We start from the raw sequence: 227,526 nt of genomic DNA on the forward strand, positions 1-227,526 counted from the left end.
CGCATTCTGGGTGCCTACCGAGCCGGGCTGACGACAGGCTTGCCCCTCACACCTGCCGCTCGACCACGAAGCGCACCGCCTCCCGCAGGATCTGCGCCCGCGGGCCGAAGGAATCGAGGGAGGCCTCCGCCTCCTCCACGAGGCGGCGGCACTCCCGGCGCGCGCCCTCCATGCCGAGGAGATCCACGAGGGTGGCCTTGCCCTTCTCCTGGTCCTTGCCGGTGCGCTTGCCGAGGGCTTCGGCGGAAGCCTCCCGGTCGAGGATGTCGTCCGCCACCTGGAAGGCGGCCCCGAGTGCGCGCCCATACGCCACGAGGCTTTGTCGTGTCCCGGCATCGGCCTTCCCGAGGATCGCGCCCGCTTCCACGGAAAAGGTGAGGATCGCGCCGGTCTTCATCGCCTGGAGCAGGCGCACGTCGGCCTCCCCGAGCTCCGCCCGCCCGTAGCGCCCCTCCGCCGAGAGATCGAGGAGCTGGCCCCCGACCATGCCCCCGAGGCCCGAGGCGCGGGCAAGCCCGAGCACGAGATCGGCGCGGATCGCCGGGTCGGGATCCGTCGCGGGATCGGCCAGAACCTCGAAGGCGAGCGTCTGGAGCGCATCGCCCACGAGGATGGCGGTGGCCTCGTCATAGGCCTTGTGCACGGTCGGCCGGCCCCGGCGCAGGTCGTCGTCGTCCATGGAGGGCAGGTCGTCATGCACCAGGGAGTAGCAGTGCAGGAGCTCGACGGCGCAGCCGGCGCGCAGGGGGCCCTGCCCCTCTGCCCCAAGGAGCCGGGCCGCCTCGATGACGAGGAACGGCCGCAGGCGCTTGCCGCCGCCGAGGGCCGCATGCCGCATGGCTGCCATGAGGCGGGGCGGGCGGGCAATCTCGCCGGGAGCGGTTTTGTCTGTTAGCAAGGCCGCGAGAGCTTCTTCGACAACCCTCGCGGCCTCCGAGAGCCGCGTCGTGAATGTGCTGGATGGCGCCATGGTGAGCCTGGATCCGGGTGGAGCAGCCGCCCCGCCCGAGGAGACGACGGGTGACGGTTCGAGATCGGGATGGACGCTGCGGTCGGATCGCCCGCGGGCGCCGATGACGCCCGCCCGCCTCCTCCGCCGCTTCGTCCAGATCGGCCTCGGTCTCGTTCTCTTATGGGTCGCAGCGGTCTTTTGGCTAGGCCTTTTGTACTGGGCCGTGCCCCCGGTCTCCACCCTGATGCTCGGCCGCTGGCTCATGCTCCAGCCCGTGGAGCGGGATTTCGTGCCCCTCGAGGAGATCTCGCCCAGTCTTCCCCTGGCGGTCCTGACGGCCGAGGACAGCCGCTTCTGCGAGCACAACGGAGTCGATTGGGATGCCCTGCGCGAGGTGGTGGAGGCCGCCGACGAGGACGGCCCTGCGCGCGGGGCCTCGACGATCCCGATGCAGGTCGCCAAGAACCTTTTCTTGTGGCCGAGCCGCTCCTACATCCGCAAGGGCCTGGAGATCCCGGTCGCCCTCTACCTCGATCTGATCTGGTCGAAGCGCCGGATGATAGAGGTCTATCTCAACATCGCCGAATGGGGCGAGGGCGTGTTCGGGGCGGAGGCGGCTGCGCAGAAGTATTTTGGGAAATCCGCCAAGAACCTGAATGCCCGCGAGGCCGCCCTTCTGGCGCGAGCCCTGCCCAATCCCCTCGTCCGCAACCCGGCCCGGCCGCGCCCGGGGCACCGGGCCCTGGCCGGGCAGCTGCAGGTGCGCATGGTGCGGGCGGCTCCCTTCAGCGACTGCCTGAAGCCCTGAGAGCAGGCCCGCCGGGCTCCGGAACGGCCCTGCGGCAATGAAAAGCAAGCAGATCGCGTCGGGGGACTAGATATTTCCGCCAGGACCTTGTATGAGGCGCAACCTCATCAAGTTTGAGATGTGAGCGTTCCCCGGTTGAGCGGGCGCTCCGCTATTTACCGGAGACGAGAAATGGCCGTTCCAAAGAGAAAAACGTCGCCCTCGCGGCGCGGCATGCGTCGCTCCGCCGATGCCTTGAAGGCCCCGACCTACATCGAGGACAAGGATTCCGGCGAGCTGCGCCGTCCTCACCACATCGACCTGAAGACCGGCATGTACCGCGGCCGTCAGGTCCTGAAGGTGAAGGCCGACGCGTAATCCTCTGCGCGATGCAAGCATCGAGAACCGGCGCCCCAAGCGCCGGTTTTTTTATGCCCGCAATCCCCAAGGACCCTGATCTTCCAGCGCTTTTTACCCTTCATTAAGCCTGAGGACCGATCCTGCCGCCTTGGTTTTCGAAGGGATTGCAGCCGGAGCCGCGCCGACGCGCCTGGGCCCTCCCTTCTGCGTATTGTCCGAGGGTGAGCGTGATGGCGGTGAGGCGGCAGGGCCGGATAGGTCTCTTCAAGGGTGCATCCCGCCCCTCGCGCGGACGTCGGGCGTCCCAAGCTCCACGCTCCCCGCTCGCCAGCGTCCCCTACACCTGGGACATGGCGTCGGACGGGCTGACCTGGGGTCCTGGCGCTGCCGAGGCGCTCGGGATGTCGCCAGGGGACCTGCCGCGGACCGGCGAAGCCCTCGCCCAGCTGGTCGAGCCAGGATGCGGCCTGTTCCGACGGGAGACCATCGGGTCGGGCGAGGCGCCGGGCCGGGGCTACGAAACCCGCTATGCCCTGCGCCTGGCGCCGGACCGCGTGGTGATGGTGGAGGATGCGGGCCGCTGGCAGCCCGACCTCCAGGGGCGCCCCGCCTTCGCCCGCGGCCTGCTGCGCATCGATGCGGCTGCGCAGGACCTTCTGCCGGCGAGGCTCAAGGCCCGCTCCGAACTCCTGTGCGGCGTCCAGGACGGCATCAACGAGGCGCTCCGGCTCTCCCAGACCTGCACCCTGATCGTGGGGGCGTTCGAAGGGGACGAGACGGACCCGATGCCCGAGATCGCCCGCAGGCTGCGCCCCATGATGCGCCGCAACGACCTCTTCGGGGTTCTCGCGCCCAACCGCTTCGCGCTCGCCCTCACCTGCTGCCCGGTCTCCGACGCGCCGGGCGCCATGCGGCGGCTGAGCGTGCTCCTGCACGACCACCCGGCGGGAGCCTCCCTGCGCCTGGGCGCCGCCTGCTCGCCGGACCACACCTTCAAGGCCGTCAAGCTGCTGCGCTTTGCCGAGGAGGCCCTGAGGCGGAGCCTCGAGGGCAGCGAGGCTCAGACCCTCCACGAGGTTCGCCTGGACGCGCCCGCCCCGGCTGCCGCTCAGGCGCCCTTCGACTGGGTGGCCGCCCTCAACAGCCGCAGCCTCACGCTGGCCTGCCGGCCGGTGGTGGATGCGCAGGCCCGCAGCCTCTGCCTGTTCCAGGCCTGCCCCTCCCTGGGCGCCGAGGACGGCTCCGCCCTCCCGCTCGGGCCCGTCCCAGCGCTGCCCGAGGCCAATCTCGCCCTGCTCGTGGACGCGCGCATGCTGGAGCTGGCCGCGGATCACCTCTCGCGCCATCCAGGCCATCGCCTCGCCCTGCCGATCTCGCCCGAGACCCTGCGCGACAAGGAGTGGCTGCCCATGCTGGCGGCTCATCTCGGGGCCCGCCCCGGCATCGAGTCCCGGCTCATGGTCGAGGTTTCCGAGGCCGCCCTCGCGGAATGCCGCCGCAGCCTCGGGCGGCTTCATGCCATGAAGGCCCTCGGCATCGGGGTTGCCCTCGCCGGCTTCGGCTCGGGCCACCTGACGGGCGCCCAGCTGCGCATGCTGCCGATCGACCTCCTGAAGATCGACGGGGTCTTCATCCAGCCGCTCCAGCGCTCCACCGACGACCGCCTCCACGTGCGCACCCTCGTCGACCGGGCGCAGCATCTCGGCATTGCCACGGCCGCCGAATGGGTGGACGACGAGGCGACCGCCCGGATGCTGGCCGGCTGGGGCGTGGACTACCTGCAGGGCGCCCTCTTCGGCGAGCCTGAGGTTCTCCGGGAATCGCTTTCCCCTCAGGCCCGGCTCGGACGGGCCTGAGCCGGGCTCAGGCCGCCGACCGCCGCTTTGGGATCGAGGGGTGGGGGCGCAGATCCGCCGCCGGGTCTCCGGGCAGCTCGATCCCGAATTCATCCACCAGGACTCGGCAATAGGCATCCTCGTCGGCGATCACACGGGTTTCGGCCGTCCCGCCTCGGACGATCTTCAATTCGTCGTTGGTCAGCATCACGCGGCGGTCCCGCCCGGCGAGAGCAACCACCCGGTTCTGGTGGAAGAAGGAAGCGGGCGAATGGAAGTGGTAGAAGTTCATCACGTCCACGTCGACGGAGTAGCACGGGGTCTCATCGAACCAGTAGAGCGACTTCCAGCCCTCCATGCCCTTCATCTCGAGCTCGAACCCGGCCCCGGCAGCGTTGACGATGCGATAGGTTTCCCCGCCCGCCCGATGCTCCCGGCCGGGTTCGAGCGGAACGGGCTCGAGCAGGCCGTATCCGCCGAAGCCCACATCGGCAATCCACCGGCGCGAGCCGATCTCCACGAGGTTCAGGAGATGGCCGCGGGGGCGCGGCACCTGGGCTCCGAAGGTCACTCGCCCCAGGGCATGCCGGGTCCTGAAGCCGAGCCCCTCCAGCATGGCGCCGAACAGCCCGTTCTGCTCGAAGCAGTAGCCCCCGCGCCTGTTGAGCACCATCTTCGTGAAGAGGCCCGACACGTCACTGCCGATGGCTCTCCCGAGATGGATGTCGAGATTCTCGAACGGGATTGCCTCCGCATGGGCCAGGTGGAGGGCAGCGAGCGCCCCCTCGTCAGGCGTCGCCGAACCGCCGTAGCGGATGCGCTCGAAGTAGCGTTCGATGGACACCAAGGCTTAAACCCTCCGGAAGACCCGTGGAGCCTTCCATAGCAGGGGTCGTCATGGTGTTACAGGGGCTACTTGCTCGCCAGCTTGTCGAGCTTGGCCTGCATGTCGGCCATCTGCCGCTTGAGGGTGTCGAGATCGTTCGTCTCGTCCGCCTTCGACGCGGGCTTCGCCTCGGCTCCGCCCGAGGCGCCCTGGGCGAAGGGCGAGAACATGCGCATGGCCTCGGTGAAGAAGCCCATGTTCTTGCGCACCTGCTCCTCCATGGCCTGGAAGGCCGAAGGGCCGAAGGCCTGCGCCATCTGCTCCCGGAGCTTCTGCTGCTCCTGGGACAGGTTGTTCATGGAAAACTCGAGATAGCTCGGCACCAGGGCCTGCATGCTGTCGCCGTAGAAGCGGATCAGCTGGCGGAGCACGGTGACCGGCAGGAGGTTCGGTCCCTCCTTGTTCTCCTGCTCGAAGATGATCTGGGCAAGCACCGAGCGGGTGATCTCCTCGCCGGACTTCGCGTCGTAGACCACGAAGTCCTCGCCCTTGCGCACCATGCCGGCCAGGTCTTCCAGCGTCACGTAGGTCGAGGTGCCCGTGTGGTAGAGGCGGCGGTTGGCATATTTCTTGATGACCGTCGGTTGTTTGTCCGTCGCCATGGGCCCTGATACGCTCCTGAAAATCCACCGGGCCGCCGTCCCTCCGGAGACCGGCCTTGCCTGATTATAAGCGTTATAACCCGCGAGCAAAGCACCAAAAGTCTAACGCGCCTTGCGGTTCGCCCGGACCATCCTATCCTTGACATCCCACCCCCTGGGACGTTCATCGGTCACGCACTACATTCGTTCCAGCACCACACGGATCAGCAAGGAGAGAGGAATGGCCCGAGACAGCATCGTCATCGTCGGCGCGGCGCGCACCCCCGTCGGCTCGTTCAACGGGGCCTTCGCCAACACGCCGGCCCATGAGCTCGGCGCCGTCGCGATCAAGGCGGCTCTGGAGCGCGCCAAGGTCGATGGCGGCGAGGTGGACGAGGTGATCCTCGGCCAGATCCTCACGGCCGGCCAAGGCCAGAACCCGGCCCGCCAGGCGGCCATGGCCTCGGGCGTGCCGCAGGAGAAGACGGCCTGGGCCCTCAACCAGCTCTGCGGCTCGGGGCTGCGCACGGTGGCCATCGGCATGCAGCAGATCGCCAACGGGGACGCCGGCATCATCGTGGCCGGCGGCCAGGAATCCATGTCGCTCGCCCCGCACGCGGCGCATATGCGCTCCGGCACCAAGATGGGCGACTTCAAGCTGGTGGACACCATGCTGAAGGACGGCCTCATGGACGCCTTCAACGGCTACCACATGGGCAACACCGCCGAGAACGTGGCCCAACGCTGGCAGCTCACCCGCGAGGAGCAGGATCTTTTCGCCACCGCCTCGCAGAACAAGGCCGAGGCTGCGCAGAAGGAGGGCCGCTTCAAGGACGAGATCGTGCCCGTCACGATCTCCACCCGCAAGGGCGACATCGTCGTCGATCAGGACGAGTACATCCGCGCCGGCACCACGGTCGAGGCGCTCGCCAAGCTCAAGCCAGCGTTTTCGAAGGACGGAACCGTGACCGCAGGCAATGCCTCCGGCATCAATGACGGCGCGGCTGCGGTCGTGCTGATGACGGAAGCGGAAGCCCAGCGCCGCGGCCTCACCCCGCTCGCCCGGATCGCCTCCTGGGCCACCGCCGGCGTCGACCCGGCGATCATGGGCACGGGCCCGATCCCGGCCTCGCGCAAGGCGCTGGAGAAGGCCGGCTGGAAGGTGCAGGACCTCGAGCTCGTCGAGGCCAACGAGGCCTTCGCGGCCCAGGCGCTCGCGGTCAACAAGGACATGGGCTGGGATCCGTCCATCGTGAACGTGAATGGCGGCGCCATCGCCATCGGCCATCCCATCGGCGCGTCGGGCGCCCGCGTCCTCGTGACCCTGCTGCACGAGATGGGCCGCCGCAACGCCCGGAAAGGCCTCGCCACCCTCTGCATCGGCGGCGGCATGGGCGTCGCCATGTGCCTTGAACGATAAGGCCGCCTGGAGCGCTAGGACGACAAGAAGCTCCGCAAGGGAAACTACGGGGCTTCACCCTTTCCCGTTCTGCCACATGTACTAAGCTAGATCGTGAGGCGGCCTGAATCGGGCCGCCTCACGATGAAGGGATCCTTGAGAGATCCGCATGTGAACGGACTTGGGAAGGAAACAGCATGGCGCGCGTCGCATTGGTCACCGGCGGCACTCGCGGCATCGGTGCCGCGATTTCAACTGCCCTCAAGCAAGCTGGATACAACGTTGCCGCGAATTACGGCGGCAATGACGAAGCCGCCAATCAGTTCAAGGGCGAAACCGGCATTCCGGTCTTCAAGTTCGACGTGTCCGATCCGGCTGCCTGCGAGGCCGGGATCAAGGCCATCGAAGCGGAACTCGGCCCCGTCGACATTCTCGTGAACAATGCCGGCATCACCCGCGACGGCATGTTCCACAAGATGACCTTCGACCAATGGTCGGCGGTCATACGCACCAATCTCGATTCCATGTTCACCTGCACGCGGCCCGTGATCGACGGCATGCGCTCGCGCAATTTCGGCCGCATCATCATCATCTCCTCCATCAACGGCCAGAAGGGCCAGATGGGGCAGGCGAACTATTCCGCCGCCAAGGCCGGCGTGATCGGCTTCGCCAAGGCGCTGGCGCAGGAAAATGCCAACAAGGGCATCACCGTCAACGTGATCGCTCCCGGCTACATCGCCACCGAAATGGTGAAGGCCGTGCCGGAAGAGGTGCTGAAGTCGAAGATCCTGCCGCTCATTCCGGTCGGCCGCCTCGGCGAAGCGGAGGAGATCGCCCGCACCGTGCTCTTCCTGGCCGGCGACGACGCCGGCTTCATCACCGGCTCGACCCTGTCCATCAACGGCGGCCAGTACATGGCATAGGCCAAGGCGGGATCTCATCCCAATAATGCGGATGATGGCGGAACCTACTTCCCTCCCCCTTGCGGGGAGGGATTAAGGGTGGGGGTCGGAAAGTCAGAGCGGTGTGCTCGCCGAGATCACCACGACCCACTCCACAACGTCATCACCGGCCTTGTGCCGGTGATCCCGATTGCTTGAAGCACAGAGCCTCACAGCATCGGGATGGCCGGGACAGGCCCGGCCACGACGGAGATGTCTCACCCAGCTGGCCCACTCCGCAAGGGGGGAGCTCACCTATTCCGTTTCGTCGTGCTCTTCTCCGCTTCGCTTCGATCGGAATGACGTGCTAGGTGGCGGTCATCATGACGACTCGCACCGCCACCACCATCGGCCTCGCCGCCATCCTGCTCTGGTCCATGCTCGCCCTGTTCACGGCGGCGACGGGCACCATCCCGCCGTTCCAGCTCAATGCCATGACCTTTCTGGTCGGCGGCCTGGTCGGTGTGGGCAGCTGGGCTGTGCGGCCTGAAGGACTCAAGGCCCTGCGGCAGAAGCCGGTGGTATGGGCCTTAGGCATCGGCGGCCTGTTCGGCTACCACGCCCTCTATTTCGCGGCGCTGCGCTGGGCGCCGCCGGCCGAATCGGGGCTCATCAACTATCTCTGGCCGCTCCTGATCGTGCTGTTCTCCTCGCTGCTGCCCGGCGAGCAGCTCAAGCGCGCCCACATCGTCGGGGCGCTGCTCGGCTTTGCCGGCGTCATCGTGCTGATCGCAGGCCGCGGCGCCTTCGATGCGCGGGCGGAATACATGCCGGGCTATCTCTGCGCCTCCGTCGCCGCCTTCGTGTGGGCGGGCTACTCGGTGCTCTCGCGCCGCTTCGGCCAGGTGCCGACCGACGCGGTGGCGGGCTTCTGCCTCATGACCTCGCTGCTCAGCCTCGTCTGCCACCTCGCCTTCGAGACCACCGTGTGGCCCGAGACGACAACGCAATGGCTCGCGGTGCTGGCGCTCGGCCTCGGCCCGGTGGGCGCCGCCTTCTACGTCTGGGACATCGGCATGAAGCGGGGCGACATCCGCTTCCTCGGCGTCGCGTCCTATGCCACGCCGGTGCTCTCGACCCTGCTGCTGGTGGTGGCGGGCTATGCCGAGCCGACCCTGACGCTTCTGCTCGCCTGCGGCCTCATCGTGGCGGGCGCCCTGGTGGCGACCCTCATCCCGAAGAAGAGCGTCCCGGCATGACCCGGTGGGTGTAGCGGTAGGCCGTCTGGAAGCCCAGGGCCCCGTAGAGCGAACGGGCGATCTCGTTCTCTTCCCGCACCTGCAGGTAGGCGGTGTGCGCCCCCTGCCCGCAGCCCCAGGCCATGAGGCTCGAGACCACGCGGCGGCCCAGGCCGATGCCGCGCAGATCGGGGGCAACCACGATGTCGTAGAGACCCACATAGCCGCGCTCCACCACGCCGAGGCCCCAGGCCACCGGCCGCTCGTCCAGGCTCAGGGTGGCAAACGCAGCCTTCTGGCGGATGCGGGAGACGATCCGCATCAGGATCTCGTCGTCGGCCTTGTCGCCGCCATAGGAGCCGGCAGCCTCCCGCACCCAGCGCTTGGAGACCTGCGGCTCGAGGGCGACCTCCGGATCGAGCTCGCAATCGCCCTGCGTGATCGGAGCGGTCAGCACATGCGTCGGCTCGATGTCCTTGAAGCCGCGCTGCTTCAGGCGCTCGTCCACGTCAGGGGCCTCCAGCCCGTTGAGGCGGAAGGTGGGGCGCACATTGGCCTCCACGAAGCGCGCGACCATGGTGTCGATGAGTTCGTCGTCCAGGGCCGCGCCCGGCAGGAACGGCGTCGCGGAATTGGCGCGCTTCGAGTAGCCGTTGGCAAGCCGCAGGATCCAGCCGTCATAGGTCTGGTAGTCGAACGAAGGCCAGGCATTCAGAAGCCGGCTTTCGAGCCCGATGATAAGGCTGTGGTCGGTCATGGGGCGGCTTGCTCCTGCCATCGCGACGCTCGTCAAAACCCGTTCTTCCACTCGCGCAGGGCCTGGAACACCTCGGCGGGCGCAGCTCCCTCCTTGTGAACCGCCTTTGCGAGCGCGGGCTCTCCCGCCCGCAGGAAGGGGTTGGTGGCCTTCTCCTGGCCGATGGTGGTCGGCACCAGGAAGCGCCCTTCGGCCTTGGCCTGCTCGGCCTCCCTCGCCCGCGCCTGCAGCGCCGCGTTGTCCGGGTCGGCGGCCAGCGCGAAGCGCGCGTTGGAAAGCGTGTAGTCGTGGCCGCAATAGACCCGGGCATCGTCGGGAAGGGTGGCGAGCCGCTGGAGCGTGCCCCAGAAATCCGCGTACGTGCCCTCGAACATGCGCCCGCAGCCGAGGGTGAACAGGGTATCGCCGGCAAAGAGCACGCGGTCCGCCTCGAACCAGTAGGCGATGTGGTCGGCGCAGTGGCCCGGCGTCTCCCATACCTGAGCCCGGAGACTGCCGACCTGCACCGTGCTGCCCTCGCGCAGGTAGGCATCGGCCGAGGGCACCGCCTCGCGCGCCTTCCCGGGAGCGACCACGCGGCACCCGGTGCGGCTCCTCAATCCCTCAATTCCCTGGACGTGGTCGGAATGGCGGTGCGTGACGAGGATATCGGTGAGCCGCCAGCCCGTCTCGGAGAGCGCCTTGAGGATCGCCTCCTCGTCGGGCGCGTCGATGGTCGCGCAGGCTCCCGTCTCAGGATCGTGGATCAGGACGCCGATATTGTCCTGCAGGCAGAGAAAGGCGTGGATCTGGGCTGGCATCGAGGGCCCCTGTCTTGATGTGCTCCGAGCTATCATGGAACAGTCGGCGCGGGAAACCAGATCCCCGGCCGTCATTCGCAGCACGGCGGGAACCGCAGGCAGCCTGACGAGGTCATGAGCATCGACATCACCGATCTGCGCGGCTTCTACGCCAGTCCCCTCGGGGCCGTGACGCGCCGCTTCGTCGGGCGGTCCATCGACCGGTTCTGGGGGCCGCTGACGGGCTTGCGCGTGCTCGGTCTCGGCTATGCGCCGCCTTACCTTGCCGCCGTGAGAGAGGAGTGCGAGCGCACGCTTGCCTTCATGCCCGCAAGCCAGGGCGTGGTGAACTGGCCGAGCACCGGAGCCTCCGCATCCGCACTGGTCGACCCTCTCATGATGCCCCTGCCCGATTCCTCCATCGACCGGGTTCTCGTGGTCCATGCCCTTGAGACGGTGGAGAGCCCGAGCGAGCTCCTGCACGAGATCTGGCGCATTCTCACCCCAGGCGGGCGGATCATCCTGGTGGCGCCCAACCGGCGCGGCCTCTGGGCCCGCATGGACACCACGCCCTTCGGCTACGGCCAGCCCTACAGCCGCTCGCAGCTGAAAAGCCTCATGCGCCAGACCTGGTTCTCGCCGGAGGGCTGGGCCGAGACCCTCTACATGCCGCCCCTGCGCAACCGCTTCCTGCTCCAGTCCGCCCAGGCCTGGGAGCGGGTCGGGTCCAGCTTTTCCCTGCCCTTCGCGGGCCTTCACATCGTCGAGGCCACGAAGCAGCTCTACCGGCCCGGCGCGGTGCGCGCGGTGCAGCGCTCCCGCCGCTTCGCGCCCGTTTTCGTGCCGGCCCCCGCCTCGCACCTGGGCTGATCGTCCTTGATTCCGCCGCCTTTTACCGGACTAAGCAGGGGGTCAACTTGACTTGGAAGCCCCAAAACGCCAGTGTCCGCCCCGCTTCGGCAGGGCCATAGGGCCGGGCCGGTCTTCATTTCCCATAGAGTTCGATGCGCAGTTATCTCGATTTCGAAAAGCCCGTCGCTGAGCTGGAAGCCAAGGTCGAGGAGCTTCGGGCGCTCGGTGAGAACCGGGACGCCGTCTCCATCGCCGACGACATCTCGCGCCTGGAGGTGAAGGCCGCCGACGCCCTGAAGGATCTCTATGCCAGGCTCACGCCCTGGCAGAAGACCCTTGTCGCGCGCCACCCCCAGCGGCCGCATTTCGTCGATTACTGCGCCGGGCTCATCACCGAGTTCACCCCCCTTGCCGGGGACCGCAAGTTCGCCGAGGACGAGGCCATCGTGGGCGGCTTCGGGCGCTTCCGCGGCCAGCCCGTCTGCGTCATGGGCCAGGAGAAGGGCCACAACACCGAAACCCGCATCCGGCACAATTTCGGCATGGCCCGTCCGGAGGGCTACCGCAAGGCCGTGCGCCTGATGGAGATGGCCGACCGCTTCGGCCTGCCGGTGATCTCCTTCGTTGACACCGCCGGAGCCTATCCGGGCATCGAGGCGGAGGAGCGCGGCCAGGCCGAGGCCATCGCCCGTTCCACCGAGATGCAGCTGGCGCTCGGCGTCCCCAACGTCGCCGTCGTGATCGGCGAGGGCGGCTCGGGCGGCGCCATCGCGATCGCCACCGCCAACAAGGTGCTGATGCTGGAGCACGCCATCTACAGCGTGATCTCGCCGGAAGGGGCGGCCTCGATCCTCTGGCGCGATGCGGCCCGGGCCCAGGATGCGGCCACCAACATGAAGATCACGGCTCAGGACCTTCTGCGCCTCGGCATCATCGACGGAATCGTGGCCGAGCCCGTGGGCGGCGCCCACCGCGACCCGCAGGCGGCGATCCAGGCCACCGGCAACGCCATCGAGGAAGCCCTGCACGATCTGGGCAACATGGGCCCGGCCGAGATCCGGGACCACCGGGCCGACAAGTTCCTCGCCATCGGCCGCAAGCTCTAGGACGCAGGCTCTCCCGGGCTACGGGGCCCGCCCCGGCCCCGGCAGAAGGCCCTTTTCTCCTCCGACAGGGGTCAAAACCCACCGGCGGGGAATTTTTTACCCTCCCTTAACCCTATCCCCACAACGGCTCTGCTTGCAGTAAGGGCCGGTTAAGGCTAACGATCTAGGGGTAAAGGGGAACTGCCCGGCGGCGTTGCCGGGCAGATCAAGAATTGCGGGGTCCCCATGATGAAGCGTATCGCATTGGCTGCGAGCCTGGCGCTCGCGCTTGCCGCTTGCCAGGATGATCAGCTTTCCCGTGGCTCCACGCGCCACCTTGTGCCGATCCCGGCCGCCACCATGGCTCTGATGTCCACCAAGGGCATGTCCAAGGAAGACCCGATCCTGATCCGGGCTTACAAGAAGGAATCGGAGCTGGAGATCTGGAAGCGCAGCTCCAACGGGAAGTACGCGCTCCTCAAGACCTACCCCATCTGCCGCTGGTCCGGCCAGCTCGGTCCGAAGACCCGCGAGGGCGACCGCCAGGTGCCGGAGGGCTTCTACACGGTCACCCCGGCGCAGATGAACCCGAACTCGAATTTCTATCTGTCGTTCGACACCGGCTATCCGAACGCCCTTGACCGCTCGCTCGGCCGCAACGGCGGCGACATCATGGTGCACGGCTCGTGCTCGTCGCGCGGCTGCTTCGCCATGACCGACCAGAACGTGGCCGAGATCTACGCCATTGCCCGCGAGGCGCTCAGCGCCGGCCAGCGCGGCTTCCAGTTCCAGTCCTACCCGTTCCGGATGACCCCCGAGAACCTGGCCAAGCACCGCCTCGACCAGAACATCGCCTTCTGGAAGAACCTGAAGGAAGGCTCCGATACCTTCGAGGTCACGAAGGAAGAGGTGCGGGTCGCGGTCGGCCGCGGTCGCTACGAGTTCAACATGGATCCCGACACGGCAGCCGCCGTGGCGCAGAAGCGGGCTCAGGACGAGCAGCAGGTTGCGGAACTCGTCGCCAAGGGCGAGAAGCCGATCAAGCTCGTCTATCATGACGGCGACACCCACGAATCCTTCCGCACCGCGCTCGCCAACGTGACCGGCGTGTCCGACAGCAAGCTTGGCTACGTGAGCCGCGTCGAGGGCATTTCCTCGGGGCCGCAGGTGATCGCCCTCAACGAAGCCGGCAAGGAGAAGCCGGAGACGCCGCCGACGGCGCTCGCCTTCGCCTCCATGAAGGAGGTTCCGGCCTCGCAGCCCGAAACCCGCAAGGCCGTGACGGAGCAGACGGCTCCCGTTGCCGCCGCCGCGGCCTCGCAGGAGACGCCGTTCTACAAGAGGATGTTCGGCGGCGTGGCCGACCTCTTCAGCTCCTCCTCGTCACAGCCGCCGGTCGCGGAGGCGGCCCAGGTAGCGCCCGCCGCACCGGCTGCCCCCGCCAAGCCCGTGCCGCAGAAGCGGGCCGAGGGCGCGGCGGCCGTGAAGGTGGCGAAAGCCAACTGATCCGCCTCACGGGCACGATATGAGAAAGCCCGCCTCACCGGCGGGCTTTTTGCTGCACTCTCCACCCATCTCTGACGCACCAGACCTGCCTTCTGTTCTCCGCAGGCACCGATTGAGCCCACGGGAAAAGCAAACGCCGCCCGATGGGCGGCGCTTGAAGGCTTGGTCTGGTGTGCCGGGTTCACCCGAACAGGGCGTCGATGGCGTCCTGGGAGGTGCGGTTGGGATCGTTGTCGAGGGCCGGTCCGTTCAGGAGCGCTTCGTCTCCTTCCCGCTCCGGCAGCTGGAGTGCTTCCACGTCGCTGAAGCTGTCCAGGCCGCCCCAGATCTGCACCATCCGGTTCACGCGCTCCTCGATGAACTTCATCGAGCCCACGACCTTGCTGATGCGCTGGCCCGTAATGTCCTGGAAGTTGCAGGCCTCGAAGATCGTGATCACCCGGTCGGAGATCCGCTGGGCCAGTTCGGCATCCTCGCCCGCAAGGCGCGGTGCGAGTTGGCTCGTGATCTCATCGATCTCCTCGGCCGCCGTCAGGATGTTGTGGGTGGCCGCTTCCGTGCCGGAGACCACGGCACCCAGCTCGTCGGTGACGCTGGTCACCTGGCCGCCCGGCGTGCGGGAATGCAGGGTGGCGATCTCCTGCTTGGTGCGCTGGATCGACTCGGTGATGGCGTCGAGCTCTTCCTTGAGATGAAGAGCCTCGCGCAGATCGCTCTTGATCTGGTCCAGAAGGGCCTTCGAGGCCCCGCTGCTCGGCTCGAGGGCCGCATGGATAGCGGTGAGGCCGCGCATGATCTCGGCGTGACGCCGGGCCGCGACGCTCTCGCGCGATTGAGCCAGGAGGTCGAGGCTCAAGGGGTCGAAGGAAGCAGGTGGCGGCAGGCGCATGGCGGCTACTCACCCAGGACGGCGGCGATCTTCGAGCGCAGGGTCTCCGCATTGAAGGGCTTGACGATGTAGTTGTTGACGCCAGCCTGCTTGGCAGCGACCACGTTCTCGGTCTTCGCCTCTGCGGTGATCATGATGAAGGGGAGGCTGTTGAGCTCCGCGTCGGCGCGCACCTTCTGCAGGAGCTCGAAGCCGGTCATGGGCGCCATGTTCCAGTCGGAGATCACCAGACCGTACTTCTTCTCCTTGAGCTTCCCGAGGGCCTCGGAGCCGTCCTTGGCCTCGTCGACGTCGTTGAAGCCGATCTGCTTCAGGAGGTTGCGGATGATGCGCAGCATCGTCTGATAATCGTCGACGATGAGCACCGGAAGAGCCGTATTCAATGCCATAATGTTTCAGTCCGTTGAGTAAGGTGGAGACCGAGGCAGGATCATGCCCCATATCTCTTCAGAAAAGGTTGCAACCTCACTCTACGGAACCATGCTTGCGCGATGCTTGCATGGCTGGGAACGGCCCGCCGAGCCGATCCACTCTTGGATCCGATGCTTCAGTGCCGCAGGCCTGGGGCCTCCTGCCCGGTGCGTGCCACGTATTCGGTGTAGCCGCCGCCATACTGGTGGATGCCCTCCGGCGTGAGTTCCAGGACCCGGTTGGACAGGGCGCTGAGGAAGTGGCGGTCGTGGGAGACAAAGAGCATGGTGCCCTCGTACTTGGACAGCGCCTCGATCAGCATCTCCTTCGTCGCCATGTCCAGATGGTTCGTGGGCTCGTCGAGAACCAAGAAATTCGGCGGGTCGTAGAGCATCTTCGCCATGACGAGGCGCGCCTTCTCGCCGCCCGAGAGCACCCGGCACTTCTTCTCCGCGTCGTCGCCCGAGAAGCCGAAGCAGCCGGCAAGCGTGCGCAAGGAGCCCTGCCCGGCCTGCGGGAAGGAATCCTCCAAGAACTCGAACACCGTGCGGTCGCCGTCCAGCACCTCCATGGCGTGCTGGGCGAAATAGCCCATCTTCACGCTGGCGCCGATGGTGACGGATCCCTCGTCGGGCGCGGCGGCCCCCGTCACGAGCTTCAGGAGCGTTGACTTGCCTGCGCCGTTGATGCCCATGACGCACCAGCGCTCCTTGCGGCGCACCCCGAAATCCAATCCCTCGTAGATGCTGCGGCTGCCATAGCGCTTGTGGACGTTCTTCAGGACGACCACGTCGTCGCCCGAGCGCGGGGCCGGCAGGAACTCGAAGGCCACGGATTGCCGGCGCTTGGGCGGCTCCACGCGGTCGATCTTCTCCAGCTTCTTCACCCGGCTCTGCACCTGCGCCGCATGGGAGGCGCGCGCCTTGAAGCGTTCGATGAACTTGATCTCCTTGGCGAGCATCGCCTGCTGGCGCTCGTACTGGGCCTGCTGCTGCTGCTCGCTGAGCGCGCGCTGCTGCTCGTAGAACTCGTAGTCGCCGGAATAGGTGGTGAGCGCGCCGCCGTCGATCTCGATGATCTTGTTGACGATGCGGTTCATGAAGGCGCGGTCGTGCGAGGTCATCAGCAGCGCGCCGTCATAGCCCTTGAGGAAGTCCTCAAGCCAGATGAGGCTCTCGATGTCGAGATGGTTGCTCGGCTCGTCGAGGAGCATCACGTCGGGGCGCATGAGCAGGATGCGGGCGAGCGCCACGCGCATCTTCCAGCCGCCGGACAGGGCGCCCACGTCACCGTCCATCATCTCCTGGGAGAAGCCCAGCCCCGCCAGCACCTCGCGCGCCCGGCCTTCCAGCGAATAGCCGTCGAGCTCCTCGTAGCGTGCCTGCACCTCGCCGTAGCGCTCGATGATGGTGTCGAGCTCGCCCGCCCTCTCTGGATCGACCATGGCGGCCTCCAGCGCACGCAGCTCCGCCGCCACGGCGCTCACGGGTCCTGCGCCCTCCATCACCTCGGCGACGGAGCTGCGGCCCGCCATCTCGCCCACATCCTGGCTGAAATAGCCGATGGTGATCCCGCGATCGACGGAGATCTGCCCCTCGTCCGGCTGCTCCTCCCGGGTGATCATGCGAAAGAGCGTGGTCTTGCCCGCGCCGTTGGGGCCGACCAGGCCGATTTTCTCCCCCTTCTGGAGCGTGCCCGAGGCCTCGATGAAGAGGATCCGGTGGCTGTTCTGCTTGCTGACGTTCTCGATGCGAATCATGGATCTTTGAGGCTTGAAAAGGTGACGACGGCCTTATGGCACGGGCGGCGTAGCAAAAGCCCGGCCACGGGGCCGGGCTTTGCATGAGGCGGTTCAGATTGTGGCGGCTTAAGCCACGAACTGCCCGTGGCAGTGCTTGAACTTCTTGCCCGAGCCGCAGGGGCAGGGCTCGTTGCGGCTCACCCGGCCCCAGGTGGAGGGATCGTTCGGGTCGCGGCCCGACGAGGGCCGGGTTCCGGCATCGGCGGCGGCAAAGCCTCCGGCCGGGCCAGCCCCGAAGGCGCTCCCTTGCGGCATGTCGAACTCGTTCTCGCCGGTGGCCGGATCGAGATGCTGCGGGAACATGGGCGGCAGCTCCTGCGGCTCCGGCTGCTGGAACACCACCTGGATGCGCATGAGCTGGCCGGTCACCTGCTCGCGCAGGTGCCCGATCAGGGCGTTGAACAGCTCGAAGGCCTCGGACTTGTACTCGTTGAGCGGGTCGCGCTGGGCCATGCCGCGCCAGCCGATGACCTGGCGCAGGTGGTCGAGGGTCACGAGATGCTCGCGCCAGAGATGATCGAGGCTCTGGAGCAGAACCTGCTTCTCCACGTAGTTCATGACCTCGGAGGTGTTGGCCTCGACACGCTGCGCATAGGCCTCGTCGGCGGCCTTGGTGATGCGCTCGCGGATCTCGTCGTCGGCGATGCCCTCCTCCTTCGCCCATTCCTCGACCGGCAGGTCGAGGTTGAGGAAGTTGAGCACGTTCTGCTTGAGGCCTGCGATGTCCCACTGCTCGGGATAGGCCTGTTCGGGCATGGCGCGGGCGACGATGTCCTCGATCACGCCGTGGCGCATGTCGTCGATGGTCTCGCGCACGCTCTCCTGGGCCATGAACTCCTTGCGCTGCTCGAACACGACCTTGCGCTGGTCGTTCATGACGTTGTCGTATTTCAGGATGTTCTTGCGGATGTCGAAGTTGCGCGCCTCGACCTTCGCCTGCGCCCGTTCGATGGCCTTGTTGATCCACGGATGGATGATGGCCTCGCCTTCCTTCAGACCCAGCTTCTGCAGCATGCCGTCCATGCGGTCAGAGCCGAAGATGCGCATCAGGTCGTCCTGGAGCGACAGGTAGAACTTGGAGCGGCCCGGATCGCCCTGACGGCCGGAGCGGCCGCGCAGCTGGTTGTCGATGCGCCGCGACTCGTGGCGCTCGGTGCCGAGCACGTAAAGGCCGCCGGCGGCGAGCGCCTTCTCCTTGAAGGATGCGACCTCGTCGAGGATCTCCTTCTCGCGCCGCGCGCGCTCCTCGCCCTCGATGCCGGCAAGCTCGCGCTCGATGCGCATCTTGGCGTTGCCGCCGAGCTGGATGTCGGTGCCGCGGCCGGCCATGTTGGTGGCGATCGTAATCGCGCCTGGCACGCCGGCCTGGGCGACGATGAAGGCCTCCTGCTCGTGGAAGCGGGCGTTGAGCACCGCGAAGTGCTTGGTGCCGCGCCCCGCGCGGGCGTCCCGGTAGAGGGGTTCGAGGGCCTGTGGATCCTCGAAGTTGATGAGCTTGTAGCCCTCCTTGATCAGCATCTCGGCCAGAAGCTCGGACTTCTCGATGGATGTGGTGCCCACCAGGATCGGCTGCCCGCGGGCGGAGGACGCCTCGATGTCGCGGATCACCGCCTGGTAGCGCTCCTCCATGGTCCGGTAGACCTCGTCGTCCTCGTCGACACGGGCGACGGGGCGGTTGGTCGGGATCTCGACCACCTCCAGGTTGTAGATCTCAAGGAACTCGTCGGCCTCGGTCGCCGCCGTGCCGGTCATGCCGCCGAGCTTGTCGTAGAGGCGGAAGTAGTTCTGGAACGTGATGGAAGCGAGCGTCTGGTTCTCCGGCTGGACCTGGACACGCTCTTTGGCCTCGAGCGCCTGGTGCAGGCCTTCCGAGTAGCGGCGGCCCGGCATCATGCGGCCGGTGAACTCGTCGATGATCACCACCTCGCCGTTGCGGACGATGTAGTCCTTGTCGCGCTGGAACAGGGTGTGGGCGCGCAGCGCCTGGTTCATGTGGTGAACGAGGGTGGCGTTCTGGGCGTCGTAGAGATCGCCCTCCTTGAGCAGGCCCTCGGCGCGCAGAAGCTCCTCGATCTTCTCCGTGCCGGCCTCGGTCAGGGCCACGGAGCGCTGCTTCTCGTCCACCTCGTAATCGGCCTTGTCGAGGCGCGGGATGACCTTGTCGATGGCGTTGTAGAGGTCCGAGCGGTCGTCCAGCGGACCGGAGATGATGAGCGGGGTGCGGGCCTCATCGATGAGGATCGAGTCCACCTCGTCCACGATGGCGAAGTTGTGGCCCCGCTGGACCATCTGCGCCATCTCGTACTTCATGTTGTCGCGCAGGTAGTCGAAACCGTATTCGTTGTTGGTGCCGTAGGTGATGTCGGCCGCATAGGCCGCGGCGCGCTCGGAATCGTCGAGCCCGTGGACGATCACGCCGACCGAGAGCCCCAGGAAGCGGTAGATCTGGCCCATCCACTCCGCGTCGCGGCGGGCGAGGTAGTCGTTCACGGTCACCACGTGGACGCCCTTGCCGGCGAGCGCGTTCAGGTAGACCGGCAGGGTCGCCACCAGGGTCTTGCCCTCGCCGGTGCGCATCTCGGCGATGGCGCCCTCGTGGAGGACCATGCCGCCGATGAGCTGGACGTCGAAGTGGCGTTGGCCGAGGGTGCGCTTGGCGGCCTCGCGGACGGTGGCGAAGGCGGGGACCAGGATGTCGTCCAGGGTCTTGCCGGCGGCGAGCTGAGCCTTGAAGTCCGCCGTGCGGGCGCGGAGCTGCTCGTCGGACAGGGCCTCCAGCTCGGCCTCCATCGCGTTGATGGCCGCAATCCTGGGCCGGTAGGACTTCAGCCGGCGATCGTTGACCGAGCCAAAGATTTTCTTCGCGAGAGAACCGAACATCGGGAGCCTTCGAAATTCCGTAAAGAGACAAGGGGCGTTTGCGCCGCCTTATAGACCTAATCATGCCAGAGTGCATCTTAAAGCCTGTGCCGTCAGTGGCGCAGGCCCGAGCCCTGCCCGGAAGGGTCGTTCAAGACCCCGCGAGCGGCGATGCTGTGACATAAATATGCCATCACTTGCAAACGTAAACACATTCCGCCATCTGATCGTCGCTGTCCGTGGGCGACCACGCTCACCAGAGGAAACCCAATGTCCCGCTCACTTACGCTCCGGAAGAGCCTTCTGACCCTCGGCGCCGCCCTGCCGCTCCTGGCCGGCGCCGCCCTCGCCCAGACCCCCGCTCCCTCCTCGGCCCCCGCCACCTCGCCGGCGGCCGTTCCCGCCGTGGACCCCGCCAAGGTGGTGGCCCGCGTCAACGGCATCGAGATCACGGAGGGGGATCTCGCCATCGCGGCCGAGGACGCAGCCCTGCAGATGCCGAACGTGCCCGACGAGCAGAAGCGCGAGCTGCTCACCGGCTACCTGATCGACCTGAAGCTCGGCGCCAAGGCCGCCGAGGCGGCCAAGGTCGGCAACGGGGCCGAATTCGCCCGCAAGCTCGCCTACAACCGGGACAAGACCCTGCTCGACGCCTATCTCGACCAGGAGGCCAAGAAGGCCGTGACTCCGGAGGCCGCCCGCAAGCTCTACGACGAGACGGTCAAGAGCATCCCGGCCGAACAGGAGGTCCGTGCCCGTCATATCCTCGTGGAGAACGAGGACGAGGCGAAGAAGATCGCCACCCGCGTGAAGGGCGGCGAGGACTTCGCCAAGGTGGCCGGCGAGGTCTCCAAGGACCCCGGCTCGAAGACCGACGGCGGCGACCTCGGCTTCTTCACCAAGGACCGCATGGTCGAGCCCTTCGCCGAGGCTGCCTTCAAGCTCGAGCCCGGCCAGATCTCCGAGCCGGTGAAGAGCCAGTTCGGCTGGCACGTGATCAAGGTCGAGGAGAAGCGCACCAAGCCGGCGCCGAGCTTCGAGGAGACGAAGGACCAGGTGGAGACCTACCTCGCCCGCAAGGCGCAGCAGGACCTGATCCTCGGCCTGCGCAAGAACGCCAAGATCGAGCGCCTGGACGACAAGGGCAACCTCGTCGAGCAGAAGCAGCAGTAAGCTTTTAAGGTTTTGGGCAAGTTCAAGGGCAGCCTAGGGGCTGCCCTTTTCATTTACCTGCCGCTCCACTGTCATCCCCGCGAAGGCGGGGATCCATAAGCACGACGGTCGAACGTGAAACACCAGGGCAGCCGCTTCGCTTGCCCTGCGACGTTAGTGTTTATGGATTCCGGGCTCCGCTAGCGGAGCCCGGAATGACAGTGCGGAGGAATCACTTGTTCTTCCGGCCCACCCGGCCCGGATCGACGCCGCCTTCCCGGTTGGTCTGGTTCTCGACATCGCCCTGAAAGGTGGAGCCGCCGTCGAGATCGCGCGGATCCTCGCCGCTCATGGTCGTGCCCTTCGAACGCCCGATGCCCGGATCGACTTCCAAATCGCTGCGGGGGCGCTGCTGCGGTTGGGTCTTGGGATGCTTGCCTGTCACGGGAGGCCTCCTTTGCTGTCGGACCGGGTCAACGGCAGGGCCGGGGCGTCGTTCCGCGCCTGCGACAAGGCCCTTCGGTGAAGCTTGCACTTGACAAGAACCCTTAAAAAACCGCAGGTCGCGCTCGCAACGTCATATCTCCACAGCCTCTCCTCCGGGTGTCCCATGTCCAAGACCGTGTCGCCGCTTGCGCCCAAGTCGACCCCGACGCTTCCCGCTCTCGAGGGCGTCAGGATCGCGACGGCAGAGGCCGGCATCCGGTACAAGAACCGCACGGACGTGCTCTACGTGACCCTGCCCAAGGACACGGCGGTGGCCGGCGTCTTCACCCGCTCCAAGTGCCCCTCGGCCCCGGTGGACTGGTGCCGCAAGAACTTAGGCAAGGGCACGGCGCGGGCGCTGGTGGTGAACTCGGGCAACGCCAACGCCTTCACCGGCAAGAAGGGCGCCGAGGCCGTGAAGCTCACCGCCGACATCGCCGCCGAAGCGGCGGGCTGCCGCGCGTCCCAGGTGTTCATCGCCTCCACCGGCGTCATCGGCGAGCCGCTCGACGCCACGAAGTTCCAGGGCGTTCTGGAGGCCTGCGAGAAGAAGGCGAAGCCCACCGCCTGGCTCGATGCCGCCCGGGCGATCATGACCACCGACACCTTCCCGAAGGTGGCGACCCGCACCGCCACCATCGGCGGCGTTCCGGTCACGATCAACGGCATCGCCAAGGGCGCCGGCATGATCGCCCCCGACATGGCGACCATGCTCTCCTTCGTGTTCACCGATGCGCCCATCGCGGCCCCCGTTCTGCAGGCCCTGCTCAAGAAGGGCGCCGACAAGAGCTTCAACTGCGTGACGGTGGACAGCGACACCTCCACCTCCGACACGCTGCTCTTCTTTGCCACGGGCACCGCCGCCGCCAGGGGGGCGCCTTCGATCTCCCTGCCGAGCGACCGGCGCCTCAAGGAATTCCGGGCGGCGCTCGAGAGCCTGCTCTGCGACCTTGCCCAGCAGGTCGCCCGCGACGGCGAGGGCGCGCGCAAGTTCGTGACCGTGAAGGTGACCGGCGCCACGGGCGCGACCTCGGCCAAGCGCATCGCGATGGCCATCGCCAACTCCCCGCTGGTGAAGACCGCGGTGGCCGGCGAGGACGCCAACTGGGGCCGCGTGGTGATGGCCGTGGGCAAGGCGGGCGAGCCCGCCGAGCGGGACAAGCTCGCCATCTGGTTCGGCGACATCCGGGTGGCGGTGAAGGGCGCCCGCGATCCGGAGTACAGCGAGGAGAGGACCTCCGCCTACATGAAGGGCGACGAGATCACGATCCGCGTGGATCTCGGCCTCGGCCGCGGCGAGGCCACCGCCTGGACCTGCGACCTCACCAAGGCCTACGTGGAGATCAACGGCGACTACCGGAGCTGATCAGAAGCTTGGAACAACAGTGATCTTCCGTTTAACGGAAACCTTCATCGGACCTCCATACTGATCCTTGCCGATGTAGGTATAGGTGAACTCATCAGGTCCTTGATAGCCAGGCTTGGCGACGTAAACAGGTCTCAAGTTCTGCACGCTAGCCCGGCCGGTTTTGGGCTGCTGAGTGATTTGCACATCTTCGATGGCCCCGGGAACGCCACTGACGCCGAATCCACAGCCTGTTCCTGCCTTGACTGTCAGCGGCACCTCGATTTCTGCAAGGTTGCCGGGAATGATGAATGCTGGTCCTTTGCACTCGGCCCGGGCGACACCGGCAAATCCCATGACCGCACCGCAGAGTGCAGCCGCCCCCATCCTGATCCTCGAAACCATAACATGCACCCATGCGTTATGTTGCAGCATTAACATACATGATGATCTTTGCCTGACTAGTCGTGTTGCGTTTGCCCGCAAGTCTTGAGAAGGAGTGAAGCCATGACCCGTGCTCCATTTCCTCTCAAGCTCACCCTCGTCGTTGCCGTCGCCCTGATCGACGCGGATAACCGCATCCTCCTGGCCCAGCGACCCGAAGGGAAGCAGCTCGCGGGCCTGTGGGAGTTTCCCGGCGGAAAGGTCGAGCCGGGCGAGCGGCCGGAAGAGACGCTGATCCGGGAGCTCTCCGAGGAGCTCGGGATCGCCGTGAAGGAGCCCTGCCTCGCGCCGCTCACCTTCGCGAGCTATCCCTACGAGACCTTCCACCTGCTCATGCCGCTCTATGTCTGCCGGCGCTGGGAGGGCTTCGTGCAGCCGCTCGAAGGGCAGGCGCTCAAATGGGTGAAGGCGGGGGAGCTGCGCCACTACCCCATGCCGCCGGCGGACGAGCCGCTGATTCCCTTCCTCGTCGATCTCCTGGTCTGAGGTCGCGCATGTCCGCCCCCGCCGGGGAAGCCGGCACGCTTCCCGCAGCCCCGACCCCGGTCTTCATGGCGACGAACCTCCTCGTCTGCTCGATGCTGTGGTCCACCTCCTTCCTGTTCATCAAGCTGAGCGGAGACATAAACCCTTTCGTGCTGGCCGCCATCCGTGGCCTCATCGGTGCGTCCGCCTTGGCCTTGTGGTTCGCCGTGCAGGCCAAGAGCTTCCGCCCCGATAACGGCCAATGGCACCATTGGGTGATTCTCGGTGCCCTTAACGGCTGGATCCCGAACGTCTTGACGGCACATGCGCTGACCCAGATCGGAACCGCTCCTGCGGCCATGATCCAGGCGTCCGGACCGCTCATCGTCGCGGTTCTGTCGCACCTGCTTTACGCGGACGAGCGGCTGACCCCGCGTCGCTTCGTGGGCGTCGTCGTTGGCCTCGCAGGCATGGGTATTCTCATCGGGCCTGCAGCTCTGCCGGACAGCGGCATCAGCGCCCGGGGCGCGCTGACGATGGTGGCGACCGCCCTCAGCTATGCGACGGCGAACCTTTATGTTCGCTCGATCAGGCAAGCGGACCCGGCCCGGCTCGCCCTCGGTCAGCAGATCTGCTCCGCCATTCCGGCGACCGCGCTGGCGCTCGTCGTCGCAGGCCCTTCCACTTTCGCGGCCGTGCCCGGCAGCGCGGCCCCGCTGCTGGCGCTCGGCATCGTCTCGACCGCCCTGCCCATCCTGCTCTTCATGCGGCTCATCCGCCGCGCCGGTCCGACCCGGGCCTCGATGGTCGGCTATCTCCAGCCGGTCTGGACGGCGGCTCTCGCGGTTCTCTTCCTGAACGAGCGGATCGGCCTGCGCGAGATGATCGGCGGAGCCGTGGTGCTGACGGGCGTTGCGCTCGTGTCCTTGAGCGGCCGGCTCGGACGCGTGCGCTGATCGGCGGCGGCGCCACGCTGAGACCATTGCCCGCCTGCAGCGTTAGGGACACGTCCTCAGGAGGCCTTCCATGGACCGCAGGGATTTCAACAACGCGCTGACCGTTGCCGGCTTTGCCGCCGGGGTCGTCTCCCTCGGCGCCTTGATCACGGTGATGCTGGCCTACGGCTGACCGCCCGCGCAGCCCTCAAGGCCCCTGGAGCATCGCGAGGGCCTCGCGCGTCGCCGGCGGGATCTCCACCGGCCGCTGGGTGGCGCGGTCCACATAGACATGGACGAAATGCCCCTGCGCCGCCGCCAGCGCCGAACCCTTCTTGAAGATCCCGATCCGGTAGCGCACGGATGAGCGCCCGAGATGGGCTACCGCCAGGCCGGCTTCGAGCGCGTCGGGAAAGGCGACGCTCTCGAAATAGCTGCAGCCCGACTCCACCACGAGACCGACGACAGGGCTCTCGGCAATGGCAAGAAGCCCCTTCTCCACAAGCCAGCCGTTCACCGCCGAGTCGAAATACGAGTAGTAGTGCACGTTGTTCACGTGCCCATAGGCGTCGTTGTCCATCCAGCGGGTGGCGATGGGGCGAAACAGCCGGAAGGCCGAGCGGTCGGCGCGCACGGGGCGGTCTGACATGGGGCCTCTCACCAGGCTGCGTCGTAGATCGCGCGCGCATCCTCGAGGGTGAGCGGACGCGGGTTGTTCACGAGAAGGCGGGTCTGCTTCATGGCGTCCTCCGCCATCATTGGCACCGCATCCTGTGGAATCCCGACGTCGCGCAGGCGCGGCTGCAGCCCGACCTTCGCGCAGAGGGAAGCCAGCGCCTCGACAAAGGCGGAGGCGCTGGCGCGGCCCTCGAGCTCGGGGAAAGCGTAAGGAGCGAGATCCGCGTACGACTTCTCGCATGCGCTCGCGTTGAAGCGCAGCACATGCGGCAGGACGAGAGCGTTGGACAGGCCATGCGGAATGCCGAAATGGCCGCCGATGGGATAGGCGAGCGCATGCACGGCCGCCACCGGCGAGTTGGCGAAGGCCTGGCCGGCCAGCATGGACCCCAACAGCATGGCGGAACGCGCCTCGAGGTCGCGGCCCTGATGCACGGCGCGCTCGATATTGCGGCCGAGCAGGCGCAGCGCCTCCTTCGCCAGCGCCTGCGAGACCGGGTTGTTGTTGGCGCTCGTGGAGGTATAGGCCTCGATGGCATGAACCATGGCGTCGATGCCGGTGGCCGCCGTCACATGCGGCGGCAGGCCGAGCGTGAGATCGGGGTCGAGCAGCGCGACGTCCGGAATGATGAGATGAGAGACCACGCCCTTCTTCTCGTGCGTGCCGGTGGTGACGATGGAGATCGGCGTCACCTCCGATCCGGTGCCTGCCGTCGTCGGGACGGCGAGCAGGGGCAGCCGCGGCCCTTTCGCGATGCCGACGCCGTAGATCTCGGACAGCGTCTCGCCGCTTGCGGCCAGCAGCGCCACGAGCTTGGCCACGTCGATGGAGGAGCCGCCGCCGAAGCCGATGACCGCCCGGGCATCGAACGCCCTGGCCTGCGCGACAGCCGCCAGCACCACCTCCTCCGGCGGGTCGGCCACGACGGCATCGAACACGTCGACGGCGATGCCCGCCTGCTCCAGCACATGGAGGGCCGGTGCGACGAGGCCCGCCTTCACGAGGCCTGCATCGGTCACGAGCGCCACCCGCGGCCCGAGGCGCTGGGCCGCGATCTCGCCCAGGCGCGCGATGCTGCCGGAGCCGAAGACGAGGGAGGGGGCGGTGTTGAAGGTGAACGGCTGCATGGGTTCTTCCCGAAATGGGACTTCTCTGCGCCGAAGATTGCCCCGGGCCCGAGGCTCCAGCAACCCGCCTGCCTTTAAGTCCTTCGGAGGACGCCCTAGTCCTTGAACTCCTCGATGGCGTCCACCTTGTCCGGGTAGAAGGCGAGGTGCTCCCTGATCGCAGCGACCGGGGGATGGGGCTCCTCGTAGCTCCAGGCCGCGTTCTCGCGCACGAGCCCGCCGCCGTTGACGGTGAAGTAGGAGGCGTCGCCCTTGTAGGGGCAGTGGGTGCGGTGATCGGTGGAATCCAGCAGGTCCATGCGCACATCCTCGCGGGGGATGTACTGCACCGGCGGGAGGGTCGCCTCCCGGAGGGTGAGCGCCTTCGTCGTCTCCGCGACGATGAAGCCGCCGAGCATGACCCGGATGCGGTGCGCATTTTGGGTGATGGTGATCGGATGATCCGGGCCGGGCTCCTTCATGGCGCTTCCTTCTCAAGACATAGTCCCCTGGAGAACGAAGATAGGGCTCCCCCGTTGCAGCCCAAGGAAGGATCAGCCCTTGTCCGGCTCCGGCTTGGGCGCGCCTTCCCTCACGCCCAGGGCATCGGCAAGCCGCATCCTGGCGGAGCCGGGGCGCAGAGGCTTCTGCTGGCTCTCGTGCGGCGTCCAGCCGGAGAGCCAGACGATCTCGAACGTCGCCGGGATCCGACCGTCGGGCTCGCCGAAGCGTTCCGCATAGATTTCCGCCGCCCGCATCAGGGTGGCGCGCCGCAGCGGCGTCCGGCGGCGGTCGTTGAGCGCATTGGTCAGCCCCATCTGGCGCAGGTCGCGCATGAGGGCGAAGGCATTGGCGTAGCGCACGCGAACGAGGTCGGAATCCGTCACCGGCAGGGCGAAGCCCGCGCGCTGGAGCAGCCCTCCGATGTCGCGCAGGTCCGCGAAGGGCGCCACCCGGGGGCTGAGCCCGCCCTCGACCTCCGACTCGGCCTGAGTCAGGGCCTGGCGCAGTTCGACGAGCGTGCTCCCGCCGAGCAGGGCGCCAACGAACAGGCCGTCCGGCTTGAGAGCCCGGCGGATCTGGACGAGCGCACCCGGCAGGTCGTTGACGGAGTGCAGGGCCAGGAGCGAGACGGCGAGATCGAACCGCTCGCCGGAAAACGGCAGTCGCTCCTCGTCGCCCAGGACGCTTCCGGGCTCCGGCACCGGCGACAGGCGCACCACCACCCCGGCGCGGCCGCTCCGGCGCAGGGCCTGCGCTGCTGCCGGCGTCGGCGTGCCCACGTCGAGGGCGAGGGAGAAGTCCCGCAGCACGGTCGCGAGCCGATCCTCCAGGTCCTCGACGGCGCGAACCAGCAGGAAATCGGCATAGCCCTGGTTCAGCGCCCGCAGCAGGCGGCGGCGGACGAGAGGGCGGTCGAAGACGAGAGGCGTGCTCATGAGGCGCTGGATATGGCGTGTGCGGAGCGAAGGTCCAAGGACTTTTTCGCGGGCCGCTTCCCTCCCCGTCCGACGATCCGCTAAGCTTTCCCCATGAGCGAGCCTCTTGATGCCGCGCCGATCGCGCTTCGGGACCGCCTCCGCCAGGGGGTACGGGAGGCCTGGCGGTCGTCCTTGGGGCTCCTCTATCCGCCGACCTGCATCGCCTGCCAGGCTGCTACGGGGGAGCCCCATGCCCTGTGCGCCACCTGCTGGGCGGGCATCCACTTCATCGAGCGTCCCTATTGCGAGCGGCTGGGCACGCCCTTCTCCGTCGATCTCGGGCAGCCCCTGCTCTCGCCGGCCGCCATCGCCGATCCGCCCGTCTTCCAGCGGGCCCGGGCCGTGGCCGAATATGACGGAACCGCAAGCCTCCTCGTGCACCGCCTCAAGTACAACGACCGGATGGAACTCGCCCGGGCGCTCGGCGCCATGATGGCCCGCGCCGGCGCGGAGCTTCTTGCCGACGCGGACGTGATCGTGCCCGTGCCGCTCCACCGCTGGCGCCTGTGGCGGCGGCGCTTCAACCAGGCGATGGCCCTGGGGCAGGCCGTCTCGGCCGAGAGCGGCGTGCCCTGCGACCCGTTCCTGCTCGCCCGCGTCAGACGCACCCGCCGCCAGGTGGGGCTCACCAAGGCGCAGCGGCAGGAGAACCTGCAGGGCGCCTTCCGGGTACCCCAGGACGCCAAGGCTTGCCTGAAGGGCAGGCGGGTGCTCCTCGTCGACGACGTGCTGACCACCGGCTCCACCGCCAACGCCGCCTCCCGGGCCCTGCTGCGGGGCGGGGCGGCTTCCGTCGACGTGCTGGCTTTCGCCCGGGTGGTGAAGGAGTTGTGACGAAGGGGCAAAGCTTCCTATATCCTCCCGACCACAGGAGACCTTCGACCATGCCTGCCATCACGATCTACACGAAGAGCTGGTGCCCCTATTGCTCGGCCGCCAAGAAGCTTCTTGGCGAGAAGGGCGTGGCATTCACCGAGGTCGACATCGAGAAGACCCCGGAAGCCCGCGCCGAGATGATCCAGAGGGCGAACGGCCGCTCGACCGTGCCGCAGATCTTCATCGGCGAAAAGCATGTCGGCGGCTGCGATGACCTGTATGCTCTTGATGACAGGGGCCAGCTTGAGCCTTTATTGCAGGCCTGACGGAGACCTGAGATTCCCATGACTTCCACCCGCTTCACCGCCGCCTGCATCCAGATGCGCTCCGGGCGCAATGTCCTGAAGAACCGCGACGACGCGGTGGCCCTCGTGCGCCAGGCCGCCGACCAAGGCGCGCATTTCGCCCAGACGCCGGAGATGACGTCGCTCGTCTGCCGGGACCGGGACGAGCTGTTCTCCAAGGTCGGGCCGGAGGCGCAGGACCCGGTGCTGGCAGCCTTGCGCGAGGTGGCGCGGGAGCGGGGGATCGTGGTCCAGATCGGCTCCATCGCCGTGAAGGAGGGCGACAAGGTCGCCAACCGGGCCTTCCTCATCGACGCGAGCGGCGACGTGGTCGCATCCTACGACAAGATCCACCTCTACGACGTGGATCTGCCGAACGGGGAGAGCTGGCGCGAATCGGCCACCTATACGGGCGGCGCCTCGGCCGTGGCCGCCGAGACGCCCTGGGGCTATCTCGGCATGACCATCTGCTACGACGTGCGTTTCGCGGCCCTCTACAAGGCCCTGGCCGAGAACGGTGCCTCGTTCCTCTCCGCGCCGGCCGCCTTCACCAGGCAAACCGGCGAGGCGCACTGGCACGTGCTGCACCGGGCGCGGGCCATCGAGACCGGCTCCTTCATGATCTCCGCCGCGCAGGGAGGCCTGCACGAGGACGGGCGCGAGACCTACGGCCATTCGCTGATCGTCGATCCTTGGGGCCGGGTGCTGGCGGAGGGCGGCACGGAGCCCGGCGTGGTCCTGGCCGAAATCGACACCGCCCTCGTGACGGAAGTGCGCGGGCGCATTCCAACCCTCAAGAACGCCCGCCCCTTCAAGGTCGAGGTCGTGCCCCTCATCGAGACGGATCGGGCGGCCACCGCCTGATCCCTTCCCTTTTGGCACCCGAGTTCATACGTCTCACGAGGACATGATCAAGTACGCCCTGGCCTGCGAGCAGGCCCACGAGTTCGAGAGCTGGTTTCCCTCAAGCGAGGCGTTCGAGACGCAGCGCAAGCGCGGCTTCGTGACATGCCCGTACTGCAACTCCGCGAAGGTGGAGAAGCAGATCATGGCGCCATCGATCGCACGCACCGACAGGGCCCCCAAGACCTCGGCCCCGGACGCTCAGCCTGTGGCAGTTCTCTCGGAACGGGAGCGCGAGCTGCGCGCCGCCTTGAGGGCTCTGCGCGAGCACGTGATGAAGAACGCCGAGAACGTGGGCAAGGACTTCGTCGAGGAAGCCCGCAGGATGCATTATGGCGAGACGGAGGAGCGCTCGATCTACGGCGAGGCGGATCCAGCGGAGGCCCGCGCGCTCCTGGAAGAGGGCATCGACGTGCTTCCTCTGCCCGTCGTGCCGGATGATCGGAACTAGCCGTCGCGCTTCAGGATTACGCCCCAGCGGGCTGAATCGAGACGGGGCTTTCCTTGGCGGTTTTCTTCACCAGCGACACCCACTTCGGCGATCCCCGGGTGCTGCGCATCGACAAGCGCCCGTTCAAGTCGGTCCCGGAGCACGACGAGGCGCTCATCGCCAACTGGAATGCCACCGTCTCGCCCGACGACGAAATCTGGCATCTGGGCGATTTCGCCTTGCATGCACGTCCGGAGCGGATCGACGAGCTGCTGGGGCTACTCAACGGCCGCAAGCATCTGATCACCGGCAACAATGATGGCGCGGCAACCCTTGCCGCCAAAGGCTGGCACAGCGTGCAGGCCTATGCTGAACTGATGGTCGACGGCCATGCGGTCGTGATGTGCCACTACGCCTTCCGCACCTGGAAGAACATGGGCCGCGGCTGGATCGACCTGCATGGCCATTCGCACGGCAAGCTCAAGCCCCAGACCAGGCAGTACGATGTGGGCGTGGACGCCTGGGATTACCGGCCCGTCACGCTCGAGACTGTGCTCGGCACAAGACGCCGGCGCTTGGCTGCCAGGACGGCCTGATCCGGCAGAGTTGCTCCTGGTTTTGTCATTGGACGGGAGCATTCGCGACCGCTTTATCCGAACCATTGGCCCCAGGGCCGGTTGGGGTTGAAAAAGGAGTCACGGATGGATCTGCCGAAAAGCGATGTGAAGCCCAAGCGACGCATCTCGCTGATGCGCCGCTTCCTCGACAGCGAAGCATCGGGCGGCATGATCCTCATGGGCGTGACGGTGATCGCCCTCGCGATCGCCAACTCGCCCCTGTCCGGCGCCTATTTCGGCCTGCTGGAGACCTATGTCCTGGGCCTGAGCGTCCTGCACTGGATCAATGACGGGCTCATGGCCGTGTTCTTCCTGCTGGTGGGCCTCGAGATCAAGCGCGAGATGCTCGACGGTCAGCTCTCCACCTGGCCCCGGCGCATGCTGCCCGGCATTGCGGCCTTCGGCGGCATGGTCGTGCCGGCGCTCGTCTATCTCGCGATCACCTGGAACGAGCCTCATCTCCGCCCCGGCTGGGCGATCCCGGCCGCCACCGACATCGCCTTCGCCCTCGGCGTGCTGGCGATCCTTGGGCCGAGGGTGCCGAAATCCCTCACGATCTTCCTCACGGCGCTGGCGATCCTGGACGATCTCGGCGCGATCGTCATCATCGCCCTGTTCTACACGAGCGACCTGTCGCTGCTGATGCTGGGCGCAGCCGCCCTGTGCCTCGCCGTGCTCGTCGCCTTCAACCGCTTCGGGATCGTGTCGCTCCTGCCCTATCTCGCGGTGGGCGGGCTGCTCTGGTTCTTCATGCTGAAATCGGGCATCCACGCCACCCTCGCGGGCGTGGCCCTCGCGCTCACCATCCCGCTCCAGGCGGACCCGAAGAAAACCCGCGCGGAGGACGCACCCCTGCACCGCCTGGAGCATGCGCTTCACCGCCCTGTCGCCTATGCGGTCATTCCGATCTTCGGTCTCGCCAATGCGGGCGTGTCCCTCTCCGGCCTCTCCCTCGACGCCATCCTGAGCCCCCTGCCGCTGGGCATCGCCATGGGCCTGTTCATCGGCAAGCAGGCGGGCGTCTATGCCTTTTCCTATGCCGCCATCCGGCTCGGCCTGGCCGATGTCCCGGCCGGTGCGACGCGCGCGCAGTGCTACGGCGTTGCCCTCTTGTGCGGCATCGGCTTCACCATGAGCCTGTTCATCGGGGCGCTCGCCTTCCCGGGTCAGCCGGAGTTGGGGGATGCCACCAAGATCGGCGTGCTCATGGGCTCGGCCCTCTCGGCGCTGGCAGGCTATCTGGTGCTCAGCGTCGCGCCACGGGAGCGGCCGCTCAAGCCTTCGAGGCCAGCAGCATATAATTGACGCCCGTATCGCGGGACAGGGACCAGCTGTCCCTTAAGGGATTGTACGTCACGCCCCTGAGATCATCGACCCGGAAGCCTGCCGCCTCGATGTCGGCGGTGAGCTCCTCGGGCGTGACGAACCTGTCCCATTCGTGGGTGCCCTTGGGCAGCCAGCCCAGGATGTATTCGGCGCCGACGATGGCGGAGGCGAACGAGCGCAGGGTCCGGTTGATCGTCGCCATGGCAAGCGATCCGCCGGGCTTCACGGCCTGGACGCAGGCCCTCACGAAGGCCTGCCGGTCGGCCACGTGCTCCACCACTTCCATGGCGAGCACCATGTCGAAAGCCTCCCCCCGGGCGACCACGGCCTCGACGGTCTCGCTGCGGTAGTCGACGCTCACCCCTGCGCGCTCCGCATGGAGCCGGCCGACGGAGATGTTGGTGGGGGCGGGATCGAGGCCCGTCACCCGGGCGCCCAGGCGGGCCAGCGGCTCCGACAGCACGCCGCCGCCGCAGCCCACGTCCAGGATGGTGATCCCCTCCAGGGAGCGGGCGGAGCGCGGGTCGCGCCCGAAGCGGCGGCAGGCCTCGTCGCGGATATAGGCGAGGCGCACCGGGTTGAACTTGTGCAGGACCTTCATGGGCCCTTTCGGATCCCACCAGGTCTCGGCGATCCGCTCGAAGCGGGCGACCTCGGCCGGGTCGATGGTGGTCATGAGATCCTCCGCAGAGATGCCCTCCCCCTTGCGGGGAGGGGTAGGGATGGTGCGACCGGGTGGTATGCCACCGAGAAAGAGCACGGCATTTGCCTTGCGTCTCCTCATAAGACGAAGCACTTGGCTTTACGACCCCCACCCTTCATCCCTCCCCGCAAGGGGATGGAAAACGCGCGTTGACAGGGCGCGGCCCTACCGTCATGTATACGCGCCTTTTCGCGGTGCGAAGGGGCAAAGTTCACCTGTCCCATCACGGCTTCTCTCGTCCATGCCCCGTCTCGTCATGAAGTTCGGCGGAACCTCCGTCGCCACCGTAGAGCGCATCCGCAACGTGGCGCGGCACGTCAAACGCGAGGTCGAGGCCGGCTACGACGTGGCTGTGGTGGTCTCCGCCATGGCCGGCAAGACCAACGAGCTCGTCGGCTGGGTGAAGGAAGCCTCCGCCCTCTACGACCCGAAGGAATACGACGTGGTCGTGGCCTCCGGCGAGCAGGTGACCTCCGGTCTTCTGGCCATCGCGCTGCAGGAAATGGGGTTCAAGGCCCGCTCCTGGCAGGGCTGGCAGATCCCCATCATGACCTCGGACGCCCATGGCTCGGCCCGCATCGCCGCCATCGACGGCACCGGGATCATCAAGGGCTTCACCGATTCCAAGGAGATCGCCGTCGTCTCCGGCTTCCAGGGCGTCCACCAGCCCACGGGCCGCATCACGACGCTGGGCCGCGGCGGCTCGGACACCAGCGCCGTGGCGCTCGCCGCCGCGATCCAGGCCGAGCGCTGCGACATCTACACGGATGTCGACGGCGTCTACACCACCGATCCGCGCATCGTGCCCAAGGCGCGGCGTCTGGATAAGGTGTCCTACGAGGAAATGCTGGAAATGGCCTCGCTGGGGGCCAAGGTGCTCCAGGTCCGCTCGGTCGAGCTCGCCATGATGCACCGCGTGCCCACCTACGTGCGCTCCAGCTTCGACGATCCCGCCGATCCCAAGCTCGGCACCCTCATCTGCGACGAGGAAGACATCATGGAACAGCAGGTTGTCACGGGCATCGCCTATTCGCGCGACGAAGCCCAGATCACGCTGCGGGACATTGCAGACAAGCCGGGCATCGCCGCCTCGATTTTCGTGCCCCTGGCCGAGGCCAACATCAACGTGGACATGATCATCCAGGTGGTGTCCGACAACGCCGCCACCACGGACCTCACCTTCACCGTGCCCACGGCCGATTACGAGCGCGCCTGCGCGATCCTGAACGCCCACAAGGACGAGATCCGCTTCCAGGACCTCCAGGGCGCCACCGACGTGGTGAAGGTCTCGGCCATCGGCGTGGGCATGCGCAGCCATGCGGGCGTGGCGGCTCGGGCCTTCAAAGCCTTGGCGGACAAGGGCATCAACATCCGGGCGATCACCACTTCTGAGATTAAATTCTCCGTGCTGATCGAATCGGCTTATACGGAGCTTGCGGTTCGCACGCTCCACTCGCTATACGGCCTTGATCAAGCCTGATTGACGAGGGATCGGTCGGGCTGCGACATTCGCCATGTTAGCCGCCGGTCCGCCTGCCGGCCCTTGAAGGACGGGAACTGATAAGCTCATGCCAAGCGCTCCCGGCGGTCCGCGCCTACTGCTGCGCCGCCTCCGCGAGATCATGGCGGAGCCGGTGGGGGCGCAGGACCGCCTCGACAAGATCGTCATCCAGATCGCCGCGAACATGGTGGCGGAGGTGTGCTCCGTCTACGTCATGCGCGGCGACGGCGTGCTCGAGCTCTTCGCCACCGAGGGCCTGAACCGGGAGGCCGTCCACCTCACCACCATGCGCGCCGGCGAGGGCCTTGTCGGCCTGATCGCCTCGACCGCCGAGCCCCTCGCCCTTTCGGACGCCCAGAGCCACCCGGCCTTCTCCTACAAGCCCGAAACGGGCGAGGAGATCTATCACGCCTTCCTCGGCGTCCCGCTGCTGCGGGCCGGCAACACGCTCGGCGTCCTCGTCGTCCAGAACCGCACCTACCGCGCCTACACCGAGGAGGAGGTCGAGGCCCTGCAGACCACCGCCATGGTGGTGGCGGAGATGCTCGCCACGGGCGAGCTGCAGGCCCTGGCCCCGGTGGAGACGGGCATCGCGCTCCGCCGCCCGGTCTACCAGAAGGGTGTCTCCCTCGCCGACGGCGTGGGGCTGGGCTACGTGGTGCTCCACGAGCCCCGGGTGGTGGTGAAGAACCTGATCGCCGAGAACGTGGACGCGGAGCTCAAGCGGCTGGACACGGCCATCGCCGAGGTGCGCCTGTCCATCGACGAGCTCATCGAGCGCGGCGACGTGGCCCATCACGGCGAGCACCGGGAGGTTCTGGAAACCTTCCGCATGTTCGCCCACGACCAGGGCTGGCTCAGGCGCATGCGCGAGGCGGTGACCTCCGGCCTGACCGCCGAAGCCGCCGTGGAGCGGGTTCAGTCCGACAACCGCGCCCGCATGCTGCGCCAGACGGACCCGTACCTGCGCGAGCGCCTGCACGACCTCGACGACCTCGCCAACCGCCTGCTCCACCGCCTCGTGGGGCGGGACTTCGTGATCGAGCGCGAGAACCTTCCCGAGAACGCCATCATCGTGGCCCGCTCCATGGGCCCGGCGGCGCTGCTCGACTACGACCGCTCGCGCCTGCGCGGCCTCGTCCTCGAAGAGGGCGGCCCGACGAGCCACATCGCCATCGTGGCCCGGGCGCTGGGCATCCCGGCGGTCGGCGAGGTGTCGAACGCGACCTCCCTGACGGAGCCCGGCGATGCCATCATCGTCGACGGGGCGGCCGGCGAGGTCCAGATCCGGCCCAATCCGGACGTCGAGGCGGCCTATGCGGAGAAGGCGCGGCTCCGGGCCCGGCGGCAGGAGCAGTACCTCAAGCTGCGCGACGTGCCCTCCGTCACCAAGGACGGGGTCGAGATCGCCCTTCAGCTCAATGCCGGCCTGGTGGTCGACCTGCCGCATCTGGCCGAGACGGGCGCTGCGGGCGTCGGGCTCTTCCGCACCGAGCTGCAGTTCATGATCGCCGAGCGCATGCCCTCGGCCTCCGAGCAGCAGGCGCTCTACAGCACCGTTTTCGCGGAGGCCGGCGACCGGCCCGTCACCTTCCGCACCCTCGACATCGGCGGCGACAAGATCCTGCCCTACATGCAGGCCGTCGAGGAGGAGAACCCGGCCCTCGGCTGGCGCGCCATCCGCATCGGCCTCGACCGCCCGGGCCTCCTGCGCGCGCAGGTTCGCGCGCTGCTCAAGGCGGCCGCCGGACGGGCCCTGAAGATCATGTTCCCGATGGTGGCGACCTGCGACGAGTTCGAGCGCGCCAAGCTCCTCGTGGAGCGGGAGAAGAAGCACCTGGCCAATCACGGCCATCCCCTGCCCCGCGACCTCAAGCTCGGGGTCATGCTGGAGGTGCCCTCCCTCCTGTTCCAGCTCAAGGAGATCTGCGAGAGCGCCGACTTCATCTCGCTGGGCACCAACGACCTCATGCAGTTCCTCTTCGCCATCGACCGCGAGAACCGGCGCGTGGCGGATCGCTTCGATCCCCTGAGCGCACCCATGCTGCGCGCCCTGTGCATGGTGGCGGAGCACGCTCAGGCCGCCGGCTGCCAGGCGACCGTGTGCGGCGAAATCGGTGGGAAGCCCCTCGAGGCCATGGCCCTGATCGGTCTCGGCTTCCGCTCGCTCTCCATGTCGCCTGCCGCCATCGGCCCGGTGAAGGCCATGCTGCTGGAGATGAACGTCGCCGAAGTCAGCGCCCTGATCCGCGAGGAACTGAAGCATGCCGGGGGCGGCGAAACGCTGCGCCCGAAGCTGGCCCACTTTGCGGAAACCCATGGTATTCCCGTCTAATGTCGATTGCGCCTCCCTCTGATCGCCTGAACGCCATCCTCGCCCGCCATGACATCATCACGGCGACGCTCAATGCCGGGCCCGACCCGGAAACCTTCGTTTCCCTCTCCCGCGAGCTCGCCGAACTCGACGGGGTGGTGGAGGCCATCCGCGCCTATCGGGCGATGGAGGACAACCTGAAGGGCCTCCAGGCCCTGATCGAGGATCCTTCGACGGATTCCGAGATGCGCTCGCTCGCCGAGGACGAGCTGCCCCAGGCCCGGGAAGACCTGGAGAAGGCGGCGCAGGACCTGCGCGTGATGCTGCTGCCCAAGGACGAGGCGGACGAGAAGAGCGCCATCCTCGAAATCCGCGCCGGCACCGGCGGCGACGAGGCCGCCCTCTTCGCCGGCGACCTGCTGCGCATGTACACCCGCTACGCCGACCTGAAGGGCTGGAAGACCGATATCGTCTCCGAGAGCGAGGGAACGGCCGGCGGCTACAAGGAAGTGGTGGTGGAGATCAAGGGACGCGGCGTGTTCGCCCGGCTCAAGTTCGAGAGCGGGGTCCACCGCGTCCAGCGCGTGCCGGCCACGGAGACCCAGGGACGCATCCACACCTCCGCCGCCACCGTCGCGGTGCTGCCGGAGGCGGAGGACGTGGACATCGTCATCAACGATGCGGACCTGAAGATCGACACCATGCGGGCTCAGGGAGCGGGCGGCCAGCACGTGAACAAGACCGAATCGGCGATCCGCATCACCCATATCCCCACCGGCATGGTGGTGTTCGTGCAGGACGAGCGCTCCCAGCACAAGAACCGTGCCCGCGCCCTGGCCCTGCTCCGCGCCCGCCTCTACGACGCGGAGCGCACCGCCAAGGACGCCGCCCGCGCCGCCGACCGCAAGGCGCAGGTGGGCTCCGGCGACCGCTCCGAGCGCATCCGCACCTACAACTTCCCGCAGGCGCGCGTGACCGATCACCGGATCAACCTCACCCTCTACAAGCTCGAGGAGGTGATGGCCGGCAATGCCCTGGACGAGCTGATCGACGCCCTCGTGACGGAGCATCAGGCCGCCCAGCTCGCCGCCCAGGACCAGGCGGCATGATCGAGGGCCTCAGCCACATCACGCTCGTTACCCGCGACCTGAACCGCATGGCCGCCATCGTCGAGGGGGCCCTCGGCGGCCGGGAGATCTACTCGTCCGGAGACGACACATTCTCCCTCTCCCGCGAAAAGTTCTTCGACGTGGGCGGGCTCTGGATTGCCGTGATGGAGGGCGAGAGCCTCCCCAGCCGAACCTACAACCATATCGCCTTCAAGATCCCGGCAGCCGCCATTGACGAGTACCGGCAGCGGATCGAGGCCCTGGGGCTGGAGTTCCGCGAATCGCGCCCCCGGGTCGAGGGCGAGGGCCATTCGCTCTATTTCTACGACGACGACAATCACCTGTTCGAGCTGCACACCGGCACCCTCGAGGAGCGGCTGGAACGCTACCGGCAGGGCCGAAATCCTTGAAGACCCGTGCCGAGGCCCTGCGGGAACTGCGCCGGACCCTTGCCGAGGCCGGGTTCGAAACCGCGGCCCTGGACGCCCGGTTGCTGCTTCAGGCGGCGCTCAAAGTCCCTGCCACCGAACTCATCACCCAACCCGGCATTGCCCTCACCCCAGAACAGGCCGCCACCCTCGCCTCCTATGAAAGCCGACGCCTGAGCCACGAGCCGGTGGCAAGGATCGTCGGCGAGCGGGAGTTCTGGGGCCTTCCCTTCCGCCTGTCCTCCGAAACCCTGGTGCCCAGGCCGGACACCGAAACCCTGGTCGAGACCGTCCTGGACCTGCTCCCGGACCGGCAGGCGCCCCTCAGGATCGTCGATTTCGGCACCGGCTCGGGCTGCATCCTGGTGGCCCTCCTCCATGAGAGACCGAACGCCACGGGCCTTGGGGTCGACCTGTCCTTTGGCGCCCTCGTGACAGCTCGTGCCAATGCGGATGGCAACGGGGTCGGCGACCGCTGCCATTTCGCCCTGTCCCGCTGGGCCGACGCGGTCTCCGGCCCGTTCGACCTCATCGTCTCGAACCCGCCCTACATCGCCTCCACGGTGATCCCGACCCTGGACCCGGAGGTCCGGGAGCACGACCCGCGGCTTGCCCTCGACGGGGGCCCTGACGGGCTCGAGCCCTACCGGATCCTCCTGCAGGAGGCCGGGCGGCTGCTCCTGCCCGGAGGGCTGCTCGCGGTCGAGATCGGCTACGACCAGGACGACGATTTACGAAGCTTGGCCGGGCGCTGCGGGCTTGAAGTCCTGCGGGTTGCCCACGATCTATCAGGGAACCCGCGCTGCGTCGCCATGAGGCGGCCTTGATGGCCGGGTTTCGGGCTTTCTTGTCCCAGGGCGGGATAAAGTCGGATTTAGCCCTTGTTGGACCGAGAGGAACCCGCTAGATTCCAGGGCAGAGATCGTCCTCGGTCTAAACAAATCGGCAGCTCCTTGGGGGCATGCCGGAAGACCAAACGATATCCATCGCGCAGGCAGGGGCTTTTGAAACGGAACGGCCTGGCGCGATCACCAGAACCCGACACTGAAGGATAGCCAAGCCTGGAAGGGCAGCGGCTGACGTCAGACGGTTGCCACGCGAACGGTGGGCGTTGAGCCCGTTCGGTGAATATTGGCTTGCATATCGCGTGGGCTTGAAGAACCAGCGAGGCTCGTAAAGCGAAAATGAGACCAGGACAGAACAGGCGTATGCGCGGTCGTAACAACAACCGCAACAACAACAAGGGCCCCAACCCCTTGACCAAGAGCTATGAGTCGAACGGCCCGGACGTGAAGATCCGCGGGACGGCTCAGCATATCGCCGAGAAATACAGCCAGTTGGCCCGGGATGCGCTCTCCAGCGGCGATCCCGTCGCGGCGGAAAACTACTTCCAGCACGCCGAGCACTATTTCCGCATCATCGCCGCCGCCCAGGAGCAGCTGCGCGAGCAGTACGGCTACCAGCAGCGCCCGTTCGACGAGGAAGGCGCCGAGGACGAGGGCTTCGCCCAGGGCGAGCGCTCCGAGTTCGGCAACGGCGAGGAAGGCGATTTCGGCACCCAGCCGCAGCCCTACGAGAACCGGGGCGAGCGCCAGCCGCGCTTCGACCGCGGCGAGCGCCAGGATCGCGGAGACCGTCCCGAGCGCGGGGAGCGCCCCGATCGCGGCGACCGGCAGGAGCGCAACGACCGCCGTGACCGCTTCCAGCGCGACCGCGGCCCGCGTCAGGACTTCCAGCGCGACGAGCAGCCCTCCGAGGGCGGCGAGCGCCAGCCGCGCTTCGACCGCCAGGACCGCGGGGACCGCCCGGATCGCGGCGACCGGCGCGAGCGCTTCCAGCGCGACCGCCGGCGCGAGGAGGCCGATGGGCCCGAGCAGGCCACCCTGCCGGCGTTCCTCACCAACCCGGTCCGCGCTCCGGCGCCCGTCCCCTCGGTTTCCGAGGACGAGGCTCAGCCGGTGGTGCAGGAGGCCGCCAACGACGAGGCCGCAGCCCGTCCGCGCCGCCGCCGCCGCACCCGCCAGGAGATGATCGAGGCCAATGGCGACAATGCCGGCTTCGCGCCGGATCCGGTGGAGACCCCAGCCGCCGAGTAAGGCGGGTCGACCGCGCCAGATGCAAAAGGGGAGAGCCTGTGCTCTCCCCTTTTTTGACGCCGGCTGCACGGCCTGCGGAAGCTAATTGATACTTAATATCGAAACAGATAGGCTAGCGGCCAAATCTCCTCGCCGGGGACCGGCCATGACCTCGCTCAAACCCGTCTTTATCGTTTCCTCCAGGGTGAAGACCCGCAAGCCGGACCCGGTCGAGGCCCTGAGCGCCCGGGAGGACAGCAGCACCCTCGCCCCCGCGAGCGCCAGCCTGGTCGGCACCCCGCGGGCCGACCGGCTGTTTGGGACCTCCGCCAACGACGTTCTCTCGGGGCTTGCCGGCAACGACCTGCTCGACGGCCGCAAGGGCCGCGACCGCATGACGGGTGGGGCCGGCAACGACACCTACATCGTCGACAACACGGGCGACCGGGTGACGGAGAAGGCAAGGGGCGGCACCGATCTGGTCAAGGCCTCCGTGAGCTGGACGCTGGGCGCCCAGGTGGAGAACCTGACCCTCGCCGGCCGCTCAGGGCTGAGGGGCACGGGCAACAGCCTCGCCAACACCATCACCGGCAACAACGGCAACAACATCCTCGACGGCAAGGGCGGCACCGACCGGCTCGCCGGGGCCAAGGGCGACGACACCTACATCGTCGACCATGCCGGCGACCGGGTGACGGAGAAGGCGAACGAAGGTCTCGACACCGTGCAAGCCTCGGTGAGCTTCACGCTTGGCGCTCATGTCGAGAACCTTGTGCTCGTGGGCATCGCCACATCCGGCACCGGCAACGATCTGGCCAACCGGATCACAGGCAATGCCGGAGACAACCATCTCGTGGGGGCAGCGGGCCACGACACCCTTGAGGGCGGGGCGGGCCACGACACGATGCTCGGCGGCACCGGTGCGGACTGGCTCCTGGGCGGGGACGGCAACGACGCGCTCGACGGGGATGCGGACAACGACATCATCGAGGGCGGCGCCGGCAACGACCGGCTGGACGGCGAGGCGGGGGCGGACACCCTGGCGGGCGGGGCGGGCGACGACACATACTTCGTCGACGATGTCTTCGACAGGGTGATGGAGGAAGCCGGAGCGGGCACCGACACGGTCTGGTCCTCGACCGGCATCGCGCTGGCGGATCATGTGGAGCGCCTCGTGCTCACGGGCCGTGCCGTCGCCGGAACCGGCAATGCCCTGGCCAACATCATCACCGGCACGGACGGCGACAACCTCCTGGACGGCAGAGGCGGCGCCGACACCCTCAATGGCGGGGCCGGCAACGACACTTACGTCGCCGAGGAGGCCGGCGACGTGATCGTCGAAGCCGCAGGCGGCGGCGCGGACACGGTGCGGGCTGCGTTCGACCACACGCTCGGCGATCACATCGAGAATCTCGTGCTGATCGGGACTGCCGGTACGGGCACCGGAAACGATCTCGACAACGCGATCACGGGCAACCGCTTCAACAACAGCCTGATCGGCGCAAAGGGGCATGACACCCTCGATGGCGGAGCCGGAGACGACACGCTCGAGGGCGGGGCAGGCGACGACCTCTATCGCGTCGACAGCGCGGACGATCGGATCCAGGAGACCGCAGGCGCCGGGTACGACAGTGTTCAAGCCTTGGCCGATTACGGTCTCGGCGACAATGTGGAATGCCTGATTCTCGTCGGCACCGCCGTGAACGGCACCGGAAACGCCCTCGACAACACGCTCACCGGGAACGCTCTCGACAACGGCCTCGCCGGCGGCAACGGCAAGGACACCCTGGATGGCGGGGCAGGCGCCGATACGCTCGCGGGCGGGGATCATGACGACGTCTACCACGTCGACAATGCGGGCGACGTGATCGTCGAGATGCAGGGCGAGCAAGCCGGCTATGATACGGTCAAGGCTGGCGCCGATTACGTGCTCGGCTTGAATGTCGAGCATCTCATTCTCGTCGGCAACGCCGTGGCCGGCATGGGGAACGCGCTCGACAACCTCATCACCGGCAACGACCGCGGCAACAGCCTCTCGGGCGGCGAGGGCAACGATACGCTTGAGGGTGGCGCTGGTGACGACACCCTCGCCGGCAGCATCGGCAGCGACTCGCTTGTCGGCGGTATCGGCGACGACACCTTCATCGTCTCCAGCGGCAGCGAGACTTTGGTCGAAATCGCCGGAGAGGGAACCGATACGGCGCGGGCTTCGCTCGACTACACCCTCGGCGCGGAGATCGAGAACCTCGTTCTCCTGGGCGGAGCATCGGTTGGTACAGGCAACGCACTTGCCAACCGGATCACCGGCAATGAGTCCAACAACGCGCTATCGGGCGAGGCCGGCGCCGACACCCTGGAGGGTGGTGCGGGCAACGACACGCTGTGGGGCGGCGCGGGCGCCGACAGTCTCATGGGTGGTGAAGGAGACGACCTGCTCGACAGCACCGCAGACGGCGACACCCTCGATGGCGGCATGGGCAACGACAAGCTCCTTTACGAGGGATGGGGCAGCGTCAGCCTCATGGGCGGCGAAGGGAACGACACCCTCGACAGCGGCTTCGGCAACGATGTCCTCCACGGGGGCGCAGGCAACGACGTCCTCTACGGCGATGGCGGCGACGACACGCTCCAGGGCGGCAGCGACGACGACACCTTCATCGTCGACCACCTCAACGACACGGTGGTCGAGCTCGCGAACGACGGCGTCGACGCAGTTCACGCCTACATCGACTACACGCTCACGCCCCATGTCGAGAATCTCGTGCTCCTCGGCGCAGCCCTCGACGGCACGGGCAACGCGCTCGATAACATCATCACCGGCAATGCATCCCACAACACCCTCGACGGTGACGATGGCAACGACACTCTCCAGGGCGGCACAGGGAACGACACCCTCCGGGGCGGCGCAGGCGGGGATTATCTCGAAGGCGCCGACGGCAACGACAGCCTCGCGGGAGGCGACGGCAACGACACGCTCTATGGCGGCACGGGCTACGATACCCTCGTCGGCGGCGACGGCGACGACCTCCTCGAAAGCTCATACGGCCACCATAGCCTCATGGGCGGCGCAGGCAATGACAGCCTAACCGGCAGCGACGGAAGGGACACCCTCGACGGCGGCGGCGACAACGACACCCTCGACGGCGGCGGCGAAAACGACATCATTGATGGCGGTGAGGGCGACGACACCCTCAAGGGCGGCGACGGCGAAGACACTCTTCTTGGCGGCGCGGGCAACGACACCCTCTACGGTGGCGGCGGGGTACAATCGGACCAGAACAACACGCTCCAGGGCGGTAGGGGCGACGACACCTTCATCGTCTCCAGCGGCAATGAGATTCTGATCGAGCTCGCCGATGAGGGCATCGACACGGTTCGGACCGGCTGGCACTCCTACACGCTCGGCGCCAATATCGAGAACCTGATCCTCGTGAACACAGCCACAGGCCGGGGCAACGGTCTCGACAACGTCATCACCGGCAGCTCTGGAAACGACACCCTGCACGGCGAGGGCGGCGCCGACACCCTCGACGGAAGCTTTGGGCGCGACCAGCTCTTCGGCGGCGAAGGGAACGACAGCCTCAGCGGCGGCATCCTCGACGACACGCTCAGCGGCGGCGAGGGCGACGACGTCCTTCAGGGCGACGCCGGGGACGACTACCTCGAAGGAAACGACGGGGCCGACACGCTCCGTGGCGGGGAGGGACTGGACATCGCGAGCTATCGCAATGCGGGAGCGGGCGTGACCGTGAGGATGACTGGAGGTCCCGACACCTTCGAGGGCATCGAGGGTCTCGAAGGCAGCAATTTCAACGACACGCTCATCGGAGACGACGCCGACAACTACCTCAACGGAGGCTACGGCAACGACATTCTGGAGGGCAATGGCGGTTACGACTACGCGGACTACATCACCGGCTCCTCGATCTTCATCGACCTGCGATTCGAGGTTCAGGATAGCGACCGCACGGGCGGGCGGGGCCAGGACACGCTTAGGGGAATCGAGGGCGTGAGGGGGAGCCAAGAGGGCGACAGCATTTGGGGCGACGACGGCTCCTGGGGCAACCGGCTGCTCGGGATGGATGGGAACGACCGTCTGTTCGGCCTTGGCGGCAACGACACGCTGGAGGGCGGCAGGGGCGACGACCTCCTGGCCGGCGAGGCGGGCGACGACAGCCTGATCGGCGGCGAGGGCAACGACGAGCTCATCGGCGATCCCGGAGCCGACACGCTCGACGGCGGCGAGGGCAACGACCTGCTCTACGGCAATGGAGAGGAGGACGTCCTGACCGGCGGCGGCGGCCGCGACACCCTCGACGGCGGAACCGGATCCGATACCCTCACCGGGGGCTTAGATTCGGATATCCTGTCAGGCTGGCTGGGGTCCGACGTCTTCATTCTCACTTCGTTCGGCGATGCGTCTTTCGATGGATCCGAGGTCATCACCGACTTCGACTGGTCGGTCGCGGGAGGCAACGACAACACGACCGCGGATCTGCTGGACCTCTCGCGGATCGATGCCCTCCTGGGCGGCTCCGACGACGCTTTCACCGGGGTGACGGCCCTCGGCACCACGGCGCTCGCGCGGCTCGAGGCGGGACGCCTGTACTACGACACGGCCAACGGCACCCTCTACGCCTATGTCGGTGCCGCCAGCACGCTGGGGCAGGCGAACTTCAAGCTTCAGGTTGGAACGGGCGTGGTCTGGAGCGCCGGGGTGAACATCCTCCTGTAGGCGCCTGCCTTGCGGGGAAACGGCGACCGCGGCCCGCCCATGCGAGCGGTACCACCTCCATCCGGCACGTCTGTCAGGCGAAGGGCAGGGTCCCCTGCGCCGGGGCTTCGACGCTCAGGTGCTCGCCTTCGCCGATGGTGCCGCTCGCCACCACCTCCGCATAGATGCCGCAATCGACATGCCCATAGGCTTCCATGAGGCTCCTGGGGATCTGCAGGTCGCGCAGGCCGGTGCCCGGGTCCACGTTGGTGGCGGCGCAGCGCTCGATGCGCTTCGTCACCTTCAGGCGCAGGCCCGAGGGCGCGGTCAGCACCTTGCCGACGAGGTCGAACTCCGCGAAAGCGCAGGGGATCGACCGGGGCGCCGACCACGTTCTCCAGCTCCCGCACGCTCGCCAGGTTGATGAGGGAGACGAAGCCGCGCCGGGAATCGGTGAAGCGGAAGCCGGCCGGGGCGGTGAGCACCTTCGGCGGGCCGCGCAGCTCCTTGGGCATGAAGCGGCGGAAGAACGCCTCGATGGCGAGCCGCCCCTCCGGCGTCGAGAGATCGCCGCGGGCCACCTCCCGGCCGCCCTCCTCGACGAAGAGGGTGGTGATGGAGTCCACATAGCGGGTCCTGAGCCGTGCCAGGCCTTCGTTCCTCATGAGCATCAGGAACTTGATCTTGGGCTGATGCTGCGGGTTCTCCGGCTCGAACCCGGCCGGCCCGTTCTCGATCGCGAACAGCCGGTCGCCGGGAAAATAGTCGCCTTTCGCGAGGGCTGCGGAGGACAGGGTCTCGGGCGAGAGGCCCTTGACGGGATAGCGCTGGAGGGAGGCGATGCGGATGGTCATGGACTAGCGATAGCGGGCGTGAGGAGGCCGGACAAGGGATCCTCTCACGTCATCACCGGCCTTGTGCCGGCGATCTCGCTTCTGCAGAGCGCCGCGCTTTCCGGTCATGATAGCCGGGACACGCCCGTCGGTGACGAGGAAGGGATGTGGAGTCGTGCCCGGTCTCAGGACAGGCGTCGAGCACAAACAAAAAGCCCCGCCGAAGCAGCGGGGCTTTCGTCTCGGGCGCAATCCGAAACCCTACGAAGCATCCCCCGAGCGGGCGACCTTGGAGCGCTTCAGCTGGGGCGTGAAGCCGGCTTCGCGGCCGCTGGAGCGGTCGAACTCCACCATGTGCGGGTCCTTCTGCATGCCCTCATGGGCGGTCTGGTGCTCGGGAATGTTGGTCTGGGGCCCGGCCTCCTGCTTCATGCGCAGGGCCTTCTCGGCATTGGCCATCAGCTCCTGGCGCGCCTTCTCGGCCTTGCGCTTGGACGGGCTGAAGCGGGCGAAGAAATCGAAAAGAGCCATGGTGTCTTACTCCTTGGCGCGCGAGAGGACGCCGTCCTCCTCGTCGCTGCGGTGGGTCGGTGGGGATTGGACGTTCCGGCGCGACTGCGGGGTGTCGCGCGAGGTGGCGATGGTGCCGGTGGAATCGCCGATGTCCCGGTCGGCCTTGTTGGCCGCCGGTCCTTTATCGTCCCGGATGATCCGCCCGTTCTCGGTGGTGTCGCCGAAGGTCTCCGGCGTGACCGAGGGCTGCTGCTCGGCCGGGCTCTCCGGCACCGCAAGGCCAAGCTCCGCGTTGCGGGCTAGGTCGGCACGGGCTTTCTCGGCTTCCGAACGCGGGTCGCGTGTCATGGGAACCTCCTCAAATCGTTGCTGGGTCAATGCCAGCATCGCGAGCCGGTTCCCCCTCTTGTTGTGACGAAATGGACACACCACCTTAACCCCAGCGGATGCCTCATCGCAGAGGGTCCGACATCGCAGGGTCGGCCTGTGCCTCCAAGAGGGCGGGCTGACCTGAGGAGGGATGATCGATGAATTTCGAAAAATACACCGAGCGTGCCCGGGGCTTCGTTCAGGCGGCGCAGAATCTTGCCATGCGCGAAGGCCATCCGCAGCTCTCGCCGGGCCACGTCTTAAAGGTTCTGCTGGACGATCCGGAAGGCCTCTGCGCCGGTCTCATCGACCGGGCGGGAGGGCGCTCCCGCGACGCCCATGCGGCGGTCGAGCAATGGCTTGCCAAGCAGCCGAAGGTGTCGGGCTCCGCCGCGCAGCCCCAGGCCACCCGCGACCTGATGCGCTTCTTCGACACCGCCGAGAAGGCCGCGGAGAAGGCAGGCGATTCGTTCGTCACCGTCGAGCGGATGCTGCTGGCGCTCGCCGTCGAGAAGGACAGCGAGGCGGGCCGGATTCTCGCGCAGGCCGGCGTGACCGCCCAGGGCCTGAACACCGCCATCAATGCCCTGCGCAAGGGCCGCACCGCCGACAACGCGACGGCGGAGAACGCCTATGATGCGCTCAAGAAATATGCCCGCGACCTCACGGAAGCTGCCCGCGACGGCAAGCTCGATCCGGTGATCGGCCGCGACGAGGAGATCCGCCGCACGATCCAGGTGCTGTCGCGGCGCACGAAGAACAACCCGGTGCTCATCGGCGAGCCCGGCGTGGGCAAGACCGCCATCGTGGAAGGTCTGGCGCTGCGCATCGTCAACGGCGACGTGCCGGAGTCCCTCAAGGACAAGCAGTTGCTGGCGCTCGACATGGGCGCGCTGATCGCCGGTGCGAAGTACCGCGGCGAGTTCGAGGAGCGGCTGAAGGCCGTGCTCAGCGAAGTGACGTCGGCCGAGGGCGGCATCATCCTGTTCATCGACGAGATGCATACTCTGGTCGGCGCCGGCAAGGCCGATGGCGCCATGGATGCGTCGAACCTGCTCAAGCCCGCGCTTGCCCGCGGCGAGCTGCACTGCGTCGGCGCGACCACTCTCGACGAGTACCGCAAGCACGTGGAGAAGGACGCGGCTCTGGCCCGTCGCTTCCAGCCGGTCTTCGTGAGCGAGCCCACGGTGGAGGACACCGTGTCGATTCTGCGCGGCCTGAAGGAGAAGTACGAGCAGCATCACGGCGTGCGCATCACCGACAGCGCGCTCGTGGCTGCGGCGACGCTGTCGAACCGCTACATCACCGACCGCTTCCTGCCGGACAAGGCCATCGACCTCGTGGACGAGGCCGCCTCGCGCCTGCGCATGCAGGTCGACTCGAAACCGGAGGAGCTCGACAACATCGACCGCGAGATCGTGCGCCTGAAGATCGAGCAGGAGGCCCTGAAGAAGGAGACCGATGCCGCCTCGAAGGACCGTCTCGAGCGCCTGACCAAGGAGCTGGCGGAGCTCGAGGAGCAGTCGGCCGCCATCACCGCGCGCTGGAAGGCGGAGAAGGACAAGCTCGGCACCGCCGCGGAGCTGAAGAAGAAGCTCGACGAGGCCCGCAACCAGCTGGCTACCGCGCAGCGCAACGGCGACTGGGCCAAGGCCGGCGAGCTCTCCTACGGCGTCATTCCGGGGCTGGAGAAGCAGCTTGCGGACGTCGAGGCCCACGCCGATGGCGGCGGGTTGATGGAGGAGGCCGTGACGCCCGACCACGTGGCCGGCGTCGTCTCCCGCTGGACCGGCGTGCCCGTCGACAAGATGCTGGAAGGCGAGCGCGAGAAGCTCCTGCACATGGAGCAGGATCTCTCAAAGCGCGTCGTCGGCCAGCGCGAGGCGGTGGAAGCCGTCTCGACCGCCGTGCGCCGTGCGCGTGCGGGCCTGCAGGACCCGAACCGGCCCATCGGCTCGTTCATGTTCCTCGGCCCCACGGGCGTGGGCAAGACGGAGCTCACCAAGGCTTTGGCGGCCTTCCTGTTCGACGACGAGACCGCGCTCGTGCGCCTCGACATGTCGGAATACATGGAGAAGCACTCGGTCGCCCGGCTCATCGGCGCGCCTCCCGGCTATGTGGGCTACGAGGAGGGCGGCGCGCTCACCGAAGCCGTCCGCCGCAGGCCCTACCAGGTGGTTTTGTTCGACGAGATCGAGAAGGCGCATCCGGACGTGTTCAACGTCCTCTTGCAGGTGCTCGACGACGGACGCCTCACGGACGGGCAGGGCCGCACCGTGGATTTCCGCAACACGCTCATCATCATGACGTCGAATCTCGGCGCCGAGTATCTGGTGAACCAGGCGGAAGGCCATGACACCGACGAGGTGCGCGACGAGGTGATGGCGGTGGTGCGCCAGCACTTCAGGCCCGAGTTCCTCAACCGCGTGGACGAGATCATCCTGTTCCACCGGCTGAAGCGCTCGGAGATGGGCGCCATCGTCGACATCCAGCTCGGCCGCCTGCAGAAGCTCTTGGCCGATCGCAAGATCACGCTGCAGCTCGACGAGGACGCCCGCAACTGGCTTAGCCAGAAGGGCTACGATCCGGCCTATGGCGCGCGGCCCCTCAAGCGCGTGATCCAGAAGCACGTGCAGGACCCGCTGGCGGAGCTCATCCTCTCCGGCGAGATCAAGGACGGCGAGACCGTGCCGGTGCATGCAGGCCCCATGGGCCTGATGATCGGCGACGTGACCGTCAGCGGCACGGAGCGCCCGCCACAGGGCGTGCGGCTGAATTAAAGCGCAGTCTCAGAAACCAAAATGGCCGGGCTCGTTCCCGGCCATCTCGATTCAATAAGGCGCAGTGCTCTTCTTGATCGGGATCACCGGCACAAGGCCGGCGATGATGAGGAAGAGTGATGCGCGCCTACTCCGCCGCGACGCCGTAATCGCCCTCGTCGTTGGCAGCCCCGGCTGCGCCCCGGTTCTGCCGTTCCGTGCGGCGCGGCGTGGCGCCCTCGCGCAGGAGCATGTCCTTGTCGATGCGCTCGCCCTTGTCGTCGCGCAGCTCGCGCTTGGAACGGCGCAGCTGCTTCGCCGTCTTCTGCAGCGCAGCGCGGAAAGCCGTGTAGAGATCCTTGTCCTTCGCCTCCCCGCTCATCATCTTGAGCGCGCCCATCTGCATGTTCACCGTGCAGCGGTAGGTAATGCCCTCCCGCGTGACATGCACGGATGCCATGCTCAACCGCCCGAAATACTTTCCGGAGACCTTCTGGATGCTGGATTTGGCATATTCGGGGAAGTTCTCGCCGAGATCGACGGTCGAGCTTTGCACCAGGATGTTGTCGGCGCCTTCGAGACTCATTCGCTCCTCCTTGGGTGAAGGTTCGAGGGCTAACGACCGGCCTGCAAGAAGGTTTCGCCCGTGATGAAACAAAACCGGTCCTGCCAAGGTTGTATTTTCTTCAGGGCCTGCGGCTGCCCGGCCCCTGCTCTCCCACATCCACGACAGCCACGTCGATGGTCTCCCGGCGGTTGTTCCGGACGACGGTGAGCGAGACCGTCTTGCCGACGCCGACCCTCTCGAGCCTGTCCGTCAGATCCGACAGGCGCCGCACGGGCGCATCGTCCACCCCCACGATCACGTCGCCGATGACGCCCGCCCGCGCATCGACGCCGCGCAGGCCGGCCCGATCCGCCGGCGAGCCCGGCACGACACCGGCCACGATGACGCCCGTCAGGCCGAGCTGGGCGTTGAGCGTCTCGTCGCCGGCCAGGATCCCGATCCCCGGCGTCGGCACGCGGCCGGTGCGGATGAGCTCGGGCACCACGCGGTTGACCACGTCGACGGGAATGGCGAAGCCGATGCCGGCGCTGGTGCCGGAGGGCGAGTAGATCGCCGTGTTGACGCCGATCAGGCGCCCGGCGGAATCGAGCAGCGGGCCGCCGGAATTGCCCGGGTTGATCGCCGCGTCGGTCTGGATGACGTCGGCGATCTCGCGCCCGCCGCTCGTGGGCAGGCGGCGCTTGAGGGCGCTGATGATGCCGGTGGTCAGCGACTGGTCGAGCCCGAACGGATTGCCGATGGCAAAGGCCGCCTGCCCCACCTTCAGGTCGGCGGAGCTGCCCACGCTCACGGGCGCGGGCAGCCCGGCCCGGCGCTGCAGCCGCAGGACGGCAAGATCGTAGTTCGGCGCTCGGCCCACCACCTCCGCGGGCAGCACCTCCCCCGAGGCGAGGCGCACGGCGAAGGCGGAGCCGTTCTCCACCACATGCTCGTTGGTGACCACGTGGCCGGCCGCATCCCAGACGAAGCCGGTGCCGGAACCCGCCGGCTCTCGGCCGGCAGGCCCGCGCCCCTGCAGGGCGACGACCTGCACCACGGAGGGCGCCACCGTCTCGAAGAGGCGGATCGTCGTGCGTTCGAACTCGGCCAGATCTCCGCGCGCCGCGACGGGCCGCGGCTCCCTGGCGGAATAGAGGTAGGAGTTCACATAGGGCTGCAGCACCAGGATCGCGAGCAGCACCGCCACGACCAGCATGATGATTCGTGTTGCCCGTTCCTGCATCCTTCCTCCCGCATCTGCTCAAGCCCTCTCACAACGGACACGCTTGACGGAAGTTCAACCCGAAACGCGAGGCCGCGCGAGGAACCCCTCGCCCGCCATGGGCTTGTTCCGATGACGGATGGTTGAGCTTGTCGCGGGAAAGACAAGGCTCTCCTTCGTTCAACGCGAGGAGGATGCTGCAGTGGACGATCGTTCGCCGCCGGGCGGCGCGGCCGGGCCCGCCATTCAGGCCGGCATCTTTCCGACCTTCTTCCTGTCGGGCTTCGAGTGCTCGACCTTCGTCTGGAAGGATCGCGGCCGCCGCGATCTCGTGGCCGAAACCCGGCACCGGGAGCACGTGGAGGAGGATCATGCCTTCCTGCGCTCGCTTGGGATCGCAGTCGCGCGACAGGGCATTCCCTGGCCCTTCGTGGACAAGAACGGCGCCTACGACTTCTCGGGCCTCGACCCCTTCATTGCTGCCATGAACCGCCACCAGATCCTGCCGATCTGGGACCTGTGCCATTACGGCTACCCGGACGATGCCGATCCCTTCGCGCCCGATTTCGCGGAGCGTTTCGCGGCCTATGCGAAGGCGGCGGCGGAATACGTGACGCCGCGAATGCGCGGGCCGCATTTCTTCACGCCCATCAACGAGATCACCTTCTTCGCCTTCATGGGCGGCGAATGGGGCTGGACCGCGCCGTTCCGCAAGACCGACGAAGATCGCCGCCGCTTGCGTCTCGCCCTGTGCAAAGCCGACATCGCGGCCGTGAAGGCGATCCGCCAGGTCGATCCCGAGGCCCGCATGGTGCATATCGATCCGCTCATCCTCGTGGTCGCGCCGCGCGACCGGCCGGACCTGAAGGACGAGGCGGAGCATGAAACCTACACGGACACCTTTTATGCCTGGGACGTGATCTCGGGAAGGCGCCACCCGGAGCTCGGCGGTTCCCCGGAGGTGCTCGATATCGTCGGGGTCAACTGCTACTCGTTCGGCCAGATGGAGTACCGCGAGAACGGCCCGCACGCCTCGTTGGAGCCGCATGACGAGCGCATCCGGCCGCTGGGCGACCTGCTCACCTTCGCCTGGGAGCGCTACCGCCGCCCGATGATCGTGGGCGAGACGAGCGGCCTGCGGGAGGGACGCCCGGATTGGCTCTGCGACATCGTCGAGGAGTCGCTCGCCGCCGTGCGCAACGGCATCGACCTGCACGGGGTGTGCCTGTTCCCGGCCGTGGACATGCCCGACTGGCACACGGGCGAATGGCTGCACAACGGCCTCTGCGATCTGGTGGAGGAGAACGGCGATCTCAAGCGGGTTCCGTTCCAACCCTATATCGACGAGCTGCGGCGCTGGCAGAAGCGCCTGAACCGGGTGACGGAGCTCGACGAGGATCCGTTCAGCGATCCCGTGGATCTCGCCGACATCAGGAGAGCGGCCGAGGAGATGCAGATGACCTCGGACAAGGATTGGCGCTGACCGCAACCCCCTTCAGACCTGAACCAAACTTTCCCGCAAGCGTTCGCTCTCACAGTCCCGCATCCAGGAGCATCGTGATGTCACGCCGCCTCGTGATCGCCGGCCTCATGGCCGCATTCGCCGTCCCCGCCTTCGCCCAGCAGCAGAACCAGGGCATTCCCTTTCCCGTGACGCCGCAGCCGACCGAGCGGCAGACCAATCCGGCCCTCGGGCAGAATGCGCAGGAGCGCCAGCAGCGCACGCAGCAGGGCGGCGCGCCGCAGGACACGCAGACCCCTGCCCGGCAGGGTCAGGCCAACAGTGCCCCGGCCGCCATGGGTGAGGCACAGTCGCAGGCCGACCGGCAGTACATACAGCAGGCGCTGGCGCTCAGCACCGTGTCGCTGCAGCAGTCGAACTTCGCGCTCACCAAGGCGCAGAATCCGCGCGTGAAGCAGTTTGCGGAATTCGAGGTGGGCGAGCAGAACCTGCTCACCGAGATCATGCATTCCTTCGCCGACCCGAACGCCACCGCCTCCACCACCCGCGGCGCGCAAGCCGCCGCCTCCACCGCGCCCGAGCTGGCGCCGAAGGATGCGCAGGCGATGGAGCGGCTGTCGAAAGCACCGGGTGGCACTGCCTTCGACAAGGATTACGTCGCGCTGCAGATCCAGGGTCATCAGGAACTGCTGAAGCTGCAGGAGGACTACCTCAAGCAGGGCTCCGGCAACCGCGAGACCACGAACGTGGCCAGGCTCGCCCGCGGCCAGATCCGGGAGCATCTGGCGATTCTGCAGGACATCCAGAAGGAGCTTGGCCGATAGAGCACCGTCCGGCGCGGTCGACGACCCCGCGCCGCTCAGTCGTTGCGTCGAAGATCCGCGGCGCTGCTCTTCACTGCCGCAGGGCCGGAACAGCCGTCACGAACGGGACGTTGGCTCTGCGAGACGCATTAGCCGTCAGCCTCCTGAAACCCAAGAAGAGGAATAGCCCATGGCGCAAGACAAACGAGGCCGCCCGCCCGAGCCGCCGGTCGATGAAGTGCTGAACGAAGCCATCCAGGAAGAGACCGGCGACGACTTCGTCGCAGGACCGACCCAGCGCAACGAGGTCGGCAACACCAAGCGCGCGGCCGCGAAGGCCACCGGCACGATGGGTGCCTCGAAGAAGCTCGATCCCGACCTCGACATCGGCCATGTGGACGACAACCGGGTCACGAGCGGCTCCAGGGCCGGCCTTCACTCCTTCAAGGAGGTGCCGGAGGAGGAAGACGACGATGCCGGCTTCCAGATGTCGAACGAGGAGATCGCCGAGAGCGTCAATACCACCGCCAACAAGAGCCCTGCCCCCCGCCCGGCCCGCACGGATGCCGCGACGGGCAACGGCAGCATGAGCGGCGGTGCAGCCTCCCGGGCCCGGGTGCCTGCGCCCGGCAACGCGGTGGACGTGCCCAAGGGAACCCTGGTGCTCGGCCACCCGACCGCCAGCCAGTCCGGCGGGAAATCCACCTCCTCCACGGGCGGCGAGAAGCCGCCGAAGCGCTCGGCCCGCGCCCATAGCGGCCAGCAGCAGCGGCCCCTCTCCAAGGGCGGCACCGAGGAGCGGTAAGCCGCCCAGCACACGTCATCCCGGACGGCGAGGCCGATCCGGGATGACCCTGCCGCATAGCTGTCTCTACGGAAGACGGAGTGACAGCCCCGTGCCGCCCGCTTTATGGATTGTTCAGCCGAACCGGCAGTGACGACATAAACGGTTGAGGAAACGCTCATGGACAGAAGAAACGTTCTCAAAGGCGCAGGCTTGGCAGCCGTCGCGGGCGCCGTCGCCTCCCCGGCCATCGCGCAGGCGCAGCCGGAGATCCGCTGGCGCATGGCCTCCGCCTATCCGAAGAGCCTGGACACCCTGTTCGGCGCGGGCGAGATGATCGCCAAGCGCGTGGCCGCCGCCACCGACAACAAGTTCCAGATCCAGCCTTTCGCGGCGGGCGAGATCGTCGGCGCGCTCCAGACCCTCGACGCCACCCAGAACGGCACGGTCGAGTGCTCCTACACCCTGTCGAGCTTCTTCATCGGCAAGGATCCGACCTTCATGTTCGAGACCTCCGTGCCGTGGGGCATGAACGTGCGCCAGCACAATGCCTGGATGTATTTCGGCGGTGGCCTCGATCTCGTGCGCGAGTTCATGAAGGATTACAACGTGTATCCCATCCCGGCGGGCCAGACGGGCGCGCAGATGGGCGGCTGGTTCCGCAAGGAGATCAACTCCGTCGCAGACCTTCAGGGCCTCAAGATGCGCATCGCCGGCATGGGCGGCCAGATCATGCAGAAGCTCGGCGTGGTGCCGCAGGTGCTCGCCGCCGGCGACATCTATCCGGCGCTGGAGCGCGGCACCCTCGATGCGGTGGAGTTCTCCGGCCCGCACGACGACGAGAAGCTCGGCTTCGTGAAGGTCGCCAAGTACTACTACTATCCCGGCTTCTGGGAAGGCGGCGCGCAGCCCTCGCTCTACGTGAACATGAACAAGTGGAACGAGCTGCCTGCCCATTACAAGGCCATCCTCGAGGCCGCCTGCGCCGAGGCCAATGCCCTGTGCGTGGCGAAGTACGACGCGCAGAACGCGGAGGCGATCCGCCGCCTCGTGGGCCAGGGCGTGCAGCTTCGCCCCTTCCCGCGCGACGTGATGGAGCAGAGCTACCGGGAAGCCTACAAGCTCTACGGCGAACTCGCGGCCTCCAACGCCAAGTTCAAGAAGATGTTCGATTCCTGGAACGCCTTCCGCGAGAAGGAGCTCACCTGGTTCCGCATCGCCGAGTTGCCCTTCGACTACTTCGTGAACCAGCAGCAGGGCCAGCCGCGCTAAGTGCCCCCCTCGAAACGGCGCCTTCGGGCGCCGTTTTCATGTGAGGCGCCAAGCGGATCGAAGCTTGGCCCGCTGCGTTGTCTTCCTGACCGACGAAACGATCATGAACGGAGGCCGGCATGACGGACAAAGACCGCAACAAGACCGCCGAGCGGGACAAGCACGACCGCAAGGACGACAAGCAGCCTGAGAAGAAGCATCAGGACGAGCTGCTCGACGAGGGCGTGGAGGAGACCTTCCCCGCGAGCGATCCCGTTTCCGTGAAGATCACGAAGTAAGTCAATCTCCACAGGCTGATTCCAAACCTCTGACCTCATCCCGAGGAGGTCAGGGGATAATGCCGGACTCTTTGTCCGTATCAGCTGCGGCTCGCCACCGCGACGCCGAGGGCGGCCAAGGCCATGCCGGCGAGCTGGATCGGGCTCAAGGTCTCGCCGAACAGCGCGAAGGCCATGAGCGCGGCGACCGGCGGCACGAGATAGAGCAGCGTCGCGACGCCCACCACGGCCCCCTGCCGGATCAGGAAGAGCAGCAGGCCGATCGCGCCGATGGACAGGCCGAAGACGGCCCAGGCCATCGCTCCGATCAGGGGCAGGGTCAGATCCATGCGGCCCTCCTCGGTGAGGAGCATGAGCGGCAGGGTGACGGCGGCCGCGCCGATGTACTGGATGGTGGCGTTGACGCGCAGGTCCAGGGTGCTGCCGGTGCGCTTCTGCCAGATCGTGCCGAAGGTGATGGAGAGCATCCCGAGCACGCAGACGGCGAGCGGAACCGGCGGGATCCCGCTGGCGCCCAGCTTCGGCGCCACCACCAGCGCGGCGCCCAGAAAGCCGATGCCGATCCCGGCCCAGCGCCTCGGGGTGACCCGCTCGCCCAGCAGGGGACCTGCGAGCAGCCCCGTCGCGAGGGGCTGGAGCCCCGCCACCAGGGCCGAGATCCCGGCCGGCAGGCCGTGCCTGACCGACCAGAACACGCCGCCGAGGTAGAACCCGTGCAGGAGGATCCCGGCGATCAGGCAGTTGCGCCAGTCGCTCCAGCGCCGCGGCCAGGAGGCTCCCGCCGCCATGACGATGCCCGCCAGGACGAGGGTGGCAAGGACGTAGCGTACGAACAGGAACGTCAGTGGTTCAGCGTAAGGCGCCACGAGCCGTGCCACGATGAAGCCGGTGGCCCAGATGAGGACGAAGAGCGGCGGCGCGAGGCGGGCAAAGAGGGAGGAGCTCATGGGGCGATGCGAAGCGGAAGCCGTAGGAGAGGAATCGCCTTGTAGGCCCGAGCCTCGGTGTTTGTCGATTCGTGAAGCCTCATCCCAATGTCGACCTGTGCGCCTGAGTCATGACCTGCGGATCGTTGGGTGGAATGGCGCGTGTTTCCCCTCCCTCCTTGTGGGGGATAGGGCTCGGGACGTCTCAACTTGAGCAGACCGCAGGCCCTGCTTGCTTGCCCTTAATCCCTGCCGCACCATCTCCAGCACCTGGAGACCCTGCTGTTGAACCGCCTTCGCCTCTGGCTCGAACTCCTCGCCATCGCCTCCACCCGCTTCGTGCTGCACGACGCCTGGGCGATCGCGAGCCATATCGCCCTCTCGGTGCTGACCTCGATGTTCCCCTTCCTCATCCTGGTCACGGCGCTGGCAAGCCTGTTCGGCACCGGGACCCTGGCGGACGAGGTGGCGGACATCATCCTGGAGGCCTGGCCGCGGGAGATCGCGGGGCCCATCGCGGGCGAGGTGCACAACATCCTCTCTGTCCGGCGCAGCGACGTGGTCACGCTCGGCCTGGTGCTGGCGCTCTATTTCGCTTCGAGCGGCGTGGAGAGCCTGCGGGTCGGGCTCAACCGCGCCTATGGGGTGCGCGAGACCCGCGCCTGGTGGCTGACGCGGCTCGAATCCATCGCCTTCGTGATCGCCGGCGCCCTCATGCTGCTCGCTCTGGCCCTGCTCGTGGTGCTCGGCCCCCTTCTGTGGCGCATCGTGCTCGCCTGGGTGCCGGCGCTCAAGCCCTTCGACGGGCTGATCGCCTTCCTGCGCATCGGCGTGGCGACCATCGTCATCGTGGCGGGGCTGCTGCTCGCCTACAAGCTCATCCCGTCGGGACGGCGCAGCTTCCGCGCGGTGCTGCCGGGCGTGGGCGTGACGCTGGCTCTCTGGCTCCTCGGCGGCTTCGCCTTCAGCTGGTACCTGGAATTCTACCCGGCGGCCTATGCCTCCACCTATGGGGGCCTCGCCACCGCCATGGTGGCCCTGATCTTCCTCTATACGCTCTCCGCCATCTTCCTCTTCGGCGGCGAGCTCAACGGAACCATTATCCTCGCCAAGCGGCGGCGCCTGGGCAAGGAGCCGAAGCCGCAGCACATGAACGACCTGATCGCGTTGCCTTAGCGACCAGCCGGCTGAGGCTGGTCAAGGGGTCAGGATCGCCATCAGGACGAGGCCGAACAGGCCCAGGGCGGCAATGCCGATGAGGCTGAGCCAAGGATATCTGCGTTCACGGTCCGGATCCAAGAGCACGCCTCTCTTCATGGGCCCACGAGACAGTCTGGCTGCTCGAGCGAGCGGTTGTCAGTTCCCGAGCGTCACGATCCAGAAGCAGAGGCCCAGCCCGACAATGACGGCGAGCCAGTTCAGGGAGCGGTCGAAGACCAGGTGCCATGATGCCGGAATGCTCTGAACCGGCTTCTTCTGCGGAGGGAGATCGACAGGCATGGCTCATGCTCCAAAGCCTGAGAAGCTTCGAGACGCACCATGCGCCCAAAAGGGCAGCGGCCGACCAGGGAGTCGCTGATCGTCACACCCTGCACGGGCAATGCGTCATTTGTGAGGACCACTGCATCTGCGGGCTCCTCGCAGCTGAGGAGCCTGCGGCGCCTGCTCCAGCATGGGAGGAAACGAGCCGACGAGCTGGGCGCGGAACCAGAGTTCCACCCGGCATGTCTGCGCCAGGCAGCGGGCCCATTCGTTCGCGAGCTCGCGGTCCTCGCTCTTGAGCTGATGTCTGAAGAAGGCTCCGGTCGATCGGTCGATGACAAGAGCCTGATAGCCCTGATCTGAATGAAATTGGGAAATCATCATGACCTCGAAATCTGGAATGCTTCGAGGGGCGGAATTGCGCCTTAAAGAACGGCAGCCGATTCACGAGCTGCGATTCCCGGCAATCTACTGCCGGAATGAGGCTTTTGAAGGGTATCCTCCCGGCACCTGAAGGGAACCCTGGCAGGCTAGATGATGGCGGCCCCATCGGATCGCACCCGCTCGTCCCCAATCTGGCGCACGAGCTTGCCGGCCTCCTCGGCGCTGACATGGATGCGCACCAGCGTCCATTCCTTCTCCGATTTCCACAGCCGGAACGAGAGCATGAACCCGTCGCCGTCCCTCTGCGCGTCGGCATGGGTAGCATCGGGCAGGTCGTAGGGGCCGAGGCCGTCGAAGGTGATCTGTCCCACAGGGCTCTCCGGTTACGATGATCGAAAGCCAACGGTCGAAAGCAGAACAGGTTCATCCGTCCATGGTTCAGGCCAAACGAAAACGGCCGGGCATCAGCCCGGCCGCCGCGCGTCTCGATGCGGGGTCGATCAGCTCACGATCTTGTACTTCACGAAGCCTTCCGGCGCGTCGCCCATCTTCTCGACCTTGATGCCGGCCGGCTGGTAGTTGGCGGCGTTCGGGCCGGTGGTGAAGGTCATGGTGACGCCGGCCGGAACCGCGAGCGACCAGGAGCCGTCCGCCTTCGGGGCCACTTCCTTCTTCTCGAGGATGAAGCGCATGATGGCGTCGCGGGTGAGGTCCGGGGCCTCGAACACGATGGTGGTGCCGTCGGCTCCGGGGAAGTTGCCGCCGCCGCCGGCGCGGTAGTTGTTCGTCACCACGAGGAACTGCTGGTCGTCCGTCACGGGCTTGCCGTTATAGGTCAGGTCCTTGATGCGGCGGGCATCGGCGTTCACCACCTTGCCGTTGTCGTCGTAGCGCGAGGGCTGGGTGGGGTCGATCTTGTACTGCACGCCGGCGATGACGTCGAAGTTGTAGGCCGGGAACTTCGGATTGATGAGATCCTGCTCGCCGCCCTTGGCCGGGTCGATCTGGTTGTAGATGCCGGCCGAGCGCTCGAGCCACTCGCGCACCTGAGCGCCGGTGATCTTCACCACGCGGATCGTGTTCGGATAGATGTAGATGTCCGCCATGTCCTTGATGGCGAGCGGGCCGGGCTTGATCTCGGTGAAGTAGTTCGGCCCGCCGCGGCCGCCGGCCTTGAAGGGCGCCGCCGCCGAGAGGATCGGCAGGTCCTTGAAGGCGGAGGCCTTGAGCTGATCGGCCACGTACCAGGCCTGCGCCTCGGCCACGAGCTTCACGGAGGCATCGTCCGACACCAGCGAGAAGTAGGAATGGATCGGCACCGCCGTCGTGCCGACGGGCTCGCGCACGTATTTCAGCGTCGCCTCGTGGCCCTCCTTCGCCGCCGCCATCACGGCCGCATCGGACTCCACCTTGGCGACGATCTTGCGGTCGACGCGGTCGTAGATCGGGCGCGCCTCGGTGCGGAAGTTCGCGATCTTCCAGGCATTGCCTTCCTTGGTCAGCTCCAGGTCGACGAGGCCCAGATGGCTGCCCCAGAATCCGGCCATGACGGCAGGCTTGCCGTGCAGCGTGCCCTTCTGCACGTCGACGCCGGGAATGTTGTTGAATTCCTTGCCGCCCGGGAACACGAAGTGCTGGTGGCCGGTGAGGATCACGTCGATGCCGTCCACTTTGGCGAGGTGCAGGGCCGCGTTCTCCTCGCCGCCCTTACGCTCGCCGCCGGCGATGCCGGAATGGCACAGGGCCACGACGATATCGGCGCCCGCCTTCTTGAGATCAGGCACATGCTTGTTGGCCGCATCCACGATGTCGATCGTGGTGGCCTTGCCGTCGAGATGCGACTTGTCCCACTGCACGATCTGCGGCGGCACGAAGCCGATCACGCCGACCTTGATCTTCTGCTTGGCGCCGGATTCGTCGGTGAACTCGCGGTCGAGGACGATCCAGGGCTTCTGCAGGGTCTCGCCGTTGGCTTTCAGCACGTTGGCGCAGACGAGCGGGAATTTGGCCGCGCCCATGGCGTTCTGCAGGAACTCGAGGCCGTAGTTGAACTCGTGATTGCCGAGCGTGCCGCCGTCATAGGCAAGCTCGTTCATGGCGGCGACCATGGGATGCACGTCGCCCGGCTTCATGCCGCGGCGATAGGCGATGAAGTCGCCCAGCGGCGAGCCCTGGATCAGGTCGCCGTTGTCGAACAACAGGGTGTTCTTGGCCTCGGCGCGGGCGCCCTTCACCAGGGTCGCGGTGCGGGCAAGGCCCACGGTGTCGTCGGCCGCGTCGCGGTAATAGTCGTAAGGGAAGACGTTCACATGGAGGTCGGTGGTCTCCAGGATGCGGAGCTTGACCACCGGGCCGGCGGCCCAGCCGGTCTGCGGCAGGCCGGCGATGGCGGCGGCGGCCACGCCGGTCTGGAGGACGCGGCGGCGGGTGATGGATTGGGTCATGGTCTTCCCTTGGGTCTTGTTGCGAAACAGGGTTCGCCTTAGCCGAGAGAAGCACAGGTTTTGTGACAAGATCAATATAGCTGGCTAAGCGGGGCTAAGATTTCACCGTCCTCCCTGTCCGTCATCACCGGCCTTGTCCCGGTGATCTCGATTGGAAAGGTGCCGAGCCTCACAGGATCGGGATGGCCGGGACAAGCCCGGCCATGACCTGGGCGGGTGTCACCCTCGCAGCGCCTCGTCGAGGTCGCGGAAGAGGTCCTCGACATCCTCGATCCCGGTGGAGAGGCGCAGCAGGTCCGGCGGGCAGGGCGTGCCCGGCCCCTCGATGGAGGCGCGGTGCTCGATCAGGCTCTCGACGCCGCCGAGCGACGTCGCCCGCTTCCACAGGCCCACCCGGGCCGCCGTGCGGATCGCCGCCGCCTCGCCTTCCGAGACCTGGATCGACAGCATGTAGCCGAAGCCGTTTTCCATCTGCCGGGCGGCGATGTCGTGACCGGGATGCTGCGGCAGGCCGGGATAGAGCACGCGGGCCACCTTGGGATGAGCGGAGAAGCGCTGGGCGAGGTCGAGCGCGCTTTTCGCCTGCGCCGCCGTGCGCACATGGAGCGTGCGCATGCCGCGCATGAGGAGATAGGCCTCGAAGGGGCCGAGGATCGCGCCCTGCATCTTGCGGATGCCGGCGATGCGGGCCCAGAACTCATCCGCCCTGGCGCCGGCGAGCGCGCCCGCCACCACGTCGGAATGGCCGTTGAGCACCTTCGTCGCCGCATGCATGACGATGTCGGCGCCCAGCGTCAGGGGGCGGGTGTGGACCGGCGAGGCGGTGGTGGAATCGACCGCGAGCCGCGCCCCGGCCGCATGGGCGATCTCGGCGGCGCCGGCGATGTCGGTGATGGTCCAGAGCGGGTTGGAGGGGGTCTCGATCCAGACGAGCTTGGTCTCCCCTGGCTTCACCGCCTCGCGCAAGGAATCGAGGTTGTCCGTCTCCACGAAATCGACCTTGAGGCCCCAGCGCACGGCCTCCGTCATCAGCCAGTTGCGCAGGGCCCAGTACATGACCTTGGAGGCCACGACGTGATCGCCCGGATCGAGCGCCTGGAACACGGCGGTCGCCGCCGCCATGCCGGAGGAGAACAGGAGGGCGCCGGCCTCGGCCTCCTCCAGCATCGCCAGCACCGCCTCCGCCTCGCGAACCGTGGCGTTGTCGGGCCTTCCATAGACGAAGCCGGAGGAATAGGCGTTGTCCTCATCGCGGATATAGGTGGTCGCCACGTGGATGGGCGGCACGACCGCCTTGGTGATCGGGTCCACATGGCCCATGGCCTGAGCCGTGAGGCTGCGCTTCGACCATGGGGAACGCGATGATGGCATAGGGAACCTCCGGGGAGCGTGACAGGTTGCGTCACAGGATCGACGCCGTCTTTAAAGGGAATCCGGGGATGCATACAGACCAAACTGCGCCGGGCAGCCATGCCATGCCGCCGCTGCCGCGCTTTCTCGTGGCCGTGCTGCCGGTGGCGGCCGTGGCGGTCTCGGCGAGCCTCGTCACGCAGCCCAACATCCCGACCTGGTACGCGAGCCTGCAGAAGCCGGCTTTCACCCCGCCGAACTGGGCGTTCCCGGCGGCCTGGACGGTGCTTTACGCCCTGATGGCCTATGCGCTCTGGCGGATCCTGAGCCTTCCCGAAGGCCGGCCCGGCCGCAGGGCGGCGATCGGGGCGTTCTTCGTGCAGCTCGCCCTGAACGGAACGTGGTCCTTCGCCTTCTTCGGCGGGCGGAGCCCCGCGGCGGGCCTGGTGGTGATCGCGGCCCTGATCGTGGCGATCCTCGCCACGATTCGCGCGTTCTGGCGGCTGGACCGCCCGGCGGGCCTGCTGCTCGTGCCCTATCTCGCGTGGGTGGCCTATGCGACCCTGCTCAACGGCACGATCTGGCGGCTCAACGGCTGATCAGGCTTCCCGCGCGTCGAACAGGTCCGGGTCCTTGTCGTGATGGTCGAGGACGCCGACGAAGGGCAGCTGCCGGTAGGAATGGGCCACGTCCATGCCGTAGCCGATCACGAACACGTCGGGGCAGGTGAAGCCCACGTAGTCCGGCTGGATCTGCACGGCGCGCTTGCCCGGCTTTTCCAGCAGCACGGCGGTCTTCACGCTCTTGGCGCCGCGGGCCATGAGGAGGTCCTTGGCGAAGGTGACGGTGCGGCCCGATTCCAGGATGTCGTCCACGAGCAGCACGTCGCGCCCGCGCACGTCGCTCTCTACGTCGCGCAGGATGGTGACGGTGCCGGTGGAGACGGTGCCGTCCAGGTAGCTCGACAGGTGGACGAACTCGACCTGAGGCGTGAGCCCGGCCCGGTGCAGGGCGCGGATCAGATCGGCCGCGAACATGAAGCTGCCCTTGAGCACCGCCACGACGAGCAGGTTTTCGGGCTTGGCGGCCGCGATTTCCTGGGCCAGCGCCTCGTTGCGCCTGGCGATGGTGTCTTCGTCGAAGAGAACCCGGATGCGGTGGGCAGTGCTCATCATGATCGTCCAGAAAAGAAATATGAAGGCTCTCGAAGCCGCCCCTTCACGACCACGCCTGCTCCGGGAAGTCAAACGGAGTTGGCGGATTTTCAAGCGAATGCGTGAGGCCGTGCCGTCCGCTTCCGCTCCTGCGGCAATGTCCCGCGAGAGGCTCGCTTCCCGTCTCAGGTCCGCAAGTTTATGGCTTGCTAACCATGATGGGGCCATAAGGAAGCGAATCGCGGCCTTCTCCCGCCATAGGCCCGCAACGCTCAAGGACGGCTCGAAGACGTGTGAAAGCGCTCGATCACGACGATTATCACTACGATGAAAGCACGGCTCCGGTCGTGCAGTTCGAGAATGTGGGCGTGCGCTACGGCATGGGGCCCGAGGTCCTGCGCGACCTGACCTTCTCCATCGAGCCCCATTCCTTCCAGTTCCTCACCGGCCCCTCGGGGGCGGGCAAGACCACCCTCCTGCGGCTGATCCTGCTCTCGGTCAGACCCACCCGCGGCCTGATCTCCCTCTTCGGCGAGGACGTCTCCCGGATCTCCAAGGACGAGCTCACGGGCGTACGCCGCCGCATGGGCGTGGTGTTCCAGGACTTCCGCCTGCTCGACCACCTGACGACCTATGAGAACGTGGCCCTGCCCCTGCGCGTGCAGGGCAAGGAGGAGGCGAGCTACCGGGCGGAAGTCGTCGAGCTCCTGCGCTGGGTGGGCCTGGGCGACCGCATGCACATGCTGCCGCCGGTGCTCTCGGGCGGCGAGAAGCAGCGCGCGGCCATCGCCCGGGCGCTGATCGTACGCCCCGACCTGCTGCTCGCCGACGAGCCCACCGGCAACGTGGACCCCTCCCTCGCCCGCCGCTTGCTCCGCCTGTTCATCGAGCTCAACCGGCTCGGCACCTCCGTGGTGATCGCCACCCACGATTTCAGCCTCATGGACCAGCTCGACGTGCGCCGCCTCGTGCTCGGCGACGGGCAGCTGCACATCGACGGGTGAACCGATGAGCGCCTCGCCCCAGCCCCGCGTGAGGAAGTCCGCTCCCCCCGAGGGGCAGAAGCGGCCCCTGCCCGCCTCGCTCAGCCGGAACGCGCCCCTCGTGCCGGTGGATTCGGCCGGCGGCCAGGCGCTCGCGGCGGTGATCGCGATCCTCACCTTTCTGGCCGCCTTGTGCGCCGGCGGGGCGGAGCTCGTGGCGGCAAGCTCCGCCCAGTGGCGCTCCGAGATCGCCCGCGAGGTCACCATCCAGATCCGCCCCAACGCCCAGCGCTCCATCGACCAGGACGTGGAGCGGGCGGTGGCGCTGGCCCGCCAGGCCCCTGGCGTGGAGCAGGCCCAGGCCTTCTCGCGGGAGGAATCCGAGCGCCTGCTCGAGCCCTGGCTCGGGACCGGCCTCGACTTCAACGACCTGCCGGTGCCGCGCCTGATCGTGATCAAGATCAAGGAGGGCGCCAAGCCCGATTTCGGCCCCTTGCGGCAATCCCTGCAGCGGGAGGTGCCGGGGGCGACCCTCGACGACCATGCCCTGTGGGTGTCCAGGCTTTCGACCATGGCGAACACCATCATCGGCGTCGGCGTGCTCCTCACCGCCCTGGTTCTCGTCGCGGCGGGCCTTGCGGTGATCTTCGCCACCCGGGGCGCCATGGCCGGCAACCGGGAGGTGGTGGAGGTGCTGCACTTCGTCGGGGCCAACGACGACTTCATCGCCCGCGAGTTCCAGCGCCGCTTCTTCCGCCTGGGGCTTCGCGGCAGCGCCATCGGCGCCGCGGCGGCGCTCGCCTTGACCCTGCTCCTCGGGCTCGTCACCCGCTCCTGGCGGGCGAGCCCCACGGGCGACCAGATCGAGGCCCTGTTCGGCGCCTTCACGATCAGCTGGCGCGGCTATGCGGTCGTCGTGCTCATCGCGCTGCTCGTGGCCCTCGTCACGGGCATCGTGTCGCGCCTGACCGTGAGACGCTTTCTTAACGAAAATGGTTGATGGTGCGAGCCGATCGGGAAAGAGGGATTGCCTCTCCATTGCCGCATTCTCCATTATCCTCGTCCAGGATGACCTCGCGAACGCAGAGTTGGAGTGCGCCGGGCGCCATGGACACCACGGAAGCCGTCGGGTGGGGCTGGTCGATGCAGGATGCGCCTGAACGTCCTGTACACCGGTCCTGGACGAGGCGGCTGCTCGGCCTCGGCTTCTGGGCCGCCGCCGCGGCCCTGGTCGTCGGATTCCTGGGATTCTTAGGCTTCGTCTACAGCCTCGACCGCTTCGAGCAGCCGCCCGAGACCCGTGCGGACGGGATCGCCGTCATGACCGGCGGTGCGCAGCGGATCGGGGATGCCATCGACCTGCTGGCGAAGGGCTATGCCAAGCGTCTCCTGATCTCGGGCGTCAACGAGCGGACGAGCCGGGACCAGATCGCCGACCTCAACCCGGGCCAGCGCCGCCTGTTCGAGTGCTGCGTGGATCTCGACTACCGGGCCCGCAACACCATCGGGAACGCCATCGAGACCCGGCGCTGGGCCGAGAAGAACAGCTTCGACACCATCATCGTGGTGACCTCGAACTACCACATGCCGCGCACCCTGGTGGAGCTCGACCACGCCCTGCCGAACCTGCAGAAGATCCCCTATCCGGTCGCGGCGACCATCGACCCGCACGACTGGTGGCACAATCCCGCCGTGGCGCGGGTGGTGTTCACCGAGTATCTCAAGTTCCTGGCCGTGTGGGTGCGCACCCGCTTCGAGGGCGACCCGGAGCGCTCCTCCGTGGCCCACATCATCAGCGGCGGATCGCCGATCAAGAAGCAGCTGGTCGCCGAGCCCGTCTGGCGCTAGCAGAGCCTCCTGAAACCTCTTATGGTGGCCGCCCGCGGAGCCCGTTGCTCCGCCTTTGCCTTTCTCAAGACGCCATGCTGATCCTCCGCTCCCTGCTGTTCAACGTCGCCTTCTACGCCAACCTGATCCTGTGGCTGTTCCTGCTGATCCCAGGCCTCCTGGTGCCGCGTCGGATCTTCATGGAGCTGGTCAAGCTCTGGGGCCGCACGTCGATCTGGCTCCTGCGCGTCATCGCCGGCGTCAAGGTCGAGATCGCCGGCCGGGAGAAGATCCCGCCGGGCGGAGCCCTGGTGGCGGCCAAGCACCAGTCGTTCCTCGAAACCTTCGCCATCGTGACGATTCTCGACGATCCGACCTACATCCTGAAGCGGGAACTGATGTGGATTCCGATCTTCGGCTGGCATCTCGCCAAGGCCCGTTGCGTGCCGGTGAACCGCAAGGCGGGATCGTTCGCGCTCGTGCAGATGACCCAGCGGGCCAAGGAGGAGGCCCAGCACGGACGCCAGATCATCATCTTTCCCGAAGGCACCCGTCGCCCGCCGGGCGCACCGCCGGCCTACAAGTACGGCGTGGCGCATCTCTACCAGAATCTCGGCTTTCCCTGCATCCCGATCGCCCTGAACGCCGGCCTTTTCTGGCCCCGCCGCCAGTTCATCCGCCGCCCCGGCACGGTGCGGATCGAGGTGCTCGACCCCATCCCGCCGGGCCTGCCGCGCGACGAGTTCTTCCAGAAGGTGCAGGCTGAGATCGAGGCGGCTTCGAACCGGCTTGATGAGCAGGGCCGGAGGGAACTCGGCCTCGTTCCTGCAACGGCTTCGGAGACCTCCCTGTCGAAGGCATAAGAACGATCCCCTCCTGGTCATGGCCGGGCTTGTCCCGGCCATCCCGATGCTGTGGAGCGCGGCACCTTTCCAAGCGGGATCACCGGCACAAGGCCGGTGATGACAGCGAGAAGGAGAACGTGTCCGATCACAGGTGCAAAAGCCCGCAAACTCAATCCCTGCCAAGCTTTCTACAACCTTGACGACTCACCCGGCCGTTCTTACATATAAGAACATATGGCGAACAAACGAACCATATCCTGGAACGCGGCCATGCGGGACCTCCGCAACGACCGGATGCGGAGGACAGGTGTGCGCGAGGAAAGGCTACGGGCGACCGCGGGGCTTCGCTCCACTTCCACCTTGAGTTCCTGGCGCGGCCGCTCGGGCCGGCGCTACATTGTGGGCGTGCAGCCGCTCAACGAGGCGGAGCTTCTCGAGGTGACGGATGCGGTGATCCTGGCCGTGCGCCGGGACCGGGACGGCACCGGCACGGTGATCGACGCCGCCATGGCGGCGTCCGAGCCCGCCGAGCAGAGCCGACTGCGCTGGCTCGCCAAGGCTCAAAGCCTCGGGGCCACGGAGCTCCACATCCACCGGCTGGCCGCCACGGAGGAGGACCGCCGCGCGATCTTCGAGGACCTGCGCGAGGACGAGACTCAGGCCTCCTGATCGAGCGCGTCCACGATCCTGTGCAGCAGGGGATCGACCACGTTCATGCCGACGAGGTGATCGTAGGTGTTGCGCACGTAGTCCGGGTTGCGCCCGGAAACGCCTTGCCCCTGGCGCACGAGCTTCAAGACCTGCTCGAACGAGAGACGGCCCGCATATTGTTTGTGGTAGCGGTCGACCACATAGGCGAGCGCCTGAACACGGCGGCCGTCGGCGAGCCGCACCGGCAGGCGCCGTTCCAGGTAGACGGCGGTCACCTGCTCGCGCTCCCGCAGATATTGAACCGTGGCCTGGGCCTCCTCGGGCGCGACGCGGAAGGCGACGCCATGGCAGCGCCCGCCGCGGTCGAGGCCCAGCACGAGCCCCGGATGCTCGGGCGTGCCGCGATGGACGTGGGAGAAAACGCAGAGCGAGCGGTGATAGCCGTAGAGATGGGCGTGCACGCGTTCGAGATAGGGAAAGCCCGGCCGCCACATGAGCGAGCCGTAGCCGAACACCCATAAATCCTCCGTGAGGTCCCACATGTCCCTGCGCCCGAACCTTGCCCGGTTGGGGCGCTAGCAGTTAGGAAGCGCCAACACAACAGGAGATCGCGCATGGATCAGGCCGCCCCGACGGGGAATGTCCGCCGCAGCCGTTTCTGGCTCTACACGCCCTTCGTCCTGCTGCTGCTCCTCGCCATCGCCTGGAGCGTCGCCTGGTTCGTGATCCGCAACCGCACCGCGGAGGCCCTCGACGGCTGGATCGCCGCGGAGGCCCGGGCCGGACGGGAATGGACCTGCCGGGACCGCACCATCGCCGGCTACCCGTTCCGGATCGAGGTGGTCTGCAACGCTCTCGACTTCAGGCGGGGTGCGGTGGCCGCTTCCTTCGGGCGCACCGAGGCCGTGGCGCAGGTCTATCAGCCGCGCCGCATCATCGCCGAGGTCGCGGGTCCCCTGCGCGTCAGCGACGGAGCCGTGACGGTGCAGGGGAGCTGGGATCTCCTGCAGGCCAGCGTCAACGCCTCGCCTGCCGGGCTGCAGCGCCTGTCCGTGGCCGCCGACGCCCCGAAGATCGCCGTCTCGGGCCTTCCCGGCGGCGAGCTGGCGGGATCCGGCCGGCGCCTCGAGTTCCACGTTCGCCCCAATCCGTCCCGGACCGCCGAGCAGGCCCGCGACGTGGCCGCCACTGTCACCGAGGCGCGCATCCCCCTGCTCGACGCCCTCATCGGCGGCGCGGAGCCGGCGAACCTGACGGCGGACGTGACCGTCACCCGCGCCGACGGCTTCAGGGGCGGCACGATCGCGCAGGAGCTGGAGCTCTGGCGCAGCGCCGGAGGCAAGGTCGACATCCTGATGCTCTCAGGGGTCAAGGGGCCGCGCCAGATCGAAGCCAAGGGCGAGCTGCGCCTGGACGAGCAGCACCGGCCCGCGGGCCAGCTCAACGTATCGGCCGCCGGTCTCGACGGCCTGCTCGGCAATCTGACGGGTGGGCGCATGGGCGGCAACCTTCTCGGCATGCTGCTGGGGCAGGGCCCGCGCGCCAATGCGGCTCAGCCGGGAGCCAAGCCGCAGCTCACGGCCCTGCCGCCGCTGCGCCTGGACAACGGCTTTCTCGCCATGGGACCGTTCGTGATCCCCAATGTGAGGCTGCAGCCGCTTTATTGAAGACAGGCAATCTTTCCTCCCCCTTGCGGGGAGGGATTGAGGGTGGGGGTCGTGGTGTCGGAGCAAGCGCCTCATCCAGACAGTGAGACGCCGATACAGCCTTCACCTCTCCCTGGTGGGGAGAGGTCGAGCGAAAGCGAGGGTGAGGGGGAGAGCGGTCTCCGGAGAGGGCTGTAACCCCTCACCCGCGCCTGAAGGCGCGACCTCTCTCTCAGGGAGAGGTGAACCTGCGCCCTGCTGGTTTATGCATTCACCCGGTTGCACCACCCCCACCCCTGCCCCTCCCCGCAAGGGGGAGGGAAATGGAAGCGCCCCTACGTCTTGTCCTCGCGCCGGCGGCCGAAATCCGGCTCCGGCGTTTCCTGGCCGGACGAGATGATGCCGCGCCGGATGGCGCGGGTGCGGGTGAAGAGGTCGAAGAGCTTGTCGCCCTCGCCCCAGCGGATGGCGCGCGCCAGCAGGGCGATGTCCTCGTTGAGGCGGCCCAGCATCTCCAGCACGGCCTCGCGGTTGTGCAGGAAGATGTCGCGCCACATGGTGGGATCCGAGGCGGCGATGCGGGTGAAATCGCGAAAACCGCCGGCGGAGAACTTGATCACCTCTCCTTGAGTGACCGTCTCCAGATCCGCCGCGGTGCCGACGATGTTGTAGGCGATGAGATGCGGCACGTGGCTGGTGATGGCGAGCACCAGATCGTGGTGCTGCGCGGTCATGATCTCCACGTTCGAGCCCATGGCGGCCCAGAATGCGCGCACGCGCTCCACCGCCGCCTCGTCCGCCCCCTCCGGCGGGGTGAGAATGCACCAGCGATTGTGGAAGAGGGTCGAGAAGCCCGCATCAGGCCCCGAATGCTCCGTGCCCGCCACCGGATGGGCCGGCACGAAATGCACGCCTTCCGGCAGGTGCGGCTGCACCTGCGCGATCACGGAGGCCTTCACCGAGCCCACATCCGACACGATGCAGCCGGGCTTCAATCCCGACCGCATGGCCTCGGCCACCTGGCCGCAGACGCCGACCGGCACGCAGAGGATCACGAGGTCGGCATCCCTCGCGCCGGCCGCCGCATCGGTGGTGGCCTCGTCGGCAAGCCTAAGCTCCCGCACCCGCTCGACCACGGCTTCGCTCGCATCAACCGCGACGATGGTGCGCGCGAGGTTGAGATGCCGGCTCGCGCGGGCGATGGAGGAGCCGATCAGCCCGAGGCCGATGAGAGTGATGCGCTCGACGAGCGGCGTTTCGCGCGGGGGACCGAGACGCTCAGGCATTCCTCGACCCCATGAAGTCGCGCAAAGCTTGAACGACGAGTCCGTTCGCCTCCTCGCTGCCGACCGTCAGGCGCAAGGCATCGGGCAGGCCATAGGCCGCGACCTGGCGCAGGATGAGCCCGCGGGACGTGAGGAATGCATCCGCGTCCTTCGCCGTGCGGCCCGGCTCGCTCGGGAAATGGACGAGCAGGAAATTGGCGACGCTCGGCGTCACTGTCAGGCCCAGCGCCTCGATCTCGCGGGTGAGCCAGGCGAGCCAGCGCTCGTTGTGCTCGACGGCGCGCGCCACATGCGCCTCGTCCTGGATCGCGGCGATGCCCGCGGCCATGGCCGGCCCGCTGACGTTGAAGGGGCCGCGGATGCGGTTGACCGCATCGACGATGTGGGGGGGCGCCACCATCCAGCCGAGGCGAAGATTCGCGAGCCCGTAGATCTTCGAGAAGGTGCGGGTCATCACCACGTTCTCGGAGGTCGCGACGAGCTCGAGGCCGGATTCGTAATCGTTGCGGCGCACGTATTCCGCATAGGCCGCGTCGAGCACGAGCAGCACATGCGGCGGCAGGCTCGCGTGGAGGCGCTTCACCTCGTCGAAGGGAATGTAGGTGCCGGTCGGGTTGTTGGGATTGGCGAGGAAGACGATCTTCGTCCTGTCCGTCACCCTCTGCAGGATCGCGTCCACGTCGGTGCGAAGGTTCTTCTCGGGAGCGACGACGGGGGTGCCGCCCGCGGCCTGGATCGCGATGCGGTAGACCAGGAAGCCGTGCTCCGTGAAGATGCCCTCGTCGCCCGGGCCCACATAGGCGTTCGTGAGGAGCGACAGCAGCTCGTCCGAGCCCGCGCCGCAGACGATGCGGTTCGGGTCGAGCCCGTAGCGGGAGGCGATCGCCTCGCGCAGCTTCGTGGCGGCGCCATCCGGGTAGAGCTCCAGATGCTCGAAGCTCCGGATCGCCTCCGCCGCTTTCGGAGAGGGGCCGAGCGGCGTCTCGTTCGAGGAGAGCTTGTGGATCTTTCCAACCCCTGCGGCCTTGCTCTTGCCGGGCACATAGGCGTCGATCTGCATCACGCCGGGGCGGGGTTGGGGACGGGCGGACATTTTTTTGTTTCCTGACAATCGGTCTATTGGCGGCTGCTCTAGCGCAGGTCGGACATCATTTCACGTGGAAACGTTCGGCATGGCTGCCGACCTCGGCGAGCTGGGCGAGGCCCGCACCCGCCCGGGTGAGGTCCGCATGGAGCTGGGACGGCGCGACGCTGCCGGGCACGGCGACGAGTTCCGAGAGGCCGTGGGCGTCGGCGGCGCTCGCCACCACCTCGCCGCCGAGGCGGATCAGGGCCTCGTGGGCGCCCCGGTGCCAGCGCTCGAACTGGGCGGCATAGAGCACCACGTCTCGCACGGCCGCATCCACCAGGGGCTTGGAGATCACGAAGACCGGGGTGCCGGCGGGATGGTCGGGCCGCTCGATGAAGGGCAGGCGCGCGATGATCTTCGGACGGTCCTTATCGGCGAGCGTCCGCCACCAGGCGCCGCTGGTCGCCCCCTGGTCGAGGCGGAAGATGCCGAGATCGCCCTTCGAATGCGCCACCGCCTCGATCACCGCCGCGGCGCTCGGATGGGTGACGTAGGGAACCGTGAAGCCGAAATGGAACCGGGCCGAGTCGCGCATGGGCGCGTCGCCCCCGGAGACGTCGGCATGGACCGCGTAGCTCGACTGGACATAGGTGAAGGTGCCGATGATCACCCGCCAGATGCTCTCCACCGTGTCGAGCGGCAGCAGGCCGCTGTGGCGCTCGGCCAGTGCCCGCATCATCGAGGCCTCGCGGCCGGGGCGGAAGGCCGAGGAGATGCCCGTCTCCGACGCCTTCTTGGAGGCGATCAGCCGGTCGATGATGGTGCCGCGCTCCATGAGCAGCCGGTGCATCGCCTCGTCGATGCGGTCGATCTCCTGGCGCAGCTCGGCAAGGGCAGGTATGGCCTTCTCGGCGGGCTTCTCGGCGGACATGGGCTAAGATCCTTGGGGTCGGCGCCTTTCTTTGACGGTTTTGGCCCGGCTTGTCATCTCCGATTGCACGACGGGTTGAGATCCAGCGCCTTCGGGCCCGCAGCGTGAGCTGCGGGCCGTCAGGGTTGCTCGAGGGTGGCGCTTGGGGCAGCCCGGCTCGATGGGGGATGGTGGTGAGTGTGAGAGCCGAACTGCTCGTCACGCGCGGTTCTTTTCAGGCGGACCTGGAACAGGCCAGGGTCGGCCTCCCGCGACCACAGGTGTGCGAGACCTGCGGCGGGACCGCGCCCCGTCCCGCATCTGCGACGCCTCGCGAGCGCGCCCCTCACCGGACGAGGATGTCCGTAGCTATAGCCGAGCTTAGGCGAACTGTCAAGAACAAAGTAAGAACATTGCACCCGCCTGCACCCTCGCCCTCTCCCGGCTCGCTCCGCTCGCCACCCTCCCCCGCATAGAGGAGAGGGTTCAGGGAGGTATGCTCAAGACCCACTGAGGAAGGCTGCACCGGCCCGAAACGAAAAGGCCCCGGCGATGCCGGGGCCCTGCGGTCATGGCTGGACGACCGTAGCCGCGGTCATACCCGGCCGAGACGCTTCGTGGTCTGGGGGTCGAAGAGGTGCACGTTGGCGGGGTCGATGGCGAGGGTGAGCCGGCGCGTATCCGCCGGGATCTGGCCGGTGGAGGCCTGCACCACGAATTCGGCGCCGGCGACCTTGCCGTGGAAGAGCTGGGTGGCGCCGAGCTCCTCGACGAAGTCCACGTCCATGGTCAGCGCGCTCACGCCGGCGCTGCCGGCCTGCACGTCCTCGGGCCGCAGGCCCACCTCGACGGGGGTGCCTGCGCTCAGGCCCTCCCGCATGTCGGTGACCGCGATGGACTGGCCGCCCACCGAGACGCGGCCGGGACCTTCCACCGTGCCCGGCAGGATGTTCATGGGCGGGGAGCCGATGAAAGTGGCCACGAAGCGGGTCTCGGGACGGCGATAGACGTCCGCGGGCGAGCCCACCTGCTCGATCTGGCCGCCGGACATCACCACGAGCTTGTCGGAGAGCGTCATCGCCTCGACCTGATCATGGGTGACGTAGATCGAGGTCACGCCGAGCGCCTTCTGCAGGCGCTTGATCTCCACGCGCATCTGCACGCGCAGCTTGGCGTCGAGGTTGGAGAGCGGCTCGTCGAAGAGAAAGACCTGGGGCTTGCGCACGATGGCGCGGCCCATGGCCACGCGCTGGCGCTGGCCGCCGGAGAGCTGGCGCGGCTTGCGGGCGAGGAACGATTCGATGGCGAGAATCCGGGCCGCCTCCTTCACGCGCTTCTCGATCTCGTCCTTCGGCGTGCCGCGGTTCCTCAGGCCATAGGCCATGTTGTCGTAGACGCTCATATGCGGGTAGAGCGCGTAGTTCTGGAACACCATGGCGATGTCCCGGTCGGCGGGCTCGATCTGGTTCACGATCCGGTCGCCGATCTTCACCGTGCCGCCGGAGATCGTCTCGAGCCCCGCGATCATGCGCAGCAGCGTGGACTTGCCGCAGCCGGACGGGCCGACGAGAACGCAGAAGGAGCCGTCCTCGATGTCGAGCGATACGCCCTTCACGGCCTCCACATTGCCCGCATAGATCTTCCGGACGGTATCGAGCGTTACCCCTGCCATGGTTTCTTTCCTTTTAGCGTCGGCCCGCACCGCTTGAGGGCTCCGGGCGAAGAGTTCTTGCAATTGTCGAGAAGGAGCCCCTTCAGCACCGGCATGGGGGGCTCAGCGCGTCTTCGCGCATCACTTCTCCGTTTCGACGAGTCCCTTCACGAAGAGCCTCTGCATGAAGATCACCACGAGCACCGGCGGCAGCATGGCGAGCACCGCCGTGGTCATCGCGATCTGCCATTCCGTCAGGACGTCCTGGGTCGTCAGCATCTTCTTGATGCCGATGACCACGGTCTGCATCGAGCTCTTCGTCGTGATCAGCAGCGGCCAGAGATACTGGTTCCAGCCGTAGATGAACTGGATGACGAAAAGGGCCGCGATGGTGGTGATCGACAGGGGGATGAGCGTGTCCTTGAAGAAGCGGAACGCCCCGGCGCCGTCGATCTTCGAGGCTTCCAGAAGCTCGTCGGGAACGGTCATGAAGAACTGCCGGAACAGCAGCGTGCCGGTGGCCGATGCGATGAGCGGCAGGATGAGGCCCGTATAGGTGTCGAGCATCCCGAGATCGGCCACGATCTTGTAGGTCGGGTAGATGCGCACCTCGACGGGGAGCATCAGGGTGATGAAGATGATCCAGAACGCCGTCTTGCGGAACGGGAAGTTGAAATACACCACCGCGAAGGCGGACAGGATCGAGATCAGGATCTTTCCGAAGGCAATGCCCATGGCCATGATGAAGGAGTTCACCATCATGGAGCCGACCGCCTCGCCGGAGGTGCGGGCGGTGCCTTGGAAAAGGGTCCGGTAATAGTTGACCCCTGCCTGATCGCCGGGGAGCAGGGACATGTTGCCGTTGCTGATCGTCGCCGAGTCGTTGGTCGAGGCGATCACGGCCAGGTAGACCGGAAAGGCGACGATGATGACGCCGATGGTCAGAACCAGATAGGCCAGGAACTTGGCATAGGGGCGATTCTCGACCATCAGTACTGCACCTTGCGCTCGACGTAACGGAACTGGATGGCCGTGAGGCCGATGACGATCAGCATCAGGATCACCGATTGCGCGGCCGAACTGCCGAGATCGCCGCCGAGACGTCCGTCCGAATAGACCTTGTAGACGAGGGTCGTGGTCTGGCCCGCGGGGCCGCCGCCGGTGACGGCGTCGATGGTGCCGAAGGTCTCGAAGAACACGTAGACGACGGTCACCACGATGAGGAAGAAGGTGGTGGGGGACAGGAGCGGAAAGACGATCGTCCAGAAGCGCCGCAGGGGCCCCGCTCCGTCGATGGCGGCCGCCTCGATCACGCTCTTCGGGATCGCCTGCAGCCCGGCCAGGAAGAACAGGAAGTTGTAGCTGATCTGCTTCCATGTCGCCGCGAACACGAGCAGGATCATGGCGTGGTTGGCGTTCAGCATCGGGTTCCAGTCGATCCCCATCGTCTTGATCGGCCGCGACACCATGCCGAGCGTGGGATGGAACATGAAGATCCACAGAACGCCCGCGATGGCGGGAGCCACCGCATAGGGCCAGATGAGCAGGGTCTTGTAGCCTTGCCCGAAGCGCAGCTGCTTGTCGGCCTGGCTCGCCAGGAGCAGGGCGCAGGAGAGCGAGAGAATGGCCACCGCCGTGGAGAACACGGCCGTCGTAACCATGGCCCGGTAATATTCGGGCTGCTCGAAGAGGGTGCGGTAATTCTCGAAGCCGACGAACTCGCTCGACAGGCCGAACGCATCCTCGAGGAGAAAGGACTGCCAGATCGCCTGCGATGCCGGCCAGTAGAAGAAGATGAATGTGATCGCCAACTGCGGCAGGAGCAGCAGGTAAGGCAGAGTCTTACTCGAAAAAATCGCTCTTTTTTCCATAGCGCTCAAGTCACCCGGGCAAAACCTGCCGGGACCGACTCCTCCCACTCGCAGGCTATTCTTGTCGTTCTTATAAGATCATCCCGGGCAGCCGGCAGCCACCCGGGATGAGGGACTCACTGGTCGGTCTTAGCGGCTGACGGTGCGCTCGAACTGGCGCAGCATCTGGTTGCCGCGGTTCACGGCCGCGTCGAGGGCGTCCTTCGCAGACTTCTGGCCGGCGAGCGCCGCCTCGATCTCCTCGGACCACACGTCACGCAGCTGCACCATGTTGCCGAAGCGCAGACCGCGGGAGTTCTCGGTCGGCTCCTTGTTGGTCAGCTCGAGGAGAGGCGTCTGGACGATCGGGTTCTTCTCGTAGAAGCCCGAAGCCTTGGTCTTCTCGTAGGCCGCCTTGGTGATCGGGAGATAGCCCGATTCCTGGTGCAGCTTGGCCTGGCGGTCGGTGTCCGACAGGAAGGCGAAGAACTTGGCCACGCCCTTGTACTCTTCAGGCTTCTTGCCGCCCATGACCCAGAGCGAGGCGCCGCCGATGATGGAGTTCTGCGGGGCGCCCGGCACGTCCGGGTAATACGGCATCGGAGCCGAGGTGTAGTCGAACTTCGCGTTCGCCCTCACGTTGCCGTAGAAGCCCGACGAGTTGAGGAAGATGGCGCATTCGCCCGAGGTGAAGCGGCCTTCGCTCCTGGAGTCGCGGCCGGAATAGTCGAAGGTCTTGTCCTTCTGCAGATCGACGAGGTTCTGCAGGTGCTTCACGTGAAGCGGCGAGTTGAACTTCAGCTCGGTGTCGAAGCCGTCGAGGCCGTTCGCCTTGGTGCCCATGGGCACGTTGTGCCAGGCCGAGAACTGCTCGATCATCGCCCAGGTGATCCAGGCCGAGCTGAAGCCGCAGGTCTCGTGACCGGCCGCCTTGAGCTTCTTGGCCGCGTCGAACACTTCCGGCCAGGTCTTCGGGATCCCGTTGACGCCCGCCTTCTTCAGCTCGTCCCTGTTGACCCACATGACCATGGAGGACGAGTTGAACGGGAAGGAGAGCATCTCGCCCTTGGCGGTGGAGTAGTAGCCCGTGATGGTGGGCAGATAGGCCTGCGGATCGAACTTCTCGCCGGCTTCCTTCATCATCTCGTGGACCGGCTTGATCGCGCCGCGGGCGGCCATCATGGTGGCGGTGCCGACTTCGAAGACCTGCAGGATGTGGGGAGCGTTGCCGGCGCGGAAGGCGGCGATGCCGGCGTTCATGTTGTCGGCATAGGTGCCCTTGTAGGTCGGGATGACCTTGTAGTCCTTCTGGCTCGCGTTGAACTCCTCGGACAGCCTGTTGATGATATCGTTGTTGGCGCCGGTCATGGCGTGCCACCAGTGGATCTCGGTCTGGGCGAAGGCCGAGGTGCTCGTCGCCAGGCCGATGGCCAGGGCGCCGAGAAGGGACTTCTTCATCATTCTCATCTCTCCCATATCATCCCGTCTGGGACGTTCTTGTCGTTCATCACCCCTGCGTTAAGCCCGGATGACGGTTCTATGACGAAACCATGACAATCATAGCCGGCTTCAAAATGGAAGCCCTTTCATCCAAAAGGCTTAATGGCGGCGCCCGGGAACAGGGCGGAGAGCCTCTTCGTTGGGAGAGTAACCATAGGTGAGAGACCCATGCCCCAGATGATCGCAGCTCTCTTCAGCGACCCCGCCCAGGCCAGCCAGGCTCTTCAGGCCCTGCTCCAGACAGGCATCGCCCAGCACCGGATCGTGGCCGTCGGGAACGAGGACGCCCGGGAGATCTCCTCGATCTCCGGGTTCCGCACCCTCTCGGCCCGGGACGATTCCCTGGAGGCGCTCCACGACCTGAACCTGCCCGATGCCGACCGGCGGCTCTTCGAGCAGGGGCTTCACCGGGGCTGCACCCTGATCGCCGCGCAGGTCGAACGGGACAATGCCGAGGAAGCCGTGCGCGTGCTCGAGATGTTCAGCCCCGTGGATCTCGACGGCAGCAGCCGGGAATGGCTCGGGAGCAACGACTCCGATCAGGCCGGAGCCGATGCCGGTGCGCCGCTCGGCGCCGGGATCACCGGCGGCTCGGGCAGCGGCACGACCACCGCGGGCACCCTGCCCGGCATGGGCCTGATGGCGGAGGGCGCGGACGATCTCGGCACCACGGATCTGAGAACGGACGAGTTCGCCCAGTCCAACCAGGGCTCGAGCACGACAATCGGCACCGGCGCCCGCCGCAGCGACGAGCGCGCCGATCGCGAAGGTGTGAACGAGCTGGCCGTGGACACCCGGCCTTCGCCGGATCAGCCCGGCCTCATGCAGCGCCACATGAACCGGGGCGGCCGCATCTGGGCCTACCGCACCTCCGACGAGACGGGCCTTTAAGGCTTGCCGACAAAACACCCCTCATCCTGAGGAGCAGCCGTGAGGCTGCGTCTCGAAGGAGGATCCAGAGGGCGCCGGAGACGCCTCGTCCTTCGAGCCGCGAGCAGGCTCGCTCCTCGAGACGAGGCTTATGGCGTGCTTGTCGGGCGCTCTAGATGACATTCCGCTCGAGGAGCGGCCGGGTGGCGAGCACCCGCTCGTAGCCCAGATCCGACAGGTCGAGGGTGCGGTAGCCGCCGTGCACGATGAGCTCGGCCAGGCCCCGCCCCACCGCCGGGGCCTGCTGCAGGCCGTGGCCCGAGAAGCCGTTGCACAGGTAGAAATTCGCAAGCTCCCCGGCCGGGCCGATGATGGCGTTGTGGTCGAGCAGGCACATGTCGTAGGGGCCCGACCACGCCCGGCCGGGGCGGATCGCCTCGAAGGCCGGCACGCGATGGGCCAGCGAGGGCCAGATGAACTCCTCGAAGAAGGAATGGTCGATCTCTTGGGATCCCGGATCCTCGTCCGACCAGTCGGGATCCATCTCCGCCTCCGGCGAGGCGCCGCAGATGAAGTGCCCCTCGCCCTCCGGCCGCACATAGGCGCCGGAGGTGTCGATGAGCAGCGGGCAGTTCGGCACGGGCTCCCGGCAGGAGAAGGTGAACACGTAGCGGCGCTTGGCCTGGACCGGGATCGACACCTCGGCCATCGCGGCCAGCGCACGGCCGCCGGAGCCGGCGCAGTTGACGAGCGCGCCGCAGGCGATGCGCGTGCCGTCCTTGAGGCGCACGGCGACGATCCGGCCGCCCTCCCGCTCCACGGCGGCCACCTCGCCCTTCACGTATTCGGCCCCGAGCGCGCGCGCCTTCTTGCGGAAGGCCTGGAGCAGGCCCCAGCCGTCGAACCAGCCCTCGCCCGAGCGGCCCCAGGTGCCGGCCGAGAGATCTTCCACGTTGAGCCAGGGAAAGCGGCTTTTCAGCTCGTCCGGCTTCAGGAACAGGATGTCGGCGCCCTCGGCCGCCTGCAGCGCCTGGTTCTCGCGCAGAACCTGCTCGCCCGCCTCCGACGCGCAATAGAGGTAGCCGGCCTCCTTGAGCCCAATCTCCGGCCGCTCGCCCTCGACCTCGAGATGATCGCCGATGCTGCGCAGGAACTGGATCCCATAAAGCGAGATGCGGATGTTCACCGCGCTGGAATATTGCTGCCGGATCGAGGCGGCCGAGAGCGCCGAGGCCGAAAGCTGGTAGGTCGGGTCCTTCTCGACGACGACGACGCGCCCCTTGAAGCCGGAATCGGCGAGCAGGTGATAGGCGGCGGAGGAGCCCATGACGGCGCCGCCGACGATCACGACATCGGCTGAGAGGGAGGTAGCTGGGGTCATCGTTCGAACTTCGTTGAGAGGATGATGGAGGATTGGGTGCGCTCGACGCCCTCGAGGGCGCCGATCCGGTCGATGGCGGCGTCGAGGGAGGGGACGTCCTGAGCCTCTACCACCGCCAGGAGATCGAAGACACCTGCAACCGAATGAAGCGCGCGCAATTCAGGCATGCGCTGAAGCGCCGACACCACGCCGGCGGAAGCCTTGGGCGCGACCACGATGGTGACATGCGCCCGCACCATGCGGCTCGAAACCTCCTCCGCGAGGCGCAGGGTGTAGCCGGCGATCACGCCCCGGCGCTCCAGGCTCTCCACCCGCGCCTGGACGGTGGTGCGGGAGAGCCCCAGGCGCCGGGCGGCCTCCGCGTGGCCGATGCGGGCGTTCTCCCGCAGGAGGGCGATCAGGGCGCGATCCGTGGCATCGAGCATCGTTTTGACCAGTTGAAACGGCGATCTGCCGAAAACTACCTGTCTTGTCGTCAGCTTGTCTATGGCGTTCTGCAGCGCCCTGCCTTTTTCTGACCTTGATTTCAGGAGGTTACGAATGCACTCGATTCTCGTCATCGGCGCCGGCAAGATCGGCTCCACCATTGTCGACATGCTCCACGAGACCGGCGACTACCGCGTCACCGTCGCGGACGCCTCCGCCGCCGCGCTGGAAGCCGTCGCCCGGGATGGCGTCCAAACGATCCAGCTCGACTTCAATGACGCGGTCGCCCTGCAGAACGCCCTCAAGGGGCATTACGCCGTGCTCAGCGCGGCGCCCTACCACCTGACCGGCCACGTGGCCCAGGCCGCGCGCCTTGCCGACGTCAACTATTTCGACCTCACCGAGGACGTGGCCACCACGCGCATGGTGAAGGAACTGGCGGAGGGCGCGACGACCGCCTTCGTGCCCCAGTGCGGGCTAGCCCCCGGCTTCATCTCCATCGTGGCGCACGACATCGCGAGCCGCTTCGACAAGCTCGACACGGTGCGCCTGCGCGTCGGCGCCCTGCCGCAATACCCCTCGAACGCCCTGTCCTACAACCTCACCTGGAGCACGGACGGCGTCATCAACGAATACATCGAGCGCTGCGAGGCGGTGGTCGACGGCAAGCTGCGCGAGGTTCCGGCCATGGAGGAGCTGGAGGAGTTCTCCCTCGACGGCACCCGCTACGAGGCCTTCAACACCTCCGGCGGCCTCGGCACCCTGTGCGAGACGCTTCAAGGCAAGGTGCGCAACCTGAACTACAAGACCATCCGCTATCCCGGCCATTGCGCCCTCATGCGCGTGCTGCTCAACGACCTGGGCTTACGCAACCGCCGCGAGGTCCTGAAGGACATCCTCGAGAACGCGGTGCCCGCCACCATGCAGGACATGGTCATCGTGTTCGTGACCGTGACCGGCGAACGCGGCGGCCGCTACGTGCAGGAGACCTATGCCCGCAGCATCTACGGTCAGAAGGTGGCAGGCCAGCAGCGCACCGCCATCCAGGTGACCACCGCCGCCGGCATCTGCGCCATGCTCGACCTTCTGGTCGAGGGCAAGCTGCCGGGCCAGGGCTTCGTGCGCCAGGAGGAGATCGACCTCGACACCTTCCTCGCCAACCGCTTCGGCCGGGTCTATGCCGGCGAGCGCCTGGACGAGGGCCACGAGCCGGCGGCGAAGAACATCCGCCTCGACGCGGTGGCGTGAGGAACAAGTGAAGCGCCTGTTTAGACCGGGTGCAGAACTCTTCCCTCCCCCTTGCGGGGAGGGGCAGGGGTGGGGGTCGTAAAGCTGGAACGAGAAGCGAGCAATGGTTTCACGCAGGGTCCTGCCAGCGCCTCACAAAGCAGTCCCTCACCCGGTCGTTCCACCCCCACCTCCAACTCCTCCCCGCAAGGGGGAGGAGGGCAGGTTGCGGCCTACTGCACCTTGCTCAGCTTCTTACCAAAACCGCATGACCCTATTCGGGAAAAGCAGTTCCCTGCTCATCCGAAAATGCTTTAAGACGGTGGCCTGACAGCCGCCGTCGTTTCGTTCCAAGGACAAGCGCCGGCCAGGGCTCCATGCCGAGCCTTAAGCCCGCATCGAGGGAGATCATCATGACCGCGAGCCTGAAACCCGTATCCGCCGCGCCCACCTCCGTTGCGGAGGAGGCCCGCGCCATTCTCGCGCGCCTCGGCGTGCCGGAGAGCGCCTTCGCGTCCGGCGGCCGCCCGGCCCGTTCCCCGATCACCGGCGAGGTGATCGCCCATGTGCGCGAGACCACCCCGGAGGAGGCCAAGGCCGCCATCGGCCGGGCGGACGCCGCCTTCAAGGCCTGGCGCAGGATCCCGGCGCCCAAGCGCGGCGAGTTCATCCGGCTGCTCGGCGAGGAGCTGCGCGCCGCCAAGGAGGATCTCGGCCGCCTCGTGACCCTGGAGGCCGGCAAGATCGTCTCCGAAGGCCTCGGCGAGGTGCAGGAGATGATCGACATCTGCGATTTCGCCGTCGGCCTCTCGCGCCAGCTCTACGGCCTGACCATCGCCACCGAGCGCGCCGATCACCGCATGATGGAGACCTGGCATCCGCTCGGCGTCTGCGGCGTGATCTCCGCCTTCAACTTCCCCGTCGCCGTGTGGTCCTGGAACGCGGCGCTCGCGCTCGTGTGCGGCGACAGCGTGGTCTGGAAGCCTTCGGAAAAGACCCTGCTCACGGCGCTCGCCACCCACGCCATCGTGGAGCGCGCGGCGAAGCGCTACGGCGGCGTGCCGGAAGGCCTGTGCGAGGTGATCCTCGGCGGCCGCGAGATCGGCGAGATCCTGGTCGAGGACCACCGTGTGCCGGTTCTCTCCGCCACCGGCTCCACCGCCATGGGCCGTCAGGTCGGCCCGAAGCTCGCGGAACGCTTCGCCCGCGCGATCCTGGAGCTCGGCGGCAACAACGCCGCCATCGTGGCGCCCTCCGCCGATCTCGACCTCGCGCTGCGCGGCATTGCGTTTGCGGCCATGGGCACGGCGGGCCAGCGCTGCACCACGCTGCGCCGCCTCTTCGTGCACGAGAGCGTCTACGACCAGCTCGTGCCGCGCCTGATCAAGGTCTATGGCAGCGTGAAGATCGGCGATCCGCGCGAGCCCGGCACCCTCGTCGGCCCGCTGATCGACCAGGCTGCCTTCGACGGCATGGAGCGCGCGCTGGATGAGGCCCGCGCGGCCGGCGGCACGGTGCATGGCGGCGGACGCTACACGGATGTGGCGGGCGAGGGCGTCTATGCCCGTCCCGCCCTCGTCGAGATGCCGAGCCAGACCGGCCCGGTGACCCGCGAGACCTTCGCGCCGATCCTCTACGTGATGCGCTACAAGGACTTCGACGAGGCGATCGAACTGCACAACGCGGTGGGCGCCGGCCTCTCATCCTCGATCTTCACCCTCAACATCCGCGAGGCCGAGGCCTTCATCTCGGCGGCGGGCTCGGATTGCGGCATCGCCAACGTGAATATCGGCCCCTCCGGCGCCGAGATCGGCGGCGCCTTCGGCGGCGAGAAGGAGACGGGCGGCGGCCGCGAGTCGGGCTCGGATGCCTGGAAAGCCTACATGCGCCGCGCCACCAACACGATCAACTACGGCAACACGCTTCCCCTCGCCCAGGGCGTGAAGTTCGACGTGGACGCCTGACCGTCTTAAAACACACGCGGAGGGCGAGATGCCCTCCGTTTTTCTATGCAGATCCATTCTCACATCGCGAGCCTTCCATGACAGCGCCCTCCCGCACCGGCGGCCAGATTCTTGTCGATCAGCTTCTCGTTCATGGAGTCGATCACATCTTCTGCGTTCCGGGCGAGAGTTACCTGGCGGCCCTCGACGCGCTGCATGATGCCAGTATCACTGTGACGGTCTGCCGCCAGGAAGGCGGCGCGGCCATGATGGCGGAGGCCTACGGCAAGCTCACCGGCCGCCCCGGCATCTGCTTCGTCACCCGCGGCCCCGGCGCGACGAACGCTTCGCCCGGCATTCACATCGCCAGGCAGGATTCCACGCCGATGATCCTGTTCGTCGGCCAGATCGAGCGCGGCATGCGCGAGCGCGAGGCGTTCCAGGAACTCGACTACCGCGCCGCCTTCGGACCGCTCGCCAAATGGGCGACGGAGGTGGACGATCCGGCGCGCTTTCCCGAGATCGTCTCCCGCGCTTTTCATGTGGCCACCTCCGGTCGTCCAGGCCCGGTCGTGATCGCGCTTCCGGAAGACGTGCTCACCGAGATGGCCGCGGTCGCCGACGCGCCGCGCTATCAGGTGATCGAGACCCATCCCGGTCTCACGCATATGGCGGAGCTGCAGAAGCTCCTGCACGGCGCGAAGAAGCCGGTGGCGCTGCTCGGCGGCAGCCGCTGGTCGGACGTGGCGGTGCAGCGCTTCGTGCGCTTCGCCGAGCGCTTCGAGCTGCCGGTGGCCTGCACCTTCCGCCGCCAGATGCTGTTTCCCGCCGACCACGCTTCCTACATCGGCGACCTGGGGCTCGGGGTGAATCCGAAGCTGCTCGCGCGCATCAAGGAGGCCGACCTCGTGCTGCTCGTGGGCGGGCGCCTCTCCGAGATCCCGAGCCAGAGCTACACGCTTCTCGACATTCCCGCGCCGAAGCAGATTCTGGTGCACATCCATCCCGATCCGAGCGAGCTCGGCCGGGTCTATGCGCCGCATCTGGCCATCAACGCCTCGCCCAATGCCTTCACGGCGGCGCTCGAGGGCGTGCATCCGCCGGCCTCCCTGCCCTGGAGCGAGGGCACGACGGCGGCGCATTCCGATTATCTCGCCTGGAGCGATCCGGAATCGATCCGCGTTCCGGGCGCCCTGCAGATGGGCGACGTGATGCGGCACCTGCGCGAGGTGATGCCCTCCGACACGATCTTCTGCAACGGCGCCGGCAACTTCGCCACCTGGGTGCACCGCTTCTGGCCGTTCCGGGAGTACGGCACGCAGCTTGCGCCCACCTCCGGCTCCATGGGCTACGGCGTCCCGGCGGCGGTCGGCGCCAAGCGTCTGCGCCCCGACAGCCCCGTGGTGGTGTTCGCCGGCGACGGCGACTTCCTCATGAACGGGCAGGAATTCGCCACCGCGGTGCAGTACGACCTGCCGATCCTGGTGATCCTGCTCGACAACGGCATGTACGGCACGATCCGCATGCACCAGGAGCGCGAGTATCCCGGCCGCGTCTCGGCGACCATGCTGCAGAACCCGGATTTTTCCGCCTATGCCCGCGCCTTCGGCGGCTACGGCGAGCGCGTGGAGATGACGGAGGATTTCGCGCCCGCCCTCCAGCGCGCGCTCACCTCCGGCAAGCCGGCGATCCTGCACTGCATCCTCGACCCGGAAGCGATCACGCCGTCGATGTCGCTGTCCGCGATCCGCGAGAAGGCACTGGCGAGCGGGAAGTAAGAACGCGATCATGCGCATCATCCCGGACGGCGCAGCCGATCCGGGATCGCGAGCAGGATAGGGCGCGTGTTTCCCCTCCCCCCCTTGTGGGGGAGGGCTGGTAGCGCCACGCTCATCACGCGATCCCGGATCTCGCTTTGCTCGTCCGGGATGACGTTTCTTAGGTTTAAGCCGCCTTCGCCTCGTCGAGCCGCCGCGCCACGAGCGTGCGCAAGGAGCGCAGATCCTTCACGAAGGAGCGGATGCCCTCGGCGAGCTTTTCCGTCGCCATCGCGTCCTCGTTCAGGGCGAAGCGGAAACTCTTTTCGTCCGTGCGCGGCAGCGGCGCGATCTTCTCGACATTCTCCGGCGAAAGCTTGCGCGGCAGCTCGCCGTCCGCCTTCGCCAGCTCGTCGAGGAGCGCAGGCGAGATCGTGAGCCGGTCGCAGCCCGCGAGCGCCTCGATCTCCCCGATGTTGCGGAAGGAGGCGCCCATCACCACGGTCTTGATGCCTTGAGCCTTGTACGACGCATAGATCTTGCGCACGGAGAGCACGCCGGGATCGGTCTCGCCCGTATAGGGCCCGCCGCCCGCCTTCACGTGCCAGTCGAGGATGCGGCCGACGAAGGGCGAGATGAGGAACACGCCGGCCTCCGCGCAGGCCTGGGCCTGCACCTGGCTGAAGAGAAGCGTGAGGTTGCAGTCGATGCCCTCCTTCTGGAGCACTTCCGCCGCGCGGATGCCCTCCCAGGTGGAGGCGATCTTGATGAGGATCTTTTCGCGCCCGATGCCGCGCTCCTCGTACGCCTTGATGATGGCCCGGGCCTTCTCCACCGTCCCTTCCGTGTCGAAGGAGAGGTCCGCATCCACCTCCGTCGAGACGCGGCCCGGCACGATGCTGGCCAGTTCCGCTCCGAAGGCCACGGCGAGCCGGTCGCAGATCGCCGCCACCATGCCCTCGCGGGAGCCGCCCTGCTTGCGGCCCCAGGCCAGGGCCTCGTCGAGGATATGGCCATAGGCCGGGGTCTCGACCGCCTTCAGCAGCAGGGTCGGATTGGTGGTGCAGTCCTGGGGCTTCAGGCGGCGCACCGCATCGAGGTCGCCCGTATCGGCGACGACGACCGTCATGGCGCGCAACTGGTCGAGCTTGGAGGGCATCGGGATCTCCGTGGGGTTCGTTTGGGTTTGACTTAGTGGGTTCAGGAGACTTCGTGAAGGCCCTGGGGAGCGCGGCGCTCCTTTTCCCCTCCCCCTTGCGGGGAGGGGTGGGGCGGTCCGACCGGGTGAGCGCGCCAACCAGTCAGGCGCTGTCGCAGGCTGCTCGCTCTATGGATGAAGCAGGCGCTTTGACTTTCCAACCCCCACCTTCGATCCCTCCCCGCAAGGGGGAGGGAAGAAACGGGCGCTCACACGAAAAGCCCCCGGTTCGCCCGCACGCGGCTCAGGATGAAGGAATAGACCTCCTCCACCCGACGCAGGGTCCGGACATCCGCATGGGTCACGAGCCAGTAGGTGCGAAGATACGAGATCTCGGGCAGCACCACCTCGAGCTCCGGGAATTGCCGGACGGCGTAGTCGTGCAGGATGCCGATGCCGATCCCCGCCCGCACGGCTTCCGCCTGCGCCACCACGCTGGCGCATTCGAAGCGGTGGGAGGTAACTTTTTCGAGATTGGAGAAATAGTCGAGCACCGGGCTGTAGAGCAGGTCCGCCACGTAGGTCACGAGGGTTTTGCCCGAGAGGTCGGCCAGCTCCCGCACCGGCCCGTGGCGCCTGAGATAATCCTTCGAGGCGTAGAGCCTGAGCCGGTAATCCGTGAGCTTGCGGGAGACGAGACGCCCTTCGGTCGGCTGCTCCAGGGTCACGGCGATGTCGGCCTCGCGCTTGGACAGCGAGAAGGTCCGCGGCAGGGCCACGAGCTGGAGGGTGAGGCCAGGATGCCGCTCGGCGAGCGCCCCGAGCTCGGGGGCGAGGAAGTAGGTGCCGATGCCGTCCGGCGCGCCGATGCGCACGGTGCCCGAAAGGGCGAGGTCGGCGCCGCCCAGCTCGCTCGCCACCGCCAGCGCCTGGGTCTCCATGGTCTCCGCATGCTTCAGGAGCCGCTCCCCCGGCTCGGTCAGGGTGTAGCCCTGCGGGCTGCGCTCGAAGAGCTTGGCCTTGAGGGACGATTCCAGGGCCGAGATCCGGCGCGAGACCGTGGTGTGATCCGCCTCCAGCTGCCGGGCGGCCGCGGTCAGCCGGCCGGCCCGGGCAACGGCCAGGAAGAAGCGGAGATCGTCCCAGTCGAAGGCGCTCATGCAGGTCCTCAGGCATTGGCATTTTCGCACAACCGTGCCTCGGTTTCACCCATAGTCGTGCGATTTCAACAATGATAGAAGAAGGCACGAAAAAGCACCCTCAGGAGGAATACGCCATGCGCGAGGTCGGACACTTCATCGGCGGCAAGCAGGTCCCCGGCAAATCGGGCCGCACCACCGAATTCTTCCAGCCCATGACCGGCGAGGTGATCGGCCGGGTCGCGCTGGCGTCCAAGGACGAGCTGCGCCAGGCGGTGGAGAACGCCAAGGCCGCGCAGCCGGCCTGGGCCGCCACCAACCCGCAGCGCCGCGCCCGCGTGATGATGAAGTTCCTCGAGCTGATCGCCCGGGAGACCGACTCGCTCGCCGAGATGCTGGCGCGCGAGCACGGCAAGACCATCGTGGACGCCAAGGGCGACATCCAGCGCGGCGTCGAGGTGGCGGAGTTCTGCGTCGGGATTCCGCACCTCTTGAAGGGCGAGTTCACGGAAGGCGCCGGCCCCGGCATCGACATGTACTCGATCCGCCAGCCGCTGGGCGTGGTGGCCGGCATCACGCCGTTCAACTTCCCCGCCATGATCCCGCTGTGGAAGCTCTCGCCGGCGATCGCCTGCGGCAACGCCTTCATCCTGAAGCCCTCCGAGCGCGATCCGGGCGTGCCCATGCGCCTGGCCGAGCTGATGATGGAGGCGGGCCTGCCGGCCGGCATCCTCAACGTGGTCAACGGCGACAAGGAAGTGGTGGACGCGATCCTGGACGATCCGGACATCAAGGCCGTGGGCTTCGTCGGCTCCTCGCCGATCGCGCAATACGTCTATTCCCGCGCCACCGCCAACGGCAAGCGCGCGCAGTGCTTCGGCGGCGCGAAGAACCACATGATCATCATGCCCGACGCCGATCTCGACCAGGCGGCCGATGCGCTCATCGGCGCCGGCTACGGCTCGGCGGGCGAGCGCTGCATGGCCATCTCGGTGGCGGTGCCGGTGGGACGCGCCACCGCCGACGCGCTCATGGACAAGCTGATCCCGCGGGTCGAGACCCTGAAGGTCGGCCCCTCCACCGATCCCTCCGCCGATTTCGGACCGCTGGTCACGAAGGCTCATCTCGACAAGGTGCGCTCCTATGTCGATCTCGGCGTTCAGGAAGGCGCCAAGCTCGTGGTCGATGGCCGCAACTTCAAGATGCAGGGCTACGAAAACGGCTTCTACATGGGCGGCTGCCTCTTCGACGAGGTGACGACCGACATGCGCATCTACAAGGAGGAGATCTTCGGGCCCGTCCTGTCCGTGGTGCGCGCCAAGGATTACGAGGAGGCCCTGCGCCTTCCCACCGAGCACGAATACGGCAACGGGGTCGCGATCTATACGCGCGACGGCGACGCGGCCCGCGACTTCGCCTCCCGCGTCAACGTGGGCATGGTGGGCATCAACGTGCCGATCCCGGTGCCGCTCGCTTACTACACCTTCGGCGGCTGGAAGGCCTCGGGCTTCGGCGACCTCAACCAGCACGGCCCGGACGCGATCCGCTTCTACACCAAGACCAAGACCGTCACCTCCCGCTGGCCGTCGGGCATCAAGGAAGGCGCGGAATTCTCCATCCCGACGATGAAGTGAACCATCATGACCATGGCCGGGGCTCGTTCCCGGCCATTTGCTTTGAAGGGCTGCATCTTTTTGGCGGCGAGCCGGAGCCACTTCGCCGAAAGATGCTCTAGATCCAAAGTCGGGGTGCACAATCTCCCCCACCATGACGATTTAGGACCATGACCCAGTTCTCTCTCACCGACGATCAAATCGCCGTCCGCGACATGGCGCTCGCCTTCGCGGCGGAGAACCTCGCGCCCCATGCCCTCGAATGGGACGAGAAGAAGCATTTTCCCGTGGACGTGATGCGCGAGGCGGCAAGCCTCGGCATGGCGGCGATCTACACCCGCGACGACGTGGGCGGATCGGGCATGACGCGGCTCGATGCGGCGCTAATCTTCGAGGCGCTCGCCACCGGCTGCCCGGCGGTCTCGGCCTACCTGTCGATCCACAACATGGCGACCTGGATGATCGACCGCTACGGCTCCGAAGAGCAGCGCCAGCGCTACATTCCGCGGCTCGCCACCATGGAGCTGATTGCGAGCTACTGCCTCACCGAGCCGGGCTCCGGCTCGGACGCGGCGGCGCTCAAGACCAAGGCGGTGCGCGACGGCGACCACTACATCGTCAACGGCGTGAAGCAGTTCATCTCGGGCGCCGGCACCTCCGACATCTACGTGACCATGGTGCGCACCGGCGGCGAGGGCCCCTCCGGCATCTCGACCCTGGTGATCGAGAAGGACATGCCCGGCGTCTCCTTCGGCGCGCAGGAGAAGAAGATGGGCTGGAACGCGCAGCCCACCGCCGCCGTCATCTTCGAGGATGTGCGCGTGCCGGTCGCCAACCGGCTTTCTGACGAAGGCCAGGGCTTCAAGATCGCCATGTCGGGGCTTGACGGCGGGCGCATCAACATCGGCGCCTGCTCCCTCGGCGGCGCGCAGGCGGCCCTCGACAAGGCATTGACCTACGCCAACGACCGCAAGGCCTTCGGCAAGCGCATCGCCGACTTCCAGGCGCTGCAGTTCAAGCTCGCCGACATGGCCACCGAGCTCGAATGCGCGCGCACCTTCCTGTGGCGCGCGGCTTCCGCGCTGGATGAAAAGGCGCTCGACGCCACCAAGCTCTGCGCCATGGCCAAGCGCATGGCCACCGATGTGGGCTTTAAGGTCGCGAACGACGCGCTGCAGCTCCATGGCGGCTACGGCTATCTCGCCGATTACGGCGTGGAGAAGATCGTGCGCGATCTTCGCGTGCACCAGATCCTGGAGGGCACCAACGAGATCATGCGCCTGATCGTGGCGCGCGATTTGGTGGGGCGCGGCAATCGATGACGGCGAGGTCGCTCGGCCTCGGCTTCGGCATCGCCGCGGCGATCTTCGCGCTGTTTCATTTTGCAGGTCCATGGTTCTTCCTCGACGGGCGACGCCCCTTCCAGCTCAACTTCGCGGCGGGAGCCGTGCTCGGCCTCGGGCTGGGAGGGCTGATTCACCACGTTCTGCGAGTTCCCGCGAAAGCCGCGATTCATGCCATGACGCTCGTCGCCGTTCCCGGCATGCTGGCCATGGCCGCCGTGGGCTCGCATTTCGCAGTGTTCTTCCCGCGGCTCGATCCCGCCCTCGACAAGGTCTTCGGATCGCTGATGCTGTGGTTCTACGGATTCTCGCTCGCGGGAGCCCTGTGGATGGCGCGGCGCGCATGACGGCAGCCTTCATCGGACAAGCGGCTTCAGAATTGCACGACAACAAGGGAGGATTCTCATGACCAGCATCGCCTTCATCGGCCTCGGCAACATGGGCGGACCCATGGCCGCGAACCTCGTCAGGGCCGGGCACAGGGTCGCCGGCTTCGACCTGTCGCCCGCCTCCTGCGATCAGGCGCGGGCAGATGGCGTCGGCGTCGCGGGCTCCACGGCGGATGCGGTGCGGGACGCGGAGGTCGTCGTCACCATGCTGCCCGCCGGCAAGCATGTGCTCTCGGTCTGGACCGAGATCCTGCCTGCGCTGAAGGACGGCACGCTCGTCATCGACTGCTCCACCATCGACGTGGAGAGCGCACGCAAGGCGCATGGCATGGCGCGCGATCAGGGGCGCAGCCTGATGAGCCTCGATGCGCCGGTCTCCGGCGGCGTCGGCGGCGCGAAGGGCGCGACTCTCACCTTCATGGCAGGCGGCACGAAAGAGGCCTTCGACCGGGCCGAGCCGATCCTGTCCAAGATGGGCAAGAAGGTGGTCCATTGCGGCGAGGCCGGCGCCGGTCAGGCGGCGAAGATCTGCAACAACATGATCCTCGGCATCTCCATGATCGGCGTGTCGGAGGCCTTCGTTCTGGCGGAGAAGCTCGGGCTCTCGCATCAGGCGCTGTTCGACGTCGCCTCCACCTCCTCGGGCCAGTGCTGGTCGCTCACCACCTATTGCCCCGTGCCGGGCCCGGTGCCGACCTCGCCCGCCAACAACGGCTACAAGCCGGGCTTCGCGGCGGCCCTGATGCTCAAGGACCTGAAGCTCGCCCAGGAGGCGGCGCTCGCCTCGGGCGCCTCGACGCCGCTCGGCGCCGAGGCCGCGCAGCTCTACGCGCTCTTCGCCAATGCGGGCCACGAGGGCGACGACTTCTCCGGCATCATCAACTTCATCCGCGGACAGAAGAGCTGAACATCGAACCGGCGCATGACGCGCCGGTCGAGCCGGTCCTTGAGCCCCCACGCGAGGCGGCCCTCGAAGGCGGGGAGCCGGCCGCCTCGTCGCGAATCAGCCGGGCGCCGCCCGCGCCTGCGAGGCGCTCCAGGTCGATAGGGGTCTCGCCCCTGCCATAGAGGCCGGCGAGATGTCCGGGCACATGCCCGGACAGGGTGAGCCGGTCCTTGCCGACGAGGATGATCTCCAGGCCCGGCTCCGGACGGCGGGCAAAGGCTTGCGGCACAAAGGCATGGGCATGACCGCCCCCCAGGCGCCGCCTGCTCGTGGGGGCGGCCTGGAAGCGGCGGCCATCCGGTCGTGCCCTCCACAGGAACAGGATGTGTTGCACGACACCTACAGCTTTTGCCTCTTCCGTCCATTAGGCTTTTCTCAACCAAGACCGCTCAACCGCCGATTGCCCCTTCGCATGGTTCGCTCCGCCTTCCAGACGGCCAATGCCTCCGCCGACGCCGCCGCCGTGCTGCGGCGCCTCGGCTTTGCGATCCTGTTCTTCGCCGTGCCCCTGGCCGCGTTGTTCACCCGTCGCGCCCTCGTGGTCATGGCGCCGCTGGCGGTCATCCTCCTCGTCCTGGCCTCGGTGCTCGACGGCAACGCGCGGCATGCATGGGACAAGCTCTTGGCGCTCGCGACCTCGCGGGGCGGCATGGCGGGGCTGGTGCTGCTGTTCTGGGCCGCCCTCTCGCTCGTGTGGACGCCCTTCACGGCACAGGCCACGGAGCGTCTGCTCAACATCACGGGCATGATCCTCATGGGCCTGGGCGGCTATCTCGCCGTGCCGGAGCGGATGCGCTCGGCCAATCTCTACCTCCTGCCCGTCGGCCTGGGGCTTGCAGCCCTCATCGGCATTCCCCTGGCGCTCGAGGGCGGCAGCCGCTTCGATCCGGAAGGCCTGAGCCTGGAGCGCGGCATGCTCATGCTCGTGCTGCTGCTCTGGCCTGCGCTGGCCTGGCTCCATTCCCGCGGCAGGAACCTGGAGGCCATCGGCCTGGCGCTTGCCGTGGGCGTCGCCGCCCTTCTCACCCGGGGCGGGCTGCCCCTCTACGGCCTCGTCGCCGGCGCCCTCGTCTTCGTGCTCACGGCCTACAGCCAGGCCCTCGGCGCCCGGCTCACCGGTCTCGTCATGGCGGGCCTGCTGCTCCTGGCGCCAATCCTGCCCTTCCTCCTGAAGCCGCTGGCGTCGGGCCTCCTCGGCGCCAGGTCCCCGGTGACGGCGAGCCTCGAGGCATGGCGGCGGATCATCGTCAGCGAGCCGCTGCGGCTTCTCACGGGCCATGGGCTCGAGACGGCCCTGCGCGGCCGGTCCTTCGGCCTCGTGCCCCGGAATGCCCCTTCCACCCTCCTGTTCGAGGTCTGGTACGAGCTCGGTCTCGTCGGCGCGGTGGCGGGCAGCGTTCTGCTCTACCAGGCGGCCACCGGCATCAGGAGCCATCGCGCCAGCGTGGCGCCGGGCATCATGGCGGCCTTCGCCTGCGCCTACACCCTGGGCTGCCTCGGCATCGGCACCGCGCAGGTCTGGTGGTTCACGGCCCTCGTGGTCCTCGTGCTGATCTTCGTCGCCATCGAGCGCGGCCAGTTCCGCACCACGCGGCCCAAGGCGGTCTTCCGCAGGACGTTCTGAACGCCTCCTCCCGGCTGCGCCGCGGCAGCGGTTGACGGAAGGGGCCTGCCTCTGCTTCGCTGGAGACTCAGGATTATTGTGTGAGGATTGTTCATGCCCATCATCAACCGCGTCGCCGACCTCGCCGAGGAAATCACCGCCTGGCGCCGCGACTTTCACGAAAACCCGGAGCTCCTGTTCGACGTGCATCGCACCGCCGGCATCGTGGCGGAGAAGCTGAAGAGCTTCGGCTGCGACGAGGTCGTCACGGGCCTCGGGCGGACGGGCGTCGTCGGCGTCATCAAGGGCCGCTCGAACACGTCCGGCCGGGTCATCGGCCTGCGTGCCGACATGGACGCGCTTCCCATCGAGGAGGCGACGAACGTTCCCCACAAATCCAAGGTCCCCGGCAAGATGCATGCCTGCGGCCATGACGGGCATACCGCCATGCTTTTGGGCGCGGCGAAGTACCTGGCCGAGACGCGTAATTTCGACGGCACGGCGGTGGTGATCTTCCAGCCGGCGGAGGAAGGCGGCGGCGGCGGCAACGAGATGGTGAAGGATGGCCTCATGGAGCGCTTCGGCGTGCAGGAGGTCTACGGCATGCACAACATGCCGGGCATTCCCGTCGGCCACTTCGCCATCCGCCCCGGCGCCATGATGGCGGCGGCCGACCGGTTCACCATCACCATCGAAGGCAAGGGCGGCCACGCGGCGCGTCCGCATGAATGCATCGATCCGGTGGTCATCTCCGCCCACGTGATCACGGCCCTGCAGACCATCGCCTCCCGCAACACCGATCCGCTCGAATCCGTGGTGGTGTCCGTCTGCACCGTGAAGGCGGGCGAGGCCTTCAACGTCATCCCGCAGACGGCGATGCTGCTCGGCACCGTGCGCACCCTCTCGCCGGAGGTTCGCGACCTCGCCGAGACCCGCATCCGCGCCATCGTCGAGAACGTCTGCGCCGCCTTCGGCGCGCAGGCCGAGGTCGAGTACGACCGCGGCTATCCGGTGACCATGAACGATCCCGACAAGACCGAATTCCTGGCGAGCGTCGCACGCGCGGTGGCCGGCGAGAACGCGGTCGATACCACCGTTCCGCCTCTCATGGGCGCGGAGGATTTCTCCTACATGCTGGAGCAGCGGCCCGGCGCCTACATCTTCCTCGGCAACGGCGACACGGCCGGCGTCCATCACCCGGCCTACGACTTCAACGACGAGGCCAGCCCCTACGGCGTCTCCCTCTGGGCGAAGATCATCGAAACCGGCATGCCGGCGCGATGAGGGGCCAAGGCTTTTTCCTGAAGAGGGACTATGCCTAGAAAGAAGACGTGGACCGAAAAGCTTGCGACAGGCTTCCCGAAAGTGGAGCCTGTCGACAAATCCTTTGCTGGCCTCAAGCTTGGTCAGATGATGCTGGTAGCAACGCCCCGCATCGTCAGGGATTACATCGCTGCCATTCCGCGCGGCCAGGCCCGCAGCATCGTGCAGATGCGTGACGACTTGGCGCGCGCTCACAAGGCGGAGGTCACCTGTCCCATGACCACCGGCATCTTCGTGCGGATCGCGTCCGAGGCAGCCCTGGAGGATCTTTCATCCGGCAAGACGTTGGATGAAATCACGCCCTTCTGGCGGATCGTCGACAGCAGGAGCCCCACCGCCAAGAAGCTCTCTTGCGGGCCGGACTTCATCGCTGCCCGAAGAGCGGCAGAAGGGCTCGACTGACGCCCTGCCCTAATCCTTGCTCGAACAGGCGAGCATGCCTTCGAGATCGATGTAGTGCCCGGCGCGGTCGCGCTTGGCGGCAAGATAGCTGACGTTCTCCGCCGTGGGGCGGCCCAGAACCCGATGATCCGAGATCACCTCGAGCCCGGCCCTGCTGAGGGCTGCGATCTTCTCGGGGTTGTTGGTCATCAGCCGGACCTTGCCGACGCCGAGCTTCTTCAGCATCACGGCGGCGAAGTCGAACCGGCGCTGATCCGCCTCGAAGCCCAGAACCTCGTCCGCATCGTAGGTGTCGTAGCCTTGGGACTGGAGCTTGTAGGCGCGGATCTTGTTGGCGATCCCGTTCCCGCGCCCCTCCTGGTCGAGATAGAGCAGGATGCCGCCCTCATGGCCGGCCATGAAGCGCACCGTCTCGCGCAGCTGGTCGCCGCAATCGCATTTCAGGCTGCCGAAGAGATCCCCGGTGAGGCACGCGGAATGCAGCCGCACGGCCACCGGCCCGGAGAGGTCCGGCCTGCCGACGACGATCGCCACCTGATCGCGCAGGCCCTCGCCGCCGCGGAACACCACGAACTCGCTGGAGGGCGCGCCCTCCAGCGGCACGGGCGCCCGGCTGACGATCGTCAGGTCGGCCGCCTTGGCGCTTCGATATCCGCGAACGGCCTCGCCCGGGACCCGCACGGGGGACGAATCGATCTCGATCCCCGGGGCCAGCGGCACCACGATCACGGCCGGCAGCACGAGAGAGAGGCGCGCCAGCTCCAGCGCCTCCTCGTCGAGCGCATCGGCGGGACGAACCGGCGCGTCGATGCGGCCGTCGACCTTGAGCGCCAGCGTTTCCACGCGGCTGCGGTCGACTATTGGCAGGGCGATGCGTCCGGGCTGCTCCCGATCCAGCCCGAGGCGGCGGAGCCTGGCCGCCGGCAGCACCAGATGGGCATGCGCCCCGGCAACGGCGCCGATCCGGGCGCTCATGGCCTCGTCCAGGTCCTCGACTCCGACCACGAGCGCGCTGCCCTCGGCCCCGTCGATCACGACGGGACGGGCGCTGCGGAACTCCATGATCGCCCGCTCGACCAGGGTCGTGGCGGGATTGTCGGACAGGCTCAAGGTCAGGCGCATCATCGAAAACTCGGGCAAACAGCCTCGCATCCGGCAAGAAGAGCATGGGCCATGGAAGCGCAGGCTCAAAAAGCCACGCTTCGGGACCGACCGCACCCTAGCACAGGCAGGGCCCGATCCCTAATGCCAGAGATGTGACATCTGCCATGCCGCATCAACAGGGCGCGGTGCAAAGGCAGCTTGGCTCGACGGCATAGTCGGTCCGCGCTATCTGTCCGCCTCCACCAGCCCCGCTTCCGCAGAACAACCGGACGATCCCATGCTCCTTCCCCGGATCCTCGCCCTCGGCTTCCTCGGCCTTGCCGCTCCCGCCGGCGCTGCCACCCTCGACGGGCTGGCGGTCGAGGTGACGAACACCAGCGAGCCCGTGCTCTGCGCGGAGAAGGACAACGTGGCGGTCAACTTCGCCTCGCCCGAGGTGCGGCATTTCCAGATCGAGGCCGTGCATCCGGCTTACATGGGCACCCTGCGCCAGGACCGATGGGAGCCGGACTGGACCGCCTGCGAGGACATCTCGGAGGAGACCTCCGCCAAGCCGCACCCCACCATGACCAACCTCTACGAGGACGGGAACGTGCGGATCATGGGCCTGTCCTTCACCGAGTTCTGGCGCCCGAGCGACGTGACGGTGACCATCGGCACCAGAGTGGAGCGCAACATCCACCTCCTGCAGCTGCTGAAGAAGCGGGGCGACAAGGCCATCGAAGTGCTCGTGATCTATCCGGGCGACGGCTACTGGCGCATCAAGCCGCTGCCGCCCGAGCACCTGGACTGGACCTCCTACGGTTCCTCCTTCCTGGTCGGCCCGGTGGAGTTCGACCAGCGTCCCGTGGTGAACCTGAAGGACGTGGCCTTCGACCCGAAGGCCATGACCTTCACGCTCACCCTCGCCAGGGGCGGCACGGCCAGCGTCGTGGTCAAGGCCCTCAACGAGGAGCGCCAGACCCTGGACGTGACCTTTGATCGAGCCATCTCCGGCCTGCCCTTCGCAGGCCTGCGGTCCATGTACGTGACCGAGTTCAACGCGGACGTAGCGCGGATCGCCGTGCGGGAGGAAGGCGCCCGCTCCTGGCGCGAGGAGCCGATCATGAACTTTCAGGGCGGCAGGGCGACGGATGCCTGGATGGGCCGCCTCGTCCCCTCCCGCCACAACACCAGCGCGCCGGACATGATGTTCAACCGTTTCCGCGCGGCGCCGGCGCCTTCGCGCTGAACGGCCTGTTCAGCGCGGACACCGCGCGCCCGTCGATCAGGACGAGGCCCGCGCCGATCAGCGCCATGCCGGCGAAGTGCCTTGCGGCCAGCGTCTCGCCGAGAACGAGCACGCCGAGCAGGATCGCGCTGACCGGGATGAGGAAGGTGACGAGGCCCACATTGGTGGCCCCGGCCCGCGCGAGCAGCCGGAAGAAGATCAGATAGGCGAAGGCCGTGGAGACGAGGCCGAGGGCTGCCAGGGACAGGATCGCTCCCGTGCTCGGCATCGCCAGGGTCCAGGGCCGGTCGACGATCAGCGCCACCGGCAGCAGGAGCGCGCTCGACACCGTCACCTGCCCGGCCGCCGTCGCCAGAGGCGGAATGCCCATTGTCTTGAAGCGCCGCCCGAAGACGCCGGAAAACCCATAGGACAGGGCAGCCCCCAGGATCGCCAGCTGCGCCAGGATACTGGCATCCCAGGAGGTGAGAGCAGCGGCACCGATCATCACAGCGACCCCCAGGAAGCCGACGACGACGCCCACCAGTTTCTGGCCCGTCAGACGTTCATCATCAGTGAAATACTGGGCCACGATCACCGTGAAGAGCGGCGTGGTGGCATTGAGGATGGAGGCGAGGCCGCTGGCGATGTGCCCCTGTCCCCACACGATGAGGGTGAAGGGAATGACGTTGTTGAGGATCGACATGCCGAGGAAGGCGGCCCAGGCCCGGCGGGTGCGCGGCAGGTCAACACCCATCAGCTTCAGCAGAAGAATCAGGGCCAGGGCTGCCGTCACCACCCGGATCGCCACGATGGTCAGCGGCGGCAGCTCGCGCACCGCGACGCCGATGAAGAGAAAGGATCCTCCCCAGACGATGGAGAGGACGGCGAGCAGCGCCCAGTCGGACGCCGTCATGGTTTTTTGAATGGAGGCTTGTGTCATGTCCGCGCTTTTCAACTGCGTTCAGGGACATGCCACAGGGCCAGGGATGTGACGACCCGTTTCCTGCTTACGAGAAGTCGTACCATTCGCCCTTGTCGCGGCAGGCCAGCATGTCGCCCCTGCGTACGGTGCCCCCGCTCCTCCACTCGCGCAGGAACATGCGGCAGTCGAGGCCGCCGAACATCCGCTTGTCCATCGGCTTGAGGGTCACCTTCCCGGAGGCGCCGGTGGCCGGATTCTGCCACGCCACGCTGTTGCCCCCTCCCCCTTCGAGGATGGACAGCACCGCCTGAGCCTCCAGCGGGCGATCCGCGTCGGGCATGAGCTGCTCCGCCTTGCGCTGGGCCTCGGCCTTCGCCACGTCGGCGCTCGCCTGGGCTCGGGCACCAGCCAGTTGGCCTGCCAGCATGGCATTGCCCGCTCCCTGCGTGGCCAGGTGGAAGGCGGAGCCCGACAGGCTCATCCCGCCGGTCAGGGCGGCGTCGATCCCGGCCTGGGCGGCCGAACGCGCCATCTTGGCCGATTGCTTGGCCATGGTAGCCGCGATCTGCCGGTCGAGCGGAGCCATGTAGTCCGGGCCCGATGTCTTGCCGGCGGCGACGTCCTTCAGGCGCACGGCGATGGCGCTGAAATCGACACGAGAGGCTCCCGACGCCGTCTCGGCGGCATCGGCCACATCCATGGCTGCCCCTGAAATGCCGGTCGGATCCAGGGCCGCCGCAACTCCGCCGGCGACCGACCCTGCCCCCGTCTGATTGCAGGCGGCCAGGGCGAGGCCCAGCAGGACGGCACCGAACCCCATGGAGAAACTGCGCATGATTCCCTCCCATCGCTTGACGATATTTCGTATCCAAAACGGGAGGGCGAGGAAAGAGAGGATGTCGCCTGATCCGGTGCGGCTTTCGGAAAGATTCGATTTACGATGATAGGAGGGAATTCACCGCCTTTACCTCTCCTTCACGGCTGCCGGGCAAACCTGCGGGTCCCGATCCCATCCCGCGTTGCGTCAGGCCATGAACCCACAGCTGTCCCGCGAATCGTCCGTCAGCATCCGTCAGCAGGTGGTGAGATCGAGCTTCTGCATCATGCCTCACGCGCCCCGGGATTCCCGGAACGGGAGCTTCATCTTCGGCCGCTCGGACTCGCGCTACCGCCCCCTGCTCAACCAGGAGGAGCGGGACCGGCTGCACATCTGGGCCATGATCGTGGCCCTCTCGACCTCGGCCGCGGGCACGACCCTGCTGCTGACCGCCTTCCTGCACTAGGTCAGTTCAGCGGCCAGAACAGCATGATGAGCGGAATGCCGATCACCACCACCAGGATCGACAGCGGCAGCCCGAGGCGCCAGTAATCGCCGAAGCGATAGCCGCCCGGCCCCATGACCAGGGTGTTGCACTGGTGCCCGATGGGGGTGAGGAAGTCGCAGGCCGCGCCGATCGCCACCGCCATCAGGAAGGCGTCCGGCCTGAAGCCGAGCTGGGTGGCGAAGCTCGCCGCGATAGGCGCCATCACCAGCACGGTTGCGGCATTGTTGAGGAACGGCGTGACGGCCATGGCGGCTACCATGATGAGCACGAGGGCACCCGTCGGCGGCAGCATGTTGGCGGCCGAGGAGAGCCAGCCGGCGATCAGGTCCGTTCCGCCGGTGGTGCGGATCGATTCGCTGACCGGGATCAGGGCGCCGAGCATGACGATGATCGGCCATTCGATGGTTTCATAGGCCTCGCGCAAGGAAAGGGAGCCGAACAGCACGAGCAGGACGCCGGCTCCGAAGAAGGCGATGGCCACCGGCAGGATGTTGAAGGCAACGATCACCATGGTGATGGCCAGAATGGCAGCGGGCATCAGGCTCCGGCGCGCGCTGCCGAGCCGGATTTCGCGTTCCGCCAGGGGTAGGCAGCCAAGATCCCGCAGGGTGTCGGGCAGCCGCTTGAGGTTGCCCTGGAGCACGATCACGTCGCCGGCCCTTAAGGTGATGGTGCGCAGGCGCTCCTTGAAGCGCTCGCCGCTGCGGCTCACCGCGATCAGGTTGACGCCGAAGCGCTCGTAGAGGCCGATGCGTTCCGCCGACAGCCCGGTCAGCACCGAATTCGGCCCGACGATGGCCTCGATGGCGCCGATCTCGTCCGTGGCCTCGTCCGTCTCCGGCTGGTGATGCTCGCGACTGAGCTTCAGCCCCGCCCGAACGACGGCGCTCTCGAGGGCATCGGACTCGCCCTCCAGCATCAGGACGTCGTTCTCGCGGATGGTGGCATCCGGAAGCGGGCTGGAACTGCGGGTCTCGTTGCGGATGATCGACGCGACCTTCACCTGGCCGTCGGCGAGCTTGTGCAGGTCCGCCACCGTCTGACCGACCACGTCGGATTCCGCCGTCACGCGGGCCTCAGTGACGTAATCCTTGATGTCGAGGGCTGCATCGAGGGATGCGGCCCCTTTGCGTCCCTGCGGCAGCAGGCGATAGCCGAAGGCCAGGAAGACGACGCCCGCGAGCGCGATGCCGATCCCCACGGGGGTGAAGTCGAACATGCCGAAGGGTTGCCCCACCAGCTCCTCCCTGACCCGCGACACGATGATGTTGGGCGAGGTCCCCACCAGGGTGACGATGCCGCCGAGAAGCGAGCCGAAGGCCATCGGCATGAGGAAGCTGGAGGGCGGCGTGTTGGTGCGGCGGGCGATCTGGAACGCCACGGGGATCATCATGGCGAGCGCGCCGATGTTCTTCACGAAAGCGGAGAGCACGGTCACTACGCCTACCAAAACCACGATCTGGATCTGCGTGGTGCGCAGGTAAGGTCCGACGCGGTTGAGCCCCGCCTCGAGGATGCCGGACTTCGCTACGGCGGCGCTGACCAGGAGTGCGCTCGCCACGATGATGACGATGTCGTCGCTGAAGCCCTCGAAGGCCTTGTCGGCCGGAACGATGCCGACCAGCACCGCCGCGAGGAGCGACAAGACCGCGACCAGGTCGTAGCGGAACCGGCCCCAGACGAAAAGCGCCATCATCCCGGCGACGATGGCGAAAGAGAGCATTTGTTGGTGGGTCATGGGAGCGCAAGCGAGAGGAACCGGAATCCTAACGCTTCACGCTCCCTTTGGTGCCGCGGTCGGGCATCGGGCCCGGAAGCGGAGGGCATTCTCGGGATCGATCCGATGCCCGCCTTGATGAGCCTCGGATCGTCGGTTGCGGAAAGCCGGTGCCCGCTCGTTCCGCACGATGCGCTACTGCCCGAGGACGAGCGCCCAGTAGCGGCCATAGCGGTTGTTCGCATCCGCGCGGGCGAGCCCGATCTTGCGGGCCTGCGGCATCAGGAGGTTGCTGTTGTGGCCGGGGGAGGCCTTCCAGCGGCTGATGGCTCCGTCCACCGTGTCGGAGCCGGCGGAGAGGTTTTCGGCGGAATAGCCGGCGATTCCATACTCATCCATGCGCTTGGCGAAGCTGCCGTGGCTGAGACGGCCCGCGGCGGCCACGGCGCGGGCCTGATGCTCCGCCGCCTGGTTCAGCTTAGGGTCCACCGTCACCGGGTTCAGGCCCATCGACACGCGATAGGCCGAAATCAGGCGGGCGGCGGCGGCCGCATCGCCGGTCGAACTCGCCAGGACGGCATCCTTGGGGGTGAGAGCCGAATCGCCTGCGCAGCCGGCCACACCCAGCGCGATCAGGGCGCAGAAGGTAAGTGCACGCATCGAAATTCCCCTTCGGGCGGCGTTCAGGCGCCGCTCCCCTTGAAAAAGGGCCTCCTGGCGTTCATGTGCCATGGACCCGCCGCTGCATGCCATGTTGCTGCCCAAGGGTCCAGATTCCTGCCTCTCCCGCGTCAGCTGACCGCATGCCCGCAAGCTCCTCTCCCCCTGAAGCCGCCATCGTAGGCGGCGGTCCGGCCGGCCTGATGGCCGCGGAGGTGCTCGGGCGCGCCGGTCTCAAGGTCACCGTCTACGACCGAATGCCCTCGGTGGGCCGCAAGCTGCTCATGGCAGGCCGGGGCGGCCTGAACCTGACCCATTCGGAGGCGTTCGAGCGATTCGTGACCCGCTATGCGGAGGCCGAGCCGCAGCTGCGGCCTCTGATCGAGGCCTTCTCGCCTGCGGATCTGCGCGCCTGGTGCGAGGGGCTGGGGCAGGAGACCTTCGTGGGCTCCAGCGGGCGGGTGTTCCCCGTGGCCTTCAAGGCCTCTCCCCTCCTGCGCGCCTGGCTCTCCCGGCTCGAAGGCCTCGGCATCCGCTTCGCCCTGCGCCACCGCTGGCAGGGCTGGGACGAGACGGGCGCTCTCCTTCTCACCGATGCAACCGGACAGGCGATTCGGGTGGAGCCCGACGCCACGATCCTGGCGCTCGGCGGCGGCAGCTGGCCGCGGCTGGGCTCGGACGGCGGCTGGGTGGAGATCCTTTCCCGGCGCGGCATCGCGGTCTCGCCCCTGCGTCCAGCCAATATGGGCTTCACCTGCGCCTGGTCCGAGATCATGCGCAGCCGCTTCGAGGGCGAGCCGCTGAAGCGGGTAGCCCTCGGTTTCGAGGGTGCGACCGTAAGGGGCGAGGCCATCATCACGGCGGACGGGATCGAGGGCGGAGCCGTCTACGCCCTCTCGGCCCGCCTGCGCGACGCCCTCGCCGCGAGGGGCAGCGCCGTTCTCCACATCGACCTCAGGCCCGATCTCGACCACGGCGCCCTCCTGCGAAGGCTGGAGGCGCCGCGAAAGGGGCAGTCCGCCTCCACCTTCCTGCGCAAGAGCGCCGGCTTGAGCCCGGTGGGGATCGCCCTGCTGCGGGAGGCCTCCCCTTCCCTTCCGGGAGAACCTGGATCCCTCGCCCGGCTCATCAAGGCCGTTCCCCTGACCTTGACGGGCACCAAAACCCTCGAGCGGGCCATTTCCAGCGCCGGCGGCGTCCCCTTCTGCGAGCTGGACGATAGCCTGATGCTCAAGCGGATGCCGGGGGTGTTCGTGGCGGGCGAGATGCTGGACTGGGAGGCGCCGACCGGCGGCTACCTGCTCCAGGCCACCTTTGCCACCGGCGTCGCCGCGGCGAAGGGAGTGCTTTCCTTCCTGAAGATTCCCGATGCCGCATTGACCTGGAATCCGCGTTCGGCCACACGGCATCCGTGATCGACCCGCGCAAGATTCTCCATGACGTGTTCGGCTTCCCCTCCTTCCGCGAAGGGCAGGAGGAGATCGTGCGCGCGGTGCTGGCAGGCGAGGACGTGCTCGCCATCATGCCCACGGGGGCGGGCAAGTCTCTGTGCTACCAGCTGCCGACGCTCGCCCGCGAGGGCCTCACCGTTGTGGTCTCGCCGCTGATCGCGCTCATGCGCGACCAGGTGGCGGCCCTGCGCCATTTCGGCATCGAGGCGGGCAGCCTCAACTCCGCCAACGACCCGGCCGAGAACCGCCGGGTGGTCGACGCGGTGCGCGAGAAGCGCATGCGCATCCTCTACGCCTCGCCGGAGCGCCTCGCCAATACCGGAACCACCGAGTGGCTCGCCCGCTCGGGCGTCAACCTGCTCGCCATCGACGAGGCGCACTGCGTCTCGCAATGGGGCCACGATTTCCGCCCCGAATACGCCATGCTGGGCGAGGTGCGCCAGCGGCTCGGCAACGTGCAGACCATCGCGCTCACAGCAACCGCCGACGTGGCGACGCGCAGCGACATCATGCACCGGCTCTTCGAAGAGGAGCCGCGGCTCTTCATCCATGGCTTCGACCGCCCGAACCTGCGGCTCGCCATGCAGGCGAAGGAGCATTCCCGGCGCCAGCTCTTCTCCTTCCTCGACAAGCACCGGCACGAGAGCGGCATCGTCTACTGCTCGTCGCGGGACGCCACCGAGCGTCTCGCCGATTCGCTCAGCCAGGCAGGCTACCGGGCGCTCCCCTACCACGCGGGCATGCATCAGCAGGACCGCGCCAAGAACCAGGACATCTTCCTGCAGGAGGACGGCGTGGTGATGGTGGCCACCGTCGCCTTCGGCATGGGCATCGACAAGCCCGACGTGCGCTTCGTCGCCCATGCGGCCCTGCCGAAATCCATCGAGGCCTATTACCAGGAGATCGGCCGCGCAGGCCGCGACGGGGCGCCCGCCGACACCCTCACCCTCTACGGCCTCGACGACATGCGCCTGCGCCGCCTGCAGATCGAGGAGAGCGACGCGGCCGACGAGCAGAAGCGGGTGGAGCGCCAGCGCCTCAATGCGCTCGTGGCGCTGTGCGAGGCGCCGCGCTGCCGCCGCCAGACACTGCTCGCCTATTTCGGCGAGACCACCGAACCCTGCGGCAATTGCGACCTGTGCATCGACGGGGTGATGTCCTTCGACGGCACCATCGAGGCCCAGAAAATCCTCTCCGCCATCGTGCGCACGGGCGAGCGCTTCGGCACCGAGCATCTCATCAGCATTCTCGTGGGCGAGGAAACGGATTCGATCCGCCGCTTCGGCCACGACAAGCTCAAAACCTTCGGCGTCGGCAACGACCGCTCGAAGACGGAATGGCGCTCTCTGCTGCGGCAGATCTATGCCGCAGGTCTGATCAGCCTGGAACTTGCGGAATACGGACGCTGGACCCTCACCGACAGGGGCGTCGCCGTGCTGAAAGGGCAGGAGCGGATCGAGCTGCGCTCCGACGTGCTGATGAAACCTGCCGAGCGGCGGCGCAGGCGCGGCCGGATGGAGGCGGAAGCGATCGTGCCCTCCGACGATCCGCTGCTCCTCGACCTCAAGGCCCTGCGCACGCGCCTCGCCAAGGAAGAGGGCGTGCCGGCCTACGTGATCTTTTCGGACCGCAGCCTCATCGACATGGCTGCGAAGAAGCCCACGACCGTGCGCGCCTTCGGCGAGATCCACGGCGTCGGACAGGCCAAGCTCGACCGCTATGCGGATGCTTTTCTGGAAGTGGTGAAGGCGCACGCGGGGTAAGAGCGGACACATGCCTCGTCCCGGACGCCACAGGCGATCCGGGATCGTCATTAGAGTATGGCGCTGGTCTCCCTCTCCCAGAGGGAGAGGGTTGGGGTGAGGGGTTACAGTTCCATCCGGTCAGGACACCAACCCCTCATCCGGACCTCCGGTCCGACCTCTCCCACCGGGAGAGGTGAAGGGAGCCATTCTCGTCCAACGATCCCGGGTTCTACTGCGCAGCCCCCGGGATGACGCAAACCGCTACACCTCCACCCACCGCCCCTCATGCGCGCTGCGCGCCATCGCATCCACCGTGCGCTCGATGCGGATGCCGTCCTCGAATTCGATCAGATGCGCGCTCTCGCCGTCGATACGGCGGATCAGCTCGCGGCACTCGATGATCTTCAGGTCGTTGAAGCCGAGCCCGTGTCCCGGTGCCGGAACGAACCTGTCGTAGGGCGGATGCTGCGGCCCGGTGAGGATGGTGCGGAAGCCTTGGCGATCCTTCGGCCCATCGGCCGTGTAGAGCTGAACCTCGTTCATGCGCTCCTGATCGTAGGCGATGGTGCCCTTGGAGCCGAAGAGCTGCACAAGGATGCGCCCCTTGCGCCCCCAGGCGGAGCGGTTGAGCGCGATCACGCCGGATGCGCCGGTCTCCAGCTCGATCAGGGTCGTGGCGATGTCGTAGGTCTCGACCGCCCGGCGCCCCCCGCCCTGCACCGGCCGATCCGCATAGGGCTTTGCCATATGCCCGCAGACCCGACGGATGCCACCGAACAGGGTCCAGAGCAGGCTCAGGGCATGGACGCCGAAATCGTCGAGCGCCCCATGGCCTGAACTCGCCTCGCTCTTCCAATAGAAGAGCGCCTCCGGGTCCGCCATGAAATCCTCGTCCATCTCGAGGCGCACATGATTGACCTCGCCGATCTGCCCTTCGTCGAGCAGACGCCGGATCAGGCGGATGATCGGGTTCTGGATGTAGTTGTAGCCGAGCGCCGCAACCCTGCCGGAGGCGCGCGCAGCGGCGAGCATCCGCTCTGCGTCCTCCAAGCGTGTCGCCATGGGCTTCTCGCACCACACATGCTTGCCCGCTTCCAGCGCCGCGATCGCCATCTCGGGATGGAAGGCGTTGGGCGTGGTGATCGACACCACGTCGACGGCCGGATCGGCGACAAGCGTGCGCCAGTCGCCGGTGGCGCGGGCGAAGCCAAGCTCCTGTGCCTTACGCTCGGCCAGTTCCTGCGAATGCTCAGCCAGCACAGCAAGGCGCGGCCGCACCACATCCCCGAACACGGGGGCCACGGCGTTCCAGGCGAGCGCGTGGCACTTGCCCATATAGCCGGTGCCGATGAGGCCGATGTTCAGAGACTTCATTCCCTGGGCTCCTGACACCAATCACTTGCTAGGGCAGACCCCTTACGTCATGGCCGGGCTTGTCCCGGCCATCCCGATACGGTGAGGCGTAGCGCTTTTTCAAATCGGGATCACCGGCACAAGGCCGGTGATGACACTGCAGCTGAATGGATGAAGACATTACATTGGACAATCACACCATCCCGCCGAGCTCCGCCGACACCGCCTGCAGTTCCTTGCCGCCGGCCATGAGGTTCTGCAGCTCCTCGATCTGGATCTCGGATTTGGAGTATGTGCCGAGCGTCTTGCCGCGGTTGAGCACCGTGAAGCGGTCGCCCACCGCATAGGCGTGGCGCACGTTGTGGGTGATGAAGATGACGCCGAGGCCCTTGCTGCGAACCTGGTGGATGTATTTCAGCACCATGGAGGTCTGCGCGACGCCCAGCGCCGAGGTGGGCTCGTCGAGGATCAGCACCTTGGCGCCGAAATAGACCGCGCGGGCAATGGCCACGCATTGGCGCTCGCCGCCGGAGAGGGTCCCGACCGCCTGATGCGGATCGCGCACGTCGATGCCGATCTTGTGCATCTCCTCGCGGGTGACCTCGTCGCAATGGTCGAAATCCACGCGGCGGAACGGCCAGATGCCCTTCACCGGCTCGCGGCCCATGAAGAAGTTGCGCGTGACGGACATGAGCGGGATCATCGCAAGGTCCTGGTAGACCGTCGCGATGCCCGCATCGAGCGCATCCCGCGGGCTGGCGAAGGTCACGGGCTTGCCTTCCACGAGGAAATCGCCCGAGGTGGGACGGTGAACGCCGGCGAGCGTCTTGATCAGCGTCGACTTGCCGGCGCCGTTGTCGCCTAGCAGGCACATGACCTCGCCGCGGTGGACGGTGAGCGACACGCCGGAAAGCGCGATCACCGATCCGAAATGCTTGACGAGGTTGCGGATCTCGATGAGGGGGACGTTCTGATCCATCAGCGCTCTCCCGTCACCTTGCGGCGGATGAAGTTGTTGAACAGCACCGCGAGCAGCAGCATGGCGCCCAGAAAGACCTGGAACCAGTCGGAATCGAAGCGGGTATAGGTGAGGCCGATGGAGACCATGCCGAAGATGATGGCGCCGAAGAACGCACCGATCGCCGAGCCGTAGCCGCCGGTGAGCAGGCAGCCGCCGATCACCGCGGCGATGATGGCCTCGAACTCCTTTTGGAACCCGCGCCGCGCATCGGTGGAGCCCGCATCGAGCACCGTGAGAACCGCCACAAGCGCCGCGGCGCAGGCGGTGAGCATGAAGAGACCGGTCTTCACCCGGTCCACCGGCACGCCGGAATTGCGCGCCGCATTCGGGTCGCCTCCCGCCGCGAAGATCCAGTTGCCGGCGCGGGTGCGCAGCAGAAGCCAGGTGGCGAGCAGGGCGAAGCCCGCAAACCAGACGATGGAGACCGGAACGCCTGTGACGGTCGGCGTGCCGTTCGGAAACTTGGCGATGAGGCCGTTCGCGGCCAGCCACGAGAAGACGCCCTCGAAGGCGACGCCCGAGAAGAGCTCGCGGATGAGGCCCTCGCCGGCCTGTTCGCCGATGCCGCGCATCTGCGTGGAGCCGCCCGTCGCCCATTTCAGGCCCACGAGCGAAAGGCCGCGCAGGATGAACAGGAAGGCGAGGGTGACGATGAAGGAAGGCAGCCTCGTGCGGATCACCATCTGCCCATTCAGGCCGCCGAGCACCGCCGCGACGGCGAAGGTGGCGGCAATGGCGAGGAGCAAGGGCCAGCCGCTGAGCGTGATGAAGGCACCGAAGACGAGGCCGGTGAAGGCCACCATGGAGCCGATGGAGAGATCGAACTCGCCGCCGATCATCAGCAGGGCCGCCGCGATGGCGAGGATGCCGAGCTGCGCGGCCGGCGAGAGAATGTTCATGATGCCCGCCAGCGTGAACATGGACGCATCGGCGGTGGAGATGAAGAAGATCGTGACCAGAACAAGGCCGGCGAGCGCGCCCAGCTCGGGGCGCCGCATGATCTTGGTGAGAAGGGAAACCTCTTTCAGGCGCTCGTCCCGAATCTGCTGGACGGTTTGCGCCGGGGACAGATCCGTGGCCGGCTGGGTGGTGTTCGCCACGAGCGCCTCCCTCAACATGACTCGATGAAAAATCAAGCCCGCGGCCCTTCAGGACCGCGGGCCTTGAGTTCGGTTCAGCGGATGCCCTTGGCGGACAGCTCGACCACCTGTCCGGCCTTCTCCTTGGTGATCAGGTTGGGGCCGGAGGGAACGTTGCCGCCGGGGATCAGGCCGTACTTGGCATAGTTGGCCAGGAACACGACCGGCAGATAACCTTGCAGGTATTGCTGCTGGTCGATGGCGAAGGCCGCCTCGCCGGCGGCAACCGACTTGAGGAAGCCTGCGGACATGTCGAAGGTCGCCACGCGGATGGCGCCCGTCTTGCCGGCCTCCTTCACGGCCGCCACCGACGGCTCGCCTGCGGTGCCCGCGCCGAGCGCCAGGATCGTGTCGATGGAGCCATCCGCGGCAACGGCCGCCTTCACCTTGGCGCGCACGTCGGCCGGATCGTTCGACACCGGCAGCACCGTCACCTTGCCGCCGAACCCTTCGGTGAAGCCCTTGCAGCGCAGGTCGAGGGAGACGTTGCCGACCTCCTGGTTGACACAGAGGCCGACCTTGCCGCCCATCTCCTTCAGCTTGGCCCCGGCGATGCGGCCGGCCTCGATCTCGTCCTGCCCCACATGGAGCAGGGCGCCGAGCTTCTTCGACACGTCGGAGCCGGAATTCATGGAGATCACCGGAATGCCGGCGGCCACCGCCTTCTGGATCGAGGGGCCGAGCGCCGAAGCGTCCGGGATCGACACGATGAGGCCGGCGGGCTTCTGGTTCACGGCGGCGTCGATGAGCTGGCTCATGGCCACCATGTCGAAGGTCTCGGGCGCGCGATAATCGACCTGGACCTTCATGTCCTGGCCGGCGGCTGCCACGCCGTTCTTCACCACCGACCAGAACGGATCGTTGGCCTGGCCGTGGCTGACCACGATGATGCGCGAATTCTGCTGGGCCGATACGGGGGCGGCGCTGGCGAGCGCCAGGGCCGCTGCCGCCGCGAGACCGGTCACGAATGCTTTCATAGGCTTCCTCCCAAAAGGTTTCTCAACCAGGGCACCACAGCCGCGGGGGCGTGCCGTGATGTCCCTCGCGGCCGGTTGGCCGCTTGCCTGTCCGGACAGAGAGAAAGCAAATGATCCGAAGCGCGAATCACCTGCATGGTTCGTTCCCTCTGCCGCTCCGATCGTCCGCCCAAACGGAACGTCAGAACCTTTTTTATGGGTATATTGGAATTTTTATTCCATTTTTGTAGGATCGGTGTCAAGGCCCGTCCGGACAGGTGGGTCTGGCAGGGAAACAGAGGACAGCATGAGCAGCGCGGGCACCGTCGTCACGGAAGCGCCGGAAGACTATGAGGGGCTCCGGGCGCTCCTGCTGATCCGGCACGACGGGATGCCCAAGCGCCTGAAGCAGCTCGCCGCTTTTGCTCTCGAGCATCCCGAGGACATGGCCTTCGGCACGGTGGCGGGCATCGCCGAGCATGCCGGCGTGCAGCCCTCCACCCTGGTGCGCTTTGCGAAAAGCCTGGGCTATGACGGCTTTTCCCACCTGCAGCAGATCTTTCGCGACCGGCTGCGCGAGCGCTTTCCCGATTACCGCGAGCGCCTCAAGGGGCTGCGCGACGCGGAGGGGCACCATGTTCACGCCGCCTCCCTGCTGGAGGGCTTCATCAACGCCGCCGCCGTCTCGCTGGAGCGGATGCGCGCCTCCGTGCGCCCGGAGGAGCTGTCCCGCGCCATCGAGACGCTGGCGAAGGCCGACACCATCTATCTGCTCGGCGCGCGGCGGGTGTTTCCGGTCATTGCCTACTGCGCCTATGCCTTCGGCAAGCTGGGAGTGCGGGCGATCCTGATCGATCATGTGGGCCAGCTCAGCCCCGAGCAGCTCGCCACCGCCACGGGGCGCGATGCGGTGCTCGCCATCAGCTTCACGCCCTATGCGCCCGTCACCGCCGACCTCGCCGCAGCGGCCGCGCAGCGCAACGTGCCCGTGGTGGCGATCACGGACTCGGCCTTCAGCCCGCTGGTGACGAGCGCCGATGTGTGGCTGGAAGTGGCGGAGGCCGATTTCGGCGCCTTCCGCTCGCTCTCCGCCTCGTTCGCGCTGGCGATGGCCCTGGCTGTGGGCACCGCGGAGAAGCGGGCTGAGGGATAACGGCAACGTTCATCCCGGACGGCGTGAGCGATTCCGGGATCGGATGCAGAATGAGGTGTCAGACCCTCGACACTGTCATCCCCGCGAAGGCGGGGATCCATAAACACGATGTCTCAGAAGAAGGCGAACGGCGTCGCGCCTTACCCTGCAACGCCAGCGGTTATGGATCCCGGGCTCCGCTACGCGGCCCCGGGATGACAGTGCTGGACTGGTCGAGCGATCCCGGATCGTCGCTGCGCTCCGTCCGGGATGACGCGTGTTGCTTACAGCCGCACCGGCTTGCCGCTCTGCGCCGATTCCGTCGCGGCGTCCGCAAGGCGCTGGGCCATGAGGCCGTCGCGGCCGGTGGGGTTGCACGGCTTGCCGTCGCGGATCGCGTTGAGGAAGGTGGCGAGTTCCTCGCGATAGGCCTCCGCGTAGCGCTCCAGGAAGAAGTCCTGCACCGGATCGGCGGTGATGCCGGATGCGGTCGCCACCTCCACCGTCGTGCGGTGAATGTTGCCAGCGCGGATCATGCCCCTCGAGCCATGGACCTCGATGCGCTGATCGTAGCCGTAGGTGGCGCGGCGGGAATTGGAGATCTGCACGATCCTTCCCTTGGCGGTCTTGAGCATCACGGCGGCCGTGTCCACGTCGCCCGCCTGGCCGATGGCCGGGTCCACGAGGGAGGAACCCACCGCATGCACCTCCACCGGCTCGTCGCCGAGGAGCAGGAAGCGGGCCATGTCGAGGTCGTGGATCATCATGTCCCGGAACAGGCCGCCGGAGGTGGCGATGTAGCTCACCGGCGGCGGGCCGGGGTCGCGGGAGAGGATCGTCACCAGTTCCACCTCGCCCACCTCGCCATCGGCGAGACGGCGGCGGAGGGCGGCGAAGTTGGGGTCGAAGCGGCGGTTGAAGCCGATCATCAGCGGCGTCCCCGTCTTCTCCACCGTGGCGAGGCAGGTTTCGATCCGCGCGCTCGACAGGTCGACCGGCTTCTCGCAGAACACCGCCTTGCCGGCACGGGCGCCGCGCTCGATCAGGTCGGCATGGGTCGTGGTCGGGGTGCAGATGAGGATGGCATCCACGTCGGAGCGTTCGACGATCTCGTCGAGGGAGGCGACCTCGGCACCCGTGGCCGCAGCCAGATCCTGCGCGGCCGGCGCATGGGGATCGGCGACCGCCACGAGGCGGGCGTCGGGATGGCTGGCGGCGTTGCGCCCGTGAATGCGGCCGATTCGGCCTGCCCCCAGAACGGCGATCCTGATCATGTTCTTCCCCCTGATCCTTTGCCGGCTCATAACGAATTTGGAATTGATATTCCAGCGTAAGGTGGTAATAGAATAAACGTTCTATAATCGCAAGGCCGCACGCGGCCCGGACACGGTTCTACAAGGCCCGGAGCCGGAGGAATAGCATGAAGCCAGCCCTGGATGTGATCACCATCGGCCGCGCCTCGGTCGATCTCTACGGCCAGCAGGTGGGCGGACGGCTGGAGGACATGGCCTCCTTCTCCAAGGCGGTCGGCGGCTGTCCGGCGAACATCGCCATCGGCACATCGCGGCTCGGGCTGAAATCCGGCCTGATCACCCGGGTCGGCGACGAGGCGATGGGCCGCTTCATCCGCGAGCAGATGGCGCGGGAGGGCGTCGCGACGCAGGGCATCGTCACCGACAGGGAACGCCTGACCGCCCTCGTCATCCTCGGCGTGCGCGACGAACACTCCTTCCCTCTGATCTTCTATCGCGACAACTGCGCCGACATGGCGCTGACCGAGGACGACATCGACGAAGGCTTCGTCGCCTCAGCGGCAGCCATCGTCGTCACGGGCACGCACTTTTCGCGCGAGACCACCGCCGCCGCGCAGAAGAAGGCGATCCGCATCGCCAAGGCGCACGGCCGCAAGGTGGTGTTCGACGTGGATTACCGCCCCAATCTCTGGGGCCTTCTCGGCCACGGGGCGGGCGAATCGCGCTACGTGCGCTCCGATGCGGTGACCGAGCACCTCAGGCCGATCCTCCCCGATTGCGATCTCATCGTCGGCACGGAGGAGGAGCTGCATATCGCCGGCGGGTCCGAGGACACGCTGGCCGCCATCCGCGCCATCCGCGCGATCTCGCAGGCCACCATCGTGTGCAAGCGCGGCCCCATGGGCTGCGTGGTGTTCCCAGGCGCGATCCCGGCTTCCCTCGACGACGGCGTGAAGGGGCCGGGCTTCCCGGTCGAGGTCTACAACGTGCTGGGCGCGGGCGACGCCTTCATGTCCGGCTTCCTGCGCGGCTGGCTGAAGGGCGAGGCCCTGGAAACCTGCTGCGCCTATGCCAATGCGAGCGGCGCCTTCGCGGTCTCGCGCCTGCTGTGCTCGCCGGAGATCCCGACCTTCCCCGAACTGCAGCACTTCCTGAAAGCCGGCAGCCGGCACAAGGCCCTGCGTTTTGACGAGAGCATCAACCACATTCACTGGGCAACCACGCGCCGGCCGCAAGCGGACACCCTCATGGCGCTCGCCATCGACCACCGCATGCAGCTGGAGGCGATGGCGAAGGAGATCGGTGCGCCCGTCGAGCGCATTCCGGCCTTCAAGGTGCTGGCCGTCGAGGCCGCGGCACGGGTTGCCGACGGGCGCCCCGGCTTCGGCATGCTGATCGACGGCATCTACGGCCGCGAGGCGCTGTTTCGCGCCGCCGATCACCCGTTCTGGATCGGCCGCCCGGTGGAGCTGCCAGGCTCGCGCCCGCTCGATTTCGAGGGCGGCGGCTCGCTCGGGGCGAAGCTGGTGGAATGGCCCGTGGGGCACACCATCAAGTGCCTCTGCTTCTATCATCCCGACGACCCGGAGGAGTTGAAGCAGCAGCAGGAGCGCGACCTGCTGCGCCTCTACGACGCCGCACGCCGCATCGGCCGCGAGCTTCTGGTTGAGATCATCGCCGGCAAGCATGGGGCGCTCAAGACCGATACAGTGGCTGGCATCCTGCAGCGGCTTTACGATCTCGGCATCAAGCCGGACTGGTGGAAGCTCGAGCCGCAGCGGGACGAGGCCGCCTGGCATGCCATCGGCGCCGTCATCGCGAGGAACGATCCCTATTGCCGCGGCATCGTGCTGCTCGGCCTGGAAGCTCCGGAGAACGAGCTGGAGGCGGCCTTCGCCGCCGCCGCCAAGGAGCCGCAGGTGAAGGGCTTTGCGGTGGGCCGCACGATCTTCAACGACGCCGCGCGCCGCTGGCTGAAGGGCGAGATCACGGACGAGGCCGCGATCGCCGACATGGCCGCCCGCTTCCAGCGTCTCGTCGACGCATGGCAGCGGGTCTCCGGCCGCGCGAAGGCAGCATGAGTTCACGGAAGCGGTCCTATGACAGGGGCGCTCCCGTTATCCTGAAGACCAACTTGAGAAGGCTGCGTCCGCCCCACGCCGACGCCATTCGATTGGAGCACGCATGAGCACGATCCGCCTCACCATGGCGCAAGCCGTCGCCCGGTTCCTCACCGCGCAGAAAACGGAGATCGACGGGCAGGTGATGCCGCTCTTCGGCGGCGTCTGGGCCATCTTCGGCCACGGCAACGTGGCCGGCATGGGCGAGGCGCTGCACGGGGTGCGCGACCGGCTGCCGACCTTTCGCGCCCATAACGAGCAAGGCATGGCCCATGCGGCCATCGCCTTCGCCAAGGCTTCCCGCCGGCGGCGCATGATGGCCTGCACCACCTCCATCGGGCCGGGCGCCACCAACATGGTGACGGCGGCAGCCGTCGCGCATGTGAACCGTCTGCCGGTGCTGCTGCTCCCCGGCGACGTCTTCGCCAACCGCCGGCCCGATCCGGTGCTGCAGCAGATCGAGAGTTTTTCCGACGGCACGGTCTCGGCCAACGACTGCTTCAAGCCCGTTTCGCGCTACTTCGACCGCATCTCCAGGCCCGAGCAGATCATCCCCGCGCTCCAGCGCGCGATGAATGTGCTCACCGACCCGGCCGAATGCGGCCCGGTGACGCTGGCGCTCTGCCAGGACACGCAGGCCGAGGCCTACGACTACCCGGAGAGCTTCTTCTCGGAGAGGGTCTGGATGCCGCGCCGCACCCGCCCGGACGAGGCGGAGCTTGCGCGGGCTGCCGATCTGATCCGCTCGGCGAAAAAGCCCTTCATCGTCGCCGGCGGCGGCGTGCTGTATTCCGGCGCGGAAAAGGCGCTGGCGGATTTTGCGGAGAGGCACGGCCTCTTCGTCGGCGAAACGCAGGCCGGCAAGTCGAGCCTGCCCCACGACCATCAGGCCAATCTCGGCGCGGTGGGCGTCACGGGCACGGGAGCCGCCAATGCGCTCGCGGAGGACGCGGACGTGGTGATCGCGGTCGGCACCCGCCTGCAGGATTTCACCACCGGCTCCTGGGCCCTGTTCAAGAATCCGAACCGCCGCATCGTCGGCCTCAACGTACAGGCCTTCGACGCGACGAAGCACAGCGCACTGCCGCTCCTGGCCGATGCCCGCGTCGGCCTCGAAGAACTGAGTCGGGCGCTGGGCACCTGGAAGGCGCCGGAGGCCTGGACGGGCAAGGGGCGCGAGGAGAAGGCGCGCTGGTTCGAGACCGCTGCCCGCTACACGGACCCGACCAATGCGGAGCTGCCCTCCGACGCGCAGGTGATCGGCGCCGTGCAGCGCACCTCGCAGCCGAGCGACGTGGTGGTCTGCGCGGCCGGCGGCCTGCCCGGCGAGCTGCACAAGCATTGGAAGGCGAGCACCGCCCTAGGCTATCACCTGGAATACGGCTATTCCTGCATGGGCTACGAGATCGCCGGCGGGCTCGGCGTGAAGATGGCCGATCCATCCCGCGAGGTCATCGTGATGGTGGGCGACGGCTCCTACCTCATGATGAACTCGGAGCTCGCCACCTCCGTGATGCTGGGCCAGAAGCTCACCGTGGTTCTTCTCGACAACCGCGGCTATGGCTGCATCAACCGGCTGCAGCGCGCCACCGGCGGCGTGAGCTTCAACAACCTGCTGCAGCACACGCACCACGTGACGCTCCCCGACATCGACTTCGCTGCGCACGCGGCGAGCCTGGGCGCCCAGGCCGTGAAGGTGAAAGGCATCGGCGAGCTGGAGGATGCGCTGAAAAAGGCGCGCGGCTCCGAGCATAGCACCGTGATCGTCATCGACACCGACCCCCTCGCTTCCACCGATGCGGGAGGCCATTGGTGGGACGTGGCGGTGCCGGAGGTCTCGTCACGCGATCAGGTAAAAGCCGCCCGCAAGGATTATGAGACAGCCCTCGCTGAGCAGCGGGTGGGCGATTGATCGCTTATACTAAACGACGCCCTCATCCTGAGGAGCCGCGAAGCGGCGCCTCGAAGGAGGTTCCAGCGGTCTCTCGAAACGCCTCGCCCTTCGAGGCGGACCTGAAGATCCTCCTCAGGGTAAGGCTCAGAAAGCAAGATCAGGAAGGAAGAAGAACATGACGATCCGCATCGGGGCCAATCCCATCGGCTGGTCCAACGACGACATGCCCGAGCTCGGCGGCGAGACGCCGCTGGAGGTCTGTCTGGCCGAGGCCCGGGAAGCCGGCTTCGAGGGCATGGAGCTCGGCAACAAGTTTCCGCGCCAGCCGGAAGCGCTTAAGAAGGCACTGGCACCCTTCAACATGGCCTGCGTGTCCGGCTGGTATTCCGCCGAGCTGCTCACGCGCGATGCCGATGCCGAGATGAAGGCGCTGCGCCCGCATCTCGATCTCCTGAAGGGCATGGGCTCGAACGTGCTCGTCTTCGCCGAGACCTCGAACGCGATCCATGGCGACCGCTCCAAGCCGCTCTCGCAGCGCCCGGTGATGAAGGACGGCGACTGGGCCGAGTTCGGCCGCCGCATCACCCAGGTGGCGGAGCGCACCCTGCAGGAAGGCGTGCGCTTGGTCTATCACCACCACATGGGCACCATCGTGGAATCGGAGGCGGACATCGACGCCTTCATGCGCTCCACCGGCGAGGCCGTTCACCTGCTGCTCGACACGGGCCACGCCACCTGGGGCGGCGCGGATCCGGCGGCGCTCGCCCGCCGATACCGCAGCCGCATCAGCCATGTGCACACGAAGGATGTGCGTAAAGAGGTGATGGAGCGCTCGCGCGCGGAAGGCTGGAGCTTCCTCGATTCCGTCATCGAGGGGGTCTATACGGTGCCGGGCGACGGCATGGTGGATTTCGTCTCCGTGTTCAAGGAACTGCCGGGCTATAGCGGCTGGGTGGTGATCGAGGCGGAGCAGGATCCCAAGAAGGCGCATCCGCTCACCTATGCCAAGATGGGCTATGCCAATCTCACCCGGTACCTCAAGGAAGCCGGCCTGCGGTAAGGAGTGCTCACGATGTCGAAGCTTCTCGTCAAACCGTCGCAACCCGATGGCAACGGGCGCATCCACGCGATCACGCCGGAATCCGCCGGCTGGACCTATGTGGGATTCGAGGTCTACCGGCTGAAAAGCGGGCAGAACCTGAAGCAAGCGACGGGGGATCGGGAAGCCTGCATCGTCATGCTCTCAGGCCGTGCGCGCGTCGGCGCGGCGGGCCAGGATTTCGGCACGATCGGCGGGCGCGCCTCGCCGTTCGAGCCGGATCCGTGGTCGCTCTATGCACCGGCCCGCTCCGAGTGGTCGCTGCAGGCGCAGACGGATTGCGAGATCGCCGTGTGCACCGCGCCGGGCGAGGGCAGGCTGCCGGCGCGCGTGATCGGTCCCGATCAGGTGGGGCAGGAGACGCGCGGCAAGGGCACCAACACGCGCCATGTGCGCAACATCCTGCCGGAGACGGAACCGGCGGAGAGCCTGCTCGTGGTCGAGGTCATCACGCCCTCGGGCCATTGGTCGAGCTATCCGCCCCACAAGCACGACCGGGACATGCTGCCGCACGAATCGCTGCTGGAGGAGACCTATTACCACCGCCTCAACCCGCCCTCGGGCTTTGCTCTGCAGCGGGTCTACACCGACGACCGCTCTCTCGACGAGACGCTGGCGGCGGCGAACAGCGACGTGGTGCTGGTGCCGAAGGGCTATCACCCGGTCGGCGCGCCGCACGGCTACGAACTCTACTATCTCAACGTGATGGCCGGCCCGAAGCGGGTCTGGAAGTTCCACAACGACCCGGACCACGAGTGGATGCTGAAGCAGGCGTGAGACCGTCTGTCGCTTGATCTGCCCGAGCCTTTCGGGCATGAGGCGAACATCGTTTGCCTTAAGAGGCCTCATGACCTGGTCCGATCTCGCCTCGCGCGCCTTCAAGACCGTGATCGCGCTCGTGAGCGCCATCGTGATGGACTACGCGTTCCTGAACGGGCAGATGACGCGCCGGGCCGTGGCGGGGATCGAGCGCATGGCCGCCGACGCGCCGGTTCTGATCGACCGCGTGATCACCAGCGCGCTCAACATCAAGTGGGACCGCTGAGGGTTCAGCGGGCGCCAACCACTCCCAGCGCCATTCCCGCCATCATCGGCACGGCCTCGCCCATGCGGCGGGCGCGCTCCGGGTTCGACGCATTGCCGTCGAGGGAGCGCTTGTAGACGCCCTGCAGGATCGCGGCGAGGCGGAAGAAGCTGAAGGCGAGATAGAAGGGCCAGTGGCCGACCGCATCGATGCCGGTGCGGTGGCAATAGCGCTCCACATATTCGTCCTCGGTGGGAATGCCGTGAGCCTTGCGGTCGATGCCGCCCAAGCCCCGGAACGCGCCCTCCGAGGGCAGCCGCCACTGCATGCATTGATAGGCGAGATCCGCGAGAGGATGGCCCAGGGTGGACAGCTCCCAATCGAGCACCGCCAGGATGCGCGCTCCAGCCGGCTCGAAGATCATGTTGTCGAGCCGGTAATCGCCATGGACGAGGCTCACGCGTCCGTCATCCGCCGGCGTGTTGCCCTCGAGCCACCCGATGAGCGCATCCATCTCCGGAATGGGATGGGTCTCGGAGGCGCGGTACTGGCCCGTCCAGCGGGCGATCTGGCGCTCGAAATAGCTGCCGGGCCTGCCGTAATCGGCAAGGCCCACGGCGGCGGGATCCACCTTGTGCAGGGCGGCGAGCGCGCCGTTCATGGAATCGTAGATCGCCCCCCGTTCCTCAGGCGACAGGTCCGGCAGCCTGCCGTCCCAGAAGATCCGGCCCTCCACGTAGTCCATGACGTAGAACATGGAGCCGATGACCGCATCATCCTCGCACAGGTGCAGCACGCGCGGCACCGGCACGTCGGTCTTGGCGAGCGCTGCCATGATGCGGTACTCCCGGTCGACCGCATGAGCCGACTTGAGGAGAGTGCCCGGAGGCTTGCGCCGCAGCACGAAGCGGCCCTGCGTCGACGTGACCAGGAAGGTGGGGTTCGACTGCCCGCCGGCGAATTTCTCGGCGCCCACGAACTCCCCGAACCCGGGGACATGCGCGGACAGGTAGGGACCAAGACGCTCCGTCTCGAGATGGGCTACCGCTGGGTTCGTCATGATCCGGCGCCTCCTGCCGTCCTCATCGCGTGGATTGCATGCCGCTTCAGCCGAGCACGGCGAGGGTGAGCCAGTCGGCCGCAAGGGCCGGCTTGCCGGCGCCCTCGATCTCGACGACCACATGGTAGCGGATCAGGACCTGGGCGGAGGAGCGGGGCTCGACGCCTTCGAGGGTGAAGCGCCCCCTCACCCGCGCGCCCGACGGCACGGGCGAGAGGAAGCGCAGCCGGTCGAGACCGTAGTTGATCCCCATGCGGCGCCCCCTGATGGCGGGCAGCGCCTCCTGCCCCATGGCGGAGAGAAGCGACAAGGTGAGGAAGCCATGGGCGATGGTGCCGCCGAACGGGGTCTCGGCCAGGGCGCGCTCCGGGTCCACATGGATGAACTGGTGGTCTCCGGTCGCTTCGGCGAAGCGGTCGATCCTCCCCTGATCGACCGTCTGCCAGGAGGAGACGCCTAGCTCCTGCCCGATGCGCCGCTTCAGGTCGTCGAGAGAGAGGGGAACGGACGCATGGGCGTTCATTCCCCGTCCTCGCCGAAGATATGGCCGCCGGTCTGCACGCCGATGCCGCCGTCGAGGGGCAGAATGGCGCCCGTGGTGTAGGCGCCGCCGCGCCCGCAGAGGAACAGGGCCGCGCCGGCGATGTCCTCGGGGCGGCCGATGCGGCCCAGGGGTACGCCGGCGGCGACCTGCGCGCGCTTGCGCTCGTCGCCCGTGGCAAAGGCCGTCATGCGGCTCTGGAAGGGCCCCGGCGCGAAGGCGTTGACGGTGATGCGCCGGGAGGCCAGCTCCTTCGCCAGGATGCGGGTGAGGTGATGCACGGCCGCCTTCGACGCGGCGTAGGAATAGGCCTTGTCGCCCATGGGCTGCGCCCCCATGACGGAGCCGAGATTGATGATCCTTGCCGGGTCGTCGTCGCTGGCCGCGGCCTCGAGCAGGGGGAGCATCTGCTGCGTCAGCGTGAAGAGCCCCGCCACGTTGACCGAGAACACGCCTTCCCAGGCCTTGTGCGGAAACTGCTCCAGGGGTTCGCCCCAGGTCTTGCCCGCATTGTTGACGAGGATGTGGAGGCGAGAGGTGCGCGCCTTGACCTCCGCGGCAAGGGCCGTCACCCCTGCCTCGGTGGCGACGTCACCGGCAAAGCCCTCCGCGGAACCGGAGACGTCGAGGGCGTTGAGTTCCCGCGCCACGGCCTCGCAGGCCTCGCCCTTGCGCGAGGCGATCAGCACCCGCGCGCCGGCGCGCACCAGGGCTTCGGCGATCATGCGGCCGATGCCCGTGGCGCCGCCGGTCACGAGTGCGGTCTTGCCGGCGACCGAGAACAAGGAGTTCAGGTAGTCCTGAGCCATCGGCCGCTCACGCGGCCGTGGGAAGGACATAGTCCTTCAGGATCTTGCGCAGCTCCAGCTTCGAGACCTTGCCCGTGGCCGTGAGCGGAATGCTCTCGACGAAGAGCACGTCGTCGGGCACCTGCCAGCTTGCCACCTTGGTGGCGAGATAGGCGAGGATGTCCTCCTTCGCCGGATTCACATCGGCTTTCGGCACCACCACGAGCAGCGGCCGCTCGCCCCAGCGGGGATGCGGCATGGCGAGCACGGCGCATTGCGCCACGCCCGGAGCGCCCATCGCCGCATTCTCCAGATCGATGGAGGAGATCCACTCGCCGCCGGACTTCACCAGATCCTTGGTGCGGTCGACGATCAGCAGGAAGCCGTCCGGCGTGATCTTGGCCACGTCGCCGGTCCGGAACCAGCCTTCCGGATCGAGGGCCTGCGCGGTTGCGGCCTCGTTGTTGTAGTAGCCGGACGCCACCGAGGGGCCGCGCACGCAGAGTTCGCCGAAGGCCACGCCGTCCCTCGGCAGCTCCTTGCCGTTATCGTCGACGATCTTCATGTCCACCATGAAGAGGCGCCTGCCCTGGCGGACCTTGAGGGCGACCTTCTCCTCGAAGGGCAGCTGCTCCATCTCCGGGCTCAGCATGCCGAAGGTGCCGATGGGGCTCATCTCGGTCATGCCCCAGCCGTGGCAGACGCTGATGCCGTAATCGCGCTCGAAGGTTTCGATCATGGGCTGCGGCGCCGCCGAGCCGCCGATGATGACATGGGTGAGCCCCTCCGGCTTGCGGCCCCTCTGCTTCATCTCGTTGAGGAGCCCGAGCCAGACGGTGGGCACGCCCCAACTGTTGTCGACCTTCTCCGCATCCATGAGGTTGAACAGGCTCGCACCATCGAGCTTCGCGCCGGGGAAGATCAGCGCGGTGCCGGAGAGAGGCGCCGAATAGGGCAGCGCCCAGGCATTGACGTGGAAGAGCGGAACCACGGGCAGGATCTTCTTGCCCATGCCGAAGTAGCGCGAGGCCCCGATCACCGAGGTCATGGCATGGATCACCTGCGAGCGGTGCGAATAGAGCACGCCCTTGGGCTCGCCCGTGGTGCCCGAGGTGTAGCTCAGGGCGGCCGCGGTGTTCTCGTCGAGATCGGGCCAGGTGATGGTGTCCGGCTGTCCGGTGAGGAGATCCTCGTAGCATGTGAGGCCGTCGAGCCCTTCCTGCGCCGGCATGGTCTCGCGGCCGGTCATCGCCACGAGCGTGAGCCCTTCAGGCAGCTTGGGTCGCAGGGCGGCGACGAGGGGCGCGAAGGTGATGTCGAAAAAGAGCGCCTTATCCTGCGCGTGATTGACGATGTAGACGAGCTGCTCGGGGAACAGGCGCGGGTTGATGGTGTGGCACACGGCGCCGATGCCGGAGATAGCATAGTACAGCTCGAAATGGCGGTAGCCGTTCCAGGCGAGCGTCGCGACACGATCGCCAGGCTTGACGCCGAGGGCACGCAGCCCGTGCGCCAGCTGCGCAATGCGCTTGCGGATATCCCCATAGGTGGTGCGGTGGATGCCGCCTTCGGTAGCCACCGAGACGATCTCCGTCCTGGCATGAACCTCCGCCGCCAGATCGATGATCGCCGGGATCGACAGCTGCCGATCCATCATCATGCCCTTCAACATCGTTCCTTCCCTCCGTTCTTGCTTGTTTTGAGGAATATGAGGCAGCCGGCCATCCTTATCCAGCCTGACGCAGGGGCGGCATGGCCGCCTGGTCGAGGACGGCAATGGTGGCAAGCGCGATGGCCGTCTGCTTCTCGCGGCCGTCCTTCTCGGTGAACACATCCGCCGCCACGACGATCATCCGGCTGCCGGGCTTGACCACCCGCGAGCGGCAGACGAGCCGCTCGCCGTCAGCCGGCGAGAACAGGTTGAGCTTGTATTCGGCCGTGAGAACGCCCTGCCCCGGCTTGAGCACCGTCGCTGCGGCGATGGTGGTGCCGTTATCGATCAGGAAGGCGGTGACCCCGCCATGGAACAGGCCGTGCTGCTGCAGGAGATCGTCCCGTCGGGCGACCGAGATGGTCGATGAACCCGGCGCAAGCTCGTCGATCTGCGCCCCCACGAGATGCATGAATCCCTGGAGCGCCACCCGCTCGCGAATGCCCGCAGCCCGGCTTTCGAATGAGATCGCATCCATGTGCGCCACCTGCCCTGCCGACGAGAAAGGACCGGCCCGAAGGCCGGCCCTGCTCGTTCGGGGTCTTCACTGCCCGAGGCTGGCTGCCTCGACGGTCTCGACCTTGCCGTTCTTGACCACGCCGACCACGATGTTGGCGTTGGTGCCGCCGCGCTCGTCGACGCTGGTGATGCGGGCGGGGTTCTTCTCCGGCGGCAGCTTGCCGTAGGCCTCGCTCAGCTTGGCGTGGATCGCCTTCGGGTCGGAGACGGTGCCGGCGAGCTTCATGGCCTCGGCCACCGCGTTCAGGGTCGAGTAGTGATAGGAAGCCTCCGTGCCCGGGTTGCGGTCGTAGAGCTTCTTGAACTTCGCGATGAAGCCTTCAGCGCCCGGCCGCTTGTCGTAGATCAGCGGCAGCACGCCGACGGCCCCTTCCAGCATCTCCATGCTGCCGGTCACGGCGGCCATCTCGTCGAGCTTGGCCTGATCCATGACGGCGAAGCCGCCCTTGAAGCCGAGCTCGCGCGCCTGCTTGGCGACGAGAGCGGTCGGCTCGGAGGCGCCGCCGATGAACAGCACGTCGGGATTGGCGGCGAGCACGCGGCTGACGCCGCTGTAGAAATCCGTGTCCTTGTTGTAGGACATCGGGTTCTCGGCCACGATCTGGCCCCCGGCCTTCGTCCAGGCAGGGCCAAAGAGCTGCGCCCAGGCCTTGGCATAGTCATGATCGCCGCCGGCCATGGCGAGCTTCTTGCCGAAGGTCTTCATCTGCACGTTGATGAAGGGCTGCACGTAGCCCGCAAAGGACGGCGGGATGCGCAGCGTCAGCTTGTTGCCGCGCTCCGTCATGTTCGGCACGCTGGTATAGGCGCCGAGGATGAAGTTGTCCTGCTCGTTGAAAGCCTGGATCGCGAAGGCGCCGCCGGAATGAGGCGTGAAGACCATCGGCGTGTTGTTCTGCGCCTTCAGGCGCTTGGCGTTCACGGCCGCCTCGCTCGGCGAGTACTTGTCGTCGAGCGCCACGATGTTGAACTTGTACTTCTTGCCCGCGACCTCGAAGCCGCCGGCGTCGTTGATCTCCTTCGCGGCCATCTCCAGACCGACCAGTGTGTTCTTGCCGTAGAGCGCAGCGCCGCCGCTGAGCGGACCGGTATAGCCGATATTGACGGTCTCCTGCGCCGAGGCGACGGACGCGAAGCCCGCAGCCAGCGTGACGGCGCCTGCCGTGTGTACCAGGTGTTTCCAAAGAGCCATTTGTTTCCTCTCCTCTTGTTCTTCCTTCATGGGCAGGAGTTCGACCGTGATCGGCTCCCGTCTCTTTACTTGGCGAACCTTGCGGGCCCGCAAGCTTGTGCAAGCGCCTGGATTTAGGCGCCGATGTAGGCTTTTCGCACCCCCTCGTCGTTGAGCAGGGTCTCCCGGTCGCCTTCCATGACGATCCGGCCGCTCTCGATCACATAGGCCCGGTGGGCGATCTGCAAGGCGGCATAGGCGTTCTGCTCGGCGAGCAGCACGGTGGTGCCCTTCTCGTTGATCTCCTTGATCACGCCCAGCACCTGCTTCACCACGAGCGGCGCAAGGCCGAGCGATGGCTCGTCGAGGAGCAGCACCTGCGGCCGTCCCATCAAGGCGCGGCCGATGGCCACCATCTGCTGCTGGCCGCCGCTCAAGGAGCCGGCCATGTCGTCCCGCTTCTGATAAAGGATCGGGAACATCTCGAAGACCTGATCGAGAATCTTCTCCGTCTCCCGCTTGTCCTGGCGGTGGACATAGGCGCCGAGCAGAAGATTCTTTCGCACGGACATCTCGGGGAAGAGCTTGCGCCCCTCCGGGCAGTGAACGACGCCGGCCTGCACGATCTGGGACGGCTTGCGTCCCGAGATGTTCTGATCCTTGAACCAGATGCTGCCGCGGCTGAGCCGGCGCAGCCCGCTGATGGCGAGAAACAGCGAGCTCTTGCCGGCGCCGTTGGCGCCCAGCATCACCACGAGCTCGCCGGGCTCCGCATGGATCGAGATGCCGTCGAGCGCACGGAAGCTGCCATAGTTGAGCTGTGCCCCCTCAAGCCGCAGCATAGTCCGCTCCCAGATAGGCCTCGATCACGCGCTGGTTGGAGCGGATCTCGGCAGGCGTTCCCTCTGCGATCATCTCGCCGTGGTCGAGCACGACGATCTTGTCGGCAAGACTCATGATCATGTCCATCTTGTGCTCGATCAGGCAGACCGTGAGACCTTTTCGGATCATCTTCCGGATCAGCTCGGCCAGGCCCAGCGTCTCCTCGGGGTTGACGCCGCCGGCGGGCTCGTCGAGGAGCACGATCTTCGGATCGGTGGCGAGCGCCAGCGCGAAGGCCACGCGCTTGCGCTCTTCCTGCGAGATGTCGGCCGCCAGATGGTGTGCCACCGAGGACAGCCCGACGAAATCGAGCACCTCCTCGGCCTTGGCGCGGCAGCGATGCTCGTCCTCCCGCAGACGGCGGGTGTTGAACACCACGTCCCAGAAGGTGGACGTGGTGCGCAGGCGATGGCCGACGATCAGGTTGTCGAGGACGGTCGCCTGGTCGAACAGGTTGGTCGACTGAAAGGTGCGCGCCACGCCGAGCTTGGCGACCTGGTCCGGCCGCAGGCCGGTCACGTCCTGCCCGTCGAAGACGATCCGGCCGGAGGTGGGCTTGTGGTAGCCGCTCACCAGGTTGAAGAAGGTGGTCTTGCCGGCGCCGTTGGGGCCGATGATCGCGTTGATGCGGTTCTTCTCGAAGGAGGTGGTCACGTCCCGCACCGCAGTCAGGCCGCCGAAGCACTTGGTCAATCCGTGAGCCTCAAGCATTGGTCTGCACCTCCTGCCGGGAGCTCAGCGCGGACCGCTGCAGCCGCCTGTCCTTCTCGGAGGCCGCCGCGCGCCTGACCTGCCGCTGGCGCCAGTACCCGATAAGGCCTTGCGGGAAGTACATGACCAGCAGGATGAGAAGCGGGCCGAACACGATCATTCGGTAGTCCTGCAGGAACTGCAGCGACTGCGTGAGCCAGGTGAGCAGGATCGCGCCGAGCAGGGGCCCGAACAGGGTTCCGATGCCGCCGACGAGGATGAAGGCGATCATGTCGAAGGTGTGGCTCTCCAGCGCCATGGCCGGGCCGATGAAGCGCACGAAGCCGGCATAGAGCGCGCCGGCGAGCCCGGCATAGAAAGTGGAGAGCACGAAGGCGAGAACCTTGGTGCGCATCAGGTTGATGCCGAGCGTCTCGGCGAGGTCCTCGCCGTTGCGGATGGCAACGAAGGCGCGGCCGAGGAGCGAATGCACGATCCGGCTCATGAGCCACAGGCTCAGCACCAGGAAGAACAGCACGAGATAATACTGCGACCAGGTGTTGTCGAAGCGGATCGGGCCGATCCCGGCGGGGGCGGGAATGTCGATGATGCCCACCGTTCCGTGGGTCAGCCCATCCCATTTCTCGATGATGAGATAGATCATGAAGCCGACGCAGAGGGTGAAGATCGAGAAGAAGTGCCCTTTCAGCCGCAGCGAGAGGAGACCTGCAAAAAAACCGATGATGGCGCTTAAAAGCCCGGCCAGCACGAAGGCTGCCCAGTAGGGCACGCCATAATCGACCGTGAGGATACCCACCGTATAGGCGCCGATGGCCATGAAGCCCGCATGCGCCAGGTTGAGCTGGCCCGTGTAGCCGAGGATGAGGTTCAGGCCCACCGCGGCGATCGCCATGATGTAGGCGAGCGACATCACGTAGATGTAGTAGTCGTTCGCCGCGACCATCGGAAAGACGATGGCCAGCGCGAGCAGGATGGCGAGAAGGGGCTTCTGCCAGGTCTTCGTCGTCATGCCCGGGCTCCGCTGGGAAAGAGGCCTTGGGGCCGGAAGGACAGGATCAGGACGAGCAGCGCGAAGGCGATGATGTCCTTGTAGTTCGTGGAGACGTAGAAGGCGCCGAAGCTCTCCGCGAACCCGATCACGAGGCCGCCGACGATGGCGCCGGGGATGCTGCCCATGCCTCCGAGAATGATGATCACGAAGGCCTTCATGATCACCAGGTGGCCCATCGACGGATAGATCAGGTTGATGGGCGCGAACAGGGTCGCGGCCACCGCCGCGAGGGCGCCTGAGATCGCGAAGGTGAGAACGGAGACTTTCGTGGCATCGATGCCGACGAGCGCCGCCCCATCCCGGTTCTGCGCCATGGCGATGATGGTGGAGCCGGTGAGCGTGCGCGTGAGGAAGAGATGAAGGACGAGCATCAGCCCGAAAGCCGCCGCGATGATGATGAGCCGCTGCGCGGGAGCCACGAGATCGAAGATGCGCACGATCTGCGGATAGGGCGGCGCAAGGCGGTGGAACTCCGCACCCCAGATCGCCTGGATGCCGGCCTCGAGGAACAGGAGGAGGCCGATGGCCGCGATCATGTCGTGCAGCGGCGGCGCGTTTCTCAGCCGGTGGAAGACGAGGCGGTCGGATAGAACCGCGAGAACGGCCACGACGGCTGCCGCACCGGCCATGGCGACCCAGTAATTCGCGCCGAGCGAGCCGACGAGATAGAAGGCCATGTAGGCTCCGACCATGTACAGGGCGCCATGGGCGAAGTTGGGAATGTGGAGGATGCCGTAGACGAGTGTCAGGCCGAGAGCCACGAGCGCATAGACGCTCCCGAGCGTCAGCCCGTTCAGAACCTGCTGGAAAAAGATGTTCAAGGAGCCGCGTCCTCCTCCTGGGCACCGGGCTCCCGCATTCGTCCGAGACCTCCTGCCTGGCTGGGGCGGAAGCGAGGGGTTGCACCTTGCGGCGCCAGACCCTCAAACCGGACAAACCGAGATCCTCGGATCGTTTCCTCTCGAATGAACGGTACGGTCATTTTCAGGGCCGCACCGCCAGCGAAGCTTCATTGGCTCCGCCCTTGTTGAAGAGGAGACTGACACGATCCCATAACCCCGTCAACGGACCTGCAGGGCAGAATCGCACCGAATTTTCGCGAGGCCTGCCCCCTCTTTCCGGCACTCTTCGAATAACCGGTACAGTCAATCTGTTGTGATCACGGCATCGCGCAGGGCGCCGATTCGTGCTAGGAGCTGAAGCGTGGAGAGCCTTCGAGCTTGCCTTCGGCCAGGAGCCATGAACTGTGACCACGCCCCCTTCCAGCGCCCTCCCGCGCCAGACCAAGCGCTACGAGCAGAAGCGGCAGGCGATTCTCGATGCCGCCGTGCGCCTCTTCAACCAGAAGGGCCTCAAGGGGACGACCCTGGCCGATGTGGCCCAGAGCGTCGGGCTCATCACCAACAGCGTCACCTATTATTACCGCAAGAAGGAGGAGCTTGCGACGGCCTGCCTCCTGCGCTCCATCGGGGTTCTGGAGGAGCTGATCGCCACCGCCCTGCGGGAAAAGACCGCGGAGGAGCGCCTGCGCGCCATTCTGCGGCTCTACTGCGAGAGGCTGGCGCAGAGCGCGTCCGGCGACCAGCCGCCTCTGATGAGCTTCAGCGACATGCGCTCGCTGACCAGCCCTCACATGGAGCTGGTGTTCAGCACCTACAACCAGATGTTCCGGCACCTGCGCGGCCTGTTCGACGGCGGGGACGAGCTGGTCCTGTCCCGGGCGCAGCGCAACGCACGCACCCATCTGCTGATCTCGGCGATGCATGGCGTCCGGCACTGGATCGACCATTACGAGCCGGAGGATTACCGGCGCGTGGCCGAGCGGATCGGCGACATCCTGGTCAACGGCCTGGCTGCGCCGCAATCCGTCTGGCGCCCCACCGTTCTGCCCCAGCTCGTCTGGCCCTCCGCCGAGGAGGTCTCGCCCGAGGCCTTCCTGCGCTCGGCCACGATGCTCATCAACGAGCAGGGCTATCGCGGCGCCTCGGTGGAGAAGATCTCGGCCCGGCTGAACGTCACGAAGGGTTCCTTCTATCACCACAACGACAACAAGGACGACCTCGTGGCGGCTTGCTTCGAGCGCACCTTCGCGGTCGTACGCCAGGTGCAGAGGGCGGCCGAGGCGAACGGAACGACGGGCTGGGACCACCTGTGCGCCGCAACGAGCGAGCTGATCCGATACCAGCTCTCCGACCAGGGGCCTCTGCTGCGCATCTCCGCCTTCAGCGCCCTGCCCGAGGGCCTGCGGGGCGAGACCAAGCGCACCATGGACCGGCTGGCGCAGCGCTTCGGCAGCTTCGTGGTGGACGGCATGATCGACGGTTCGATCCGTCCGCTCGATCCATCCGTGGCGGCCCATATCGTCGACAGCATCGTCAACGCGGCCGTGGAGCTTGAATGGTGGGTGCCCGGCATCACCCTGGAGACGGCCGCCGAGCTCTACGCCAAACCCTTGTTCCTGGGCGTCTTCACCCCGGAGGCCGAGGCGGAGTTCCAGCCCGCGAGCAGGGTGCGCAGCACCGCCACCAGCGCCAGAGGCTGATCGATCGGCACGTGATGGTAGGCCTCCGGGATCTCGATCACCGGGGTGCCGGGCGGCAGCAGGCCCCGCATGCGCGCGATGTCCTCATCCTGCATCAGCGTCGAGCGCGCGCCGAGCAGAACCGCCAGCGGGCATTGCGGGGAGGACAGAGCCGGAGCCGGGTCCTCCCACTCGTAGTCACGCCAGAGATACGGATCGAATCGCCAGGTCCAGCCGGAACCCTCCTCCGTCGCGACCTGCGTCAGCGAGGTGCGGGCGATATGGTCCGCGATATAGAGATTTTCGCAGGGCTGCGGCGGCACGAGGCGGAAGCGCTGCAGCGCCGCCTGCAGCGTAGGATAGACCTTGTGCGGCCGCATCTCCCAGGCCGCCCCCTTCTCCCGGCGCTCGCGGCGGCGCTCGGGGGAGAAAATCGGCGTGTCGATGATGACCGCGCCGCCCAGACGCTCCCCATGACGGGCCGCGGCCTCGATGATCGGAAAGCCGCCGAAGGAATGGCCGATGAAGACAGGCTTTTCAGGGCCGTCGAAAAGTCCCGTCGCCTCGGCGACCGTCATCGCCTCCCGCACGAAGATGTCGAAGGAGTAGCGCTCGCGCCGGTCCGACCCGCCCATGCCCGACCACGACAAGGCAACGCAGCGATACTCTCTCAAGAAGAAAGGCGCGATGAAGCTCCACCAGTCGGCATGCGCTCCGTTGCCGTGGAGGAACAGGAGTCCGGGCTTGCCGCGTTCGCCCCAGGCGAGCGTTTCGATCCTGGCACCCGCCGCTTCCGTGAAGCCCCGCTGCGGCACATCCGCTAGAGCCTGCCTGAACCAGTCCGGCGCGCTCGGGCGCGCACCGGCCAGCGATGCAAGCAGCGTCTGACGCCGTGGGTCGGGAGCCGTGTCATTCATGGCGCGCTCGATTCGCCGTCAGAGGTCGCGAAAGCCCCTGCCCTCGGCTGCGAGCCGCTCCAGCAGGGCGGATGGCTTGAAATCCGCTCCGAACCGCGCCTCGTAGTCGCGCAGCCGTTCCACCACGTGCCCCAAGCCCACCTGCTCGCCATAGAACATCGGCCCGCCGCGATAGACCGGCCAGCCATAGCCGTTGATCCAGACGATATCGATGTCCGAGGCGCGGATGGCGATCCCCTCCTCCAGGATCTTCGCGCCCTCGTTGACCATCGTGTAGATGCAGCGCTCCAGGATTTCCTGGTCGGAAATCGTCCGGCGGGCGATTCCCTTCTTGGCCGAGAGGTCCAGGATGATCTGCTCCACGAGCTTGGACGGCTTGGCGGTGCGGTTCTCGTCATAGTCGTAGAAGCCCGCGCCGGTCTTCTGGCCGCGCCGGTCCTGCTCGCACAGGATCTCGCGCACGGTCTCGCCCTTGGAGGTCTCCCGCGACCAGCCGATGTCGAGGCCGGCAAGGTCCGCCATGGCGAAGGGCCCCATGGGAAAGCCGAACTCGTAGAGCACCCGGTCCACGTCCCAGGGCATGGCGCCTTCGAGGATCAGGCGATTCGCCTCGCGCTGGCGCGGCTCGAGCATGCGGTTGCCTACGAAGCCGTGGCAGACGCCCACCAGCACCGCGATCTTGCCGATTTGGCGGCCGAGCTGCATGGCGGTGGCGATCACGCGCTTGTCGGTCTTATCGCCGCGGACCACCTCCAGCAGCCGCATGATGTTCGCCGGCGAGAAGAAATGCATGCCGAGCACGGATTCCGGCCGCTTCGTCATCGCGGCGATCTCGTTCACGTTGAGATAGGACGTGTTGGTGGCCAGGATCGCACCCGGCTTGGCGATGGCATCGAGCTTGGAGAAGATCTCCTTCTTGATCGCCATGTTCTCGAACACGGCCTCGATGATGAGGTCGCAATCGGCGAGGTCTTCCAGCTTCAAGCTGCCGGTGAGGAGGCCCATGCGGCGCTCCACGTCCTCCATGCTCATGCGGCCCTTCTTGGCCGTGCTTTCGTAATTGCGCCGGATCACGCCCAGGCCGCGCTCCAGGGCTTCGGGCTTCGCCTCCACGATGGTGACGGGAAGGCCCGCATTGGCGAAGTTCATGGAGATGCCGCCGCCCATGGTGCCGGCGCCGATGATGCCGACCTTCTTCACGGGAAGAGTGGGCGTGTCGTCGGAAATGTCCGGGATCTTCCAGACCTGGCGCTCGGCGAAGAACACGTGGCGCTGGGCCGCCGACTGCTCGCCGCTCACGAGTTCCTGGAACAGCTGGCGCTCGAGCCTGATGCCCTCGTCGAAGGGCTGGTTCACGGCGGCCTCGATGCAGCGGATGTTGTATTCCGGCGCCTCAAAGCCGCGGAACTTGCGGGCATTTGCCTTTCGGAAGTGCTCGAAGATCTCCGGCTTGCCGCGCGCAGGTGCGATCTTGTCCTCGAGATCGCGCACCTTCTTCAGCGGGCGGTTCTCGGCAACCACTTGGCGGGCGAAGGCGATGGCGCTCGCGAGAAGATCCTTCTCGTCCACGAGCTCGTCGACGATCCCCATCTCCTTGGCAGCCTTCGCCGAGATCGGGCTGCCGGAGGTGACCATCTCCAGGGCCTTCTCGGGCCCGACCAGCCGGGGCAGGCGCTGCGTGCCGCCGGCACCCGGCAGCAATCCGAGCTTCACTTCCGGGAAGCCGACCTTGGCCGAGGACACGGCGACGCGATAATGGCAGGCGAGCGCCGTTTCCAGTCCGCCGCCGAGCGCCGTCCCATGAAGGGCAGCGACGACCGGCTTCGCGGAAGCTTCGATGAAGTCCACCACCTCGGGCAGCATCGGATGCTTCGGCGGCTTGCCGAACTCGCTGATGTCGGCGCCGGCGAAGAAGGTGCGGCCCTCGCAATGCAGCACCACCGCCTTGATGCCCGCATCGGCCCCGGCTTGCCTGATGCCCTCCACGATGCCTTCGCGCACCTGCGCCGAGAGCGCGTTCACGGGAGGGGAGTTGACGGCGAGCACGGCGATCTCGACCTCGCGCCTCAGCTCGACGACGGAATTGATGCGGGTTGCAGAACTCATCTCGGCCGCGCTGCTCATGCTGCTCTCCTCCCCTGATTCGGTGCGCTTGTCTGAAACCGTGTCCTAGTAGATCTCGAAAAGGCCGGCCGCGCCCATGCCGCCGCCGACGCACATGGTGACGACGCCGTATTTCGCACCGCGGCGCTTGCCCTCGATGAGGATGTGTCCGGTCATCCGCGCGCCCGACATGCCATAGGGATGGCCGATGGAGATGGCGCCGCCGCTCACGTTGAGCTTCTCGTTGGGAATGCCGAGACGGTCGCGGCAATAGAGCACCTGGCAGGCGAAGGCCTCGTTGAGTTCCCAGATGTCGATGTCGTCAACCGTCAGGCCATGCTGCTTGAGCAGCTTCGGCACGGCGAAGACCGGCCCGATGCCCATCTCGTCGGGCTCGCATCCGGCCACCGCCATGCCGCGATAGGCCCCAAGCGGCTGCAGGCCGCGGCGCTCGGCCTCCCGCGCCTCCATCAGCACCGAGGCCGAGGCGCCGTCGGAGAGCTGCGAGGCGTTGCCGGCGGTGATGAAGCGGCCCTCCTTCACCTGCTGCCCGTCCTTGAAGACCGGGTTCAGAGCGCGCAGGTCCTCCAGCCGCGTCTGCGGGCGGTTGCCTTCGTCCTGCGCGAGCGTGACCTCGCGCTCGGAGGTGGCGCCGCTCGCCTTGTCGACCACGGTCATGGTCGTGGTCATCGGCACGATCTCCTGCGCGAAGCGCCCCTCGGCCTGTGCCTGCGCCGTGCGCTGCTGGGACTGCAGCGCATACTCGTCCTGCGCCTCGCGGGAGACGCCGTAACGATGGGCGACGATCTCGGCGGTCTCGAGCATGGTCATGTAGAGCGCCGGGATCCTTTCCACGAGCGCAGGATCCTGTCCGCGATAGCGGTTCATGCGCTCGTTCTGGACGAGCGAGATCGATTCGAGCCCGCCGCCGACGGCAATGTCGATCCCGTCGACCACGATCTCCTTGGCGGCGGTAGCGATGGCCATGAGGCCGGAGGCGCATTGCCGGTCCATGCTCATGCCCGCGATGCTGGTCGGCAGACCGGCGCGCAGAGCCGCCTGGCGGGCGACGTTCGACCCGGTCGAGCCCTGCTGGAGGGCGGCGCCCATCACCACGTCGCCGATCTCGCCCGGATCGACACCTGCGCGCTTCACGGCCTCGGCAATGGCATGCCCGCCCAGAGCCTGGGCCTGCGTGTTGTTGAAGGCCCCGCGATAGGCTTTCCCGATCGGGGTCCGTGCCGTGGAAACGATGACAGCCTCGCGCATGTGCAGATCCTCCCTGATGGCCCGGAACTCTCCGGGCTTCCCTCTCGCCGGGCATGCTGAGGCCTGGCGCCTTCACCTTCTTACCGCTATTAATGACAAAAGCGGTATGTTTTTGTCCAGTCCAAATCCTTTTGAAAATATGAGGAAAATTCTTGCGCTCATAAGTTTTCGAAAAATCGGCTTGCATCTGACGGCGCTGACGATACCCTGCCTTCCATAACGAACACGCGCTTTCTGGGGAGGAAGCGAAGGATGCTGGCCCTACTCAGCAGGCAGCCGGGCGGACCGGAGACGCTCGTGCTGGACACCGTGGCCGAGCCGCGCCCCAAGGCCGGGGAGGTTCTGCTGGCCGTGCGGGCCTGCGGCGTCAACTATCCCGACGCGCTGATCATCGAGGACCGCTACCAGTTCAAGCCGGAGCGCCCCTTCTCGCCGGGCGGCGAGGTGTCGGGCGTGGTCGAGGCCGTCGGCGAGGGCGTGTCCTTCCTCAAGGTCGGCGACCGGGTCATCGGCTCCTGCGGCTGGGGCGGCATGGCGGAAAAGCTCGCCATCGCCGCCGACCGCTGCATTCCCATGCCGGACGCCATGCCCTTCGACGAAGCCGCCGCCTTCGTCATGACCTACGGCACCTCCTACCATGCGCTCAAGGACCGGGCGCAGCTCAAGCCTGGCGAGACCCTGCTGGTGCTCGGCGCCGCCGGCGGCGTCGGGCTTGCGGCGGTGGAACTCGGCAAAGCCATGGGCGCGAAGGTGATCGCCGCAGCCTCGTCGGAGGAGAAGGCGGCACTGGCGCGAAAGCACGGCGCTGACGAGAGCCTCGTCTATCCCCCGGGTCCCTTCGACAAGGACGGCGCCAAGGCCCTGGCCGAAGGGTTCAAGGCGGCCTGCGGCCCAGACGGGGCCGACGTCATCTACGATCCGGTGGGCGGCGACTATTCGGAGGCGGCCCTGCGGGCGATTGCCTGGGAGGGCCGGCTCCTGGTGGTGGGCTTCCCGGCCGGGATCCCGAAGCTTCCGCTCAACCTGCCGCTCCTGAAATCCTGCCAGATCGTCGGGGTGTTCTGGGGCGCCTTCGCCCGGCGGGACCCAAAGGCCAATGCCGCCAATCTGCGGGAGCTGCTCGACCTCTACGACCGCGGCACCATTCGGCCCGTGATCTCCGAGCGCGTGCCCCTGGCGCGGGCGGGGGAGGCCATCGCGGCTCTGAGCGCCCGCAGGGCGCTGGGCAAGATCGTCGTCACCATGGAGGGAGCGGAAGCCCGATGAGCCGGCAGGCCTTTCCCTGGGAGCGCTCCTACCCGCCCGGCGTGCGCTGGGATGCGCCCATCGTGCCCACGACCCTGCCGAAGCTGTTCGACGAGGCGGTCGCCTCCTATGGCGACAATCCGGCCATCGAATACCGGGACAGGCGGATCACGTACCGGGAGCTCGGCCATCAGGCGGATGCCTTCGCCGCGGCCCTGCTGCGCGCCGGCATCGACCGCAACGAGGCGGTGGCGCTCTACCTGCCGAACACGCCCTATCACCCCTTCGCCCTCTTCGGCATCGCGAAGGCCGGCTTCCGGCTCGCGCATCTGAGCCCTCTCGACGCCGAGCGGGAGCTGGCGCACAAGCTGCACGACAGCGGCGCGCGCACCCTCGTGACGACCAATCTCGCCAGCCTGCTGCCGATGGCGCTGAAGCTCCTCGACGGCGGGCATGTGGACCGCGTGATCGTCGGCGAGGACGCCGCGTGGGGTCCCTCACCCGCACCGGTGGCGCCGATCCCGGAGCGGCCCGGCGTGGTCACCTTCGAGGCCTTCATCCGCGACGCAGCGCCACCCCCGCAATGGCCGGGCATCACGCCCGACGACATCGCCCTGCTGCAATATACCGGCGGCACCACGGGGATCCCGAAGGGTGCGATCCTCACCCATGGCAACCTCACGGCGGCGGTGGCCATGTACGAGGCTTGGTTCGGCCCGCAGCTGAACACGCGCCCGGGGGAGCAGCGGGTGATCTGCGCCCTGCCCCTGTTCCACATCTATGCGCTGACCACGATCCTGCTGCGGCAGATCCGGAACGGCAACGAGATCCTGCTGCGCCTGCGCTTCGATCCGGAGACGACGCTCCGCGACATCGGGGTGAAACGCGCCACGGCCTTTCCCGGCGTTCCCACCATGTGGATCGCGCTCGCCAATCATCCGGGCCTCGAGAGGTGCGACTTCTCCTCGATGATCCATTGCAGCTCCGGGGGAGCGCCGCTTCCGATCGAGGTGGCGGAGCGTTTCCGGCGCCTGACCGGGCAGCGGCTTCTCGGCGGCTGGGGCATGACGGAGACCTCGCCCGCCGGCACGAACCTGCCGCTGAAGGGGCCGCCGAAGCCGGGCTCGATCGGCATCCCCATGCCGGGCGTGGAGCTCGAGATCGTGTCTCTCGCCGAGCCGCGCCGGGTGCTCGGCGCAGGCGAGATCGGCGAGCTGCGCGTGAGGGGCCTCAATGTCAGCCGCGGCTACTGGAACAAGCCCAAGGAAACGGCAGAAGCCTTTACGCCCGAGGGCTTTCTCACCGGCGATATCGGCTACAGGGACGAGGACGGCTATTTCTTCATCGTGGACCGCCGCAAGGACATGATCATCTCCGGCGGCTTCAACGTCTATCCGCAGGTGATCGAGCAGGCGGTCTACGAGCATCCCCAGGTGGAGGAAGCGGCCGTGATCGGCATTCCCGATTCCTATCGCGGCGAGGCCGCCAAAGTGTTCGTCAAGCTGAAAGCCGGTGCGCCGGGCTTCACGCTGGAGGAGCTTCAAGCTTTCCTCGCCGACAAGATCGGTAAGCATGAAATGCCTGCGGCGCTCGAGATCCGCGACGCGCTTCCGCGCACCTCCGTCGGCAAGCTCTCGAAGGTCGAGCTGCGCGAGGCGGAGAAGCGCGCATGCGGGAGCCTCGCGCCATGAACACGCTCATCCACACCCTTCGATTCCGCGCCTAGAGGACATCCGCCATGGATCTGCGCTTCACCGACGACGAGCTCGCCTTCCGCGACGAGGTTCGCGACTTCTTCCGCTCGGCCCTTCCGGACTCGATCCGCCGCAAGATGATCGACGGTCACCATCCGAGCAAGGAGGACCTCGTCACCTGGACCCGCATCCTCAACGCGAAGGGCTGGGCGGTGCCGCACTGGCCCGTGGAATGGGGCGGCACCGACTGGAGCCCGGTCAAGCAGTACATCTTCCGCGAGGAGCTGCAGAAAACGCCGGCGCCCGAGCCGCTGGCTTTCGGCGTCAACATGGTGGGCCCGGTGATCTACACCTTCGGCAACGAGGAGCAGAAGCGCCGCTTCCTGCCGCGCATCGCCAATCTCGACGACTGGTGGTGCCAGGGCTTCTCCGAGCCGGGCGCCGGTTCCGATCTCGCCTCGCTCAAGACCACCGCCCGGCGCGACGGCGACCATTACATCGTCAACGGGCAGAAGACCTGGACGACGCTGGCCCAGCACGCGGACTGGATCTTCTGCCTCGTGCGAACGGATTCCAGCGTGAAGAAGCAGGAGGGCATCTCCTTCCTGCTCGTCGACATGAAGACACCCGGCGTCACGGTCCGCCCGATCCAGACCATCGACGGCGACCACGAGGTCAACGAGGTGTTCTTCGACGACGTGCGCGTGCCGGCCGAGAACCTCGTCGGTCAGGAGAACAAGGGCTGGGACTATGCCAAGTTCCTGCTCAGCAACGAGCGCGTCGGCATCGCCCGCATCGGCATCTCGAAGGCGCGCCTGCGGCGGGTGCGGGAGCTTGCGAGCCTCGAGCGGGTCGGCGACGTGCCGCTGATCGAGATCCCGCGCTTCCGCGAGAAGCTCGCCGCCGTCGAGGTCGAGCTGAAGGCGCTCGAGATGACGCAGCTGCGCGTGGTGGCCGGCGAGAGCCGGCGCGAGAAGGGCAAGCCGGATCCGGCCTCCTCCATCCTCAAGATCAAAGGCTCCGAGATCCAGCAGGCGACCACCGAACTGCTGATGGAGGTCGTCGGCCCCTTCGCCCTCCCCTACCATCCGGAGGAGGAGGGCCGGAACGAGCCCATCGACGGACCCGACTGGGCGAGCACTGCGGCGCCGACCTATTTCAACTGGCGCAAGGTCTCGATCTACGGCGGCTCGAACGAGATCCAGAAGAACATCATCGCCAAGGCGATCCTGGGGTTTTAACCTCTTTCAGGAACTGAGCGTGAGGAAACGCGGACATGGACTTTGATCTCAGCGAAGAGCAGCGCCTCCTGAAGGACAGCGTCGATCGCCTCATGGCGGACCGCTACGATTTCGAGAGCCGCAGGCGCTATGCCAAGGAGCCGGAGGGCTGGAGCCGGGAGCTGTGGGGCGCCTATGCGGAGCTCGGCCTTCTCGCCCTTCCCTTCGACGAGGCCCATGGCGGCTTCGGCGGCGGGCCGGTGGAGACCATGACGATCATGGAAGCCTTCGGCCGCTCCCTCGCGCTGGAGCCCTATCTCGCCACGGTGATCCTGGGCGGAGGCCTGCTGCACCACGGCGGCAGAGAGGAGCAGAAGGCCGAGTACCTGCCCCAGGTCGCCGCGGGCGACCTGCGCCTCGCCTTCGCCCATACCGAGCGCCAATCCCGCTACGACCTCTTCGACGTGGCCGCGACGGCGCAACGCGACGGGGGCAGCTTCGTTCTCGACGGGCAAAAGAGCGTGGTGCTGCACGGCGACAGCGCCGACAGGATCCTCGTCACGGCGCGGGTCGCCGGCTCCCGCAGGGATCGGGAAGGCATCGGCCTCTTCCTCGTCGACGCGGCTGCGCCGGGCCTTTCGCGCCGCGGCTATCCCACGCAGGACGGGCAGCGCGCGGCCGAGATCGCGCTCGATTCCGTGCGGGTCGATGCAGCGAACGTGATCGGCGATCCCGAGAATGCCCTGCCCGTCGTGGAGCGCGTGGCGGATATCGCCATGGCGGCGCTCGCCGCGGAGGCCATCGGCGCCATGGACGAGATGCTCAAGCTCACGGTCGATTACCTGAAGACGCGCCGTCAGTTCGGCACCACCATCGGTTCGTTCCAGGTGCTGCAGCACCGCTCGTCCGAGATGTTCATCGCGCTGGAGCAGGCACGCAGCATGGCCATGTTCGCCGCCATGATGGCGCAGGACGAGAACGTAGAGGAGCGCCGCAAGGCCATCGCCGCCGCGAAGGTGCAGATCGGCCGCTCCGGCCGCTTCGTCGGCCAGCAGGCGATCCAGCTTCACGGCGGCGTCGGCATGACCATGGAGTACAAGGTGGGCCACCTCTTCAAGCGGGTGACGATGATCGACACCCTGTTCGGCGATGCCGACCACCACCTGTCGAAGCTCGCCGAGGCGGGCGGGCTGATGGCGGCGTAAGGAGATTGCGATGCTGTTCCCCTTGAGCCCCCGAGCCGAGGAGCTCCGCACGCGGGTGACGGAGTTCATGGAAACCCATGTCTATCCCGCCGAGGAGGTGTTCGAGCAGCAGCTCGGCGCAATGCCCACGCGCTGGGGCGTGGCGCCGGTCATGGAGGATCTTAAAGAGCGCGCCAAGGCCCAAGGGCTGTGGAACCTGTTTCTCCCGAAGCGCCACTATCCTGATTCGCTCACCAACGTGGAATACGCCCAGATCTGCGAGATCATGGGCCGCTCGCCCATCGGCGCAGAGCCGTTCAACTGCTCCGCACCCGATACGGGAAACATGGAGACGCTCATCCTCTACGGCTCCGAGGAGCACAAGGAGCGCTGGCTGAAGCCCCTGATGAACGGCGAGATCCGCTCGTGCTTCGCCATGACGGAGCCGGAGGTGGCCTCGTCCGATGCCACCAACATCCGCACCGAGATCCGCCGCGAGGGCGACGAATACGTGATCAACGGGCGCAAGTGGTGGACCTCCGGCGCCATGGATCCGCGCTGCAAGATCGCCATCGTCATGGGCAAGACGAACCCGGACGCGCCCAAGCACCAGCAGCAATCGATGATCCTGGTGCCGATGGACACGCCCGGCGTGCAGGTGATCCGCCCGCTCACCGTCTTCGGCTATGACGACGCGCCGCATGGCCATGCGGAGGTGGTTTTCGACAACGTTCGCGTGCCCGCCTCCAACATCCTGCTCGGCGAGGGGCGCGGCTTCGAGATCGCTCAAGGGAGGCTCGGGCCGGGGCGCATCCATCACTGCATGCGCTCCATCGGCCTCGCGGAGCGGGCGCTGGAAACCATGTGCAGGCGCGCGCTCTCCCGCAGCACCTTCGGCAGGCAAGTGGCCGACCACGGCGTGACGCGCCACTGGATCGCCGAATCGCGCATGGAGATCGATCAGGCCCGCCTGCTCACGCTCCAGGCCGCACGCATGATGGACGAGGTCGGCAACAAGGCGGCGCGCGCCGAGATTGCCATGATCAAGGTGGTGGCGCCCAACGTGGCGCAGAAGGTGGTGGATCGGGCGATCCAGGTCTGCGGCGGCGGCGGCGTATCCCAGGATTTCCATCTCGCCTATGCCTATGCCCGCGCCCGCGTGCTGCGCCTCGCCGACGGCCCCGACGAGGTGCACCGCGAGACGGTCGCCAAAATCGAACTCGCGAAATACAAGCCGGCCGATCGGCCGCACAATGCAGGGCCCGCCGCATGACGTCTCCTTTCGATCTCACTGGAAAAGTCGCGATCGTCACCGGATCGAGCCGCGGCATCGGCCGTTCCATCGCAGAAACCATGGCCGCGCTCGGTGCGAAGGTCGTGGTGTCGAGCCGCAAGATCGAGGCCTGCGAGCCGGTGGTCGAAGGCATCCGCGAGAAGGGCGGCGAGGCCGTCGCCATCCCCTGCAACATCTCGCGCAAACCTGAAGTCGAGGCGCTCGTCGCGGGCACGCGGGAGTGCCTCGGCCCCATCGACATTCTGGTCTGCAATGCGGCGGTCAATCCGGTCTACGGCCCCATGAACCAATTGAGCGACGAGGCCTTCGACAAGATCATGGGCGCCAACGTGAAGAGCAATCTTTGGCTCTGCAACCTCGTCATGCCGGAGATGGCCGAGCGGGGCGGCGGCGCGGTGGTGATCGTCTCGTCCATCGCGGGCCTGCGCGGCACGGGCGTCATCGGGGGCTACGGCATCTCCAAGGCGGCCGATTTCGCGCTGGCCCGCAACCTCGCCGTGGAATGGGGACCGCAGAACGTGCGCATCAACTGCATCGCGCCAGGCCTGATCAAGACGGATTTCGCGCGCGCCCTGTGGGAGGATCCGCAGGCGTTGGAGCAGCGCAACAGCCAGACGCCCCTGCGCCGCATCGGCACGCCGGACGAGATCGGCCCGGTGGCCGCCTTTCTGGCCTCGTCGGCCTCAAGCTTCATGACGGGCCAGACCGTGATCGTCGACGGTGGGGTCACGATCGCATGATCGGCGGGACGTGGAACAGGAGCACCGCATTCCCGTTCCTATGATGATTCCACTGCCCGATGAGCCCATGGGAAACCTGCTCCGCATCCTCCTTGCCATCCTCCTGCCCCCCGTCGGCGTGTTCTTCACGGTGGGCCTGGGCGGACAGTTCTGGCTCAACATCCTCCTGACGATCCTGGGATACATCCCCGGCATCGTTCACGCGGTCTGGATCATCGCGCGCCGGAACCGCTGACCCGATCTCCATGCCCGTAAGGCTGGGCGCCTCCAGACGGAAGCGCGGCATATACTTTGGGAATACGCCCGAGGAGAGTGCCGGATCGCCGGATGAAGCCTTGTGACGTAGGGTCATGAACCGCTATGAATGAGCATCGCTCAAGCTTCCCCTCCACCATCCGCGGTTCCCATGGCCTATGTTCAGTTCTACGACGGCCTTCCCTTCGGCTGCCGCCTGGCCGATCTGTTCGCCAGTCCCGCCTCGGGAATCAGCCTGACGGCGACCATCACCCCGAACCTCGCTTCCTTCGAGGTTGCCTCGAGCCGAGGCCGCGTGCCGGTGACCTATTATGGCCCCTCCTTGTCCATGAACCAGGGCTCGGTCGCGGCCATGACGTTCGGCTTTGACTCAAATCCGTGGATCGTCTACGGCAGCGCCTCCTCTCCCCTCGCGCAGTTTTCCTACTCGGGCGGACTCGCCGCGTTCCATGCCGGCGGTGCCGCGGCGGCAGCGCTCGTCATGGCGGGCGCCGACTATCTGCAGGGCTCGTCCAACGGCGATTTTCTGGAGGGCTACGGCGGCGACGACACCCTCAACGGCGGGCGCGGCGCCGACACGATGGCCGGCGGCATCGGCAACGATCTCTACTTCGTCAGCGACATGGGCGACCGCATCTTCGAGGCGTTCGACGGCGGCATCGATACGGTCGTCACGCGCATCGGCTATACGCTGTCCAAGTCAAGCCACATCGAGGTTCTGCAGGCCGCGACCGGGCGCACCGCCCTTGCGCTCACCGGCAACGCCTATGCCAACCACATCATCGGCAACAGCGGAAAGAACCTCATCGACGGCGCTGGCGGGGCCGACACCCTGGCGGGCGGCGCAGGCAACGATACTTACCGGGTCGGCAGCACCAGCGCCGTCGTCCTTGAGAGCGCCGGAGAGGGCGCCGACACGATCCTGGCGCGCTCGAACTTCACCCTGTCCGGGGGCAGCGCCGTGGAAAAGCTGGTCGCCGAGGGCAAGCGCGGGCTGCGCCTTGCAGGCAACGAACTCAACAACACCGTCGTCGGCAACAATGCGGGCAATGTGATCGACGGAATGGGAGGACGGGACACCGTTTATGGCGGCACCGGGCGCGACGTCATTCGAGGCGGCGAGGGACGCGACGCGCTCTATGGCGGCGACGGAGCAGACCGTCTCTACGGCGAGAACGGCGACGACATTCTCTATGGCGGCCCGAGCAACGGCATTCTCTGGGGCGGCGCCGGCAACGACAGGATCTACGGTTCCTGGAACAACGACAGCCTGCGCGGAGAGGCCGGAAGCGACAGGCTCTTCGGCGACACCGGGAATGACGTTCTGTCCGGCGGCGAGGGTCGCGACAGGATCTCCAGCGGAGAGGGCTACGACCGCTTCGTCTTCGACACGCCGCTGGACTCCCGCACCAACGTGGACACCCTGGTCGACCTCAACCCCTGGGCCGACCAGGTCCGCCTGAAGCTGTCGGTCTTCAGCGAGATCGGCAGGACGGGCAAGCTGAGCGCCAGCCGCTTCTGGATCGGCGACGAGGCCCACACAAAATCACACCGGATCATCTACGACAAGGATTCGGGCAGCTTGTACTACGACCCCGACGGCACCGGATCGGCGTTGCAGATCAAGTTTGCCAGCGTCGGAAAACTGGAGCTGAGCGCCTCCGCCTTCGTGGTCTTCTGACCGGCTCCGGCGCGGCCGGATCGCCCTGGCTGCCAGGCGAGGGACCGAATGGAGCGATGCTTTAGTAAATGGCGCACCCGACACGATTCGAACGTGTGACCTTTGCCTTCGGAGGGCAACGCTCTATCCAGCTGAGCTACGGGTGCTTTGCGGCGATGGGCCTGGTTCTTCCCTACCCGATTACGGCTTCCAGGGCAACCTCTGAGGTCACGGGGCCTGCCGGGATGAGCTTCCCGTGGGCGGGAGGACCAGGGACAGATCCGCCTCTCCGAGCTGCCGGTACTGGCCCGGCTCCAGATCCTCCGGCAGGTCGAGCGCCCCGATCCGGTTCCGATGCAGGGCCGTCACATGGTTGCCCACGGCGGCGAACATGCGCCGGACCTGATGGTAGCGCCCCTCCGTCACCGTCACATGGGCGCTGGTCGGGGAGAGCACCTCCAGCCGCGCCGGCAGGAGCGGCTTGTCCTCGCCCTCGAGCATCAGGGTTCCCGAGGCGAAGATCTCCCCCTCGTCTCCCTTCAGGGGACGATCGAGGGTCACGTGGTAGCGCTTGGGAATGCTGGCGCGGGGCGAGATGATCCGGTGCAGGAGGCTGCCGTCATCGGTCATCAGCAGCAGGCCGGAGGTCTCCTTGTCGAGCCGCCCCACGGTTGAGAGTGCGGGATCGCGCCGGCGCCAGCGCTCGGGCAGCAGACCGTAGACCAGGGGTCCGGCCTCCTTGTGCGAGCAGGTGACGCCGAGAGGCTTGTGCAGCATCAGCACCAGGCCTGGCGGGGGATCGAGGGGCCTGCCCTGGACCTGCATCCGCTCCGGGAGATCGCGGGTTACGGCGATGCGCTGATCGGGATCCTCGATCTCGATCCCATCCAGCACGACCAGCCCGGCATGGACGAGCTGCTGAACCTCGCGGCGGGAGCCGTAGCCCAGATTGGCCAGGAGCCGGTCGAGGCGCAGGGTCGGAATCTTGCTCATCGAAGGGCCTCGTGGATCTTGTAGCCGGATGCCTCAAGCGTTGGGGTCACGCGCCGGAACAGGGGCTTCAGCACGGCCTCGTAGGGAAGGTGCCGGTTGGCCACGAGCCACAGCACGCCGCCGGGGCGCAGAGACTCCGCCGCCTGGCGGATGAAGCTCTGGCCGAGGGACCGGTCCTCGGCTCCGCCATCGTGGAAAGGCGGGTTCATCACCACGAAGTCGAGGCCCTTGAGCCCCGTGCCGGAGCGGACATCCGTCCAGCGCAGCGCGGCGCGCGGATCGGCGATGTTGCGCCCGGCCATGGCGACGGCGCGGCGGTCGATGTCGAGCATCGTCAGATGCTCGACCTTGGGGGAGGCCAGGATCGTGCGGGCGAGAATGCCGATGCCGCAGCCGAGATCCGCGCCGCGGCCGGCAAGAGCCGGCAGGGTCTGCGCCAGGAGGGCACTGCCGGGATCGATTCGGTTCCAGCTGAACACGCCGGGCCAGGTCCACAGGTTCAGCGCCTCGTCGAGTCGGGGACCGCCCTCGGCGAGGGCCTCCCCGATCCCGGTGAGGCGCTCCGGCCGCTCGGCCGTGCAGATGCGATGGTGCCGGCGCGAGACCTCGCCGGCCTCGCAGCCGAATTCCCGAAGCTCCTTGGCGATCCGGGAGCCGCCCTTGTCCTTCGCCGCCAGTACGGTCAGGGAGCCGCCAGGGGCCAGCGCCCGGAGAGCCAGCGCCACCGTATAGCGCCGCTCCACGGTGCCCGGAGGCGCCAGCACGAGCATGCTGTCGAGGGAGCCCTCAGGCTGCTCCTCGAGCGCTGCGGAACCGGGGATCAGGGGTGAGAACTGGATTGCGCCCTCCGGCGCCTCGGCCAGTTCGGCCGGTGGCGTTCCATAAACGCCGCTTCGGATCGGATCGTGCAAGGTCTGAAGGTCCACGCTGAACGCCAGCGTTCTTAGACGGCCGCGGCCCGAAAGGTAAGCCTCAACGGCCCTTGTGGGCCCGCTCCGCACCGGCCGCACGGATCTCCGATTCGCCGACGGCGCGCTGGGAACCGCTCACCGTATCCCTGATGCGGTAGCCCCGCTCCCCGCGGCTGTCCTCGGGCATGAGGCGAACGATCTCGTAAGTGCCGCTCGTGCGGTCGGCAAAATGCGCCGCCGCGGCGTTGACCAGTTGGCCCATGGAATACTTGTGCGTCATGCGTCTCTCCTCAGGAAGCAGAAAGCCGCCCCGTGAGGAGCGGCTTCGCCGGGCGGCGCGCGAAGCGCGCCGCTCGTCTGCATGTAGACGGCCATTACGCCGTCTGGATGTTGTTGACGGCGACCTTGCCGGAACGACGATCCTCGGCGGTGTCGAAGGACACCTTCTGGCCTTCGCGCAGGCCGCGCAGGCCAGCCCTCTCAAGAGCCGTGGCGTGGACGAACACGTCCTTCTCGCCGTTGTCGGGCTGGATGAAGCCGAAGCCCTTTTGGTCGTTGTAGAATTTCACGGTGCCCGTAATCATGGGAATATCCTTGGTCTGTCAGTGTCAGTGCACGTGGGCATGAGGGCGCGCAGACGCGCGACCTTGCACCCGTTTCGTCGATGTTTGGGAAGAGTTGTCTGAACGTGCGCCTGGCATGCCAAGGCGAAACGGCCCGATTGTCCGGCCAAATGTCGATAAGAATGACTTAGTGCTCCCTTACGGCGAATACAAGGCATGATTCCGGAAAAGGTTGAAAGCCCCGCCGGCGGGCGCCGCATCAATAGCGCAGGCGCAGGGCGCGAATCTCGCCGGCGGCCGTCGGATCCGCGCAGGTGATCCGGGCCCTCGGACAGGCGGAGACATAGGCCGGGGTGGGGCAATAGGTCTGCACGAAGCTTTCGTCGATGGCGCAGGTCACGTGCACCCGGTAGCCGCGCCGTGCTGCGCCCGGTCCCATATGCACGACGGAATAGCCAAGCCCCTGATCGGCGAGCCTTGCGATGGGGCGGTCGGGCTGGACAAGGACGGTTCGGGCCTGGGCGACCCTCGCCGACCTTGTCACGTCGGCGCCCTGAGCCGCCGGGGCCAGAAGAACGGTTGCTAGGATGGTCCCGACCAATAGCTGTCTCATGCTGGCCTCACCGGAATATCATGCGGAGCAGGCGGGCTGTGCCGCCACGCCGGTGGGTTAATGCACAGCCCAGCTTCGGGATCCCGTCCGGCCGCCTGCACGAAGGATTAACCACAGCCGCCGGTCCCGGGCGCTGCCCTGCCGGATTTAAGCAACCGGTAGGATCTTTGGCCCGATAACCGCCTCGAACGAGTTGTGAACCGATCAGGATCCCATGCACCACATTCATCTCGCTGAGGGTATGCGGCTTCGCTTTCCGGCGCGCAGCGCCGATTTCGACCAGGGTGTCGAAGTCGGCATCGTGGCGGCCCTGATGAGCCAGGATCTGACGGAGTTCACCCGCCGCATCTCGAAGGACAACCTGGGCCAAGTGCGGGCGCTGGTGGAGCAGTTTGGCTACCGGCTGGTGGAAGGCGCGGCCGACGAGGATTTCGTGGAGCTCAACTTCTACAGCCGCACCGCGCGCCCGCGCCTGCGGGTCGTCCACTCGAGCGCGTCAGCCTGAACAGCGCCCGCTGCCGCGCGCGCACCCGCTCGCGATAGGCCGTGTAGAGGCCGCTGAGCGCGATGATCCCCGCGCCGGCCACCGTCCAGGCATCCGGCACGGAGCCGAAGGCCAGATAGCCCAGCGTGCCGGCCCAGATGAGCTGGACATAGGAGAACGGCGCGATCAGCGACGCATTGCCGTGGCGATAGGCCAGCACGATGAGCCAGTGCCCGATGGCGAAGAGGATGCCCATGGCGAGCCCCATGGCGATCTCGGCCGTGTCCGGCGTCACCCATGCGAAGGGCATCAGCGCGGAGAGCACGAAGGTGCCGACGAGCGACGACCAAGCCAGCGTCGTGAAGGCATGATCGCCGCCGATCTTGCGGGTCACCACCGCGCCCACGGCCCAGCTCGACGCCGCGGCGATGGGCAGGAGCGCCGCAGCCTGGAAGGCGCCCGTTCCGGGGCGGATGACGACCATCACCCCGACGAAGCCGACGGCCGCCGCGGTCCAGCGCCGCCAGCCCACCGTCTCGCCCAGCACGACCACCGACAGCGCCATGATCAGGATGGGAGAGACGAAGAAGATCGCCGTGGCGTCGGCCACGGGAAGATAGGGGAGACTCGCGATGAACAGGAGGGAAGAGCCGACCATCCCCAGGCCCCGGATCGCCTGCAGCCCGGGCCGCCGGGAGCGCAGGAGCGTGGGCCCGCCCTTCGCCAGCACGACGGGAATCGCGACGAGGGCGAAGGTGACATAGCGCATCCAGGCCACCTCCGGCGGCGGCAGCGTGGACGCGAGCTGCTTGGTGATCACGTCCGCGACGGAGAAGACCACGGTGGAGGCGATCAGGAACAGGATGCCCCGCAGGGGAGAGGAAGCCGTCTGGCCGGAGGGCTCCACAGGAGCCGCATGCGTCCTGGCGGCGGGGGTGGCGGTCATGAGGAGCTCAAAAAAAGAGGGCTCGTGCGGGGGCGCAACGAGCCCGAGGATCTCGAGAAAGAGGAGGTGATGGGCTCCATCAAAGGTCCGTTTCCGCTCCCGGAGAAGTGCAAACTCGGCAGATGGTCCATGCTTTATGCGAATGGACCCCTTCGGCACCTGTCCTACTCTTGCGTCTTGAGCATAAGCTGGCGAGCCTCGACCCCGCGAGGGACCGCGGCCAGGTGGAAGAAACCCATGCAGCATGACGCGCCCGCCACCCCGAGCCGCCTGGTCGGCGGGACTCCGGCCTTCCGCCGGCTGAACCTCGCCCTCTTCGCGGCCGGGTTCTCGACCTTCGCCATCCTCTACTGCGTCCAGCCCCTGCTGCCGGAATTCTCCCGCGAATTCGGGGTGAGCGCGGCCGCGAGCAGCCTCTCCCTGTCCCTTTCGACCGGGTTCCTGGCGGTGTCCATGCTCGTGGCGGGCTCCCTGTCCGAGGTCTGGGGGCGCAAGCCCGTGATGGTGGCCTCGCTTCTCGCCTCGGCCCTGCTCACCATCCTCTCCGCCGCTGCCCCGACCTGGACCGGCCTGCTGGTGGCGCGCATGCTGATCGGGGTCACGCTCAGCGGCCTCCCCGCGGTCGCCATGGCCTATGTGAGCGAGGAGGTGGACCCGAAATCCATCGGACTGGCCATGGGCCTCTTCATCGGGGGCAATGCGGTAGGCGGCATGGCGGGCCGCATCATCAGCGGCGTGCTGACCGATCTCGGATCGTGGCGGCTGGCGATCGGGCTGATCGGGGCGGCGGGGCTCGCCGCGGCCCTTGCCGCATGGCGGAGCCTGCCGGCATCGGCCCATTTCCAGCCGCGCCGGGCCCATCCCGCCGAATTGCTGCGCTCCCTCCACGGGCACCTGCGCGACCCTGGCCTGCGCGCGCTGTTCGCGGAGGCTTTCCTGCTCATGGGCGGCTTCGTCACCCTCTACAACTATCTCGGCTACCGCCTCACGAAGCCGCCCTATTCCCTCAGCCAGAGCGCCATCGGCGCCATGTTCTCAGCCTACCTGATCGGCACCTGGAGTTCCGCCTGGATCGGGGCGCTGGCCGACCGGCTGGGCCGCCAGCGCGTGTTCTGGACGATGATCGCCATCATGCTGGCCGGCGTGGCGCTGACGCTGTTCCAGCCTCTCGCGATGGTCCTGTTGGGCATCGTCGCCGTCACCTTCGGCTTCTTCGGCGGGCATTCCATCGCCAGCAGCTGGGTGGGGAGCCGCGCCCCGACGGCCAAGGCACAGGCCTCGGCCCTCTACCTCTTCTGCTACTATCTCGGCTCGAGCACCGTCGGGACTCTCGGAGGCGTGTTCTGGACCCATGAGGGATGGCCAGGCGTGGCGGGTCTGGTGACAGGCCTGCTGATGGCAGCGCTGGCCCTGGCTTTCTGGCTGGCGAAGCTGCCGCCTCAGAGTCATGCAGCCGTTCCGGGAAGAGGCTATAGCAACTGAAATCTCAGGCTATAATCAACGTTTGTTACAATATATAATCAACAAATTCGCGGCGAAGAGAATTCGTCCAGGCTAAAGCCGCCGTTCATCTACCATGTAGAACGTCTTATTCTTGCCCCATTAGCCTCCATCTTGCACGACCTCGTACAACAAATAAGGGAATGCAACGTGGATCAACGCAAGGCAACGCTCACACTCGCCGGCTTGTTCATCGCCGGATCGGCTCTCTTCTCTGCGCCGGTGGCGCAGGCGCAGCCGGCTGAAACCTCCAGCAGAGTGATCCAGAGCGGCCGCGCCTCCTGGTATGGCCCGGGCTTTCACGGACGCAGGACGGCCAGCGGCGAAACCTTCAACACCCATGCTCTCACCGCCGCCCATCGCACCCTCCCCTTCGGCACCAAGGTGCGGGTGGTGAACAAGCGCACCGGCAAGTCCGTCGTCGTACGCATCAACGATCGCGGTCCTTTCGCCCATGGCCGCGTGATTGATCTCTCCAAGGCCTCGGCGCAGGCGATCGGCATCTCGGGGGTCGGTTCCGTCACCCTCGCGCAGCTCTGATGCGCTCCCTTTTCCTATCGATTTTTTTCATCACCTAACGATTGCGAAAACCTCCTGGCCGGCATCCCCGGCCGGGAGATTTATGGAACTCAGACCCCTTTCATCCGCTTTTCCCCCGTCACCTTTTCTCCAGAAGAGGCCTTTGGGAAACGCATGAAAATCGGTTGGCCGCTGGCACTCAACACCGCTGTCCTGACGCTGCTGACGGCTGCAGCCCCCATGGCCGCCGCGCAGACCGGACGAGCTTGGATCGACCCTCCGGCCGAGGGCTCGGCAGCGCCGCCCCCTTCGCCCGGGTCCCAGGCGCCGGCATCGCCCCCGCCGCAGGCTGCCTCGCCGGCCCCGCCTGCAACGAACCCTCCCGTTCAATCCGCGCAGCCGCAGACCCCGATCATCCGGCCCGATCCCGCCCCCAGCCGCCAGGCGGAGCAGCCCGCCTCCCCGCCTTCCGCCGCGCCGCCAGCCGTGACGGCCCAGCCGAGGCGCGACCCGGAAGACGACAAGCGCACCGCCAGGGCCTCCGTGGCCAAGCGGTTTGCCACCGACTATCTCAACTCCTGGTCTGCCCCGAACGACGCAGCCCTCGAGGCAACGGCAGCCTTCTACGCCCCGCGCGTGCTGTTTCACGGCCGCGAGGTCAGCCTGAAGCGGCTTTTCGACGAGAAGCGCCGCTTCGTGAAGCGCTGGCCGGAGCGGGAGTACCGCCCGCGCGAGGACGGGGTCGGCACGGTGTGCAACCCGGCCGGGGAGATCTGCACGGTACATGCGGTCTTCGACTTCACGGCCTCCCATCCCAGGCGCCGACGCATCTCTCAGGGGACGGGAGCGCTGCAGCTCGTGGTTCAATTCATCGGCGACAGGCCTGTGATCGTGGCCGAGCACAGCACGCTGCTCGGCCAGGAACGCAAGCGCAACCTCGCTGAGGGAGCCTCTCATGATTGACGACACGATCGCCCAGGATCCATCCGCGGATTCGCGCCGCTCCTGGACCCGCATGCGGGAGAAGATGCGCGAGACCATCCATGCGGAACTCGACAGGATCAATCCCACCGACGATGCCCGCCGTGCCCTCGAGCTGATCATCGAATCCTCCGTGCGGCCATCGGAGGTGGATGGGGAGCTCAAGCTCACGGTCATCGATCATGACGGCAAGCCGCGGACCATCGAGAGGGACGGGCAGCACTCGGAGTTCACGCTCCAGGATCTCTTGGCGGAGCTGCGCGGGCGCTATCCGGTTCTGTTCAGGCCCGCGAAGCCGGAGGAGCCGGCCAAAGCCGTGGACGACGGAACGCCGAAGGCGCCCGCCAAGCCGCGGCGCGACTGGCTCACCCTCGATACGAAGGAGGCCGGCTCCAAGCAGGAGGTCCACCCGGCTCGGGCCGAGCCCATGCCCTTGCAGATGCCGCAGCAGAAGAAGCTGCGCATCCATGAATGGTCCCGCACCACGCTCGACGGCTGGAAAGCCGCCGCATCGCGGCTCGGGCCCAAGGTCCGGTCCGAGGATGGAGATGCGGCGGCTGCCGAGCACGACCGCATGGTGTTCGGCACCATGGGCGCGCGCTCCTGGGCGCGACCGAGCCTGATCCTGGGCGCCGTGGCGGTTCTTGCGCTTCTGGGGGTCGGCGCCCTGCTGTTCCGGGGCGACGACGCGCCGTCGCAGGCGGTGGCGAGGGCTCCTTCCGGCCCGAGCGCCGCCACGCCCGGCCCGATCCGCGATCCGGAGCCCCTGACGACCGGCTCGACCAACGCCTCCGGCTCCCTGCGGGGCGTGCCCGAGGTGATCGATACGGCAACGCTCTCGCTGAACGGCGAGGTGGTGCGCCTGTTCGGCGTCGAATGGGCTCCCGGCGCCGGCAAGCCGGAGGATCTGGCGCAGTATCTTCAGGGGCGCGAGGTGGCCTGCACGCCGGCGGGCGCGAACGACGTGTACCGGTGCCAGGTCGGAGGTCAGGACCTGTCGCGCGTGGTGCTGTTCAATGGCGGCGGGAAGCCGACCGGGGAGGCGACGCCGGAGCTGAAGGCCGCCGCCGACAAGGCCCGCGAGGCGAAGATCGGCGTCTGGGGCAAGCAGCAGCCATAAAAAAGCGGCCCCTGCATCGGCAGGAGCCGCTCACCTCGATCGTGGCTTAGGCGCTCACTGCGGCGGGAGCGGGAATCTCGATCTCGATCTCGAGGGTCGAGATGTCCGAGTCGCGATTCATCTTCACCTGAACGTTGTCCTGCTCCACCATCACGTGGCGGCGGACGACGGCCAGGATCTCTTCCCGCAGCTGGGCGACAAGATCGGGCTTGCCCCCGACGATGCCGCGCTCGTGCGCCAGCAGGATCTGCAGGCGCTCGCGCGCCACGGGCGCGGAGGTGCGCCGGTTGAAGAAGCTCAAGAGGTTCATGCGGCCCTCCGTCCGAACAGCTTGCCGAACAGGCCCTTCCTGTCGGTCGGGATGGTGAGCTCGACAGTCTCGCCCTTGAGCCGGCGCACCGCATCGAAATAGGCCCGGCCCGGCGCGCTGGCAGGATTGTTGAGCGTCACCGGCGAGCCCACGTTCGAGGCCCGCAGCACTTCCTCGCTCTCAGGGATGATGCCGATGAGCGGGATGGAGAGGATCTCGAGAACGTCGTCGACTTTGAGCATCTCGCCGCGCTCGGCACGGACGGGATCGTAGCGGGTGAGCAGCAGGTGCTTCTCGATGCGCTCGCCCTTCTCGGCCTTCTCGGTCTTGGAGTCGAGCAGCCCGATGATGCGGTCGGAGTCGCGCACCGAGGAGACTTCCGGATTGGTGACGACCACCGCGACGTCCGCATGGCGCATGGCCATGGTCGCGCCGCGCTCGATGCCGGCCGGGCTGTCGCAGATGATCCAGTCGAACTTTTCGCGCAGCTCGTTGAGGACGCGCTCGACGCCCTCTTCCGTCAGCGCATCCTTGTCGCGGGTCTGGGAGGCCGGCAGCAGGGAGAGGTTCTCCAGCCGCTTGTCGCGGATGAGCGCCTGATTGAGCTTCGCATCGCCCTGCACCACGTTGATGAGGTCGAACACCACCCGGCGCTCGGCTCCCATCACGAGATCCAGGTTGCGCAGGCCGACGTCGAAGTCGATGACGACGACCTTCTCGCCGCCATGCGCCAGCGCCGCGCCCAGAGCCGCCGAAGACGTTGTCTTGCCAACGCCACCCTTGCCGGAAGTTACGACCAAGACTTTGGCCATTGTCGTCTCTCTTTCTCTCAATCCATGGTTTTCAGGATGATGGAGTCGCCATCCAGGTTCACTTGCACGGGCTGACCGAGGAACTTGCCGCCGAGATCGTCGGCGGTCTTGTAGAGCCCATCGATCGCAATCAACTCGGCTTCGAACTTGCGGCAGAAGATGCGCGCCTTGCTGTTTCCGGTGCATCCGGCGATGGCGCGGCCGCGCAGGGAGCCGTAGACATGGATCGAGCCGCCCGCGACGATCTCGGAGCCCGAAGCCACCGAACCCAGAACCGTCACGTCGCCTTCCGGGTGAAGGATCGACTGGCCCGAGCGCACCGAGCCCTCGATCAGGAGCGACTTCTCCGGCACGGGCGCATCCCCGAAGGGCGAGCCCGCCGCGGCCATGGCAGCGTTCGCCGCATCCGGAACGTCGATCTCGCCCGCGGGCTTTCCGCCGCTGATCTGCGGCGGCATGTCGGCGTCCACGTTCTCGGGCGCGGCGCCCTCGAGGCCGATGACGCGGATGTTGCGCATCTTGAAGGCCGCGAGCAGGAACTTCAGCTCCGACTTCGAGGGCTTGAGCGAGGACACATCGGCAATGATGGGACGCCCGGTGAAAAATCCGGGCGAGCGCTCCGAGACGGCGTCGAGGTCTTCGAGCCAGTCCCTCAGCGGCACCTCAGGCGCGAGCACCAGGGCCATGAAGGACCTGCCGCGGAAGCGAAGCGATGGACGATTTCGAACGGCAATGGTCACGGGAGTTCAGATTCCTTTAATACCCCATGATTTCGACCGTTTATGGTTAATGGACGGTTAAAGGTGCCGGCTGACGATCAAGAAAATTGCGAATTTTGCCGTCGTCCCTGCGCATCCGCTTCCGGAGAATCCTGGGGACAAGGAGAGACATTCGCCCCCTTCAAGGAATATAAAGATAAAACCTATCCCTTTATGAGTATTCGATATCACTTCTTGAGTAGTAGTTTACGTTCAAAGCTGAATTGACCCAGAGAACAATGGGCATAGGATGAGCTTTCTTTCGTTTTGTTTTCCCAGTTTTCAAGATTATTTTCAGGCGACGAATTGCGAAAACAGAACGATCGAATCGACAGGCGGTCGCAAGGCCAGGTCCACGGGAGGACGAGAATGTCGGGTCGAGTTTCGGTTCTTCAATCAACCCAGCATGGTTTGAGACATTGGCTGCGCCAGGCCGGCATCGCAGGGGCGGTGCTCGCGGCAGCACTGTCCTGCGCCCAGGCCCAGACCGGGCCGGCCTTCGCCCCCTCCCGCGCCAATGCGGGAACCCTCGGCGTCATCTCGGGCGGAGCCGACGGCACCTACATCCGCATCGCGGCCGACCTCGCCAACGTGCTCGATGGCGAAGACCTGCGCGTGCTGCCCATGATCGGGCGCGGCTCGCTGCAGAACCTGCGCGACATCATGTTCCTGCGCGGCGTCGACATCGGCATCGTGCAGATGGATGCGCGCGAGCAGCTGAAGGCGGAGAACCTGCAGGACAGCGCCGTGCGGCGCCTGCGCTTCATCACCCGCCTTTACAACGAGGAGGTCCACATCATCGCCAGCCGCGAGATCACGGACCTCCGGCAGCTCGAGGGCCGGAAGGTCAATATCGACAAGGCCGGCAGCGGCACCAACCTGACCTCGCGCCTGATCTTCGAGAAGCTCGGGATCAAGCCCGAGGTGACCACCTTCGATCAGGCGTCCTCCTACGCGAAGCTGAAGTCCGGCGAGATCCAGGCCGCCGTCTATGTGGCCGGCCGGCCGGTGCGGGCCATCGCGGAGTTTCAGACCGACGGGCGCTTCCATCTTCTCTCCATCCCCTTCGAGGGAGAGATCGCCGAAAGCTACTTCCCGGCCCGCTTCGAGAATGGGGATTACCCGCAGCTCGTGGGCAAGGACAAGCCCGTCGAGACCCTGGCCGTCGGCAGCCTGCTCGCCGTGTTCAACTGGCCCGAGAACTCCGACCGCTACAACCGGGTCAGGCGTTTCGTGGATGCCTTCTTCTCCCGCTTCGACGAGTTCCTGCAGCCGGGGCGTCATCCGAAGTGGAAGGAAGTCAACCTCGCTGCCGACGTGCCCGGATGGGAACGTGTGAGGCCGGCTCAGGACTGGCTCGACCGCGCCGCCGCGGCCAGCAGGCCGGCGCCCCAGGTCCAGAGCTTCGAGACCTTCATCAAGGACCGGGGCATCAATGTCTCGGCCGAGCAGCGCGAGGTGCTGTTCAGGGAGTTCCTCGCCTGGCAGAGCGACCGGCAGAGAGCCCTGCGGCGTAGCGCCAGACAGGATTGATTGAGCCTTCAAGACCAAGAACCCGAGACAGGACCAAAGCCAAAGGCCCTCCCAGCCTTTGGCCCTTCGGAAGGAGGTCCGACATGATTGGGCATCGACCATCCGCTTTGAAGCACCTCACCACGGAAACCGTGGCGGCCACCCTTCTCGGCCTGGCGCTCCTCGGCCCTGCCGGCGCCGAGACCTCCTCTCCCAAAGGCTTCGGTCCCGCAGCGCAAGGCGGCCCTGCGACCGCCGCGGCCGACAGGAACGACCTGCGGGGGCTCCTGCCGCTTCTCCTCACCTCCCCGAACCGCAAGCAGCTTGCGGCCCACCTCGAAGCGGCCATGCGGCGGGGGGACATGAAAGCGGCCGAGACCATTCTCAACACGGCCATCGAAGTCGGCACCCTTGCCATTGCCCTCAGCGACTACCTGAACGATCCCGGCCTGCTCGGGACCCTGCAGGACCTCGGCATCCAGAGCGCCCTCCCGCCGACCCCGGCGCCCGCTTCGTCTTCGGCGGCTCAGGCCTGCCCGGTTCTGCCGGAGACGACATCTCACAACCTTGCTGCCCTGCAGGAGGCCCTGGAGCGCGAGCAGTCCCTCGGCAGCATGGTCTCGCAGACGCTCGCCACCCTCATGCAGGACCACAACATGCTTGCTGCGCGGTTCGAGACCGAAACGCAGGCCAAGGCCCTTCTCGTCTCCGAGATGCGTCAGGCGCTGCAGCGGGAGCAGGACCGGGCCGCCGTGGCGGAACGGGAGCTGCAGAAGCTCTACGGCGAGTACCGCGCCCTGCAGGAAGCCAAGGGCCAGAGCACGGCCTCCGCCGCGCGCGGCGCCGACATGGAGGCTCTCCTGCAGCAGGAGCGGGAACGGGGCGCCGACGCCATGCGCCAGCTGACAGGCCTGCAACGGGAGCTGCAGGATCTCCGTAACGCGCGAGACACGCAGGCTGCCCAGGCCTCGGAGCTGGAGCGGGCCTTGGCCCGGGCCCAGATGCGCGGCGATGCCCTGGCGCAGGAGCTTGCCCAGACGGGAGAGGAGCTGCGCGCCGCGCAGGCTCTCCGGCAGGCGGGCCCGACACCGGTGATGCTGCGTCTTGCCGCAGCAGGCAACGAACCGTCCTTCCCCCCGCCCGACGCAGCACCCTCCGGGCCAGCGGCAGCCGCAGGGCCGGTCGAGGCGAGGTCTGCGTCCGAGGAGCGCAGGCCTGCGCCTCGGGAGACCCCTCCCGCCCTGCCGCGGCAGGAGACCGGATCGGTCGTGGTGGCGTTCCTGCCCTCCGGGATCGACCCGCTGCCGCTCGCGCCCGAGCGGCCGAAGACGGAGATCCAGGCCGCCGCCCCGCGGCCTGAGCCCGCGGCCGAGCCGCCAAAGGCCGACGACCGCCTCGTGGCCCGTGCCGAGGAGCTTCTAAGCAAGGGCGACGTGAGCGGCGCGCGCCTCCTTCTGGAACGCGCCCTGGCGAGCGGCCATGCCCGCGCCGCCTTCCTTCTGGCCGAGACCTTCGACCCGAATGCCCTGTCGCGGCTGGGCGCGCTCGGGTTGCGCGGCGACACCGGCAAGGCGCGCGAGTTCTACGCCAGGGCACAGGCTCTGGGCCTTGCTCAGGCCGGGGAGCGGCTGGATGCGCTCAAGTAAGCCGATGGATGGGGCGCTTTAGAACGGCACCCACTCGCCGCCTTCGGTCAGCGAATCCACGGCCCGCTCCAGGGCCGTGCCGGCATCGAGCAGATGCTGGGCCGTCTGCTGGACCTGCAGGGCTGGCCCGGGAAGGCCGGCCACATGCTCCGTCAGCTCGCGCACCCGCTCGATCAGGTCGATGAGCTCGGCGGCCAAGGCTGCCCGCTCCTCCGCGTCGGCGGTCGAGGCGCGTCCTGGCTTCAGGCGCGGAGCGAGGGGGATCACGTTCGACATGCCTTCAAAATCTTCCTTTGGCGCGCTGAGGGCAATGGAGGGCCCCGGCGTGATCCACAGCAAACCGCAGCCTTAAGTTCCGGCCCCGCTTTGTGCCAGTCTCCGGTGAACGGAAGATTGACGCCCCCGCAGGCCCATCGAGGCTTGACTCCAATATACTGGATAAATAGTATATTTTCATGGATACTCCGTCGAGCATCACCGCCCACCTGTCGGCGCGCCTGCGGGAGCTGCGCTCCGGGAGCGGGCTGAGCCTCGACGGCCTGGCCGAGCGCACCGGCGTGAGCCGCTCGATGATCTCCCTGATCGAGCGGGGCGAGAGCAGCCCCACGGCCGCCGTGCTCGACAAGCTTGCGGCGGGCCTGGGCGTGACGCTGGCTTCGCTCTTTGCGGCCAGGGAAGGCGCCGACGCCTCCCCCCTGGCGCGACGGGAGAGCCAGCCCGTCTGGCGCGACCCGGAAAGCGGCTATCTGCGCCGCAACCTCTCGGCTCCCGGCTTTCCTTCCCCGATCGAGCTGGTCGAGGTGATCCTCCCGCCCGGCGCGCGCGTCGCCTACGACACGGGGCACCGTGCCGCTATGGTCCATCAGCAGATCTGGATCGTCGAGGGCGGCATCGAGCTCACCCTCGGCGACGAGACCTACCGGCTGGCCGCGGGGGACTGCCTGTCCATGCGCCTCGATCGCCCGACCGTCTTCCGCAACCTCGCCGGGGAACCGGCCCGCTACCTGGTGGCCCTCGCCACCGACGGACGGGCAGGCCCCACCGGCGCCAAAAGCTGAAACATCTCATGACCGATTCCGTGACCATCCGCCCGCTCACCCCGCACGAGGCCATGGAGCGGATCGGCGATCTTTCCGCCGTGCTCATCGACTGCGTCGAGGGCGGCGCCTCGGTGAGCTTCATGTCGCCCCTCACCCGGGAGCGGGCGGACGCTTTCTGGCGGGGAGTGGCCGAGGACGCTGCGGCTGGAGAGCGGATCGTGCTTGCCGCCCTGGATGATGCGAACGGCCGGATCGTCGGCACCGTGCAGGTCGTGCTCAAGCAGCCCGAGAACCAGCCCCACCGGGCCGACATCGCCAAGATGCTCGTCCACAGCGGGGCGAGGAAGCGCGGGATCGGGGCCGCCCTGATGCGGGCGGCGGAGGAAGCGGCTCGCGCGGCGGGAAAGACCGTGCTCGTGCTCGACACGGTGACCGGCGGAGACGCCGAGCGTCTCTACGAGCGCATCGGCTGGATCAGGTCCGGCGTGATCCCGAACTACGCGCTCTGGCCGAAGGGCGGGCTCTGCGACACCACCGTGTTCTACAAGCAGATCTCCTCTGCCTGATCCCGCCGCGGGCGATGACCGGGAACGGGCTCGCCTGAGGTCCGTCCTCCCGCTATACAATAGCCTCATAGGCCCTGGCGGCGCAGTCATGCTATCGCCTGCCGGAACCCATCCGCTTTCATCATCACCAGACTGATCGATCATGGACTTTTCCACTGCGGCGCTGCTCGCCGCCTCGGGCCTGGCGGCCGGCCTCGTCAACGCCATTGCGGGCGGCGGCACCTTCTTCACCTTCTCCGCCCTCCTCGCCGCCGGACTCCCGCCCGTGGTCGCCAATGCCACCAGCGCGGTCGCCGTCACGCCGGCCAATCTGTCGAGCGCCTGGGCCTACCGGCGGGAGCTCGCCGCCAACATCCGCCGCTTCGCGGCGCTGGGGATCGTCAGCCTCATCGGGGGCCTGGGCGGCGCCTACATCCTCACCGTCACCAACAACGATGCCTTCCGGCAGCTCGTGCCGTGGCTGCTGCTGTTCGCCACCCTTCTCTTCGCCGCAAGCCCGAAGATCGTGGCGCTCGCGCGCACCATCGGCAAGCAGGAGGGCAAGCACCCCTCCGCCAGGGCCTGGGCGGCCGGTCTCGCCTTCATGCTGGGCGTCGCGGTTTATGGCGGCTTCTTCGGCGCAGGCATGGGCATCGTCATGCTGGCCGCGCTCGCGATCACGGAGGGCGACGACTTCCACCTGATCAACTCCGCCAAGCATCTCTGCTCGACGCTGATCCAGCTCATCGCGGTCGTCCTGTTCATCGCGAAAGGGCTCGTGAGCTGGCCCGAGACGCTCATCGTCGGCGCGGCCTCGGTGATCGGCGGCTATCTCGGCGTCGTCTTCGGGCGGCGCCTGCCGGCAGGCGTGATCCGCTGGCTCGTGATCGCGGTGGGGGCCGCACTGACACTGTATTTCTTTGTCGCCTGAATTTGGTAACTATGCGCGAAAGCGCGCGAGGCCGCGCAGCTTTTTGCCGGCCTCTGCCCGATTCACGCCACAAGCATGCTCCTTTCTGCGAAGGCTCGATTCCGAAGCTCTTGCCGAAAAGGACATCATCGTGGCTGAATCAACCAACCTGTCAGGACTCGACGGAACGCAATCGGTCAGCGCTCTCGGTCTGCGATGGGCTGCCCTGCGCGGCATGCTGAACTCGCCGCTGATCATGGCCGACGAACAACGTTCGCTGCGCGAGGAGCTGCTGCGCGAGCTCGCTGCCATCGAGCGCGACTTCGGCGACCTTCCCTCGCGCAACACCATGGAGGTCTCGGCGAAGCTCGACATCGCAAAATCGGCCTTGCGCGAGCGCGTCGAGGGCGGAGAGACCTGGCTCGTCGATCTCATCGACAGCATCCAGGCCGACCTCCACTCGCTTCATGCGAAGGCTCCCGCGGCGGCAGCCTCGCATGGCCGGTCTCCTGCCAATCTGACCCGGCCTCACCCGCAACGGCCTGACGACACGGCGGGTTCGACGGCAACAAACGCCGAGACGGGAACATCCTCCGCCGCATGACGACGCTGCGCCGCGTCCGGTTCGTTCCGGCGCGGCGCAGCGCATGGGGATCTGAAACGTTCCTGCGCTACACCAGACCCGGATCGATGGCGCTTCTGCGTTCGAGCCATGCCGGAACGGGCAGGTTCCTGGACCGCAGGAACTCCGGATTGAACAGCTTGGACTGATAGCGTGTGCCGTAATCGCACAGCACGGTCACGATGGTGTGCCCCGGGCCGAGATGTTTCCCGAGCTGAATGGCGCCGGCCACGTTGATGCCGGACGAGCCGCCGAGGCAGAGGCCCTCGTGTTCGAGAAGGTCGAAGATCACCGGCAGCGCCTCCTCGTCCGGGATCTGAAAGGCCGCGTCGATGACGGCGCCTTCCAGGTTCTTCGTGACACGCCCCTGCCCGATTCCCTCGGTGATCGACGAGCCGGCGGCTTTCAGCTCGCCCGTCGTCACCCAGCTGGCGATGGCCGAGCCCATCGGGTCGGCCAGGGCGACGGCAATGCGTGGATTGCGCTTCTTCAACGCCGCACCGACGCCGGCAAGCGTGCCGCCCGTGCCGACAGCGCAGATGAAGGCATCGATTTTTCCGCTCGTCTGCTCCCAGATTTCAGGCCCGGTCGTTTCGATATGCGCCTGCCGGTTCGCCAGGTTGTCGAACTGGTTGGCCCAGATCGCGCCGTTGGGCTCGGTCGCGGCCAGGCGCTCGGCCAAGCGGCCTGAGACCTTCACATAGTTGTTGGGATTGGCGTAGGGCACCGCCGGCACCTCGATGAGCTCGGCGCCTGCGAGCCGCAGCATGCTCTTCTTCTCCTCGCTCTGCGTTTCGGGAATCACGATCACGGTCCTGAAGCCCATCGCATTGGCGACGAGCGCGAGGCCGATGCCCGTGTTGCCGGCCGTGCCCTCGACGATGACGCCGCCCGGTCGCAGCGCGCCGCGCTTCACCGCGTCCCGGATGATGAACAGGGCCGCGCGGTCCTTCACCGACTGCCCGGGATTCATGAACTCGGCCTTGCCGAGGATCGTGCAGCCGGTGAGCTCGGAGGCGCGGCGCAGCTTGATCAGGGGTGTGTTGCCGATGGCGGCGGGAATGTCGGGCGTGATCATAGAGGGCTGGTCCATGGCTGGAGAATTTACCGACTTTCCTACGGTGCGGAATCCGGATCGTCACCCTTGAGCGAGCCGATCAGGGTGCCGAGAGCGAGAAAATCGCTCTTGCGGGTCGAGGTGCGCCGCCACGCCAGGCCGACAAGGCGCATGGGCGGATCATCGGGGAACGGGATCAGGGCCACGCGCCGGCGGTCGACCTCCGTCTTCGCGCACAATTCGGGAAGCAGGGTGATGCCGTGACCTGCGGCCACCATCTGCATGATGGTGGTCAGCGAAGCGGCGCCGAGCGCCTTGCGCGCCTGCATGTTGGCGATCTGGCAGAACTGAAGCGCCTGGTCGCGCAGGCAATGGCCCTCTTCCAGGAGCAGCAGGCGCTCCTGTCCGATGCGGACGCGCAGATCGCCGCCCCTCCAGTCCTGCGCCGCCCGGCTCTGCACGGCGACGAGAAAACGATCCTCGAAAAGCGGCATGGTTTCGAGCTGCGGCTGCTGAACCGGCAGGGCGAGCAGCACCGCATCGAGCTCGCCGCGAACGAGCTCCTCGACGAGGGCATTTGTCTGGCTCTCCCGGATCTGCAGGTCGAGCTGGGGATAGTGCTTGCCCACCTGGGTCAGGATGTCGGGCAGAAGGTAGGGAGCGATCGACGGGATGATCCCGAGGCGCAAGGTCCCGGTGAGGACGCCCTGATGCTGGCGCGCATAATCGGAGAGCTCGCGCACCTGGTTCAGGATGGCTTCCGCCCGCGCCGCGATCTCCTGGCCGACGGGCGTGATCGCGACGGCGCTGCCCCGGCGCTCGACCAACTCCACGCCGAGTTCGCGCTCCAGCTCCTTGATCTGCATGGACAGGGCCGGCTGCGTCACGGCGCATTGATCGGCCGCCATGCCGAAGTGACGGGTGCGCGCGAGGGTTTCGAAATAGCGTAGCTGTCGAAGCGTGATCATGGATTGATAAGATTATCTGATCGGTCCTTATAATCAATACAATTGGATCTTATCGGCCTGTCCCGGCATGGTGCGCCCACTCAAAGAGGACGACCATGACGAAAACCACCATGACCACGACGGCCGGTGCGCCGATCGCCGACAACCAGAACAGCCTGTCGGCCGGCGCCCGCGGTCCGCTGCTGCTTCAGGACTATCAGCTGATCGAGAAGCTCGCGCACCAGAACCGGGAGCGCATCCCCGAGCGCGTGGTGCATGCGAAGGGTTCGGCCGCCTACGGCACGCTGACCATTACCAACGACATCACGAAATATTCGAAGGCCAAGGTCTTCTCCGACATCGGCAAGCAGACCGAAGTGTTTCTTCGCTTCTCCACCGTTGCCGGCGAGCGCGGCGCGGCCGATGCCGAGCGCGACGTGCGCGGTTTCGCGTTGAAGGTCTATACGGAAGAAGGCAACTGGGACATCGTCGGCAACAACACGCCGGTGTTCTTCATCCGCGATCCGCTGAAGTTCCCCGACTTCATCCGCACGCAGAAGCGTCATCCCGCCACGAACCTGCGCTCGCCCACCGCCATGTGGGACTTCTGGTCGCTCAGCCCCGAGACCCTGCATCAGGTGACGATCCTGTTCTCGGACCGGGGCCTGCCGCAGGGCTACCGCTTCATGCACGGCTTCGGCTCTCATACCTACTCGTTCATCAACGAGGCGAATGAGCGCTTCTGGGTGAAGTTCCACTTCAAGTCCCTGCAGGGCATCAGAACCTGGACGAATCGCGAGGCCGAGGCGGTGATCGCCAAGGACCGCGAGAGCGCCCAGCGCGATCTCTACGAAGCCATCGAGAAGGGAGACTTCCCGCGTTGGAAATTCTGCGTCCAGATCATGCCCGAGACGGATGCGGAGAAAACCTCCTACAACCCGTTCGACGTCACCAAGGTGTGGCCCCACGCGGATTACCCGCTGATCGAGGTCGGCATCCTCGAGCTCAACCGCAATGCCCAGCATTATTTCGCGGAAGTTGAGCAGTCCTCGTTCTCGCCGTCGAACATCGTGCCCGGCATCGGCTTCTCGCCGGACAAGATGCTCCAGGGCCGCATCTTCGCCTATGCGGATGCGCACCGCTACCGGGTCGGCACCCATTACGAGGCGCTGCCCGTCAATCGGCCGCGCTGCCCGGTGCACCATTACCATGCCGACGGGGCGATGCTGTTCGACATCCCGAACCGGGGCAATGCCTATTACGAGCCCAATTCCTTCAACGGCCCGGTGCAGACGCCCCGCGCCGCGGAGCCGCCGCTCAAGATCTCGGGCGATGCCGACCGCTACGACCACCGCGCCGGCAACGACGACTACACCCAGCCCGGCAATCTCTTCCGCCTCATGACTCCGGAGGAGCAGAACCGGCTCATGGACAACATCGCGGAGGCGATGCAGGGGGTGCCGGAGGAGATCGTGCGCCGCCAGGTCGTGCACTTCTACCTCGCCGACAAGGCCTATGGCCTCGGCGTGGCCGACCGCATGGGTCTCAAGGGCGCGGTGCTGATCCAGGCTGCGGAATAAAACTCGAAAAGCCGTAGGGGCAGACGAGAACGGCCCGGGAGCGATCCCGGGCCGTTTTGCTTTGCGGCTTGAGTGCCATTCCCCGCGTTCAGAGCAGCCCCTCACCCAGCAGGAACGGATTGGTCTGCCGCTCCTGGCCGATGGTGCTCATGGGACCGTGGCCGCAGATGAAGGCGATGTCGTCGCCGAGGGGCAGGAGCTTGTCCTTGATCGAGCGGATCAGCGCCTTGCCGTCGCCGCCGGGAAGATCCACGCGCCCGACGGAACCCTGGAAGATTACGTCGCCCACGATGGCGAAACGCTCGGCCTTCGACACCAGCACGACACTGCCTGGCGAATGGCCGGGGCAGTGCAGCACGTCGAGGACGAGATCTCCGACCGTGACGGTATGGCCCTCGTTCAGCCAGCGGTCCGGGGTGACGGGGCGCGCCGGGATGCCGTAGGCCTGGCCCTGCTCGGCCAGGCGCTTGAGCAGGAAGTCGTCCGCTTGATGCGGCCCCTCGATGGCGACCCCGAGTTCCTCGCGCAGCTCCGCCGCACCGGCCGCATGGTCGATATGGCCATGGGTGAGAATGATCTTTTCGACGGCAGCGCCGCTCTGCGCAATGGCATCGCGGATGCGGTCGAGGTCGCCGCCGGGGTCGATCACGGCGGCCTTCCCGGTCTTCTCGCACCAGAGCAGGGTGCAGTTCTGCTGGAACGGCGTCACGGGAATGATGGCGGCGCGGACGTTGGGCACTCTGAGATCCTTCCTGCTGTCGGCCCCAGACATAGGCTCTTGCGGCGGCGCTGGGAAGACGCGAGGGCCGGCCGCTTCCCTTGACCTTGCAGGACCCGGCTTCACATAGCCTCCCATCGAAGCCAAGCGAGGATACGGGCATGGAGACCAGGGCCGCCGTGGCGTGGGGGGCTGGCAAGCCGCTCACCATCGAGACCATCCGCATCGAGGGCCCCAAGGCCGGCGAGGTGCTCGTGGAGGTGATGGCGACGGGCGTGTGCCACACGGACGCCTATACGCTTTCGGGCCTCGATTCCGAAGGCAAGTTCCCGGCGATCCTGGGCCATGAGGGCGCGGGCATCGTGCGCGAGGTCGGCCCCGGCGTCACCACCCTCAAGCCCGGCGATCACGTGATCCCGCTCTACACGCCCGAGTGCCGCAACTGCAAATCCTGCCTGTCGCGCCGCACCAATCTCTGCACCGCCATCCGCGCCACGCAGGGGCAGGGTCTCATGCCCGACGGCACGAGCCGCTTCCGCTGCGACGGCGAGACGGTGTTCCACTACATGGGCTGCTCGACCTTTTCCAACTTCACCGTGCTGCCGGAGATCGCGCTCGCCAAGGTGCGCGAGGACGCGCCCTTCGACAAGATCTGCTACATCGGCTGCGGCGTCACCACGGGCATCGGCGCGGTGATCTACACCGCCAAGGTCTGGCCCGGCGCCAACGTGGTTGTCTTCGGCCTCGGCGGCATCGGCCTCAACGTGATCCAGGGAGCCCGCCTGGTCGGCGCCGACAGGATCATCGGCGTCGACATCAACCCGGCCAAGCGCACGATGGCGGAAAAATTCGGCATGACCGACTTCATCAATCCAAGCGAAGTCGGCACCGACAAGGTGGTGCAGGCGATCATCGATCTCACCGGCGGCGGTGCGGACTTCTCCTTCGACGCCACCGGCAACGTCAACGTGATGCGCCAGGCGCTCGAATGCTGCCACCGCGGCTGGGGCGAGAGCATCATCATCGGCGTGGCGGAGGCGGGCAAGGAAATCGCGACGCGCCCGTTCCAGCTCGTCACCGGCCGCGTGTGGAAGGGAACGGCCTTCGGCGGCGCGCGCGGGCGCACGGACGTGCCCAAGATCGTCGACTGGTACATGGAGGGCAAGATCAACATCGACGACCTGATCACCCACACCATGCCGCTCGACGAGATCAACACCGCCTTCGATCTGATGCACGAGGGCAAGTCGATCCGCTCGGTCGTGATCTACTGACCGAACGGGGCAGCGCGACTGTTTCACGGGAAACAGTCGCGTCGGACGCGCGCCACGGTTATTTCCCGAACAGCTCCGGGTGCCGGAGCTGCAGGGCCTGGATCAGCACCAGGGTCTTCATGTCGGCAATGGCGCCCTCAGCCATGAGGCGCGTCAGCTCGTCGATGCCGATCTCCAGCACCTCGATCTCCTCGTGCTCGTCCGCGAGCCCGCCGCCCTCCCCGACCCGGTCGGCGGCCGAGTAGGGGGCGAGAAACAGGTGCAGCCGCTCCGTGGTGATCCCGGGGGCGGACCAGGCTGTCCCCACCCGCTCCAGGGTCCGGATCCGAAGGCCCGCCTCCTCCATGGCCTCGCGGCGGGCGCAGGCCTCCGGCTCGTCCTCGTCGAGCAGGCCCGCTACCGCTTCCAGGAAACCCTGGCGCCGCTCCACATGCATGACCGGCGCGCGGAACTGCCGGATCAGGATGACCTTGCGGGCTTCCGGATCGTAGGGCAGCACCGCGGCCGCATCGGCGCTGTTGAGGACCTCCCGGGCCATGGTGCGCCCATCCGGCATCTCGACCGTCAGCTTGAGAAGCCTGCGCCAGCCCTCGTAGAGGGTTTCGACCTGGGTGATCCGATAGCCTGCCACGTCCTGCACTCTCCTGTTCGCCCACCTTACCCTACGACAACACGCAAAACCCTCAAGTTATCCCTTCCCTCATGGTGAAGCTTGCGGGCCGGTTCGCGCGTTAAGGGCAGGACAGTGCAAGGAGAGTTGCCGTGCTGGAAGACCTGGTTGCCGCCATCAGGAAGAAGCAGGCGATCCTGTTCGCCGGGGCCGGCGTGTCCATGACCGTCGGCCTGCCCTCCTGGAGCACCTTGATCGAGCATATCGCAGCCGAGCTGAAGATCGACCTTTCCGACTTCAAGGGCACGGACCTCAACTATCTGACGCTGGCCGAGTTCTACCGGCTCAAGCAGGGCAGCATCGGCCCCCTGCGCAGCTGGATGGACCGGAACTGGACCATTCCCGAGGACACCCTGAAGAAGTCCCGCGTCCACGAGCTCATCTGCAAGCTCGACTTTCCGATTCTCTACACCACGAACTTCGACCGCAACCTTGAGACCGCCTACGACCTCCACGGCAAGGACTACGTGAAGATCGTCAATGCCAAGGATATCGCCCGCATCCGCGAGGGCGTGCCGCAGATCGTGAAATACCACGGCGATTTCGACGACGACGGCTCCATCGTCATCGCGGAGACCGACTATCTGGAGCGTCTGTCCTTCGAATCGCCCCTCGACATCAAGTTCCGCTCGGACTCGCTGGGGAAGACCATCCTGTTCATCGGCTACAGCATGACGGACCTCAACATCCGCTTTCTCATGCACCGGCTCTGGAAGACCTGGGCCGGCTCCGGCTACGAGCGGGACCGGCCGCAATCCTACGTCTTCATGCTGCGCGCCAACCCCGTCGAGCAGGCCGTTCTGGAACAATGGGGCCTGCAGGTGCTGATGGAGCGGGACTGTCCGCCCGAGGAAGCCCTCGAGACCTTTCTGGCCAAGCTGTACAGGGCCGTCGAGAAGGACGAGGGCGGGGTCTGATTGTCTACCGGCACCGCCCTGTGCCAATGTGGCGGCCTCGATCGAACGCAAGATGATTTCATGGCTGCCACCGTAAAACGCCGATTGTCCCTCCGCGACGTCCTGACCGACGGGCGCATCGCGCTCATGCTGCCCTTGGGGTTTTCTTCGGGCCTGCCTTTCCTGCTGGTCTTCAGCACCCTGTCCACCTGGCTTCGGGAGGCAGGGATCTCGCTGACGGCGATCGGGCTGATGAGTTGGGTGGCGCTGGCCTATTCGCTGAAATTCCTCTGGGCTCCCTTTGTCGACCGCTACGACGTGCCGGTGCTCTCTCGGCTGCTGGGACGCCGCCGTGGCTGGATGGCCCTGTCGCAGCTCGGGGTCGCGGCCGGGCTGATCGGCATGGCCTCCACAAACCCGCAGGCCGGTCTGCCCTTCACCATCATCTTCGCGGTTCTCGTCGCCTTTGCCTCCGCGACCCAGGACGTCGTCATCGACGGATGGCGCATCGATGCAACCACGACAGAACGTCAAGGCATGATGGCCGCAGCTTTGCTGCTCGGCTATCGGCTCGCTCTCATCACGGCCGGCGCGGGAGCGCTGTACATTGCCGAATTCGTCAATTGGCACAGCGCCTATCTCGCCATGGCCGCTCTTATGGGCGTGGGCCTGATCGGCACCATGCTCGCGCCCCGGATCGACGAAGGTCCGGCCCGGCAACACCTTCCCTTCGCTAAGGCCATCGTAGAGCCGCTGGCCGATCTGTTCCGGCGCAAGGGGCTGATGCTGATCCCGATCCTTGCGCTCATCGCCTGCTACCGCATCCCCGATTACGCCGGGGGCATCATGGCCAACCCGCTCTACATCGACCTCGGTTTCAGCAAGGCCGACATCGCCAACGTGTCGAAGCTTTACGGCGTTTGGATCGGCATCATCGGGGCCTTCGCGGGCGGCTTGGCACTCACACGCATCGGCCTGTGGTGGACCGTGCTCATCGGCGCGGTGATTGCCGCCGGGTCGAACCTGATGTTCTCATGGCTGGCTTCCGGCAACGCAACGCTTTGGAACCTGACGCTCTCCATCAGCGTCGACAACTTCGCCGGCGGCTTCGCGGGCGCAGCGCTCGTCGCCTACATGTCAGGGCTGACCTCCCCCGGCTTTGCCGCCACGCAATACGCACTCCTGAGTTCGCTTTATGCCTTGCCGGGCAAGCTCATCGGCGGCGCATCAGGCGCAGTGGTGGAGGCTTACGGCTATCCCGTTCTCTTCACCGGCACGGCCGCCATCGCCATCCCGCTGGTGATCCTGTGCCTCGTCGTGCGGCAGGACACTATGAAGACGGTGACCGAGAAGAACGAAAAGATCGAGGATGCTGCGCCCGTCGTCGGCGCCGGGTCGAGGGCATGAGCTCAAGCAATCATCCCGGGGCTGCGCAGCAGAACCCGGGATCGTACGACAAGGGGTGTGCCTCATCCTGCTTGCGATCCCGGATCTTCGCTGCGCTCCGTCCGGGATGACGCGAATGTCTGGCCTCAAACCCACCCGCCGTCCACAAGATAGGTCTGCGCCGACATGGCGCTGGAATCGTCTGCTCCTAAGAACAGCGTGAAGTTGGCGATGTCCTGCGGCACGAGCTTGCGCTTCACGCATTGGCGCTTGAGCAGTTCCTTCTCGCCCTCCGGCGTGAGCCACAGGTCGATCTGGCGCTGGGTCATGATCCAGCCCGGCACCACGCAGTTGACGCGGATGTTCCTGTCGCCGAGTTCCCGCGCCAGCGCGCGGGTGAGGCCGACCACGGCGGATTTCGCGGTCTTGTAGGCCGCAAAGGAATCGTCGCTCACCATGTAGCTCGTGGAGCCCATGTTGATGATCGACCCGCCGCCCGCCTTCTCCATATCCGGCAGAACCGCCTGGGCCGCGAAGAACTGGTGGTCGAGATTGGTGGCGAAGCGCTCGCGCCAGTATTCCGGCGTCACCTGATCGATGGTGTGGCGGTCGTCGCGCGCCGCATTGTTGACGAGGATCGTGATCGGCCCGATGGCATCGCTGGCGCGCCGGATCGCCGCCTGGAGCGCCGGGATGTCGCGCACGTCGTTGTGCTCGAAATGCACGCGCTCGCCGAGCTCCTTGGCCAGAGCCTGTCCGGCCTCGGCATTGTAGTCGAGGATGGCGACCTTGCTCCCCTGAGCATGGAACGAACGCGCGATGCTCTCGCCGATGCCGCTGGCGCCTCCGGTGATGAGAACGGACTTGCCTTTGAGGGAGCCGTAGACGGTCTGGGTCATGAATCTTCTCACATCGTTCCAGTAAAACTGCAGTCATCCCGGGGTTGCGCAGCAGAACCCGGGATGGGGCGAGAATAGCGCCTTATCAGGCACCCGATCCCGGATCGGCTCACGCCGTCCGGGATGACGCTCACTGTTAGCTAGCCCCCGGCCCCGGCGTGGCGCCCGGCGGGCATTTCCCGAGGATGATCATGCCGAGCACCTCGTCCTGCGTGACGTCCTGCACGTTGGCAGAGCCGACGAGCTTGCCGTTCTTCATCACGCTCACCCGGTCGGCGAGGCCGAACACGTCGTGGATGTCGTGGCTGATGAGGAAGATGCCGATGCCCTCCTTCTTCAGCTGCAGCACGAGATCGGCGACCTGCTGGGTCTCGGCGGGGCCGAGCGCCGCGGTGGGCTCGTCCATGATGAGCACGCGGGCGTTGAAGTAGATCGCGCGCGCGATCGCCACCGACTGACGCTGACCGCCGGAGAGCGCTTTCACGGGTTCCTTGAACCGCCGGAAATGCGGATTGAGCCGCGCCATGACCTTGCGTGTTTCCGACTCCATCGTTGCGTCGTCGAGGGTGCCGTAGGGGGTCAGCACCTCGCGGCCGAGGAAGATGTTGCCCGCAGCGTCGATGTTGTCGGCAAGCGCGAGCGTCTGGTAGATCGTCTCGATGCCGTAGCGCTTGGCGTCGCGGGGCGAGGCGATGTCGGCCTTCTCGCCGTTCACGTAGATCTCGCCCGCATCCGGCCTGTAGGCTCCGGAGAGGATCTTGATCAGCGTCGACTTGCCGGCGCCGTTGTGGCCGAGCAGCCCGACCACCTCGCCGGGGCGGAGATCGACCGACACGCCGTCCACGGCCTTGATGCCGCCGAAGGCGATGGAGATATTGCGCATCTCGACGAGAGGCGTCGTTCCGTTGGTTGGCATGATGCCTCTCCCTACTTGATGCGACGGCGATAGAGGCTGTCGACCCACACCGCCAGGACGAGCACCGCGCCGACGACGATGTTCTGCAGCGGCGTGTCGACTCCCAGCAGCACCATGCCCGATTGCAGCGACTGCATCACGAGGGCGCCGAGCATCGCGCCGGCGATGGTGCCGACGCCGCCGGCGAGCGAGGTGCCGCCGATCACCGCCGAGGCGATCACGTAGAGCTCGTCGAGGGTGCCGGCCGCGTTGGTGGCCGCATTCAGGCGCGCCGTCGAGATGCAGGCCGAGATGCCGCAGAGCAGGCCCATGAGGCCAAACACCTTCATCAACGTCCAGCGGGTGTTGATGCCCGACAGCTCCGCCGCCTCCGGATTGCCGCCGATGGCGAACACGTAGCGGCCGAAGCGCCGGCGCGTGGCGATGAAGGTCATGACCAGGCCGACCAGCACGGCGATCAGAACGGGAAGCGCGATGCCGTGCGGGATGAACAGGCCTCCCTCGGGCCAGGCAATGCCGTTGGCCTCGGCCCAGCGGCGGGCCGAGCCGGCCGGCAGCGGATAGGCGTTGGCGATCGCCGCGGCCGCGAGCACCGCACCGCAGGCAACGGCCGCGATCACCGCATCGGCCCAGCCGGGGCGCACCGGGAATCCGAAGCGCAGGCGCCGGCGGCGCGCGAAGCCGAGAGCCACGACGATCAGGCCGCAGGCCACCGCCGCGATGACCCAGGTGGCGGTGGCCCCGAGCGCGCCTTCGAAGCCGCCGCCGAAGGCCTTGAAGCGCGTATCCATCGGCGCGACGGTCTGGCCGGTGGTGACCCACCAGGCCGCGCCGCGCCACACCAGCAGGCCGCCGAGGGTGACGATGAAGGAGGGAATGCCGAGATAGGCGATGAGCCAGCCCTGGAACAGGCCGATGGCGGCGCCCACGATCATGGCGAGCAGCACGGCGACCGGCGCGGTCAGCGGGTGCTCGAGCCCGAGATAGGCCGGCAGCCACTGCACCTGCGCGACGCCGATGATCATCCCGGTGACGCCGAGGATCGCGCCCACCGACAGGTCGATGTTGCGCGTGACGATCACGAGCACCATGCCGGTGGCCATGATCGCCACGGAGGCGGTCTGGACCGACAGGTTCCAGAGGTTGCGCGGGGTGAGAAACACGCCGCCCGAGAGGAGGTCGAAGCCGATCCAGATGACGGCGAGCGCCGCCAGCATGCCGAGCATGCGGACATCGATCTCGAGCTTCGACAGGAGCGAGCCCGACGCGGCGCTCGGTGGCGGGGCGGCGGTGGCAACGGGTGCGGTCATGACGTCACGCTCAAGAAGCGGATGGAGGATTTCAGTAAAAGATCGCCATCCCCGACGGCACGATGCCGTCGGGGATGAACAAGCAGCAGTCTGCAATCAGTTGCAGGCCTTCACCGTGCCGGCCTTCACGCCCTGGCAGACGACCTCCTTCGAGGCCCAGCCCGCGTCGATGACCACGTTGAGGTTGTCCTTCGTGATCGCCACCGGCCGCAGGAAGAGAGCCGTCATGTTCTGCTTCTTCGGACCCTGGTTCCAGGTCGTCGCGCCCTGGATCTCGCTGAGCTTCTTGCCGCCGGCGAGCTGGACCGCGATTTCCGCCGCGTTGCGGCCGAGTTCGCGGGCGTCCTTGAAGACGGTGACCGTCTGCGTGCCGAGCGCCACGCGGTTGAGCGCCGCCTTGTCGGCGTCCTGGCCGGAAACCGGCACGGTGCCGGCGAGGCCCTGGGCGGCGAGGGCTGCGATCGCGCCGCCTGCGGTGCCGTCATTGGCGGCCACGACCGCATCGACCTTGTTGTTGTTCTTGGTCAGGAACTGCTCCATGTTCCGCTGCGCATTGGCGGGGAGCCAGCCGTCCGTATAGGCTTCGCCGACATTCTTGATCTTGCCGGAGTCGATGGCGGGCTTGAGCACTTCCATCGCGCCCTGGAACAGGAAGTTGGCGTTCGGGTCCGAGCCCGAGCCCTTGATGAACACGTAGTTGCCCTCGGGCTTCAGCTTGAACACCTCGCGGGCCTGCAGGCGCCCGACCTCCACGTTGTCGAAGGTGAGATAGAAGGCCTGCGGGATCTCGATGAGGCGGTCGTAACCCACCACCGCGATGCCCTCGGCGATCGCCTTCTCGACGGCCGGGCGCACCGCGTCCGCATCCTGGGCCAGCACGATCAGCGCCTTGGCGCCGCGGGCGATGAGGCTCTCGATGTCAGTGAGCTGCTTGGCCGGGGAGGACTGGGCGTCGGCGGAGACATAGGTGCCGCCGGCCTTCTCCACGGCAGCCTTGATCGCAGCCTCGTCGGTCTTCCAGCGCTCCTCCTGGAAATTGGACCAGCTGACGCCGATCACCGGGCCCTTGCCCTGGGCAAAGGCGGCGCCGGCGGAGAGCGCCAGGGCGGCAAGGGAGATCAGGGCATGTTTCTTCGAAAGCATCGGTTTCCTCCTGGTGGGCGCCCCTCTGGCGGACGCCATGCTCATGGCAGGGTGGCGGCCCGGAAGGCCCCACGCGCAAGGCTCAAGCTGCCACGCCTTAATTTTTCGAGCGCGGAAATAATTATCGGAGAATTTTACGCCTTCAAGCACCCCTCTCTCATATTTTGGTTGTATATCGCAGGGAGCGGGATTTGTTTTATTCATCCTGTGAATAAATTACGAGCATGACCACGCTTCCGCTCTCCTCCCGCGAAACAGCCCGCCGGCGCCTGCTCGATGCCCTGCGCCGGGAGGGTCCCCTCGCGCGGGTGGAGATCGGGCAGCATCTCGGCATGAGCCCGGCCTCCGTCTCCGAACTCACCGCGAGCCTGCTCGACGAGGGCATCCTGGTGACGGAGGAGACGTCCGACCCCACCGGAGGGCTGATCCGCGGCCGGCCCAAGACGCGCCTGTTCTTCGCCGAGAGCCTGGGCTCCGTGATCGGGGTCTGGACCGGCTTCAACCGGATCGAGCTGCGGCTCGTGGACAGCGCCGGGCGCAACCGGGCGAGCCGCCACGTGGAGCGGCCCCTGCGCAATCTCGGCTCCGAGGAGCTCATGGACGTGCTGGCGCAGTGCATCTCCGCTTTCGCCGAGGAGAGCGGCGCCCATAACGTGCGGGCGGTCGGCCTCGCCTGCCAGGGCTATGTGGATACCCGCGACGGCATCGTCGCCTGGAGCCCGGTGCTCGGCGCCCGCGACCTGCCGCTGGCCTCCGGTCTTCGGGAGCGCCTCGGCCAGCCGGTTCTGATGGAGAACGACGCCAGCGCCATGGCCTTCGCCATCGCGCAGCGCAACGCGGACCTGCGCTCCGGCCGCACCGCCTGCCTGATGGTGGGCGACGGCGTGGGCCTCGGCTTCCTCATCCAGGGCGAACTCTACCGCGGCGCGCGTTTCGGCGGTTCCGAATTCGGCCATGTGCGCCTGCGCCGGAGCGGGCCGCAATGCCGCTGCGGCGGCCGCGGCTGCATCGAGGCCTATCTCGCCGACTACGCCCTGCACCGCGACGCGCAGCTCATCGACCACCGCCCCGCCCCCACCCTGCTGCTGCCGGGCGAGGAGGCGATGGAGGCGATCGTCGCCCAGGCCCGGGCGGGCGATCCCGCCCTGCTCAACCTGTTTCAGGCTGCCGGAGAAGTGCTGGGCGATGCGGTCGGCATCCTGATCCAGACGCTCGAGCCCGACCACATCGTGATCTGCGGCCCCGGCACCCGCGCCATGGACCTCCTGCGCCCCTCCTTCGAGGCGGCGCTCGAAGCCCAGACCATCCCTGAGCTGCGCGCGCTCGCCACGATCCAGGTGGTGGAATCCTCCATCGACCTGCTGACGGAGGGCGTGGTGATGCAGGCCCTGCGGGAACTCGATCTCGACCTCGCGCGGCTGAAGGCGGCGTGAACGAAAAGGCCGCCCGGTTCATCACTGGGCGGCCCGATCCTGAATGGTCGCCGTTCCTTAGATCACGAAGAAGTCGTCGAACTTGAGGGTGGTCTTGTTGACGAGGGTGGCGATCTTCACCTGGGCCGTGCGGCCGGTGCCGTCGGCATCGTAGTAGAGGTTGCCGGTCTTCTTGTCGTAGACGATCCGGTCCTCGCGATCCTGGGCGCGGGTGCCGGTTACGAACATGTCGGACTTGAACTTCACCGGTCGCGCCTCCGAGCCCGCCCGCCCCAGCTTGGTGAACACCGCGTTGTCGAGCCAGAAGCTGTCGTCGCGCGCCTTGAAGTCGTAGATCTTGTCCACGTTCGTGCTCTTGTTCGGCCGGGTGTCGAAGATGAAGGTATCCCGGCCGGTGCCGCCATAGAGCTTGTCGTTGCCGGCCTTGCCGTAAATCGTATCGTTGCCGCCGAGACCGCGCAACGTGTTCACGGCCGCGTTGCCCATGAGCACGTTGGCACCGTTCGTACCGGTCAGGTTCAGGGGCAGGCCCTCGGCGACGGTGACCCTCGTCACCGAAGCCGGCAGCAGCGACAGATCGTAGTTCACCGTCAGCACGACCGTGTTGGCGCCGACATCATCGAAGATCCGGTCGCCGGCATTGTCGATCACGTAGGTGTCGTCACCCGCGCCGCCCATCATCGTGTCGGCCCCGACACCGCCGTCGATCCAGTTACCGGCCGCATTGCCAACAATGGTGTTGTTGAGCCCGTTGCCGGTGAGCACGAGCGCGCCGCTGCCGGTGCCTTCGAGAACTTCGACCTCGGCTCCGAGGGTGAAGCTCGCATTGGTGACAACCTTGTCGTTTCCTCCGCCGGCAGCCTCGACCACGGCATCGCCGGCACCGACATGGTAGGTGTCGTCGCCGAGGCCGCCCTGGAAGGTGTTGGCCGCGTCGTTGCCGTAGAAGGTGTCATTGAAGTTGGAGCCGACGGCGTTCTCGATGCTGGAGTAGGTGTCGCCCTCCGCATCGCTGCCGCCACCTTTTCCGGTAGCGAGGTTGACCGTCACGGCGCCTGCGGCACCGGCATAGCTGATCGTGTCGATGCCGGCCCCGCCCCACAGGGCATCGGCCCCCTTGCCGCCGACGAGCAGGTCGTTGCCGCCCAATCCGCTGAGGACGTTGCCGCTGTCGTTTCCGGTGAGAACATCACCGCCGGTGGCCGAGCCGATCAGACCCTCAATGCTGTCGAAGGTATCGCCCGCAGCATCGCCGGCTCCACCTGTCCGCAGATCCACCGCCACACCGGTTGTAGAAGTGGCATAGCTGGCGAGATCGTAGCCGTTGCCCCCCAACAATTTGTCTCCACCAGCACCGCCATCGAGCGTGTCGTCCCCATTCAGGCCGCTGAGCTCATCGTTGCCGCCTCCACCCCGCAGTTCGTTGTGACCGGTATCGCCATCCTCGTTACTGCCGTGAAGAGTGTCATCGTGATTGGAGCCGATCAGACCTCTGATCGTGGCCTCGTCTCCACGTGCGACATAAACATCACCGCGCGCCTCGCCGGTGTTGCTCTGCCTATCGTCGAGATAGGCCTTCACGCCGACTTCGGCAGTGATGTACGACGCAAAGTTGAAGCCTTCGCCGCCATCAAGGGTATCATTGCCCCAGCCGCCGACCAGAGTATCGTTGCCTTCACGACCATAAAGCTGGTTGTGCTGAGTTGCTCTGAGCCTATCGCCATGCAGGCCGACGAGAATGTCATCCCATTGCGTTCCAGCCAGATCGTCGATGCCGATATAGGAATCGCCGGCAGCCTCTCCGGTGTTTTTGGTTACGTCATCAAGGTTGGCGACAACTCCGACGCCGGCGGTTGAGTATTCATATGTAACGCGGTCACGCTCGCTACCGAATACACCAGAGTCCCAGCCGCCATCGAAGTAATCATTCCCGGCACCTCCGTAGAGCGTGTCCGCACCTTCAGCTCCCTGCAACGTGTCGTTACCGCCAAAGCCCTTCAGAAGATCGTTGCCCTGGCCTCCGTAGAAGATGTCATTGCCGATAGCGCCCTCGATGGTGTCGCCGGTGTCCTTGTCCTCCGAGCCGGCGATCACCTCGATGGTAGTATAGGTGTCGCCCTTCGCATCGCCCGTGTTCTTTGACGGATCCCAGAGATAGACCCCGACCCCTACATCTGAATCCCAATAGCTGGCAGTATCCTGGCCGTTGCCGCCGATGAGGCTGTCGGCGCCAACACCGCCGTTGAGATGATCGTTGCCATCGCCGCCCAGGAGCGTGTCGTTGCCGATGCGACCCCGAAGGATATCGCCGCCGAGTTCGGTCCCGACGTAATAATCGTCGTGCCCTAAATCCATGGTCTGCCCGTAGACCGATCCCTCTACAGTGACGGGGGCGGTCCGCGGGTCGAAGATCACTGTCGAGATGGCGGCCCCTACTCCTCCCCCCATGGACGGATCGTGCCAGGCGAGTGCAAGGCGGCCATCCTTCATCTCAGTCAGGGTGGGCGTATATTGCGGACCGAAGCCGTCAACCGCAGCCCTGGCATTGATCGCCGTCGGATAGGTTACGATGCTTCCGGGATTGCTAGGCGGAAGGCTAGGATCGATGATCTTCAGGAAGATGTCGCCGTTGTCCGTCGGCGACGTCGGAGAACCGACGGCAGAATTATAGAGAACCGCGATACGGCCGCCGGTCAGCGCAACGGTCTGAAAGGCGTCGTCCAGGGCCAGAACCTGCGTATCGATCGTATAGGTGTTTTGATAGACGCCGCTGGCATTATAAACATGCGTCTGGACGGTTCCGCCGTTACGGAAGGTGACACAATATGCGCCCGTCAGCTCGCCTTGCGCGTTCTTGAGGGCGACCACTTCGGCATCGCTGCCACCATTCCCGATAGGGGTGCCGTTTTCTGGAACCTGCTGGCCCAGAGTTATGAGCTTGGTGTAAACCGTACCACTGGCAGCGTAACTTACGAGGAACTTGCCGCCGCCGAGCTCCGCCACATCGACGTTGTCGACCCCGGCTAAGTTCGGCACGACATCGTATACCCCTCCCTGGACCGCTTCGCCGCGGTTGTTCTGAACGACGAGCTTGACGCTGCTGGCCCCGCTTTGGAACACGGTGACGTAGCCGTCATTGCCGTTTCGCGCCATCGCCGGCGCATCCCCGTTATCGATGCTGATGTTGGAGACGAGAGGCGGATTGGCAGGCGTGATGGGATTGCCCTTGATGTCGAAGACCCGGGTGCTGAAGCTGAAGGAAGACGCGTCGCCACGCACGGAGGAGTTCCACGCGATCGCAAAGGTGCCGTCGACCGGGTTGACCTCGATGTCGGCGATGTTGTGCAGCCGGGTGTCCTCGACCAGGAGCTTCGGCGTTTCAAAAGCCTTCCGGCCTGCACCGTCATAGATCTGGAAGTAGATCTTTTCGTTGTTCCGCCAAGCGACCACATAGCCGCCGTTCGGAAGAGACGCGACTGTCTCGCGGTCCAGCCCCGATCCAGTGACGACTTCACTTTCGGTGTTCCAGAATTTGAAGGTCATATTTCGTCTCCCGCAGAACCCGCATTTTTTCGAGTTCGTTCAGCAACAGAATCACGCCAGGCGCGGCTTGGCTGCCCTGGTAAATGATCCAACGTTATGTTGCAAGAATATAGCGTTTAAAGCTTAAGCGGAGGTGCGCTGCCGCACATGATGGCCATCATGCTATGATTTCGCAATATTTCCCTTAGGTTAGACGCCAAATGGAAGACGAGTATCGGGCTTAGGCCGAAGCCCAGGTGAGGTGAAATGTAGCGGGACAGTGAGCCGGGCCGGGACTGGCGCCGCCCCATAGCCATCCGCCCCCGGAGCCGCTATTTCTTCCCTGGATAGCTCACCAGCCCCCGAGACCCGATGCCCTCCTCCCGCCCCGTCCAAGCCGGCGATCACGTGTTCCTCGTCGACGGCTCGTCCTTCATCTTCCGGGCCTACTTCCAGTCCATGAACCAGGACCAGAAGTACAATTCCCGCTCGTCGGACGGGATGCCCACGGGGGCCGTGCGGCTCTTCGTGTCCAAGCTCCTGCAGTTCATGCGCGACGGGGCGGCGGGCTTGAAGCCCACGCATCTGGCCATCGTGCTCGACAAGTCCGAGGGCTCGTTCCGCAAGGAGCTCTACGAGGATTACAAGGGCCACCGGCCGGACGCGCCCGACGACCTGAAGGTGCAGATGCCGATCATGCGCGAGGCGATCCGCGCCTTCGGGCTCGAGCCGGTGGAGCTGCAGCGCTACGAGGCGGACGACCTGATCGCCACCTATACCCAGCAGGCGAAGGAGCGCGGGGCGGACGTGCTCATCATCTCGTCCGACAAGGACCTGATGCAGCTCGTGGGACCGAAGGTGTGCTTCTACGATTTCGAATCGGGCTCCAAGGGCAAGCCCGGCTACCGGCCCGAGCGCAACCTGGACGAGGCCGCCGTCACGGAGAAGTGGGAGGGCATTCCGCCGGAAAAGATCGGCGACGTGCTGGCGCTCATGGGCGACACCTCGGACAACGTGCCGGGGGTGCCGGGGATCGGGCTCAAGACCGCGGCGCAGCTCATCAAGGAATACGGCGACCTCGAAACGCTCCTGGAGCGGGCCGCCGAGATCAAGCAGCCCAAGCGCCGGGAAACCTTGCTCACCCATGCGGAATCGGCGCGGCTGTCGAAGAAGCTCGTGACCCTCGACTGCGAGGCGCCCGTGCCGGTGCCCCTCGACGAGCTGCGCGTGCCGGATCCCGACCCGAAGACGCTGATCGGCTTTCTGAAGGCCATGGAGTTCAACACGCTCACCCGCCGCGTGGCGGAGCTCTACGAGGCCGACCCCTCCGCGATCCCGCCCGACCCGCGCCTGATGCCCGGCGGCGAGGCGATCCGCTGGACCGGCAACGGCACCGGCGTGACGGCGCCCACGGACGATGCGGTGCCGTTCTTCGACAAGGCCGACGCCGCCTGGGGCGAGGTCGATCCCTTCGCCGGCCTCGACCTGCCGGAGACCGCCTCCCTGCGCAAGCCCGTGGAGGGGATCGGCACGCCCTCGCAGCTCGCGGGCAAGCGGGCGACCGAGGCCTCGTCCATTCCCATCGACGTGACGTCTTACGAGACCGTCACGAGCCTGGAGCGCCTGAAGGAATGGGTGGCCCAGGCCCGCGAGCAGGGCTATGTGGCCGTCGATACCGAGACGAGCGACCTCGACGCCAACCGCGCCGATCTCGTGGGCTTCTCGCTCGCGCTGGCGCCGGGAAGAGCCTGCTATGTGCCGCTGCAGCACAAGGACGAATCCGACCTCTTCGGCGGCGGGCTCGTGAAGGGGCAGATCCCCCTCGACGATGCGCTCGATGCGATCCGTCCGCTGCTGGAGGATCCTTCCGTCCTCAAGATCGGGCAGAACCTGAAATACGACTGGATCGTGCTCAAGCGCTATCGGATCGAGGTCAAGCCCTACGACGACACGATGCTGATCTCCTACGTGCTCGATGCCGGAAAAGGCTCGCACGGGATGGACGAGCTCTCGCGCCGGCATCTCGGCCACTCGCCGATCTCCTTCTCGGATGTGGCCGGCACGGGCCGGAACAAGGTGACCTTCGACAAGGTGGAGATCTCGAAGGCCACCGCCTACGCGGCGGAGGATGCGGACGTCACCTTGCGCCTGTGGCAGGTGCTCAAGCCCCGCCTCGTCGCCGAGCGCCGCGCCACCGTCTACGAGACGCTGGAGCGCCCGATGGTCGACGTGCTCGCGCGCATGGAGATGCGCGGGATTCTCGTCGACCGGCAGATCCTGAGCCGCCTCTCGGGCGATTTCGCCCAGACCCTGGCGCGCCTCGAGGACGAGATCCACGAGATGGCGGGCGAAAAGTTTTCGCTCGGCTCGCCGAAGCAGATCGGCGACATCCTGTTCGGCCGGATGGGCCTGCCCGGCGCGAAGAAGACGCCCTCCGGCCAATGGGCCACACCCGCGACTCTGCTCGACGAGCTGGCGCAGGCCGGCCACGAGCTTCCGGCGAAAATTCTCGAATGGCGCCAGCTTTCCAAGCTGAAATCCACCTATACCGACACGCTGCAGGAGCACATGCATCCCGAGACCAAGCGGGTGCACACCTCGTTCTCGCTGGCCTCGACCACGACGGGGCGCCTGTCCTCGTCAGACCCCAACCTGCAGAACATCCCGATCCGCACGGAGGCCGGCCGCAAGATCCGCAAGGCCTTCGTGGCGCAGGAAGGCTACAAGATCGTCTCGGCCGACTACAGCCAGATCGAGCTGCGGCTGCTCGCGCACATCGCCGACATCCCGCAGCTGCAGGAGGCGTTCGCGAACGGCGTCGACATTCACGCGGCGACCGCCTCCGCCATGTTCGGCGTCCCCCTCGACCAGATGACGCCCGATCTGCGCCGCCAGGCCAAGACCATCAATTTCGGCATCATCTACGGCATCTCCGCCTTCGGCCTCGCCACGCGGCTGGGCATCGGCAACCAGGAGGCCTCCGCCTTCATCAAGCAGTATTTCGAGCGGTTCCCGGGCATCCGCACCTATATCGACGAGACGAAGCGGGCCTGCCGCGACAAGGGCTACGTGACCACGCTCTTCGGGCGCGTCTGCCACTATCCGCAGATCCGCTCGAGCAACCCCTCCGAGCGCGCGGGCGTGGAGCGCCAGGCCATCAACGCGCCGATCCAGGGCACCGCCGCCGACATTATCCGCCGGGCCATGATCCGCATGGAGGATGCCCTGAAAGCCGAGCGGCTCTCCGCCCAGATGCTGCTGCAGGTGCACGACGAGCTGGTGTTCGAGGTCCCGGACGACGAGGTCGAGGCCAGCCTGCCGGTGATCTCCCGCGTCATGACGGAAGCCCCCTTCCCGGCGGTGTCGCTCAAAGTTCCGCTCGCCGTGGAAGCGCGCGCGGCGCAGAACTGGGACGAGGCGCATTAGAGCCCGTCATGGCAAGGTTCGATCTCAGCATCCGAAAGGCTGTCATCGATGATGCCGAAACCATCTTCAGCTTCGTAGCCGGCCTGATCGACGATCACCTGCCCGGTCAGACGCCCTGGACTTCCGCCGAGCGCATCAAGGCGGACGGCTTCGGTCCCGATCCTTTGTTCGAAGCCTTCATGGCGGAGCGCAATGCTCAACCCGTTGGCTTCGTGTCGTTCTTCCGCGGCTATGCCGGATGGCGCGGCAAGCCCATGGGGATCGCGCACGCCCTCTATGTTCTGCCCCAGGAACGCCGCACGGGCGCGGCGCGGGCGCTGATGGCGTCTGTCGCCAAAACCGCCCTGGAGCGCGGCTGGATCCGGGTGGAGCTCTTCGTGGAGGAGGAGCGTCCTGCCATCCGCTTCTATGAGGCCGTCGGCCTACGCGACCTCCATCACCGGCACATGAGGTTGGAGGGAGACGCTCTTCAGCGTTTGGCGTCCGAGGCCTGATAGGACGCCTGGGATCGCCTCAGCGAACCTGAGGCAGCATTCTCCCCAGTGTCCCGTCGCGTTTGATCCAGTGATGATAGAGCGCACCGAGCACGTGCAGGATCAGCAGGCCGACGAGAAGGCGCGCCATGAGCCCGTGTGCAAGGCGTGGCGGAAGATCGGACAAGTCCGCCGGTATGAGAGAGGCATCGCCGGTCAAGAGCGCCGCGCTCAATCCGCTCGTCGCCACGAGGCCGATGCCGCTGAGGGCAAGGACCAGAACGATGCCATAAAGCCCGGCATGCACGGTTTTGGCGAGCAGGCGCTGGAGCGCGGAGGCGCCCCTTGAGGCTTTCGGTTTCCGGTCGAAGACGACCCACCATACGAGACGCATGAGGGTCAGAAGGCCGGTGAGGCCGCCAGCCATGGCATGAGCACGGTAGAGCCCGAGGCGCACGTCTCCTGTGGCGCCCTGCATGGCAAAACCCATGGGTATGAGCGCCAGGATCAACCCTGCGCTCAGCCAATGCAGCGTCAGCGGGATGCTGCCGTAGCGATCGGCGGTGCTTTTCATCGACATGGTGTGTCTCCTTGGTTACGGGAGTGGGCCGAGCGCCGGCTCGGCTTTGTAGATCCGGCGAAAGCCCATCTGATTGAGAGAGGCGGCCGCGGCCCTGAACTCGGGCGAGGCGAGCGCAGCCGCGAGGGATTGCGCATTCTCCCACACGGCATGATTGACCCAGAGCGTCGACCCTCCGACCGGTCGATGGAGAGCGGATGAAACGAAGCCGGGCTTGCGCCGCAGGATCTCGGCCACCCGCGACCAGTCGCGCTTGAAGGCTTCGGCTTCTTCGGCCGTCACCTGGAAGGTGTTGATCAGCGCGATGCGCCCCTCCGGCGCGGAACGCAGCTGTTCCACGAAGCTCGTCCCGTCGCTCCTGGTTGCGTCGGAGAGGATCAGAGGCTCCTGGGCGCGTGAAGAGGCGGAAAAGCCGGCGGCTGCCAGCAATGTCATCAGCATGGTACGGATCGGGCGCATGGGAATCTCCTTTTAGATAGCATGCTATATATACTTGTATAGCGTGCTATGCAAGTTAGAAATGGCCCTTTCTGATGCAGGGCGGCTTCGATGAGCTTCGACAGGAACAGTTCGGCTGGCTACGTGGTCAACCACATGGCGCGGCTTTTCGCCGAGGCGCTGACGCGACGCATCCAGCCGCTCGGCCTTGGCACAGGTCAGTTTCCGATCCTGCTCCAGTTGTGGAGCGAGGAGGGGCTGACCCAGAAGCAGCTGGTCGAGCGCCTCGACCTGGAGCAGGCCACTGTCGCCAACACCCTCAACCGGATGGAGCGGGACGGGCTGATCGTCCGCAAGCCCCACCCGGTGGACGGGCGCTCGCAATGCATTCATCTGACCCGCAAGGCACGCGCCCTGGAGAAGCCGGCCACGGAAGCCGCCATGGCCGTCAACAGAATCGCCTTGAAAACCCTCTCGGCTTCGGATGAGAAGCGGTTTTTCGAGACGATGGCGCAGGTGATCGGCGCTCTTCAATCCGATCTCAAGACCTGACGGGCGGAATTTTTCGGACTGGCCGGTCGCCGTTTGTCCTCTAGCTTTGACCCGGCATTTCATGGGCAGCGGAGGATCATCCCATGGCCTACGAGCTCTACTACTGGCCGACGATCCAGGGACGCGGCGAGTTCGTACGGTTGGCGCTCGAGGAGGCTGGCGCGGACTACATCGACGCGGCACGGGAATCGGAAGGCGTCGCCGTCATGATGCGGATGATGCAGCATGCGGAGCATCCGCCCTTCGCGCCGCCCTTCCTGAAGGACGGCGACACCATCGTCGGCCAGACTGCGGCGATCCTGCTCTATCTCGGCGCCCGGCACGGGCTCGCGCCGAAGGATCCGGCCGGAGGCTTGTGGACGCACCAGATCCAGCTCACGATCAGCGACTTCGTGGCGGAGGCCCACGACACCCATCATCCGGTTGGCGTCGGCCTTTACTATGAGGACCAGAAGACGGAGGCGCTGCGGCGGGCGGCGGAGTTTCGCGACAACCGCATTCCCAAATTTTTCCATTGGTTCGAGACGATCCTCGCCCGCAACCCGTCGGGCAACGGGCACCTCGTCGGCAAGACGCTCACCTACGTGGATCTGTCCCTCTTCCAGGTGGTCGAGGGCCTCTCCTATGCCTTTCCCAAGGCCACGGCCCGTGCCCTGAAGAGGGCGCCGCTCGTGACGGCCTTGCATTCTGCCGTAACGGAAAGACACCGCATCAAGGCCTATCTCGAGAGTCCCCGGCGCATTCCCTTCAACGAGGAGGGAATCTTCCGCCGCTATCCCGAACTGGACGGCTGAGCGGTCGCCAGGGAGACTCGCGGGCTCTGAATTTGTGAAGGGGCCCCTTCCCTAACTGCAGGCAAGAGTTATATTGTAACTCCAACGTCACCGGGGCTTTGCCTTGTTGGGACATCGGGTGCCATCGCAGCTTCGCTCTGAAGCCCTCCTGCGCAGCGGGGTTTGCCCGTGAAGCGGAAAGTGGCTGCCATACTCGCTGCCGATATCGTCGGGTATTCCCGGCTCATGGCGGAGGACGAGGACGGGACGCTCCGCCAACTCGCAGCCTACCGCAACGTCCTGGACGATTTCGTCGTCCATCATCGCGGGCGCGTCTTCAACACGGCCGGCGACTCGATCATGTGCGAGTTCGACAGCGCCGTGGAGACCACCCGCGCTGCCATTGAGATCCAGGACTACATGAGGGCGCAGAACCTTGCCTCGCCGGACGGAACACGGCTGCAGTTCCGCATCGGGATCTCGGTGGGCGAGGTGGTCGAGCGCCAGGACGACCTTCTGGGGATGGCCGTCAACATCGCGGCGCGTCTGGAGGCCCTGGCGCCTCCAGGGGGGATCTGCCTGTCGCGCGCCGTGCACGAGGCCGTCGCCAGCCAGATCGCCGTTCCTTTCGAGGATATCGGCGAACGGCAGGTGAAGAACATCCCCTTCCCGGTCCACGCCTACACCCTTGCCGGCCCGGATGAAGGCGCCCCGGAGCCGCAGCGCTCCGGCAGGCGGTTTTCATCGCATCTCACGCTGGCCCTCGCAGGCGCTGGCCTGATCGTTCTCACGGGCGTGGCAGGCCTTGTCCTGCAGGGCCGGCTGCCGGAGCCGACGGAGCCGACGGCGGCTTTCGGCCCTGCGCCGCCGGTTCGTCAAGCGGCTCAGCCTCTCCTGCTGCCGGCCGATCCGATCGAGGTGTTCTCGCGGCTCGTGCAGAGAGGCGGCCAGGTCGAGGATCCGACCTCCGCTCCGGGCCTCTATCACAACGCCCTTCTCTTCGAGGCGAAGGGCGAGTCGATCGGCGCGCACCGGGCCTATTACGCCCTGGCCCGGATGGGACTGGAATTCATCGATCCCCACCTGCGCTATGCGGCCCTGGTGCGGGCGCATGAGGGGCGGTTCATCGCGCGCCAGGTCTATGCCGAGTTGAACGAGGACGTCCCCACCCGTGCCACGGCCCTGATCCATGCCCTGCAATTCGACGGAGCGGAGCGGACGGCGAAGCTCAACGCCCTGATCGAGAAGCATCCGGACTACGCGCCGGCCTATTACCTGCTGGCGGAGGAGCATTCCGAGGAGCGGACGGGCCGCCTGCAGACCGCCGAGGATCGCCGGATCGAGCGTGCAGCCCTCGGCGAGTTCCTGAGAGCGCATCAGGACGGACGCCTGGCGCAGTTCTTCCTGGATCAGGCGGTTGCAGCCGAGTGGGTCGACCGGGCACACAAACGCCATGCACGGCTCGAGGTGTCGGCCGGGAGCGTCTGGGCTCCGCCGGCCGCTGACTTCGAACCGTAGCTTAGCCGGCGCGCACGATAGGTTAAATCCTGATCCCTGGGGATCGCGCTCCCGCATCGACTCTTCACCCTGCGAGGGGTTGCCTATGAGTGATCAGGCGAGAGGAGCGTTGCCATCCGCCTCTGGCGCGACCGTGCGCAGCTACGCGAGGGGGAGCGAAACGAGGCGCAGCACCGCCTTCGCGTTGCTGAGGCGACGTTTGCAACCCTGCTTGCGGAAAACGAGCGGCTCGAGGCCGAGAATGCGGGCCTGCTTGCCCTTCATGCACCGGACGAGAGCGCCGCGCAGGGTGAGACTGAACTGCCGATGGAAGCCCTGAAAGTACGCTCCGGTCCCTGATTGATCTCCCAGCCGTCGACCCGGTTCAACCCCTGAGCCCATCAGGCCGCCACGCGGCCCATGGCCTCGTTCAGGCACTCCACCGAGACCCGGCCGCCCTGCGCAACGAGGCTGCAGCCTTTCGGCACCTCAAGCCAGCCCTTCGTCTTGTCGTCGATCGGTTCGGAGACGACGAGCAGGTTGCCGCCATCCTCTCGGAAATAGAGGGTCGGCGGCTTGGCATCGCAGGCCCATCGGTAGGCCCACAGGCTCTCGCCGTCCGTGAAGGCGGCCGTGAAGCGCAGGGGCTCCTGGATCGCGGCCTCGTCCATCAGCCGGCGCACGGCCTTCAGGGTGCGCGCCATGGCCGTCACGGGCTCGTCGGCCAAGCCGTTGGCGAGCGCCACGAGGAAGATCGCCTCCGAATCCGTGGTGCCGAGGCGCCGGTCGTAGAGCTCGTCCGGGATCAGGGCCTCCAGCCGCCGCTTGATGCGCCCATAGCCGCCGATCTGGCCGTTGTGCATGAACAGGTAGCGTCCATGGGTGAAGGGGTGGCAGTTCGCCCGCGTGGTCGAGGTGCCGGTGGAGGCGCGAACATGGGCGAAGAAGAGGCGGGAGCGCACCTGCTCGCACAGGCTGCGCAGGTTCTCGTCGGACCAGGCGGGACGGACCTCCCGATAGACGCCGGGCTCCGGGCGCTCCCCATACCAGCCGATGCCGAAGCCGTCGCCGTTCGTCCCGGTCTTCGCCTCGACCGCGTGCAGCGATTGGTGCACCAGCGAATGAGCCGGGGCGCAGACGAGTTCATCGAGGAAGATCGGCTCTCCCCGGTAGGCGAGAAAGCGGCACATCGGCTCCAGCAACCCTCAAGCAGAGCAGGACTTTGTAATGATGTTGTACTATCTTTGACTTATGGTGAATAGCCGGTTAACGGCCACGCCGTTGCAGCCTCGGGTCCCTTCCCATAAAAGCTGTCTCCTCATCATCGAAGAACGAACCGGCCGGACCGGCCTCTGGGATCCATACGATGCTTCGCCTTCCGAGCTTGGCGCTGGGCGCCGCCCTGACCCTCCTGCCCCAGGCAGCCTTCGCAGCGGAATTCGATGGGGGGCGCCTCGGCTTCGTCTGGGCCCTGCCCTTCATCGGGATCCTTCTCTCCATCGCCCTGTTCCCGCTGCTGGCGCCCCATTTCTGGGAGCATCACCAGGGCAAGATCGCGGCCGTCTGGGGGCTGCTGGTCCTGGTCCCCATGGCGCTTGCCTTCGGGCCGGCCACGGCGATCCACGCTCTCGCCCACACGGCCCTGCTGGAATACATCCCGTTCATCCTGCTCCTGCTGGCCCTGTTCACGGTGGCGGGCGGCATCCTCGTGCGCGGCAACATCCATGGCGCGCCGGGCACCAACACGCTCCTGCTCGCCATCGGCACGGTGCTGGCGAGCTTCATCGGCACCACCGGGGCCTCCATGGTGATGATCCGCCCGGTGATGCGCGCCAACGACGACCGGCGGCACAACGTGCACGTGATCGTGTTCTTCATCTTCCTGGTCTCGAACATCGGCGGCTCGCTCACGCCGCTCGGCGACCCGCCCCTCTTCCTCGGCTTCCTCCGCGGCGTGGATTTCTTCTGGACGACCACGCACCTGCTGCCCGAGATGCTGTTCGCCTCCGGCCTCCTGCTCGCCCTGTTCTTCGTGATCGATCTGGTGATCTACAGGAAGGAAGGACGCATGCGCCCGGACCCGACGCCGGACAACCCGGTGCGCGTGGTGGGCGGCTTCAACTTCCTTTTGATCTTCATCATCATCGCGGCGATCCTCATGAGCGCCACGGTGGATCTTGGGCGCGTCACGGTGCTCGGCACCCAGATCGAACTCGCCAACGCCCTTCGCGACCTCATCATGATCGCCGTCACGATCATCTCGCTCAAGGTCACGCCGAAGGCCAACCGTGCCGAGAACGGCTTCTCCTGGGGGCCGATCAAGGAGGTGGCGAAGCTCTTTGCCGGCATCTTCATCGCCATCATCCCGGTGCTCGCCATGCTGCGGGCCGGGGCGAACGGCGCCTTCGCGCCCCTCGTCGCCCTCGTGACGAACCCCGACGGCAGCGCCAACAACGCCGCCTATTTCTGGCTCTCCGGCGGGCTCTCCTCGTTTCTCGACAACGCGCCGACCTATCTCGTCTTCTTCGAGCTTGCCGGGGGCAATCCGCAGCAGCTCATGACCACGGGCGCGCTGACCCTCGCGGCGATCTCGGCCGGCGCCGTGTTCATGGGCGCCAACTCCTATATCGGCAATGCGCCGAACTTCATGGTCTACGCGATCGCCCGCGAGGGCGGCGTGAAGATGCCGAGCTTCTTCGGCTACCTGCTCTGGTCGGGCGCCATCCTGATCCCGACCTTCCTGCTGCTGACCCTGCTGTTCTTCAGGGCTTGAACGAATCCGTCATCCCGGATCGGCTTACGCCGTCCGGGATGACGCTTGTCTTTAGTCGCCCAACCGTTCCGCCACATCCTCGGCCAGCGAGAGACACGAGGTGAGCCCCGGGCTCTCGATGCCGAAGAGATGGACGAGCCCGGGCAGCCCATGCTCCGCCGGCCCGTCGATCATGAAGTCGGCGGCCTTCTCGCCTGGCCCGGTGAGCTTCGGGCGAATGCCGGAATAGTCGGGCACCAGCGCGCCGTCGGGCAGTCCCGGCCAGTAGCGGCGGATCGAGGCGTAGAAGCTCTCCGCCCGCCGGGGATCGACCTCGTAGTCCTCCCGCTCGATCCACTCCACGTCAGGCCCGAAGCGCATGCGCCCGGCGAGATCCAGCGTCACATGGGTGCCCAAGCCTCCATCGACGGGGGCGGGATAGATCAGGCGCGAGAAGGCGGGCCGGCCGAGGCAGCCGAAATAGTTGCCCTTGGCGAGCACGAGCGGCGGCACGCGCTCAGGCGGGTAGCCCTCCGTCGCACGGGCCAGCGCCTGGGCGCCGAGGCCCGCCGCGTTGACCACGGCATCCACCGCGATTTCGGTCGGATCCACGCCGCCGATCTGCACGATCCAGCCCTGGCCCTGACGCGCGATGCGCGCGACCGGAGCATGGAAGGCGATCATTCCGCCCGCGTCCTCCAGATCGCCCTGGAGCGCCAGCATCAGCGCATGGCTGTCGACGATCCCCGTCTCCCGCGACAGCACCGCGCCGGTGCAGGAGAGGTTGGGCTCCAGGGCCTGCGCCTGCGCACCCGTGAGGAAGGACAGGCCCTCGACGCCGTTTGCCAGCCCCTGCTCGTAGATGCCCTCGATCTTGGCCTGCTCGAGATCGTTGGTCGCCACGATGAGCTTGCCGCATCTGGCATGCGGAACGCCGTGGCTTTCGCAGAAGGCGTAGAGCAGGCGCCGGCCGTTCACGCAGTGGCGGGCGCGAAGCGAACCGGATGGGTAGTACATCCCGCCATGGATCACCTCGCTGTTGCGCGACGAGATGCCGTTTCCGAGGCCGCGGGTGGCCTCGGCCACGATCGCGCCGTGGCCGCGAAGGCTCAATGCCCGCGCGACGGCAAGCCCCACGACCCCGGCGCCGATGACCAGAACCTCGATGGCAGCCTCCCCTTGCCTGCCGGATCAGAGACGCTGGCCGGTCTCTGCGTCGAAGAGATGCACGAGATTCGGATCAGGCGTGATGCGGATCGACTGCCCCGGCTTGGCATCGACGCGCTCGCGGAACACGCCCACGACATCGGTGCCGGCAAGCCTGGCGAACACCTGGGTTTCCGACCCGGTCGGCTCGACGACCGAGACCTCCGCCGGCAGGCCGCTGGCGCCGTCGAGGACGAAGTGCTCAGGCCGGATGCCGTAGACGACAGGCCGCCCGTCGGAAGACGCAGGCGCATTCGCAACCGGCAGCGCGGTTCCGTCCTCGGCAAGGAAGCGGCCTCCCTGCAGGCGGCCTTTCAGGAAGTTCATGGCGGGCGAGCCGATGAAGCCCGCGACGAACAGGTTGGCCGGGCGGTCGTAGAGATCGAGCGGCGCCCCGATCTGCTCGACCACGCCGTCATGCATCACCACGATCTTGTCGGCCATGGTCATGGCCTCGATCTGGTCGTGGGTGACGTAGATCGTCGTGGTCTTGAGCCGCTGGTGCAGGGCCTTGATCTCCGTGCGCATGGCCACCCGCAGCTTGGCGTCGAGGTTGGAGAGCGGCTCGTCGAAGAGGAAGACCTGCGGATCGCGCACGATGGCGCGGCCCATGGCGACGCGCTGGCGCTGGCCGCCGGAGAGCTGGCGCGGATAGCGGTCGAGAAGCTTGGTCAGCCCCAGGATCTCGGCGGCGCGGTCCACCCGCGCCTTGATCTCGGCCTTCGGTGCCCGCTTGAGCTTGAGCGAGAAGGCCATGTTGTCGGCCACCGTCATGTGCGGATAGAGCGCGTAGGACTGGAACACCATGGCGATGTCGCGCTCCTTCGGCGGCACGTCGTTGACCACGCGCGCGCCGATGCGCAGCTCGCCGCCGGAAATGCTCTCGAGACCGGCGATCATCCGCAGGAGGGTGGACTTGCCGCAGCCGGATGGCCCGACCAGGGTCACGAACTCCCCGTCCTGGATGTCGATGGACACGCCCTGGATCACCGACACGGGTCCGAAGTTCTTGCGGATGTTGCGAATCTCGACCGAGGCCACGGGGCGCCCTCTCTCACCTTGCATGTTCCGGCACGCCGACGTGCCCGGCTGGACCTTCGATCCGGCCGCGCCATGGTAGGCACCGGCAGGGGCGGGTCAAGGCGGAACGCCCCGTTTGCCCCAGGATGTCTCAGGCGCCGACGGGCAGGGACGGCGGAAGGTCCGCCTCGAGGGCCAGCACCTTCCCGGGATTGAGGATGTTCTGGGGATCGAGCGCCATTTTCAGCGTGCGCATCAGGTCGAGGGCAACCGGGTCCTTGTAGCGCGCGAGTTCGTCGCGCTTGATCAGGCCCACCCCGTGCTCGGCGGAGATGGAGCCGTTCATGGCGTGGACGATGTCATGGACGATCCGGTTGAAGCGTTCCCACTGGGCGAGGAATGCCGCCTTCTCCATGCCGACGGGCTGGCTCAGGTTGAAATGGATGTTGCCGTCGCCGAAGTGACCGAAAGCGCAGACCCGGACCCCGGGCAGCGCCTCCTCGCAGGCTCGTGTCGCCGTGACGATGAAGTCCGCCACATCGGAAACGGGTACGGCGACGTCATGCTTGATCGAGCCGCCTTCGAGCCGCTGCACGTGGGAGAGGCTTTCCCTCAAGGACCAAAGCGCATCGTTCTGCGCCTCGCTCGCCGCAATGGCGGCATCCTCGACGATTCCGGCCTCGAGCGCCGCTTCCAGCGCCCGTTCCAGGCGCGGGCGCAGGTCGAGCTCCGGATCGGGCGAGGAGACCTCGATCAGGGCATAGGCCTCATGCTCGCCGTTCAGCGGGCGTACCGCGCCCGGCGTGTGCTTGAGCACGATCTGGAGCGCGAAGCGCGGCATGAACTCGAAAGCGGTGAGCTGGTCGCCGAGACGGCGGCGCAGGCCCTCGAACAGCTGGAGCGCCGCATGGGGCGAGGCGCAGCCCACGAAGGCCGCGACCTGGGATTTCGGCTGCGGAAAGAGCTTGAGCACCGCCGCGGAGACGATGCCGAGCGTTCCCTCCGACCCGATGAAGAGGTTTTTCAGGTCGTAGCCCGTGTTGTCCTTGCGCAGCGCCTTCAGGCCGTTCCAGATGCGCCCGTCGGCGAGCACCACCTCGAGTCCCAGCACGAGATCGCGGGTGTTGCCGTAGCGCAGCACGTTCACGCCGCCCGCATTGGTGGCGATATTGCCGCCGATCCGGCAGGAGCCCTCGGAGGCGAGCGACAGGGGAAAGAGGCAATCCGCCGCCTTCGCCGCCTCCTGGACGTCCCTGAGGATGCAGCCGGCCTCCGCGGTGAGGGTGGCGTTGAACGGGTTGACCTCGCGGATGCGGTCGAGCCGGGCGAGGGAGAGCACGATGCCCCCGTGCGGCACCCCTCCCCCGACGAGGCCCGTATTGCCGCCCTGGGGCACCACCGGGACTCCCGCCCCCGCGCATTCCCGGACGACGAAGGCCACCTCCTCCGTGCTGCCGGGGCGGATCACCGCCTGGGCCGCGCCGCGATAGAGCCTGCGCTCCTCTACGAGATAGCCCTCCATCCCGGCGGGGTCGCGGATGACGTTCGCTTCGCCCAGACGGGCGGAGAGAATGTTCAGGATGTCGCTGGCGGGGTCGGGCATCGGGGTTACGGAGCGCCTGTTGAGGCCGGCGGCCTACGGTGCCGATTACATGACCCAGCCGCGGCCGGCTGTCGAGCGGGCACTTTAGCCCCGGTCCCCTGGGGCGGCGAAGCTGCTATACTGCCCTTCCCTTCCAGCCTGTCGTTCACGCCATCCCATCTATGAGCATTCGGAAAACCGCCTTCGGCGCCATCGACGGCAAGCCGGTCGAGGCCTACGAGATCGAGGCCGGTGCGATCCGCGCCACGATCATCACCTACGCGGCGGCCTTGAGCCGCCTGATCGTTCCCGACGCCGAGGGCCGCCCCGCCGACATCGTCCTCGGCTACGACGATCCGGCGGACTACGTGCACAACCGCGGCTCGGCCGGCGCCGTCTGCGGGCGCTATGCCAACCGGATCGCCGATGCGCGCTTCACCCTCGACGGCGAGACCTACACGCTTTCCGCCAACGAACCGCCCAACCACCTGCACGGCGGGTTTTCCGGCTTCAGCAAGAGGATCTGGCAGGCCGAGCCCGATTCGGCCCGCAAGGCTTTGCGCCTCACGCTCGCCAGCCCCCATGGCGACGAGGGCTATCCGGGCGCGGTCGCCGCGTCCGTGACCTACAGGCTCGCCGAAGATCCGGCTCTCGAAATCGTCATGGAGGCCGCAACCGACCGGCCGACCGTGGTGAACATGGCCTATCACGGCTATTGGAACCTTGCAGGCCACGGCTCGGGCTCGATCCGCGATCAGCATCTGTTGATCAATGCCGACCGCTACACGCCGGTCGGCCCCGGCAAGATCCCCACGGGGGAGCTTGCGGGCGTCGCCGGGACGGCGTTCGACTTCCGGCAGCTCAGGCCCATCGGGGCGACGATCGACGATGCCGGGCAGCTGCCCGAGACCGGCTACGATCACAATTTCTGCCTCAACGCAGGCGAAGGGGCGCTGCGACTGGCGGCGCGGGCTGTGGATCCGGCTTCCCGCCGGGGGCTGGAGATCTGGACGAACCAGCCGGGCGTTCAGTTCTACACCGCCAACCACTTCGCCACGGCGCCGGCCGCCGGCAAGGGCGGCGCGGTCTACCGCAAGCATGCCGGCTTCGCGCTCGAGACGCAGAACTTCCCGAATGCGCCGAACGTGCCGCGCTTCCCCTCGGCGGTGCTGCGCCCCGGCGAGATCTACCGGCATGTGATGCGCATCCCGTTCTTCATCGCCGGGGCATAGAAGCCGCTCCGGGCGCAGAAACATGAAAGGCGGCCCTGAGGCCGCCTTCCGGACATTCAGGATCCGCCGCTGCGATCAGGCCGCAATCGAGGTCTGCGGCCCTGCGGAGCGCACGTCGGAATCCACGTGCCCCTCGAAGCGCTTGAAGTTCTCGTTGAACATGTCGATCAGGCGCTTGGCGGTCTCGGCGAACTCCGCCTTGTTCTGCCAGGTCTTGACCGGGTAGAGGATGTGCGGCTCGACGCCCGGCACCGAGGTCGGCACCGCGAAGCCGAAATACGGATCGCGGCGGAAATCGGCGCGGGAGAGCGAGCCGTCGAGCGCCGCGGTGAGCAGGCGGCGGGTGACCCGGATCGGCATGCGCCGGCCCACCCCGTACTTGCCGCCGGTCCAGCCCGTGTTCACGAGCCAGCAATCCACATGGTGCTTGGCGATGAGGTCGCGCAGCAGGTTGCCGTAGACCGACGGATGGCGCGGCATGAACGGCGCGCCGAAGCAGGTGGAGAAGGTGGCCTCCGGGTCCTTCACGCCCTTCTCCGTGCCCGCCACCTTCGCGGTGTACCCGGAGAGGAAGTGGTACATGGCCTCGGCCGGCGTCAGCTTCGCTATCGGGGGCAGCACGCCGAAGGCGTCGCAGGTGAGCATCACGATGTTCTTCGGGATGCCCGCGCGTCCCGTGCTGCTCGCATTGGGAATGAAGTCGAGCGGATAGGCGCAGCGGGTGTTCTCCGTCCGCGACGCATCGTCGAAGTTCGGGACGCGGGTGATCGGATCGACGATCACGTTCTCCAGCACCGTGCCGAAGCGCTCGGTGGTGGCGAAGATCTCGGGCTCCGCCTCGCGGGAGAGGCGGATGGTCTTGGCGTAGCAGCCGCCCTCGAAGTTGAAGACGCCGTTCGGGCCCCAGCCGTGCTCGTCGTCGCCGAGCAGGATGCGGTTCGGATCGGCCGAGAGCGTGGTCTTGCCGGTGCCGGACAGGCCGAAGAACACGGCGACGTCGCCCTCCCTGCCCACATTGGCGGAGCAGTGCATGGGCATGACGTTGTGCGAGGGCAGCACGTAGTTGAGATAGGTGAAGACCGACTTCTTCATCTCGCCCGCATAGGACGTGCCGCCGATGAGCACGATCTTGCGCTTGAAGTCGCAGGCGATGACCGTCTCGGTGCGGCAGCCGTGGCGGGCCGGATCGGCCTTGAAGGAGGGCAGGTCGATGATGGTGAGGCCGGGCACGTAATCGGCAAGCTCGCCCTGCTCGGGGCGGATCAGGAGATTGCGGATGAAGAGCGAGTGCCAGGCGAATTCCGTGAACACCCGGGCCTTGACCCGATAGGCCGGATCGGCGCCGCCGTAGAGGTCCTGGGCGAACAGCTCCTTGCCCTCGGCATGGGCGAGGAAGTCGGCGAGCAGGGTGTCGAAATGGCCCGGAGTGATGGAGCCGTTGTTGTCCCACCAGACGGTGCTTTCCGTGGTCTCGTCGCGCACCACGAACTTGTCCTTGGGCGAGCGGCCCGTATGCACGCCGGTCTCGGCCAGGAGCGCGCCGCCCTTCACGAGCCTGGTCTCGCCCCGGACGAGGGACTGTTCGTAGAGGGCGGGCGCCTCGAGATTCCAGTAGACCCGTTTGAGATTACGGAGGCCGAAGGCCTCAGCGCCCTGCGCGCTGTTGAAAACGCCGATATTTTCCACGGAAGACTTCTCCTGATTGCCGGTCCTCGCGCAGCCGGATGTGCCGCCGTCCGATGGCCGTCACATGGGTGAGATCAAACAATGCGGCCGATGCTTTGCCGTCTCGCTTGAACATAGAACCTTCTTTAGGTCAGCCGACGGAACCGTCAACTCAAGCCGTTTCATCGCATTCTCTTTTCACGGAAACCAGACCCCCAACGGGCTGATCCGCGCCGATCCGCCCGCATTTTCGGGGTTCTTTCGTATGATTGACAAGTTCCGCAACGGAATTTTGGTCGTGCACGCGATGCCCGGCGGTCCTGCCCTGCCGGCCCCTGTCCTTTGCGGGCAATCCCGCCCCTTCGGTTGAACCGGCCGCTCCCGGACCCCACTATCAGGGCCGCCCCTGGTCCTTCTCAGGGGTGAAACCATATTTATGCCACGAGAAAGGCGCAGTTGGGGACGCTTTACGGCCTTCTGCGTTGTCCATCGTGACGGAAAGCCGGCATTCGTCCGTGCCAAGCTAAGGAAGAGTTCATGCCAACGATCGCCCTCGTCGACGACGATCGCAACATCCTGACCTCTGTTTCCATCGCCCTCGAGGCGGAGGGCTACCGCATCCAGACCTACACGGACGGTGCCTCGGCCCTGGACGGGCTCAAGCACGCACCGCCGGACCTGGCCATCTTCGACATCAAGATGCCCCGCATGGACGGCATGGAGCTCCTGCGCCGCCTCCGGCAGAAATCCGATCTGCCCGTGATCTTCCTGACCTCGAAGGACGAGGAGATCGACGAGCTGTTCGGCCTCAAGATGGGCGCGGACGACTTCATCCGGAAGCCGTTTTCCCAGCGGCTCCTGGTCGAGCGCGTGAAGGCGGTGCTGCGCCGCTTCGCCCCGAAGGACCAGAGCGCTCCCAAGGAGGCCGACCCGAAGGCCCTCGAGCGCGGCCAGCTGAAGATGGACCCGGAGCGCCATGCCTGCACCTGGAAGGGCGAGCCGGTCACCCTGACCGTGACGGAATTCCTGATCCTGCAGGCGCTCGCCACGCGCCCGGGTGTGGTGAAGAGCCGCAATGCGCTCATGGATGCGGCCTATGACGATCAGGTCTATGTGGACGACCGGACCATCGACAGCCACATCAAGCGCCTGCGCAAGAAGTTCAAGGCGGTTGACCCCAGTTTCGAAATGATCGAGACCCTCTACGGCGTGGGCTACCGCTTCAAGGAAGCCTGACGCCCTGAAGCGCAAGCAACCTGGACAGTCCGTCCCGGTCCGGTAAGGTCCACCGGATCGAGCGGCAGCGAGTGGCATGAAGGTTGACCCCATCCACGCCGAGGCGGGTTTCGACGATCCGCCCGCTCCCCATGGGATCCTGGCCCGCCTGAGGCATGTGGGGCGCATGCTCGTGCAGCGCGCCTCGTCGAGCCTGACGCGGCGGATCGTGGTGCTGAACCTCGCCGGGCTCGTGGCCCTGCTCGTGGGCTTCCTCTACCTCAACCAGTTCCGCGAGGGCCTCATCGAGGCCCGCGTGCAGAGCCTGCTCACCCAGGGCGAGATCATCGCCGGCGCCATCGCCAGTTCCGCGACGGTGGAAACCAACACCATCACCATCGATCCGGACCAGCTGCTGCAGATGCAGGCCGGGGAAACCGAGCGCTTCAACGACGAATCCCTCTCCTCCCTCGAATTCTCCATCAATCCGGAGCGCGTCGCGCCGCTCCTGCGCCGGCTGGTGACCCCCACCAAGACCCGCGCCCGGATCTTCGACCGGGAAGGAATGCTGCTTCTCGATTCCCGGTCGTTCTACTCCCGCGGCGACATCCTGCGCATGGACCTGCCTCCCGTGGCCAGCGTGGAGGACACCATGACGGCCATGGAGCGCACCTGGAACAGCATCCGCAAGATGTTCCGGCGCACCAAGCGCCCGGTTCAGGAGGAAGCCGGCCCGATCAACGGCAAGTCCCTGCCGGAGGTGCAGCAGGCCTATGGCGGCCAGCAGGCGAGCGAGGTGCGCGTCAACAGCCGCGGCGAGACCATCGTGTCGGTGGCCGTTCCGATCCAGCGCTTCCGCACCGTTCAGGGCGCGCTCCTGCTTTCCACCCAGGAAGGGGACATCGACGCGATCATTGCCTCCGAGCGCTTCGCCCTGCTCCAGGTCTTCCTCGTGGCGGCCGTGGTGATGATCGTCCTCTCGCTCTTCCTCGCCGGCGCCATCGCCGGGCCGGTGCGACGCCTGGCGGAGGCGGCCGAGCGGGTGCGCTGGGGCACGAAATCGCGCCAGGAGATTCCCGACTTCACCGCCCGCGCCGACGAGATCGGCCACCTCTCCGGTGCCCTGCGCGACATGACGAGGGCGCTCTACAACCGCATCGACGCGATCGAGAGCTTCGCGGCGGACGTGGCGCACGAGCTGAAGAACCCGCTCACATCCCTGCGCAGCGCGGTGGAGACCCTGCCGCTCGCCCGCAGCGACGAATCCCGCCAGCGGCTCCTGTCGATCATCCAGCACGACGTGAAGCGCCTCGATCGCCTGATCAGCGACATCTCGGACGCCTCGCGCCTCGATGCGGAGCTGGCCCGCGCCGATGCGGAGCCCGTGGACATGGTGCGCCTGCTGGAAGCGGTGACCTCCGTCGCCAACGAGCGTCGCCAGGCGAACGATCCGCTCATCACCCTCCAGATCGACCGGTCGGCGAAGAACCGCGACGCCTACTTGGTGCTCGGCCACGACAGCCGCCTGGGCCAGGTCTTCAACAACCTCATCGACAATGCGCGCTCCTTCTCCCCGCCTGACGAGCCCGTCCGGATCGTCATGCGCCGGCGCCGGAACGAGGTGGAGATCCTGGTGGAGGACAGCGGCCCCGGCATCGAGCCCGATGCCCTCGACCGCATCTTCGAGCGCTTCTACACCGACCGGCCCGAGCAGGGCTTCGGCCAGAATTCCGGCCTCGGCCTCTCCATCTCCCGCCAGATCGTCGAGGCCCATCGCGGCACGATCCGGGCCGAGAACCGCCTCGGCCCGCCCGGCGAGGACGGCGAGCCGCGGCGGCTCGGCGCCCGCTTCATCATCCGCCTGCCCATCGAGGGGGCGAGAGCCAAGAAGGAGCAGGAGCGCAGGGACCGCGCCCGGCGGGAGCCTGGAAAGGCCGAGCCGTGAGCGCCGGCGAGACCCTCCATGCCGGCTGCGTGCTCATCGGGGAGGCCGGCCTCCTGATCCGGGGCGCCTCGGGCTCGGGCAAGTCGACCCTGGCCCGCGAGGCGGTGTCCCGCGCCCGCCAAGCCGGCCGCTTCGCCCGGCTCGTGAGCGACGACCGCACCCGGATCGAGGCCCGACACGGCCGGCTCGTCGCGCACCCGGTCGTTCCGCTCGACGGCTGCATCGAGGTGTTCGGCTTAGGCATCGTGCGCCAGAGCTTCGAGCCGGCCGCCATCGTGCGCCTGGTGATCGACCTGTGCGAGGACTTGCCCCGCTACCCGGACGAGGAGGACAGGCGGGTTTCCCTCTGCGGCGTCATGGTGCCTCGCGTCCGGATGCAGGCCGGGGCAATCTCTACCGACATCGTCCTGGGCTGCCTGAGTGGTGTTTGCGACACGGTCGTGACGCTGTGATGAACTTTTCGTCTCATTGCTCTTGCGCTCGGCTTCGCGGTGCACAAAATAGCGGCTCCGCTCTCGGAGCGTTCGGACCTGTAACATTATGATTGGAATGGTGCTCGTCACCCACGGGCAGCTCGCGACGGAATTCAAGGCGGCGCTCGAGCATGTCGTGGGGCCTCAGGAGCAGCTTGAGACCATCACGATCGGCCCCGACGACGATATGGAGACACGGCGCAAGGACATCATGGATGCCGTGTGCCGGGTCAATTCGGGCCAGGGCGTCGTGGTGCTGACGGACATGTTCGGCGGCACGCCCTCGAACCTGGCCCTCTCCTGCATGAACGGCGGCTCCGTCGAGGTGGTGGCCGGCATCAACCTGCCCATGCTCATCAAGCTCGCCTCCGTGCGCGACGAGGAACCCCTGGCCGATGCGGTGTCCCACGCCCAGGAGGCGGGACGCAAATACATCAACATCGCCTCGCGCGTGCTCTCGGGAAAGTGACCCGCATGGACCAGCCCTTCGATCAGGACTGCCCCCCTGCCCCGATTCCGGAGGGCGCCGAGGTCCGGGAGCTGCCCATCATCAACCGCCGCGGCCTGCACGCCCGCGCCTCGGCCAAGTTCGTCCAGACCGTCGAGCGCTTCGATGCCGAGGTCACGGTGAGCCGCTGCGGCGAGACCGTCGGCGGCCGCTCCATCATGGGCCTCCTGACGCTTGCCGCCGCCCAGGGCACCACCATCACCGTCACCGCCAGGGGCGCCGATGCCGCTGCCTGCCTGCAGGCCATCGACGATCTGCTCGCCAACAAGTTCGGCGAGGACGAGTAAGGTTCGGAAGCCCCCTCCGCACGTCGTCCCGGCCTTGTGCCGGTGATCCCGATTATCTTGAGTGCTGCGCCCTTCTGGTCGGGATGGCCGGGCAAGCCCGGCCATGACGTGGGAGGTGCCTGGCCCGTCTGCTGCCGCAAAACATATAAAGACATCTTTATATCTTGATTGCCTCTGCTCCGGCTCTCTGGTAGAGACGGCGCCAATCCACCCACAACTGGTACAGAGAGAGGCCATCATGGCACAGGATTACATCGTCAAAGACATCGGCTTGGCCGATTTCGGCCGCAAGGAAATCTCCATTGCCGAGACCGAGATGCCGGGCCTCATGGCCATCCGCGAGGAATATGGCCCGAAGCAGCCCCTCAAGGGCGCCCGCATCGCCGGCTCGCTTCACATGACCATCCAGACCGCGGTGCTGATCGAGACCCTGAAGGCTCTCGGCGCCGATATCCGCTGGGTGTCCTGCAACATCTATTCCACCCAGGACCACGCCGCCGCGGCCATCGCCGCCGCCGGCATCCCGGTCTTCGCCTACAAGGGCGAGACCCTGAAGGAGTACTGGGACTACACCGCCAAGCTGTTCGACTGGCACGACGGGGGCATGCCCAACATGATCCTCGACGACGGCGGCGACGCCACCATGCTGGTCCATCTCGGCCTGCGCGCCGAGCAGGGCGACACGGCCTTCCTCGACAAGCCGGGCTCCGAGGAAGAGGAGGTGTTCTTCGCCCTCATCAAGCGCCTGCTCAACGAGAAGCCGAAGGGCTGGTTCGAGAAGCTCGCCGCCTCGATCAAGGGGGTCTCGGAGGAGACCACCACCGGCGTGCACCGCCTCTACATCATGGAGAAGGAGGGCAAGCTCCTCTTCCCGGCGATCAACGTCAACGACTCGGTGACCAAGTCGAAGTTCGACAACCTCTATGGCTGCCGCGAGTCGCTGGTCGACGGCATTCGCCGCGGCACGGACGTGATGATGGCCGGCAAGGTCGCCATGGTCGCGGGCTTCGGCGACGTGGGCAAGGGATCGGCCGCTTCGCTCCGCCAGGCCGGCTGCCGCGTGCTGGTGTCGGAGGTCGATCCGATCTGCGCCCTGCAGGCTGCCATGGAGGGCTATGAGGTCACGACCATGGAGGACGCGGCTCCCCGCGCCGACATCTTCGTCACCGCCACCGGCAACAAGGACGTGATCACCATCGACCATATGCGGGCGATGAAGGACCGGGCCATCGTCTGCAACATCGGCCACTTCGACAACGAGATCCAGGTCGGGGCGCTCAGGAACCTCAAATGGACCAACATCAAGCCGCAGGTGGACGAGATCGAGTTCCCCGACGGGCACCGGATCATCCTGCTGTCGGAAGGCCGCCTTGTGAACCTGGGCAACGCCATGGGTCACCCGTCCTTCGTGATGTCGGCCTCCTTCACCAACCAGACGCTCGCCCAGATCGAGCTCTTCACCAATCCGGGCAAGTACGAGCGCAAGGTCTATACCCTGCCCAAGCACCTGGACGAGAAGGTCGCGATGCTGCACCTGGAGAAGATCGGCGTGAAGCTCACGAAGTTGCGCCCCGATCAGGCCGCCTATATCGGCGTGTCGGAGAAGGGCCCGTTCAAGCCGGACCACTACCGCTACTGATCGGCTGCTCCGCCACATCACTGCAAAGCCCGGCTCCGCCGGGCTTTTTCTTGGGGCATCGCCTGAACGAATCGACAAGATGTCGCACCGGCATGTGTGTGACCCGATTGCAATATGGTTCGACGAATTGCGCACAGGTTCTCCAAAGGAGATTTAAGCCGGCTTTAACCCTCTTCCTGGCGGAGTCAGGGGTGGTCTAGAGTGAACCCGAATCGACCGGCTGTGCTTCGGCTTCAAATTGCGCCGGCAGTTCCGTTCATGCGTAGACGGTTGACCTCTGTGGCGAAGGAGCCGCCGGGGATTGATCCGATTTGGCCTGTTCACCGGGCCGCCAACGAGGAAGGGCAGCGCGGCATGGCCGGGCACGGGGAGCATCGGGATGGCAGGACAGACGGGAGAAGCCCTCTCGCCCGCCCCGCTCGCATTCCCCTGTCCCTGATGCTGTTGGCCGGAACCTCGCAGGCCGCCCTTGCCAGCGACCTGATCGCGCCTCTCGCCGAGACGGCGTCGGACCTCCTCGGATTCCTGCACGGCTTCGACCTGCACAACGCCGTCTATTTCGGCCTCTTCATGGGCCTCGTGGCGTTCTCGACGACCACCTCCTTGCTCCTCATGCGCGAGCGCAAGCATGCGCTGCGCCTGGAGCGCTCCCTGCGCAACGAGCTGGCGGCGCTTCGCGGCGCCGATGATCTCGCCGCCCTGCTCATGGGATCGGAGCGCCAGTTCCTGGTGAGCTGGAACGGGCGCGATGGGGAGCCGCGCTTCCAGGGCGATCCCTCCATCATCGCCGAGAACGCGCCGGCCCAGCGGGCGCTCGCCTTCGGCACCTGGCTCGTGCCGGTCGATGCCGCGGCGGTGGAGAGCGCCCTGGAGCAGCTCAGGACGCGCGGCCATGCCTTCCGGCTGACCGCCCGCAGCCTCGGCGACCGCTTCATCGACGTGGAGGGGCGCACCATCGGCGGACGGGCGATCCTGCGCCTGCGGGACGTGACGGGCGACCGTGCCGAGCTCCTGAAGGTCCAGGGCCAGCTTGCCACGGCGCGCAGCGACCTGCATGCCATGACGATGCTCCTCGACGACGTGGCCTATCCTCTGTGGATCCGCGACGGGGAGGACCGGCTGCTCTGGGCGAACCAGGCCTATCTGCGCTCGGTGGAGGCCCGCGATCTCGACGATGCGATCGGCCGCTCCCTCGAACTCTTGAGCGCGCCGACCCGGGAGGAGGCGCGCCGCCAGCGCCGGACCGGCGCCACCTTCTCCGGCCGCGTCACGGCCGTGGTGGCCGGCCACCGGGCTGTGCTCGACGTGATCGAGCGCCCCACCGCTGGCGGCAGTGCGGGCATCGCGGTGGACGTGTCGGAACTGGAGGCGGTGCGCACCGACCTGCAGCGCCAGATGGACGCCCATGTGCGCACCCTCGACCAGCTGCCGACGGCGGTGGCGATCTTCGACGGCGCGCAGCGCCTCATCTTCAGCAACGCCGCCTACCAGCGGCTCTGGGGCCTGGACGCTGCCTTCCTCGCCTCGCGCCCTTCGGACGGCGAGGTGCTCGACCGCCTGCGGGCCGCCCGCAAGCTGCCGGAGCAGGCGGATTTCCGCGCCTGGAAGGCGGACTTCCTGCAGGGCTACCGCTCCGTCGAGCAGCAGGAAACCTGGTGGCACCTGCCCGACCGGCGGACGCTTCGCGTGGTGATCAACCCCAATCCGCAGGGCGGCGTCACCTACCTTTTCGACGACGTGAGCGAGCGCTTCGAGTTGGCCTCCCAGGTCAACTCGCTCACCCAGGTTCAGGGCGAGACGCTCAACACCCTCAAGGAGGGCGTGGCGGTGTTCGGCTCGGACGGCCGCCTCAAGCTGCACAACCGCGCCTTTGCCGATATGTGGAACCTGGCCCCGGACGTGCTGGCGCAGAATCCGCATGTGGAAACGATCATCAAGGCCTGCCGCCTCCTCGCTCCCCAGGAGGAGCCGTGGATCGACATCCGCGGCGCGGTGGTGGGCCTTGCCGACATGCGCATGGGCCTCTCGTGCCGCATCGAACGCCCCGACGGATCGGCCCTCGACTGCACGGCGCAGCCCCTCCCCGACGGCGCGACGCTTCTGAGCTTCACCGACGTGACGGCGAGCGTGAACGTGGAGCGCGCGCTCACCGAGCGCAACGATGCGCTGGAGCGCGCCTCGCGCCTGCGCGACGAGTTCGTGCATCACGTCTCCTACGAGCTGCGTTCGCCGCTCACCAACATCATCGGCTTCACCCAGCTTCTCGGCGACGAGACGGTGGGCGCGCTCAACCCGCGCCAGCGCGACTATGCCGACCACATCATGCGCTCCTCCGCCGCGCTGCTGGCGATCCTCAACGACATTCTCGACCTTGCCTCCATCGACACCGGCTCCCTCGAGCTCACGCCCGAGATCGTCGACATCCGCTCGACCATCGAGGCCGCCATGCGCGGGCTGGAGGACCGGCTTGCGGAATCCTCGCTCAACCTGGTCATCGACACGCCGGACGACATCGGCACCTTCGTGGCCGACGGCAAGCGCGTGCGGCAGATCCTGTTCAACCTCCTCTCGAACGCGGTCGGCTTCTCCTCGCCCGGCCAGACGATCTGGGTTTCGGCCCGCAAGCGCGGCGGCGAGGTGGTCTTCGAGGTGAAGGACCAGGGCCGCGGCATTCCGCCCGAGATCAAGGCCCGCATCTTCGACCGCTTCGAGAGCCATACATTGGGCACCCGCCACCGTGGAGTGGGCCTGGGCCTGTCCATCGTGCGCTCCTTCGTGGAGCTGCACGGCGGGCGGATCGAGGTCGCCTCCGCTCCGGGGGCGGGCACGACGGTCACCTGCATCTTCCCCCATGAGCGGCATGAGGCGCCCTCCGATGGCCGATCCGGCCCATCTGCGCTAACTCCGATCGCAGCCGAGTAGGAACGGCGATGGTGAATGGACTGGCCCTCATGCCCGAACAGGATGTCTTGCAGGCCGCATGGCTCGTGACGCTGCCCGACCACGAGGCGACGGAGCGCTTCGCCAGGGTTCTGGCCGAGGAGCTGAGGGCGGGCGACCTCGTGACCCTCTCCGGAGGGCTCGGCGCCGGAAAGACCACCCTTGCCCGCGCCCTGGTGCGCACGCTGGCCGGGGATCCCGAGCTCGAGGTCCCGAGCCCCACCTTCACCCTGATGCAGGTCTATGACGGGCCGCATTGCCCAATTGTCCATGCGGATTTCTACCGCCTCTCCGGCGGCTACGAACTGGCGGAGCTGGGCTGGGACGAGATGACGGAAAGCGCCGTCGCCCTGGTGGAATGGCCGGAGCGCGCGGAGGGTGCGCTGAAGCCCGACCACCTCGACATCCGTCTCGACTTCGCCCCCGGCGGCGGAGGCAAGGGTCGGCTTGCGATGCTGACCGGAACCGGGGCCTTCGTCCCCCGGCTCCAGCGCATGAAGGCCTACCGCAACCTGGTGGAGCGCTGCGGCTGGGGCGAGGCCAAGCGTCATGCGATGCCGAGCGATGCCTCCGTGATCCGCTCCTACGAACGGCTCGTGAAGCCGGACGGCTCGACCGCGCTCCTGATGGTCTCGCCGCCGCGCCCGGTCGGGCCGGCCGTGCGGCGCGGCAAGCCCTACACCACCATCGCCAAGCTCGCCGAGACCGTCCATGCCTTCGTCGCCATGGACAAGGGCCTGCGCGCTCTCGGCTTCAGCGCGCCCTACATCTACGGCGAGGATCTGGAGGCGGGCCTCCTCCTCATCGAGGATCTCGGCTCCGAGCCCTTCACCGATGAGAACGGCCCGATCCCGGACCGCTATGCGGAGGCCACCCGGCTTCTGGCCCAGCTCCACGGCCAGACCCTGCCGCAGGTGCTGCCCGTCGCCGAGGGCATCGACCACGCCATCCCGCCCTATGACCTCGAGGCCCTCCTGATCGAGGTGGAGCTGCTCCTCGACTGGTACGTGCCCCACATCATCGGCACGCAGCTTTCGGGCTCGGCCCGGGCCGAGTTCGTCAACCTGTGGACCGAGACCCTCGGCGAGGTTCTCTCCGCCCCGGTCTCCTGGACCCTGCGCGACTATCACTCGCCCAACCTCATCTGGCTGCCCGAGCGCGAAGGGCTGCAGCGCGTCGGGCTCATCGATTTCCAGGATGCGGTGCTGGGCTCGCCGGCCTACGACGTCGCCTCCCTGCTGCAGGATGCGCGCGTGACCGTGCCGCCGGAGCTGGAGCTGAAGCTCATCGGCCTCTATGCCCGCGATCGCAAGGCCGCCGACCCGGCCTTCGACGTCTCCGCCTTCGCCCGCGCCTATGCCATCATGGCAGGCCAGCGCGCCACGAAGATCCTCGGCATCTTCGCCCGCCTCGACCGGCGGGACGGCAAGCCGCACTACCTCAAGCACCTGCCGCGGATCGAAGCCTATCTCGTCCGCAACCTCGCCCATCCGGCCTTGGGGAAGCTCAAGGGCTGGTATGAAACCTACCTGCCCCGGCTCATCCCGCCCGTGGACGAAGCCCCTCCCGAATCCTGAGTCAGATCCTTGTCCCAGACCTCTCCGCGCGCGCCCCGCAAAGCCATCGTTCTCGCTGCAGGACTGGGCAAGCGCATGCTGCCGATCACGGCCACCATGCCGAAGCCGCTCGTGAAGGTGGGAGGCCGCAGCCTCATCGACTTCGCCCTCGACAAGCTGCACGAGGCCGGCATCGAGACGGTGGTGGTGAACGTGCACCACTTCGCCGACATGCTCGAGGCGCACTTGAGGACCCGCGAGACGCCGCGCATCGTCATCTCCGACGAACGCGCGGAGCTTCTCGAAACGGGCGGCGGCGTGAGGAAGGCGCTGCCGCTTCTGGGCGACGAGCCCTTCATCACCTTCAATTCCGATTCGCTCTGGATCGAGGGCAGCGAGCCCAATCTCAAGCGCCTGGTTCGGGCCTGGGACCCGGAACGGATGGACATCCTGATGCTGGTGGCCCCGTTATCCACAAGCATCGGATTCGAGGGCCGCGGCGATTTCCACCGGCATGAGGACGGCCGCCTGCGCCGGCGCGGAAGCGACGACAGCGCTCCTTTCGCCTATGCGGGCGTAGCCATCGTGAAGCCGGAGCTCGTCCAGGGCACGCCTGACGGAGCCTTCTCCGCCAACGCCTTCTACGACCGCGCCATCGCCAGGGACCGCCTCTACGGCTTGTGCATGGAGGGCCAGTGGCTGCATGTTGGAGAGCCGCAGGCGATCGCCGAGGCCGAGAGATGCCTCGCCGCCAGCAAGCAGTGAGAGTGTGAGGTGGCGAGCAGCATGACCCGGAAAAGTGGGAACCGGTTTTCCGATCAGGTCATGCATATTTCAAAGACTTCGCCGCGCGTGTTTTCCATTCCTCCGGGTTGCGCCTTCCTGCCGACCCTGGTGGACGCGCTGTTCGACGGCCGCCTCGTGGGCCCGCTGCCGGATGACCCCGCGGCGCTTGCCGACACCACGATCTACGTTCCCAACCGCCGCGCCACCCGCGCCCTGATCGCGCTCCTCGCCGAGCGCGGCGACGGCCGGGCGCAGCTCCTGCCGCGCATTGTGCCTCTGGGAGAAACCGACGAGGCCGAGTTCGAGCTGACGGGGCTCGAAGGCACGCCGCTTCAGGAGGCCGCGAGCCTCAAGCCCCCGATCCCGCCCCTGGAGCGCCGGCTCATCCTCACCCGGCTCGTGCAGCGCTGGTCGGCGGAAGTGGACCGCGCGCTCCTGCAGCTCGGACCGGAGGTGCCCTTCATGGTGCCCGCCTCGCCGGCGGACGCGGTGAATCTCGCGGGCGATCTCGAAACCCTGATGGATGCCTTCACCACGGAGGGCATCGACTGGCACGCCCTCGAGCTGGCGGTGGATTCCGACTACTCGACCTATTTCGAGATCACCCGCCACTTCGTGCAGATCGCGAGCGAGAACTGGCCGAAGATCCTCGCCGAGCGGCAGGCGAGCGACCCGGCGCAGCGGCGCAACGCCCTGCTCGAAGCGGAGGCGCGGCGGCTTGCCCGCGAGCGGCCGGAGCATCCGATCATCGTCGCAGGATCGACGGGCTCCGTGCCCGCCACCGCGAACCTCATGGGCGTGATCGCGCGTCTGCCGAGGGGCGCCATCGTGCTGCCCGGCCTCGACACGGATCTCGACGAGGAGAGCTGGCTTACCATCGGCGGCCACGGCGACGACGAGAGCGATCCGGTGCACAGCCACCCGCAGGCCTCGCTGCGGCGCCTCCTCGACCGGCACCTGCGCATCCCGCGCTCCGCCGTCACCGTGCTGGGCGATCTGCCGGAGGCGGCAAGAGCCCGCAATCGCCTTCTCTCCGAGGCCCTTCGCCCGGCGGACACCACCGATTGCTGGGCGCTGATCGCGCCGGAGGACCGCGCCGGCTTGAGCCGGGAGGGCTGCCAGGGCCTCGCCATCGTCGAGGCCATGGATGAGCGCGAGGAGGCCCTCGCCATCGCGATCGCGCTGCGCGAGACCATCGCTCGACCGGGAAGGACCGCAGCCCTCGTGACCCCCGATCGCGCGCTCGCTGCGCGCGTCACCGCGGAACTCGCCCGCTGGGGCCTTTCGATCGAGGATTCCGCCGGCATCCCGCTCTCCGACACCCCCGCCGGGCGCCTCGCAAGGCTCGCGGCGGAGGCTGCCGCCGACGACCTGCGGCCCGCGCGCCTGCTCGCGCTGCTCGCGCACCCGCTCGTGCGCCTCGGCCTTGCGCGGGAAACCGTCGAGCATGCGGCGAGCGTGCTCGAGATCGGCGTGCTGCGCGGGCCTGCACCCGCGCTCGGCATCGAGGGCATCCGCGCGGCGCTGGCGTGCCGCCGGGCCGAGAACAACATGCGCGCGCCGCGCCCGCTCCGGCGCCTGACCGAAGCCGATTGGGACCTCGCGGACGATCTGCTCCGGCGTCTCGGCACCGTCTTCGAGACCTTCACGCCCGCCGTTCACGGCGAGGACAAGCTCGATCTCATGGCTCTGGTGGAGCACCACCGCCGGGCCGTCGAGGGGCTCTGGGCCGGTCCCGACGATGAGCAGGAGCAGGACGGCGAAGCCTCCAGGGAAGCGCTCGCCGCGCTCTTCGACGATCTGGAGCACTCGGACATCCGCGAAGAGGAAGGGCATCCCCTTGCGGGACGCTTCGTCGATTATCCCACCTTCTTCACCGCGCTCGCCAAGCAACGCTCCTTGAGCCCCTCGCCGCGCTCGACCCATCGGCGCCTGAAGATCCTCGGCCTGCTGGAGGCGCGCCTTCTCTCCGTCGACCGCGTGGTGCTCGGCGGGCTGGACGAGGGCACCTGGCCGCCGCGCACGGTGACGGATGCCTTCCTCAACCGGCCGATGCGCGCGCGCGTCGGCCTGATGCCGCCGGAGCGGCGCATCGGCCAGACGGCGCACGATTTCGTGCAGGCGCTCGGCACCCCCGACGTGGTGATCACGCGCGCGCAAAAGCGGGACGGCTCGCCCATGGTGCCCTCGCGCTTCCTGCAGCGGCTCAAGGCCTTCACCGGCGAGGAGGTGTGGAAGCGGATGACGAAGGCCGGCGACATCTACCGCCGCCTTGCGCGCACCCTCGACACGCCGGAGCCTGCGCCGCCGCTGCCGCGCCCGCGGCCGCAGCCCGATCCATCCCTCTTCCCGCGTAGCTTGAGCGTCACGGAGATCGAGACGCTGGTGCGCGATCCCTACTCGATCTTCGCGCGCCACATCCTCAAGCTCGACGCGCTCGACGCAATCGCGGTCACGCCGAGCGCGGCGGAGCGCGGCACGATCATTCACAACGTGCTCGGCACGTTTGCAGAGCGGTATCCGAAGGCTCTTCCGGCTCACGCGCAGGAAATCCTGCTCGCGCTCGGCACCGAAGCCTTCGCGGACATCGCCGAAGCCTACCCTGAGCTTTATGCGGAATGGTGGCCGCGCTTCACGCGGCTCGCCACCGAATTCGTGGTGTGGGAGCAGGCGCGGCGCCCCGGTCTGGTCGAGGTCCATGCGGAGCGCTACGGCCGGCTCGCGATCCCCCTGCCGGACGGCACGGTCTTCACCTTGCGCGCCCGCGCCGACCGTATCGAGCAGCGCCGCGACGGCGGCTTCGCCATCATCGACTTCAAGACGGGCCAGCCGCCTGGCGTGAAAGAGGTCTATGCCGGCTTCTCGCCGCAGCTGACGCTGGAGGCCGTGATGCTGATGAAGGGCGCGTTCGAGGGCTTGGCCGCGGCGAAGGAGACGCCGGACCTGATCTACGTGCACACCACCGGCGGGCGCACGCCGATCGATCCGCGCGAGATCAAGCCCGGACGGGGAGAGGAGCGCTCCGTTGCGGAGATCGTCGAGGAGCATCGCCGTCGCTTCGAGGGCCTGATCGCGCGCTTTGCCAAGGGCGAGGCGGCTTACGTGTCGCGTCCCTTCCCGAAATATGCACGCCGCTTCTCGGAATACGACCATCTGGCCCGCGTGAAGGAATGGTCGCTGGCGAGCGCGGGCGGCGGCGAGGGCTTCGAATGAGCACCGATCTCGTCATTCCGGACTACACGAGGCAGGCGCAGCGCCGCGCCGCGAATCCTCGTGCTTCCGCCTGGGTGTCGGCCAATGCGGGCGCCGGCAAGACCAAGGTGCTCACCGACCGCGTCGTGCGCCTGCTGCTGAGCGGTTCGCCGCCGGGGCGGATTCTATGCCTGACCTTCACCAAGGCCGCCGCCGCCAACATGGCGATCCGCGTCTTCGAGCGCCTGGGCCGCTGGGTGACGATGGACGAGGAAAGCCTCGTCGCGGAGCTGACGGAGCTGGAGGGCGAGAAGCCGACGCGCAAGCAGGTGAAGCTCGCGCGCACGCTCTTCGCCCGCGCGGTGGAGACGCCGGGCGGGCTCAAGATCGACACCATCCATGCGTTCTGCGAGCGCCTCCTGCACCTCGTGCCCTTCGAGGCCAACGTGCCCGCGCGTTTCGCCGTGCTCGACGAGAGCCAGACGGAGGAGATGCTGGCGCAGGCCACCGCGAACGTCATGGCGGATGCGGCGAGCGGCGATTTTCCGGAACTCGCCGAAGCGCTCGACGTCATCAGCGTCGACGCGGTGGGCGATGCGCTCAGCGCAGCGATCAATGCAGCCTTGAAATGCAAAGCGTTCCTGCACGATCCCACCGGCCCGGCACGTCTGCGCCGGGAGCTTGGATTAGGGCCGCACGAGACGCTCGAGACCATCGAGCGCACGATGCTGGAAGGCGGCCTCAAGCCGGAGGAGTGGCCTGCCATCGCGCAGGAGTTGCTGCAGGGCAAGGCCACCGATCAGGAGCGTGCGGCATCCTTCATCGCCGCGGCCGAAGCCCAGGATCCGGATGAGAAGCTCAAACATTATCTGGCTGTCTTCCTGAAGGAATCGGATGGGACTCCGCGCGCGGAATCGCGCCTCGTCACCAAATCCGTCGATCCTGCCTTGAAGCAGCGTCTTCTCGACGAGCAGAGCCGGATCTGGAGTCTCATCGACAGGCGCAAGGCCGCCCGCGCCGCCGAGCGCACGACGGCGCTGTTCGCCCTCGCGGCCGAGATCCACACCCGCGTCGAGCAGGCGAAGATGCGCCTCGGCGCGCTCGACTTCCAGGACCTCATCGACAAGACGCTCGCGCTGCTCTCCCGCGGCGACACCGCCTGGGTGCTCTACAAGCTCGACCGCGGCATCGACCACGTGCTGATCGACGAGGCGCAGGACACGAACCCGGAACAATGGGAGATCCTGCGCCGGATCACGGAGGATTTCACGTCGGGCGCGGGATCCGCGGACCATCGCGTGCGCACGCTCTTTGCCGTGGGCGATCCCAAGCAGTCGATCTACGGCTTCCAAGGCGCCGCGCCGCACGAGTTCGAGAAAACCCGGCGCGACTGGTCGAGGAAGGTGCGCGAGGCGAAGCTCGCCTTCGAGGACGTATCGCTCACCATGTCGTTCCGCTCCGCCAAGGCCGTGCTCTCGGCGGTGGACGCCACCTTCGCCGTCGACCGGCACTTCAAGGGCCTCTCCTTCGAGGACAAGGCGGTGGGCACCGTGCACGAGAGCGCACGCCCCCATGCGCCGGGCCGGGTGGAATTATGGCCGGTGGAAACGCCCGCCGAAGAAGAGGAGCCGGAGGCCTGGGTGCTGCCGCTGGACGAGCCCGAGCGGCAATCCCCTCCTGTCGTGGTGGCGCGGCGCATCGCGCAGGCCGTGAAATGCTGGACCACCCGGGGCGACGAGACCGGCCGCGTGTGGAAGGCCGGCGACGTTCTCGTGCTGGTGCGCAAGCGCGGTGCGGCCTTTGAGGCGGTGATCCGCGCGCTGAAGGAGGCGGGCGTGCCGGTGGCGGGCGCGGACCGGCTCAATATCGGCGAGCACATTGCCGTGCTCGATCTCGTGGCGGCGGGCCGCGCGGCGCTGCTGCCGGACGACGACCTGACGCTCGCCACCGCATTGAAGTCCCCGCTCGTCGGCCTCACCGACGACGATCTCATCCGCATCGCGGCCGGCCGCGCCGACGAGGAATCGCTTCATGCGGCACTGACGCGTCATGCGGAGGCCGGCGACGCGAAGGCGAGACGCGGATGCGAGGCGCTCGCCGCCTGGCGCGAGCTCGCGCGCATCCACGGACCCTTCGGCTTCTTCGCCACCCTGCTTGGCCCCCGCGGCGGGCGCTCGCTGCTGGTGGCGCGGCTGGGGAGCGAGGCGGGCGACGCCATCGACGCCTTCCTGTGCTTCGCGCACCAGTCGGAGATGACGGAGACGCCGTCTCTCAGCTATTTCCTCACCCGCTTCGAATCCGCCTCCCACACCATCAAGCGCGACCTCGATTCCGTGAACGACGAGGTGCGCGTGATGACCGTGCACGGAGCCAAGGGCCTGGAGGCGCCCGTGGTCGTGCTCATCGACGGCTGCGAGGTGCTGGGCAAGGATCCGCCGCTGCTGCAGCTGCAAGCGCAGTCGGGCGATGCGATCCCGGTCTGGGCTCCGGGCAAGAACTCCGATTCCAACATCATGGCGCAGGCCCGCGAGCTTCTGCACGCCAAGGGCCGCGAGGAGCACAACCGCCTGCTCTACGTGGCCATGACCCGCGCCAAGGACCGGCTGGTGATCGCGCCCTATCTCACGGGCAAGAAGGAATCGCCCCAGGAGGCCTGGTGCGAGATGATCCGCCACGGCCTCGTCGAGAAGGCCGGCGGCCTGGAGCTGGACGAGGCTCCCTATGGGCAGATCGCAGTCTGGCGCGAAGGCTCGCCGCTCGCGCGCACGCTCGCTGCCGAATCGGACGTGGCCCCCCTCGATCCCATCGCCGTGCCGGACTGGCTGACGACGGCGGCCCCGCCGGAGCCGGAGCCCCTGCCTCCGATTCGACCCTCCAGCGCGCTCGGCGCCGCCGACCGTATGACGCGCCCCGGCGACGGCCCCTATGCGCCCGAGGCACGCTTACGCGGCACCCTGGTCCACGCCCTGCTGGAGCGCCTGCCGGCACTGGCCCCGGAGCACCGGGAGAGCATGGCGCGGGCTTACGTGAAGGCCCGCGCCCCGCGTCTTGCGGGCGATCTGCGGGAATCGATCCTGGCCAATGCCTTGGGCGTCCTCGACCATCCGGACCTGAAACCCCTGTTCGGCAAGCATTCGCGGGCCGAGGCGCCGATTGCCGGGCGCGTGCGCACGGCCGAGGGCGAGATCATGGTCTCGGGTCAGATCGACCGTCTGGCGGTGCTCGACACCGAGGTGCTGGTGGCGGATTTCAAGACCACCGCCCGCCCGCCTCGCCCGGGCCAGCCGCCTCCCCGCTCCTACGTGGCGCAGCTCGCCCTCTACCGGACCCTGCTCGCCGAGATCTATCCGGGAAGGAGGATCCGCACCTTCCTGGTCTGGACAGCGGGGCCGGTGATCCACGAGCTCATGGAACCGGAGCTGGAATCGGCACTTACCCTCATCAAAGCGGCGTGAGGACGGGCGCCCTTGCTTGATTCCCCTCCCGCCGGTTCTTACCTTGGCCCTATCGTCGAGCGGCTCGCGACCCGAGTCGCGCTCAAAGTCAAAGGTGATGTGATGGCGACCGTGAAGGTAACCGACGCGAGCTTCGCGCAGGACGTCCTGCAATCCTCCGAGCCCGTCGTGGTCGATTTCTGGGCCGAATGGTGCGGCCCCTGCCGCATGATCGGCCCGGCTCTGGAGGAGATTTCCGATGAGATGGCCGGCAAGGTGAAGATCGCCAAGCTCAACGTGGACGAGAACCCGCAGATCTCCTCCCAGCTCGGCATCCGCTCGATTCCGGCGCTCATGATGTTCAAGGGCGGCAAGGTCGTCGCCCAGAAGGTCGGCGCCGCCCCCAAGGGCGAGCTCTCCCGCTGGATCCAGGCTTCGGCTTAAGTCCGTCCAGGTTTCGAAGAAATGCAAAGGGGCCGAAGGGCCCCTTTTCTTTTGAGCATCGTCATCCCGGACGGAGCGCAGCGGAGATCCGGGATGACCACCATTGAAGCGTTACTCCGGCAGCGTTCCGTTCGCCGCCAGCACCTCGCCGGCCAGATAGAGCGAGCCGCAGATCAGCACGCGGGGCGGGCGGTCCCAGACGTAGTTGTGGAGCGAGGCGAGGGCCGTTTCGACGCTGGGCGCCGTCGAGGTGGTGAGCCCGACGCTGGCCGCGATGGAAGCGACCTCCTCCGCCGGGCGCGCGGCGATCTGGCCCGAGATCGGCACGGCGATCACCTCGCGGGCCAGCCCCGAGAAATTCTTGAAGAAGGCCTGGGAATCCTTGGTGCCGAGCATGCCGGCGATCAGCACGAGGGGCGCATCCGCCCGCTCGCTCTGGTCCGCCATGGCGGCGGCGAGCACCCGGCCGCCATCGGGATTGTGACCGCCGTCGAGCCAGATCTCGCAGCCGGCCGGCGCGACCTCCGGCAGGCGCCCGCGGTTGAGGCGCTGCAGGCGGCCCGGCCATTCGGCGCGGGTGAGCCCCGCCTCGAAGGCCGACGTCTCGAACCCTTCGAAGCCGGCGGCGCGAAGCGCCGCAATGGCCGTGCCGGCATTGGTGAACTGGTGGCGGCCGATGAGTTTCGGGCGCGGCAGGTCCAACAGGCCCCGCTCGTCCTGGTAGACGAGGCGCCCGCCCTCCTCGTGCACGGAGAAATCCTGCTGGCCGACGACGATGGGAGATGCGCCGAGACGCTCCGCCTCCTCGCGCAGGGTCCGGTCGGCCTCCAGATAGTCCTGGGGCGCAATGACGGCCGGGCAGCCGCGCTTGAAGATCCCCGCCTTTTCCCTGGCGATCGCCTCAAGGGTCGTGCCGAGATATTCCGCGTGGTCGTGGCCGATGGAGGTGACCACGGCCGCGGCGGGCCTGTCGATCACGTTGGTGGCGTCGCAGCGTCCGCCCAGGCCCACCTCGAGCAGCAGCACGTCGGCGGGCTCCTCGGCGAAGATCAGCAGGGCGGCGGCGGTGGTGATCTCGAACACCGTGATGGGCTCGCCCGCATTCACCGCCTCGCAGCGCCGGAAAGCCTCCACCAGCCGGTCCTCGGTCACGTAGTGCCCGCCGCCGAAGCGCCCGAGCCGGATGCGCTCGTGGAAGCGCACGAGGTGGGGCGAGGTATAGACGTGGACGGCGAGCCCCGCGCTCTCCAGGATCGCCCGCATGAAGGCGATGGTCGAGCCCTTGCCGTTGGTGCCGGCCACATGGATCGTGGGCGGCAGGCGCCGCTCCGGGTGGCCGAGCCGGGCGAGCAGACGCTGGATGCGCCCGAGCGACAGGTCGATGGTCTTGGGATGCAGGGCGAGAAAGCGCGCGATCAGCGCATCGGAGGAATCCATCGCCCTGCTCCAGGCATGATCCGAAAAAGTGGGAACCGGCTTTTCGGCAAGATCATGCGACGACAAAAATCGTTATTCGGCGGCCGCAGCCGTGATCCCGGCCGGGGCGGCGGCACCGCTCGATGCCGGCGCCTTGGTGAAGAGGCGCGACAGGCGGGCGATGGTCGCCTTCAGGTCGTGGCGGTGCACGACCGCGTCCACCATGCCGTGCTCCTTCAGGTACTCGGAGCGCTGGAAGCCGTCGGGCAGCTTCTCGCGGATGGTCTGCTCGATCACCCGCGGGCCGGCAAAGCCGATGAGCGCGCCGGGCTCGGCGAGATGCACGTCGCCGAGCATCGCGTAGGAAGCCGTCACGCCGCCCGTGGTCGGGTTCGTGAGCACGACGATGTAGGGAAGCTTCGCCTCGCGCAGGCGGCGCACCGCCACCGTGGTGCGGGGCATCTGCATGAGGGAGAGGATGCCCTCCTGCATGCGCGCGCCGCCGGAGCCGGCGAAGAGCACGTAAGGAGTCCTCTTTTCGAGGGCCGTCTCGGCGCCCTTGATGAAGGCCTCGCCCGCCGCCATGCCGAGCGAGCCGCCCATGAAGCCGAAATCCTGCACGGCGATCGTCATCGGCAGGTCCTCGACCCGGCCGAAGCCCACCTTGAACGCGTCCTGCTGACCGGTCTTGGCGCGGGCGTCCTTCAGGCGGTCGATGTAGCGCTTCTCGTCACGGAACTTCAGCGGATCGACGGCCACCTCGGGCAGCGCCACGTCGAGCCAGGTTCCGTTGTCGAACATGAGCTGCAGGCGCTGGGTGGCGGAGATGCGCATGTGGTGGTTGGAGCCGGGGATCACCCACTGGTTCGCCTCCACGTCCTTGTGGAACACCACCTGCCCCGTCTCCGGGCACTTGATCCAGAGATTGTCCGGCGTCTCGCGCTTGAAGAGCGTCTTGATCTTCGGACGGACGACTTCGGAAATCCAGTTCATCGGTTTACCTTCCTGTCAGGAGCATCCCGGAAGCCCTCGTCCCGAGGAGGCCGTCAGGCCGTCTCGAAGGATCAGGGCGTCTCCCGTGCTCTCTCGACCCTCCTCCGAGAGGCCTGCTGCGCAGGCTCCCCGGGACAAGGGCTCATGGTCTATGTATTAGGCCGCCGCGCGTTTTGCCACCGAGCGCACGCCCTCGCTCAATTCCTTCACCAGCTTCGTGACCGCCTCGACGGTGCCTGCCGTTGCGCGATCCTCCGCATCGAGGGTTCCTTTGAGCGCATCGATGAGGGCCGAGCCCACCACGACGCCGTCGGCGCCCTGCGCCACCGCAGCCGCATGCGCCCCGCTCTTCACGCCGAAGCCCACCACGACGGGAAGGGGCGTATGGCGCTTGATCCGCTCCACGGCGGTGGCGACCTTGCCGAAATCCGGGGTCGCCGCACCGGTGATGCCGGTGATCGAGACGTAATAGACGAAGCCCGCCGTGTTCTCGAGCACCGCCGGCAGGCGCTTGTCGTCGGTGGTCGGGGTGGCAAGCCGGATGAAGGCCAGGCCGGCCTTCAGCGCCGGCAGGCAGAGCTCGTCGTCCTCTTCCGGCGGCAGGTCGACCACGATCAGGCCGTCGACGCCGGCTTCCCTGGCATCCGCGAGGAAGCGGTCGACGCCGTAGACGTAGATCGGATTGAAATAACCCATGAGGATCACGGGCGTCTCGGCGTCCTCGGCCCGGAAGCGGCGGATGAGATCGAGGGTCTTGACCGTATCCTGCCCCCCCTTCAGCGCCCGCAGGCCCGCCGCCTGGATCGCCGGGCCGTCGGCCATCGGGTCGGTGAAGGGCAGCCCGAACTCGACGATGTCGGCCCCGGCCTTCGGCAGGCTTTTGAGGATTTCCAGCGAAGTCTCGGGATCCGGGTCGCCCGCCATGATGTAGGTGACGAGGGCGGCACGGCCTTCGGCGCGGCATTTTTGGAAGCGGGCTTCGATGCGTTGGGTCATGGGCTGCGTCTTTAGCATGTGCCTAGGGAGTTCGGAACCTGCCAGCCGGCAGTCTGATCCCCTCCCCCTTGTGGGGAGGGTCGGGGTGGGGGTGTGAGCGATAGCCTACCAAGGTCTGGCGCCAACACCCCCCTCCTCCAACTCCTCCCCACAAGGGGGAGGAGGGCTTGGGTTGCGCCTAGCCTCAAACGATCTGGCTGCCCAAATGCTCCGCGATCTGGAACAGGTCCTTGTCGCCGCGGCCTGAGATGTTGACCACCATCAGGTGATCCTTGGGCTTCTTGGGCGCGATCTCGATCACCTTGGCGAGCGCATGGCTGGGCTCGAGCGCAGGCAGGATGCCCTCGAGCCGCGAGCAGAGCTGGAAGGCGTCGAGCGCTTCCTGGTCGGTGGCGGAGATGTAGGTCACCCGGCCCATCTCGTGCAGCCAGGCATGTTCCGGCCCGATGCCGGGATAGTCGAGGCCGGCGGAGATCGAATGGGCGTCGGCGATCTGCCCGTCCCGGTTCATGAGCAGGTAGGTGCGGTTGCCGTGGAGCACGCCGGGGCGGCCGCCCGTGAGGGAGGCGGCGTGGAGGCTGTGCAGCCCGTGGCCCGCCGCCTCGACGCCGTAGATCTCCACGCTCTTGTCGTCGAGGAAGGGGTGGAACAGGCCGATGGCGTTGGAGCCGCCGCCGATGCAGGCGACGAGCGAGTCCGGCAGGCGGCCCTCCGCCTCCAGCATCTGCTCGCGGGTCTCGTTGCCGATGACGCACTGGAAGTCGCGCACCATGGCCGGATAGGGGTGCGGGCCCGCCACGGTGCCGATGCAGTAGAAGGTGTCGGCGACATTCGTGACCCAGTCGCGCAGGGCCTCGTTCATGGCATCCTTGAGGGTCCGGGTGCCGGACTGCACCGGCACCACCTTGGCGCCGAGCATGTTCATGCGGAACACGTTGGGCTTCTGCCGCTCCACGTCGACCGCGCCCATGTAGACGATGCATTCCAGCCCGAAGCGGGCGCAGAGCGTGGCCGTGGCGACCCCGTGCTGGCCCGCGCCGGTTTCGGCGATGATGCGCTTCTTGCCCATGCGGCGGGCCAGCAGGATCTGGCCCAGCACGTTGTTCACCTTGTGCGCGCCGGTATGGTTCAGCTCTTCGCGCTTGAAGTAGATTTTCGCGCCCCCGAGATGCTCGGTCATGCGCTCGGCGAAGTAGAGGGGGCTCGGACGGCCGATGTAATGCGTGGAGAAATAGGCCATCTCCGCATGGAAGGCCGGATCGTTCCTCGCCTCCTCGTAGGCCTTTTCCAGCTCCAGGATGTTCGGCATCAGGGTCTCGGCGACGAAGCGGCCGCCGAAGGGGCCGAAATGTCCGCGCTCGTCGGGACCGGTGCGGAAGGAATTGGGTTGGGCTTGAGCTGACACGGCCTGTCCTGCCTTCAGGATGCGCGGCACGCCCTGGAAGGAACCGTGCCGCCTTGACTCTAGTGACGGGCAGCAGCGAATGCTGTCCGGGCGGCCCTGATGAAGGCCTCGATCCGCGCCGGATCCTTGAGGCCCGGCCCGCTTTCCACCCCGGACGAGACGTCGACCGCCTTCGGCTTCGTGAGCCGGATGGCCTCCGCCACGTTGTCGGGGTTGAGGCCCCCTGACAGCATGAAGGAAAGCTTGCGGTCAAGCCCGTCGAGAAGACGCCAGTCGAAGGAGATCCCGTTGCCGCCGGGAAGCGCCTGGCCCGTGCGGGGCGGCTTGGCATCGAGCAGGATATGGTCGACGCCGTCGGCATAGGGGGTCAGCGCCTGGAGATCCGAGGGCTCGGCGATGCCGACCGCCTTCATCACCGGCCGCTTGACCATGGAGCGGATCTCGGCCACCCGCTGCGGGCTCTCGCTCCCATGCAGCTGGATCAGGTCCGGATTGATCGCCTCCACGGCCTGGGCGATGGCCTCGTCCGTCGGATCCACCAGGAGGACGACGCGCCGGGCGCGCCCCCTGGCCTGCAGGGAGAGCTTGTGGCCGAGATCCAGGCTCACGTGGCGGGGGCTCTTGGGATAGCGCACGAAGCCGACGAAATCCGCGCCGGCGCCGAGGGCGGCCTCAAGGGTTTCGGGCGTCGAGAGCCCGCAGATCTTCACCAGGATATCCATGAGAGGTAGTCTACACCGCTTTTTGCAGCGAGCGCCACACCAGCATCGCCGCAGCCAGATCCTCCAGCGCCGTGCCCACCGACTTGAAGGCCGTGATGGCGGAGGGGATGCGGTGGGGCGGAGTGCGGCACAGGTCCGCGAGGGTGCCGCGCACATGGCACTCTGCGATGGCGCCCCTTTGCAGGGCCACCGCCACGTCCCCGCCCTCGGTCCTGGCCGCCGGCGTGTCGATATAGACCTGCGCCCGGCGCAGGGCCTCGTCATCGGCCTCGCGCATCTTCAGGTTGAAGGCCCCCACCAGGTCGAGATGGGACCCCTCCTTCAGCCAAGCGCCCTTGACGATGGGAGCGGTCGAAAGCGTGGCGCAGGAGACGAGATCGGCGGCGCGCACGGCCGCCTCCAGATCCGTCACGCTCGTGACGGGCAGGCCCTCCGCCTGCAGCTCGGCGGCCAGGGCCTCGGCCTTCTCGGGGCGATGGTTCCAGAGCGCCACCTCGCGAATCGGCCGCTGGCTCATGTGAGCACGGATGAGGAAAGGCGCCAGCGCGCCGGCTCCCACCATCACCATGCGGCTTGCATCCGCGCGGGCGAGGGCGCGCGCCGCCAGCGCCGAGGCGGCGGCCGTGCGCCAGACCGTGAGGCGCGTGCCGTCGAGCACCGCCATGGGCGCGCCGGTGGCTCCGTCCATGAGCAGGTAGGAGCCCATGACGCTGGGCAGGCTCCTCGCCCCGTTCTCCGGAAAGACCGTGACCACCTTCACGCCGAGGAAGCCGTCCCGCATCGCGGGTCCGGTCCAGGACGGCATGAGCAGGAGCGTGCCGTCGGCGCCCGGCCTCTCGATCTCATGGTGGTGGCGGACAGGCGTGACCATATCCCCGCAAAAGGCCTCGGCGAGCGCCTCGATCAGGGCGGGAAAGGCGAGAACCCGGTCGATCTCGGCGGAGGTCACGACGCGCATGGGAGGGTCCCTGGCTGGAGAGGCATCGGGCGGGCCGGAAGGCACCGGCCGGCACGTCCGGTTAGAGGCCGCGGGCCTGGGCGGAGGACACGGTCGCCGGCAGGGTGGTCGAGGAGGCGGTCTGCGCCTTGAGGCGCTCGGTCTCGTAGCGCAGCTGCCGGGTCTCGCGCTTCAGCTCCCGGCGCGTCCGGCGGTTCTTGCCCTGGGCAAGCCAGGTCGCGGTGCCGCCGATCACCACGCCCAGCATCACCGCCGCGAAGATCACGGCGAAGAGGGGGGCTTGGGTGGCGATTTCCGGCGTTCCTTCGGAGAACGGGTCGAGGGACAGGGTCACCGGAGCCCGGTTCGCCACCGCGAGCAGAACGACCAGGATGGCCACCGGCAGGAGAATCAGCGCCTTCAGGAAGCGAATCACGAACACCTCGCAAGCGTTACTGGACAAGCGTTACTGGTTGGCTGCCGCCTTCAGCACCTTGGGGGCCGGCGCGTTGAGCCGCTGGCGCATTTCCTTGCCGGTCTTGAAGACGGGAACGACTTTTTCGGAGATGGAAACGGCTTCGCCCGTGCGCGGGTTGCGGCCGGTGCGGGCATCCCGCTTCTTCACCGAGAACGCGCCGAATCCGCGCAGCTCCACCCGGTCGCCGCGCGCCAGGGCGTCGGCGATGGTGTCGAGGATCGCATTCACGATCTTCTCCACGTCGCGCTGATAGAGATGCGGGTTCTGCTCAGCGATCTTGAGCACCAGTTCGGACTTGATCATGGATGAGCTATATCTTTGACGTTGCTTTATTTTTCCAAAGGTTGCCAGACAGCCAGGAGGCCGTCAAGCTGTGCGATCTCGGCCTGGGCCGAGGTTCTGCGCAGCGCCTCGGCCGCCCTCTCGAAGCCGAAGAGGTCCGCCACGGCGGCGCTCATGGCGAAGACCGACAGATCCCGGTCGGAGCTCGGCTTCCAGTCGCGAACCGGCAGATCCCTGGGAACGCCCTTCTCCCGCTCGAGCCAGGCCACCGCATCGCGCTCGCTGCCGATCCGGTCCACGAGCTTGAGCGGCACGGCCTGGCGGCCGCTGAACACCTGACCCGTGGAGGCGGCGGCGAGCTCGCCCTCGTTGAGGCGCCGGCGCTCGCGCACCAGGTTCTTGAACCAGTCGTAGGTGTCGTTGACCACCGCCTGCATGGCCGCGCGGGCCTCGGGCGAGGTCGGGGTGAAGGGGTTCGGCTCGGCCTTCAGCGGCGCGGACTTCACCGCCTCCACCTTCACGCCGATCTGGCCCATGAGGCCGGTGAGGTCCGGATACTGGAAGAGCACGCCGATGGAGCCCACGATGGAGGTCTCGCGGGCCACGATGTAGTCGGAGGCCAGCGCCGTGATGTAGCCGCCGGAGGCCGCCGTGCCGTCCACGAAGGTGACGACGGGCTTCTTCTCGGCGAGGCGACGGATGTTGCGGAAGAGCTCCTCCGAGCCCGTCGTGGTGCCGCCGGGGCTGTTGATGGAGATCACCACGCCCGAAACCGCGCTCGAATCGCCCACCCGGCGCATGAGGTCGGCGAGGCGCTGGTTGCCGGTGATCACCCCGTCGATGGAGATGCGCGCGATCTGGTTCTGGATCGTGCCGTAGCCCGCCCGGTCGGCGGCGGCATAGCCGATGGCGGCCACGGCGGCGATCAACCCTGAGAATCCCGCCACCCGCCAGAAGGACAGCTTGCGGCGCAGGCGGCGGCGGTCGGCAATGGCTTCGGCATCGATGGACATCGGTTCGTCTCTCGAAATCGTCTCGGCTTGGTTCGCACCGGGTGCGAGGGGGAGCACCCTAGAGTATCGGGCCCAAAAGTGGAAACCACTTTTGGGATTCACCCGATGCTCAATTCCTTAGATAGCGCATCGCTTTATGCGGAAAACCGGGTCGACTTTTCGCTGACGCGGACCTCCGGTTCCGCACGATGCGCTGCGAAGCCAGATAGGGCGGCAAGAGAGACGGCCAACAAAAAACCCGCGCGGGCGACAGGCGATCTTCCCTCCTCCGTGCGGGGAGGGATGGAGGGTGGGGGTCGGAGGGTCGGAGCGCTGCGCTCGGTGGATATCGGCGAGGCCCTTCCCTCCACGTCATCACCGGCCTCGCGCCGGCGATCCCGATCCGAGAAGAGCCGCACCTCACAGCATCGGGATGGCCGGGACAGGCCCGGCCATGACGCAAACGTCTCACCCGGTCGCACCACCCCCACCCCTAACCCCTCCCCGCAAGGGGGAGGGAAAAGAGGTCAGCTGCCTCCGAACGCTCAAACAAAAATCCCCGGGCTTTCGGCCCGGGGATCCCATCCAAGCTCTTGCGAGCCCGATTACTTCTTGTCGGTGCGGGCCTTCAGGGCCGCGCCGAGGATGTCGCCGAGCGACGCGCCGGAATCGGTCGAGCCGTACTGGGCCATGGCCTCCTTCTCCTCAGCGACCTCGAGGGCCTTGATGGAGACGGTGACGCGGCGGGCCTTGCGGTCGAACTGCGTGACGCGGGCATCGAACTTCTCGCCGGCGGCGAAGCGCTCGGGGCGCTGGTCGGCGCGGTCGCGAGCAAGCTCGGAGCGCTTGATGAAGGTGGTGAGGTCGGTGTCGACGATCTTCACCTCCAGGCCGGAATCCTTCACCTCGAGAACCTCGCAGGTGACGATCTGGCCCTTCTTGAGCTCTCCGGCCTCGGCGAAGGGATCGCCCGCCAGCTGCTTGATGCCGAGCGAGATGCGCTCCTTCTCCACGTCCACGTCGAGAACCTGAGCGCGCACGACGTCGCCCTTCTTGAACTCGTCGATGACCTGCTCGCCCGGACGGTTCCAGTCGAGATCGGAGAGGTGAACCATGCCGTCCACGTCGTTCTCGAGGCCGATGAAGAGACCGAACTCGGTCTTGTTCTTCACCTCGCCCTCGACGACCGAGCCGACCGGGTGCTTCTCGGCGAAGGCCTCCCACGGGTTCTGGAGCGTCTGCTTCAGGCCGAGCGAGATGCGGCGCTTCACCTGATCGACCTCGAGGATCACGACCTCGACCTCCTGGGAGGTGGAGATGATCTTGCCGGGGTGGACGTTCTTCTTCGTCCAGGACATCTCGGAGACGTGGATCAGGCCTTCGATGCCGGGCTCGAGCTCGACGAACGCACCGTAATCGGTGATGTTCGTGACGCGGCCCTTCAGCTTGGCGTTCACCGGGTAGCGGGCGGCGATGCCCTCCCACGGATCGGCGAGCAGCTGCTTGATGCCCAGCGAGATGCGGTGCGTCTCGTGGTTGATCTTGATGATCTTCACCTTCACCGTCTGGCCGATGGTGACGACCTCGGACGGATGGTTGACGCGGCGCCATGCCATGTCGGTGACGTGCAGCAGGCCGTCGATGCCGCCGAGGTCGACGAACGCACCGTACTCGGTGATGTTCTTGACCACGCCGTCGATGACCTGACCCTCTTCGAGGTTCGCCACGAGCTCGGAACGCTGCTCGGCGCGGCTCTCCTCGAGGACCGTGCGGCGCGACACGACGATGTTGCCGCGGCGGCGGTCCATCTTGAGGATCTGGAACGGCTGGGACACGCCCATGAGCGGGGTGACGTCGCGCACCGGGCGGATGTCGACCTGGGAGCGCGGCAGGAACGCCACGGCGCCGTCGAGGTCGACGGTGTAGCCGCCCTTCACCTGGTTGAAGATGGTGCCGTTGACGCGCTCGCCGGCCTCGAAGGCCTTCTCGAGCTTCACCCACGACTCTTCGCGGCGGGCCTTGTCACGGGAGATGACGGCCTCGCCCAGCGCATTCTCGATGCGCTCGACATAGACCTCGACCTCGTCACCGACATTGACCGTCTGGTCGCGGTTCGGGCCGGCAAATTCTTTCAGAGCGACGCGACCTTCAGTCTTGGCGCCGATATCGATGACCGCGACGTCCTTCTCGATCGCGACCACCTTGCCCTTCACGACCGAGCCTTCGCTGATCTCGGAGGTGCGGAAGGATTCTTCGAGCAGGGCCGCGAAATCTTCACGGCTCGGCTGTTGCAAAGCTGCAGACATAGGTTCTCCTGAATGGCCCTCGTTCATAGGGGCAACGCCGGCGGCTCGTGTTAACGGGCCGTTTCCAGCCGCCGCCGCCTTCAGACGCCCCTCCAGGGCCATGTCCAAGGCGTGCTGCTCCACGGAGCAGGCCGGCGTATCGTCGGCGGATGGAAACGCTTGTATCGTCAAGACCTTAGCGGAACGCCTGTAGGGCGCGTCAACCGCACCCTCGAACACAGCACACCGTCAATGTCTGTCGGATGAGCGTTCCTTTATCCCAAATGGCCTTGGATCACAAGGCTTTCAAGCCGTTGCCGCATCGGGGACGCCCTGCTCGGGCCGGGCCGCCCATTCCAGCGCCCGCTCCAGCCGGTCGTTGCCCCAGAACATCTCCCCGTCCGGCGCGATGAAGGTCGGGGCGCCGAAGATGCCGCGGGCCATGGCCTCCTCGGTCCGGGCCTTGAGGGCGGCCTTGTTGGCCTCCTCCCCCGCACGGAGCAGGATCGCCTCGGCGTCGAGGCCGAGATCGGCCAGGACCGTCCGGATCGTGGCCGGATCCGAGATCGGGCGCCCCTCGCCGAACTCGGCCCGGTAGACCGCCTTGGTGAAGGTGGGACCCCAGGGATGATCCGCCCCCAGGAGCGCGACGCGGGCGGCGAGCAGGCCGTTCTGCGGGAAGGGGTCGGGCTGCCGGCAGGGCAGCCCCAGGCGCGCGGCCTCGCGCTGCATGTCCCGCCACATGTAGCGCCCTTTGGCCGGGTAGAGGTTGAAGGGAGAGGTGGTCCAGCCCTGGGCGGCGAAGATGGGCCCCAGCAGGAAGGGCCGCCAGCGGATCTCCACCCCCGCCGCCTCGGCCAGCGCCTCGATCCGCATGGCGGAGAGGTAGGAATAGGTGGAGGCGAACTCGTACCAGAACTCGAGACTGGGGCGGGCCATGGCGATCTCCGGCCGGAGGAGCGGCCATTCTTGCCAAAATTCGCCCCGCTGTCACCTGAACGGGCCTGCCCCCATTGCGCGGCCAAGGCTTCCGTTTTAAGTCGCTGGCATCCTTATCATCGGAACCCTTGCTATGGCTGAGAAGCGCGTGAACAAGGTCGTGCTCGCCTATTCCGGCGGCCTCGACACCTCCATCATCCTCAAGTGGCTGCAGACCACCTATGGCTGCGAGGTGGTGACCTTCACCGCCGATCTCGGCCAGGGCGAGGAGCTGGAGCCCGCCCGCAAGAAGGCCGAGCTTCTCGGCATCAAGCCCGAAAACATCTTCATCGAGGATCTGCGCGACGAGTTCGTGCGCGACTACGTGTTCCCCATGTTCCGGGCGAACGCCCAGTACGAGGGCCTGTATCTGCTCGGCACCTCCATCGCCCGGCCGCTGATCGCCAAGAAGCAGATCGAGATCGCCGAGAAGGTGGGCGCGGACGCGGTGGCGCACGGCGCCACCGGCAAGGGCAACGACCAGGTGCGCTTCGAGCTCGGCTACTACGCCCTGAAGCCCGACGTTACCGTGATCGCCCCCTGGCGCGAATGGGATTTGCGCTCCCGCGAGCAGCTCATCGCCTTCGCCGAGGCCCACCAGATCCCCATCGCCAAGGACAAGCGCGGCGAGGCCCCCTTCTCCGTCGACGCCAACCTCCTGCACGCGTCTTCAGAGGGCAAGGTGCTGGAGGACCCGGCCATGGAGGTTCCGGACTACGTCTATTCGCGCACCAACGATCCCGAGACCGCGCCCGACACGCCGACCGTCATCAGGATCGAGTTCGAGAAGGGCGACCCGGTCGCCATCGACGGGAAGCGGATGGGCCCGGCGGACCTCCTCGCCAAGCTCAACGAGCTCGGCCGCATCAACGGCATCGGCCGTCTCGACCTCGTGGAAAACCGCTTCGTCGGCATGAAGAGCCGCGGCATGTACGAGACGCCCGGGGGCACGATCCTGCATCTGGCCCACCGCGGCATCGAGTCGATCACCCTCGATCGCGGCGCGGCGCATCTGAAGGACGAGCTCATGCCGAAATACGCCGAGCTCATCTACAACGGCTTCTGGTTCTCGCCGGAGCGCGAGATGCTGCAGGCGATGATCGACAAGAGCCAGGAATTCGTCACCGGCGAGGTGACGCTCAAGCTCTACAAGGGCGGCGTCCACCTCATCGGCCGCCAGAGCCCCTACACCCTCTACGACCAGGACCTCGTGACCTTCGAGGAAGGCGCCGTGGCCTACGACCACCGCGACGCCGCCGGCTTCATCAAGCTTAACGCCCTGCGCTTGCGCACCCTGGCCCAGCGGAAGAAGAAGCTGGGGCTGTAAGAGGCACCGGATCGTTTCGACCAGCAATGGCCATCCTCTCGACCGAGAGGATGGCCATTGCATTTCTTCCATGGCGCGCCGGACATAATGTCACATCAGAACCTGGAAAGCTCTGGAAACTCAACGTTGCGGCATAGCCCAGGACCGATACTGACGCGACGCATAGTCCGCTGACATAAATTCCCAATTTACAGACGTTTTATGAGTATCTTAGAACCTTCGCTCCGTCGGCAGATTGGGGGCAGAAGGGTACTATGGCGCGCATTGAGGTTACGGCTGCAAATTTTCCAGGCAAAGCTTTGCAGGGCTCAGGAGCGGATACCCTCGTGCTCGTAGGCGGCGGCACGTTCGACTTCGCCTATGTGACGCTGAACGGATTTTCTGAGATCGTTGTCGAGGCGGAAGCTGCCAGATACACGACGGTGAAGATTGCGGGCGATCAACTCGATGGCATCACGTCGCTCAGCAGCGCGTATGAATACACAAACGTCTATTTGAGCGGCAGTACCATTGATCTGAGAGGCAAGACCTTCAGCAAGATCAGCGGCATTCACATCGATCAGGACAACGCCACCGTTACCATCGACAACCTCGCTCTCGGCCTGAGGCTCAACGCGTTTGAGCGCCAAGGAGAGACGATCGTGCTCGACGGACCCATTGCAACGCCAACAGCCCGAGATGAGCTTCATCGCCATGGGTTCGACACCATTGTACAAGGCACGACCGTTTGGACGGACTTATCGCCAACCCTCTCCAATCTCAACGGCGCGCGTCTTTATGTAAAGGAAAGTGAGAGCGTCCGTTTAGATCCCGAGGGCGACGCCTTCGTATCGGACGACAAGAACTCGATAGCTTTTCTCGACATCAGTTTGTCGAACAAAGGCTACTACTTCACAATGAATCATTTTGAAATCGGAAGTGATTTCCTGATCGCTTCTGACTACTTCAGCCAATCCTTGTATTACAAGGGTTCTGCCATCGCTAGCATCAGATCAATCGGGCACCAGGGGACGACGGCGCGAATTTCGTTTAACGCCTCCTCGACGCCGGAGATCGTGTCTGAGTTCCTACAGAATCTCGCTTACACTCCGGGCAACTTCATTCACTATAGAAATGTCGATGTTGCAATCACAGCCTTCGATCAAGGAGGGCGCAGGTCGGGAACGGCGCTCTTCAACGTGACCGCCGAGGTGAATTGGGCGCCGACCGAGCCAACACTGACCGGGACTTCTATTGTCGAGAATGCGGTCGGTGGAACCGTCGTCGGAACTCTCAAGGCAACTGATGCCAACAATGATCCCGTGAGCTATCAGCTCCTGGACGACGCTGGAGGGCGCTTCATCGTTCAAGGCGACAAGATCGTCGCCTC

General features: G+C 66.9%; 208 protein-coding genes, 1 tRNA gene and 1 pseudogene (2 of these 210 running past the window's edge). 109 read left to right on the forward strand and 101 right to left on the reverse strand.

Annotated elements, in window-relative coordinates:
• Nucleotides 1–31: the 3' end of a GNAT family N-acetyltransferase gene (locus GR303_RS03555; protein WP_201751883.1), read on the forward strand. 521 nt of this gene lie to the left of the window's left edge; the window shows 31 of its 552 coding nt (coding positions 522–552); its start codon lies beyond the left edge, outside the window; its stop codon occupies nt 29–31.
• Between the two features lie 15 nt (nt 32–46).
• On the opposite strand, the gene GR303_RS03560 is transcribed toward GR303_RS03555, so the two are convergent.
• Nucleotides 47–970: a farnesyl diphosphate synthase gene (locus GR303_RS03560; RefSeq protein ID WP_161721370.1), complete on the reverse strand. Its 924-nt coding sequence runs from the start codon at nt 968–970 to the stop codon at nt 47–49.
• Here GR303_RS03560 and mtgA point away from each other — a divergent pair.
• The 3 genes from mtgA to GR303_RS03575 all read left to right on the forward strand — a co-directional run bounded on the left by mtgA (nt 969) and on the right by GR303_RS03575 (nt 3,955).
• Nucleotides 969–1,760, forward strand: a complete 792-nt coding sequence (gene mtgA / locus GR303_RS03565) for a monofunctional biosynthetic peptidoglycan transglycosylase (RefSeq protein WP_425487083.1) — start codon at nt 969–971, stop codon at nt 1,758–1,760. The genes GR303_RS03560 and mtgA overlap by 2 nt on opposite strands.
• A gap of 171 nt (nt 1,761–1,931) precedes the next feature.
• The gene (gene rpmF, locus GR303_RS03570; protein WP_027316271.1) at nt 1,932–2,117 is read left to right on the forward strand and encodes a 50S ribosomal protein L32; all 186 of its coding nucleotides are present in this window, start codon (nt 1,932–1,934) and stop codon (nt 2,115–2,117) included.
• Nucleotides 2,118–2,329: 212 nt separating this feature from the next.
• Nucleotides 2,330–3,955, forward strand: coding sequence for an EAL domain-containing protein (locus GR303_RS03575; protein ID WP_161721369.1), 1,626 nt, complete (start codon nt 2,330–2,332; stop codon nt 3,953–3,955).
• A gap of 7 nt (nt 3,956–3,962) precedes the next feature.
• On the opposite strand, the gene GR303_RS03580 is transcribed toward GR303_RS03575, so the two are convergent.
• Nucleotides 3,963–4,778 carry an arylamine N-acetyltransferase family protein gene (locus tag GR303_RS03580; protein ID WP_343038384.1) on the reverse strand — a complete coding sequence of 272 codons (816 nt, stop codon included), beginning with the start codon at nt 4,776–4,778 and terminating at the stop codon, nt 3,963–3,965.
• Between the two features lie 68 nt (nt 4,779–4,846).
• Nucleotides 4,847–5,422 carry a polyhydroxyalkanoate synthesis repressor PhaR gene (phaR, locus tag GR303_RS03585; protein ID WP_161721367.1) on the reverse strand — a complete coding sequence of 192 codons (576 nt, stop codon included), beginning with the start codon at nt 5,420–5,422 and terminating at the stop codon, nt 4,847–4,849.
• Nucleotides 5,423–5,642: 220 nt separating this feature from the next.
• On the opposite strand from phaR, the gene GR303_RS03590 reads away from it, so the two are divergent.
• From GR303_RS03590 to yddG, 3 genes are all read left to right on the forward strand, one after another.
• On the forward strand, nt 5,643–6,821 hold the full coding sequence (locus tag GR303_RS03590; RefSeq protein WP_161721366.1) for an acetyl-CoA C-acetyltransferase: 1,179 nt from the start codon (nt 5,643–5,645) through the stop codon (nt 6,819–6,821).
• A 176-nt stretch (nt 6,822–6,997) separates the two neighbouring features.
• Nucleotides 6,998–7,723 carry an acetoacetyl-CoA reductase gene (gene phbB / locus GR303_RS03595; RefSeq protein WP_161721365.1) on the forward strand — a complete coding sequence of 242 codons (726 nt, stop codon included), beginning with the start codon at nt 6,998–7,000 and terminating at the stop codon, nt 7,721–7,723.
• Nucleotides 7,724–8,064: 341 nt separating this feature from the next.
• Nucleotides 8,065–8,940, forward strand: a complete 876-nt coding sequence (gene yddG / locus GR303_RS03600; RefSeq protein ID WP_161721364.1) for an aromatic amino acid exporter YddG — start codon at nt 8,065–8,067, stop codon at nt 8,938–8,940.
• On the opposite strand, the gene GR303_RS03605 is transcribed toward yddG, so the two are convergent.
• Together GR303_RS03605 and gloB are read right to left on the reverse strand one after the other, a co-directional pair.
• Nucleotides 8,912–9,676, reverse strand: a complete 765-nt coding sequence (locus GR303_RS03605; protein WP_161721363.1) for a GNAT family N-acetyltransferase — start codon at nt 9,674–9,676, stop codon at nt 8,912–8,914. The genes yddG and GR303_RS03605 overlap by 29 nt on opposite strands.
• A 32-nt stretch (nt 9,677–9,708) precedes the next feature.
• Entirely contained in the window at nt 9,709–10,476 is a 768-nt protein-coding gene (gloB, locus tag GR303_RS03610) for a hydroxyacylglutathione hydrolase (RefSeq protein WP_161721362.1), read from the reverse strand.
• 114 nt (nt 10,477–10,590) lie between these two features.
• Between gloB and GR303_RS03615 the strand changes: the two genes are divergently transcribed.
• The 3 genes from GR303_RS03615 (at nt 10,591) to GR303_RS03625 (ending at nt 13,898) form a co-directional block, all read left to right on the forward strand.
• Complete coding sequence (locus GR303_RS03615) at nt 10,591–11,325, forward strand: class I SAM-dependent methyltransferase (protein WP_161721361.1); 735 nt, start codon at nt 10,591–10,593, stop codon at nt 11,323–11,325.
• A 134-nt stretch (nt 11,326–11,459) separates the two neighbouring features.
• A complete protein-coding gene (locus GR303_RS03620; protein ID WP_161721360.1) occupies nt 11,460–12,413 on the forward strand; it encodes an acetyl-CoA carboxylase carboxyltransferase subunit alpha in 954 nt (317 codons plus the stop codon).
• A 225-nt stretch (nt 12,414–12,638) separates the two neighbouring features.
• Nucleotides 12,639–13,898, forward strand: a complete 1,260-nt coding sequence (locus GR303_RS03625; RefSeq protein ID WP_161721359.1) for a L,D-transpeptidase family protein — start codon at nt 12,639–12,641, stop codon at nt 13,896–13,898.
• 181 nt (nt 13,899–14,079) lie between these two features.
• On the opposite strand, the gene GR303_RS03630 is transcribed toward GR303_RS03625, so the two are convergent.
• The 4 genes from GR303_RS03630 to secA all read right to left on the reverse strand — a co-directional run bounded on the left by GR303_RS03630 (nt 14,080) and on the right by secA (nt 19,879).
• Complete coding sequence (locus tag GR303_RS03630; RefSeq protein ID WP_161721358.1) at nt 14,080–14,787, reverse strand: protein phosphatase CheZ; 708 nt, start codon at nt 14,785–14,787, stop codon at nt 14,080–14,082.
• Between the two features lie 5 nt (nt 14,788–14,792).
• Nucleotides 14,793–15,176: a response regulator gene (locus tag GR303_RS03635; protein ID WP_161721357.1), complete on the reverse strand. Its 384-nt coding sequence runs from the start codon at nt 15,174–15,176 to the stop codon at nt 14,793–14,795.
• Nucleotides 15,177–15,334: 158 nt separating this feature from the next.
• Nucleotides 15,335–16,957, reverse strand: a complete 1,623-nt coding sequence (locus tag GR303_RS03640; protein WP_161721356.1) for an ABC-F family ATP-binding cassette domain-containing protein — start codon at nt 16,955–16,957, stop codon at nt 15,335–15,337.
• Between the two features lie 108 nt (nt 16,958–17,065).
• Nucleotides 17,066–19,879 carry a preprotein translocase subunit SecA gene (gene secA, locus GR303_RS03645; RefSeq protein ID WP_161721355.1) on the reverse strand — a complete coding sequence of 938 codons (2,814 nt, stop codon included), beginning with the start codon at nt 19,877–19,879 and terminating at the stop codon, nt 17,066–17,068.
• Between the two features lie 249 nt (nt 19,880–20,128).
• On the opposite strand from secA, the gene GR303_RS03650 reads away from it, so the two are divergent.
• Nucleotides 20,129–21,031 carry a peptidylprolyl isomerase gene (locus GR303_RS03650; RefSeq protein WP_201751884.1) on the forward strand — a complete coding sequence of 301 codons (903 nt, stop codon included), beginning with the start codon at nt 20,129–20,131 and terminating at the stop codon, nt 21,029–21,031.
• Between the two features lie 211 nt (nt 21,032–21,242).
• Here the strand turns inward: GR303_RS03650 and GR303_RS03655 are convergent, their stop codons facing one another.
• A complete protein-coding gene (locus GR303_RS03655) occupies nt 21,243–21,455 on the reverse strand; it encodes a hypothetical protein (RefSeq protein WP_161721354.1) in 213 nt (70 codons plus the stop codon).
• Between the two features lie 165 nt (nt 21,456–21,620).
• On the opposite strand from GR303_RS03655, the gene argJ reads away from it, so the two are divergent.
• Nucleotides 21,621–22,862, forward strand: a complete 1,242-nt coding sequence (gene argJ / locus GR303_RS03660; protein ID WP_161721353.1) for a bifunctional glutamate N-acetyltransferase/amino-acid acetyltransferase ArgJ — start codon at nt 21,621–21,623, stop codon at nt 22,860–22,862.
• Here argJ and GR303_RS03665 read toward each other — a convergent pair whose 3' ends face one another.
• A complete protein-coding gene (locus GR303_RS03665; RefSeq protein ID WP_161721352.1) occupies nt 22,863–23,282 on the reverse strand; it encodes a hypothetical protein in 420 nt (139 codons plus the stop codon). It lies immediately after the preceding gene.
• 66 nt (nt 23,283–23,348) lie between these two features.
• Between GR303_RS03665 and GR303_RS03670 the strand changes: the two genes are divergently transcribed.
• The gene (locus GR303_RS03670) at nt 23,349–23,771 is read left to right on the forward strand and encodes a (deoxy)nucleoside triphosphate pyrophosphohydrolase (RefSeq protein ID WP_161721351.1); all 423 of its coding nucleotides are present in this window, start codon (nt 23,349–23,351) and stop codon (nt 23,769–23,771) included.
• 8 nt (nt 23,772–23,779) lie between these two features.
• Entirely contained in the window at nt 23,780–24,706 is a 927-nt protein-coding gene (locus GR303_RS03675) for a DMT family transporter (RefSeq protein ID WP_161721350.1), read from the forward strand.
• A gap of 187 nt (nt 24,707–24,893) precedes the next feature.
• Here GR303_RS03675 and GR303_RS03680 read toward each other — a convergent pair whose 3' ends face one another.
• The 4 genes from GR303_RS03680 to GR303_RS03695 form a co-directional block, all read right to left on the reverse strand.
• Entirely contained in the window at nt 24,894–25,334 is a 441-nt protein-coding gene (locus GR303_RS03680; protein WP_161721349.1) for an acyl-CoA thioesterase, read from the reverse strand.
• 8 nt (nt 25,335–25,342) lie between these two features.
• Complete coding sequence (locus tag GR303_RS03685) at nt 25,343–26,491, reverse strand: iron-containing alcohol dehydrogenase (protein ID WP_161721348.1); 1,149 nt, start codon at nt 26,489–26,491, stop codon at nt 25,343–25,345.
• A gap of 95 nt (nt 26,492–26,586) precedes the next feature.
• Nucleotides 26,587–26,952, reverse strand: coding sequence for a DUF427 domain-containing protein (locus tag GR303_RS03690; protein ID WP_161721347.1), 366 nt, complete (start codon nt 26,950–26,952; stop codon nt 26,587–26,589).
• Nucleotides 26,953–27,024: 72 nt separating this feature from the next.
• Entirely contained in the window at nt 27,025–27,909 is an 885-nt protein-coding gene (locus GR303_RS03695) for a class I SAM-dependent methyltransferase (protein ID WP_161721346.1), read from the reverse strand.
• A gap of 93 nt (nt 27,910–28,002) precedes the next feature.
• Here GR303_RS03695 and GR303_RS03700 point away from each other — a divergent pair, with 93 nt between their 5' ends.
• The 6 genes from GR303_RS03700 to nhaA all read left to right on the forward strand — a co-directional run bounded on the left by GR303_RS03700 (nt 28,003) and on the right by nhaA (nt 32,366).
• Nucleotides 28,003–28,785, forward strand: coding sequence for a ComF family protein (locus tag GR303_RS03700; protein ID WP_161721345.1), 783 nt, complete (start codon nt 28,003–28,005; stop codon nt 28,783–28,785).
• A gap of 50 nt (nt 28,786–28,835) precedes the next feature.
• On the forward strand, nt 28,836–29,093 hold the full coding sequence (gene grxC, locus GR303_RS03705; protein ID WP_161721344.1) for a glutaredoxin 3: 258 nt from the start codon (nt 28,836–28,838) through the stop codon (nt 29,091–29,093).
• Nucleotides 29,094–29,111: 18 nt separating this feature from the next.
• Nucleotides 29,112–29,975, forward strand: coding sequence for a carbon-nitrogen hydrolase family protein (locus GR303_RS03710; RefSeq protein ID WP_161721343.1), 864 nt, complete (start codon nt 29,112–29,114; stop codon nt 29,973–29,975).
• 43 nt (nt 29,976–30,018) lie between these two features.
• A complete protein-coding gene (locus tag GR303_RS03715) occupies nt 30,019–30,465 on the forward strand; it encodes a DUF1178 family protein (RefSeq protein ID WP_161721342.1) in 447 nt (148 codons plus the stop codon).
• A 53-nt stretch (nt 30,466–30,518) separates the two neighbouring features.
• Nucleotides 30,519–31,040 (forward strand): metallophosphoesterase family protein, encoded by a 522-nt coding sequence (locus GR303_RS03720; RefSeq protein WP_161721341.1) that lies wholly within the window; start codon nt 30,519–30,521, stop codon nt 31,038–31,040.
• 105 nt (nt 31,041–31,145) lie between these two features.
• Nucleotides 31,146–32,366: a Na+/H+ antiporter NhaA gene (gene nhaA / locus GR303_RS03725; RefSeq protein ID WP_161721340.1), complete on the forward strand. Its 1,221-nt coding sequence runs from the start codon at nt 31,146–31,148 to the stop codon at nt 32,364–32,366.
• On the opposite strand, the gene ubiG is transcribed toward nhaA, so the two are convergent.
• Nucleotides 32,335–33,063 (reverse strand): bifunctional 2-polyprenyl-6-hydroxyphenol methylase/3-demethylubiquinol 3-O-methyltransferase UbiG, encoded by a 729-nt coding sequence (ubiG, locus tag GR303_RS03730; protein WP_161721339.1) that lies wholly within the window; start codon nt 33,061–33,063, stop codon nt 32,335–32,337. The two genes, nhaA and ubiG, sit on opposite strands and share 32 nt — an antisense overlap.
• Before the next feature lie 268 nt (nt 33,064–33,331).
• Here ubiG and GR303_RS03735 point away from each other — a divergent pair, with 268 nt between their 5' ends.
• The 7 genes from GR303_RS03735 (at nt 33,332) to GR303_RS25105 (ending at nt 45,252) form a co-directional block, all read left to right on the forward strand.
• The gene (locus GR303_RS03735; protein ID WP_161721338.1) at nt 33,332–34,570 is read left to right on the forward strand and encodes an aspartate kinase; all 1,239 of its coding nucleotides are present in this window, start codon (nt 33,332–33,334) and stop codon (nt 34,568–34,570) included.
• 88 nt (nt 34,571–34,658) lie between these two features.
• The gene (gene ptsP, locus GR303_RS03740; RefSeq protein ID WP_161721337.1) at nt 34,659–36,926 is read left to right on the forward strand and encodes a phosphoenolpyruvate--protein phosphotransferase; all 2,268 of its coding nucleotides are present in this window, start codon (nt 34,659–34,661) and stop codon (nt 36,924–36,926) included.
• Nucleotides 36,926–38,014, forward strand: a complete 1,089-nt coding sequence (prfA, locus tag GR303_RS03745) for a peptide chain release factor 1 (protein ID WP_161721336.1) — start codon at nt 36,926–36,928, stop codon at nt 38,012–38,014. Before ptsP ends, prfA begins: the two co-directional genes overlap by 1 nt.
• Nucleotides 38,011–38,424 carry a FosX/FosE/FosI family fosfomycin resistance hydrolase gene (gene fosX, locus GR303_RS03750; RefSeq protein WP_161721335.1) on the forward strand — a complete coding sequence of 138 codons (414 nt, stop codon included), beginning with the start codon at nt 38,011–38,013 and terminating at the stop codon, nt 38,422–38,424. Before prfA ends, fosX begins: the two co-directional genes overlap by 4 nt.
• The gene (gene prmC / locus GR303_RS03755) at nt 38,421–39,269 is read left to right on the forward strand and encodes a peptide chain release factor N(5)-glutamine methyltransferase (RefSeq protein ID WP_161721334.1); all 849 of its coding nucleotides are present in this window, start codon (nt 38,421–38,423) and stop codon (nt 39,267–39,269) included. The genes fosX and prmC overlap by 4 nt, the downstream gene beginning before the upstream one ends.
• Before the next feature lie 381 nt (nt 39,270–39,650).
• Complete coding sequence (locus GR303_RS03760; protein WP_201751885.1) at nt 39,651–40,538, forward strand: DUF4167 domain-containing protein; 888 nt, start codon at nt 39,651–39,653, stop codon at nt 40,536–40,538.
• A 145-nt stretch (nt 40,539–40,683) separates the two neighbouring features.
• Nucleotides 40,684–45,252 (forward strand): beta strand repeat-containing protein, encoded by a 4,569-nt coding sequence (locus tag GR303_RS25105; RefSeq protein WP_161721332.1) that lies wholly within the window; start codon nt 40,684–40,686, stop codon nt 45,250–45,252.
• Between the two features lie 73 nt (nt 45,253–45,325).
• Here GR303_RS25105 and GR303_RS03770 read toward each other — a convergent pair.
• The 3 genes and pseudogenes from GR303_RS03770 to GR303_RS03780 form a co-directional block, all read right to left on the reverse strand.
• Nucleotides 45,326–46,085: pseudogene (locus GR303_RS03770) on the reverse strand (MOSC domain-containing protein).
• A 240-nt stretch (nt 46,086–46,325) separates the two neighbouring features.
• Nucleotides 46,326–46,595 carry a hypothetical protein gene (locus GR303_RS03775; protein WP_161721331.1) on the reverse strand — a complete coding sequence of 90 codons (270 nt, stop codon included), beginning with the start codon at nt 46,593–46,595 and terminating at the stop codon, nt 46,326–46,328.
• Nucleotides 46,596–46,601: 6 nt separating this feature from the next.
• Nucleotides 46,602–46,925: a hypothetical protein gene (locus GR303_RS03780; protein WP_161721330.1), complete on the reverse strand. Its 324-nt coding sequence runs from the start codon at nt 46,923–46,925 to the stop codon at nt 46,602–46,604.
• Between the two features lie 179 nt (nt 46,926–47,104).
• Between GR303_RS03780 and clpB the strand changes: the two genes are divergently transcribed.
• A complete protein-coding gene (gene clpB / locus GR303_RS03785; RefSeq protein WP_161721329.1) occupies nt 47,105–49,726 on the forward strand; it encodes an ATP-dependent chaperone ClpB in 2,622 nt (873 codons plus the stop codon).
• 127 nt (nt 49,727–49,853) lie between these two features.
• Here the strand turns inward: clpB and hpf are convergent, their stop codons facing one another.
• Together hpf and GR303_RS03795 are read right to left on the reverse strand one after the other, a co-directional pair.
• Nucleotides 49,854–50,291, reverse strand: a complete 438-nt coding sequence (gene hpf, locus GR303_RS03790) for a ribosome hibernation-promoting factor, HPF/YfiA family (protein WP_161721328.1) — start codon at nt 50,289–50,291, stop codon at nt 49,854–49,856.
• 100 nt (nt 50,292–50,391) lie between these two features.
• On the reverse strand, nt 50,392–51,495 hold the full coding sequence (locus GR303_RS03795; RefSeq protein WP_161721327.1) for a S1C family serine protease: 1,104 nt from the start codon (nt 51,493–51,495) through the stop codon (nt 50,392–50,394).
• Between the two features lie 181 nt (nt 51,496–51,676).
• On the opposite strand from GR303_RS03795, the gene GR303_RS03800 reads away from it, so the two are divergent.
• The 5 genes from GR303_RS03800 to GR303_RS24315 all read left to right on the forward strand — a co-directional run bounded on the left by GR303_RS03800 (nt 51,677) and on the right by GR303_RS24315 (nt 56,073).
• Complete coding sequence (locus GR303_RS03800; RefSeq protein ID WP_201751886.1) at nt 51,677–52,957, forward strand: glycoside hydrolase family 1 protein; 1,281 nt, start codon at nt 51,677–51,679, stop codon at nt 52,955–52,957.
• Between the two features lie 77 nt (nt 52,958–53,034).
• Nucleotides 53,035–53,760 carry a DUF4142 domain-containing protein gene (locus tag GR303_RS03805; protein WP_161721326.1) on the forward strand — a complete coding sequence of 242 codons (726 nt, stop codon included), beginning with the start codon at nt 53,035–53,037 and terminating at the stop codon, nt 53,758–53,760.
• Between the two features lie 169 nt (nt 53,761–53,929).
• Entirely contained in the window at nt 53,930–54,544 is a 615-nt protein-coding gene (locus GR303_RS03810; RefSeq protein WP_161721325.1) for a hypothetical protein, read from the forward strand.
• A gap of 159 nt (nt 54,545–54,703) precedes the next feature.
• A complete protein-coding gene (locus GR303_RS03815) occupies nt 54,704–55,795 on the forward strand; it encodes a TRAP transporter substrate-binding protein (protein WP_161721324.1) in 1,092 nt (363 codons plus the stop codon).
• A 119-nt stretch (nt 55,796–55,914) separates the two neighbouring features.
• Nucleotides 55,915–56,073, forward strand: a complete 159-nt coding sequence (locus GR303_RS24315; RefSeq protein ID WP_201751887.1) for a hypothetical protein — start codon at nt 55,915–55,917, stop codon at nt 56,071–56,073.
• Between the two features lie 80 nt (nt 56,074–56,153).
• On the opposite strand, the gene GR303_RS03820 is transcribed toward GR303_RS24315, so the two are convergent.
• On the reverse strand, nt 56,154–57,020 hold the full coding sequence (locus GR303_RS03820) for a DMT family transporter (RefSeq protein WP_161721323.1): 867 nt from the start codon (nt 57,018–57,020) through the stop codon (nt 56,154–56,156).
• A gap of 264 nt (nt 57,021–57,284) precedes the next feature.
• Here GR303_RS03820 and GR303_RS03825 point away from each other — a divergent pair, with 264 nt between their 5' ends.
• On the forward strand, nt 57,285–58,175 hold the full coding sequence (locus tag GR303_RS03825) for a YihY/virulence factor BrkB family protein (RefSeq protein ID WP_161721322.1): 891 nt from the start codon (nt 57,285–57,287) through the stop codon (nt 58,173–58,175).
• Between the two features lie 180 nt (nt 58,176–58,355).
• Here the strand turns inward: GR303_RS03825 and GR303_RS03830 are convergent, their stop codons facing one another.
• The 4 genes from GR303_RS03830 to GR303_RS03845 form a co-directional block, all read right to left on the reverse strand.
• Nucleotides 58,356–58,499 carry a hypothetical protein gene (locus GR303_RS03830; protein WP_161721321.1) on the reverse strand — a complete coding sequence of 48 codons (144 nt, stop codon included), beginning with the start codon at nt 58,497–58,499 and terminating at the stop codon, nt 58,356–58,358.
• A gap of 512 nt (nt 58,500–59,011) precedes the next feature.
• Nucleotides 59,012–59,236, reverse strand: a complete 225-nt coding sequence (locus GR303_RS03835) for a hypothetical protein (RefSeq protein ID WP_161721320.1) — start codon at nt 59,234–59,236, stop codon at nt 59,012–59,014.
• Between the two features lie 129 nt (nt 59,237–59,365).
• A complete protein-coding gene (locus GR303_RS03840) occupies nt 59,366–61,309 on the reverse strand; it encodes a bifunctional 2',3'-cyclic-nucleotide 2'-phosphodiesterase/3'-nucleotidase (RefSeq protein ID WP_161721319.1) in 1,944 nt (647 codons plus the stop codon).
• A 219-nt stretch (nt 61,310–61,528) separates the two neighbouring features.
• Entirely contained in the window at nt 61,529–62,680 is a 1,152-nt protein-coding gene (locus GR303_RS03845) for a trans-sulfuration enzyme family protein (RefSeq protein ID WP_161721318.1), read from the reverse strand.
• A gap of 68 nt (nt 62,681–62,748) precedes the next feature.
• Between GR303_RS03845 and GR303_RS03850 the strand changes: the two genes are divergently transcribed.
• A complete protein-coding gene (locus GR303_RS03850) occupies nt 62,749–63,258 on the forward strand; it encodes a TspO/MBR family protein (RefSeq protein ID WP_161721317.1) in 510 nt (169 codons plus the stop codon).
• On the opposite strand, the gene hpt is transcribed toward GR303_RS03850, so the two are convergent.
• Nucleotides 63,259–63,834, reverse strand: a complete 576-nt coding sequence (gene hpt, locus GR303_RS03855; RefSeq protein ID WP_161721316.1) for a hypoxanthine phosphoribosyltransferase — start codon at nt 63,832–63,834, stop codon at nt 63,259–63,261.
• Between the two features lie 272 nt (nt 63,835–64,106).
• Here hpt and ftsE point away from each other — a divergent pair, with 272 nt between their 5' ends.
• The 5 genes from ftsE (at nt 64,107) to GR303_RS03880 (ending at nt 68,137) form a co-directional block, all read left to right on the forward strand.
• Complete coding sequence (gene ftsE, locus GR303_RS03860; RefSeq protein WP_161721315.1) at nt 64,107–64,817, forward strand: cell division ATP-binding protein FtsE; 711 nt, start codon at nt 64,107–64,109, stop codon at nt 64,815–64,817.
• Nucleotides 64,818–64,821: 4 nt separating this feature from the next.
• Nucleotides 64,822–65,796, forward strand: coding sequence for a cell division protein FtsX (locus GR303_RS03865; RefSeq protein ID WP_161721314.1), 975 nt, complete (start codon nt 64,822–64,824; stop codon nt 65,794–65,796).
• A gap of 107 nt (nt 65,797–65,903) precedes the next feature.
• Complete coding sequence (locus GR303_RS03870) at nt 65,904–66,644, forward strand: YdcF family protein (RefSeq protein ID WP_246205252.1); 741 nt, start codon at nt 65,904–65,906, stop codon at nt 66,642–66,644.
• Nucleotides 66,645–66,718: 74 nt separating this feature from the next.
• Nucleotides 66,719–67,486, forward strand: a complete 768-nt coding sequence (locus GR303_RS03875; RefSeq protein WP_161721312.1) for a lysophospholipid acyltransferase family protein — start codon at nt 66,719–66,721, stop codon at nt 67,484–67,486.
• A gap of 252 nt (nt 67,487–67,738) precedes the next feature.
• Entirely contained in the window at nt 67,739–68,137 is a 399-nt protein-coding gene (locus tag GR303_RS03880) for a hypothetical protein (RefSeq protein ID WP_201751888.1), read from the forward strand.
• On the opposite strand, the gene GR303_RS03885 is transcribed toward GR303_RS03880, so the two are convergent.
• Nucleotides 68,125–68,661 (reverse strand): gamma-glutamylcyclotransferase, encoded by a 537-nt coding sequence (locus GR303_RS03885; RefSeq protein WP_161721311.1) that lies wholly within the window; start codon nt 68,659–68,661, stop codon nt 68,125–68,127. The two genes, GR303_RS03880 and GR303_RS03885, sit on opposite strands and share 13 nt — an antisense overlap.
• A gap of 72 nt (nt 68,662–68,733) precedes the next feature.
• On the opposite strand from GR303_RS03885, the gene GR303_RS03890 reads away from it, so the two are divergent.
• Nucleotides 68,734–69,786, forward strand: coding sequence for a DUF2125 domain-containing protein (locus tag GR303_RS03890; protein ID WP_161721310.1), 1,053 nt, complete (start codon nt 68,734–68,736; stop codon nt 69,784–69,786).
• A 314-nt stretch (nt 69,787–70,100) separates the two neighbouring features.
• On the opposite strand, the gene GR303_RS03895 is transcribed toward GR303_RS03890, so the two are convergent.
• The 7 genes from GR303_RS03895 to ugpB all read right to left on the reverse strand — a co-directional run bounded on the left by GR303_RS03895 (nt 70,101) and on the right by ugpB (nt 77,992).
• The gene (locus tag GR303_RS03895; protein ID WP_161721309.1) at nt 70,101–71,051 is read right to left on the reverse strand and encodes a prephenate/arogenate dehydrogenase family protein; all 951 of its coding nucleotides are present in this window, start codon (nt 71,049–71,051) and stop codon (nt 70,101–70,103) included.
• Complete coding sequence (hisC, locus tag GR303_RS03900; protein ID WP_161721308.1) at nt 71,044–72,144, reverse strand: histidinol-phosphate transaminase; 1,101 nt, start codon at nt 72,142–72,144, stop codon at nt 71,044–71,046. Before hisC ends, GR303_RS03895 begins: the two co-directional genes overlap by 8 nt.
• 55 nt (nt 72,145–72,199) lie before the next feature.
• Nucleotides 72,200–73,051 (reverse strand): chorismate mutase, encoded by an 852-nt coding sequence (locus tag GR303_RS03905; RefSeq protein WP_161721307.1) that lies wholly within the window; start codon nt 73,049–73,051, stop codon nt 72,200–72,202.
• Between the two features lie 574 nt (nt 73,052–73,625).
• A complete protein-coding gene (locus tag GR303_RS03910) occupies nt 73,626–74,702 on the reverse strand; it encodes a sn-glycerol-3-phosphate import ATP-binding protein UgpC (protein ID WP_161721306.1) in 1,077 nt (358 codons plus the stop codon).
• A gap of 120 nt (nt 74,703–74,822) precedes the next feature.
• Nucleotides 74,823–75,671 (reverse strand): sn-glycerol-3-phosphate ABC transporter permease UgpE, encoded by an 849-nt coding sequence (gene ugpE / locus GR303_RS03915; RefSeq protein ID WP_161721305.1) that lies wholly within the window; start codon nt 75,669–75,671, stop codon nt 74,823–74,825.
• Nucleotides 75,671–76,552: a sn-glycerol-3-phosphate ABC transporter permease UgpA gene (ugpA, locus tag GR303_RS03920; RefSeq protein ID WP_161721304.1), complete on the reverse strand. Its 882-nt coding sequence runs from the start codon at nt 76,550–76,552 to the stop codon at nt 75,671–75,673. Before ugpA ends, ugpE begins: the two co-directional genes overlap by 1 nt.
• 129 nt (nt 76,553–76,681) lie before the next feature.
• Complete coding sequence (gene ugpB / locus GR303_RS03925; RefSeq protein ID WP_246205251.1) at nt 76,682–77,992, reverse strand: sn-glycerol-3-phosphate ABC transporter substrate-binding protein UgpB; 1,311 nt, start codon at nt 77,990–77,992, stop codon at nt 76,682–76,684.
• 207 nt (nt 77,993–78,199) lie between these two features.
• On the opposite strand from ugpB, the gene GR303_RS03930 reads away from it, so the two are divergent.
• Complete coding sequence (locus GR303_RS03930) at nt 78,200–78,922, forward strand: hypothetical protein (RefSeq protein WP_161721302.1); 723 nt, start codon at nt 78,200–78,202, stop codon at nt 78,920–78,922.
• Nucleotides 78,923–79,073: 151 nt separating this feature from the next.
• Here GR303_RS03930 and GR303_RS03935 read toward each other — a convergent pair whose 3' ends face one another.
• Entirely contained in the window at nt 79,074–80,282 is a 1,209-nt protein-coding gene (locus GR303_RS03935) for an NAD(P)/FAD-dependent oxidoreductase (RefSeq protein WP_161721301.1), read from the reverse strand.
• Complete coding sequence (locus GR303_RS03940; RefSeq protein ID WP_161721300.1) at nt 80,279–80,707, reverse strand: Lrp/AsnC family transcriptional regulator; 429 nt, start codon at nt 80,705–80,707, stop codon at nt 80,279–80,281. Before GR303_RS03940 ends, GR303_RS03935 begins: the two co-directional genes overlap by 4 nt.
• 115 nt (nt 80,708–80,822) lie before the next feature.
• Here GR303_RS03940 and GR303_RS03945 point away from each other — a divergent pair, with 115 nt between their 5' ends.
• The 3 genes from GR303_RS03945 (at nt 80,823) to GR303_RS03955 (ending at nt 85,656) form a co-directional block, all read left to right on the forward strand.
• On the forward strand, nt 80,823–81,956 hold the full coding sequence (locus tag GR303_RS03945; protein ID WP_161721299.1) for a saccharopine dehydrogenase family protein: 1,134 nt from the start codon (nt 80,823–80,825) through the stop codon (nt 81,954–81,956).
• A gap of 392 nt (nt 81,957–82,348) precedes the next feature.
• Nucleotides 82,349–83,899 (forward strand): L-piperidine-6-carboxylate dehydrogenase, encoded by a 1,551-nt coding sequence (gene amaB / locus GR303_RS03950; protein ID WP_201751889.1) that lies wholly within the window; start codon nt 82,349–82,351, stop codon nt 83,897–83,899.
• A gap of 77 nt (nt 83,900–83,976) precedes the next feature.
• On the forward strand, nt 83,977–85,656 hold the full coding sequence (locus GR303_RS03955; RefSeq protein WP_161721298.1) for a thiamine pyrophosphate-binding protein: 1,680 nt from the start codon (nt 83,977–83,979) through the stop codon (nt 85,654–85,656).
• Between the two features lie 166 nt (nt 85,657–85,822).
• Here GR303_RS03955 and tal read toward each other — a convergent pair whose 3' ends face one another.
• A complete protein-coding gene (gene tal, locus GR303_RS03960) occupies nt 85,823–86,794 on the reverse strand; it encodes a transaldolase (RefSeq protein WP_161721297.1) in 972 nt (323 codons plus the stop codon).
• A gap of 248 nt (nt 86,795–87,042) precedes the next feature.
• Nucleotides 87,043–87,933, reverse strand: a complete 891-nt coding sequence (locus tag GR303_RS03965; RefSeq protein WP_161721296.1) for a LysR family transcriptional regulator — start codon at nt 87,931–87,933, stop codon at nt 87,043–87,045.
• Between the two features lie 116 nt (nt 87,934–88,049).
• On the opposite strand from GR303_RS03965, the gene GR303_RS03970 reads away from it, so the two are divergent.
• The 4 genes from GR303_RS03970 (at nt 88,050) to mmsB (ending at nt 92,164) form a co-directional block, all read left to right on the forward strand.
• The gene (locus GR303_RS03970) at nt 88,050–89,546 is read left to right on the forward strand and encodes a CoA-acylating methylmalonate-semialdehyde dehydrogenase (protein ID WP_161721295.1); all 1,497 of its coding nucleotides are present in this window, start codon (nt 88,050–88,052) and stop codon (nt 89,544–89,546) included.
• A 149-nt stretch (nt 89,547–89,695) separates the two neighbouring features.
• Nucleotides 89,696–90,847 (forward strand): isobutyryl-CoA dehydrogenase, encoded by a 1,152-nt coding sequence (locus tag GR303_RS03975; RefSeq protein ID WP_161721294.1) that lies wholly within the window; start codon nt 89,696–89,698, stop codon nt 90,845–90,847.
• The gene (locus GR303_RS03980; RefSeq protein ID WP_161721293.1) at nt 90,844–91,215 is read left to right on the forward strand and encodes a DUF5367 family protein; all 372 of its coding nucleotides are present in this window, start codon (nt 90,844–90,846) and stop codon (nt 91,213–91,215) included. The genes GR303_RS03975 and GR303_RS03980 overlap by 4 nt, the downstream gene beginning before the upstream one ends.
• A 58-nt stretch (nt 91,216–91,273) precedes the next feature.
• A complete protein-coding gene (gene mmsB / locus GR303_RS03985; protein WP_161721292.1) occupies nt 91,274–92,164 on the forward strand; it encodes a 3-hydroxyisobutyrate dehydrogenase in 891 nt (296 codons plus the stop codon).
• Here mmsB and GR303_RS03990 read toward each other — a convergent pair.
• Nucleotides 92,142–92,537, reverse strand: a complete 396-nt coding sequence (locus GR303_RS03990) for an NAD(P)/FAD-dependent oxidoreductase (protein ID WP_161721291.1) — start codon at nt 92,535–92,537, stop codon at nt 92,142–92,144. The two genes, mmsB and GR303_RS03990, sit on opposite strands and share 23 nt — an antisense overlap.
• 78 nt (nt 92,538–92,615) lie before the next feature.
• Here GR303_RS03990 and GR303_RS03995 point away from each other — a divergent pair, with 78 nt between their 5' ends.
• The 3 genes from GR303_RS03995 to GR303_RS04005 all read left to right on the forward strand — a co-directional run bounded on the left by GR303_RS03995 (nt 92,616) and on the right by GR303_RS04005 (nt 95,531).
• Nucleotides 92,616–93,827 (forward strand): peptide ABC transporter permease, encoded by a 1,212-nt coding sequence (locus tag GR303_RS03995; protein WP_161721290.1) that lies wholly within the window; start codon nt 92,616–92,618, stop codon nt 93,825–93,827.
• A 93-nt stretch (nt 93,828–93,920) separates the two neighbouring features.
• Nucleotides 93,921–95,090 carry a M20 aminoacylase family protein gene (locus tag GR303_RS04000; protein ID WP_161721289.1) on the forward strand — a complete coding sequence of 390 codons (1,170 nt, stop codon included), beginning with the start codon at nt 93,921–93,923 and terminating at the stop codon, nt 95,088–95,090.
• Nucleotides 95,091–95,216: 126 nt separating this feature from the next.
• Nucleotides 95,217–95,531, forward strand: coding sequence for a hypothetical protein (locus GR303_RS04005; RefSeq protein ID WP_210254020.1), 315 nt, complete (start codon nt 95,217–95,219; stop codon nt 95,529–95,531).
• Between the two features lie 9 nt (nt 95,532–95,540).
• On the opposite strand, the gene ribA is transcribed toward GR303_RS04005, so the two are convergent.
• The gene (gene ribA / locus GR303_RS04010) at nt 95,541–96,653 is read right to left on the reverse strand and encodes a GTP cyclohydrolase II RibA (protein ID WP_161721438.1); all 1,113 of its coding nucleotides are present in this window, start codon (nt 96,651–96,653) and stop codon (nt 95,541–95,543) included.
• A gap of 259 nt (nt 96,654–96,912) precedes the next feature.
• Between ribA and GR303_RS04015 the strand changes: the two genes are divergently transcribed.
• Nucleotides 96,913–97,866 (forward strand): hypothetical protein, encoded by a 954-nt coding sequence (locus GR303_RS04015; protein WP_161721287.1) that lies wholly within the window; start codon nt 96,913–96,915, stop codon nt 97,864–97,866.
• Here the strand turns inward: GR303_RS04015 and GR303_RS04020 are convergent.
• Both GR303_RS04020 and GR303_RS04025 read right to left on the reverse strand, forming a co-directional pair.
• A complete protein-coding gene (locus GR303_RS04020) occupies nt 97,829–98,788 on the reverse strand; it encodes a DMT family transporter (protein ID WP_161721286.1) in 960 nt (319 codons plus the stop codon). The genes GR303_RS04015 and GR303_RS04020 overlap by 38 nt on opposite strands.
• A 67-nt stretch (nt 98,789–98,855) precedes the next feature.
• Nucleotides 98,856–99,605, reverse strand: a complete 750-nt coding sequence (locus tag GR303_RS04025; RefSeq protein WP_161721285.1) for an RT0821/Lpp0805 family surface protein — start codon at nt 99,603–99,605, stop codon at nt 98,856–98,858.
• Nucleotides 99,606–99,801: 196 nt separating this feature from the next.
• Between GR303_RS04025 and GR303_RS04030 the strand changes: the two genes are divergently transcribed.
• Nucleotides 99,802–100,053 (forward strand): hypothetical protein, encoded by a 252-nt coding sequence (locus GR303_RS04030; RefSeq protein ID WP_161721284.1) that lies wholly within the window; start codon nt 99,802–99,804, stop codon nt 100,051–100,053.
• 1 nt (nt 100,054) lies between these two features.
• On the opposite strand, the gene GR303_RS04035 is transcribed toward GR303_RS04030, so the two are convergent.
• Nucleotides 100,055–101,833, reverse strand: a complete 1,779-nt coding sequence (locus GR303_RS04035; protein WP_161721283.1) for an SLC13 family permease — start codon at nt 101,831–101,833, stop codon at nt 100,055–100,057.
• Nucleotides 101,834–102,007: 174 nt separating this feature from the next.
• On the reverse strand, nt 102,008–102,472 hold the full coding sequence (locus GR303_RS04040; protein ID WP_161721282.1) for a CAP domain-containing protein: 465 nt from the start codon (nt 102,470–102,472) through the stop codon (nt 102,008–102,010).
• A gap of 143 nt (nt 102,473–102,615) precedes the next feature.
• Here GR303_RS04040 and GR303_RS04045 point away from each other — a divergent pair, with 143 nt between their 5' ends.
• Nucleotides 102,616–103,887 (forward strand): BaiN/RdsA family NAD(P)/FAD-dependent oxidoreductase, encoded by a 1,272-nt coding sequence (locus GR303_RS04045; protein WP_161721281.1) that lies wholly within the window; start codon nt 102,616–102,618, stop codon nt 103,885–103,887.
• Nucleotides 103,884–105,686 (forward strand): DNA helicase RecQ, encoded by a 1,803-nt coding sequence (gene recQ / locus GR303_RS04050; RefSeq protein WP_161721280.1) that lies wholly within the window; start codon nt 103,884–103,886, stop codon nt 105,684–105,686. The genes GR303_RS04045 and recQ overlap by 4 nt, the downstream gene beginning before the upstream one ends.
• 243 nt (nt 105,687–105,929) lie before the next feature.
• Here recQ and GR303_RS04055 read toward each other — a convergent pair whose 3' ends face one another.
• From GR303_RS04055 to GR303_RS04070, 4 genes are all read right to left on the reverse strand, one after another.
• On the reverse strand, nt 105,930–107,042 hold the full coding sequence (locus tag GR303_RS04055; protein WP_161721279.1) for a Gfo/Idh/MocA family protein: 1,113 nt from the start codon (nt 107,040–107,042) through the stop codon (nt 105,930–105,932).
• Between the two features lie 172 nt (nt 107,043–107,214).
• Nucleotides 107,215–108,000 carry an ATP-binding cassette domain-containing protein gene (locus GR303_RS04060; protein ID WP_161721278.1) on the reverse strand — a complete coding sequence of 262 codons (786 nt, stop codon included), beginning with the start codon at nt 107,998–108,000 and terminating at the stop codon, nt 107,215–107,217.
• Nucleotides 108,000–109,142 carry an ABC transporter permease gene (locus GR303_RS04065; protein ID WP_343038380.1) on the reverse strand — a complete coding sequence of 381 codons (1,143 nt, stop codon included), beginning with the start codon at nt 109,140–109,142 and terminating at the stop codon, nt 108,000–108,002. The genes GR303_RS04060 and GR303_RS04065 overlap by 1 nt, the downstream gene beginning before the upstream one ends.
• A gap of 74 nt (nt 109,143–109,216) precedes the next feature.
• Nucleotides 109,217–110,158, reverse strand: a complete 942-nt coding sequence (locus GR303_RS04070; protein ID WP_161721277.1) for a sugar ABC transporter substrate-binding protein — start codon at nt 110,156–110,158, stop codon at nt 109,217–109,219.
• A gap of 286 nt (nt 110,159–110,444) precedes the next feature.
• Between GR303_RS04070 and GR303_RS04075 the strand changes: the two genes are divergently transcribed.
• Nucleotides 110,445–111,290, forward strand: coding sequence for a MurR/RpiR family transcriptional regulator (locus GR303_RS04075; protein WP_161721276.1), 846 nt, complete (start codon nt 110,445–110,447; stop codon nt 111,288–111,290).
• A 263-nt stretch (nt 111,291–111,553) separates the two neighbouring features.
• Here the strand turns inward: GR303_RS04075 and iolG are convergent, their stop codons facing one another.
• Complete coding sequence (gene iolG, locus GR303_RS04080) at nt 111,554–112,543, reverse strand: inositol 2-dehydrogenase (protein ID WP_161721275.1); 990 nt, start codon at nt 112,541–112,543, stop codon at nt 111,554–111,556.
• Between the two features lie 146 nt (nt 112,544–112,689).
• Between iolG and GR303_RS04085 the strand changes: the two genes are divergently transcribed.
• The 5 genes from GR303_RS04085 to GR303_RS04105 all read left to right on the forward strand — a co-directional run bounded on the left by GR303_RS04085 (nt 112,690) and on the right by GR303_RS04105 (nt 118,680).
• Nucleotides 112,690–114,603 carry a bifunctional 5-dehydro-2-deoxygluconokinase/5-dehydro-2-deoxyphosphogluconate aldolase gene (locus GR303_RS04085; protein WP_161721274.1) on the forward strand — a complete coding sequence of 638 codons (1,914 nt, stop codon included), beginning with the start codon at nt 112,690–112,692 and terminating at the stop codon, nt 114,601–114,603.
• A gap of 103 nt (nt 114,604–114,706) precedes the next feature.
• Complete coding sequence (iolD, locus tag GR303_RS04090) at nt 114,707–116,554, forward strand: 3D-(3,5/4)-trihydroxycyclohexane-1,2-dione acylhydrolase (decyclizing) (RefSeq protein WP_161721273.1); 1,848 nt, start codon at nt 114,707–114,709, stop codon at nt 116,552–116,554.
• 157 nt (nt 116,555–116,711) lie between these two features.
• Complete coding sequence (gene iolE, locus GR303_RS04095; protein WP_161721272.1) at nt 116,712–117,596, forward strand: myo-inosose-2 dehydratase; 885 nt, start codon at nt 116,712–116,714, stop codon at nt 117,594–117,596.
• A gap of 12 nt (nt 117,597–117,608) precedes the next feature.
• Nucleotides 117,609–118,412, forward strand: a complete 804-nt coding sequence (gene iolB / locus GR303_RS04100) for a 5-deoxy-glucuronate isomerase (RefSeq protein WP_161721271.1) — start codon at nt 117,609–117,611, stop codon at nt 118,410–118,412.
• 70 nt (nt 118,413–118,482) lie between these two features.
• On the forward strand, nt 118,483–118,680 hold the full coding sequence (locus tag GR303_RS04105; protein ID WP_161721270.1) for a hypothetical protein: 198 nt from the start codon (nt 118,483–118,485) through the stop codon (nt 118,678–118,680).
• Nucleotides 118,681–118,684: 4 nt separating this feature from the next.
• Here the strand turns inward: GR303_RS04105 and GR303_RS04110 are convergent, their stop codons facing one another.
• From GR303_RS04110 to GR303_RS04155, 10 genes are all read right to left on the reverse strand, one after another.
• Nucleotides 118,685–119,719 (reverse strand): phosphotransferase family protein, encoded by a 1,035-nt coding sequence (locus GR303_RS04110; protein WP_161721269.1) that lies wholly within the window; start codon nt 119,717–119,719, stop codon nt 118,685–118,687.
• Nucleotides 119,720–119,765: 46 nt separating this feature from the next.
• The gene (locus tag GR303_RS04115) at nt 119,766–120,242 is read right to left on the reverse strand and encodes a MaoC family dehydratase (protein ID WP_161721268.1); all 477 of its coding nucleotides are present in this window, start codon (nt 120,240–120,242) and stop codon (nt 119,766–119,768) included.
• Nucleotides 120,239–121,069 carry an SDR family oxidoreductase gene (locus tag GR303_RS04120; protein ID WP_161721267.1) on the reverse strand — a complete coding sequence of 277 codons (831 nt, stop codon included), beginning with the start codon at nt 121,067–121,069 and terminating at the stop codon, nt 120,239–120,241. The genes GR303_RS04115 and GR303_RS04120 overlap by 4 nt, the downstream gene beginning before the upstream one ends.
• A gap of 7 nt (nt 121,070–121,076) precedes the next feature.
• Nucleotides 121,077–122,720: a long-chain-fatty-acid--CoA ligase gene (locus GR303_RS04125; RefSeq protein ID WP_246205247.1), complete on the reverse strand. Its 1,644-nt coding sequence runs from the start codon at nt 122,718–122,720 to the stop codon at nt 121,077–121,079.
• A 55-nt stretch (nt 122,721–122,775) separates the two neighbouring features.
• Nucleotides 122,776–123,237: a PaaI family thioesterase gene (locus GR303_RS04130; protein WP_161721266.1), complete on the reverse strand. Its 462-nt coding sequence runs from the start codon at nt 123,235–123,237 to the stop codon at nt 122,776–122,778.
• A 66-nt stretch (nt 123,238–123,303) separates the two neighbouring features.
• Entirely contained in the window at nt 123,304–124,470 is a 1,167-nt protein-coding gene (locus GR303_RS04135) for an ABC transporter substrate-binding protein (RefSeq protein ID WP_201751890.1), read from the reverse strand.
• 113 nt (nt 124,471–124,583) lie between these two features.
• Nucleotides 124,584–125,291, reverse strand: coding sequence for an ABC transporter ATP-binding protein (locus GR303_RS04140; RefSeq protein ID WP_161721264.1), 708 nt, complete (start codon nt 125,289–125,291; stop codon nt 124,584–124,586).
• Nucleotides 125,278–126,042 (reverse strand): ABC transporter ATP-binding protein, encoded by a 765-nt coding sequence (locus GR303_RS04145; RefSeq protein WP_161721263.1) that lies wholly within the window; start codon nt 126,040–126,042, stop codon nt 125,278–125,280. The genes GR303_RS04140 and GR303_RS04145 overlap by 14 nt, the downstream gene beginning before the upstream one ends.
• The gene (locus GR303_RS04150) at nt 126,035–127,051 is read right to left on the reverse strand and encodes a branched-chain amino acid ABC transporter permease (RefSeq protein WP_161721262.1); all 1,017 of its coding nucleotides are present in this window, start codon (nt 127,049–127,051) and stop codon (nt 126,035–126,037) included. Before GR303_RS04150 ends, GR303_RS04145 begins: the two co-directional genes overlap by 8 nt.
• Nucleotides 127,048–127,914, reverse strand: coding sequence for a branched-chain amino acid ABC transporter permease (locus GR303_RS04155; protein ID WP_161721261.1), 867 nt, complete (start codon nt 127,912–127,914; stop codon nt 127,048–127,050). Before GR303_RS04155 ends, GR303_RS04150 begins: the two co-directional genes overlap by 4 nt.
• A gap of 425 nt (nt 127,915–128,339) precedes the next feature.
• Between GR303_RS04155 and GR303_RS25270 the strand changes: the two genes are divergently transcribed.
• On the forward strand, nt 128,340–129,635 hold the full coding sequence (locus tag GR303_RS25270; RefSeq protein ID WP_161721260.1) for a TetR family transcriptional regulator: 1,296 nt from the start codon (nt 128,340–128,342) through the stop codon (nt 129,633–129,635).
• Here GR303_RS25270 and GR303_RS04165 read toward each other — a convergent pair.
• From GR303_RS04165 to GR303_RS04175, 3 genes are all read right to left on the reverse strand, one after another.
• A complete protein-coding gene (locus tag GR303_RS04165) occupies nt 129,533–130,531 on the reverse strand; it encodes an alpha/beta fold hydrolase (RefSeq protein ID WP_161721259.1) in 999 nt (332 codons plus the stop codon). The two genes, GR303_RS25270 and GR303_RS04165, sit on opposite strands and share 103 nt — an antisense overlap.
• Before the next feature lie 18 nt (nt 130,532–130,549).
• Nucleotides 130,550–132,619: a 3-hydroxyacyl-CoA dehydrogenase NAD-binding domain-containing protein gene (locus GR303_RS04170; RefSeq protein WP_425487084.1), complete on the reverse strand. Its 2,070-nt coding sequence runs from the start codon at nt 132,617–132,619 to the stop codon at nt 130,550–130,552.
• Nucleotides 132,620–132,700: 81 nt separating this feature from the next.
• A complete protein-coding gene (locus GR303_RS04175; RefSeq protein WP_161721258.1) occupies nt 132,701–133,903 on the reverse strand; it encodes an acetyl-CoA C-acyltransferase in 1,203 nt (400 codons plus the stop codon).
• Between the two features lie 252 nt (nt 133,904–134,155).
• Here GR303_RS04175 and GR303_RS04180 point away from each other — a divergent pair, with 252 nt between their 5' ends.
• The 8 genes from GR303_RS04180 to GR303_RS04215 all read left to right on the forward strand — a co-directional run bounded on the left by GR303_RS04180 (nt 134,156) and on the right by GR303_RS04215 (nt 143,216).
• The gene (locus tag GR303_RS04180; RefSeq protein ID WP_161721257.1) at nt 134,156–135,169 is read left to right on the forward strand and encodes an NADPH:quinone oxidoreductase family protein; all 1,014 of its coding nucleotides are present in this window, start codon (nt 134,156–134,158) and stop codon (nt 135,167–135,169) included.
• Entirely contained in the window at nt 135,166–136,839 is a 1,674-nt protein-coding gene (gene pimA, locus GR303_RS04185) for a dicarboxylate--CoA ligase PimA (protein ID WP_161721256.1), read from the forward strand. Before GR303_RS04180 ends, pimA begins: the two co-directional genes overlap by 4 nt.
• A 47-nt stretch (nt 136,840–136,886) precedes the next feature.
• The gene (pimC, locus tag GR303_RS04190; RefSeq protein WP_161721255.1) at nt 136,887–138,083 is read left to right on the forward strand and encodes a pimeloyl-CoA dehydrogenase large subunit; all 1,197 of its coding nucleotides are present in this window, start codon (nt 136,887–136,889) and stop codon (nt 138,081–138,083) included.
• 35 nt (nt 138,084–138,118) lie between these two features.
• On the forward strand, nt 138,119–139,267 hold the full coding sequence (locus GR303_RS04195) for an acyl-CoA dehydrogenase family protein (protein WP_161721254.1): 1,149 nt from the start codon (nt 138,119–138,121) through the stop codon (nt 139,265–139,267).
• 10 nt (nt 139,268–139,277) lie between these two features.
• Entirely contained in the window at nt 139,278–140,519 is a 1,242-nt protein-coding gene (locus GR303_RS04200) for an acyl-CoA dehydrogenase (protein ID WP_161721253.1), read from the forward strand.
• On the forward strand, nt 140,516–141,280 hold the full coding sequence (locus GR303_RS04205) for an SDR family NAD(P)-dependent oxidoreductase (protein WP_161721252.1): 765 nt from the start codon (nt 140,516–140,518) through the stop codon (nt 141,278–141,280). The genes GR303_RS04200 and GR303_RS04205 overlap by 4 nt, the downstream gene beginning before the upstream one ends.
• 67 nt (nt 141,281–141,347) lie before the next feature.
• Nucleotides 141,348–141,515 (forward strand): YqaE/Pmp3 family membrane protein, encoded by a 168-nt coding sequence (locus GR303_RS04210; protein ID WP_161721251.1) that lies wholly within the window; start codon nt 141,348–141,350, stop codon nt 141,513–141,515.
• Between the two features lie 129 nt (nt 141,516–141,644).
• Complete coding sequence (locus GR303_RS04215; protein WP_161721250.1) at nt 141,645–143,216, forward strand: calcium-binding protein; 1,572 nt, start codon at nt 141,645–141,647, stop codon at nt 143,214–143,216.
• 69 nt (nt 143,217–143,285) lie between these two features.
• Here GR303_RS04215 and GR303_RS04220 read toward each other — a convergent pair.
• The 6 genes from GR303_RS04220 to GR303_RS04245 form a co-directional block, all read right to left on the reverse strand.
• Nucleotides 143,286–143,362 (reverse strand) — tRNA-Arg (locus GR303_RS04220).
• Between the two features lie 61 nt (nt 143,363–143,423).
• Nucleotides 143,424–144,188, reverse strand: a complete 765-nt coding sequence (locus tag GR303_RS04225; protein ID WP_161721249.1) for a pseudouridine synthase — start codon at nt 144,186–144,188, stop codon at nt 143,424–143,426.
• Nucleotides 144,185–145,087 carry a methyltransferase gene (locus GR303_RS04230; RefSeq protein WP_161721434.1) on the reverse strand — a complete coding sequence of 301 codons (903 nt, stop codon included), beginning with the start codon at nt 145,085–145,087 and terminating at the stop codon, nt 144,185–144,187. The genes GR303_RS04225 and GR303_RS04230 overlap by 4 nt, the downstream gene beginning before the upstream one ends.
• A 73-nt stretch (nt 145,088–145,160) precedes the next feature.
• Nucleotides 145,161–145,379, reverse strand: coding sequence for a hypothetical protein (locus GR303_RS04235; protein WP_161721248.1), 219 nt, complete (start codon nt 145,377–145,379; stop codon nt 145,161–145,163).
• A 94-nt stretch (nt 145,380–145,473) separates the two neighbouring features.
• Complete coding sequence (locus tag GR303_RS04240) at nt 145,474–145,683, reverse strand: cold-shock protein (RefSeq protein ID WP_161721247.1); 210 nt, start codon at nt 145,681–145,683, stop codon at nt 145,474–145,476.
• 238 nt (nt 145,684–145,921) lie between these two features.
• Nucleotides 145,922–146,275, reverse strand: coding sequence for a hypothetical protein (locus GR303_RS04245; protein WP_161721246.1), 354 nt, complete (start codon nt 146,273–146,275; stop codon nt 145,922–145,924).
• A gap of 214 nt (nt 146,276–146,489) precedes the next feature.
• Here GR303_RS04245 and GR303_RS04250 point away from each other — a divergent pair, with 214 nt between their 5' ends.
• Nucleotides 146,490–146,780: a hypothetical protein gene (locus GR303_RS04250; protein ID WP_161721245.1), complete on the forward strand. Its 291-nt coding sequence runs from the start codon at nt 146,490–146,492 to the stop codon at nt 146,778–146,780.
• Here the strand turns inward: GR303_RS04250 and GR303_RS04255 are convergent.
• Complete coding sequence (locus GR303_RS04255) at nt 146,716–147,705, reverse strand: DMT family transporter (protein ID WP_161721244.1); 990 nt, start codon at nt 147,703–147,705, stop codon at nt 146,716–146,718. The two genes, GR303_RS04250 and GR303_RS04255, sit on opposite strands and share 65 nt — an antisense overlap.
• A gap of 237 nt (nt 147,706–147,942) precedes the next feature.
• On the opposite strand from GR303_RS04255, the gene GR303_RS04260 reads away from it, so the two are divergent.
• From GR303_RS04260 to GR303_RS04275, 4 genes are all read left to right on the forward strand, one after another.
• A complete protein-coding gene (locus GR303_RS04260; RefSeq protein WP_161721243.1) occupies nt 147,943–149,187 on the forward strand; it encodes an MFS transporter in 1,245 nt (414 codons plus the stop codon).
• 168 nt (nt 149,188–149,355) lie between these two features.
• Nucleotides 149,356–149,745, forward strand: coding sequence for a septal ring lytic transglycosylase RlpA family protein (locus GR303_RS04265; protein ID WP_161721242.1), 390 nt, complete (start codon nt 149,356–149,358; stop codon nt 149,743–149,745).
• Nucleotides 149,746–149,898: 153 nt separating this feature from the next.
• Nucleotides 149,899–150,687 carry a hypothetical protein gene (locus GR303_RS04270; protein WP_161721241.1) on the forward strand — a complete coding sequence of 263 codons (789 nt, stop codon included), beginning with the start codon at nt 149,899–149,901 and terminating at the stop codon, nt 150,685–150,687.
• The gene (locus GR303_RS04275) at nt 150,680–151,825 is read left to right on the forward strand and encodes a thermonuclease family protein (RefSeq protein WP_161721240.1); all 1,146 of its coding nucleotides are present in this window, start codon (nt 150,680–150,682) and stop codon (nt 151,823–151,825) included. Before GR303_RS04270 ends, GR303_RS04275 begins: the two co-directional genes overlap by 8 nt.
• A 46-nt stretch (nt 151,826–151,871) precedes the next feature.
• On the opposite strand, the gene minE is transcribed toward GR303_RS04275, so the two are convergent.
• From minE to minC, 3 genes are read right to left on the reverse strand one after another with little or no spacing between them, the layout of a single operon-like run.
• Nucleotides 151,872–152,135 (reverse strand): cell division topological specificity factor MinE, encoded by a 264-nt coding sequence (gene minE, locus GR303_RS04280; protein WP_161721239.1) that lies wholly within the window; start codon nt 152,133–152,135, stop codon nt 151,872–151,874.
• Entirely contained in the window at nt 152,132–152,947 is an 816-nt protein-coding gene (gene minD, locus GR303_RS04285) for a septum site-determining protein MinD (protein ID WP_161721238.1), read from the reverse strand. The genes minE and minD overlap by 4 nt, the downstream gene beginning before the upstream one ends.
• A 17-nt stretch (nt 152,948–152,964) precedes the next feature.
• Complete coding sequence (gene minC, locus GR303_RS04290) at nt 152,965–153,687, reverse strand: septum site-determining protein MinC (protein ID WP_161721237.1); 723 nt, start codon at nt 153,685–153,687, stop codon at nt 152,965–152,967.
• A gap of 429 nt (nt 153,688–154,116) precedes the next feature.
• Between minC and GR303_RS04295 the strand changes: the two genes are divergently transcribed.
• Nucleotides 154,117–155,238 (forward strand): TAXI family TRAP transporter solute-binding subunit, encoded by a 1,122-nt coding sequence (locus GR303_RS04295; RefSeq protein WP_161721236.1) that lies wholly within the window; start codon nt 154,117–154,119, stop codon nt 155,236–155,238.
• An 83-nt stretch (nt 155,239–155,321) separates the two neighbouring features.
• Nucleotides 155,322–156,863: a coiled-coil domain-containing protein gene (locus GR303_RS04300; protein ID WP_161721235.1), complete on the forward strand. Its 1,542-nt coding sequence runs from the start codon at nt 155,322–155,324 to the stop codon at nt 156,861–156,863.
• Nucleotides 156,864–156,881: 18 nt separating this feature from the next.
• Here GR303_RS04300 and GR303_RS04305 read toward each other — a convergent pair whose 3' ends face one another.
• Nucleotides 156,882–157,139, reverse strand: a complete 258-nt coding sequence (locus tag GR303_RS04305) for a hypothetical protein (protein ID WP_161721234.1) — start codon at nt 157,137–157,139, stop codon at nt 156,882–156,884.
• A gap of 179 nt (nt 157,140–157,318) precedes the next feature.
• On the opposite strand from GR303_RS04305, the gene GR303_RS04310 reads away from it, so the two are divergent.
• The 4 genes from GR303_RS04310 to GR303_RS04325 all read left to right on the forward strand — a co-directional run bounded on the left by GR303_RS04310 (nt 157,319) and on the right by GR303_RS04325 (nt 159,962).
• Complete coding sequence (locus tag GR303_RS04310) at nt 157,319–157,921, forward strand: helix-turn-helix domain-containing protein (RefSeq protein ID WP_161721233.1); 603 nt, start codon at nt 157,319–157,321, stop codon at nt 157,919–157,921.
• Nucleotides 157,922–157,929: 8 nt separating this feature from the next.
• Nucleotides 157,930–158,469 (forward strand): GNAT family N-acetyltransferase, encoded by a 540-nt coding sequence (locus GR303_RS04315; protein ID WP_161721232.1) that lies wholly within the window; start codon nt 157,930–157,932, stop codon nt 158,467–158,469.
• A gap of 142 nt (nt 158,470–158,611) precedes the next feature.
• Nucleotides 158,612–159,379 (forward strand): sulfite exporter TauE/SafE family protein, encoded by a 768-nt coding sequence (locus tag GR303_RS04320; RefSeq protein WP_161721231.1) that lies wholly within the window; start codon nt 158,612–158,614, stop codon nt 159,377–159,379.
• Nucleotides 159,380–159,509: 130 nt separating this feature from the next.
• Nucleotides 159,510–159,962 (forward strand): hypothetical protein, encoded by a 453-nt coding sequence (locus tag GR303_RS04325; protein WP_161721230.1) that lies wholly within the window; start codon nt 159,510–159,512, stop codon nt 159,960–159,962.
• Between the two features lie 67 nt (nt 159,963–160,029).
• Here GR303_RS04325 and GR303_RS04330 read toward each other — a convergent pair whose 3' ends face one another.
• Both GR303_RS04330 and GR303_RS04335 read right to left on the reverse strand, forming a co-directional pair.
• Nucleotides 160,030–161,073: a cysteine synthase A gene (locus tag GR303_RS04330; protein WP_246205246.1), complete on the reverse strand. Its 1,044-nt coding sequence runs from the start codon at nt 161,071–161,073 to the stop codon at nt 160,030–160,032.
• Nucleotides 161,074–161,096: 23 nt separating this feature from the next.
• Nucleotides 161,097–162,005 carry a hydrogen peroxide-inducible genes activator gene (locus GR303_RS04335; RefSeq protein ID WP_161721229.1) on the reverse strand — a complete coding sequence of 303 codons (909 nt, stop codon included), beginning with the start codon at nt 162,003–162,005 and terminating at the stop codon, nt 161,097–161,099.
• 95 nt (nt 162,006–162,100) lie between these two features.
• Between GR303_RS04335 and GR303_RS04340 the strand changes: the two genes are divergently transcribed.
• On the forward strand, nt 162,101–163,564 hold the full coding sequence (locus GR303_RS04340; RefSeq protein ID WP_161721228.1) for a catalase: 1,464 nt from the start codon (nt 162,101–162,103) through the stop codon (nt 163,562–163,564).
• An 88-nt stretch (nt 163,565–163,652) separates the two neighbouring features.
• Here GR303_RS04340 and GR303_RS04345 read toward each other — a convergent pair whose 3' ends face one another.
• The gene (locus GR303_RS04345) at nt 163,653–164,336 is read right to left on the reverse strand and encodes an MBL fold metallo-hydrolase (protein ID WP_161721227.1); all 684 of its coding nucleotides are present in this window, start codon (nt 164,334–164,336) and stop codon (nt 163,653–163,655) included.
• Between the two features lie 107 nt (nt 164,337–164,443).
• Between GR303_RS04345 and GR303_RS04350 the strand changes: the two genes are divergently transcribed.
• On the forward strand, nt 164,444–165,556 hold the full coding sequence (locus GR303_RS04350) for an S-(hydroxymethyl)glutathione dehydrogenase/class III alcohol dehydrogenase (RefSeq protein ID WP_161721226.1): 1,113 nt from the start codon (nt 164,444–164,446) through the stop codon (nt 165,554–165,556).
• 58 nt (nt 165,557–165,614) lie between these two features.
• On the opposite strand, the gene GR303_RS04355 is transcribed toward GR303_RS04350, so the two are convergent.
• The gene (locus tag GR303_RS04355) at nt 165,615–166,187 is read right to left on the reverse strand and encodes an NUDIX domain-containing protein (protein ID WP_343038379.1); all 573 of its coding nucleotides are present in this window, start codon (nt 166,185–166,187) and stop codon (nt 165,615–165,617) included.
• Between the two features lie 131 nt (nt 166,188–166,318).
• On the opposite strand from GR303_RS04355, the gene GR303_RS04360 reads away from it, so the two are divergent.
• The gene (locus tag GR303_RS04360) at nt 166,319–167,143 is read left to right on the forward strand and encodes an SIR2 family protein (protein ID WP_161721225.1); all 825 of its coding nucleotides are present in this window, start codon (nt 166,319–166,321) and stop codon (nt 167,141–167,143) included.
• Between the two features lie 60 nt (nt 167,144–167,203).
• Complete coding sequence (locus GR303_RS04365; RefSeq protein ID WP_246205244.1) at nt 167,204–168,529, forward strand: AmpG family muropeptide MFS transporter; 1,326 nt, start codon at nt 167,204–167,206, stop codon at nt 168,527–168,529.
• A 125-nt stretch (nt 168,530–168,654) separates the two neighbouring features.
• Here GR303_RS04365 and GR303_RS04370 read toward each other — a convergent pair whose 3' ends face one another.
• The 4 genes from GR303_RS04370 to xylF form a co-directional block, all read right to left on the reverse strand.
• On the reverse strand, nt 168,655–169,407 hold the full coding sequence (locus GR303_RS04370; RefSeq protein WP_161721224.1) for an SDR family NAD(P)-dependent oxidoreductase: 753 nt from the start codon (nt 169,405–169,407) through the stop codon (nt 168,655–168,657).
• Nucleotides 169,408–169,543: 136 nt separating this feature from the next.
• Entirely contained in the window at nt 169,544–170,323 is a 780-nt protein-coding gene (locus GR303_RS04375) for an ATP-binding cassette domain-containing protein (protein ID WP_161721223.1), read from the reverse strand.
• A gap of 11 nt (nt 170,324–170,334) precedes the next feature.
• Entirely contained in the window at nt 170,335–171,633 is a 1,299-nt protein-coding gene (locus tag GR303_RS04380; RefSeq protein WP_161721222.1) for a sugar ABC transporter permease, read from the reverse strand.
• A 96-nt stretch (nt 171,634–171,729) separates the two neighbouring features.
• The gene (xylF, locus tag GR303_RS04385; RefSeq protein WP_161721221.1) at nt 171,730–172,776 is read right to left on the reverse strand and encodes a D-xylose ABC transporter substrate-binding protein; all 1,047 of its coding nucleotides are present in this window, start codon (nt 172,774–172,776) and stop codon (nt 171,730–171,732) included.
• A 224-nt stretch (nt 172,777–173,000) separates the two neighbouring features.
• Here xylF and GR303_RS04390 point away from each other — a divergent pair, with 224 nt between their 5' ends.
• Nucleotides 173,001–174,209, forward strand: coding sequence for an ROK family protein (locus GR303_RS04390; RefSeq protein WP_161721220.1), 1,209 nt, complete (start codon nt 173,001–173,003; stop codon nt 174,207–174,209).
• A gap of 57 nt (nt 174,210–174,266) precedes the next feature.
• Here GR303_RS04390 and GR303_RS04395 read toward each other — a convergent pair whose 3' ends face one another.
• Nucleotides 174,267–177,752 carry a calcium-binding protein gene (locus GR303_RS04395; protein WP_161721219.1) on the reverse strand — a complete coding sequence of 1,162 codons (3,486 nt, stop codon included), beginning with the start codon at nt 177,750–177,752 and terminating at the stop codon, nt 174,267–174,269.
• A gap of 351 nt (nt 177,753–178,103) precedes the next feature.
• Here GR303_RS04395 and polA point away from each other — a divergent pair, with 351 nt between their 5' ends.
• Nucleotides 178,104–181,157, forward strand: a complete 3,054-nt coding sequence (polA, locus tag GR303_RS04400) for a DNA polymerase I (protein WP_161721218.1) — start codon at nt 178,104–178,106, stop codon at nt 181,155–181,157.
• A gap of 8 nt (nt 181,158–181,165) precedes the next feature.
• Nucleotides 181,166–181,651 carry a GNAT family N-acetyltransferase gene (locus tag GR303_RS04405; protein WP_161721217.1) on the forward strand — a complete coding sequence of 162 codons (486 nt, stop codon included), beginning with the start codon at nt 181,166–181,168 and terminating at the stop codon, nt 181,649–181,651.
• A 19-nt stretch (nt 181,652–181,670) separates the two neighbouring features.
• On the opposite strand, the gene GR303_RS04410 is transcribed toward GR303_RS04405, so the two are convergent.
• Both GR303_RS04410 and GR303_RS04415 read right to left on the reverse strand, forming a co-directional pair.
• A complete protein-coding gene (locus GR303_RS04410; RefSeq protein WP_161721216.1) occupies nt 181,671–182,210 on the reverse strand; it encodes a cytochrome b in 540 nt (179 codons plus the stop codon).
• 15 nt (nt 182,211–182,225) lie between these two features.
• A complete protein-coding gene (locus GR303_RS04415; protein WP_161721215.1) occupies nt 182,226–182,669 on the reverse strand; it encodes an antibiotic biosynthesis monooxygenase family protein in 444 nt (147 codons plus the stop codon).
• A 90-nt stretch (nt 182,670–182,759) separates the two neighbouring features.
• Here GR303_RS04415 and GR303_RS04420 point away from each other — a divergent pair, with 90 nt between their 5' ends.
• The 3 genes from GR303_RS04420 to GR303_RS04430 all read left to right on the forward strand — a co-directional run bounded on the left by GR303_RS04420 (nt 182,760) and on the right by GR303_RS04430 (nt 185,491).
• The gene (locus GR303_RS04420; protein ID WP_161721214.1) at nt 182,760–183,200 is read left to right on the forward strand and encodes a MarR family winged helix-turn-helix transcriptional regulator; all 441 of its coding nucleotides are present in this window, start codon (nt 182,760–182,762) and stop codon (nt 183,198–183,200) included.
• 83 nt (nt 183,201–183,283) lie between these two features.
• Entirely contained in the window at nt 183,284–183,994 is a 711-nt protein-coding gene (locus GR303_RS04425; RefSeq protein WP_161721213.1) for a glutathione S-transferase, read from the forward strand.
• 168 nt (nt 183,995–184,162) lie between these two features.
• The gene (locus tag GR303_RS04430) at nt 184,163–185,491 is read left to right on the forward strand and encodes an adenylate/guanylate cyclase domain-containing protein (protein WP_161721212.1); all 1,329 of its coding nucleotides are present in this window, start codon (nt 184,163–184,165) and stop codon (nt 185,489–185,491) included.
• Nucleotides 185,492–185,871: 380 nt separating this feature from the next.
• Here GR303_RS04430 and GR303_RS04435 read toward each other — a convergent pair whose 3' ends face one another.
• Nucleotides 185,872–186,660, reverse strand: a complete 789-nt coding sequence (locus tag GR303_RS04435; protein WP_161721211.1) for a class II glutamine amidotransferase — start codon at nt 186,658–186,660, stop codon at nt 185,872–185,874.
• Nucleotides 186,661–186,836: 176 nt separating this feature from the next.
• Between GR303_RS04435 and GR303_RS04440 the strand changes: the two genes are divergently transcribed.
• On the forward strand, nt 186,837–188,243 hold the full coding sequence (locus GR303_RS04440) for a sodium:proton antiporter (RefSeq protein ID WP_161721210.1): 1,407 nt from the start codon (nt 186,837–186,839) through the stop codon (nt 188,241–188,243).
• Between the two features lie 51 nt (nt 188,244–188,294).
• On the opposite strand, the gene GR303_RS04445 is transcribed toward GR303_RS04440, so the two are convergent.
• The 3 genes from GR303_RS04445 to GR303_RS04455 all read right to left on the reverse strand — a co-directional run bounded on the left by GR303_RS04445 (nt 188,295) and on the right by GR303_RS04455 (nt 192,051).
• The gene (locus GR303_RS04445; RefSeq protein WP_161721430.1) at nt 188,295–189,389 is read right to left on the reverse strand and encodes an FAD-dependent oxidoreductase; all 1,095 of its coding nucleotides are present in this window, start codon (nt 189,387–189,389) and stop codon (nt 188,295–188,297) included.
• Between the two features lie 24 nt (nt 189,390–189,413).
• Nucleotides 189,414–190,493, reverse strand: a complete 1,080-nt coding sequence (locus GR303_RS04450; protein ID WP_201751891.1) for an ABC transporter ATP-binding protein — start codon at nt 190,491–190,493, stop codon at nt 189,414–189,416.
• 106 nt (nt 190,494–190,599) lie between these two features.
• On the reverse strand, nt 190,600–192,051 hold the full coding sequence (locus GR303_RS04455) for an FAD-binding oxidoreductase (protein ID WP_161721208.1): 1,452 nt from the start codon (nt 192,049–192,051) through the stop codon (nt 190,600–190,602).
• 161 nt (nt 192,052–192,212) lie between these two features.
• Here GR303_RS04455 and GR303_RS04460 point away from each other — a divergent pair, with 161 nt between their 5' ends.
• Nucleotides 192,213–193,262 carry an aldose epimerase family protein gene (locus GR303_RS04460; RefSeq protein ID WP_161721207.1) on the forward strand — a complete coding sequence of 350 codons (1,050 nt, stop codon included), beginning with the start codon at nt 192,213–192,215 and terminating at the stop codon, nt 193,260–193,262.
• Between the two features lie 75 nt (nt 193,263–193,337).
• On the opposite strand, the gene GR303_RS04465 is transcribed toward GR303_RS04460, so the two are convergent.
• Nucleotides 193,338–194,948: a phosphoenolpyruvate carboxykinase gene (locus GR303_RS04465; protein ID WP_161721206.1), complete on the reverse strand. Its 1,611-nt coding sequence runs from the start codon at nt 194,946–194,948 to the stop codon at nt 193,338–193,340.
• 64 nt (nt 194,949–195,012) lie between these two features.
• Between GR303_RS04465 and GR303_RS04470 the strand changes: the two genes are divergently transcribed.
• The 13 genes from GR303_RS04470 to trxA all read left to right on the forward strand — a co-directional run bounded on the left by GR303_RS04470 (nt 195,013) and on the right by trxA (nt 213,346).
• Nucleotides 195,013–195,297, forward strand: coding sequence for a hypothetical protein (locus GR303_RS04470; RefSeq protein WP_161721205.1), 285 nt, complete (start codon nt 195,013–195,015; stop codon nt 195,295–195,297).
• A gap of 167 nt (nt 195,298–195,464) precedes the next feature.
• A complete protein-coding gene (locus GR303_RS04475; protein WP_161721204.1) occupies nt 195,465–196,163 on the forward strand; it encodes a response regulator transcription factor in 699 nt (232 codons plus the stop codon).
• A gap of 76 nt (nt 196,164–196,239) precedes the next feature.
• The gene (locus GR303_RS04480; protein ID WP_161721203.1) at nt 196,240–198,087 is read left to right on the forward strand and encodes a sensor histidine kinase; all 1,848 of its coding nucleotides are present in this window, start codon (nt 196,240–196,242) and stop codon (nt 198,085–198,087) included.
• Nucleotides 198,084–198,539: a serine/threonine protein kinase gene (locus GR303_RS04485; RefSeq protein ID WP_161721202.1), complete on the forward strand. Its 456-nt coding sequence runs from the start codon at nt 198,084–198,086 to the stop codon at nt 198,537–198,539. The genes GR303_RS04480 and GR303_RS04485 overlap by 4 nt, the downstream gene beginning before the upstream one ends.
• 88 nt (nt 198,540–198,627) lie before the next feature.
• The gene (locus GR303_RS04490) at nt 198,628–199,029 is read left to right on the forward strand and encodes a PTS sugar transporter subunit IIA (RefSeq protein WP_161721201.1); all 402 of its coding nucleotides are present in this window, start codon (nt 198,628–198,630) and stop codon (nt 199,027–199,029) included.
• 5 nt (nt 199,030–199,034) lie between these two features.
• A complete protein-coding gene (locus GR303_RS04495; RefSeq protein ID WP_161721200.1) occupies nt 199,035–199,355 on the forward strand; it encodes an HPr family phosphocarrier protein in 321 nt (106 codons plus the stop codon).
• 238 nt (nt 199,356–199,593) lie between these two features.
• On the forward strand, nt 199,594–200,994 hold the full coding sequence (ahcY, locus tag GR303_RS04500) for an adenosylhomocysteinase (RefSeq protein WP_161721199.1): 1,401 nt from the start codon (nt 199,594–199,596) through the stop codon (nt 200,992–200,994).
• Between the two features lie 438 nt (nt 200,995–201,432).
• Nucleotides 201,433–203,916, forward strand: a complete 2,484-nt coding sequence (locus GR303_RS04505; RefSeq protein WP_161721429.1) for a sensor histidine kinase — start codon at nt 201,433–201,435, stop codon at nt 203,914–203,916.
• 8 nt (nt 203,917–203,924) lie between these two features.
• Complete coding sequence (gene tsaE, locus GR303_RS04510; protein ID WP_161721198.1) at nt 203,925–205,511, forward strand: tRNA (adenosine(37)-N6)-threonylcarbamoyltransferase complex ATPase subunit type 1 TsaE; 1,587 nt, start codon at nt 203,925–203,927, stop codon at nt 205,509–205,511.
• Nucleotides 205,512–205,520: 9 nt separating this feature from the next.
• Entirely contained in the window at nt 205,521–206,255 is a 735-nt protein-coding gene (locus GR303_RS04515; RefSeq protein WP_161721197.1) for a nucleotidyltransferase family protein, read from the forward strand.
• A gap of 60 nt (nt 206,256–206,315) precedes the next feature.
• Entirely contained in the window at nt 206,316–209,489 is a 3,174-nt protein-coding gene (addB, locus tag GR303_RS04520; RefSeq protein WP_246205242.1) for a double-strand break repair protein AddB, read from the forward strand.
• Nucleotides 209,486–212,923, forward strand: coding sequence for a double-strand break repair helicase AddA (addA, locus tag GR303_RS04525; protein WP_161721195.1), 3,438 nt, complete (start codon nt 209,486–209,488; stop codon nt 212,921–212,923). The genes addB and addA overlap by 4 nt, the downstream gene beginning before the upstream one ends.
• A 102-nt stretch (nt 212,924–213,025) precedes the next feature.
• Entirely contained in the window at nt 213,026–213,346 is a 321-nt protein-coding gene (gene trxA / locus GR303_RS04530; protein WP_161721194.1) for a thioredoxin, read from the forward strand.
• 111 nt (nt 213,347–213,457) lie between these two features.
• On the opposite strand, the gene GR303_RS04535 is transcribed toward trxA, so the two are convergent.
• The 11 genes from GR303_RS04535 to GR303_RS04585 form a co-directional block, all read right to left on the reverse strand.
• On the reverse strand, nt 213,458–214,783 hold the full coding sequence (locus tag GR303_RS04535) for a bifunctional folylpolyglutamate synthase/dihydrofolate synthase (protein WP_161721193.1): 1,326 nt from the start codon (nt 214,781–214,783) through the stop codon (nt 213,458–213,460).
• A 72-nt stretch (nt 214,784–214,855) separates the two neighbouring features.
• Nucleotides 214,856–215,755, reverse strand: a complete 900-nt coding sequence (accD, locus tag GR303_RS04540) for an acetyl-CoA carboxylase, carboxyltransferase subunit beta (protein ID WP_161721192.1) — start codon at nt 215,753–215,755, stop codon at nt 214,856–214,858.
• A gap of 156 nt (nt 215,756–215,911) precedes the next feature.
• On the reverse strand, nt 215,912–216,751 hold the full coding sequence (trpA, locus tag GR303_RS04545) for a tryptophan synthase subunit alpha (RefSeq protein ID WP_161721191.1): 840 nt from the start codon (nt 216,749–216,751) through the stop codon (nt 215,912–215,914).
• 184 nt (nt 216,752–216,935) lie between these two features.
• Nucleotides 216,936–218,156, reverse strand: coding sequence for a tryptophan synthase subunit beta (gene trpB / locus GR303_RS04550; RefSeq protein ID WP_161721190.1), 1,221 nt, complete (start codon nt 218,154–218,156; stop codon nt 216,936–216,938).
• 59 nt (nt 218,157–218,215) lie between these two features.
• A complete protein-coding gene (locus tag GR303_RS04555; protein WP_161721189.1) occupies nt 218,216–218,878 on the reverse strand; it encodes a phosphoribosylanthranilate isomerase in 663 nt (220 codons plus the stop codon).
• Between the two features lie 10 nt (nt 218,879–218,888).
• Nucleotides 218,889–219,836 carry a bifunctional Delta(1)-pyrroline-2-carboxylate/Delta(1)-piperideine-2-carboxylate reductase gene (gene lhpI, locus GR303_RS04560; protein ID WP_161721188.1) on the reverse strand — a complete coding sequence of 316 codons (948 nt, stop codon included), beginning with the start codon at nt 219,834–219,836 and terminating at the stop codon, nt 218,889–218,891.
• A gap of 61 nt (nt 219,837–219,897) precedes the next feature.
• On the reverse strand, nt 219,898–220,251 hold the full coding sequence (locus GR303_RS04565) for a lipopolysaccharide assembly protein LapA domain-containing protein (RefSeq protein WP_161721187.1): 354 nt from the start codon (nt 220,249–220,251) through the stop codon (nt 219,898–219,900).
• A 30-nt stretch (nt 220,252–220,281) separates the two neighbouring features.
• The gene (gene ihfB / locus GR303_RS04570; RefSeq protein ID WP_161721186.1) at nt 220,282–220,596 is read right to left on the reverse strand and encodes an integration host factor subunit beta; all 315 of its coding nucleotides are present in this window, start codon (nt 220,594–220,596) and stop codon (nt 220,282–220,284) included.
• A 26-nt stretch (nt 220,597–220,622) separates the two neighbouring features.
• Nucleotides 220,623–221,588 carry a signal peptide peptidase SppA gene (sppA, locus tag GR303_RS04575; protein ID WP_161721185.1) on the reverse strand — a complete coding sequence of 322 codons (966 nt, stop codon included), beginning with the start codon at nt 221,586–221,588 and terminating at the stop codon, nt 220,623–220,625.
• Nucleotides 221,589–222,172: 584 nt separating this feature from the next.
• Nucleotides 222,173–223,873 carry a 30S ribosomal protein S1 gene (gene rpsA, locus GR303_RS04580; RefSeq protein ID WP_161721184.1) on the reverse strand — a complete coding sequence of 567 codons (1,701 nt, stop codon included), beginning with the start codon at nt 223,871–223,873 and terminating at the stop codon, nt 222,173–222,175.
• A 285-nt stretch (nt 223,874–224,158) separates the two neighbouring features.
• On the reverse strand, nt 224,159–224,791 hold the full coding sequence (locus GR303_RS04585; protein WP_161721183.1) for a 2-hydroxychromene-2-carboxylate isomerase: 633 nt from the start codon (nt 224,789–224,791) through the stop codon (nt 224,159–224,161).
• A 133-nt stretch (nt 224,792–224,924) separates the two neighbouring features.
• Between GR303_RS04585 and GR303_RS04590 the strand changes: the two genes are divergently transcribed.
• Together GR303_RS04590 and GR303_RS04595 are read left to right on the forward strand one after the other, a co-directional pair.
• Nucleotides 224,925–226,157 (forward strand): argininosuccinate synthase, encoded by a 1,233-nt coding sequence (locus GR303_RS04590; RefSeq protein ID WP_161721182.1) that lies wholly within the window; start codon nt 224,925–224,927, stop codon nt 226,155–226,157.
• 254 nt (nt 226,158–226,411) lie between these two features.
• A protein-coding gene (locus GR303_RS04595; RefSeq protein WP_161721181.1) for a cadherin domain-containing protein crosses the window boundary here: on the forward strand, nt 226,412–227,526 show its 5' portion. The gene runs 838 nt beyond the window's last position; the window shows 1,115 of its 1,953 coding nt (coding positions 1–1,115); the start codon lies at nt 226,412–226,414; the stop codon falls past the right edge of the window.

Origin of the sequence: Microvirga arsenatis, from assembly GCF_009910705.1 — a bacterium.
Classification (GTDB): domain Bacteria; phylum Pseudomonadota; class Alphaproteobacteria; order Rhizobiales; family Beijerinckiaceae; genus Microvirga; species Microvirga arsenatis.

Coding starts and splice junctions, on each gene's coding strand:
- mtgA (WP_425487083.1), top strand. CDS start 969: ATGGTGAGCCTGGATCCGGGTGGAGCAGCCGCCCCGCCCGAGGAGACG.
- GR303_RS03560 (WP_161721370.1), bottom strand. CDS start 970: ATGGCGCCATCCAGCACATTCACGACGCGGCTCTCGGAGGCCGCGAGG.
- rpmF (WP_027316271.1), top strand. CDS start 1,932: ATGGCCGTTCCAAAGAGAAAAACGTCGCCCTCGCGGCGCGGCATGCGT.
- GR303_RS03575 (WP_161721369.1), top strand. CDS start 2,330: ATGGCGGTGAGGCGGCAGGGCCGGATAGGTCTCTTCAAGGGTGCATCC.
- phaR (WP_161721367.1), bottom strand. CDS start 5,422: ATGGCGACGGACAAACAACCGACGGTCATCAAGAAATATGCCAACCGC.
- GR303_RS03590 (WP_161721366.1), top strand. CDS start 5,643: ATGGCCCGAGACAGCATCGTCATCGTCGGCGCGGCGCGCACCCCCGTC.
- phbB (WP_161721365.1), top strand. CDS start 6,998: ATGGCGCGCGTCGCATTGGTCACCGGCGGCACTCGCGGCATCGGTGCC.
- yddG (WP_161721364.1), top strand. CDS start 8,065: ATGACGACTCGCACCGCCACCACCATCGGCCTCGCCGCCATCCTGCTC.
- GR303_RS03605 (WP_161721363.1), bottom strand. CDS start 9,676: ATGACCGACCACAGCCTTATCATCGGGCTCGAAAGCCGGCTTCTGAAT.
- gloB (WP_161721362.1), bottom strand. CDS start 10,476: ATGCCAGCCCAGATCCACGCCTTTCTCTGCCTGCAGGACAATATCGGC.
- GR303_RS03615 (WP_161721361.1), top strand. CDS start 10,591: ATGAGCATCGACATCACCGATCTGCGCGGCTTCTACGCCAGTCCCCTC.
- GR303_RS03620 (WP_161721360.1), top strand. CDS start 11,460: ATGCGCAGTTATCTCGATTTCGAAAAGCCCGTCGCTGAGCTGGAAGCC.
- GR303_RS03625 (WP_161721359.1), top strand. CDS start 12,639: ATGATGAAGCGTATCGCATTGGCTGCGAGCCTGGCGCTCGCGCTTGCC.
- GR303_RS03630 (WP_161721358.1), bottom strand. CDS start 14,787: ATGCGCCTGCCGCCACCTGCTTCCTTCGACCCCTTGAGCCTCGACCTC.
- GR303_RS03635 (WP_161721357.1), bottom strand. CDS start 15,176: ATGGCATTGAATACGGCTCTTCCGGTGCTCATCGTCGACGATTATCAG.
- GR303_RS03640 (WP_161721356.1), bottom strand. CDS start 16,957: ATGATTCGCATCGAGAACGTCAGCAAGCAGAACAGCCACCGGATCCTC.
- secA (WP_161721355.1), bottom strand. CDS start 19,879: ATGTTCGGTTCTCTCGCGAAGAAAATCTTTGGCTCGGTCAACGATCGC.
- GR303_RS03650 (WP_201751884.1), top strand. CDS start 20,129: ATGTCCCGCTCACTTACGCTCCGGAAGAGCCTTCTGACCCTCGGCGCC.
- argJ (WP_161721353.1), top strand. CDS start 21,621: ATGTCCAAGACCGTGTCGCCGCTTGCGCCCAAGTCGACCCCGACGCTT.
- GR303_RS03665 (WP_161721352.1), bottom strand. CDS start 23,282: ATGTTAATGCTGCAACATAACGCATGGGTGCATGTTATGGTTTCGAGG.
- GR303_RS03670 (WP_161721351.1), top strand. CDS start 23,349: ATGACCCGTGCTCCATTTCCTCTCAAGCTCACCCTCGTCGTTGCCGTC.
- GR303_RS03675 (WP_161721350.1), top strand. CDS start 23,780: ATGTCCGCCCCCGCCGGGGAAGCCGGCACGCTTCCCGCAGCCCCGACC.
- GR303_RS03680 (WP_161721349.1), bottom strand. CDS start 25,334: ATGTCAGACCGCCCCGTGCGCGCCGACCGCTCGGCCTTCCGGCTGTTT.
- GR303_RS03685 (WP_161721348.1), bottom strand. CDS start 26,491: ATGCAGCCGTTCACCTTCAACACCGCCCCCTCCCTCGTCTTCGGCTCC.
- GR303_RS03690 (WP_161721347.1), bottom strand. CDS start 26,952: ATGAAGGAGCCCGGCCCGGATCATCCGATCACCATCACCCAAAATGCG.
- GR303_RS03695 (WP_161721346.1), bottom strand. CDS start 27,909: ATGAGCACGCCTCTCGTCTTCGACCGCCCTCTCGTCCGCCGCCGCCTG.
- GR303_RS03700 (WP_161721345.1), top strand. CDS start 28,003: ATGAGCGAGCCTCTTGATGCCGCGCCGATCGCGCTTCGGGACCGCCTC.
- grxC (WP_161721344.1), top strand. CDS start 28,836: ATGCCTGCCATCACGATCTACACGAAGAGCTGGTGCCCCTATTGCTCG.
- GR303_RS03710 (WP_161721343.1), top strand. CDS start 29,112: ATGACTTCCACCCGCTTCACCGCCGCCTGCATCCAGATGCGCTCCGGG.
- GR303_RS03715 (WP_161721342.1), top strand. CDS start 30,019: ATGATCAAGTACGCCCTGGCCTGCGAGCAGGCCCACGAGTTCGAGAGC.
- nhaA (WP_161721340.1), top strand. CDS start 31,146: ATGGATCTGCCGAAAAGCGATGTGAAGCCCAAGCGACGCATCTCGCTG.
- ubiG (WP_161721339.1), bottom strand. CDS start 33,063: ATGACCACCATCGACCCGGCCGAGGTCGCCCGCTTCGAGCGGATCGCC.
- GR303_RS03735 (WP_161721338.1), top strand. CDS start 33,332: ATGCCCCGTCTCGTCATGAAGTTCGGCGGAACCTCCGTCGCCACCGTA.
- ptsP (WP_161721337.1), top strand. CDS start 34,659: ATGCCAAGCGCTCCCGGCGGTCCGCGCCTACTGCTGCGCCGCCTCCGC.
- prfA (WP_161721336.1), top strand. CDS start 36,926: ATGTCGATTGCGCCTCCCTCTGATCGCCTGAACGCCATCCTCGCCCGC.
- fosX (WP_161721335.1), top strand. CDS start 38,011: ATGATCGAGGGCCTCAGCCACATCACGCTCGTTACCCGCGACCTGAAC.
- GR303_RS03760 (WP_201751885.1), top strand. CDS start 39,651: ATGCGCGGTCGTAACAACAACCGCAACAACAACAAGGGCCCCAACCCC.
- GR303_RS25105 (WP_161721332.1), top strand. CDS start 40,684: ATGACCTCGCTCAAACCCGTCTTTATCGTTTCCTCCAGGGTGAAGACC.
- GR303_RS03775 (WP_161721331.1), bottom strand. CDS start 46,595: ATGGCTCTTTTCGATTTCTTCGCCCGCTTCAGCCCGTCCAAGCGCAAG.
- GR303_RS03780 (WP_161721330.1), bottom strand. CDS start 46,925: ATGACACGCGACCCGCGTTCGGAAGCCGAGAAAGCCCGTGCCGACCTA.
- clpB (WP_161721329.1), top strand. CDS start 47,105: ATGAATTTCGAAAAATACACCGAGCGTGCCCGGGGCTTCGTTCAGGCG.
- hpf (WP_161721328.1), bottom strand. CDS start 50,291: ATGAGTCTCGAAGGCGCCGACAACATCCTGGTGCAAAGCTCGACCGTC.
- GR303_RS03795 (WP_161721327.1), bottom strand. CDS start 51,495: ATGCAGGAACGGGCAACACGAATCATCATGCTGGTCGTGGCGGTGCTG.
- GR303_RS03805 (WP_161721326.1), top strand. CDS start 53,035: ATGTCACGCCGCCTCGTGATCGCCGGCCTCATGGCCGCATTCGCCGTC.
- GR303_RS03810 (WP_161721325.1), top strand. CDS start 53,930: ATGGCGCAAGACAAACGAGGCCGCCCGCCCGAGCCGCCGGTCGATGAA.
- GR303_RS03815 (WP_161721324.1), top strand. CDS start 54,704: ATGGACAGAAGAAACGTTCTCAAAGGCGCAGGCTTGGCAGCCGTCGCG.
- GR303_RS24315 (WP_201751887.1), top strand. CDS start 55,915: ATGACGGACAAAGACCGCAACAAGACCGCCGAGCGGGACAAGCACGAC.
- GR303_RS03820 (WP_161721323.1), bottom strand. CDS start 57,020: ATGAGCTCCTCCCTCTTTGCCCGCCTCGCGCCGCCGCTCTTCGTCCTC.
- GR303_RS03830 (WP_161721321.1), bottom strand. CDS start 58,499: ATGCCTGTCGATCTCCCTCCGCAGAAGAAGCCGGTTCAGAGCATTCCG.
- GR303_RS03840 (WP_161721319.1), bottom strand. CDS start 61,309: ATGACCCAATCCATCACCCGCCGCCGCGTCCTCCAGACCGGCGTGGCC.
- GR303_RS03845 (WP_161721318.1), bottom strand. CDS start 62,680: ATGCCATCATCGCGTTCCCCATGGTCGAAGCGCAGCCTCACGGCTCAG.
- GR303_RS03850 (WP_161721317.1), top strand. CDS start 62,749: ATGCATACAGACCAAACTGCGCCGGGCAGCCATGCCATGCCGCCGCTG.
- hpt (WP_161721316.1), bottom strand. CDS start 63,834: ATGATGAGCACTGCCCACCGCATCCGGGTTCTCTTCGACGAAGACACC.
- GR303_RS03865 (WP_161721314.1), top strand. CDS start 64,822: ATGAGCGCCTCGCCCCAGCCCCGCGTGAGGAAGTCCGCTCCCCCCGAG.
- GR303_RS03870 (WP_246205252.1), top strand. CDS start 65,904: ATGGACACCACGGAAGCCGTCGGGTGGGGCTGGTCGATGCAGGATGCG.
- GR303_RS03875 (WP_161721312.1), top strand. CDS start 66,719: ATGCTGATCCTCCGCTCCCTGCTGTTCAACGTCGCCTTCTACGCCAAC.
- GR303_RS03880 (WP_201751888.1), top strand. CDS start 67,739: ATGCGGGACCTCCGCAACGACCGGATGCGGAGGACAGGTGTGCGCGAG.
- GR303_RS03885 (WP_161721311.1), bottom strand. CDS start 68,661: ATGTGGGACCTCACGGAGGATTTATGGGTGTTCGGCTACGGCTCGCTC.
- GR303_RS03890 (WP_161721310.1), top strand. CDS start 68,734: ATGGATCAGGCCGCCCCGACGGGGAATGTCCGCCGCAGCCGTTTCTGG.
- GR303_RS03895 (WP_161721309.1), bottom strand. CDS start 71,051: ATGCCTGAGCGTCTCGGTCCCCCGCGCGAAACGCCGCTCGTCGAGCGC.
- hisC (WP_161721308.1), bottom strand. CDS start 72,144: ATGTCCGCCCGTCCCCAACCCCGCCCCGGCGTGATGCAGATCGACGCC.
- GR303_RS03905 (WP_161721307.1), bottom strand. CDS start 73,051: ATGTCCGCCGAGAAGCCCGCCGAGAAGGCCATACCTGCCCTTGCCGAG.
- GR303_RS03910 (WP_161721306.1), bottom strand. CDS start 74,702: ATGGCAGGGGTAACGCTCGATACCGTCCGGAAGATCTATGCGGGCAAT.
- ugpE (WP_161721305.1), bottom strand. CDS start 75,671: ATGGTCGAGAATCGCCCCTATGCCAAGTTCCTGGCCTATCTGGTTCTG.
- ugpA (WP_161721304.1), bottom strand. CDS start 76,552: ATGGAAAAAAGAGCGATTTTTTCGAGTAAGACTCTGCCTTACCTGCTG.
- ugpB (WP_246205251.1), bottom strand. CDS start 77,992: ATGATGAAGAAGTCCCTTCTCGGCGCCCTGGCCATCGGCCTGGCGACG.
- GR303_RS03930 (WP_161721302.1), top strand. CDS start 78,200: ATGCCCCAGATGATCGCAGCTCTCTTCAGCGACCCCGCCCAGGCCAGC.
- GR303_RS03935 (WP_161721301.1), bottom strand. CDS start 80,282: ATGACCCCAGCTACCTCCCTCTCAGCCGATGTCGTGATCGTCGGCGGC.
- GR303_RS03940 (WP_161721300.1), bottom strand. CDS start 80,707: ATGCTCGATGCCACGGATCGCGCCCTGATCGCCCTCCTGCGGGAGAAC.
- GR303_RS03945 (WP_161721299.1), top strand. CDS start 80,823: ATGCACTCGATTCTCGTCATCGGCGCCGGCAAGATCGGCTCCACCATT.
- amaB (WP_201751889.1), top strand. CDS start 82,349: ATGACCGCGAGCCTGAAACCCGTATCCGCCGCGCCCACCTCCGTTGCG.
- GR303_RS03955 (WP_161721298.1), top strand. CDS start 83,977: ATGACAGCGCCCTCCCGCACCGGCGGCCAGATTCTTGTCGATCAGCTT.
- tal (WP_161721297.1), bottom strand. CDS start 86,794: ATGCCCTCCAAGCTCGACCAGTTGCGCGCCATGACGGTCGTCGTCGCC.
- GR303_RS03965 (WP_161721296.1), bottom strand. CDS start 87,933: ATGAGCGCCTTCGACTGGGACGATCTCCGCTTCTTCCTGGCCGTTGCC.
- GR303_RS03970 (WP_161721295.1), top strand. CDS start 88,050: ATGCGCGAGGTCGGACACTTCATCGGCGGCAAGCAGGTCCCCGGCAAA.
- GR303_RS03975 (WP_161721294.1), top strand. CDS start 89,696: ATGACCCAGTTCTCTCTCACCGACGATCAAATCGCCGTCCGCGACATG.
- GR303_RS03980 (WP_161721293.1), top strand. CDS start 90,844: ATGACGGCGAGGTCGCTCGGCCTCGGCTTCGGCATCGCCGCGGCGATC.
- mmsB (WP_161721292.1), top strand. CDS start 91,274: ATGACCAGCATCGCCTTCATCGGCCTCGGCAACATGGGCGGACCCATG.
- GR303_RS03995 (WP_161721290.1), top strand. CDS start 92,616: ATGGTTCGCTCCGCCTTCCAGACGGCCAATGCCTCCGCCGACGCCGCC.
- GR303_RS04000 (WP_161721289.1), top strand. CDS start 93,921: ATGCCCATCATCAACCGCGTCGCCGACCTCGCCGAGGAAATCACCGCC.
- GR303_RS04005 (WP_210254020.1), top strand. CDS start 95,217: ATGATGCTGGTAGCAACGCCCCGCATCGTCAGGGATTACATCGCTGCC.
- ribA (WP_161721438.1), bottom strand. CDS start 96,653: ATGCGCCTGACCTTGAGCCTGTCCGACAATCCCGCCACGACCCTGGTC.
- GR303_RS04015 (WP_161721287.1), top strand. CDS start 96,913: ATGCTCCTTCCCCGGATCCTCGCCCTCGGCTTCCTCGGCCTTGCCGCT.
- GR303_RS04020 (WP_161721286.1), bottom strand. CDS start 98,788: ATGACACAAGCCTCCATTCAAAAAACCATGACGGCGTCCGACTGGGCG.
- GR303_RS04025 (WP_161721285.1), bottom strand. CDS start 99,605: ATGCGCAGTTTCTCCATGGGGTTCGGTGCCGTCCTGCTGGGCCTCGCC.
- GR303_RS04030 (WP_161721284.1), top strand. CDS start 99,802: ATGAACCCACAGCTGTCCCGCGAATCGTCCGTCAGCATCCGTCAGCAG.
- GR303_RS04035 (WP_161721283.1), bottom strand. CDS start 101,833: ATGACCCACCAACAAATGCTCTCTTTCGCCATCGTCGCCGGGATGATG.
- GR303_RS04040 (WP_161721282.1), bottom strand. CDS start 102,472: ATGCGTGCACTTACCTTCTGCGCCCTGATCGCGCTGGGTGTGGCCGGC.
- GR303_RS04045 (WP_161721281.1), top strand. CDS start 102,616: ATGCCCGCAAGCTCCTCTCCCCCTGAAGCCGCCATCGTAGGCGGCGGT.
- GR303_RS04055 (WP_161721279.1), bottom strand. CDS start 107,042: ATGAAGTCTCTGAACATCGGCCTCATCGGCACCGGCTATATGGGCAAG.
- GR303_RS04060 (WP_161721278.1), bottom strand. CDS start 108,000: ATGGATCAGAACGTCCCCCTCATCGAGATCCGCAACCTCGTCAAGCAT.
- GR303_RS04070 (WP_161721277.1), bottom strand. CDS start 110,158: ATGAAAGCATTCGTGACCGGTCTCGCGGCGGCAGCGGCCCTGGCGCTC.
- GR303_RS04075 (WP_161721276.1), top strand. CDS start 110,445: ATGAGCAGCGCGGGCACCGTCGTCACGGAAGCGCCGGAAGACTATGAG.
- iolG (WP_161721275.1), bottom strand. CDS start 112,543: ATGATCAGGATCGCCGTTCTGGGGGCAGGCCGAATCGGCCGCATTCAC.
- GR303_RS04085 (WP_161721274.1), top strand. CDS start 112,690: ATGAAGCCAGCCCTGGATGTGATCACCATCGGCCGCGCCTCGGTCGAT.
- iolD (WP_161721273.1), top strand. CDS start 114,707: ATGAGCACGATCCGCCTCACCATGGCGCAAGCCGTCGCCCGGTTCCTC.
- iolE (WP_161721272.1), top strand. CDS start 116,712: ATGACGATCCGCATCGGGGCCAATCCCATCGGCTGGTCCAACGACGAC.
- iolB (WP_161721271.1), top strand. CDS start 117,609: ATGTCGAAGCTTCTCGTCAAACCGTCGCAACCCGATGGCAACGGGCGC.
- GR303_RS04105 (WP_161721270.1), top strand. CDS start 118,483: ATGACCTGGTCCGATCTCGCCTCGCGCGCCTTCAAGACCGTGATCGCG.
- GR303_RS04110 (WP_161721269.1), bottom strand. CDS start 119,719: ATGACGAACCCAGCGGTAGCCCATCTCGAGACGGAGCGTCTTGGTCCC.
- GR303_RS04115 (WP_161721268.1), bottom strand. CDS start 120,242: ATGAACGCCCATGCGTCCGTTCCCCTCTCTCTCGACGACCTGAAGCGG.
- GR303_RS04120 (WP_161721267.1), bottom strand. CDS start 121,069: ATGGCTCAGGACTACCTGAACTCCTTGTTCTCGGTCGCCGGCAAGACC.
- GR303_RS04125 (WP_246205247.1), bottom strand. CDS start 122,720: ATGTTGAAGGGCATGATGATGGATCGGCAGCTGTCGATCCCGGCGATC.
- GR303_RS04130 (WP_161721266.1), bottom strand. CDS start 123,237: ATGGATGCGATCTCATTCGAAAGCCGGGCTGCGGGCATTCGCGAGCGG.
- GR303_RS04135 (WP_201751890.1), bottom strand. CDS start 124,470: ATGGCTCTTTGGAAACACCTGGTACACACGGCAGGCGCCGTCACGCTG.
- GR303_RS04140 (WP_161721264.1), bottom strand. CDS start 125,291: ATGCTGCGGCTTGAGGGGGCACAGCTCAACTATGGCAGCTTCCGTGCG.
- GR303_RS04145 (WP_161721263.1), bottom strand. CDS start 126,042: ATGCTTGAGGCTCACGGATTGACCAAGTGCTTCGGCGGCCTGACTGCG.
- GR303_RS04150 (WP_161721262.1), bottom strand. CDS start 127,051: ATGACGACGAAGACCTGGCAGAAGCCCCTTCTCGCCATCCTGCTCGCG.
- GR303_RS04165 (WP_161721259.1), bottom strand. CDS start 130,531: ATGAATGACACGGCTCCCGACCCACGGCGTCAGACGCTGCTTGCATCG.
- GR303_RS04175 (WP_161721258.1), bottom strand. CDS start 133,903: ATGCGCGAGGCTGTCATCGTTTCCACGGCACGGACCCCGATCGGGAAA.
- GR303_RS04180 (WP_161721257.1), top strand. CDS start 134,156: ATGCTGGCCCTACTCAGCAGGCAGCCGGGCGGACCGGAGACGCTCGTG.
- pimA (WP_161721256.1), top strand. CDS start 135,166: ATGAGCCGGCAGGCCTTTCCCTGGGAGCGCTCCTACCCGCCCGGCGTG.
- pimC (WP_161721255.1), top strand. CDS start 136,887: ATGGATCTGCGCTTCACCGACGACGAGCTCGCCTTCCGCGACGAGGTT.
- GR303_RS04195 (WP_161721254.1), top strand. CDS start 138,119: ATGGACTTTGATCTCAGCGAAGAGCAGCGCCTCCTGAAGGACAGCGTC.
- GR303_RS04200 (WP_161721253.1), top strand. CDS start 139,278: ATGCTGTTCCCCTTGAGCCCCCGAGCCGAGGAGCTCCGCACGCGGGTG.
- GR303_RS04205 (WP_161721252.1), top strand. CDS start 140,516: ATGACGTCTCCTTTCGATCTCACTGGAAAAGTCGCGATCGTCACCGGA.
- GR303_RS04210 (WP_161721251.1), top strand. CDS start 141,348: ATGGGAAACCTGCTCCGCATCCTCCTTGCCATCCTCCTGCCCCCCGTC.
- GR303_RS04215 (WP_161721250.1), top strand. CDS start 141,645: ATGAGCATCGCTCAAGCTTCCCCTCCACCATCCGCGGTTCCCATGGCC.
- GR303_RS04225 (WP_161721249.1), bottom strand. CDS start 144,188: ATGAGCAAGATTCCGACCCTGCGCCTCGACCGGCTCCTGGCCAATCTG.
- GR303_RS04235 (WP_161721248.1), bottom strand. CDS start 145,379: ATGACGCACAAGTATTCCATGGGCCAACTGGTCAACGCCGCGGCGGCG.
- GR303_RS04240 (WP_161721247.1), bottom strand. CDS start 145,683: ATGATTACGGGCACCGTGAAATTCTACAACGACCAAAAGGGCTTCGGC.
- GR303_RS04245 (WP_161721246.1), bottom strand. CDS start 146,275: ATGAGACAGCTATTGGTCGGGACCATCCTAGCAACCGTTCTTCTGGCC.
- GR303_RS04250 (WP_161721245.1), top strand. CDS start 146,490: ATGCACCACATTCATCTCGCTGAGGGTATGCGGCTTCGCTTTCCGGCG.
- GR303_RS04255 (WP_161721244.1), bottom strand. CDS start 147,705: ATGACCGCCACCCCCGCCGCCAGGACGCATGCGGCTCCTGTGGAGCCC.
- GR303_RS04260 (WP_161721243.1), top strand. CDS start 147,943: ATGCAGCATGACGCGCCCGCCACCCCGAGCCGCCTGGTCGGCGGGACT.
- GR303_RS04270 (WP_161721241.1), top strand. CDS start 149,899: ATGAAAATCGGTTGGCCGCTGGCACTCAACACCGCTGTCCTGACGCTG.
- GR303_RS04275 (WP_161721240.1), top strand. CDS start 150,680: ATGATTGACGACACGATCGCCCAGGATCCATCCGCGGATTCGCGCCGC.
- minE (WP_161721239.1), bottom strand. CDS start 152,135: ATGAACCTCTTGAGCTTCTTCAACCGGCGCACCTCCGCGCCCGTGGCG.
- minD (WP_161721238.1), bottom strand. CDS start 152,947: ATGGCCAAAGTCTTGGTCGTAACTTCCGGCAAGGGTGGCGTTGGCAAG.
- GR303_RS04300 (WP_161721235.1), top strand. CDS start 155,322: ATGATTGGGCATCGACCATCCGCTTTGAAGCACCTCACCACGGAAACC.
- GR303_RS04305 (WP_161721234.1), bottom strand. CDS start 157,139: ATGTCGAACGTGATCCCCCTCGCTCCGCGCCTGAAGCCAGGACGCGCC.
- GR303_RS04310 (WP_161721233.1), top strand. CDS start 157,319: ATGGATACTCCGTCGAGCATCACCGCCCACCTGTCGGCGCGCCTGCGG.
- GR303_RS04315 (WP_161721232.1), top strand. CDS start 157,930: ATGACCGATTCCGTGACCATCCGCCCGCTCACCCCGCACGAGGCCATG.
- GR303_RS04320 (WP_161721231.1), top strand. CDS start 158,612: ATGGACTTTTCCACTGCGGCGCTGCTCGCCGCCTCGGGCCTGGCGGCC.
- GR303_RS04330 (WP_246205246.1), bottom strand. CDS start 161,073: ATGGACCAGCCCTCTATGATCACGCCCGACATTCCCGCCGCCATCGGC.
- GR303_RS04335 (WP_161721229.1), bottom strand. CDS start 162,005: ATGATCACGCTTCGACAGCTACGCTATTTCGAAACCCTCGCGCGCACC.
- GR303_RS04340 (WP_161721228.1), top strand. CDS start 162,101: ATGACGAAAACCACCATGACCACGACGGCCGGTGCGCCGATCGCCGAC.
- GR303_RS04345 (WP_161721227.1), bottom strand. CDS start 164,336: ATGTCTGGGGCCGACAGCAGGAAGGATCTCAGAGTGCCCAACGTCCGC.
- GR303_RS04350 (WP_161721226.1), top strand. CDS start 164,444: ATGGAGACCAGGGCCGCCGTGGCGTGGGGGGCTGGCAAGCCGCTCACC.
- GR303_RS04365 (WP_246205244.1), top strand. CDS start 167,204: ATGGCTGCCACCGTAAAACGCCGATTGTCCCTCCGCGACGTCCTGACC.
- GR303_RS04370 (WP_161721224.1), bottom strand. CDS start 169,407: ATGACCCAGACCGTCTACGGCTCCCTCAAAGGCAAGTCCGTTCTCATC.
- GR303_RS04375 (WP_161721223.1), bottom strand. CDS start 170,323: ATGCCAACCAACGGAACGACGCCTCTCGTCGAGATGCGCAATATCTCC.
- GR303_RS04380 (WP_161721222.1), bottom strand. CDS start 171,633: ATGACCGCACCCGTTGCCACCGCCGCCCCGCCACCGAGCGCCGCGTCG.
- xylF (WP_161721221.1), bottom strand. CDS start 172,776: ATGCTTTCGAAGAAACATGCCCTGATCTCCCTTGCCGCCCTGGCGCTC.
- GR303_RS04390 (WP_161721220.1), top strand. CDS start 173,001: ATGACCACGCTTCCGCTCTCCTCCCGCGAAACAGCCCGCCGGCGCCTG.
- GR303_RS04395 (WP_161721219.1), bottom strand. CDS start 177,752: ATGACCTTCAAATTCTGGAACACCGAAAGTGAAGTCGTCACTGGATCG.
- polA (WP_161721218.1), top strand. CDS start 178,104: ATGCCCTCCTCCCGCCCCGTCCAAGCCGGCGATCACGTGTTCCTCGTC.
- GR303_RS04405 (WP_161721217.1), top strand. CDS start 181,166: ATGGCAAGGTTCGATCTCAGCATCCGAAAGGCTGTCATCGATGATGCC.
- GR303_RS04410 (WP_161721216.1), bottom strand. CDS start 182,210: ATGTCGATGAAAAGCACCGCCGATCGCTACGGCAGCATCCCGCTGACG.
- GR303_RS04415 (WP_161721215.1), bottom strand. CDS start 182,669: ATGCGCCCGATCCGTACCATGCTGATGACATTGCTGGCAGCCGCCGGC.
- GR303_RS04420 (WP_161721214.1), top strand. CDS start 182,760: ATGAGCTTCGACAGGAACAGTTCGGCTGGCTACGTGGTCAACCACATG.
- GR303_RS04425 (WP_161721213.1), top strand. CDS start 183,284: ATGGCCTACGAGCTCTACTACTGGCCGACGATCCAGGGACGCGGCGAG.
- GR303_RS04435 (WP_161721211.1), bottom strand. CDS start 186,660: ATGTGCCGCTTTCTCGCCTACCGGGGAGAGCCGATCTTCCTCGATGAA.
- GR303_RS04440 (WP_161721210.1), top strand. CDS start 186,837: ATGCTTCGCCTTCCGAGCTTGGCGCTGGGCGCCGCCCTGACCCTCCTG.
- GR303_RS04450 (WP_201751891.1), bottom strand. CDS start 190,493: ATGCAAGGTGAGAGAGGGCGCCCCGTGGCCTCGGTCGAGATTCGCAAC.
- GR303_RS04455 (WP_161721208.1), bottom strand. CDS start 192,051: ATGCCCGACCCCGCCAGCGACATCCTGAACATTCTCTCCGCCCGTCTG.
- GR303_RS04460 (WP_161721207.1), top strand. CDS start 192,213: ATGAGCATTCGGAAAACCGCCTTCGGCGCCATCGACGGCAAGCCGGTC.
- GR303_RS04470 (WP_161721205.1), top strand. CDS start 195,013: ATGGGTGAGATCAAACAATGCGGCCGATGCTTTGCCGTCTCGCTTGAA.
- GR303_RS04475 (WP_161721204.1), top strand. CDS start 195,465: ATGCCAACGATCGCCCTCGTCGACGACGATCGCAACATCCTGACCTCT.
- GR303_RS04480 (WP_161721203.1), top strand. CDS start 196,240: ATGAAGGTTGACCCCATCCACGCCGAGGCGGGTTTCGACGATCCGCCC.
- GR303_RS04490 (WP_161721201.1), top strand. CDS start 198,628: ATGATTGGAATGGTGCTCGTCACCCACGGGCAGCTCGCGACGGAATTC.
- GR303_RS04495 (WP_161721200.1), top strand. CDS start 199,035: ATGGACCAGCCCTTCGATCAGGACTGCCCCCCTGCCCCGATTCCGGAG.
- ahcY (WP_161721199.1), top strand. CDS start 199,594: ATGGCACAGGATTACATCGTCAAAGACATCGGCTTGGCCGATTTCGGC.
- GR303_RS04505 (WP_161721429.1), top strand. CDS start 201,433: ATGCTGTTGGCCGGAACCTCGCAGGCCGCCCTTGCCAGCGACCTGATC.
- tsaE (WP_161721198.1), top strand. CDS start 203,925: ATGGTGAATGGACTGGCCCTCATGCCCGAACAGGATGTCTTGCAGGCC.
- addB (WP_246205242.1), top strand. CDS start 206,316: ATGCATATTTCAAAGACTTCGCCGCGCGTGTTTTCCATTCCTCCGGGT.
- addA (WP_161721195.1), top strand. CDS start 209,486: ATGAGCACCGATCTCGTCATTCCGGACTACACGAGGCAGGCGCAGCGC.
- trxA (WP_161721194.1), top strand. CDS start 213,026: ATGGCGACCGTGAAGGTAACCGACGCGAGCTTCGCGCAGGACGTCCTG.
- GR303_RS04535 (WP_161721193.1), bottom strand. CDS start 214,783: ATGGATTCCTCCGATGCGCTGATCGCGCGCTTTCTCGCCCTGCATCCC.
- accD (WP_161721192.1), bottom strand. CDS start 215,755: ATGAACTGGATTTCCGAAGTCGTCCGTCCGAAGATCAAGACGCTCTTC.
- trpA (WP_161721191.1), bottom strand. CDS start 216,751: ATGACCCAACGCATCGAAGCCCGCTTCCAAAAATGCCGCGCCGAAGGC.
- GR303_RS04555 (WP_161721189.1), bottom strand. CDS start 218,878: ATGGATATCCTGGTGAAGATCTGCGGGCTCTCGACGCCCGAAACCCTT.
- lhpI (WP_161721188.1), bottom strand. CDS start 219,836: ATGCGCGTCGTGACCTCCGCCGAGATCGACCGGGTTCTCGCCTTTCCC.
- ihfB (WP_161721186.1), bottom strand. CDS start 220,596: ATGATCAAGTCCGAACTGGTGCTCAAGATCGCTGAGCAGAACCCGCAT.
- sppA (WP_161721185.1), bottom strand. CDS start 221,588: ATGTCCATCGATGCCGAAGCCATTGCCGACCGCCGCCGCCTGCGCCGC.
- rpsA (WP_161721184.1), bottom strand. CDS start 223,873: ATGTCTGCAGCTTTGCAACAGCCGAGCCGTGAAGATTTCGCGGCCCTG.
- GR303_RS04585 (WP_161721183.1), bottom strand. CDS start 224,791: ATGGCCCGCCCCAGTCTCGAGTTCTGGTACGAGTTCGCCTCCACCTAT.
- GR303_RS04590 (WP_161721182.1), top strand. CDS start 224,925: ATGGCTGAGAAGCGCGTGAACAAGGTCGTGCTCGCCTATTCCGGCGGC.